Genomic DNA, 224,947 nt, shown 5'->3' on the forward strand with positions numbered 1-224,947 from the left:
CTCGGGCCGTTTCGGCGTGACGACGGAATATCTCGTCAACTCCGACATGATGCAGATCAAGATGGCGCAGGGCGCGAAGCCCGGCGAAGGCGGACAATTGCCCGGCCACAAGGTCGACGCGACCATCGCCCGCGTCCGCCACTCGACGCCGGGCGTCGGCCTGATCTCGCCGCCGCCGCATCACGACATCTATTCCATCGAAGACCTCGCGCAGCTCATCTACGACCTCAAGAACGTCAATCCGGACGGTCAGGTCTCGGTGAAGCTGGTCTCGGAAATCGGCGTCGGCACGGTTGCCGCCGGCGTCGCCAAGGCGCGCGCGGATCACGTGACCATCTCCGGCTTCGAAGGCGGCACCGGCGCTTCGCCGCTGACCTCGATCAAGCATGCGGGTTCGCCGTGGGAGCTCGGCATCGCCGAAACCCACCAGACCCTGGTGCGGGAACGTCTTCGCTCGCGGATCGTCGTTCAGGTCGACGGCGGTTTCCGCACCGGCCGCGACGTCGTGATCGGCGCGCTGCTCGGCGCCGACGAAATGGGCTTTGCCACCGCGCCGCTGATCGCGGCGGGCTGCATCATGATGCGCAAGTGCCATCTCAACACCTGCCCGGTCGGCGTCGCGACGCAGGACCCGGTGCTGCGCAAGCGCTTCACCGGCCAGCCCGAGCACGTCATCAACTACTTCTTCTTCGTCGCCGAGGAAGTGCGCGAGATCATGGCGTCCATGGGCTTCCGCACCTTCCAGGAAATGGTCGGCCAGAGCCAGATGCTCGACCAGTCCAAGCTGGTGGCGCACTGGAAGGCCAAGGGCCTCGACTTCTCCAAGCTGTTCTTCAAGCAGCCTGCTTTGCCCGGCCAGAAGATCTATCACGCCGAAGCGCAGGACCATCATCTTGAGAACGTGCTCGACCGTACCCTGATCAAGGAAGCGCAGGCGGCGATCGACCGCGGCGCGCCGGTGAAGATCGAGGCGGAAATCCACAACACCGACCGCAGCGCCGGCGCGATGCTGTCCGGCGTTGTGGCCAAGACCTACGGCCATACCGGCCTGCCGCTCGACACCATCCATGTCAGCCTCAAGGGCACGGCGGGTCAGGCGTTCGGCGCCTGGCTGGCGCGCGGCGTCACCTTCGATCTCGAAGGCGAAGGCAACGACTATGTCGGCAAGGGCCTGTCCGGCGGACGCATCATCGTCAAGCCGCCGCATAATTCGGGCATCGTGCCGGAAGAATCGATCATCGTCGGCAACACCGTGATGTACGGCGCCATCGAAGGCGAGTGCTACTTCCGCGGCGTCGCGGGCGAGCGATTTGCCGTGCGCAACTCGGGCGCCGTCGCGGTCGTCGAGGGCGCGGGCGATCACTGCTGCGAATACATGACCGGCGGTATCGTCGTTGTGCTCGGCAAGACCGGCCGCAACTTCGCGGCGGGCATGTCCGGCGGGGTCGCCTATGTTCTCGATGAGGACGGCACGTTTGAAAAGCGCTGCAACATGGCGATGGTCGAACTCGAACCGATCCTCTCCGAGGAGATGGTCAATGAGCGCGCCTATCACATGAGCGGCGATCTGGAAGCCCATGGCCGCGTCGACGTGTTTGCCAATCTGCTCGGCGAGGACGTGGAGCGCCTGCATGTGCTGATCACGCGCCACGCCAAGCTCACCGGCTCGGCCCGCGCGCAGCACATCCTTGCGAACTGGAAGGACTATCTGCCGAAGTTCCGCAAGGTGATGCCGGTCGAATACCGCCGCGCGCTGAAAGAAATGAAATCGCGCGAGCCGGAAGAACCGAAAATCGCGATCGGGGCGTAAGAACTAACTTTACGTCATTGCGAGCGCAGCGAAGCAATCCACTCTAAGAGCCAAAAGATGGATTGCTTCGTCGCTACGCTCCTCGCAATGACACCGAAACTTTGAAGGGGCGTCGGGTCTAAAATGGGTAAGCCTACAGGTTTTCTTGAGATCGAGCGGCACGACCGCAAGTATGAGCCGGTCGCCGAGCGGGTGAAGAATTTCAAGGAATTCGTCATTCCGCTGAACGAGAAGGATCTCCGCGACCAGGCCGCGCGCTGCATGAACTGCGGCATTCCTTATTGCCACGGCACCGGCTCGGTTCAGCCCGGCACGCCCGGCTGCCCGGTCAACAACCAGATCCCGGACTGGAACGACCTTGTCTACAAGGGCGACTGGCAGGAAGCCTCGCGCACCCTGCACTCGACCAACAACTTCCCCGAATTCACCGGCCGCATCTGCCCCGCGCCGTGCGAGGCGTCCTGCACCCTGAACATCGACGACAACCCGGTCACCATCAAGACCATCGAATGCGCCATCGTGGATCGCGCTTGGGACAGCGGCTGGCTCAAGCCTGAAATCGCCCCGACCCAGACCGGCAAGAAGGTCGCCGTGGTCGGCTCCGGCCCGGCAGGTCTCGCCTGCGCGCAGCAGCTCGCACGCGCCGGTCACGACGTCCATGTGTTCGAGAAGTTCGCCAAGGCCGGCGGCCTGCTTCGCTACGGCATTCCGGACTTCAAGATGGAGAAGGACATCATCGACCGCCGCGTGGCGCAGATGGAAGCCGAAGGCGTGACCTTCCACTACAACACGCCGGTCGGCGGCGCTTACGCCGGCGCGGTCGATCCGCAGGACCTTCTCAAGGCCTATGACGCCGTGGCGCTGACCGGCGGCGCGGAAGCCTCGCGCGACCTGCCGATTCCGGGCCGCGACCTCGACGGCATCCACTTCGCCATGGAATTCCTGCCGCAGCAGAACCGCCGCGTCGGCAACGAGCCGCTCGGCGATGTCCGCGAGATTCTTGCCGGCGGCAAGGATGTGGTGGTGATCGGCGGCGGCGACACCGGCTCCGACTGCATCGGCACCTCGATCCGTCAGGGCGCGAAGTCGGTCACCCAGCTTGAAATCATGCCCGCCCCGCCGGAGCGCGAGAACAAGGCGCTGACCTGGCCGAACTGGCCGCTGAAGATGCGCACCTCCTCGAGCCAGGCCGAGGGCGCGGACCGCGAATACGCGGTGCTGACCCAGAAATTCTCCGGCCGCGACGGCAAGGTCACCACGCTGCATTGCGTCCGCGTCGACGAGAAGATGCAGCCGATCCCGGGCAGCGAATTCGAGCTGAAGGCCGACCTGGTGCTGCTGGCGATGGGCTTCGTCCATCCGGTGCATGAAGGCATGCTCAAGAAGCTCGGCGTCGAACTCGACCCGCGCGGCAATGTGCGCGCCTCGACCAGCAACTACCAGACCTCGCTGGCCAAGGTGTTCTCCTCTGGCGACATGCGCCGCGGGCAATCCCTGGTCGTGTGGGCGATCCGCGAAGGCCGCCAGTGCGCTGCCGCCATCGACCAGCATCTGATGGGCGCGACCACGCTGCCCCGTTAGTTGCAGATGACCTTTGCCATCTACATCGCAGCAGCCCTCGCCGAAATCGGGGGCTGTTTTGCTTTCTGGGCGTGGCTGCGGCTCGGCAAATCCATCTGGTGGCTTGCCCCGGGCGTCGTGTCGCTGATGCTGTTCGCCTACTTCCTGACGCTGGTGCCGAGCGATGCCGCCGGGCGCGCCTATGCCGCCTATGGCGGCGTTTATATTATCGCGTCGCTGGCATGGCTGTGGCTGATGGAAGGCGTGCGGCCCGACCGATGGGACTTAGCAGGTGCCGCGCTATGTTTGATTGGCGCCGCCGTGATCCTGTTCGGGCCGCGCTCGGTCTGATCACAGAAAAAGCCCCGTCCGTGACGGGGCTTTTCCGTTCGCATCATCCAGTGCTGCTGCTCAGACACTGTTACGCGATGATGCGAGCACTACTCGATCACGCGGACCACGCGGCGGGTCCGCGGCTCCACGATCACGCGGCGATCGTTGACCACCGCATAGCGGTACTCGGTATGGCGCGGCACCGGGCGCAACTCGACATACTCCGGCAGCGGTTCGCCGACCACCACGCGCTCCTTCACCACGACCGACGGTCCGGGAAGGCCGGTGACCGACGAAATCACCGCCGCGGGAATGTCGATGGCAGTGCCGACCGCCGCGCCGACCGTGCCGCCAACCGCGCCTCCGACGGGGCCGCCGATGGCATGACCGGTCGCAGCGCCCTCGCGTGCGCCTTCCACCGTTGCGCTCTGTGCAAAGGCAATGCCCGGCGTCAGTGCAATCACCGCAACGGCCATGGCGTTCCGAATCTTCATGTCATCCTCCATTCAACAAGAGGGTGACCAACTGCAGGAGGCGCGAAGTGTTCCTGAGAATAGTGCTCGGGAACCCGTGAAAATTTATGCGGAACCTGCCACTGCAGGAAATGTCGTGACCGCGCGTCATTACGAGCCAACGGAATGACAGTCAGCCGCGCTGATTAATCCTTCTGAATCCAGAACTGGTACATCGCTGCGAAGGTCGCGGGATTTTCGGCCTCGAAGGTCGCCCAGTTGGCCAGATTGGTCGCCGCGCGATCCTCCGGAAACCGCTGCAGGTAGCTGGTGCGCGTCGGGGTCTCGAAGCCGAGGAAGGTGAATCCGCTCTCGTGCAGAAATTCCGCGATCTGCGGAATCGAGAACTGGTGCTCTTGCACATGAAACAGCAGGTCGCGGCATTCGCTGGTGCTGAAGAAATCGCTGAAGTTCGTAAGATTATGCAGTTCATCGCCGGGCGCGCGGCCTGACGCCTCGGCGCGCAGGCGGCGCACTTCAGCCACCGAATAGTCCCTGCCCTCTCTGCCGAGAAGATCGCGCGCCGCATTGATGTCGCGCCGCGCCGCCGCGCTGTAAAGCCCGATATGCATCAGCCCGCCGGGGCGCAGCAGGCCTGCCAGCCTGCGCCATCCGGTCAGCGGTTCTTTCAGGTGATGCAGCACGCCGCTGGAATCGATGATGTCGAATGTCCTGTCGCTCCCGAGCGCGAGAATGTCGCCCTGGGCGTAGCGCAGGTTGGTCAGCCCAAGCTCGCGGGTCTTGCGGATGGCATAGCCGAGACTTGCAAGACTGAGGTCGATGGCCAGCACATTCGCCGCCTGGAATTGCTGCGCGCGCTGGATCGCATGCTGTCCGGTGCCGCATCCCGCGATCAGCACCTCCATGGTGCGGTTGCCGAGCGGCTTGTATGGCACACCGGGAAACCGCATGGCGATATAGGCATCAATCGGCAGCGCCTGCGTGTCCGCAAACACCCTGCTCCATCGCGGATAGGGATTTTCCTCATACTGCGCGCGGACTTTTTCCGAGACCTCGTCCTCGATCGCGGTCAACTTCTCGATCGTGCGCTGAATGTCCCGCTCGCCCTGCCAGTCGACGATGTGCTGCCGGATCAGCGCCGCCATGGCATCGGGCCAGACCTGTTTGGCGAGTTTCTCCGCGCCGGGAACGGAATGCAGCGGAAGGTAGCTTGCGAGCACCGCGAGGCGGAGAGGCGCAACGGCTGCATTTTGCGCGATGGCGTCCGCGACATCGGCGCGAAGCGTTTCAACCTGCGCGCTTTCGTCGCCGGACAGATCGAAGACATATTCATTGAGGAAACCCTGCTGGCCGAGCGCGCTCACCAGCGCCAGCCACGCAGTGTCATCCTCAAGCGCGCCGGTAGCGATATCGTTCAGTGCGGCGCGGCGGATCGCGGTCAGAACACGTTCGATGGCGAGCGTCGTCACCGGCGCCGAGGTCAGCAGCGCATTCAGCAATCCGTCACGGTCCAGCGCCGTCAGATCGGCCGTGCTGAACATTTCCGTCAGATGCGCCGTTCCATCGCGCGCGGCGTCCACGGCCCGGGCCATCGCCGGCGTGCGCAGCAGGATCGCACCCGCGATGGCCGACAGATCGCGCGGGCGGCACCATGGCTCGCGCAACGCACGCACCAGAAGGGAAACGAGATTCGAATCGGGTTTGACCGACGCCGGATCGAGCTGGCGCAACGCCATCACAAAGGTCGATTTCAGCCCCGGCGCGTCGTCGTTGCCCAATCCCTGCATCGCGGCGGCGAGCGCGTCGGACGCGCGGCCACGCAACAGCAGCAGCGCCGCGAGATTGTTGTGCGCGCCCGGAAACGAAGGATCGATCTCCAGCACCTTCCGGTTATGCACGATGGCCTCATCGTCCCGTCCGACATCCGAGAGAATGCGCGCCAGATTATAATGCGGCTCGGGATTGCGCCGGTCCGATGCGATGGCCTTGCGCAAGAGATCAATCGCGGCCTCGCTGTGACCGGCCTGATGGGCGAGCAAACCGAGATAGCCCAGCGCGCCGGTGTGGCGCGGATTGGCGGCGAGCACCTCGCGGTAATTCGCCTCCGCCTCGCGCATCCGCCCGGCCTGATGATGAGCAATGGCCTGCCGGAACAGTGTTTCTTCGAGAAAGCCGGATGACCGCGCAGCGTCCTTGCCGGATTTTCCTTCAGCCCGGCGTTGTTTTCTGTTCACGATCTCGACCTGATGGATGTTTCAGCGGCGCGGGACACTACGTCATCGGTTTGATGCGATCCAGATGCAGGACGGCGGCGATTACCAGCGTCCGAACCCGAAGAACCCCGAGAAAGGCGACGGGCTGACATTCCCCGATGGCCGCGCGAATCCGTCACGCGGGCCGCCCCGCTGGCGCTGCTGCGGCGGCGCGTTCGGATTGAACAGGCCCTGCACCACGACCTGCTGCTTTTTCGGCTTCGGCTTCGGCGGGGTTGCGCTATCCGCCGGTGCGCTGGCCACCACCGGATCGCTCGGCGGCGCACTGAGCACGCCGACCTCGCGGCGCGGCCAGGCAAAATCATCGGCGCGGCCGGCGGGCGGCGCGAGCGGTTCACCTTTCACCAGCGTGCGCGCGGCCAGCGCATCGACGGATGCCGGGCGCGTGCCGACACCGCCGAGCAGTTCATCGGTGCCGACCTGCGAGGCCACCAGCGGCATCACCGGCCCCATCAGCGGACGCGGCCCGGCTTCACCGGGGCGGATGTTGGCATCCGGTGCAAAGGTTTCGCTCGGCACCGCCAGCGGACCATCGGTATGGGCTGCGAGCACGCGGCGGATTTCCCGCTCGGTATAATGCGCCAGCTTGCGCGCGCCGGCCTTGGTGAAGAACACGCCATCGCCCGAGCGCAGGCGGCGAATCTGGCCCTCGAAGTCCGGGCCTTGTGTGGTGAAACGTCCGGCGTCATCGACGAAACCGTCCCAGACGTCGACATAGGTGATCCCGGCCTTGCCCGCGCCGTCGCGATAGAGCGCGTCGAGGAACAGCATGTCGGATGTCGCCTTCGGCCCGCGCACCGCGGGCAGTCCGACCCAGAGCACCGGCACGCCCTTGGATTTCAGGACGGCGATCATCTCCTCGATTTTCTTGGCGTAGAGTTCGACCCAGCGTTCGTCGCGGAAATCGTGCACGCCGCCGGCAGAGCGGCCTTTCTCCGGCGACATGATTTGCGGCTGATCGTCATCGTCGTCAGCAGCAGCGTCCGCATCGGACGCCTTGCTATCTGCGGTCTTGCTGTCGGCGCCGGTTTCAGCGGGTTTGTCGCCGGGCTTGGCCATTGCATCCTGTTCGTTCGGCTTGCCGCGCGAATCCTTCTTCGCGTTTTTCTTGTCGGCCTTGTCACCCGGTTTGGCATCGGGCTTCTTTTCAACCACCGGCTCGCGGATCGGAATGCGGTCGTGCAGGCCGAGCATCACCACGATCACGTCCGGCTTCTCTGTCGCGAGAATGCCTTTCGCTGCCGCCGCCCAGTCCGCCGGATCGCCCTTGGGCTGATACTTGATCAGGCCCGAGACGGTCTTGTGCTTGCGGATCACGCCGAGGTCCGGCGTTTCCGACAGCGCATCTTCCAGACCATAGGCCAGCCAGTCCGCCATGGCGTCGCCGAGCACCAGCACGTTGCGGTCGGCGGGGGTGTCGCGCTTGGCAGCGGCGGGCGCGCGGGAATAATCGACACGCGGCGCAGGCTGCTGACGGTCGGGGCCGAAGGCATCGCCGAACGGCGAGAAGAAACCGCCGCCACGCTGCGGCGCCGGGCGCTGCGGACGGCCGAAACCGAAATCGAAAAACTGCGCCGAGGCAGGCGCGACGATTCCGAACAGCATGGCGCCCGCGACGGCGAAGACCGCCAGCGGGCCTTTTCCGGTCAGGATGCGAAAAAAGGAGGTCCGTTTCGGCATGCGTCTCACAGCTCGGGCGGAAAAGCGTAGCGTCAAAATAATAGCAGATTCAGGCCCGAACGGGGCGGACCGGCGAGACATAACAGGCCCCGCCGGCCCGGCGTCAAGGGCGCGCGAGCGACGGAATACCGGTGTTTCAGATGTTTCTGCGATGGACACGGTTCGTTATATCCATTAATCTGGATATATGGAATCAGATAGCGCCATCCTCGCCCTCGCGGCCCTCGCCCAGCCGACCCGGCTCGACGTGTTCAAGCTGCTGGTGCGGCACGAACCCGATGGCCTCGCCGCGGGCGACATCGCCCGGACGCTGGCGGTGCCGCAGAACACCATGTCGTCGCATCTGGCGATCCTGACCCGCGCGAACCTTGTCCAAGCCAAACGAACCGGCAGGTCGATCGTCTATCGCGCCAGCCTCGCGCATTTCCAGGACGTCGTGCTGTTCATGCTGACCGATTGCTGCGGCGGCAAGCCGGAAATCTGCGCGCCGCTGATCGAAAGCCTGACGCCCTGCTGCCCGCCGGTGAAAAAGAGGAAGCCTGCAAATGTCTGATCGCATCTACAATGTCCTGTTTCTCTGCACTGGCAACAGTGCGCGCTCCATCCTGGCTGAATCCGTTCTGCACAAGGAAGGGCGCGGACGTTTTCGCGCATTCTCCGCCGGCAGCCAGCCGAAAGGCTCTGTGAACCCCTTCGCAATCAAGGTTCTCAAGGGCGCCGACTTTCCTGTCGATGGCTTGCGATCGAAAAGCTGGGAAGAATTTGCGGCTGCCGATGCGCCGGTGATAGATTTCGTTTTCACTGTTTGTGACAATGCCGCGGGTGAATCCTGTCCGGTTTGGCCGGGACAGCCGATGACGGCGCATTGGGGGATCGAAGATCCCGCGGAGGTTCAGGGCACCGACCTCGAAAAGGAAGCGGCCTTCGTCGCCGCGCTCCGCTACATGAAAAATCGCATCGCGATCTTTACCAGCCTCCCGCTCGGCAGCATCGACAAACTGTCTCTCGGGACGAAGTTGCGCGACATCGGCCGCACCGAGGGATCGACCACTGGCCAGGACAAAGCAAGTTGATGCCCGTTTTCGATTTGCAGCGCCGTCTCGCGGCGGAAGCCATCGGCACAGCCTTTCTGGTCGCCACCGTTGTCGGCTCCGGCATCATGGCCGAACGGCTGACCGGCGACACCGCGCTCGCGCTGCTCGGCAACACCATCCCGACCGGCGCGATGCTGATCGTCCTGATCACGCTGCTTGGGCCGGTGTCGGGCGCGCATTTCAATCCGGCGGTGACGCTGGTATTCGCGCTCAGGCGCGAATTGTCTGGCCGCGAAGCGCTGCTGTATGTGGCGGCGCAGATTATCGGCGGCATCGCCGGCACCATGATCGCGCACACGATGTTCGCACTGCCGGTCGTCGATCTGTCGATGAAGGTGCGAACCGGCGGCGCGCAATGGTTCGCCGAAGCGGTCGCGGCCTTCGGGCTGGTGACGACGATTCTCGCAGGCCTGCGCGTCAGGCCCACGGCCATCCCGGCGCTGGTCGGCCTTTACATCACGGCGGCGTACTGGTTCACCGCGTCGACGTCCTTCGCCAATCCCGCCGTCGCCATCGCGCGCTCCTTCAGCAACACCTTCTCCGGCATCCGGCCGCAGGATCTTCCAGGCTTCATCACCGCGGAACTGCTTGGCGCGGTCGCGGCGCTCATGTTTGCGAACTGGCTGTTCCGCGAAACGACAAGCCAAACCACATCCATCGAGGCCGAAGCATGAGCGTCACGATCTATCACAACCCGGACTGCGGCACCTCGCGCAACACACTGGCGATGATCCGCGCCAGCGGCGAAGAACCGACCGTGATCGAATATCTGAAAACGCCCCCGAGCCGCGCGCGGCTCGTTGAACTGATCGCGGCGATGAACATCACGCCGCGCGACCTGCTGCGCGAAAAGGGCACGCCCTATGCGGAGCTTGGCCTCGGCGATCCGGCATTGACCGGCGAGCAGATTGTCGACGCAATGCTGGCGCACCCGATCCTGATCAACCGGCCGATTGTCGAGACGCCGAAGGGCACGCGCCTGTGCCGCCCGTCCGAAGCCGTGCTCGATCTGCTGGACAATCCCGTCGCGTCCTTCGCCAAGGAAGACGGCGAGATCGTGAGAGTGAAGACCTCGCCAAATGCCGGTTGATCTTCCGAATATCGACAACAACGCATTTGCGCTGCCGGACACGTCCCTGCTGCGCCTTCATGCGTCGTCCCATCGCCCGCGCATTCTTCTGCTGTATGGCTCCCTGCGCGAGCGCTCGTTCAGCCGCTTTCTGACGATGGAGGCCGCGCGCCTTCTGCAGGCGCTGGGCGCGGAAACCCGCATCTTCAATCCGTCCGGCCTGCCGCTGGCTGACGATGCTCCGGCATCGCATCCCAAGGTGCAGGAGCTGCGCGAGCTGTCGGCCTGGTCCGAGGGGCAGGTGTGGTCGAGTCCCGAGCGTCACGGCGCCATGACCGGCATCATGAAAACCCAGATCGACTGGATTCCGCTATCGCTGGGCGCGGTGCGCCCCACGCAGGGCAAGACGCTGGCTGTCATGCAGGTCAGCGGCGGATCTCAGTCCTTCAATGCGATCAACCAGATGCGCGTGCTCGGACGCTGGATGCGCATGATCACGATTCCGAACCAGTCGTCGGTTGCGAAAGCCTATGAACAGTTCGACGACGCCGGGCGGATGAAGCCGTCCGCCTACTACGACCGCGTGGTGGACGTGATGGAAGAACTGGTCAAGTTCACGCTGCTGACCCGCGATACATCGGCCTATCTGACGGATCGTTACAGCGAGCGGAAGGAAAATGCCGCCAGACTTTCCGCGCGCGTCAACCTGCATTCCATCTGAGGCACATCAGCGCCCGCGCAGCCGCGCCAGCACGCCGGATGAGGCGAAGCCGTCGGCGGGCAGACCGGCGGCGGCCTGGAAGCTGCGCAGCGCCTTCTTCGTCTCGCTGCCGAGCGTGCCGTCCGGCTCGCCGCGATAGAAACCGCGCTGCGCCAGCAACTGCTGCAACTCGAACCGCTCGTCGCGCGAGAGCACCCGCTCCTGCCGCGGCCATTGCTGCACGAACGGCGCACCGCCGCGCAGCCGGTCGGCGAAATGGCCAATGGCGAGCGCGTACGCCTCCGACGGATTGTAGCGCATGATCGAGCGGAAATTGCCGAGCATCAGGAAGCCGGGGCCGTCGGCACCTGCGGGCGCAAGCAGGAACGCCTTGTCGCTGGTGCGCGGAAACGGCTTGCCGGCGCGCTTGATGCCGAGATGCTGCCACTGCGCGATGGTGTAGGTCTTGGCGCGGTCGGCATGCAGATAGTTGAAGCCCTGCGGCACCTCGACCTCATAGCCCCAGGTCTGGCCCTGCGACCAGCCGTCCTTTTTGAACTTCGCGGCGGTGGAGGCGATGATGTCCGGCACATCGTCTACGGTGTTGCGCTTGCCGTCGCGGTCGAAATCCACCGCGAAGCGCTTGAACGCAGTCGGCATGAACTGCGTCGCGCCGAACGCGCCGGCCCATGAGCCGCGCATCTGCTGCGGCGTCAGGTCGCCGTGATGCAAAATCTCAAGTGCTGCGAGAAATTCGTCCTTGAAATAGCCCTGACGGCGGCCGACGCAGGCCAGCGTCGCGGTCGAATTCAGCACGCTGCGGTCGCCGCCCTGCGTGCCGTAGTTCGACTCGATGCCCCAGATCGCCGCGATGATATAGCGATCGACGCCATAGGCTTTCTCGACGGCGGCGAAGGTCGCCGCGTTCTTCGCCAGCACTTCGCGCCCGCGTGCGATCCGCGCATCGGTGACCAGGATGTCGAGATAGTCCCACACCGCCTTGGTGAATTCCGGCTGCGAGTCCATCAGGTCCATGATGCGCAGGTCGGGATAAAGATCGGCTGTGAAGCGGCGGAAGCTCGCCTCCGACACGCCGCGCCGATGAGCCTCCGGCCAGAAGCCGGCGATGCAGCGCTCGAAATTCGCCGCCGAATTGCGGATCGCATCCGCGGTCATCAAGGGATGGCCGGATGCGCCGTCCTCGCCGCTCCATTCCTTGGCGGGCGAGGCCTGCGCCATGCGGCGCGAGGGCGCGGCCCGCGGCGCGGGCGCAAGCTGGCGAGAGGCCTGCGGCGGCTGTTGCTGGATCGCGCCGGTGATGTCGCCGAACCACGACAACGGCCCGCGGCCGGACGCGCTCTGGCCATGGGCCGGCGCGGCGGCAAACAGGGACACCACCCCGACCACGGACAGGGTCAGCGCCGCACCCGCGACCATCAGCCACGGGCTTTCTTCACGTTCGATCCGTGCCATCGTACTCCACACCCACTCAAGACCATCCCGCTTACAGGAGGCCCGGACAGGGTTTCCAGCCGATTAACAGAGCCGCATTTTTTGGCGGCGTGATGACGCGGGTTCTGGCTGAAAAGGGAAATTGCCCCTCACCCCAACCCTCTCCCCGCGTGCGGGGAGAGGGAGCTGGTTCGTGCGCCCTTACCTCTCCCCGTTCTGGCGGGGAGAGGTCGCGAGCCTTGGCGAGCGGGTGAGGGGCAATTCCAAAAATCCCCACCCTGCTTCAGGCACCGTTCATCCGTTCCCGGTTAGGGAACTCCTTGGCCATCCGGCCGTTTTTCAAGCCCGCAAAACCTGCTACCACCCATCAAGTCCCTTCCAAGCCCACAAAGAGCCTCATGAAAATCCGCAAAGCTGTGTTTCCCGTCGCCGGTCTCGGCACCCGTTTCCTGCCCGCCACCAAGGCGATGCCCAAGGAAATGCTCACCGTGGTGGACCGCCCGCTGATCCAGCATGTGGTGGACGAGGCGCTGGAAGCGGGCATCGAACACCTCGTGTTCGTCACCGGGCGCAACAAGGGCGTGATCGAGGATCACTTCGACCGGCCCTATGAGCTTGAGGACACGCTGCGCGAGCGCAACAAGCTGAAGGAAATGGACATCCTCGAGCGCGACCAGCCGGAAGCCGGCGCGACCTCGTTCACCCGCCAGCAGGCGCCGCTCGGCCTCGGCCATGCGGTGTGGTGCGCGCGCGACATCATCGGCAACGAGCCGTTCGCCGTGCTGCTGCCGGACGTGCTGGTGAAGAACAAGCCGAGCGGCCTGAAACAGATGATCGACGCGGCGAATGCGGCAGGCGCGGACAAGGCCAACATCGTCGCGGTGGAAGAAGTGCCGATGGATCAGGTCCACATGTATGGCGTGGTCGGCGTCGGCAAGAGCAAAGGCGACCTGTTCGAGCTGAACGGCATGGTCGAGAAGCCGAAAAAGGAAGACGCGCCGTCCAACCTCTCGATCACCGGGCGCTACATCCTGCAGCCGGAAATCTTCAACATCCTGGAGACGCAGCCGAAGGGCGCCGGCGGCGAAATCCAGCTCACCGACGGCATGCTGAACCTTGCCAAGTCACAGCCGTTCTATGGCTTCAAGTTCAAGGGCAAGAGCTACGACTGCGGCTCGAAGTCAGGCTTTCTGGCCGCGAACATCGCCTACGCGATGGACCGCGAGGATTTGCGCAGCGATCTGTTGAGCGAGATGAAGAAGTACGTGTGAGGGCGGCGCAGTCCGCCGCCCCTCACCTGATCGCCCGTCGCCGAAAATATCGCTACATCACCGATACGCCCCCTCGCCCCGCTTGCGGGGAGAGGTGAAAGAGTCCTTCGTCATTGCGAGCGAAGCGAAGCAATCCATTCTTAACAAAAGCTGGATTGCTCCGTCGCTGTGCTCCTCGCAGTAACGACGGCAAGCGTCTGCTTGTCGCGGACGCTCGGTGACTCGCTGATCGCGCCACACTCTCAATCGTCATCACCGGGCTTGCCCCGGTGATCCACGGCTTGCTTCTTTCTCTTAAACAGACGTGGCTGGCCGGGACGGGCCTGACGTGCGCGAACGCTCGGGCCGTTATAGTTAGCTGACAAAGACCTATATTTGAGTGACGCTGAGGGGATTTCTTGCAATCATCCTGCGGAGGCTTTCAGCCCGCGCATTTTTTCTATATTAGCTCCACCGCAAATTGATCGAATTTTCCCTCAAAGAAATTTCCCATGGGTAACATCACATGAGTGGCACGGGGTGCGGCAAAGACATTGAGTCTAAGGCGGAGGATCGAGCTGATCTTGTAAAGCGCTTGTTCGCTGTCGCGATATCGATCGGATTTGGCGCCGCTGTAATATCCGCAGACTGGGTAAAGGAGGGGCGCACCCCCAGTGTCATCGAGGCGAAGCAGATTGCAATCGTAGCTATCGCGATATTCGTAACCGTCTTGAGCTGGGATGGATATCTCGCATCCATACGAACAAAAAAATTGTATGACTGGCCCCGCTTTGCCATCGACGTGATTTTGGTGTTCACTTATTTGTTTCTATTCGCAACTTCAAAACATTCGAATTTTTGGTTGCCTATCTTGTCTTTCATTTTTTTTCTTTACGTTGTTTGGGACATCCTCACAATTCATCAGTTTCCCGACAAATACTTGCCACAGACGAACGGCTCTACACCGGACAAGGCCATCACTTACACATACATATACGGAGCGTGCGACCGCCCCAACGTCGATCGTGGACCTATCTCCACACTTAGTTGGGCTATCTACATCTGGTTTGTAGCGCTCATATTTGGTTTCCCATCTAACGATAACGTTTTCCTTTCGTGTATCTTCGCGTTTGCTGGATTAATCTTCTATCGGTGGGATAAATCGCATAAAGCCGAGACCAACCGCGGGCTACCTTCATTTGTTCGGGTAGGCCTCATAGTTGTCCTGTCGTGTTGTGGCGCGCTTATTCGATTCTGGTCTTCCTCCCTAATCTGACGTCGGAGTCGAGGAGCCAAATAGGTTTGTTCTGCTTGCGAAAATACTCAATTTCGCGAAGCACACCGTTGCTCTCGTTCCAACCATCAATTTGAAGAACGGCAAGCTCATCGCAGCGATCCATAAAAACCTTATCGAAAGCCAGCCAATACTCTGATCCCAACGTCCCCTTACCTTTCGTCAGGACTAAATCGATGGGATGCGTCATAGTGATAGGACTAAACACTATGCGCCCTTGCTTTATGAGTTCCGCAGCCGCTTCCGTCGCTCTATCAAAGCGATAGACGCGCACATCGAGGTCTGCATGCGAATAAGGGCAGGCTAGGTATAGAAGCGAATGATCTTCACTCAGATTCGTAATCCTCACTGTTGTTGCCATCCATATATCACGTTGACAAAGTTCAGTTCTAGGCTTATATTCCCATCACTTCATTCGTGAGGGGCGCTTCTAGAGGCGATCCTGAAGTGGAATGAAGCGCGGCGCCCGCGCGCGTGTCTCGCACACACGCTCCCGGGAGGCGGCGGGTCATCGTCCGGGCTCACTATGAAGCTCTGCCGTTCGCGGCTGGACGATGGACAGGATGAAGGCAGGCGAAAGCCCGCCGGATCAGGATTCGTCCGTCCTGTCCCGGAAGTACGATCCCCTCGCCCAAAATCGCCGCTGCCGGCGCGCCGAGAGGCGACGCGCTTCCTTCTCATTGAAGGAAGCGAAAGCAACCACCCTTTGCGCCTTCCGGCGCGCCGCTTCCCCTCATGGTTCGAGGGGCACCTTGAAGGAAACAACCCGCGCGATGCGCGGGAGCATCGGCGCGTGGCTGTTTGAAAGTGGCTGTTTGAAAATTGAATCGGGAGTTTGAGAGAATGCAGACGCGCACAACACTCACGATGTCGTCCCCGCGCAGGCGGGGACCCATAACCACCGAACATTGCGATAAGAGCGAGACGATTGCTCCGGCATCTCCTTTCAGTCGGGAATTCAGGGAGTATGGGTCCCCGCCTGCGCGGGGACGACCGGATGAGAGATCGCGCACCACACCGGCACACGCGCGGATACCAATAAGCCCCTCACCCGCTCGCGACCTCTCCCCGCAAGAGCGGGGCGAGGTAATAGGCCTCACATTTTTGTGTGGAATTTTGCCGTAACGGCGGGGTCTATTCCGCGTATCTCTGGCACAGGCGAAAACGCCGCAGACCAATGAGGACCATCATGGACCGCACCCAGTTCCGCCGCACCGCTCTCGCCATCTCCGCCGCCGGCCTGCTGGCGCTCGGCTGGTTCACCGTGCCCTCGCGCGCCGCCGAGGAAGCCTTCATCATTCCGCCGCCCGCGGCCGATATCGCGCCCGCAGGTGGCCTGAAGACCTTCGTGCTCGCGGGCGGCTGCTTCTGGGGCGTACAGGGCGTCTATCAGCACACCAAGGGCGTGACCAACGCGGTGTCCGGCTACGCGGGCGGCAAGGCCGAGACCGCGAAATATGAAACCGTCGGGCGCGGCACCACCGGCCATGCCGAAGCGGTGCAGATCACCTACGATCCGAAGCAGGTGTCGCTCGGCAAGCTGCTGCAGATCTATTTCTCGGTGGTGCACGATCCGACCCAGCTCAACCGCCAGGGGCCGGACTCAGGCACGCAATATCGCTCCACCATCTTCACCTCGGACCCGGCGGAGAAGAAGCTGGCGCAGGACTACATCGCCCAGCTCAACGCGGCGAAGGTCTATAAAAAGACCATCGCCACCACCATCGAACCCCTGCAGGGCTTCTATGCGGCTGAAGATTATCATCAGGACTACCTGACGCTGCACCCCAACCAGCCCTATATTGTGTTCAACGATTTGCCGAAGATTGAGAACCTGAAAAAGATCTTCGCCGAGAACTATCGCGACAAGCCGGCGCTGGTGCGCGAGGCGAAAGCGACCAACTGAGACGCGCGGCAGGCGCAGCGTTTCGGTAAGTGATGAAAGCGGCGAGCCGCAAGGTTCGCCGCTTTGATGTGAGACACGCCGCATCAACAACGAATAACGAAAGGAGCTAGCGACATGACCGACACGAAGACGACCACCGGCTCCGGCACCGTGCAGAAGACCGAGAGCGAGTGGCGCAAGGAATTGACGCCGATGCAGTACGCCGTGCTGCGCGAGAAGGCGACCGAGCGCCCGTTCAGCGGTGAATACGATCACGCGTTCGATCCGGGCACCTATGTGTGCGCCGGCTGCGGACAGCCGCTGTTCGAGTCCGGCGACAAGTTCGATTCCGGCTGCGGCTGGCCGGCGTTCTCCGCGCCCGCCACCGAGGGCAGCATCGCCGAGGAGCGCGACATGTCCCATGGCATGATCCGCACCGAGGTGCTGTGCTCGAAATGCGACGGCCATCTCGGCCATGTGTTCCCGGACGGGCCGGGACCGACGGGATTGCGCTACTGCATCAATTCCGCGGCATTGAAACTTATGCCCGAGTAAACTCGTCTCTCTTTGCAGAAAAATTAAATTCCGCGCGGCTTGCAGACAGCCGCGCGGCTCCTATCTCTGCGTACCGTTCGCATACGAACGGTAAAAAACGTCCCGTAAGAAACGCTACCAGACAACTTTCGCAGTCAAGGAATTCAAGATGTCCACCCGATCGCGCCAGACCGTGCTGGCGATTGGCCTTGCCGGCCTTCTCATCGACGCGGTGTCGTCGCACCCCGCCTTCGCGGTCAGCCGCGTCACCCTGTTCAAGGTCGTCTCGCCGCAGAACGAAGTGGTGATCGGCCTCACCAAGGCGGAACTGGCGCAGATGAAGGGCAAGACGCCCGAGGCGGTGGAGAAAGCGCTGCGCGACACCGGCTCGCTGGAGGCCTGGCAGTACGGCGTCCGCCGCGGCATCAGCGGCGAGATGGAGCAGGCGCCGGTGCGCAAGATCGCCATCGCCGACCAGCCCGAGGTCCATGTCGAGCACTACACTACGCCGCTGAAAGTGGTGTCGATCGCCGACGAAATCCTCACCGAGGCGATCCAGTAGCGCCGTCATCTCCGCCATCCCGCCAGGCCATTGAGATTCAAGCACTTTTGCGGCCAGCGCCCGGCGCGGCCATGCCATTCATCATAGCGCTTATGACGGGTCGCAATTGGCAAAAAATGGCCTATATTAGGGGCTCTTCTGGAATGACCGATACAGGCCGCGCGGCTCCCGTCATGGACCCGTCCTCCGGCCGTCGTTTCCATTGAATCCCAATCAAGAAGGCGGAGATCATGGCTGCGTTCAACTACAACACCGAAGCCGAACTGTTTCCTGCGGCGATCCGCAAGAAAAAGCGCGCGGGCTTTGCGTACCGCCGGTTCCCGACCGCAGCCGAGGCCGTGCAGTTCGCGATCGAGCAGCTTCCCGCCGACTCGCTGAACGGCGCCTACCTGCAGGTCGACGAGGCCCGCTTCGACCAGAGCGGAATCCGCACGCTGTATGAAAGCGAAGCATTCCCGCTCGAGCGCAACCGGCCGGAGCCGGAGCCGGCCGTTGAAGACGAGAAGCAGACCGCGACCGGCTGAGGCCGCCGCGCCTCGCACGACTCCTTTGCGCATGATCCGATCCGAAAACCGGTGCCATCCCCGGGTCAGGCCCGAGGACATGCTTTTCGGGATCATGCGCCTCTCGGCTGCTTGTCCATCCAGCGCTTGAGGATTCGCATGTTGCGCACATTGGCGCGGAACATGACGTCGAATGCGTCGCCGGCGAACGGCACCAGACCCACCACGCCATCCAGCGCCACATTGCCGAGCATCCGCGCCACCACATGCTTCGGCGCGCCGAGCGCGCGCGCCTCGCGCACGATCCACAGTGAGATCGCGGTGGTGAGAATATCGCCGACCACAGGCACGAGGCCGATCAGGCCATCGATGCCATAGCGGATGTTGGTGCCCGGCAGCACGAAGGCGACATCGAGCAGCTTCGACAGCGCGTCGATGCGCGCAAAGCGCTGCTCGCGCGTCAGTGGGCCGAAGGAAATGCCGCCGAGTGCGCCGGAGAGATTCTCGAAATCCACGCCCGCGCCGAAGCGGCCCGCGCCACCGAAGCCGCCGGCATGCACCTCGTTGCCGTCCTGGTCGATGATCGGCGGCCGCTTTCCGCTGCTGCGGGGCTTCGCGGTCCGGTCCACAAAGATGTCGTCGGTCATTCTGGCGCTCGTCATGGTGTCTCACACCCTTGTCGGTTTGGGCATGATCTGATCCGAAAACCGGTACCCACTTTTCGGGATCATGCCCATAGGCAGCAGCCTGAGATAGGAACGCCGGATTGCGGCGCAAGTTGCGTGACCGAACCGTAATCCGGCGAAATGTCGCATCCGGGCGCTCACCAGACACCGTTCTGCTCCAGCCGATCAAGCACGATCTTGCGCATCCGCGCATGGATCGCCTCGATATCGGCGCGCGGCGCGGTGCGGCTCGGCGCGCGGAGCTGGCAGATCATGTCCGGCCCCTGGCAACGCCGCGCGCGGCGGCAGCGCTTCACCGGACAGCCGCGCCAGTTGCGGTATTCGTCCGACAGCGCGCGCATCAGCGCCGCGATTCCGTCCTCCGACAGCAGATAGGCGCGCTGCGCGTCGGTGAACGCAGGCCATGCGCCGCTTTCGTCGTCATCCGTCATTCTCCCTCCTTGCTGTTGCGAACACATGCGCGATCGCTTTCCCGCGCGAAAAGCGCGGATGTCCGTCCGGCGATGTCGTCAAACCGTGTGCCTCTCTTGAAAAGAGAGGGAGGAGGAGCGCCGAAAGACGCGCCTTCAATTCAAGTGCGCGGCCGGCATCGTGTCGCCACGAGTGCTTGGGCCGCGAAACGCCTTTCGACGCTCCGCCGCGGCGATTTCTGTCCTCGGGATCGTACTTCCGGGACAGGACGGACGAATCCTGATCCGGCGGGCTTTCGCCTGCCTTCATCCTGTCCATCGTCCAGCCGCGAACGGCAGAGCTCCGTAGTGAGCCCGGACGATGACCCGAGGCCTCCCGGGAGCGGAGAAGGACGTCCCTTCTCGCGCGCGCAGGCGCCGCATCCCGCCCCGCGCTCTCAAGCGTCCCTGGCAACGCCCCTCAAGTGAGGCGGGATAAATAGGAATATATGCCAATATCGAATGCTGTCAATACCCTTCCAACGGTATTGGTCGAGTTGTCCAGTAAATGTAATTATGCCTCGCCCCACCAACTAGGATGCACATATTGACGCGCCCCCCTATTTCGCTTTCCAAGCTCTTGGATTTACGTCCAGCGACAAAAAGGATCGCGCTTGTATCATGTGGAAGCGCCAAAATTTCCTTCAGAACAGAGGCCCGCTATCTATACAAATCACCGCTGTTTCAAAATTCAATTTACGTTGCTAACGCGATTGCAGACGAAGTGTTCGTCCTATCAGCATTATATGGTCTAGTTAGACAAGATGAAGTTTTGGACCCGTATGATCTATCACTAAAATCTTTCGATAGTACCCAAAGCCAACAGTGGGGTGACCGGATCGCCGAGAAGCTCTCGGAGCTTTCATCATTTCCTACAGAGGCAATTCTATTTGCTGGCTCGTCCTATGTTGATCCAATAGCGAGCTCACTCGCTAATTCGCGGATCACCCTGAAGTATCCTTTCAAGGGATTACCTTTAGGATTGCGCGGATCGAAAATAAAAAGAATGAAGAAAATCGTCCGAAGGGGCGAGTTAGCAATTAAACTTTACTCTGTTCTGGCTCGCCAAATCCGGCAAGGAGTTATGGCCCCCCTAACGGAGATATTAAAGGGAAACACTCTTCCTGAAAAAGGAGTTTACATATTTTGCGACCCTTCTGAGGACAGTAACCTGCATGTCACCACCCCTCGAATTGTTAGAATAGGAACACATGCGGTTTCCTCCGGATCAAAGTCCACTTTGAGATCTAGGCTCAGGACTCATGCCGGCTCCGCAGATGGCCGCGGATCACATAGATCTTCCATCTTTCGACTTCACATCGGGCAGAGCTTAATCGCAAAGAACTCATGGGAGCTCAAGTACCCGCACTGGGGGAAGGGCAGCACAGCTTCATCAGAGATCAGAGAATCAGAACGAGATCTCGAGCAAGAGGTCTCATCGTACATGGGGCAACTTCTCGTAACCACTCTTCCTTTAGTAGACGATTCCGGGCCCGGCAGCGCTCGTGCACACGTTGAAAGAGCACTAGTGGCGTTACTGACGGAAGATATGGATTTTCTAGAAGAAAGCTCATCTGCGTGGCTCGGGCGCTTCTCGTCAAGACCTCAACTTCAAAGCTCGGGAATTTGGAATGTGCAACACGTTGGCGCTACTTTGGATACAAAATCGGTAAACCTTGCAATTAACCTACTTGAACGCTCCATCTCATAATTTGCCGGCATTATAATGACTGATCGATTCACGAAGACTGATTCACAGAACGTCCTTGCGGTTGCAAAACGACAGCCGTTACTCGTTCGCCATCTTGGCCATATGCGACAACGACACGATGAACGACACCTCGGATTTGTAGTCGGCGCAGGCGTATCTGAGCAAGCTGGCGTCCCTCTTTGGAAAGAGCTAATACAGCGATTGTCAAAGTTTTATGGCGAACACGGAACACCCGAAAGCTATGCGAGCTCGCAACTCTCAGCAACCCTAATAGCTCAGTTCATTTTCAATCGCTTTAAAGCTAGCCAAACGCGAAAAACTTACCCAATTGAACCGCGTTTGGTGCCAGTCGCCGTTCGCGATGAATGGTACAGACACATATACGACGCCATCTACCGTGACGTTCCGAAAGATTTCAATGCGCTAGCAGAGAAACACCCTTACTTAGCAGAGCTAGCAAGCTTAATCTTCCACTCCCCTTTCTGCCTATCTTTGAATTTCGACGACATTCTCGATGGCGCCGCCCAACGCAGGCACTCCTCCACTTCTCCATTCGACAAACCTAACATCATTTGGCGTCCCCCAACGGTTGACCGCCCGAACGGATGCGTCATCTATCATGTAAACGGCTATCTCCCACAAAGAAAGGGAGCGAGCCGTAGTGACAATATTGTTCTTACGGAAGATTCATTTGCTGCATTGCTGGCCTCACCAAACATCGCAAGCACTGAGTATGTAACGAGTCGTGTCGTCGCCAATACGATGCTTATGATTGGTGCATCTTTCGACGACCCATCACTCCGGCATCTCTTTTATTCAACGGCACGCAGAAATCCTTCGGGATTCCATTATGTATTTCAGCACGACGAACAGGTCCGAACCAAAGAGCCAAACTGCGATGAACAGCGAGACCGATATGAACTCAACAAAGAAATGTACAATATCGTCACTTACTTCGTGAACAGAGAGGAAATATCATCTCTTGTGAGAATGCTGGCTTTGCCAAAGGGAAAATTCAAGCAGACGCTAAATGAGGTATCTTCGGCGATAGGCGTCGAAACGGTATATCGATATTATGTCGTGGGCACTGTTAGTGCAGGGAAATCATCGCTAATTGAGCGGCTAAGAGGTTTCAAAACATATGAAGAGTGGGCGGATCAACCGCTTGAGCTAATGTTTCGTGACCACGAGAAACTAACTCCGGGAGAGAGGGAAGAAGTAGAAGAGTGGGTAATCGGCCAACTAGCTCTTAAAGATAGCGCCCTGAAAGAAGCTGATTACGGAATCCACATTATGGACCGAGCCCCTCTTGATATGTTTGCCTTCTCTAGAACGGTCAAAGAGAATAAAGAAAAGGCAAAAAGCCTGAAGGGAAAAATTGGCTCCAATGGAGTTCAAGAAGGTGAGATAATTTATCTCGAAGCCAACGTTGAATCTCTTATGGAGCGACAATTAAGGCGAGGAAGGGGTGAGGAATGGCTGGAGAACAAGGCCTATAAAGAAAAGTCGTTAAAGCTGCAAAATGAGCAATTGAAAGTCATTTACTCACCGCACGTAAAGCCAACCGATACAACTTTGTTAAACGTGGAAGAAGTCGGGCGTCAAATCGCAGAACGCATGCTCTTCGACGATTACACTCCGGCAAATCTTGAAGAATGCCGGAAGCGCTTCGAAAAGGGGGAAAAATTGCGATGAAGCGACTCTATCTAGCGGCCCCCCTATTCAACGCATCGGAGCAAGCATTCAACGAGCGTGTTGCAGCGATATTAGAGCAACACTTTGAAGTTTTCCTTCCACAACGCGATGGGGGATTAGTTATCGAACTCATTCAGAAAGGCATCCCCGCCTATCAAGCAAAGCGAGAAATATTTGATCGAGACGTTGCCGCAATCATTAACGCTGATGTAATTTTAGCAGTTTTGGACGGCAGAGCTGTAGACGAGGGAGTTGCAGTCGAGCTTGGAATGGCCTTCGCCTTCGGCAAGTTGTGCTGGGGGTTGAAAACCGACACTCGCTCGCTTGCATGGTTCGGAGACAATCCAATGATAGAGGTGCCTTTGACGCGAATTTTTACAACTCCCAAAGAGCTAGCTGATTATCTAACCTCGACTAAGACGTCGCTTGATCTTCATTGATACCACGCTCTTGAGTGTTTGATCCCAACGAACCGGCAGCAGTACCTTACATCGACACCTTGATTTCCATACCCTCGCCCGCGCCGCTCGTTGCGCCTTCGGCGCCGTCGGGTTTCTACCAGTCCCGTCACAGGAATAGATTTTCAGCCGGGCGGGTGCTTTCATCTTGAACACATAAGTCCGCCCCTCGCCGATGCTCGCCACCAGGATGCACATGCCGGTGGCGCGGCATGCTCCCGTGCCGTGGATTATGGTTGCGACCGGCGCGACCGGAGAAGCGTCTCCGAGGGGCGCTCGCCAAAGGCGTTGCCGTAGTCTCGCGCGAAATGACCGAGATTCGCGAAACCGCATTTGAATGCGACAGCCGTCACCGATGTCCGCGCATCGGGACGCGAGAGCTGATCGCGCGCGTGCTTCAGCCGCACCGATTTCGCAAACGCCATCGGCGTGTAGCCGCGGCTCCGGTTGAACGCAGCAAAGATCGCCCGCGCGCCGACACCCGTGATCGCGGACAGATCCTCGATGCGGACAGGCTGATCCCAGTTGGCCTCGATATAGGCTTCAACCTGGCGGACGGTCCACGGCGCGGCATCCTTGCCGCCGCGCTCGAGCAAATGACTGAAGGTGTGGCGGTTCGCACAAAGAAACGCGACCACGACAACCTGCTCAAGCTCATGCTGCACAAGAGGCGACAGCTCCACTGACGCGGAGTCCAGTTGCTGCGCGAGAAAGGACACGGCGCGCAGCAGATTTTGTGTCTCGGGCGAAGCCCGCGCCGACGTCTCCTCGAACCAGAGCGCTCCGGCCGGCTCCGCACCCAGAATGGCCCGCAGCTTCCGGATCATGCCCTGCTTGCTGATGCGCAGGACGAGCTGTTCATAGCCTTCGCCGAACACAAGCGTCGCCGATTGCCCGGGCGATGTGATGCAGGATCTGCCGCCATCCGTCTCGGCAGCCCTGCCGCCGATCCGCGTCAGCGCCGTTCCTTTCAGCGAAATCTGCTGCCTGGCATAATCGGCTTCCGGAAAATCGACCGCGACTTCGGAGCCATAGGCACAGAAGCCCAGCGAGACCGTCGGCAACTGAACGAAGTTGGCGCGCGCCTCGAAATTTTCCTTTGTCAGCAGATCGAAACGCGCGGCGCCATAGACCGTGGTCAGCGTGTGCGCCATCTCCTCGGGGTTACGAGTCGAGACAATCGGAAATTTCTGAAGGGGACTGATCTGTCCAGCGATGGACATCCGGCGGCTCTCGTTCGAGGCAAGACAGGTGGGCAACTACTCAAAAAATGCACTCGCCACTCATAAAACGAACACGACATGAGCAGCACTTTCACTGGCGGGATTAAAGCACCGTTCGCGAATCACGCCTAAAACAAAGGCCAAGCTAGCATTCGCCAATTGCTCAAACAAATTGCACCATTGCTCCGCCAGCACGAAGAAGCCACATCGTGACAACGCATCTCGTCGAGACGCCCTCCCATCGCAGCTTGCTTGACGCCGACGACCCGCTTCACCGTATCGAGGCGCTCGACCGGCGGCTCACGGTCGCCATGATCCGGGCCAGCGACACACTGCGAGAGGCCCTGGACGATATCGAGCCGGCCTACACCCGCATGTCCGCGGACACGCACAATCGTGCGTTAGATGAACATCGCGTCTTCTGGTGCAGGGTCGTGCTTGCGCGATTTATCGCGCTTCATCTGTCATCGCGGCTAACACCCGAACAGATGATGTGGTGGACACGATGAAAAAGGAACAGCGGGCAAAACCGCGGGTGGCGTTTCGCCATGCCTTCACGTCGCGGATTTTTGCAAGCGACGGCACATGCTCCACGGCCTGCCTCGTGCTGGATATCTCGGCCACGGGCGCGAAGGTGTCTGTCTCCGGGGCGCTCGATCCGCGGATCGAGTCAAAAAACTGTTTTCTTGTTCTGACACCGAACGGCACGGTGAGGCGGCGGTCGCGATTGGTCTGGGACAATGGCGGACAGTTGGGCTTCGAGTTTCTGCCCGACATGCCTGCGACCGCCATGTCATCTCCGAAGCGCGCAGGCCGGCCGCTGGCGCGATGAATCGTGCGGCTCCATGAGCCTCACCCCTCACATCGCGACCTTGATCTCGATCCCCTCGCCTGCGCCGCTCGCCGCGCCCTCAATGCCGTCGGGCTTCTGCCAGTCGCCGTCATAGGAATACTTTTTCGGGCGGGCGGGCGCTTTCAGATTGAACAGATAGGTCGGCCCGTCGCCGATGGTCACCGCCAGCGTGCGCTTGTCGGTGGCGCGGTAGACCTCGACGCTGGAATAGGCCTGCATGCGGCCGTCCGTGAGTTTCCAGTCCGGCTCGCTGTAGGGCGACGACTTGCGCGTCTCCTTGTCGCTGCGCAGCTCCATGATGATTTTTTTGTCCTTGCCGGGTGCCGCGACGCCCGGCGGCAGGCGAATCTGTGCGTTCAGCCACATCGCGCTCTGGTTGCTGGTGTCGATGTAGTCGCTGGTGCGGACCATCTCGAACACCACGCCGCCTGCCGCCAGCGCAATGATGACGCCCACGGTGGAGAGCAGAAACCGCTGTCGCCGCGCAGGATGTCCGCCGCCGCGCTTCGCCATCCGGTAGCCGAACCACGCGCCTGCGATCAGCCCGAGCGGCGCGCCGGTGAATACCCCGAAGATCGCGGAGGAGCCTTCCATGTCGCGGACGCCGAACAGCGGGGCGAGTTCGGCGGCGATCACCATGCCGCCGACAAGGCCAATCACGCTCCACACCGCAACGATCAGGAATGTCATTACGCCCGCCCCCGGGTTCAAACCGGAGCAGGTTATCGGAGAGCGGAACGCGCCGCTACGGAGCGAACGCCCTGCATCCAAAGGCAGATGGCCGGCTTCGCCCGGCAATGCCCCGCCGGCGCATCCCGGCGCGCGGCCTGCCTAGCTCATCACCATGCCGAACATCAGCAGGATCGCCATTCCGGCGAACGCATACCGCAGCGGACGGTCTTCGGCGATTTTCTCGATCAGCTTCATGAGACGGCCCTTTGTTGCCCCTGGAGATTTGGACAAAACCGTGGCGGCGATTTCGTTCCACCGCCGTTCATTTTCCTTCGCGCAGATTGCGCGCTGCCGGACCGGCGCGGGAACCTTTGCGGCTCTCGCCGGTTGATGGCGAGGTCAGACAAGGATTGAGGATCATGAAAAAGATTGCAGTTGCCCTTGCGACAGTTGCCACCGTTGCCGTCCTGTCGGCGCCAGCGGCGGAAGCCCGCGGCGGACGCAACGCCGCCGCGATCGGATTTGGCCTTGCCGCCGGTGCCCTGATTGCCGGCGCGGCTGCGTCCAATGCGTATGGTTATGGATACGGCGGCCCGGCCTATTATGCCGGACCCGGCTATGACTCCTACGCCTACTATGGCGGCCCGGTTTACGCCGAGCCGGTTTATGGGCCGGGCTATTACCGCGCCCGCGTTTATCAGCGCAACCACAGCAACGATCCGAACCCGGTGGATATGAACCCCTACAATCCCTGGTAACGGATCGGGCGACGCGACATCCCTGACGACGAAAAGCCCGGAGCCTGCTCCGGGCTTTTTGCATGTTTTCATGCGCGCGTGGCAGAGGGCGGAGATGTCAGGCCTCGCGCGGCAGCACGATCCGGTAGCAATAGCCGGTCTCGGGAAACGAGGGCGTCAGTTCCGCGCCGATCTGTTTCAGCGTGACCAGAATGAGCTTCGAGCCGAAATTGTGCCCGGCGGGAGCCGCCACTTTCGGGCCGCCCAGTTCGCGCCAGTCAATGCTGATGCTGTCGTCACCGGCGCGGCAGTCGATGGCAATATGGCCGCCGGGCTGTGACAGCGCCCCGTATTTCAGCGCATTGGTGCCGAGTTCATGCACCACAAGATGCAGCGCGCGGGCCTGCCGCGCGGTCAGTTGCGCATCATCGCCGGTCAGCACCATACGCTCGGCACCATGGGGTTGCGCCACGCCGGCCTCGAGCAGCGCGCGCAGGCTGACGGTCTCGGTGCTGCTTTCATCCATCAGGCCACGCGTGTCCGCCACGGCGCAGACGCGCCGGATCAGCGTGTCCGCGAGCTGCGGGTCCTTCACCGTCTGGCGGATCAGCGAGGCGGCCACGGCAACGACATTCTTGCTGCGATGTTCGATCTCGCCGACCAGCAATTGCCGCTCGCGCTCCTTCGCCTCGACCGCGAACAGAAGCTGGCGATGCACCAGCGCCAGCGCGATCACCAGCAGGCCGGACAGGCCGAACAGGATGAAATTGGCAAGGTGCACCTGGTCGGGGCGCGCGAATGTAAACGCCGGTTCGGCGAAGGCCCACCACACCGTCACGATTGACAGCGCCACCGCGAGAAGGCCCGACGTCACGCCGCCGAACAGCGCGGAGATCAGCACCGCGGGAAAGAATGTCGCGAACGGCAATGTCGGGCCGAGGACGCCGAGCAGCAGCCGCGCCAGCGCGGCGGCGATCACGCAGATGACGCAGAGCAGGATCGAGGCCGGAAGGCCCAGATCAATCCGCTTCAGAAAAAGCTGCCGCCACCTGGTGTTCACGAGATATCCTGCCCGCGCGAAGTCTTCCATAAAACATCACATGCGCAAAGCGCGGCGCGCTGACGCTGCCTGCCGCGCGTCACGCAATCCTTGTGCAACCGGCACGTCCCGGATCGGGACATGCACGCGGGCGCATGCTCGCATCGCCGTGCGTCGGACGACGGCGCACAAGTGCACACATCTGCATCATGGCCGTGACATGAGTGTCCCGACATCGCGTCATCTCTTTCGCGCGGCGTGCCGCATGCCTGAATTTTCCTCAGCTCGATTTTCCGGCGCACCGCTGTTCGTTGATGCGGCAAACAGCTTGACTCACGAAGAACAAAAAGAGAACATACACCCTCACCCGTCAACACGGAAATTCGGCATGTTGAACACACTCGCCTCCGGCCCGCTGCCGGAATCGGAGCGGCTGGATATGGCTGCGGATCAGGCCATCGCGGCCTGCGGCGGCGACCTGCGCAGCACCATCCGCGCGCTGATCCTTGCGAACGAATTTCTCGAGTACGAGTTGTGCGAGATGTTCAAGGCCGTGACCAACGGCACACGCGGAAAATCGCCGGGCGAACGGGCCGACTGGTTCGACTGATGAATCGTGGGCTGACTTATGCCGACTTGCGCAGTTCGGGTTCGGCCTCGAGCGGCGTCACGTCGAACACCGCATAGCCGTTCTTGCCGTCTTTCTTGGCCGTGTACAGCGCACGGTCCGCGGCGGCGATCAGCCGTTCCGCATGCATGCCGATGTCGGGCCGCCATTGCGCGACGCCGATCGACGCCGACAGAACGAGAGAAACACCGTTGCTCTGCACCGCCTGGCCGTCGCAGGCTTCCAGCACATGGCGGGCGACCATCGCGCCCTCGCGCAGCGTGGTCGAGGGCAGCAGCACGCAGAATTCATCGCCGCCCATGCGCGCCAGAAGATCGCCGGTCCGCAGGCGGCTGGTGGCCGCGCCGGTGAAAAGCCGGAGGCATTCGTCGCCGGCGGCATGGCCGTGGCTGTCGTTGATGTCCTTGAAATCGTCGAGGTCGATCATCAGCAGTGCGAAGGCCTCGCCGCTGCGGCCCGACCGCGCGCATTCCTCGTTCAGCCGCGCCAGGAACTGGCGGCGGTTGGCGGCGCCGGTGAGATCGTCGAACAGCGCAAGATCCGCCACCTCGGCCCGCAGCCGGTCGATGGTCATCAGCAGGAAACCGAAGTTCCACATCATCGAGAGGAACACCAGGCTGAGAATCATCACAGCCTGAAACTGGTTGAATTCGATCAGCGATATCGGCCCGCCGACATGCATGACCGCAGCCACCGACCGCGCGGCGTATGCGGCGATCATCAGAATGGCGATGTAGCCCGAGAGCCGCGCACCGGGATAAGCCTTGCCGTTCTTGCGCGACAGCAGCAAAGGCAGCGTCATCGCAATCGGTATCGCCTGGGCGGCCGAGTAAATGACAATGCGCGCGACCATGTTGTCGTGCCAGACGAAGAACGACAGGCCTGCGAAATTCAGACCAACGATGAGCGCGGTGAAGCCCCACGACACCGGCACGCCGTAGAAGCGCCGGATACCCATCGAGGCAAGGCAAACCGCGAAAACCAGCGTCGACCCGCCGATCAGCAGCGGAATGAGAAGAAGGGTCTTGTTGCCGGGGTCGATCCCGCTCCGCGTCATCGCGATCGCGGCACCCAGTGCCGCCACCAGCGCACCGGCGGTCCAGAACCGCGTGGCGTCAAGGTTCGGATAGCTGCGGACCACAAAGGCCCACACAATTCCGATCGCGACGAAATTGACGACGAAAATGATCCAGAGGGTCGGGACACTCAGCATGGGCGAACCGAGGGTGCACGGTTGTCCGTGTCTTGTGCCCTCTCCCGAAAATCGTTTGCCGCCCGATGCATGAAGCCCACTCCCAGTCCGGAAGATCCGGAATCGGCCTCCCCCGAAGCCGGATGCATCCTTGCAGGCGCGCACTTAACGGAATCTGACCGGCGCCGGATAAACCGCGCCGTGGTTTTGAATTGATGAACAATGCGCAGGCGACGGCCAAACGAAAGCCATTTGCGCACGAACAGCGGCGTACACGAAAGCAAAGCGAAAGGCTTTCGCCGGTTGTTAACCCTGAACGGGCAAGGCGCCATCCACAGAAAAGACAGCGGGGATTGTCGCGAAGCGACCACAATGCTGAAAAACAGGCGACAAATTTCAGCGAATCGGCTCCGATTGGAATCGAGGCTGGACTCTGGCCGTTCGCCGAGCATGCCTCGTGACGTTGACGTCAACCCGAACCCATGAGGATGCCATGGCGAAGAAAGCCAAGAAGGCGAAGAAGGCGGCGAAGAAGACAGTGAAGAAGGCAAAGAAGGCCAAGAAGAAGTAGTTTATTGATTTGAAGTGGCTCGGGCGGAGCTGCTTCGCCCGGGCCTTTTATTTTTTCGGGATCGTCTTCCGGCCATCGTCTCTTTCGGCAGACTGCCGCGCCCTTTCATCTCCGCAAGATGCGCCGCCAACCGGCTCCCCGGCGATCCATCCGCTCCCGCGGCACTTGAACTCCAGGCTCATCCCCGCTAGAACGCCCGCGCGCCATCGCGCCGTAAGCGTCTCACGTCAGGCAACGCATTCAACCGAGGCCACCGCCCCGGGAATGCCATGACGAACCGGACGCAGCACTCACAACCATTGTCTGAAGCTGCCCTGTTGCGGATATCCGCAACCGTCGCGCGTCTCTGCGGGCAGACGGCCTTCGCTTCAAAAGAGTGATCTGATGACAACGCTTCCATCTCAACGCACGCGCCGCAAACTTCCGGCACGTTACGCCGCCATCGTCATGCCGCTGGTGCTGTCGATCCTGATGACCTTCGTGGTCTCGGGGATTTCCACCCTGAAAAGCCTCGGCTTCACACCGGCGTTTCTCGCGACATGGCCGGCCGCCTGGGCAATTTCATGGATCGTCGCTTTTCCGACGCTGCTTGCGGTGCTGCCGCTGGTGCGGCGGATCGTGGCCATGGTGGTCGAACCTCCGCCCTCCGCCTGACGCAGCAAGGGCGGCCCCGCGCCGCCCTTCTTCTTCAACATCCTTCGCGTTCGGACGTGCCCGGCTGCGGCGACGCGCCGCAACAGTTAGGCATTGACCTAACTTTTGTCGCGGATATAGTTAGCCATATGACTAACCAACAAACCCGCCTCAACGACACGTTCCATGCGCTCGCGGACCCGACCCGCCGCGCGGTACTGGCCGCGCTCGGCACCGGACCCGCGACGGTGAGCGATCTGGCGCAGCCTTTCGACATGGCGCTGCCGACTTTCCTTCAGCATCTCAAGGTGCTGGAGGAATGCGGCCTCGTCCGCTCGAAGAAGGTCGGCCGCGTGCGCACATGCCAGATCAAACCCAAAGCGCTCGCGGAGGCCGAAGACTGGCTCGGCGCGCAGCGGAGCCTTTGGACAAAACGACTCGACCAGCTCGACGACTATCTCAGACAGCTTCATGCCATGGAGAAACAGAAGTGACAGCGTATCCCGTCGACCCCAAGCTCGATCTCGTCCTCGAACGCATCATCGACGTGCCGGTCGAACTGGTGTGGAAGGCATGGACCGAGCCACAGCATCTGGTTCACTGGTTCACGCCGGCGCCCTGGAAAACCGTCGAGTGCGAGATCGACCTGCGGCCGGGCGGCATCTTCCGCACCGTGATGCGTTCACCCGAAGGACAGGACATGAACAATGTCGGCTGCTGCCTCGAGGTGGTGCATCACCGCAAACTGGTCTTCACCGATGCGCTGCTGCCCGGCTTCCGCCCGCGCGACGACGGTTTTTTCACCGGCATTGTGATGATGGAGCCGGTGACCGGCGGTACGAAGTACACCGCCTGCGCCATTCACAAGGACGAGGCGGGCAAAAAGACCCATGAGGAGATGGGCTTCCATTCCGGCTGGGGCACCGCGCTGGACCAGCTTGTGGCCTACGCCAAGGCGAAGATGTGAGGGCGCCTACGCCTCCAACCGCCTCGTCATTGCGAGGAGCGCTAGCGACGAAGCAATCCAGCTTCTCTTAAATGGATTGCTTCGCTTCGCTCGCAATGACGGCCGAAACTCTCACCGCCCTGCGAGGCGATCCGCGAAATAGGCGATGGTCTTGCGGTAGATCGTCGCCCGGTTCCACTCGCGCATCGCCTCGAAATTCGCCGAGCCTTCGTGATAGTCGGCGCCGCCCTTGAAGCCTGCGGTTCTCAGCAGGTTCGCGGTGGAGGCCAGCACGTCCGGAATGCTGTGGCGCAGGTCGACATGGCCGTTGCCGTCGAAATCCACCCCATACTTGATATAGGACGACGGCAGGAACTGGGTCTGGCCAAGTTCGCCCGCGTACGCACCGATCAGATCGCGCAGCGGCAGGTCGCCGCGCTGGAGGATCTTCAGCGCCGCGAGCAATTCGCCCTGAAACAGTTCGGTGCGGCGGCAATCATGCGCCATGGTGGTGAGGGTGCGGATCACCGGCATCTTGCCGATGTCGCCCTTGCCGAAATCCGACTCCAGCCCCCAGATCGCCACCACGATTTCCGGGGGCACGCCGAACCGCTGCTGAATGCGCGCCAGCAGCGAGGCATGACGCTGCAGCATCGCCTTGCCGGTGTTGATGCGGCCCGGGCCGACGCGGGTCGAGACATACTGCTCGAAGGTCTTGTTGAAGGTGCCGCGCTGGCGGCGATCGAACGACAGCACGGCCTGGTCCTGCGTCACGCCGGCAAAGGCCTGCGAGATCACGCTTTGCGAAATCCCCGCGGCTGCCGCCTCCTGCGACATCGCCGCGATAAAGCCGTTGAAATCGCCGCCGCAGCGCGCGGCCTGCGCGGGAATAGAGATAGCGAGCGCGGCAAGAATGACCGCGAGGCGGAGAATATGCATCCTGAACTCCGTTGCAATGTGCGGCTGAGTCTACACGCAGGCCGCCGACTTGTCCCGGCCCGCCCTGCCTTACTTTGATTGCTTTTTCACGACAGGCATCCCGCCTTCATCTTGGCATCGCTTTCAGAAACGCCCGTAGCACCGCGACGGAATTTTCCGACGCCAGCTTCTCGAAGGTCTGCATCTCGTTCTCGCCCGCGCCGCCCCCGGCGAGGTCCGACAGCGAGCGGAAGGCGAGAAACGGCACCGCATTGGTCGCCGCCACATGGGCGACGGCGGCACTTTCCATATCCAGCACCTGCGCCTTGAAGGTGTCGAACGCCCAGGCGCGGAACGCGGCATTATCGACAAACGCCGAGCCCGACACGCCGTTGCCGCCGACCACCACCTTGGGCGGATGAACAAGACACGCCGCCTCAATGCAGCGCTTCAGTTCAACACCGGAGGTCGCCGTGCGCGCGATCTCGAACAGTTTTGTGTCCACCGGAATCCAGAATTGCCGCACCGGCTTGTCCACGCCGTCGCGCGGGACTTTAACGCCGCGCGCAAAAATCATCCCGTAGTTCGGAAACTCCTGCTTCGACCAGGACGGCAACTGAAAGCCTTGCGGCGTCTCCCGCGCCAGGATCGTTTCGAGATACTGGCCCCACTGCTGCGACACCACCACGTCGCCGATGTTCAGCGACGGATCGACCCCGCCCGCGATGCCGGAAAACAGGATAGCGCGCAGGTTGAAACGATCGACCGCCATCTGCGTGGTCATCGCCGCGTTCACCATCGACACGCCGGACAGCACCAGCACCACGTCATGTCCCTCGACCCGGCCGGTGACGAAATCGACACCCTTCTCCCTGTGCGAGACCGGCTGCTCGACAATCGCCAGCAGCGCTTTCCATTCCGGCTCGAAAGCGGATAACAGCGCCACGCGCGGCACGGTGTCGATCGGCTGACTGGCGGCGAAGGCGCCGGCCGGCATGAGCGCGAGAAGGAGAAGAAGCAGGCGCGGGAGGAGCATGGGAGGACTCAAAGAGAGGAATGGGACGAGACGAGATGAGATGAGATGTCGGCGCTCACAAGAAAAGCAAATTGGCTGAACGGACAAAGCTTGACACGAATGGTTTATAGGACTATATTCCTTGAATAGGCACGGAGTGTGAACGTGAGAAGTCAAAGAACTTTAGCTGAACTGAACTATCGATTGGCTAGCCTTCGCGCTGACATTAGCTTCGCACGAATGCTGCATGCGCTGCGCGCCAAATTCGATCCTAATCAACCGCGCGATGAGCGTGGACGCTGGACGAACGGAGGCACAAACAGCAGTTTGAACGAAACGCTGACCTCCGCTACGAGCGGTGCAACCGACTTTAGTGCATCCAGTCGAGGATTATCGGAATCCGAATGCTGGCTTCGCTACAACGTCGATATGTTGAGATGCCAAGCTGAAGTCAGAGCACCAGCCCGTGCCATATGCCGATCGCAGGCTATGGAGCGATATGCTGCATGCCGGTCTGGCCGCTCAATCCCCCCTCTCAGCTTTTGAGGCTCTCTATGCTGATAACCCGCCTACTTCAGCTCACAGATACTCCTGCCGTATCCATTGAGGTACGTGTCTTTGCTCCCGTTCAAGAAGACATCGACTGGTCCTGCACCGTGGCCATTGACTGGCCAAACGGAACTTGGGAACGCAAAGTATTCGGGATTGATGCGATCCAATCCATCGAATTGGCGTTGCGCATGATCGGTACAGAGCTTTACGCAAGCGACTACCACAAGACAGGGCGGCTGATGTGGCTCAAACCCGGCGGGGGTTATGGATTTCCTGTACCTAAGACAATCCACAACATGCTGATCGGCGAAGATCGGGATTTTTTCTGAGAAAGCCTCCCCGACGCAAACAATTTGCGACATGTCCAGTCGTGACGTTGATGGCGGGCGGAGTGGTGAGGGCCCAAGACTAATGCACGGCGTGCTCTGAGATGCAGCGTACAAAAACGGCGGACCTTTCGGCCCGCCGTTTTGTATTCTGGGTCCCCGCCTTCGCGGGGACGACATCGTGAGGTACGCTTAGTTGTCGAGGAACGAGCGCAGCTTCCTGCTCCGGCTCGGATGCTTCAGCTTGCGCAGCGCCTTCGCCTCGATCTGGCGGATACGTTCGCGGGTCACCGAGAACTGCTGGCCGACTTCTTCCAGCGTGTGGTCGGTGTTCATGCCGATGCCGAAGCGCATGCGCAGCACGCGCTCCTCGCGCGGGGTGAGCGAGGCGAGCACCCGCGTCGTGGTCTCGCGCAGGTTCGACTGGATCGCAGCATCAATCGGCAGCACCGCGTTCTTGTCCTCGATGAAATCGCCGAGGTGTGAATCCTCTTCGTCACCCACCGGGGTTTCCAGCGAGAGCGGCTCTTTCGCGATCTTGAGAACCTTGCGCACCTTCTCCAGCGGCATGCCGAGCTTTTCGGCGAGTTCTTCCGGGGTCGGCTCGCGGCCGATCTCGTTCAGCATCTGGCGCGAGGTGCGCACGATCTTGTTGATCGTCTCGATCATGTGCACAGGGATACGGATGGTGCGCGCCTGGTCGGCGATCGAGCGCGTGATGGCCTGACGAATCCACCATGTCGCATAGGTCGAGAACTTGTAGCCGCGGCGGTACTCGAACTTGTCGACCGCCTTCATAAGGCCGATGTTGCCTTCCTGAATGAGATCGAGGAACTGCAGGCCGCGGTTGGTGTATTTCTTGGCGATGGAGATGACGAGGCGCAGGTTGGCCTCCACCATTTCCTTCTTCGCCTGCCGGGCCTCGCGCTCGCCCTTCTGCACGCCCATCACGATCTTGCGGAATTCGCCGATCTCGAGGCCGGTCAGCGCCGCCAGTTCCTGAATGTTCTGGCGCAGCTCCTTGATGCGGTCCTTCTCCACCGCGACGAAATTCTTCCAGCCCTTGGCGGCGAGTTTCGAGACGCGGTTGAGCCAGCGCGGATCAAGCTCCGAGCCCTGATAGTTCTTCAGGAAGTCCTCGCGGCCGACGCCATGGCTGTCGCCGAGGCGGAACAGGCGGCCTTCATAGGACACCAGCTTCTTGTTGATGTCGTAAAGCTGCTCGACCAGACTGTCGATGCGCGCCTGGTTCAGGCGCAGCGACTTCACCTCGACGACGATCTCGTCCTTCAGCTTCTTGTACTTGCGCTCCTGAGACGGCGAGAGCGACGGACCCTGCGGCCCGCTCTCGAGCTGGTTCTGGATGTCCTGCTCCTGCAGGCGACGCAGCTTCTTGTATTCGGATGCGATCTTGTCGAAGGTCTCGACCACCTTCGGCTTCAGCTCGGCCTCGATGGCCGCGAGCGACATCTGGTTCTCGAACTCGTCGTCCTCGTCCATGTCGGCTTCGGCGGCGGTTTCGCCCGGGTCCTTGGCTTCGCCGCCCGCTGGCGCTGCGCGGAACGGCGTCGGCGACGGCGGCGCGGCCGGCGGCGCGGGCGCAACAGCGGCGATCACCTGCACGGTGCCGTCGGCATTGATCACGGCATTGGTCGGCTGACCGTCAGGCCCGGTGGGGCCTGCGATCATTGCAGGGTTGATGCCGTTCTTGCCTTCGGGGCCGGCATAGGTCGCTTCAAGGTCGATGATGTCGCGAAGGAAGATCTTTCCTTCGTTGAGTTCGTCGCGCCAGATGATGATGGCCTGGAAGGTCAGCGGGCTTTCGCAAAGCCCTGCGATCATCGCCTCGCGGCCGGCCTCGATGCGCTTGGCGATGGCGATTTCGCCCTCGCGCGACAGAAGCTCGACGGTGCCCATCTCGCGCAGATACATGCGCACGGGATCGTCGGTGCGCTCGCCGGGTTCGGACTTCTTGGTTTCGGTGACGGCCTTGGAGGTGACCTCGACGAGTTCGTTATCGGTCTCGTCGTCGGCGTCTTCCTGCTTTTCGTCGTCGTCGGCGTCGTCGTCGGATTCGGAGACGTTGATGCCCATGTCGGAGAGCATCGCCATGATGTCTTCGATCTGTTCGGGCGAGGTCTGGTCCGACGGGAGCACTTCGTTGAGCTGATCGAAGGTCACGAAGCCGCGCTTCTTGGCCTGCTTGATCATCTTCTTGACGGCGGCGTCGGAGAGATCGAGCAACGGCGACGGCGCGTCAGCGGAATCCTTCTCAGGCGTATCGGCGGCCTTCTGATCCTTGTCTTTGTCCTTGATCGCTGCCGTCTTTGCCTTGGTGGCCATTCACTGCTCCTGAAACGCGCTCACGACACGGGTAACCGCCCGCGTGAATTTTCGATCCGCCCGGATGCGGAAAGGGCGGCGCTTTTGAAGGCACCACCCGGGCCGGATTGACGTGTGTCCCAAACTTCTAATGCAAGGCCGTTAAGCCCTGATTAACCCTGTTTTTGCGGCCAAAAACCCGGTTTGGCGAGTCTTTTTAAGGCCGCCTCTCTTCAAGAAAGACATTGAGGCAGGCTTTAAAGGCCCCCGGCAGCGGTTTCGTCAACTCCTGCTCTGGAACCTGCCCGAGGATTCTCCGAATCCCTCGATCAGGGCGTCAAGGCCATCCATTTCGGCAAGTCGCCTTTTGACGTCGATCAGCCAGGTCTCGCTGGATTTACTGCTGTCCTGCGCTAACGCCTGCTCTGCGTCCTTCAATTCCCTAAGTAAGGAGTGAGATTGGCGATGCAAGGCAACGAGTTGATGCCAGGTGGCCAGAACGTCGTCCTGCGCCGCGCCGGGTTGGGCGCCCCACACATTGCGGGTGGTGATGGAACGCTCAACTCTTTGAATTTGCTCGGAATATCCAGCCCTGTCCAGCGTGGCGCGCAGCCGCGTGCTTTCCGCCGCCGGATCGTCGGTGTGCGAATAATTCGAGAAGGCGCCGATGATCCCGGCTCGCAGCTTGTGGGCGTCGGGATGGGCCAGTTCCAGGGCGGCCACTTCCTCCAGATGGTCGTGCAAAAGCCAGGGGTGGTTGAGCAGCGATAGCAGGATCAGTGCCTCCCGCCGGGACATGGCGCTGCGCTGGCCACGCATCACCGACGAGGCCGCAAGCTGAGGACTGGCGGCCTGATAAGGGCCCCGGGGAACAGTGCGGGGACCTGTGGATAGCGCGCCCGCAGCGCCTCCTCCACGACCCGGAAACGGCGGCCGGGGTGAAAAGCCCGCGCCTGATTCGCCGCGAAAGCCGCCTCCAAACCGTCCTTGCCCTTGTCCGCGAAACCCGCCGCGCGGTCCGTCACGATAGCCCTGATAACCTCCCTGCGGGGCGAAAGCACCACGAAGCCGGTCGGAGAAATCCTGCTTGTAATAGCGCCGCACGACTTCGTCCTGAATGCTTTTGGTGAGGTCGTTGATGCGCGCTTCCAGCGCGGCGCGGCGCTCGGGCGTGCCGAAGCTGCCGCCCTCGATCTCGCGCGACCACAGAACGTCCGCGAGCGGCCTTGCCGCGTTCAGCACGTCATCAATCGCAGCGCGGCCGCCGGAGCGGGCAAGATCGTCGGGGTCCTGTCCCTCGGGCATGATCGCGAAACGAAGACTCTTGCCGGGCTTCAAATGCGGAAGCGCGAGATCCGCTGCGCGCAGCGCCGCGCGCTGGCCCGCGCCGTCGCCGTCGAAACACAGGATCGGCTCGTCGGCCATCTTCCAGAGCAGCGCGAGCTGGTTTTCGGTGAGCGCGGTTCCGAGCGGCGCGACCGCACCGGGAAATCCCGTTGTCACCAGTGCGATCACATCGACATAGCCTTCGGCGACGACGACCTGCGCGCCTTCATGCGCGGCCTGCCGGGCGGTGGCGATGTTGTAGAGATTGTCGCCCTTGTGAAACAGCACGCCGTCGGCGGAGTTCAGATACTTCGCCGGCGCATCCTTCTCCATCGCACGGCCGCCGAAGGCGATCACGCGATTGCGGGCGTCAGTGATGGGAAACATCACGCGGTCGCGGAAGCGATCGTAGGGAACGGGAATATCGTCACCGGCACTGAGGAGCCGCGCCTCGATCATGTCCTCGACCGAGACGCCGAGGCCGCCGAGATGCTCCTTGAGCGCAAACCGCTCGCTCCGGTCGGCGCCCGGCGCATAGCCAAGACGGAACTGCAATTGCGTGGCCGGCGTGATCCCGCGATCGGCGAGATAGCCACGCGCTTTCGCGCCAGCGCGCGAGGCCAGCGTATCGGCATAGAACTTCGCGGCGAGGTCCATCACGTCATAGAGCGTCTTGCGGCGCTGCTCATGACGCGCGGCATCCGGCGTCACCGCGGGCAGCGGCATCCCGGCCTGCGAGGCGGCGACTTCCACGGCCTCGACAAAACCGAGGCCTTCGGTTTCCATGATGAAATCGAAGATGTTGCCGTGCTTGCCCGACGCGAAGCAGTGATAGAAACCCTTCTGGTCGTTCACCGTGAACGAGGGCGTCTTCTCCTGCTTGAACGGGGAAAGACCCTTGAACTCCTTGCCCGCGCGCTTGAGCTTCACGCGCCTGCCCACGACTTCCGAAACCGGAAGCCGGGCGCGCAGCTCTTCGAGAAATTGGGGCGTAAAGCGCAAGGTCTGACGACTCAGTGGTTTGCCAACCGACCATGAATATAGGATGGCCCGCCGCCAGCCCCAACCGGGAGCGGATTGTCGCCGCTATTCACAGGGCCTATGGTCCGGTTCCGCGATGAAATTCCGCAATGAAAGCAAGAACAATGGCCGCTGCCCCGAAATCGCTGCTCCAGATCGCCGGAGCCCCGCTGAATCCGAGCCCGCTGGATAAATCAGCTCTCGTCATCGTCGACGCCCAGCTCGAATACACCAAGGGCGGCCTGCCGCTGGACGGCGTCGATTCCGCCATTGTCGAAGCCTCCAAACTTCTGAAACTGGCGCGCGAGCGCGGCGTGCCGGTGTTTCACATCGTCCAGCATGCCCCCGCAGGACGTCCGCTGTTCGCCGAGGACGGGCCTTATGCGGCCATCGTGCCGCTGCTGGCGCCGGCGGCGGGGGAAGTCGTCGTGCGCAAGGCGCTTCCGAATTCGTTTGCGGGCACCGACCTCGATGCGCTGGTGAAAAGCACGGGCCGCACCGAACTCATCCTGACCGGCTTCATGACCCACATGTGCATCAGCGCGACCGCCCGCGCCGCGCTCGACCTGAAATACCGCACCACCATTGTCGCCAATGCCACCGCAACCCGCGACCTGCCCGATCCGCTGGGCGGCACGATTCCGGCCAGCATCGTCCATCGCGTCGCCTTGAGCGAACTCGCGGACCGTTTTGCAATCGTTGTGAAGGATACGGCGGCGTTGACGGCGGCAACGAAAGCGGTGGCTTAAGCGCAACGGGAATGTTCACGGTTTTCAGCGATACGCCGACGGGTCTTTGGCATGTCATCCGCGCCGCCCCCTACCGGGGCGACGCGCTGCCGCAACCACAGCGCATCGGCGTCTCGCAGGCCGGGCTCATCCCATCCGATCCCACACTCTGGCATCTCACGGGCGTCCCAAGTTATGTCCGCTATGTCGAGCGGACGGAGAAAACCGCGCTTGTCAGCCGGCAGGCCGGACTCGGTCGCCTGGAGGCAACGCGCGCTGCGCTGATTCCGATCAGGAAGTCCGCCGCATGGTGGGATTTGACGCAGGACGAGCGCCGCGAGATTTTCGAGACGAAATCGCATCACATCGCGGACAGCCTGAAGTACCTGCCCGCCATCGCGCGCCAGCTTTATCACTGCCGCGATCTCGGGCAGCCCTTCGATTTCCTGACCTGGTTTGAATATGCGCCGGAACATAGCGACGCATTCGAAGAGCTGGTCGCGCACCTGCGCCAAACGGCTGAATGGGCCTATGTCGAGCGCGAGTTCGACATACGCCTTGCGCGCTGACTAGATTTCAAGCTCGTCGAACCGGCCGGACTTGATCCGCTCACGCCCCTCGATGGGCCGGTTGTAGACATACATCCAAGCTTCGGACGTTGTTCCGTCCGCAAGAACGACGGACTGAAGCAGGCGCAGATACTGCGTCGGCTCCGGATCGTCCGGACCGCATCCCTCATAGCGGTCGAGCGCGGTAAGAAATTCCACATCGCGCAGATCGAACAGATCGCCAAAGACCCAATCATCCGGTGAACTGGAAGCAACGGCACCGGGATAATGCGTGATGCGGTAAAGCCGCCCGTTGTAGCGCGCCTCTCCGACATGCTTGCCCTTGGCCGCCAGTTGACCCGCCAGCGGATGACGGGAGCCACGCCGCAGGGTGCCATAGACAAACAGACGCTTGGTCATTCAGCCCGCCTTTGCTTCGATCACCTCATCGCTGATGACAACGAACTTGTTCAGCACCATCCGCCCGAAGGTGGTGGAGAGCGCAACATCGGCTGCATCGCGGCCGGTGCCCATCAGGATACGTCCGATGCGCGGCTTATCGTGACGGGCATCGAACGTGTACCATTTGCCTGAAAGATAGACCTCGTACCAGCCCGAAAAATCCATCGGCGCCGGATCGGGCGGAATTCCGATGTCGCCCATATAGCCGGTGACGTAACGCGCCGGAATGTTCATGCAGCGGCACAATGTCAGCGCAAGATGCGCAAAATCGCGGCAGACACCCTCGCGCTCCTCAAATACATCGTAGGCCGACTTGGTCGGGCGGGCGCGCTGGTAGTCGAAGCGCACATGGTTATGCACCCAGGTGTTGATCGCCTGCACACGCTCCCACCCCGGCGCCGTATGGCCGAACTGCGACCAGGCGAAATCGACAAGCCGGTCGGTCTCGCAATATCGGCTGGCCATCAGATAGAGCAGCACCTCGTCCGGCAGTTCTTCCACCGGCATCTGCCGCGCTTCCGGCACAATGGCATCCGGCAGGCCGGTGTCGCGCACCAAGGCATCGCCCCGGAAGGTGATGCCACCCGGCGGCGCGGTGAGGCGCCCGCAGACATTGCCGAAACTGTCATGGAAATAGCGGATGCGGACGTTCGGCTCGGTGACGATGACTTCTTCGCCCACGATGTCGCGCGCGCGTGAGGGATGAATCCGCAGCATCACGACCATGGGCGTTTCCGCCACCGCGCCATAGGAAATCTCGAAACCGACCCTGATCAGCATGCCGCAATACCTTTTTGCTCCTCGCTCACAGAGAGCACGTGAATCGTCACATCCATGCCGAGATAGGCGTCGGCAGATCCGAGATATGTGCCGTGCAGCGGCACCGCCTGATGCGGATCGCGCGCCACGGCCACGCGGATGAGATCGCGGCTGCCGACGATGCCGTTGGTCGGATCGAATTCGATCCAGCCTGCGCCGGGCAGATAGGCCCGCACCCAGGCATGGGTGTTGCCGCCGCCGACATAACCATGGGCCTTGTCACCGGGAATGAAGATGTAACCGCTGACAAAACGCGCGGCGATGCCCAGGCGCCGCAGCGCTTCCATCATGAACAGCGCGAAGTCGCGGCAGGTCCCGGAGCCGATGCTCAAGGTGTCGAGCGGATGCTGGGTGCCGTGTTCGTGCCGCTTGCGATAACGGAACGACTGCCGCACGCCATGGGTCATGCCGGTGAGCAGATCAATGGTGCGGGTACGGCTGCCTTCACTCAGAAACTGCCGGGCCCATGCCGCCAGCGCCCCGTCGGGATCGCTGTACTGCGGTGTCATCGACGGCATCAGGTCGGCCAGTTCGTCCGGCGCGTAGGCGAACGGATAGTCGTAAGCCTCGTCGTCTGGCGTCAGTTCGATGTTCTCGAGTGGGTAGTGTTCGACGGTGACGGTGGAGTCGAACACCAACCGGTCCGATTCAGTGTCGAAATCGGCAATCGCCACGCTGTTGCCGAATACATCGTGGATGCGACGCAGCGACGATGGCGTGGGGAATATCTCCAGCCGCTCCGACAGAACACGGATGTCGTGGCCGTCGCGCGGGCGAAACATCAGCCGGTGTTCGCCGAACGCCACCGGGCGGTCATAGCGATACTCGGTCTTGTGATGGATGGTCAGGAGCGGCATCGCCTCGAACACGCCGATTGAATTCGTCCGCGAATCATACATGCTGTTTTTGCTGCATTTCCGGCTAATTGTTGGGCTTGGATGCCGCCAAGACAGGCAACGAGAGCAAGCACCCCACCGACATGGCCCTGCCCGCTTCAGCCGACATCTTACGACACCCGGGACGACTCCTGGACGCCGACGAAGTTCCGCCGGTGGTTGAGGAAAATGCGGGCAGCCAGTCCCCGTTCTTCTTCACCAGCGATCACTACGGCCGGCTGATCCCCCGCGCGCTCGGCGATCTCGGCGTGCCCGCCAGCGAGATGGAGCGCCACATCGCCTGGGACATCGGCATCGCCGGTGTCGCGACAATGCTGGCGAAGGAGATGGACGTCCATCTGATCGCGCAGCGCTATTCGCGCCTCGTGATCGACTGCAACCGGCCGTTCGACAGCCCGGGTTCAATCCCGCTGATCAGCGAGGCGACAGAAATTCCCGGCAATGGCGGCCTCGACCCGGCGCAGGCGGCCGCGCGCCAGCAGGCGATCTTCACGCCCTATCATGCGCGGATCGCGCAGGCGCTGGATGCGCGCAAGGCGCAGGGCCTGCCGAGCATTCTGGTGTCGCTGCATTCCTTCACGCCGGTCTATGCCGGCATCGCCCGGCCCTGGCATATCGGCACGCTCTATCACCGCGACGACCGGCTGCCGCATCTGCTCCGCGACAAGCTGCGCCTCGAAGGCGACCTCGTGGTCGGCGACAACGAACCCTATGCCGTGAGCGACGCGACCGACTACACGATCCCGGTTCATGGCGAGAAGCGCGGGCTGATGCATACCGGAATCGAAATCCGGCAGGATCTGATCGACGATCAATCCGGCCAGCAGCAATGGGCCGAGCGCCTTGCGCGCATCCTGCGCGAAATCGAGGAAGACCTGCACGCGAAGAAGCTGATGCCGGTTTAGTTCTCGTTCGCATGAGCCCGCCATTGCAAGGAGCCGTTAGCGCGTTTACGCGCGTCTTCGACGCGCTATGGCGACGAAGCAATCCATTCTTGAAGAACCGAAGATGGATTGCTTCGCTTCGCTCGCAATGACGTTAGCCCTTCGTCGCGACGAAATAGGCCAGCGCCCACATCACTGCCACCGCGACCCACAGAAACCATGCCGCCGTGGCGCGCGGCTGCAGCACCGACTCGGTCGGGTTCTGCGGATTGACGTAGACATCGACCACCGCACCTTCCGGATATTTCTTCACATAGCGCTGCACGCCCCAGTCGGAGGTGGAGGACACCTGCCCGTTCATGCTGGCGACAAGGCCGGTATACTCCGCGTCCTCATAGCGGTAGGTGTAGGAAATATTCGCCCTGAACATGATCGGGCCGCGCGATCCGCTGTCATCGGAGCGGGCGCGGAAGCGGTCGAGGCCCGAGGTTCTGATCCGGCCCTTCACCACCGGCCATTTGCGCGCCAGCGCCGCATGACGATGCAGTCCGATGGCAAACAGCGCGATCACCGCGCCGAAGGCGCCGAGCGCCACCGTCATGCCGGACATTTTGGGATTTGCGAGTTGGGTCGAGACGAAATCGGTCAGCTTGTGGAAACCGATCGCTCCGCCGAACACGAGCACGACGGCAATCACCACCATCCAGCCGAGGCACCCCCACATGCCCTTCGGCATGTCGCGCTCCAGCACCGCCTCACCGCGCTTGTTCGGATTGTAATAGACGGTCACCGCCGTGCCGACGGGATAACGCGCGAGGGTCTCCGCCACTTCAAAGTTGCCGCGATCCTCGCCGATGGTGACGCGGTTGTTGCGATAGGTCTGTCCCGCGATCACATATTCATAGGTGACGTTGGCGAAGTTGCGCTCTTCGTAATAGTGCCCCTCCTCGCGGTTGCTATCGATTACCCGCACCTCTCGGGTTTCGGGCTTCGAGATCACCACCTTGCCCGGCACGCTCGGCCAGTCGCTGGCGGCGCGCACTTCCAGATATTTGTAGATCGCGGCAACGACGATGAGGCCGACCGGAGCCAGCAGCATCGCGTAAACGAACCACGGAATATCCGGCAGCATCGTTACCTCGCGCGGGTCAGGGCGAGCCAGATGCCGCCGCCGATCATGAAGCCGCCGGAAATGCGCGAGACCAGGCGAACGCGGCGCGCCGACAACAGCTTGCCCGCGCGCCCGGCCAGCAGCGCATAGGCACCATCCGACAATGCTGCGATGACCGTGAAGGTCGCGCCGAGCAGCACGACCTGCGGCAGGTGATCCTGCTGCATGTCCACGAACTGCGGAATGAACGCGCCGAAGAACACCAGCACTTTCGGATTGCTGAGAAGGACCAGAAAACCCTGCAGGAAAAATCCGCCGCGCGGCGGCGGTGGCGCATCAGTCGCCGCCATTACGCCACTGGATCGGACCAGCTTGATGCCGAGCCACACCAGATAGGCCGCGCCGGCGAAGCGCACCCATTCGAACCAGTAGCCCATGGTCGCCATCAGCGATGTCAGGCCCACCGCGATAATGCCGATGATGATCACAAGCCCGAGTTGTGCCCCCGCAATGTTGGTCAGCGCGGCGCGCGTGCCGTAACGCAGGCCGTTGGCGATCACCAGTGTGACAATCGGCCCCGGCAGGATCGCAAGCGCGACACAGGCGGCGACATAGGCGAGATAGACCTGAAGCGACATGAGAATCCCCGATGCGGTGAGGCCGCATCAAAGAATGAGACGCCGCGAGAATGCAAGCGGTTCAAATGCGCGGGGATGATTTTGGGCGCGAGAGCGGGGGCGGCGAAAGACGGTCTAACCCAATCCCCGCAATTCCCGCCGCAGCACCTTGCCGGTGGCCGTCATCGGCAAGCTCTCCGCGAACTGGATATGGCGCGGATATTCATGCGCGGCGAGCTGCACCTTCACGAAGTCCTGAATCTCCTTCGCCAGTTCGTCGCTCGGCACGAACCCCGGACGCAGCACGATCCATGCCTTGATCGCTTCGGTGCGGATCGGATCGGGAATCCCTACCACGGCCGACATCGCCACCGCCGGATGCTTCATCAGCGTGTGCTCGATTTCCGCCGGACCGATGCGATAGCCCGCGCTGGTGATGACATCGTCCTCGCGGCTGACATACCAGAAGTAGCCGTCGTCATCCTGCACGCCGAGATCGCCGGTGAGCAGGAAGCTGTTCGCGTATTTCTTCGCGGTCGCCTCCGGATTCTGCCAGTACTCGATCATGGTCACCGGATTGGGCACACGCACGCCGACAATGCCGCGCGTGTTGCGCGGCTGCTCCTCGCCTTGATCATTGACAATGCGCACATCGAAGCCCGGCGTCGGCTTGCCCATCGAACCGGGCCGGATCGGAAACAGATTCGAATTGTTGGCAAGCACCAGATTGCATTCGGTCTGCCCGTAAATCTCGTGCACGTCGACGCCGAAGGTGCTGCGCACCCATTCGATCAACTCCGCTCCGAGCGACTCGCCGCCGGAGAAAATGCTGCGCAGCCTGACGCCGGGATGTTTCACGTTGGCCTGGCGCATCAGTTTGAGCGCGGTCGGCGGCAGGAACACGTTGCGCACGCCGTGATCGGCCATCAGTTGCATCGCCGCCTGCGGCTCGAATTTTTTCGCCCGATAACCGAGCATCGGCACGCCGTGATACCAGGCCGGAAACAGCGCATCGAACAATCCGCCGATCCATGCCCAGTCCGCCGGCGTCCACATCAGGTCGCCGGGCTTCGGCAGAAAGTCATGCGCCATCTCGACATTGGGCAGATGGCCGAGCAATACACGATGCGCATGCAGCGCGCCCTTCGGATTTCCCGTCGTGCCTGACGTGTAGATGATGATCGCCGGATCGTCCGGGCTGGTATCGACGGTCTGGAAATCTTCCGGCGCATCCTCGATCGACTGCCAGAACGACTTCGCCCCGGCATGAATGGTGCCGCTGGTGATGTAGATGTCCTGCAGGTGCGGAAGCCGGTCGCGGATTTTCGACAGCTTTTCCCAGCCGCCCTCATCGGTGATGACCGCCTTGGCGCCGCTGTTGGACAGCCGGTATTCCAGCGCGTCCTCACCGAACAGCGTGAACAGCGGAACGGAAATCATGCCGGAGCGGAACGCGGCGAGATGCGCGATCGGCAACTCCACCGACTGCGACAGGAACACCGCGACGCGGTCGCCGCGCTTCAGGCCATCGGCCTTCAGCACATTGGCAAAACTTTTCGACAATCCGCTGATCTCGTCGAACGACAGCTTCTGCGTGCTCCCGTCTTCATCGACGTAAATCAGCGCCAGCCGACCGCTGCCGTCGGCATAACGGTCGCAGCAGGCGGTCGCGATGTTGAATCGCGCCGGAATGTCCCAGCGAAAGCTTTTATAGAGATCGTCGTAGGTGTCGGCTTGAGGGAGCATGGCGGACGCTTTCGAGGCTTTACGCTGTCGCTGCAACATTTCCGATGTCGTCCCCGCGCAGGCGGGGACCCATAACCACCAGACTCATTTTGAACTACAGGAGCAAACTCCTGGAAACATCTCAACGACAGGGAGTATGGGTCCCCGCCTGCGCGGGGACGACGAAAGTTTGGGAATCGGACTAACCCGTCAGCGCAGCCTTCACGAGGCCACTGGCCTTGCCGAAATCCATCTGGCCGGCGTATTTCGCCTTCAGCGCGGCGATGACTTTGCCCATGTCCTTCATGCCGGCGGCGCCGGTCTCCGCAACGATGGCCGCAATCGCGGCGTTCACCTCGTCGTCCGACATTTGCTTGGGCAGATAGGCCGAGATCACCGCGATCTCCTCGCGCTCCGCTGCGGCAAGTTCAGGCCGTCCGCCCTTGTCATACAGCGCGACCGATTCCTGACGCTGCTTGATCATCTTCTGCAGCAGGCCGAGAAGGTCCTCGTCACTCAGCGGCGGCTTGCCCTGCCCGCGCGCGTCGATGTCGGCGTTCTTCAGCGCGGAATTGACCATGCGCAGCGTCGACAGCTTGCGCTCGTCCTTCGCCTTCATGGCGTCCTTGACGGCATTGTTGATGGCATCGCGCAGCATCGGGATCTCCTGCTTCAAATCAATTTGCCGCTGATTTAGGGCGTTTCGTGCCCTTGCACAACCGACAGGCTACATCTCCAGCCAGTCGAGCAACGCCTCTGTCATCGCTTCCGGCTTCTCGAGCTGTGGAAGATGGCCGCAATCGGCAATCTTCACGAACTTTGCGCCCGGAATGGCGTCCGCCATCTCAACCGACGCATCCTGAGGAACCATGTTGTCGGTGTCGCAGGTCAGCACGAGCGTCGGGCATTTGATGGTGGCGAGCGTCGGACGGGAATCGATGCGGCCACTGATCGCTTCCAACTGCCACACGAACGCATCGGGGCCGACATCGTCCGCCATGTCGAGCACGATCTGCTTCAGCCGGGCATCGTTGGCGCGCGACGGATGCACGAAGTTCACGAACAGGCGGTCCATCACCGCGCGATAGCCGCCCTGTTTCACCTCGGCGATCATCTCCCGCCGCTTCGCGGTGACCTCCGGCGCTTCGGGCCGCGCCGATGTATTGAGCAGCGCCAGCCGCCCGATCCGCTCGGGCGCCTGCCGAACCATCTCCAATATAATGTAACCGCCCATCGAATGACCGGCGAGCGCGAAGCGCAGCGGCGCTTCGGCGAGAATGCGCCGGGCGATGGTGGCCATGTCGCCGCCGCGTGCATGGTTGGCGATACCGACCGGCCCCTGCCGCCACAGCGCGGGCAACTGCGGATCGTAGATGCGCGGCGAACAGCCAAGGCCGGGAACGAGCACGACGGGAAGCGAATGGGGCATGAGACACTCCGGACGATCCTCATGGTGAGGAGCGCCGCCTTCGGCGCGTCTCGAACCATGAGGTGATGATCCTCATCCTTCGAGACGCGCGCAAGAGCGCGCTCCTCAGGATGAGGGCAACAATGAACTACGCCACTCCGCGCTTGCGGCCTTCCCAATACGGCGCACGCAGCGCCTTGCGGTCGATCTTGCCGAGGCCGGTCACCGGGATCGTTTCGACAAAGTCGATGGTCTTGGGCGACCAAGGCGCACCGCGCTTGTCCTTCACATGGGCCTGCAGTTCGGCGGCGCCGGAATTGGCACCGGCCTTCAGCACCACGAATCCCTTCACCGCCTCGCCCCACTTCTCATCGGGAATGCCGATCACCGCGGCGGAGGCAACGGAGGGATGTGACATCAGCGCATCCTCGACCTCGCGCGGATAGATGTTGAAGCCGCCGGAGATGATCATGTCCTTGGTGCGGTCGACGATATAGAAGTAGCCATCCTCGTCCTTCACAGCGACGTCGCCGGTATGCAGCCAGCCGCCGCGCAGGGTTTCGGCATTTGCTTCGGGGCGTTTCCAGTAACCGTCCATCACCAGCGGCCCGCGCACGCAGATTTCGCCGGGCTCGTTGATGCCGACTTCCTTCATGTCCGCATCGAACAGCTTCACGTCCACACCCGGACTGGCGCGGCCGCAGGAGCCGAGCCGTCCGGGCTTCGTTTCGTCGTGGTCGATCTTGCGCATGGAGGTGATGACCTGCGGCGCTTCGGTCTGGCCGTAAAGCTGCACGAACACCTTGCCGAAAATCTTCATGCCTTCCATCAGCCGGTCCGGCGACATCGGCGCGGCGCCATAGACGATCATCTGCAGCGACGACATGTCGTGACGCTTGCGCAGGTCCTCGTTGTCGATCAGCGCATAGATCAGCGTCGGCACCAGGAAAGTGGAGTTGATCTTTTCGGAGGCAACCACGCCGGCATAGACCTCCGGCTCAAAGCCCTGCACCAGACGCATCAGGCCGCCGCGCATCATCACCGGGAACAGCGTGACGCCGGCGGCGTGGCTGATCGGGGTCGCGGCCAGAAAGCGGATCTCTTCGGGCCAGTCCCAGTCCGAATAAAGCAGCAGCGTCATGGTCACCAGCGCGCGATGCGGCAGCATCACGCCCTTGGAGCGACCGGTGGTGCCACCGGTGTAAGCGAGGAAGGCGATCTCGTGCGACGCGCTTTCATCGACCAGCGGCGACGCCTTCACAGTGGCGAGGTCCGGCATGATGTCGCGCACGCCATCCATCGGACCGATCGAATACAGATTCTTGAGTCCCGGCACCCGGCTCTTGATCGCCATGCCACGCGGACCGAACTTCGCGCCCTCCACGATCAGAAGGTCGATCTCGGCGTCTTCGATAATGAAAGCGTGATCGTCCTCCGCCGCCATCGGATGCAGCGGTGTGTAGCGCACGCCCATCACCAGCGCGGCGCAGATCGCCGCCCAGGCTTCGGCGCGGTTGCTGGCGAGAATCGAGAGCGCGCTGCCCTTCTTGAGGCCGAGCGAACGGAACAGGCTGATGAAGCGGCCCACGGTGTCGCCGAATTCGCGGTAGCTCCAGCGCACCTTCCCATCGGCGATGGCCGGCCGGTCGCCGAACCGCGCAATGGCGTTGACCACCAGATTGCCGATGGTTCCGCCCGCATGAAGATGCCGCAAATCGGGCGTGGTCGTCGCCGTGTTCATCCTTAAGTCTCCTGCCTTGACCGCGGTTCTTTTTATGGCCGCGGGGAGCGCAGATTAGGCAGCCTCTGCCGGGTGTCAAATATGTGCAAATCACATGGTTTTCGGGCCTTTCTGCCTTTGACGCGCCGCGGCACAGGAGTTATGTCATGGGCTTATGACGACATCAGACAATTCCTCAGCCTGGCCGGACCTCAAACCGACCGCGCTCCTCGTGCTTGCCGATGGCACCGTGCTGGAAGGCTTCGGCCTCGGCGCGGAAGGTCAGGCGGTCGGCGAAGTTTGCTTCAACACGGCGATGACCGGCTATGAGGAAATCCTCACCGATCCATCCTACGCCGGGCAGCTCATCACCTTCACATTTCCCCACATCGGAAATGTCGGCACCAACGATGAAGACATCGAAACGGTGAACATGGCGGCGACGCCGGGCGCGCGCGGTGTGATCCTGCGCGCCTCGATCACCGATCCGTCGAACTACCGCGCCACCCGGCATCTCGACGCCTGGCTGAAGGCGCGCGGCATTATCGGCATTTCCGGCATCGACACCCGCGCTCTCACGGCGCTGATCCGCAGCAAGGGAATGCCCAATGCCGTGATCGCGCACGCCAAGGACGGCAAGTTCGATCTTCATGGCCTCAAGGAAGAGGCCCGCGAGTGGCCGGGCCTCGAGGGCATGGACCTCGTGCCGATGGTGACCAGCACCCAGCGTTTCAACTGGGACGAGACGCCATGGGAATGGAACAAGGGCTTCGGCAAACAGGACAAGCCGGAATTCAACGTCGTCGCCATCGACTACGGCATCAAGCGCAACATCCTGCGCCTGCTGGCCGGTGAAGGCTGCAAGGTGACGGTGGTCACCGCGAAGACCCCGGCCGAAGACATTCTCGCCATGAAGCCCGATGGCGTGTTCCTGTCCAACGGTCCCGGCGATCCGGCGGCCACCGGCGAATATGCCGTGCCTGTCATCAAGAAGGTGATCGAGTCCGGGACGCCGACCTTCGGCATCTGTCTGGGCCATCAGATGCTGGGTCTCGCGCTCGGCGGCAAGACCATGAAGATGCATCAGGGGCATCACGGCGCGAACCATCCGGTGAAGGATCTCACCACGGGCAAGGTCGAGATCACCTCGATGAATCACGGCTTCGCGGTGGACAAGACCACGCTGCCGGGCAATGTCGAGCAGACCCACATCTCGCTGTTCGACGACAGCAACTGCGGCATCGCCCTGAAGGACAAGCCGGTGTTCTCGGTGCAGTACCATCCGGAGGCCTCTCCGGGGCCGCGCGACTCGCACTACCTGTTCACGCGCTTTGCGGACCTGATGCGCCAGAAGAAGCGCGCCTGACGCTACGCCGCGCTGAGTTCGGCCCAGTCAAACTCAGCTTCGAGCAGATGAAATGCATCGTCGCCGATCTCGCCCGACTCGCGCATCTCGAACAGCACGCGCCGCGCGGCGGCAATCGCCTGACGGCGCAGCGGATCGGCAGGCAATTCGCTCGAGGTGAGACCGTCCGGATTGTTCTCCGCCCGATCGAGCAACTGGCGGTATTCGAGCCGCAGCAACTCGGCTTCCGGCGTGGTGTTGCCGTCGATGGCGTCCAGCGCGGCATGAAACGCCGCGCGCCGCGCCCGGCCGACCTCATGCCCCACCGGATCGCCATCATCGAGCGCGAACCACGCGATCAGCGGCCGCAGCGTCAGACCCTGGATCACCAGCGTGCCCAGCACCACGCTGAACGCCGTGAGCAGGATCAGGTCGCGATAGGGAAACGCCTCCGGCAGCGCAAACGCCGTCGCCAGCGTGACGATGCCGCGCATGCCGCACCATGAAATCAGGAACGCGCCTCTTACGGAGGGCCGGCCCATCGCGGCGCGGCGCGGACGCCACCCGAGTCGCTCCATGGCCGCGATCAGCAAGGTGGTGTAACTCGTCACCCAGACAATCCGCACAAAGATCACAGTGGCGAGCACGGCGGCGGCGACCAGCACATAGTTCTGGCGATCCGATGCCTCCAGACCGGCCCAGATCGGCCGCAACTGCATGCCGATCAGCACGAAGGCCATCACGTTCAGCAGGAAGACGACGGTTTCCCAGACCGCGAAGGATGGCACCCGCAAACGTGCCGGTGTGCGTGCGGGCGCGCTCCGTGCGATCGTGATCGCATAGACCACAATGGTGAGAATCGCCGAAAGCTGAAGCTGCTCGGCCGCGATCCAGACCAGAAACGTGCCGGCGAACTGCATCACAATGGCGGTCGGCACATCCTCGATCCGCGCGGTGAGCAGCATCGAGAGCTTCGCGAGGACAAACCCCGCGATCAGGCTTCCGGCAATCGCATAGGCAAGGATCGGGGCCAGATGCGTCACACTCAGCGAGGACGCCATCGCCGCCCCCACCGCCACGCGATAGATCAACAGCGCACTTGCATCGTTGAGCAGGCTTTCGCCTTCGAGAATTTTCAGCAGGCGGTAGGGCAGCTTGACGCTGCGCAGGATTGCGGTGGCCGCCGCCGCATCGGGCGGCGCGACGATGGCCCCAAGCGCGATCGCCGCCGGCCACGGCATCGCGGGCACCATCCGGTGCGCGACGACAGCAACGGCCGCGGTGGTGATGCCGACCGCGGCCAGCACCAGCATGGTGACCGGGAGCCAGTTGTCGCGAAGATCGCGCAGCGAGGTGTCGAAGGCCGCATCCAGCAGCACCGGCGCAACGAACAGCGCCAGCGCCAGGCTTGGCTCCAGCGTCCAGTTCGGCGCATCCGGCAGAAACGCGATGCCGATCCCGCCGAGCGCGAGGAAGGTCGGATAGGGCACGCCGAGACGGCGCGCCAGCGCCGATAGCAGCATGGCCCCGAGCAACAGGCCGATCAGCCATTCAAATGCGTGCAAGTGTCATTCCCTGATGATGGATCAGCTTACGCGATCATGATGTCAGGGGCAAAACGCGCGGATTGTGGGCGGCCGCACTTGCTTCAGCGGCGAGAGACTTCTAGTTTTATATGATACACATCATTCCAATTTGAAGGCGAGCAGATGACCTCCCCGCTATCCGGCTTCGACTACTTCAACGGCATCAAGAACGGCACGATCGAGCCGCCGCCGATGCCGAAATTGTTTGGAATCGAAATCGTCGAGGTCGAGCCAGGTCATATCGTTCTGACGGCGACGCCGAGGCCCGAGCACAACAACCCGATGGGCATCACCCATGGCGGCTACGCCGCCGTATTGCTCGACACTTGCATGGGCGGCGCGATTCATTCGGCGCTCAAGCCGGGGCAAGGGGTGGTCACCCTTGAATACAAGATCAACTTCATGCGGCCGATGTCGCCGAAGACCGGACTCGTGCGCGGAGAAGGCCGCGTGCTGCACACCGGCCGCCAAGCCGGCATGTCCGAAGGCCGCCTGTTCGATTCCGCCGGCAAGCTGCTGGCCCACGGCACCACCACCTGCCATATCGTCGAGATGAAGGCGTAACAGAGAACCGAGGCGCGACTACGCCTCGTTGCCGCCTTCCTGCCGCGTGGCCTCGAACAGGAACCAGGTTCGCCGCTCGGTCTCGTCGATGAAATTCTCCAGGACGCTGGCGGAGGCCACATCCTCTGCATCGTCGCAGACCTTGTGCGCCTTGCGCATCGCGGCGGCGACCTTCTTGTTGTCGTTCATGAGTTCGCGCAGCATCTCGCGCGGCGGCACGAACTTCTCGTCGTTGTCCTTGATGGTCTGCAGCTTCGCGATATTGCCAATCGAGCGGATGGTGTTGCCGCCGATTTTGCGGACACGTTCCGCCAGCACATCGGTGGTGGCGAAAATCTGGTCGGACTGTTCATCCAGCAGCAAATGATAGTCGCGGAAGTGACGTCCGCTGATGTGCCAGTGGAAGTTCTTGGTCTTCAAATAAAGGGCGAAAGCGTCTGCCAGCAGCGCGTTGAGCGCGGCGGAGACCTTGGCGACATCCGCCGTATCGAGATCGGTGGGGGTGTCGAGATCGGGGGAAACGCTGGACCTGGTTTTGCTCACGGCGGGGCTTCCTGCTAGGTACGGGAAATTGGCGGCGGTGATGGACATGCGCCGCCAGACCTTCTAACGCATCCCGGCCCCGCAGGTTCCTGCGGAGGGAACCCTCTCTTTTTGGTGTGATGGAGCCGAAAACCCGTGGTTTTCGCCCCTCATGCTCAGTCCGGACCGAGCCGATGGACGACTGGATCGACTATTACGATTCCACCCACACGATTTACGTCAGCAAGCTGCATCGCGACGTCCATTTTCGCGTGATCGCCAATGACATTCTGTCCTATGTCCCCTCGCCCGACGCCGTGGTGCTGGACTATTCCTGCGGCGAGGCGCTGTTCGCCGCGCAGGTTGCCGCCGCCTGCCAGAAGCTGATCCTTGCCGAGCCGGCACCCGGCGTCCGCGGCCGCCTGACCGCCCGGTTCGGTCCCAATCCGAAAATCGCCGTCCACTCACTCGATGACCTCGCGCAATTGCCGGATCGCTCGGTCGATCTTGCGGTCATGATCTCGGTCGCCCAGTACATGACAGCGGCCGAACTCGATGCCGCCTTCTCCCTGATGCGGCGCATCCTCAAGCCCGGCGGCAAACTGGTGCTCGGCGACATCCTGCGCCCGGACGTCGGCGCCGCCACCGACGTGGCGGCATTGCTGAAACTTGCAGTGAAAAACGGCTTTCTCACCGATGCGCTGTGGGGCCTCGCCCGCACCGCCCTGTCGGACTACTGGCAATTGCGCCAGAGCATCGGGCTGCAGCGCTACAGCGAGGCGGAGATGCTCGCAAAGCTGAAAGCGGCGGGGTTCGAGTCGTCCCTCGCCAGGAAGAACGTCGGCTATAACCCGGCACGCATGACATTCATCGCGACGCCCCGTTCCTGATCGCTACAACTGCGCACATTAAGGTTAAGCCCAAGCGTGCATGGACACCGGGTCACAGCGGGGTAGTCTGCCGCCATGGCCCGGTGGCGGAATGTTACGCGGAGGCGCCGCAAACGCTTCATATCCTGGTTCAAGTCCAGGCTGGGCCTCCAATTTCCCCGATCAGCCCCCTGCGGGGCACAAGCCTGAAAAACCGTCCGAAAATGGCGGTTGATGCGGCTTTTAAGGTCTTTCACCGTCCCGGAATCTGGTCTAAAGACACGGCGCGCGCATGGCCCCCCAAGCGCCGGGTTCAAAGGACGCGCGAACGCGCGCCCTTTTTTTATGCCCAAATTCCTGCCGGCTTCCTGCCCGTGAGACTGAATGCCTAAACGTACAGACATCTCGACGATCCTCATCATCGGCGCTGGCCCCATCGTGATCGGCCAGGCCTGCGAATTCGATTATTCCGGCACCCAGGCGGTCAAAACGCTCCGCGAGGAGGGCTACCGGATCGTTCTCGTCAATTCCAATCCGGCCACCATCATGACGGACCCGGAACTGGCGGACGCGACCTATATCGAGCCGATCACCCCGGAGATCGTCGCCAAGATCATCGAGAAGGAACGCTATGTCCTCCCCGGCGGTTTCGCGCTGCTGCCGACCATGGGCGGCCAGACCGCGCTGAACTGCGCGCTGTCGCTACGCCGCCAAGGCACGCTTGAGAAATTCGATGTCGAGATGATCGGCGCCACCGCTGAAGCCATCGACAAGGCGGAAGACCGCCAGCTCTTCCGCGAGGCCATGACCAAGATCGGGCTCGAGACGCCGAAGTCGCGGCTCGCCAATGCGTCCGCCCTGAAGAAGCAGTACCGCGACCAGCACCAGGCCGAGAAAGAAAAGCTCTCCGGCGAGGCGCTCGCAGAGCACGAGCGCCAGTGGGTGCTGCATGAAGGCGACCGCCGCAAGCGCTATCAGGAATATGCGCTCGGACAGGCCATGATGGCGCTGTCCGAGATCGGCCTGCCGGCGATCATCCGCCCGTCCTTCACTATGGGCGGCACCGGCGGCGGCATCGCCTACAACCGCGAGGAATTTCTCGACATCATCGAGCGCGGCCTCGACGCCTCGCCGACCAACGAAGTGCTGATCGAAGAGTCCGTGCTCGGCTGGAAAGAGTACGAGATGGAGGTTGTGCGCGACAAGAAGGACAACTGCATCATCGTCTGCTCGATCGAGAACCTCGATCCGATGGGCGTGCATACCGGCGACTCCATCACGGTCGCCCCTGCCCTGACGCTGACCGATAAAGAATACCAGATCATGCGCGACGCCTCGCTGGCCGTGCTGCGCGAGATCGGCGTGGAGACCGGCGGCTCCAACGTGCAGTTCGGCGTCAATCCCGCGGACGGCCGCATGGTCGTGATCGAAATGAATCCGCGCGTGTCGCGCTCCTCCGCGCTGGCCTCGAAGGCCACCGGCTTCCCGATCGCCAAGGTCGCAGCCAAACTCGCGGTCGGCTACACGCTGGACGAAATCGCCAACGACATTACCGGCGGCGCCACGCCTGCGTCGTTCGAGCCGACCATCGACTACGTGGTCACCAAAATTCCACGCTTTGCGTTCGAGAAATTCCCCGGCGCCTCCACCACGCTGACCACCTCGATGAAGTCGGTCGGCGAAGTCATGGCGATCGGCCGCACCTTCCAGGAATCGCTGCAAAAGGCGCTGCGCGGCCTCGAGACCGGCCTGACCGGCCTCGATGAAATCGAGATCGAGGGCATTGGCCAGGGCGACGACAAGAATGCGGTGCGCGCAGCCCTCGGCACCCCGACGCCGGATCGCCTGCTGCAGGTCGCACAGGCGATGCGGCTCGGCTGGTCCAACGAAGACATCTTCACCTCGTGCAAGATCGATCCGTGGTTCCTCGCCGAGATGCGCGGCATCATCGAGATGGAAGCGAAGGTCAAGGCGAACGGCCTGCCCGGTAATGCCCACAGCATGCGCACCCTGAAGGCCATGGGCTTTTCGGATGCGCGCCTCGCCGTTCTCTCCGGCAAGACCGAGGCCGAGGTGAAGGCCGCGCGCCGCGCGCTCAACGTGCGCCCGGCGTTCAAGCGCATCGACACCTGCGCGGCGGAATTCGCCTCGCCCACGGCCTATATGTACTCGACCTATGAAGCGCCATTCGCTGGCGCCGTGGCCGACGAAAGCGCACCATCGGACAAGAACAAGGTCATCATCCTCGGCGGCGGGCCGAACAGAATCGGCCAGGGCATCGAATTCGACTACTGCTGCTGTCATGCCTGCTTCGCGCTGCATGACGCGGGCTTTGAGACCATCATGGTCAACTGCAATCCGGAAACGGTCTCGACCGACTACGACACCGCGGATCGTCTCTACTTCGAGCCGCTGACCGCCGAAGACGTTCTCGAAATCATCGACACCGAGCGCAGCAACGGCACGCTGCACGGCGTGATCGTGCAGTTCGGCGGCCAGACGCCGCTGAAGCTCGCGCGCGCGCTGGAAGAAGCCGATGTCCCGATCCTCGGCACCTCGCCCGACGCCATCGACCTTGCCGAAGACCGCGACCGCTTCAAGCGCGTGCTCGACAAGCTGCGCCTCAAGCAGCCGAAGAACGGCATCGCCTATTCGGTCGAGCAGGCACGCCTCGTCGCCGCCGATCTCGGCCTTCCGCTTGTCGTGCGCCCGTCCTATGTGCTCGGCGGCCGCGCCATGCAGATCATCCGCGAGGAATCGCAGCTCGGCGACTATCTGCTCGGCACGCTGCCTGAACTCGTGCCCGCCGATATCAAGGCGCGCTATCCAAACGACAAGACCGGCCAGATCAACACGGTGCTCGGCAAGAATCCGCTGCTGTTCGACCGCTATCTGTCCGACGCCACCGAAGTCGACGTCGACTGCCTGTGCGACGGCAAGGACACGTTCGTTGTCGGCATCATGGAGCACATCGAGGAAGCCGGCATCCATTCCGGCGACTCCGCGTGCTCGCTGCCGCCCTACTCGCTCGACGCCGCGACGATTGCCGAGCTTGAGCGCCAGACCCGCGAACTCGCGCTCGGCCTCGACGTGGTCGGCCTGATGAACGTGCAATACGCCATCAAGGATGGCGAGATCTACGTGCTGGAAGTCAATCCGCGCGCCTCGCGCACGGTGCCGTTCGTCGCCAAGGTGGTCGGCATTCCGGTCGCGAAGATCGCCGCGCGCATCATGGCAGGCGAAAAGCTCGCCGACTTCCGCCTGAAGCCGCGCAAGCTCGATCATGTCGGCGTCAAGGAATCGGTCTTCCCGTTCGCCCGCTTCCCCGGCGTCGATACCGTGCTCGGCCCGGAGATGAAATCGACCGGCGAGATCATGGGCATCGACACCTCGTTTGCCGTGGCCTTCGCCAAAAGCCAGCTCGGCGGCGGCACCCGCGTGCCGCGCAAGGGCACGGTGTTCGTGTCTGTTCGCGAAACGGACAAGGCGCGCATTCTCGATGCGGTGAAGCAACTGTCCGAAGCCGGCTTCAAGGTGATCGCGACCTCGGGCACCCAGCGTTTCCTCGCCGAGAACGGTGTCCCGGCGGAAAAGATCAACAAGGTGCTGGAAGGCCGTCCGCACATCGTGGACGCCATCACCAATGGCGAGGTGCAACTCGTTTTCAATACCACCGAAGGGCCGCAGGCGTTGGCCGACAGCCGCTCGCTGCGTCGTGCTGCCCTCTTGCATAAAGTGCCCTATTACACCACTCTTTCGGGTGCGCTGGCAGCAGCACAGGGCATCCGGGCCTATCTGGGCGGGGATCTAGAGGTTCAGACCCTGCAAGGTTACTTTCCCGACCTTTGAAATTGTTCGCAGGTCTTTGGGGCCGGCGGTGTATAAGTGGGGTTTGCGGCGGGAACCGCCTGCCGCACTCGGTTCTTATTCGTTGCCCGGCAGCACTGCCGGCGAGATCACACAAGACGTTTCGTGCTGACGCAAATGTTCGCCGCACGAAATTCAGGAACGACGAAATGGTTGAAAAGATACCGATGACCCAGGGCGGCTACACCGCTCTCGAAGAGGAATTGAAGCAGCGCCAGTCGGTCGAGCGTCCGCGCATCGTGGAGGCCATTGCCGAAGCGCGTTCGCATGGCGACCTGTCGGAAAACGCCGAATACCACGCCGCGAAGGAAGCGCAGTCGCACAATGAAGGCCGCATCGCCGAGCTGGAAGACAAGCTCGCGCGCGCCGATATCATCGATGTCTCCAAGCTCTCCGGCGACACCATCAAGTTCGGCGCGACCGTGACGCTGATCGACGAGGACACCGAGAAGAAGGCGGTCTGGCAGATTGTCGGCGAGTCCGAAGCCGACGCCAAGCAAGGCCGCATCTCGATCACTTCGCCGCTGGCGCGCGCGCTGATCGGCAAGAAGAAAGGCACGTCGGTGGAAGTCGTCGCGCCCGGCGGCGCCAAGGCCTACGAAATCACCAAGGTGGACTGGAAGTAAGCCTCCCGTTCGCACTCGCATTCAAAAATGGCCGGGTCATTGCCCGGCCATTTTTGTTTTTAGACTTCAGTTTGCTGGAATGAGCAGAAGTTTTAAGGGCAGTCTGGGTCCCCGCCTTCGCGGGGACGACACCATTGTGCATCCCACAAACACTAATAATACTATGGTGTGGCATCTCTCAGCGTAGTCCCCGCGAAGGCGGGGACCCAGACTTGACTGAACGAGGAGCATACGTGTTCCACGTCTACATTCTCGCCAGCCAACGGAACGGAACGCTTTACATCGGCGTGACAAACAACGTCGCGGCCCGACTTGAACTTCATCGTCTCGGTCACGGATCGGAATTCGTAAAGCGCTACGGCGTCTATTCCCTCGTGTATGTCGAGAGTTATGCCCGTGCAGAAGAGGCCATCCAGCGCGAAAAGCACATGAAAAAATGGAATCGCGCCTGGAAAATCCGGCTGATTGAACAGGACAATCCGGAGTGGAGAGACCTGTGCAACATGATAGTTTAGAGAAAGATGGGTCCCCGCCTTCGCGGGGACGACGACGGTTTTGAGATATGCGCTTCCGCTCGATCCTGCTGACGTTTGCCGTCGTGCTGGCTGCCACTGGCGCGCGCGCCGCCGAGCTTGAGATTCCGCCGCCCGGCAAGCCGAAGGAATTATCCGTCTACGTCAACCAGCCGCACTGCACACGCTGGACCGACGAGTGCGTGACTTGCACGCGCGGCGCGGACGGCCAGGCGCCGGTCTGCTCCAACATCGGATTTGCCTGTCAGCCCAGGACGATCCGCTGCATCGGCGATCTCCCGCAGAGCGAGCCGCAGAAAAAGTAAGAACCGGTTTCCGAAGAGAAACCAGGGCACATGCGTAACACTCGCGTTCTGGAATTATTCCGGACAGTCTGACGAAATCGTCATCGCCCGGCAGGCGCGGCCCGCTTTCGCTTCGCCCGGCGGCGCGATAACAACGTGCGTGGAATCAAACAGGGGGCTTTCCATGGATTTCAAATTTCTCGAACCGTACCGTCCGCAGCTTCTGAGTCTGTTGCGCATCATGACCGGACTGCTGCTGTTTCAATACGGCGTGGCCAAGATCCTGAAGTTTCCGGTTCTGCCGTACTTCGCCAACATCCCGCCGTTGATCACCGTCGCCGGCACCATTGAGCTGATTCTCGGCGCGCTGCTGGTGATCGGCCTGTTCACGCGCCTGACCGCGTTCATTCTCTCCGGCCAGATGGCGTTCGCCTATTTCCTCGGCCATGTCTTCAAGACCGGCACGCCGGTCTGGCATCCGCTGAACAATGGCGGCACCGGCGCCGCGCTGTTCTGCTTCGTGTGCCTGTATCTGGCGAGCGCGGGTCCCGGCCCGTGGAGCGTGGATGCCTCGCGCGGCAAAGCCTGATCGCCACATGGCGTGACCGCTATTTAACGAAGAACACCACCGTCAAAGCCGCGCCGATGGCCACCACCACGGCGCGGATTATTTTTTCCGGCACGCGGCGCGCAATCGCCACACCATAATATCCGCCGAGCGCAGAAGCAGCGATGGTCACCAGCGCCTGCGGCCAGTGCACCAGTCCTCCGGCGATCAGCAGCGCCGACGAAACGATCTGAATCAGAAACGCCATCAGCAGCTTGATCGCGTTGGCCTTGTGGTAATCGCCGCCCGCGACGATCGCCAGCGCGGCCAGCATCATGATGCCGACGCCGGCGCCGAAAAATCCGCCGTACACCGAGACCACGCTCATCACCACATAGGCGACGAGTTTTGCGACGCCATGCTCGCCCTGCGACCACGGCGCAACGAACGCGCGGATCTGCGCGCTGAACGCGAACATCAGGGTCGCGACCAGCAGCAGCCACGGCACCAGCGGACGAAAGCCGCCGTCGCCCAGCCAGATCAGCAGCAGCGCGCCGAGGCCGCCGCCGATCAGGGCGAAAATCGCGAACGGAATCATCTCGTGGAAATGGGCGCGAATTTCCGCGCGATAGCCGACGGCGCTCGACAGATTGGACGGCGTCAGCGCCACCGCGCTGGTGGCGTTGGCGTCCAGTGTCGGCAGACCGCTGGCGACCAGCGCAGCGAATGTGATGAACGTGCCGCCACCTGCGACGGCATTGACTGTGCCCGCGGCAAATCCCGCCACGGCCAGCACAATCGCCTGAAATAAAGTCACGTCAGCCCCTTCACGCAATTGGGCGCGAGGGAAGCGCCCGGCAGGGGGCTTTTAGAGCAATGATCCGCGCAGGAGAACGCAGCCCGCCGAATGCCATCCATGTCTCTGAGTCGTCCCGGCGATCAACTGAAGGCCGCGACCAGCTTCACCCCTGCGGGACTTTCAATTCCAGCGGCACGTCCGGCGCGTCCTTGGAATTGTGCAGCACCAGCGAGGTCCGCACATTGCGCACATGCGGCGCGGCGGTGAGATGCGAGACGAAGTTCTGGAAGGTGCCCATGTCGGGGGCGACGCATTTGAGGATGAAGTCGATCTCGCCCGACAGCATCCAGCATTCGCGGACCAGCGGCTCCTTGCGCACGAAATCCTCGAACGCGCGCAAATCCGCATCCGCCTGGCTCGACAGGTGGACCGACGCGAACACCGTGACCTCAAACCCGAGGGAGGCCGGATTGAGCAGCCCGCGATAGCCGAGGATGTAGCCCTCCTCTTCCAGCGTCCGGACCCGGCGCAGGCAGGGCGGGGGCGAGATGCCGACCCGTTTGGCCAGTTCCACATTGGTGATCCGGCCATCGGCCTGAATCTCGTTCAGAATTTTCAGATCGATTTCGTCGAGGCTTTTTGACACGCGGGTCTGATCCATGGGCTGGGAGTGTCCGGCCGGTTTCGGGACTGTTCTAGCCATCGGATCGCGGTTGCGCAATTTTATTTCGTGCGCTGCCTATCTTATGGGTAGCTGGGGAAAATTTCGCGACAGGGGTTGCATATCTTGCATAGCTCGCTGGATGGCCTACATTTGGACATGCACTTTTAACGCCCCAGCGATGCCTTTGCGGGCATTTCCCGCCTCTTCGCTGATCACTCCATGCAACAACGTCACCGAAGGTCGCGTCATGGCCGCTCCTGTTCATGCCAAGGTTGTCATCATCGGATCGGGGCCTGCGGGCTATACGGCAGCGATCTATGCCGCGCGCGCCATGCTGGAACCGGTGCTGATCCAGGGCATCCAGCCCGGCGGTCAGCTCACCATCACCACGGATGTCGAGAACTATCCGGGCTTTGCCGATGTCATCCAGGGCCCATGGCTGATGGAGCAGATGGAGAAGCAGGCGGCGCATGTCGGCACCAGGATCGTCACCGATCATGTCAACAAGCTCGAACTTGGCCAGCGCCCGTTCCGCATCTCCACCGACAGCGGCGATGTCTATCTCGCCGACGCCGTGATCCTCGCCACCGGCGCGCAGGCGCGCTGGCTCGGGTTGCCCTCGGAAGAGAAGTTCAAGGGCTTCGGCGTTTCGGCCTGTGCCACCTGCGACGGCTTCTTCTATCGCAACAAGGAAGTCTTCGTGATCGGCGGCGGCAATACCGCGGTCGAGGAAGCGCTGTTCCTCACCAACTTCGCTTCCAAGGTGACGCTGGTGCATCGCCGTGACAGCCTGCGCGCCGAGCGCATCCTGCAGGACCGCCTGTTCAAGCACCCCAAGATCAACGTGATCTGGGACAGCGCGATCGACGAAATCCGCGGCGAGGACAACCCGTCCAAGGTGACGCATATCCGCCTGAAGAACATCAAGACCGGCGCTGTGTCCGAATATCCGACCGACGGCGTATTCATCGCCATCGGCCATGCGCCCGCCACCGAACTGATCGCAGGGCAGTTGAAACTCAAACCGTCCGGCTATGTGGAGATCGCTCCGCATTCCACCGCAACCTCGGTCCCCGGCGTATTCGCCGCGGGCGACGTTGCCGATGAAACCTATCGCCAGGCTGTCACGGCTGCGGGCCTCGGCTGTATGGCTGCGCTGGAGGCGGAACGCTTCCTGGCGCACAGCGCCACCGAACGCGCAGCGGCGGAGTGACCATGCCTCGAACACGCGATGGATTAAGCGATATGGACTGGGACAAGCTGAAGGTGTTTCACGCCGCTGCGGAAGCGGGCAGCTTCACCCATGCGGGTGAGCAGCTCGGGCTGTCGCAGTCGGCGGTGTCCCGTCAGGTCAGCGCGCTGGAACAGGAACTGGCGGTCTCGCTGTTCCACCGCCATGCCCGCGGCCTGATCCTCACCGAACAGGGCGACCTGCTGTTCCGCACCGCCCATGACGTCTTCATGCAGTTGCAGGCGGCCCGCGCCAAGCTCACCGACAGCCGCGAACGGCCGAGCGGCGACCTCAAGGTCACCACCACGCCGGGCGTCGGCATCAACTGGCTGATCCCGCGGCTCGGCGAATTCACCGCGCTTTATCCGGACATCCGCATCTCGCTGATCGTGACCGACGAGGAACTCGACCTGTCGATGCGCGAGGCTGACGTCGCGATCCGCACCCGCAAGCCGACCCAGCCGGATCTCATCCAGCGCAAGCTGTTCTCGATGGGCTTTCACGCCTATTGCTCGCCGGAATACGTCAAGCGCCACGGCACGCCGCGGACGCTGGACGAACTGGATGAGCACCGGATCATCGTGCTCAGTGACCAGAACGTGCCGCAGCACCTGCAGAACCGGAACTGGCTGGTCGAGGCCAACCGCAACGGTTCCGGCCCGCGCGAGGCGGTGTTCAAGGTCAACAACATTCTCGGCCTTGTGCGCGCCTGCCAGCAGGGCCTCGGAATTGCTGCGCTGCCGGACTACCTGGTTGAAGACAACAACCGCCTCGTTCAGCTTTTCAGCGAGGCCGACTCGATTCAATTGGATACGTATTTTGTCTATCCCGAAGAATTGAAGTCCGTGGCGCGCGTGCAGGTTTTCCGTGATTTTATCGTGAGTAAGGCCCAGCGCTGGCCGTCCTGACGGCGACGCCGGCGGGTTCAAACGGCCGTTTGAGCCCGCATCCTGAGCATGACTGACATACCGGGATCGGAGTTGTCCGCATGGGAAATCGCGGCCCATACTCTCACCACACTGATTGAGCGTTTTGCGCATGTCCCCCTCCTCCAGCGAAACGCGCGCTCAGTTATCCCTCTTGGAAGGTGATTGTGTCGGCCTCACGTGGCCAAAAACTAAACAGGCCGGGCTTTTTTAGCCCGGCCTTTTTTCATGCCTTTCACCGATCGGCTGATCGCTTTCAGGAATGCAATTTCGCCCGCGACAGGCGCAGTGCATTGCCGATCACGCTGACCGACGACAGCGCCATGGCGGCCGCGCCCAGCATCGGCGACAGCAGGATGCCGAACACCGGATAGAGCACACCTGCCGCCACCGGGACGCCCGCGGCGTTGTAGAGGAAGGCGAACGCGAGGTTCTGGCGGATATTGCGCATGGTGGCGCGCGACAGGTGCCGCGCCTCCACCAGTCCCATCAGATCGCCGCGCAACAGGGTGATGCCCGCACTCTCGATCGCCACGTCGGTGCCGCTGCCCATGGCGATGCCGACATCCGCCGCCGCCAGCGCCGGCGCATCGTTGATGCCGTCGCCGGCCATCGCCACCACCCGGCCCTCGCCGCGCAACCGCGTCACCACGTCGCCTTTACGTTCGGGCAGAACGTCGGCCTCGACCTCGGTGATGCCGAGCGTTCTGGCAACCGCCTGCGCGGTGGTGACGTTGTCGCCGGTCAGCATGACAATGCGCAGGCCATCGGTGCGCAACTGCCTGAGCGCGTCCGGCGCACTCGGCTTGACCGGGTCCGCAATCGCAATCACGCCGGCGGCGCGGCCATCGAGGGCCACATGGATCGCGGTGGCGCCGCGTTCGCGCTGCGCACGAGCGTCGTTCTCCAGTGCGGCGGTGTCGATGTTCGACTGCTGCATGATCGCGGCATTACCGATCACGATGCGCCGCCCGTCCACGGTCCCGGTCGCGCCCTTGCCCGCCGGCGAGTCGAAGTTCTGCACGTCACTGAGCGCGAGGCCTTCGTCTTTCGCCGCATTGAGGATCGCAAAAGCCAGCGGATGTTCGCTCGCCCGCTCGACGCTGGCGGCGAGCCGCAACAATTCGCTGCGCTCGATTCCATCGGCGGCGACAACCGCCACCACCCTGGGCTTGCCTTCTGTGAGCGTGCCGGTCTTGTCGATCACCAGCGTGTCGACCTGTTCTATCCGCTCCAGCGCTTCGGCATCGCGGATCAGAATGCCGGAACGCGCACCGCGCCCGACGCCAACCATGATCGACATCGGCGTCGCAAGCCCGAGCGCGCACGGACAGGCGATGATCAGCACCGTCACCGCCGCGACCAGCGCGTAAGTGAAGCGCGGTTCGGGACCGAACACGGCCCACGCCGCGAAAGCCGCGAGCGCCGCCGCCATCACCGCAGGCACGAACCAGCCCGCGACCTGATCGGCCAGACGCTGCACCGGCGCGCGGGAACGCTGCGCCCGCGCGACGAGATCGACGATCCGCGCCAGCATGGTGTCGCGGCCGATCTTCTCGGCGCGGATGACAAGGCCGCCGCTCTGGTTGACGGTGCCGCCGATCACCTGCGCGCCGGTGGCCTTCTTCACCGGCATCGACTCGCCGGTGACAAGAGATTCATCGACCAGCGACGAGCCTTCGGTGACCACACCGTCGACCGGCACTTTCTCGCCGGGGCGGACACGCAACAGGTCGCCCACCGAGATGGAGTCTATCTCGATATCTTCATCGCCCTGGGCGCCGATGCGCCGCGCGGTCCTGGGCGCAAGCCCGAGCAGCGCACGGATCGCACCGGACGTTTGCGCCCGCGCACGCAGTTCGAGCACCTGCCCCAGCAACACCAGCACGGTGATAACCGCCGCCGCCTCGAAATACACCGCGACCGCGCCGTGATGATCGCGGAAAGCATCCGGAAACACCTGCGGCACGAAAGTCGCCACCACGCTGTAGATGTAGGCCACGCCGGTCCCCATCGCGATCAGCGTGAACATGTTGAGATTGCGCGTCCTGATTGACTGCCAGCCGCGCACGAAGAACGGCCAGCCGGCCCACAGCACCACCGGCGTCGCCAGCGCAAAGCCCAGCCAGTTCGACGCCTGCGCTTCCATGAGATGAATGCCGCCGAGATGCGCGGTCATCTCCAGCACGAACACCGGCAAGGTCAGCGCCAGTGCGATCCAGAACCGGCGCGTCATGTCGATCAGTTCGGGATCCGGCCCATCGTCGAGCGAAACAGTTTCCGGCTCGAGCGCCATGCCGCAGATCGGACAGCTTCCCGGCCCGGCCTGACGCACTTCGGGATGCATCGGACAGGTGTAGATGGTGCCTTCGGGGAGTTTCTCGTCCGGCTGCGATGATTTCGGCGCGAGATATTTCTCGGGATTGCCTTCAAACTTTGTGCGGCAGCCGGCCGAGCAGAAAAAATGCTCCTGCCCCTTATGGGTGAAGCGGTGCTTGGCGGTTGCGATGGTAACGGTCATGCCGCAGACAGGATCAATCGCCTTGCCTGCTTGATCTGCGTCAGTGGGCCCGTGGCCTTCCCCATGGGAATGATGATGAGCGTGCTTATGGCTGTGGCCTCCGCAGCAACTGCCCGCCTGTTTTTCCCGAGGTTCGGGTGACGCCATCGTCCCAGTCCTTGCTTGCAAATTATACCCCATAGGGGTATATAGTATGACATGCGACAGGAAATCAAGTCATCGTGCCTGAAACGGCTGAAACGGATCGAAGGCCAGATTCGCGGTCTCGCGGGGATGGTCCAGGACGATCGCTATTGCATCGACATCGTGACGCAGATCGCGGCGGCGCGCACGGCGCTGCGGCGGGTCGAGGAGGAAATCCTGCGCGACCACGTCGCCCATTGCGTTGAGCATGCGATTTCGTCGGGTGACAAGGCCGACCAGCGGCGCAAGATCGCCGAACTGATGGACGTGGTCAGCCGCGCGGATCGCTAGAAACGTCAGGCATCGTGACCTGTTGAGATCATGGTTGACGGCGCGTTAGCCAATCCGCGGCAACCATTGACGATCTGTTCATCCTAGCAGCGCCTGTGCCACAGCGATTTTTCGGCCGTTTGCTCGGCGGACGCATTTTCCGTGTCACCCGCTCGCGCGACGCGCGCATCCATGTATCAAACATCAGTTCCGGAATTTACGCCTTCTTACGCAATTCCACTTACCTGCCGAAGTAACCGTTTCGTTCCCGCGTGCAGGCTGTCCGATGTTCAAGGTCTACAATTGTATCGCCACCGCCCATAACCTCTGGCTTGTGGGACTTGCGGCTGTGATCTGCGCGCTGGCCTCGCTCGCCGCGATCAGCCTGCTGCGGCATGCACGGCATGCGACCCGGCAGATGCGTCCGGTCTGGCTTGCGATCTCCGCGATCTCCACCGGCTTCGGCATCTGGTCGACGCATTTCATCGCGATGCTCGCCTACTCGCCTGGCATTCCGAGCGCCTACAATATCGCGCTGACCGGCCTGTCGCTCGCGGCGGCAATCCTGCTCACCGCTGCCGGCCTCGCCCTGGCGATGTTGCCGGGCTGGCGGCTCGGTCCCTGGCTCGGCGGCGCCGTGGTCGGCGGCGGCATCGCCACGATGCATTATCTCGGCATGGCGGCCTTCCAGATCGGCGGCATCATCCTGTGGGACTCGACGCTGGTCGCCGCATCCATCCTGCTCGGCACGCTGATCGGCGCCGCAGCCCTGCCAGCCGGCCTGCATGACAACTCGCAACGCTGGCGGATCACCGGCGCGCTGCTGCTGACGCTCGCCATCTGCAGCCATCACTTCACCGCCATGGGCGCTGTCGCGATCATTCCCGACCCCACGATCGCAATCCCGCAATCCGCGATCCCCACGACCTGGCTTGCCATTGGCGTCGCGGTCTCCAGTTTCACGATCATCCTGCTCGCGATCGGCGCCGCAGCCCTCGACATTCACGACCAGCGCCGCTCCGCGCGGGAAGCGGACCGCATGCGCGGTCTTGCCAACGCCGCAATCGAAGGCCTGCTGGTCTGCGACGGCGAGATTGCCGTCACCGCCAATACCAGTTTCGCCACGCTTGTCGGCTCATCGTCCGACAAGCTGATCGGCGCGAAACTCGAATCGTTCATTCCCAACGCCGACGTCCGCGCAAAACTGCAAGGTTCGCCGAACCAGCCCGTCGAAGCCGAATTGCGCCACGAAGACGGCTCGATGATCCCGGTGGAACTGATCCTGCGCCCGATCGACTTCGCGGGCACCGCGCATCAGGTGATCGCCGTCCGCAATCTGCAGGCGCGCAAGAAGGCCGAGCAGCATATCCGCTATCTCGCGCATCACGACGCACTGACCTCGCTGCCGAACCGCAGCACCTTCCATGCGCGGCTCGATCATGAAATCGCAGCGGCCAAGGACAGCGGCCAGAAATGCGCGGTGCTGTGTTTCGATCTCGACCGCTTCAAGGAAGTTAACGACCTGTTCGGGCATGCCGCTGGCGACAAGGTGCTGCAATCCGTCGCGGCGCGCGTCACGAAGATTCTCGACAAGAACTGCATGGTCGCGCGCCTCGGCGGCGACGAGTTCGCCATTCTGGTTCCGGGGCTGCAAAATCCGGCCGTCGCAGGAAATCTCGCCGACGCATTGATCGAAGCGCTCCGTCCCGACGGCGACAGGTCCGACAGCGACAACATGACGTCGTGCAGCATCGGCATCGCGATCTGCCCGGACGATGCGGACAACCGCGAGACGCTGCTCAACCATGCCGATACCGCGCTCTATCGCGCCAAGATGGAAGGCCGCGCCACCTATCGCTTCTTCGAGGCGCGGATGGCCGCGGAGGTCCATGACCGGCGCGTGCTGGAGCACGATCTGCGCCAGGCCGTGGCCCGCGGCGAATTCACGCTCGTCTATCAGCCGCAGGGCGACATCCAGACCGGCGGTGTTGTCGGGTTCGAGGCGCTGCTGCGCTGGAACCACAAGACCCGCGGCTCGATCTCACCGGCGCTCTTCATTCCGATTGCGGAAGAAACGGGATCCATTCTCGGCATCGGCGAATGGGTGCTGCGGGAGGCGTGCAAGCAGGCCGCAACCTGGCCGAATCCGCTAACCATCGCGGTCAATGTCTCCGCCGTGCAGATCTACAGCGAGAACTTCGTGCAACTGGTGCATGAGGTGCTGCTGGAAACCGGCCTCGCGCCGAGCCGGCTCGAACTCGAAATCACCGAAACCGCGCTGGTGCGCGATCTCAACCGCGCGCTGACCACGCTCCGGCGCATCAAGGCGCTCGGCGTCCACATCGCGATGGACGATTTCGGCACCGGCTATTCGTCGCTGTCGAATCTGCGCGCCTTCCCGTTCGACAAAATCAAGATCGACGGCTCGTTCATCAAGTCGGTCAACACCAACGCGCAGGCGGCGACCATCGTGCGCGCTGTGCTCGGACTTGGCCGCGGCCTTGGCCTGCCGGTGCTGGCGGAGGGCGTCGAGACGCCGGCCGAACTGGCGTTCCTGCAATCCGAATTGTGTAATGAGGTTCAGGGTTATCTGGTCGGACGCCCCGCGCCGATCTCAACCTTCGCAGCCCTGACCCACGACGACAGCCCACCGGCAACCGCGGATGACGTTCAGGTCCAGTTGGCGAAATCCGCCTGACGGATTCGGATCGGGATTGGGGATGATGGTACAGTTGGGTGGGATCGAACCACCGACCTCCGGATCCACAATCCGGCGCTCTAACCAGCTGAGCTACAACTGCATTTTTGATCGAACGGCTGCCTGAAGGCAGCCCCGCACCGGGCGGCGATTTCGCGGGAAACTAGGTGCAACGCCGCGCTTTGGCAAGACGGTTTGACCCTGAATGCGCTCCCGCGAACAATCTTGATATGGGTGATCTCGGAAGGGCAGACGGTTCAACCCGCCGCGCTGTTTTTCGCCGTCAGTTGCCCGGCTTGAACGCCTTGGCCGCACCGGCGGCGATCGGTTCGACCGCCTCCACAGCGACCTTGTGGGTCAGCGTGGCCAGATCCTGCGTCTGGGTGCTGAACACCTCAAACTGCTTGCGGGCATGGGCATTCATCAACTCGAACGCCTCGGGCAGCGATCTCGCGCCCATCAGGCTCTGGGTAAAGGCGAAGGCCGCCTCGGTGTTGGTCTGTGCCATGCCGATCACCGTCGTGGTGAGATCGCTGGCGCCCTTGGTGGCCGAAGCGTAGATGGCCTCCAGCGCATCGTTGTTGGAAACGGCCGCATCCTTGAGCTTCTGATAGCCATCACGAGCCTGGAAAACGCCCATTTCCGCAAATGCCCGGAACTGTTCCGGCAGCTTGAAAGGGACGATGGCAAAGGGATCGTTTGCGCTCATCAGGACAGTCCTTGTGTCTGGAAATGGGAGAGCGGCCGGGACGGCGCCCGCCATGCGCGGCCTCAGGGCAACGCGCGAAATCAGTTTCGGTTTGCACCATAGAGGCAGAATTTGTGCATTGCAACAAAATATAGCCCGGAAGCCTGACCCGGGCACTCCGCCGGATCAGGTCCCTGCCGGAGGACCGGCGGCTTATTTGGGTTTGGTGGCGTCCATGGCGGCGCGGGTCACCGCCTGCCCCATCTCACTTGCCTGCTCGGCGAGGGCGCGCATCTGGCCCTGAACATATTCGGTGTGAAGGCGCATCACCTCGGTCAGGTCCTTGGCGTGGATCAACTGCTGCGCATAGGCCAGCGAGGACTGGACGTTCTTCTCGGCGAAGGCGATCGCCTTGGCGCTGATCTCCTTGGCGGCCTCTCCGGGTGCGCCGAACGACGCGCCGCCGAAGGCAGCCGCGGTCTGCTGCGCGCTGCTGATGAACGATTCGAATGCCTTGCGCGCCTGATCCAGACTCGCTTCCGCCATCGATCGCATTTCCTTGGGAATCTCGAACTGATTGCCTGACATGTCGCACCCTCCTGTGTTCGGACCCTGACGGATCCTTCTCGCAACTCACCGCCGGGCGACACCCCTTATGACGCAGCGCAACGACAGTTCCTGCCGGTCCATCGTGACCGTTTGGATATCTTTTGCAACTCCCAACGCCCGAGCCGCCGCGCGGTTCGATGCACCGCGGAATTAAGGTTATCGCGGGTTAGTCTTGCGCCCCACTGGTGGACCTTGCGGCAGACGCGCCATACTAATCATTTGTTAAGACTGCGAATCCCAACCCGCCGCACAACGGCGTCCTGAAGCGAGTGACAGGCCTTTTGTCGACCATGAGCGAAGCCGATTTCCAGCTCCACGGCATCCGCGATCCGCGCCTTGCGGCTCTTGCGACCAGCGCATTGCCAGCATGGGTCTGGTCGATCAATGGCGCGCATATTCTCTGGGCCAACACCATCGGCGCGCGGCTGTTCGGCGAACGCAGCGCCGCTGCACTCGCGGAACGAACCATCGGCCCGGCCGATCCGCATCGCCGCCAGGCGGCGCAGCTCGCGGCACGGCTGTCGCCGACCGGCGCGCCACGGCTGGAGCGGTTGCGCGGATTCGGCGCGCCGCTCGGACGTCTCCTGACATGCACATGCGCGCGCCTTACCTTCGCCGACGGCAGCGCAGGAATTCTGATCGCAGCCACCGAACCGGTGGGACGCCCGCTGCCGCTCACCGAGCGGCTAGCGCATCTTGTCGACAGCGTGTCGATGCCCGCGATGACCTTCACGCCGGAGGGCGCGCTGGCGGGGGCAAACGACGCGGCGAAAAATATCCCCGGCCTGTTCGGCAATCTCAACGGACCCGGCTTCGACGAAGCGCGCAGCATCGCGCTGCGCGACGGACAGGCCGCGATGAAAGTGGATCTCGGCCGAGTCACACTGCATCGTGTCGGCAGCGGAGACACAACCGCGCTGGTCGCTCTGATCGACACCGTGATCACGCCGCGGCCTGCGCCAAAGCCCGCCTCGGTGATTGTCGAGCCGGCTGAGCCTGTTGCTGAAAAGCAGCCGGTTGAAGAACCTGCCCCTGTTCCGGTTGCGGCGATGATGGACACCGCCCTCGACGTTGCGGCTTTGCCTCATGCGCAGACGACGCCCGAAGCCGTGGATGACGCGCCTGAGCCGCAAGCTTCCGGGATATCTCCCGACGTGCTGCCAAGCGACGTGTTCGGCTCGGCGTTCGATGATGCGCTGGAAACAGAATCGCCCGCGCAATCCAGCGCGCAACCCGTAGCACCAAAGATTGACGCCGCCGAACCTGCATCGCCGCCAGAACCCGCACATCACGACGCACCTGCGGATGCTCCCGTCACGCGAATCTTTTTCGATGACGCGCGTAAAGCGCCTGCGGACGAAAACGCGGCAAGCCCTGCATCAGCGATCGAAGTCCAGGACGAACCGGTGACGGCGCCGCAGCAGCCGCTGCGCTTCACCTGGCACATGGACGAGCACAACCGCTTTTCGCTCGGCCATGACGAGTTCAGCCGCCTGATCGGCACGCGCACCGCCGCAGCGTTTGGCCGGCCCTGGGCGGAGATCGCGCACGAACTCGGCCTCGATCCCGACAATCGGGTGACGAATGCGGCCGCGACACGCGAGAGCTGGAGCAACATCGTCGTGCACTGGCCCGCCGACGGCACCGGTGCGCGGCTGCCGGTCGAACTGTCGGGCCTGCCGATCTACGATCATGCCGGAGAATTTCTCGGCTATCGCGGATTCGGCGTCTGCCGCGACATCGACGGCATGGCGCGGCTCGCCTCGCAGCGCCGCAGCGATGTGACATATGCGTTCAAACCGGACTCCTTGCCCGAGGAAGCCGGCACGCCTGAACCAATTGCTGAGGATATCGTCAGCGAAGAGCAGGTACAGGAAGCCAAGCTTCTGCTTGCGACGGATGAACCTGTTGATACAGAAACAGCGCACGCTGACGCCAGCACGCAGGACAACATGCCTTCCGACATGTCACCGCAAACCGAAACGAGACCGCCCGTGGACATTCCGCAGAACGTTGTCCCGTTTCCCGTGACCGAGCCGAAAGCTCCGACACTCACCGCGGTCGAGAGCAACGCCTTCGACGAACTGGCGCGGCGGCTGTCGGCGCAACTGGACAACGGCGGACATGACACGCTGACCGATGCGTCGGTCGCCGAACTGTTTGCCGCCGATGAGATCGAACCCGCGCATGAAGCGGCGCCGGAGCCGCCTGCGATGGAGCATCCGCCTGCCTTCCTGCAGCCGGAACCTGTTCTGCCGCGCGCCAATGCCGCGCAGGACCTTCAACTGTTCGACCGGCTGCCGGTCGGCGTGCTGGTCTATCGTCTCGACCGCCTGCTCTATGCCAACAGGGCGTTCTTCGCCTCCACCGGCTATGACGATCTTCACGCCCTCACCGAAGCCGGCGGCCTCGACGCGCTCACGATCGAAGCGGGTGCAGGCTCCGCCAGCAGTTCATCGGAAACCGGCACGCCGGTGGTGATCGCAGCCACCAGCGCGAGCGGCCCGAACAGGGGCGAGCCCGCAAAAGCGAATCTGTTCGCGATCACATGGGACGGAGAACCCGCCCATGCGCTGATCTTTTCCGGACCCCGCGCCGAGCCGCGCGTTGAGACCCCGCCGACGCCGGCCGTGATTGCGCCCGTGATCATGCCCCGCGAAGAGGACACACAGGCCGAAGAACTCGCCACCATTCTCGACAACACCGCCGAGAGCGTTGTGGTGTTCGACGGCGAGGGCCATCTGCTGTCGTGCAACCGCAGCGCCGAAGCCTTGTTCGGCCGCGATGACAACGACATGGCCGCGCTCACCGTCGCCGATCTGTTCGCACCTGAAAGCCAGCGGGCCGTGTTGGATTATGTGAACGAGGTGAAAGCCGCACCCGTCGCCGGGCTCGTGCAGCACGACCGCGAATTGCTGGGCCGCGCCCGCGACGGTCATGCCATTCCGCTGTCCATGACCATCGGCCGGACCCAGCCGAACGGCCCGCGCTTCTTCGCGATTTTCCGCGACCTGTCGCAGATGAAGAAAGGCGAAGGCGATCTGGTTCACGCCCGGCGCCAGGCCGACCGCGCCACCAGCGCCAAGGCAGACATTCTGGGCCGGATCAGTCACGAGGTCCGCATGCCGCTCAACGCCATCATCGGCTTCGCGGATGTGATGATCGAGGAGCGCTTCGGCGCGCTCGGCAACGAGCGCTATGTCGAATACATGAAGGACATCCGCGCCTCCGGCCAGCGCGTGATCGCGATCATCGACGACCTGCTCGACCTGTCGCGCATCGAATCCGGCAAGATGGAGCTGTCGTTCGCGAGCCAGGACCTCAACAGCATGGTCGAGCAATGCGTCGCGGTGATGCAGCCGCAGGCCAACCGCGAACGCATCATCATCCGCACCTCGCTGGCCCATGCGCTGCCGACGGTGAAGGCCGATGCCCGCGCGCTGCGCCAGATCGCGATGAACCTGATCGGCAATTCGATCCATCTTGCCAATGCCGGCGGGCAGGTGATCGTCTCCACCGCGACCACGGATTTCGGCGATATCGTGCTGCGCGTGCGCGATACCGGACACGGCCTCAACGACAACGAGATCGCCGCCGCGATGGCGCCGTTCCGCACATCCGACGTGTCGGACCAGACCGCCGATGGATCGGTCGTCAACCTGTCGCTGACCAAGGCGCTGGTCGAAGCCAACCGCGCGCAATTCCACATCAAGACCGCGCCGCATTCCGGCACCCTGATCGAGGTCGTGTTCTCCCACGCCAGCGCGATCGCATAGGCAATCTGGAATCGCTCTAAACAGCAGCTTTCGCGACATCGCGTCGCGCGAGCGAACACGCGCCGCTGCGCTACAGAACCAGCCACGCGCTGCATGCCAGCGCCCATCATCAAGCGCCGGAGCTTCCCATGTCACGCACCCGCATTCTTGCCGCTGCATCCGCCATCGCGTCCGTGATGACGATGAGCAGCACGGCCTTCGCGCAAGGCGACGTCAACGTCTACACCTATCGCGAGACCAAGCTGGTGCAGCCGCTGTTCGACGCCTTCACAAAAGACACCGGCATCAAGGTCAACGTCGTGTCCGCAAGCTCCGGCCTCGAACAGCGCATCAAGGCGGAAGGCGCCAACAGCCCTGCCGACGTGCTGCTGACGGTGGATGTCGGCCGCATTGCCGAAGCCGTGAATGCGGGCGTCACCCAGCCGATCAAGTCCGAGACGCTCGACAAGGTCGTGCCTGCACAGTACCGCGATCCCGACGGTCACTGGGCCGGCATTTCGATGCGCGCGCGGGTGATCTATGCCTCGAAGGATCGCGTCAAGCAGGACGCCATCACCTACGAAGAACTCGCCGACCCGAAGTGGAAGGGCAAGATCTGCATCCGCTCCGGCCAGCACATCTACAACAACGCGCTGTTCGCGGCCTATGTCGCGCATCACGGCGAGGCGAAAGCCGAGGAATGGCTGCGCGGCGTGAAGGCCAATCTGGCGCAGAAGCCATCCGGCGGAGACCGCGAGACCGCGCGCGATGTGGCGGCCGGCAAGTGCGATATCGGCATCGGCAACACCTACTACTGGGCGCTGATGATGAACCACGACGCCGACAAGAAGCCATGGGCCGAAGCCACCAAGGTGATCCTGCCGACCTTCGCCGGCGGCGGCACCCATGTGAATCTGTCCGGCGTGCTGCTGGCGAAGAACGCGCCGAACCGCGCCAACGCGATCAAGCTGATCGAATGGCTGGCGGGCGAGAAGGCGCAGCAAATCTATGCCGATGCGAATTATGAATATCCGGTGCGCGCGGGTGTTGCCGTGAATTCCACCATCGCCGGTTATGGTGCGCTAAAGCCCGACGCGCTCCCGATCGCAAAGATCGCAGCCAGCCGCAAGGCGGCCTCCACACTGGTGGACAAGGTCGGGTTTGATAATTGAGGCCTGAACGCCACCGGTTTTGTCGAACGTGACAAGCGCGCGTCTCGCCGAACCCGTCGTCTCCGCGCTCGCCGTTTTCACGGCGGCGCTTGTGGCGCTGCCGGTGCTGGCGATTGTTGTGATCGCCGCGCAGCCGGTGCCCGATCTGTGGCCGCATCTGATCGACTATGTGCTGCCGCACGCCCTGCGCGACACCGCAGCATTGCTGTTCGGCGTCGGCGCGCTCGCCCTGCTTGCTGGTGCAGGCACCGCGTGGCTGGTGTCGGCGCATGATTTTCCGGGACGCGGCCTTCTGCTCTGGCTGCTGCCGCTGCCGCTCGCGATCCCGACCTACATCGCCGCCTATGTCTATGTCGACCTGTTCGAGCCGCTCGGTCTCGTCCATCGCACGCTCTCGCTGTGGCTTGCGCCGCGCGACGCACTGGCGCTGCTGCCGAACCTGCGGTCGCTGCCCGGCGCGATCCTGATCATCGGCATCGTGCTTTATCCCTATGTCTACCTGTCGGCGCGCGCGACGTTTCAGTTGCAAAGCGCGGAATTCGCGGAAGCCGCGCGCACCCTCGGCGCGAACCGCTGGAGCATCTTCCGCCGCATCTCGCTGCCGATGGCGCGGCCCGCACTCGCGGTGGGCCTCGCGCTGGTGGCTCTGGAAACGCTGAACGACATCGGCGCCAGTGAATATCTCGGCGTGCGCACCCTCACGGTGTCGATCTTCACCACCTGGCTCAATCGCGGCAGCCTCGCAGGCGCCGCGCAACTCTCCTGTCTCGTGCTCGCCATCGTCGGCGGACTGATCGCGCTGGAGCGCTATGGCCGCCGCAATGCCGTCACCGAATTCTCGTCCGAAAGTCCGCGGCTCACGCCACGCACACCCTTCACCGGAATCAGGGGCTGGCTGGCCTTTGCCGGGTGTGCTGTGCCTGTGTTGCTCGGCTTCATCGTGCCGCTGCTGTTCCTGATTCAGCAGAGCGTCCATCGCGCGTCCATCACGATGGATGCGGCGGTCTGGCGCGATGCGTTCAATTCGGTGATGTTCGCCGCGCTGGCCACACTGGCGGCGCTGATTCTCGGGCTCGCGACGATCCTCGCCACGCGCTGGCGTCCCGGTTCATGGCGCGCTGTGGCGTCCAACATCGCGCAGACCGGCTACGCGCTGCCGGGCCTCGTGCTGGCGCTCGGCCTGCTGACGCCGGTGCTTGCCATCGATAACGCGCTGAACACAGTCGCGGCATGGCTCGGCTGGGCGCTGCCCGGCCTTGTGCTGATGGGATCGGGCGCGGCTGTGGTCACCGCCTATGTGATCCGCTTTCTCGCGGTGCCCACCGGATTTTTGCGCGCGGGCTTCGAGCGCATTCCGTTCGACTATGACGACAGCGCACGCAGCGCGGGCGCCGGACAGATCACCGCGATGCGGCGGATTCACCTGCCGCTGCTGCGTCCGGCGCTGCTCGGCGCGGCGATTGTGGTATTCGTCGACTGCCTGAAGGAATTGCCGGCAACGCTGCTGCTTCGCCCGTTGAATGTCGAGACGCTGGCGACCTCGATCTATCAATATGCCAGCCGCGGCAGCTTCGAGGACGGATCGCTCGCCGCGCTCCTGATCGTGGCCGCGAGCATCGGGCCGGTGGCATGGCTGACGCGGTTCTCCGACATGCCGAAGGGGCCGGTCTAGGCGCTCTGCTCCCTGATTTCGGCACGATCCTCTTTTCGGGAGATCGAGAAAATATCCCACACCGCGATGAACATGGCGGCGATCACCGGACCGATGACAAAGCCGTTCAGCCCGAAAGCCTCGATGCCGCCCAGCGTCGAGATCAGCACCACATAATCCGGCAGCTTGGTGTCCTTGCCCACCAGCATCGGGCGCAGCACGTTGTCGACAAGGCCGATCACCAGAAAGCCGTAAGCGATCAGGATCCCGCCATGGATGAACGAGCCCGTGGCCATCAGGTACAGCGCGACCGGCATCCACACCAGCCCGGCGCCGACCGCCGGCAACAGTGACAGGAAGGCCATCAGCACCGCCCACAGCAGGGGCGCGTTGATGCCCAGAATCCAGAAGATCACGCCGCCCAATGCGCCCTGCGCCATCGCAACCAGAATGCTGCCCTTCACAGTGGCGCGGATGACGACGGTGAATTTCTCCAGCAGCGCGTCGCGCAGTTCCGCGCGCAGCGGAATGGCGTTCTTGATCTGCTGCGACAGTGCGCTTCCGTCCCGGAACAGGAAGAACAGCAGATAAAGCATGATGGCGGCGTTGACGATAAATTCGAACGTGCTCTGGCCGATGTTCAGGGCCTGCGTCGCGATCTGCTGGCTGCCCTTGAGCAACGCGGCGGAGAGCTTCGCCTGCATGCCGCCGAGGCTGGCGACGCCGAAGCTGTCGAGCAGGCTGGTCACCCATTGCGGCAGGGCGTTAAGAATCTGCTGGAACAGTTTGACGAAATCGAGTTCGCCGGACTGCACCTTTGCGAACACCGCCGCCGCCTGCTGGGTCAGCGACGCGGCAATCAGCGTCAGCGGCAGGATCACGATCATCACCACGAGCACGACCATCGTCAGCGACGCGAGCGTGGGCCGCTGCGGAATTCGCCGCAGCAGGCGCCGGTACAGCGGTGCGAACATGATGGCGATCACCACACCCCACAGGATCGCACCGTAGAACGAGGTGAGTATCCAGCCGAAGGCCAGCGAGACCACGACGATGAGGATCAGAAAGGCCCTGTCTTCGATGCTACCGCGCATGCGATTGTCCTTTGCAGTTAAGCGCGCCGCCGAAAAAACGCCGTAACGACGTCGCAGCATCGAAAGGGCTTCGGATATACCGTCAGGCCTAGCATATTTTATTCTTAACTTGCTGTGCTTGGACCTGCCGCAACCGTATAATGCGTGAGATGATGGAACTTCTGAGATATCGAATCGCCGTGAAGTGCGCCTTTGCTCTCGCCGTTGTAATGTCTATGGCCGCGTCTGCCGCACAGGCTCAGGTCGCACCCATCCGGTACTGGATCCCGGGCGGGCCTTTCGGGCTCGGCGGCGATACAACGACTTATTGGGACAACGCTCCGGACGAGGACGGTTTCCGCAAGGGCTTCTCGTTCAGCAGCTATAGCATACCGGCGAATTCATTTAACGTCCCGTTCAGCGCCGGCGCATTCACTGTCGGGAGCGGATTGTCGTCCGATGGCGCGCAATACGGCTACAGTTTCAAGGGCATTGGCGACACGCCGGTGACACTCTTCGGAGGCGTCAGTTCGCTGCGAACGACACCGGACGTCTTTACATCGATTGTCACGCCCGGCCTGCAGCCGAGCGGCACGCTTGCCACCAGCGTCAACGCCGGGATCGAATTCAAGCCGACCTCCAACGTTACTCTGTCGCTGTCAGGCAGTTTCGTTCAGTCGAACCCGACCCTCGATACCGACTTGCGCGCGCAATCGCCTTTCGCGCACAATCCCGGCATCTTCGGCCAACGATAACGTCAGCTCGCTCAGGCGTTCTTCAGGGCGACGCGGAAGGTGGCCTCGGTCTTGGCCTTCACCTCGTCGAGGGTGACGCCGTCGGCGAGTTCGATCAGCGCCATTCCGTCATTGCCGTGCTTGTCGATGGTGAACACGGCGAGATCGGTGACGACCATGTCGACCACGCGCTCTCCGGTCAGCGGCAGATTGCAGCGATGCAGCAGCTTCGCGCCGTCCTTGGCAGAGTGTTCCATGACGACGACGACACGCTTGACGCCGGCGACGAGATCCATCGCGCCGCCCATGCCCTTCACCATCTTGCCGGGAATCATCCAGTTGGCGAGATCGCCGTTCTCGGCCACCTGCATGGCGCCAAGGATCGACAGGTCGATATGCCCGCCACGCACCATCGCGAAGGAATCCGCGCTGGAGAAGTAGCTGGTGTCCGGCAGTTCGGTCACGGTCTGCTTGCCCGCGTTGATGAGGTCGGGATCTTCCTCGCCTTCATACGGGAACGGGCCCATGCCAAGCATGCCGTTCTCGCTCTGCAGCGAGACGTCGACGCCGTCGGGAATGTAGTTGGAGACCAGCGTCGGAATGCCGATGCCGAGATTGACGTAATAGCCGTCGCGCAATTCCTTCGCGGCGCGGGCAGCCATCTGTTCACGGGTCCAGGCCATGATGTTCTCCTATGACTGTCGGTTACGCGCGCTTGCGCAAGGTGCGCTGCTCGATCCGCTTCAGCGCCGGATCGACGGCGATGATGCGCTTTACGAAAATGCCCGGCGTGTGGATGTGATCGGGATCGATCTCTCCGGCCGGCACGAGATGTTCGACCTCGGCGATGGTGACCTTCGCCGCCGTCGCCATCATCGGGTTAAAGTTGCGCGCGGTCTTGCGGTACACGAGGTTGCCGGCGGTATCGCCCTTCCAGGCGTGAACGATGGCGAGATCGGCAACAAGCCCCGTCTCCAGGATGTACTTCTCGCCGTTGAATTCCTTCACTTCCTTGCCCTCGGCAATCAGAGTGCCGACGCCGGTCTTGGTGTAGAAGCCGGGAATGCCGGCGCCGCCAGCGCGAATGCGCTCGGCCAGAGTGCCCTGCGGATTGAATTCGAGCTCGAGCTCGCCTGCGAGATACTGCTGCGCGAACAGCTTGTTTTCGCCGACATAGGACGAGATCATCTTCTTGATCTGGCGGGTTTCCAGCAGGCGGCTGAGGCCGATGCCATCCACGCCCGCATTGTTGGACACCACCGTCAGGTTCTTGACGCCGCTGTCGCGCAGCGCATCGGACAGGGTTTCCGCGATACCGCAGAGGCCGAAACCGCCGGACATGACCATCATGCCGTCTTTGACAACACCTTCGAGCGCGGACTTCGCGTCGGGATAAACCTTGTTCATGAGGATGCAACCTGATGGAGGAAAATGGCGGCGGGCCGCGTGGTCGGTGGATTATTAGGCGAAACCTTCAAGGGCCGTCAATCGCGCCGCGGGAACGGCTCGCGAGGGCTCGTCCGCGCTCCTTTTAAGTATCGCGATGTCTGCAAATACCTCTGGTTTTCCGGTGGGTTCACTGGTTTTCGAGGCTCCGGCGGCCTTGAAAGCGTCAAGAAAAGCCATCAAGTTGCAGCATGCGCCGCACCGGGACGTTTGGCCCGTGCTTTCAGACCGCAAACCTGCCGGATGAACTCATTGACGATGGCCCAAGGGATAAAGCGCCTCGGGATGCCGATTGCGGCATGCCTCGCTGCCGCGCTGCTCGGCCTGATCGCCATTTCCTGGATGATCGACCCGAACGCGGTGCGCCTTTCGGTCGAGAAGCAGATTCGCGCCGCCACCGGCCTCGACCTGATGGTCAACGGCGATGTGCGGGTGTCGATCTTTCCCGGCAGCGCCATCACGCTGCATCAGGTCGGGCTGAAGGGCGCGGCCTCGCGCGGCAGCGGCATTGCCGACGAGCCTTTGACCGTCGGGGAGCTGACCGCGAACCTGCGGCTGATCCCGCTGCTGATGCGGCGCTATGAAATCGCCGACGTCAGCCTGCTGAATCCGCGGATCAACGTAAAGCGCGGTGCCGACGGTCGCAGCAACTGGTCGGCGATCATCGAGACGCTGGCGCGCACCATCAAGCCGGGCGTCGACAGTCCGGTGTCGTTCTCCGAAATCCGCATCAAGGACGGCACCCTCACCTATCAGAACAAGGCGCGCGGCATTGCCGAGACCGTGAGCGGCATTGACCTCTCGCTGGCCTGGCCGTCGATCTCGCGCGCGTTCGCCGCCACCGGCCAGTTCAACTGGCGCGGCGAGGCGGTCGACGGCAGCCTCAACATCGCCGACTTCATCGCCGCGCTGTCCGGCGAGCGGTCCGGCATCAAGGTCCGCATCACCAGCACGCCGCTGAAGTTCGCGTTCGACGGCGCCATCGCCAACCGCACCAGCCTCCTGATGGAAGGCACGCTCAGTGCCGACAGCCCGTCGCTGCGCAACGCCGCGCGCTGGGCGGGACAGGCCCCTCCCGGCAACAACGGGCTGGGCCGCTTCGCGCTGAAGGCCCGCACCAATGTAGTCGGCGAATCCATCGCGCTGACCAACGTCAACCTCGAACTCGACGGCAACACCGCCGAAGGCGTCATCACCTACAGCAACAGCGACCGCCAGACGATGCAGGCCACGCTTGCCGCCGATGCGCTCGACTTCACGCCTTATATCGACACGTTGCGACTTGTCGCCGGCAGTTCGCGGGAATGGAACAGACAACTGTTCGACCTGCGCGGGCTTTCCGCCACCGATCTCGACATGCGCCTGTCTGCGGCGAAGGTGACCATCGGCACGTCAAAGCTCGGCCGCACCGCGATCGGCGCGAACCTGCGCAATGGCACGCTGGCCCTGAGCATCGGCGAAGCGCAGATTTATGGCGGCATCCTGAAGGGATCGCTCGGCATCACGCGCGCCGATGCGGATGCAGACGTCAAGGCGCAATTCCAGTTCACCGATGTCGATCTGGCGAGTTGCGCCAGCGATCTGTTCGGGATCAGCCGGTTGAGCGGGCGCGGCAACCTGAACTTCGCGCTGGAAGCGAAAGGCGCAAGCCCCTTTACCCTCGCCCAATCGCTCGACGGCACAGCAACACTGACCGGCCATGACGGCGCGATCGGCGGCCTCAACATCGAACAGCTTCTCAAGCGGCTGGAGCGCCGCCCGTTGTCGGGTGCGGGTAATTTCCGCAGCGGCTCCACGGCATTCGACTCGCTGAATGTGGCGATCCGTTTCAATGACGGCGTCGCGACGGCGGAGGATGCGCGGATCGAAGGCCCGACCACACGCGTGCTGCTCACCGGCACGGCATCGGTGCCGTCGCGTGAATACGACCTGAAGGGCGTCGCCAGCCTGATCGCGGCCACCGATGCGCCGCCGGCATTCCAGTTGCCGTTCGTGGTGCAGGGCCCGTGGGACGATCCGCTGGTGTTTCCGGATTCGGATTCGCTGATCCGCCGCTCGCCGGCTTCCGCGCCGCTGCTGGATGCGATCAAGGACCGCAAGACCCGCGACGCCGTCAAGTCGGTGATCGAACGCTTTACCGGCGGCAAAAAACCGGCGGAACCGCCCGCCGCGCAGCCGCAGGCCGCCGCGCCATCGGCCAATCCTTCGCCTGTCGTTCTGCCGACGCCGGTGCTGCCGGCGCCGATCCCGCCGGCTGAGACACGGCCGTCCCCCTCTCCGTCTGCCGAGGCACCTCAACCTCCGCCCGCTGCGACATCGACAGACGCCGCCACTCCAGCTTCTCCACCTGCCGCGACCGAGAGCCGTCAGGAAAAGGCAGACTAAAGCGGCGCGGCGCTTTCGCCCTGATCGCGCGACAGTTTCGACGCCAGCGAGGCTGCAATAATCACCAGCGCCACCGCAGCCACCACCAGCGTGCAGATCGCGTTGATCTCCGGCTTCACCCCGAGCCGCACCTCCGAATAAATCCGGATCGGCAACGTCGCCGAGCCCGGCCCGGTGGTGAAACTCGCGATCACAAGATCGTCCAGCGACAGCGTAAAGGCGAGCATCCAGCCCGCCGCAATCGACGGCAGCATCAGCGGCAGCGTGACCGCGATGAACGCGCGCACCGGCGCGCATCCGAGATCCATTGCAGCTTCCTCGAGGCTGCGGTCGAGTGCGCCGAGCCGCGACTGCACAACCACCGTCACAAAGCACATGGTCAGCGTCGTGTGCGCGATGGTGACGGTCCAGAAGCCGCGTCCTGCGTCGATGGCGACGAACAGCAGCAGCAGCGACAGGCCGGTAATGACTTCGGGCATCACCAGCGGCGCATAAAGCATGCCGGAAAACAGCGTGCGGCCCCGGAATCGCTCGCCACGCGACAGCGCCAGCGCCGCCAGCGTGCCAAGCAGGGTGGCCGCCGTGGCCGAACAGAACGCCACCCGCAGGCTCATCCACGTCGCCGACAGCATCGCCTCGTCGTTGAAGAACTCGGTGTACCAGCGCAGCGACCAGCCGCCCCACACCGTGACCAGACGTGAGGCGTTGAACGAATAGATCACGAGAATCGCAATCGGCAGATACAGGAACGCCAGTCCCAGCGCGACCGACGCCATGTTGAAGGCCGAAAAACGTGCGACGTTGCGCGCGGCCATCACCGCGCCTCCAGATGACGGCGCTGCAGCTTTTCATAGACCAGCAGCGGGATCAGCAGCACGGCGAGCAGCACGATGGCGATGGCGGACGCCACCGGCCAGTCCTTGTTGGTGAAGAACTCGAGCCACAGCGTCTGGCCGATCATCATGCGGTCCGATCCTGCCAGGAGATCGGGAATGACGAATTCGCCGACGATCGGAATGAAGCACAGCAGCAAACCCGCCCCGACACCCGGCAGCGACAGCGGGAACGTCACCAGCCAGAACGCTTTCAGCCGTGACGCACCAAGATCGGACGCGGCTTCCAGCAAGGCTTCGTCCATCTTCGACAACGTGGCGTAGAGCGGCAGGATCATGAACGGGAAGTACGAATAGACGATGCCGAGATACATCGCAGAATCGGTCGAGAGCCACGCCATCGGCTTGCCGATGATGCCGAGCGCCAGCAGCACCTTGTTGAGCAGGCCGTCGTGCTGCAAAACATTGATCCAGGCATAGATGCGGATCAGGAACGAGGTCCAGAACGGCACGATCACCAGCATCATCGCGACCGGCTGCCAGCGCTGCGGCAGCCGCGCCATGCCATAGGCCACCGGATAGCCGATCACCAGCAGGATCGCGGTGGAGGTCAACGCCACCACAAGGCTGCGGACATAGGACAGAACGTAGAGATCGTCCGACATCAACAGCCTGAAATTGTCCGGCGACAGCGCACTGAGTGCCGCCGTAAATTTGTCCCAGCCTGCGGCGAGATCGAACACCGGCACATAGGGCGGCTGGGCGATGGCGGTCTGCGACAGCGCGATCTTCAACACAAAGCCGAACGGCACGAGGAAGAACAGCACCATCCAGAGGTAAGGCGCGAGCGCGGCCAGCCGCGCCGGACGGGTGAAGATGCGCCGCCCGCTCATCGGTCGAGCACCACGACATCTTCGGGCGCAAACGACACGTTGAGGCGCTGCCCGACGGAAAATTCATCGGCGGCAATGCGCGTGGCATTGGCGAGCGCGATCCTGATGACCGCACCGGCGTCCAGCTTCACACCATAAATTGACGCGCTGCCGAGGAAGCCTAAGGAAATCAATTCACCCGTGAACGTGTTCACTGCATCCGGAGCAACAGGCGCGGCTCGTGACAGGCGAATTTTTTCGGGACGGATCGCAGCGCAGACATTGGCAGTGTCAGACGCAGGCGCGTGCGATGCCACGATTGTTCCGGCGCTAGGCGTTGCGATGGCAAAATGCCCCGCCTGACGCGCGGCCACCTTTCCCTCGATCAGGTTGATGTCACCGACAAAGCCCGCGATCCAGCGCGAATTCGGCGCTTCATAAAGCTGGCGCGGCGGCGCGACCTGCACCAGACGCCCCTTGTCCATCACGCCGATCCGGTCCGCGACCGTCATCGCCTCCTCCTGATCGTGGGTGACGATGATGAAGGTCATCCCAAGGCGGCGCTGCACCTCCAGAAGTTCGGCCTGCGTGCTCTCGCGCAGCTTCTTGTCGAGCGCTGCGAGCGGCTCGTCCAGCAGCAGCATACGCGGACGGCGCGCCAGCGAACGCGCCAGCGCCACGCGCTGACGCTGACCGCCGGAGAGCTGATCCGGGCGGCGCTTTTCCATTCCTTCAAGACGCACCAGCGCCACCATCTCGGCGACGCGCGCGGCAATCTCGTCCTTCGGCATCCCGGCGCGCTTGAGACCGAACGCGATATTGCCTTCCACGGTCAGGTGCGGAAACAGCGCATAGTTCTGGAACATCATGTTGATGGGCCGCTGATGCGGCAACACCTGTGCGATGTCATGACCGTCGAGCGTGATCGCGCCCCGATCCGGCGTCTCGAATCCGGCCAGCATGCGCAGCAGCGTGGTCTTGCCGCAGCCACTCGGCCCCAGCAGCGCGAAAAACTCGCCGGGCGCGATATCGAGCGACAGGTCGTCGACTGCCGTGAAGCCGCCGAAGCGTTTCACCACCGACTCAATCCGCAACAGCGGTTTGTCCGCAGCAAGGCCCATCATGCCGCCGCCATGAAGGCCGCGAGGGCATCGCGATCCTGACCTGACATGGTCAGGCCGAGCTTGGATCGCCGCCACAGGATATCGTCGGCGAAACGGGCAAATTCATCTTTCATCAGATAACGGACCTCTGCGCCGGTGAGGTCATCGCCGAAGCGCGGGCCAAGATCATCCATGCTTTTTGCCGCACCCAGGATTTGGTCGATCCGCGTGCCATAGGCCGCGACCAGCCTGCGCGCATGATGCTCGCCGAGAAACGTCCAGCGCTGGCGCGCGTCATCGACCTGATCGTCGAATGATTCCTGCGCGAAATCGCCGCCGGGCAAGGGCGCCGCCTCCGTCCACGCCGGCAAGGGCGTAAAGAAGCGGGAGAGTTTCGCCAGCGCCTGCACGGCAAGCCGCCGTGCGCCGGCGGTCGCGCCGCCGCCCACCGTGAGCAGCGGAGCTTCGCCGCGCCTGCGGTTCATCTTGACGAAACCCTCGCCGGACTCATTTGCAACGCAGCCCGCTGCCGCATGCACCACGTCCGCCGGGATCACCAGTTCGCGGAAATAGCGGCTGACCGCCGTGCAGAGATAGGCGAGATCGTCCACGCCGGGCGACACCGTTGCCGGGTCACCATCGAACACCCGCTCGGACAGGCCGATCAGCGTGAAATCGCGATGAAAGGGGATGGCGTAGATCATCCGGCGGTCGTCATTCTGGAGCACGTAGACATTGTCGTGATCGAACAGCCGCCTCACGACGATCTGGCTGATTTTGGCGAAGCTCGCTTGAACCGCAGGCAAATGCAAGACGCTTTCCGCGACCCGCCGCGTCCAGGCTCCGCTCGCATCGACCAGCGTCCGCGCCGTCACGTGCTCGCGGCGTCCGCGATTGAGGATGGTCAGTTTCCATGTGTCCGAGCGCTCCGCCCAGACACAGCGTGCGCCTGTATGTATCGCCGCCCCGCGCGCCGCGGCGTCGACCGCGTTGAGCACCACGAGCCGCGTCTCGTCGGCGATGCAATCCGACCAGCCCAGCGCCAGCCCGAGCGAGCGCTTCAGCGGATGCCCGGCCTCATCAATGGTCAGATCGAGAATCTCCGGACGCGGCAATCCGCTTTGCCCGGCGAGCCGGTCATAGAAGAAAAGCCCCGCCCGCAGCACGGCAGGGGGCCGGCCCTCGGCGTGGATTGGCATGACATAGCGGATCGGGCGGACAAGATGCGGCGCGGCGCGCAGCGCAATGTCCCGCTCCCTCAGCGCGGCCCGCACATGCCGCGCCTGCCCGCGCTCCAGCGCGATGAAATCACCATGGATCAGGTGAGACCCCGCCATGGCCGCGCCGCTGCCGAGGTCGTTCTGCTCGAACAGCGCCACCCGCAGACCGCGGCCGGCGGCATCGCGCGCGATGCAAGCGCCGTTGAGACCGCCTCCGATGATCGCGATATCGACATCAGCCATGCGGCTGATGATCTCCGATGGTCACCACCGGGAGTCAAGCCCAACAGATTTTGTCATTTAGGCGGGATGTCAGCCGGCTTTGCGCGACGACGCGAGGAGAGCAGGCTTGGCGCGGCCGACCCATTCCGAATACGCTTCGATCGGCGCGGGCTTGCCGAGGAAGTATCCCTGCACCTGATCGCAGGCCTCGTCGGCAAGGAACGATAACTGCTCCTGCGTTTCCACGCCTTCGGCGACGATGGAAATGTTCAGGCCATGGCCGAGGCCGATCATCGCGCGGATGATGGCGGCCGATTGCGGATTGCGTCCGAGGTTCATCACAAAGGCGCGGTCGATCTTGATCTTGTCGAACGGGAACGCCTGCAGGTAGGTGAGCGAGGAATAGCCGCTGCCGAAGTCGTCCATCGCGATGCGCACGCCCAGCGCCTTCAGCCGCCGCAGCAGTGACAGGCCGCGCTCGAAATCGTCGATCAGCACGCCTTCGGTGATTTCAAGTTCCAGCCGCCCGGGCGCGAGACCGGTCTCAAGCAGGATCGAATGAACCAGCCCGACAAGATCGCCGTGCAGGAACTGGGCTGGAGACAGGTTGACCGCGATCTGCAGATCCTTCGGCCATGAGGCCGCCTCGTGGCAGGCCTTGCGCAGGATCCACTCGCCCATCTCGACAATCAGGCCGCTTTCTTCTGCCAGCGGGATAAAATCTCCCGGCGGCACGAAGCCGCGCACCGGATGGGTCCAGCGCGCCAGCGCCTCGAAACCGAGAACATGATCGGTTTTCATCTTGTGGCGCGCGCGCGCCTGCGGCTGGTAGTGCAGCGAGAGTTCGCCGTTGCGGATCGCGGTCGACAGGTCCTGATGCAGCGCGCGGCGGTCGCGCAACTGCTGGTCCAGTTCCATGTCGAAGAAATTGATCGAGCCGCGCGCCGTCGTCTTGGCGCGGAACAGCGCTGCGTCGGCATTGGTGAGCAAGGTCTCCGCGTCGCGGCCATTGCGGGGATAGACCGAAATACCGATGGTGAGGCCGATACGGACCGAACGTCCGTCGAACACGAACTCGGTGCGCATGACCTGCATCAGCCGCGCCGCCAGCGCCCGCGCCGAATCCGGCTGCATGCCGTCGATGATCAGGCCGAATTCATCGCCCGAGAGCCGCGCGACAACGCCGCCCGCGATCACGGATTCGAGGCGGCGCGAGAATTCGATCAGCAACTGGTCGCCGACCTCATGGCCGAACACGTCGTTGATTTCCTTCAGGCGGTCGAGATCGAGCGACAGCACCGCGAATTCCTCGCCGGTGTCCTCACAGGCGTCGATCATCTGCTCCAGCGCCTGCAGGAACGCGGCGCGGTTGGGCAGTTCGGTCAGCGCATCGTGATAGGCCATATGCGCCATGCGCGATTCCGTCTCGCGCCGGTCCGTGATGTCTTCGTTGGTCTTGATCAGGTATTGCGGCTGGCCCGCATCGTCCAGCACGGTCACGCGCCGGGTCAGGAACAGGCGCAAACCGTTCGCAGTCTGAATCGGATGCTCCTCGGTGACGATGCCCTGCTTGCGGACAGCATCATCGTCGCGCTTGCGGATAAACATCGCATCCGCCGGATTGTAGATGTCCTCGATGGTGCGCCCGATGACATCTTCACGCGGCCGGTTCAGCGTCGCCGCCGCGCCGCGATTGGCAAGAACATACTGCCCGTCGCTCAACCGCTTCACCACCACCGAAACCGGGATGTTATCGACAACGGTTTCAAGGAATTTCTTGGCGCTCTGGATTTCGCGCGACAGCGACCGGCGTTCGGTGACATCCTCGAACAGTGAAACCAGAAACTCCGGCCTGCCCTTTTCGTCGCGGGCGATCATCCGGTTGCACGCCACGAGGCGCTTTTCGCCATGAAGCTCGATCAGCAATTCGGTCCGTGTCTGGCTGGTCGGCGACACGATGGCATCGTGATCGGCCTGCGAGACAGCCTTTGCCACCTCGGGAATGTAGACCTTCTCGGCAGTGTGACCGATGATCTTGTTACGGCTAATTCCGGAGAACTGCTCGAACGCCCGGTTGGCCAGGATGTAACGGCCGTCCTCGATGTTCTTCACGGCGACGCAGACCGGAATGTTGTCGATCACCGATTCGAGGAAATGAGTGGTGGTGGCGAGTTTCTTCTGCATCCTGCGCCGATCGGTGCAGTCCTCATGCGTCGAGATGATGCCGCCATTGGCGAGCTCGCGGTGCTTGATCAGGATGGAGCGCCCGTCCGCCAGTTCGCAGATGTACCCTTCCGCGCTCTTCACGTTCCGGTAGTATTCTTCAATGTCTCCGCACAGCATGCCCCGCGACGCACGCAGTTCGCTCAGTTCGCGGCCCGTGATCCCGTCCGGGATATCGCCACGCTTGAAGCCGTAGAGCTGCAAGTAGTGGTCATTGCAAAAAACCACGCGCTTGCGCGCATCGACCATGACGATGCCGGTCGTCAGACTGTTGAGAGCACTGGAAACAAAGGCGCCGCGGCGGATATTGGCATGGCGAGCGCGGCGCAGTGCCGCCGAAACCCACAGGATAATGGCCGCCAGAAACGCGACAATGACAATTCCGCCGATCACCAGTTGCCAGACGAGCGCCGTGTAGGGCGCATCCATGGCCACCGCCGAGAAGGTGCCGTCGGGATTGGCGACGATCTGCGCAGCCGCAGGATCGGAGACCAAAATCGAGACGCACAGACACGCAGCCAACCATGCCGGGCTCGCTGTGGTAGCTCGTGCTTGCTTCTGCCAGCCGCTCATTACCATTCCACGGAATTCTTCGTCCGCAATCTCTGGCTGTACCTCTTTGGATCGGGTAAACGCTTAGGCCGACGTGCGATCAATGTGGCTTAAATGCGGGCAATTGGCGTTCTATGCTTAATGGCGCCCTAACGCCGATTGCACCGCAGCGCGGCGAACTGGACAGAAAATGAGCAACGAAGAAACGTTTCCAGCCCTTTGGATCGCCGATGGACAAGGTTGAGTGCGTTGTGATCGGCGCCGGTGTGGTCGGCCTTGCCGCCGCACGACGGCTGGCGCAGGCCGGGATCGAAGTGATCGTGGCCGAGGCGGCCGGCGATATCGGGACCGGAACATCCTCGCGCAACAGCGAGGTGATCCATGCCGGCATTTACTATCCGGCCGGAAGCCTGATGGCGCGGTTGTGCGTCGCCGGCAAGCAAGCCCTGTATTCTTACTGCGATGAGCGCGGCATTCCGTATCGTCGCTGCGGCAAGCTGATCGTCGCCACCGCGGACAACGAACGCGACAAGCTCGCGTCGATCAAGGCGCATGCCCAAGCCAACGGCGTCGGCGACATGCAGGTGCTGACCGGCGCGGAAGCCCGTGCGCGCGAACCCGCGCTGAATTGCGTCGGCGCGTTGCTGTCGCCATCCACCGGCATTGTCGACAGCCATGCCTACATGCTGGCGCTGCGCGGCGAGATCGAGGATGCCGGCGGCGCGCTCGCCTTTCACGCGCCGCTTGTGCGCGCGAAAGCGGTGTCCGATGGCTTCGAGGTGGAGATCGGCGGCGAGGCGCCGATGGCGCTGCATTGCCGGATGCTGGTCAACTCAGCCGGATTGAGCGCGCCCGCTGTCGCCCGAGCCATCGGCGGCATGCCGACGGACCGCATTCCGGCGAGCTACTATGCCAAGGGCAATTATTTCAGTTGCAGCACCCGCGCGCCGTTCTCGCACCTGATCTACCCGGTGCCGGAGCCCGGCGGCCTCGGCGTCCATCTGACAATCGACCTCGGCGGTCAGGCGAAATTCGGCCCCGATGTCGAATGGGTGGACAGTCCCGACGTTGCGAGCCTTGATTACGCGGTGGACCCGGCGCGCGCCGAACGGTTTTACCCGGCGATCCGGCGCTACTGGCCCGCCCTGCCGGACGGTGCGCTGACGCCGAGCTATTCCGGGGTTCGGCCCAAGATCGTGCCGCCCGCCATCGCCCGGCAGGATTTCGTGATCCAAGGCCCCCAAGACCATGGCCTCGCAGGATTGATCAACCTGTTCGGAATCGAATCGCCCGGCCTGACGTCATCTCTCGCCATCGCGGATGAAGTGGCGCGGATTGCCGGTGTGGCGGCCTAGTCCGTCCCTGCGAAACCCGACGGAGAATCCAGCGCATCAGCGACCCCGCAACGGCAACTGCTGCCGTTACGAGCCATCGCATTGAACTGCCGGAAGGATTCCGTCGAGGATGGGATCAGTGGACCGTCGTGCTCTTGATGCGCTCGATCTGGTCCTTGAGCACCAGCTTGCGGCGCTTGAGTTCGATAATCTGGAGATCGTCGGTGGAAAGGTGCTGCAGAGCGTCGTGCAATTCGTTTTCCAGAACTTCGTGTTTGCGTTCCAGTTCAACGAGATGCGCTTGAATTGCCATTAGAAGCCTCCTCTACAAGTGGACCTCAGATCGGACAAAGCACGATTTCAAGCGAAGCGGCGTCCGGTTCGCGTGAAGAAAACGCGCTCCTTACTTTCAGCAGGAACGAATTCCGCCGCAAAACCGGGATCCACTTTTGCGCCATTCGTTCCGGACGATGAAGTCTACATGACAGGGGCCGTCTGTCGACAGCAGAGTCAAAACAACCGTTCAAAAATTTTCACGGATAAAGGAAACGAATTGTGAGGGAACCCGCCGCAAGATACCCTTGCCGGTGTTGAAGATTTGATCGTTGCACTGGTGCCTGCGACACAGCGGCGCCGGGGATCGTTCACCCCGGGGCGGCTGGAGTTGGTAACAATTTTCTGCAATGAGGATCATGCAGATGCGCGCGGAAAGACTTAGCTGAAAGATCGGGCGGTTTCAGTCAGCAATGGCTATGATAGACCAGGACAACAACGAATACGCGCTTGAACTGGCGCAATTGCAGCAGGAACATCGCGATCTCGATGCCGCGATCGAGGCGCTGCATGAATCGCCCGCACCGGACCTGCTCCGCCTGCAACGGATGAAGAAGCGCAAGCTGCAATTGCGCGACCGCATTTCGTTTATTGAAGATCAGATCACGCCCGACATCATCGCCTGAGCGCGCGATGTCACGGCAGCGACCACGCACGGCCCCGCCGTGCGTCCTTGCGCGCATACATCGCGCGGTCGGCGGCGTCCATCACTGACGCCGCATCGTCACCGGACCCGATCAGCGCGATGCCCGCGGACGCGCCCGCCACCACCGAATGGCCCTTGAACATGAATGTCAGCCGGTCGATGGCGTCTTCGAGCGCCGCCGCCTTCGCCGATGCGTCAGCCTCGCTCAAATTCCACAGCAGCACGCCGAACTCGTCGCCGCCGAGCCGCCCCACTACGTCCGAGGAGCGAACGTGGCGCATCAGGACGGCGACCACGCCCTTGAGCACGATGTCGCCGGCGGCGTGACCGAAGGTGTCGTTGATCGGCTTGAGGCGATCGACATCCAGCACGATCAGCGCTGCGGTCGCGCCGTAGCGGCGCAGATACGCAATCGCGCGCTCCAGCTCCCGCTCGAAGCCGCGGCGGTTGTAGATATTGAGCAGGAAGTCGGTATCGGCCCACGCCTGCAACTCGTCGATCCGGGCCTGCGCCGCCGCAAGCTCGGCCTTGAGCGCCACGACCTGCCGCTTCGCCCTCGCCAGCGGCGCGGCCACCGGCTTGCGGCCGGCTTTGGGCGGATGCGTTTTGGCCGGCTTCTTGGCGGTGGTTTTTTTGGCGGCAGGCTTGGCCGCAGCTTTCCGGCCTTGCTTGCCGCCCCGGGCGGAACGGGACGGCTTCATCGCTGTTGAGCCCCGGCGAGCCACTTTGCCGCGCGCTTTCTTCACTTTTCTGCCCTTAATCCGCTTGACCGGCATGGCCATTGACCATGAAAGGATAACGGATTCGCGCCAGTGTCCTAAATCCGAAGTTCGCTCCTGCATCAGCTTGCCACGCGGGGGCGCAACCCTATAATCCGGCCTCTTTTTCCGTCCTTTTTGAAGATTCCGAATGACCGCCCCTGTTGCCATTATCATGGGAAGCCAGTCCGACTGGGAGACCATGCGCCATGCCGCCGAGACCCTGACCGCGCTCGGCATCCCGCACGAGGCCCGGATCGTGTCCGCCCACCGCACACCCGAACGGCTCTATGCCTTCGCCAAGGGCGCCAAGGCGGCCGGCTTCAAGGTGGTGATCGCGGGTGCTGGCGGCGCGGCCCATCTGCCCGGCATGGCGGCCTCGCTCACGGAACTTCCGGTGTTCGGAGTTCCGGTGGAATCCAAGGCGCTGTCGGGCGTCGATTCCCTTTATTCCATTGTGCAAATGCCCGCCGGGATTCCGGTCGGCACCTTGGCGATCGGAAAGGCCGGCGCTATCAATGCCGCGCTGCTCGCGGCCAGCGTGCTGGCGCTGAACGATGCCGGTCTTGCGACCCGGCTTGCGGCATGGCGCAAGCAACAGACCGACGCCGTGCGCGAGCGCCCAGAGGAAGAGAATAAGTGACATCTGCAAATCGTGTGACGCTGAAACCCGGCGACACCATCGGCATCCTTGGCGGCGGACAGTTGGGCAGGATGCTCGCGCTTGCGGCTGCGCGCCTCGGCCTGAAGACCCAGGTGTTTTCGCCGGATCCGGATTCGCCCGCCTTCGACGTGGTGCAGAACGCGACATGCGCGGAATATGCCGATGTCGAGGCGCTGGAGCTGTTTGCGTCGGACGTGTCGGTCATCAGCTACGAATTCGAGAACATTCCCTCATCCACGGCAATGATCCTCTCGGCACGTCGTCCGGTACTGCCCGACCCGAAGGTGCTGGAGACGACGCAGGACCGGCTCGCGGAGAAGGACTTCGTGACCAAACTCGGCATCGCCACCGCGCGCTATGCCGACGTGTCGTCCGCACAGGGCCTGAAGGTTGCGATTGAAAAGATCGGCCTGCCCGCCGTGCTCAAGACCCGGCGCTTCGGCTACGACGGCAAGGGACAGGCCGTGGTGCGCGAAGGCGACGATCCGGACAAAGTCTGGGCCGACCTCGAAACCCGCTCCGCAATCCTCGAGGCTTTCGTGCCGTTCGAGCGCGAAGTCTCCGTGGTCGCAGCGCGCAGCGCCAGCGGCGAAGTGGTGTGCTACGACGTCACCGAGAACGAGCACCGCGACCACATCCTGAAGTTTTCCCATGCGCCCGCGCGCATTTCCGATGAGCTTGCGGCACAGGCCCGCACCATTGCAGAGAAGATCGCCGCCGCGCTCGACTATGTCGGCGTGTTCGCCGTGGAAATGTTCGTGGTTCCGGGTAAGGATGGCCCGAGCCTGATGGTGAACGAGATCGCGCCGCGCGTGCACAACTCCGGCCACTGGACGCTCGATGGTGCTTCGGTCTCGCAGTTCGAGCAGCACATCCGCGCCATTGCCGGATGGCCGCTGGCGCATCCGGTGCGCCATGGCGACGTTACCATGACCAACCTGATCGGCGACGACATTCTCGATTACGGCAAATGGCTCGGCGTGCCCGGCGCGACGGTGCACATCTATGGCAAGGGCGCGCCGCGCCCGGGCCGCAAGATGGGTCATGTGACCGAAGTGAAGAGGCGCTAGTCACCTCCGTCATTGCGAGGAGCGAAAGCGACGAAGCAATCCAACTTGCTTGAAGGGTGGATTGCTTCGCTTCGCTCGCAATGACGATGGGCGGGTCTATCCGTTACTTTCCGGCGACGATGCCTTCCGGCTCATCACTCAACCAGCGATAGACCACGCCGCCGATGACGCCGCCGATCAGCGGCGCAACCCAGAACAGCCACAGTTGCTGAATGGCCCAGCCGCCGACGAACAGCGCGGGACCGGTGCTGCGCGCCGGATTCACCGAGGTGTTGGTGACGGGAATGCTGACCAGATGGATCAGCACCAGCGCGAGGCCGATGGCGAGCGGCGCGAACCCGGCAGGCGCCTTGCCGTGGGTCGCGCCCATGATGATGAACAGGAATACCGCCGTCATGGTCACTTCCACGACGAACCCGGACATCAGGCTGTACTTGCCGGGCGAGTGATCGCCATAGCCGTTGGACGCGAAGCCGCCCGCGAGATCGAAACCGGCCTTGCCGCTGGCGATGACATAAAGCAGTGCCGCCGCGGCCACCGCGCCGACCACCTGGGCGATGATGTAAGGAACGATCTGGCTCGCCGGGAATCGCCCGCCTGCGGCCAGGCCCACGGTCACCGCCGGATTGAGATGGCAACCGGAGATGTGCCCGATGGCATAGGCCATGGTGACGACGCTCAGGCCGAAGGCGAAGGAGACCCCGAGCAGCCCGATTCCGACCTGCGGAAACGCGGCGGCGATGACCGCGCTGCCGCAGCCGGCGAATGTCAGCCAGAACGTGCCGATGGCCTCGGCGGCATATTTCTTCGCGCTCATGTTGATTCTCCCCTGATCGTGCCGCAGGACTATCCGGCGGCGGGGACCGCAGGAACCCGGTATCCCGGGGCACTTCAGCCCCGCCGAATCGCGGCCCGGCGCCCCGATTCTGCCCGAAAATCGATCCTTTCGGCCGCTGAAAAAGCCGGGTCCACAGGTGGACATTCCCGGTTTGATCTGGTACATCCGCGCCTTCGATGGGAAGGACGTGGCCTTTGCCGGTCCTTCGTCGTCTCCAGAATTTCCTGATTGAAACCAAAGAGGATGCCGCGTGCAGGTTCTCGTCCGCGATAACAATGTCGACCAGGCTCTCAAGGCGCTGAAGAAGAAGATGCAGCGCGAGGGCATTTTCCGCGAGATGAAGCTCCGCGGTCATTACGAAAAGCCGTCCGAGAAGAAGGCCCGCGAAAAGGCGGAAGCCGTTCGCCGCGCCCGCAAGCTCGCGCGCAAGAAGCTGCAGCGCGAAGGCCTGCTGCCGATGAAGCCGAAGCCGGTGTTTGGCGCAGGTCCCGGTGCGGATCGTGGTGCTGGCGGCCGTGGCGGCGCAGGCGCACCGCGTGGACCGCGCTAACCGCTTCTGACGATTTTGAATATGAAAACGCGGGCCTTTCGGTCCGCGTTTTTGTTTGAGTCTGCTCAGGATGAGACGAGGCTCAAACGAACTTGGCTCAGACGTTCAGATTCACCCACACCGCCTTCGGCTCGGTGAAATTCGCCAGCGCCTCGGTGCCATGCTCGCGGCCGAAACCGGAATCACCAGCACCTCCCCATGGCAAGCGCACGTCGGTGTAGCCATAGGTGTTGATCCAGACCGTGCCCGCCCTCGCCTTCTTGGCGAAACGCTGCGTCCGCCCGATATCGCGGCTCCATACGCCCGCCGCCAGGCTGAACGCCGTGCCGTTGGCGATGCGGATCGCGTCGGCCTCATCCTTGAACCTGATGACGCTGACCACCGGGCCAAAGATTTCTTCCTGCGAAATCCGCATCTCGTGCTTCACATTCGCGAACACCGCCGGGCTGATGTAATAGCCGCGGTCGCCGACATGCCGGCCGCCGGTGACGAGGGTCGCACCTTCCTTCTGACCGATGTCGACATAATCAAGGATCGAGTTCATCTGCTTTTCGGAGATCACGGGCCCCAGCGCTGTGGTCTTGTCGGCGGTGTCACCGATGCGCAGCGCCTCGGCACGCGCCGTCAGCCGCGCCACCACTTCGTCATAGACGCTTTCCTGCGCCAGCACGCGCGAGCCCGCCGAACAGACCTGCCCGGCATTGAAGAAGATGCCTGCGGCAGCAGCTTTCGTGGCCGCATCGAGATCGGCGTCGTCGTAGATCACATTGGCCGACTTGCCGCCGAGCTCGAGCGAGACGCGCTTGAAGTTGCCCGCAGCGCCTTTGAGAATTCCACGGCCGACACCGGGTGAACCGGTAAAGGTCACCTTGTCGACGCCCGGATGATTGACCAGCGCGTCACCGACCACACGGCCGGGACCGGGCACAATGTTGAGCACGCCCGGTGGCAAGCCTGCTTCCAGCGCGAGTTCGCCGAGGCGCAGCGCCGAGAGTGACGTGAGTTCGGCGGGTTTCATCACAATGGTGCAGCCGCAGGCCAGCGCAGGCGCCAGCTTCCACATGCCGATCATCAGCGGGAAATTCCACGGCACGATCACCGCGACCACGCCCACCGGCTCACGCACGGTGTAGGTGAGTGCATCGCTGCGTGTCGGTACGGTGTCGCCGTGAATCTTGTCGGCCCATCCGGCGTAATAGGTCAGCGTGTCGATAGCGGCGGGAAGATCCTGCCGCAGCACAGCGGCGATCGGCTTGCCGGCATCGCGGCTTTCCAGTTCGGCGATTTCGGCACCGTGCTTTTTCAGAAGCTCTGCGAAGCGAAACAGGATCTGGCCGCGTTCGGCCGGACGCATGGTGCTCCACACGCCTTCAAAGGCGCGGCGGGCCGCGGCCACCGCACGCTCGACATCGGCCTCGCCGCCCTCGGAGATGGTGGCGATGACCTCGCCGGTCGCTGGATTGAGGGTGTTGAAGGTCTTGCCCGAAACCGACTCGACATGCTGGCCGTCGATCAGGAGTTGCCTGCGCAGAACAACCGGATGGGGGGCATCGAGGGCATTGTCATATGCAATAGACATCATATTCCTCCTGTTGTTTCCGCCAGTTTGTGTATTAGAAATGCCAGAGTAAATATGATATGATGTGCCAATGCTTCACGATGATATGAAATTAATTTCATAAGGTCGTCACCATGCTGCAGATCGAGATCGAACCTGTCTGGCGCTTCCACAAGGAGGGCAGCACCCAAACCGTGGCGGTGATGCTCGGCGTGCTCAACGACATCCGCACATCAGGCAAACTCACCAGCGCCGCCGACCACGCCGGCCTGTCCTATCGCCATGTCTGGAATCTGGTCGAACAGTGGTCAGATTTCTTCGGCGTGCCGCTGGTGGAAACCCATCGCGGCAAGGGCACCACGCTGACGGCATTCGGCGAGAAACTGGTCTGGGCCGGACAGCGCATGCAGGCGCGCCTCGGACCGCAACTCGAAAATCTTGCGCAGGAACTGGCGACCGAGATCAAGCCGTTCCTGCATCAACGCCCGAGTGTCATTCGGGTTCATGCCAGTCATGGTTTCGCAGTCTCGAAACTGCGCGAACTGCTCGACAAGGAACCCGGCATCGGCGTCGACCTGCGCTATGTCAGCAACCAGAATTCACTGGTGTCGCTGGCGCAGGGCGCCTGCGACCTGTCCGGCGTCCACATCCCGCGCGGCGAATTGCGCGCCCAGAGCGTCAAGGCCTGCCGGGACTGGCTCGATCCGCGCGAGGATCGCGTGATCAGCTTCGTGACCCGCGAGATGGGCCTGATGGTGAAGAAGGGCAATCCGCTGAAGATCGGATCGCTGAAAGACCTCGTCACCACCAGGGCACGCTTCGTCAACCGCGACCACGATTCCGGAACGCGGATGCTGTTCGATCAGTTGCTGGCGCAGCACAAGATCGGCGAGGCGAAGATCAACGGCGCGCAGCAGATGGAATTTACCCATGCTGCCGTCGCCGCCTATGTCGCCAGCGGCATGGCGGACGCGGCGTTCGGCGTCGAGGCCGCCGCGCGGCAATTCGGGCTGGATTTCGTGCGCCTGCTGACGGAGGACTATTTCTTCGTCTGCCGCAGGGCGTTTCTGGACACGGAGCCGATGCAGCGCGTGCTCGATGTGATGAAAGGCGATGCCTTTCACGACGCCGTCGCACAATTGCCCGGCTACATCGCCCAGCAGCCCGGCACGGTCAGCACCGTGAAGGAGTTTCTGGATATTGTGGAAGGCGCGGCGCAGAGCGATGGCGCGGCAGCAAAGGTCCGCGCTCGCAAGACATAGCCGGTCCGGCGGCTAGTTGGACGACTCGGGCACCACCGCGTGAAACACCGACCGGGCGGCCGAAACCACGTCCTCGGTGACGGACCTGCGCTGCTTCGCACTCAGATCGACGGGCCGCGTGGGAATGTCTGCCGGCGGCGTCAGCCGCAACGAGTCATCACGAGAATCCGCTGAATCGATCGGACGGGGAAACGGCGCGGGCGACGCGGCAACAGATTCGCTCGGCGGCGGCGCGACATTGACCGCAGGCGGCAACGGCTGGACCGCAGGCTGCTGCGCTGCAGGTGCGTAAACCACAGCGTTGACCCTCGCCCGCTCCTGACCCTGCGCAACGTCCGCTGCGCGCGGCTGCTCGGCGGGCTGCGGACTGGCCTTGCGCAAGCGCTCGATGGCAGCGCGGGCCAGATCGCTGGCGTCGCGCTTTTCGGCAGCCGGTTTCTCGGCGGCCGCCTTCTCGCTGGCAGCCTTCTCGGCGGCGAGCTTTTCAGCGGCCTTCTCCGCAGCTCTCTTCGCATTCTCGGCCCGGTCTGCAGCAGCACGTTCCGCTGCGGCCTTTTCAGCCGCGAGCTTTTCCGCCTTCAGCCGCGCGGCTTCGGCTTTCGCCGCGGCGGCGGGCCGGTCGCCGGCCTCGTCGGCTTTCAGGGTCTGGGGAGCATCCTTCGCGGTGACGGCCGGCGCTGCGACAGCCGCCTTCGGCTTGTCGGCTTCCGACTTGGCGTTGATGTAGTGGGTGACGATATAGGCCCCGACCACCGTCGCCACGATCGACGGAATGACTTCCAGAAAGTACTTCGTGAACAGCTTCTTGATCATCTGAATTCCCCGCGCCCCGTTGGATGCGGGAACTTTTGGGCCGATTGAGGGATCAACTGCGACGGATCGGTGGCAAATAGGTAGAATCCGCCGGGTCACGGCTTTGTCAGCCGCATTAACCTCTCGGCCGGGCGTCTGCCAGCAATCGCTCCGACGCTAGAACGGCCGCGGAAGGCCCGCGTTTCGCACAGCGGTTCGGGTCCTGCGCCAGTGCATGGCCGGGCTGATATGGACGAACGCGCCGCCGCAGCGTAGCAAATATCGGGGCTCCGGCGGACAAGGCGCGGGGTCCTTCTCCATGACAGCAAAGCCTTTTCGGAGTTCACGACCTTGACCGAATATCAGCCCGCAGCCTCCATCGACGCCGTCGAACAGGGACTGGCCTCGGCGGGCTACATTTCCAACCGGCAGATTTCGACCGCGGTCTATCTGTCGGAGAAGATCGAAAAGCCGATCCTGGTCGAAGGGCCTGCCGGCGTCGGCAAGACCGAACTTGCCAAGGCGATCGCCGCCTGGCGCGGCCTCAAGCTGATCCGCCTGCAGTGCTATGAGGGCCTCGATGAGGCCAAGGCACTGTATGAGTGGAAATACGCCAAGCAATTGCTCTACACGCAGATCCTGAAGGATAAGCTCGGCGAAGTGCTGGGCGAGGCGGAAACGCTCCCGGCCGCGCTGAAAAAGCTGCACGATTTCGGCGACGTGTTCTTTTCCAAGGAGTTCGTCGAGCCGCGCCCGCTGCTGCAGGCGCTCGAACAGCCGAAAGGCTGCGTGCTGCTGGTGGACGAAATCGACAAGTCGGACGCCGAATTCGAATCACTGCTGCTGGAAATCCTCTCCGACTTCCAGGTCACGATCCCTGAACTCGGCACCATCTCGGCGATTGCGCCGCCGACGGTGATCCTGACCTCCAACAGCGAACGCGACCTCGGCGACGCGCTCAAGCGCCGCTGCCTGCATCTGCATATCGGCTTCCCCGAACAGCGGCTGGAAGAGCGCATTGTCGAAAGCCGCGTACCCGGCATTTCGCAGACGCTGCGGCGGCAGATCGTCAGCTTCATCAACGATGTCCGCACGCTGGACCTGAAGAAGCTGCCGTCGGTGTCGGAAGCGATCGACTGGGCGCGCGTGCTGGTGCTGTTGCAAGCGAGCGAACTCGATCACGAGATGGTCAAGGACACGCTCAACGTGCTGCTGAAGTACGAAGCCGATATCGAAACCACCCTGCCGCAGGTCTCCGCCTTCATCGGCAAGAGCCGGCGCGAGAATGTTTTCGGTTAGGCGATGAGAGAAAACCTGCATCGTTTCTTTCGGGCGGCCCGCGGGGCCGGGGTGCGGATTTCACCCTCCGAAAGCATTGATGCGATGCGCGCCGTGTCCGAGATCGGCTTTGCCGACCGCGAGATATTGCGCGACACCTTTCTGCTGACGCTGGCCAAGAATTCCGATGACAAGCGGGCGCTCGGCGAATGCTTCGACCTGTTCTTCAAGCCGCCGGAAATTTCGGCGCCTCCGGCACAGGACAACGACAACGAAGCCGGCGAATCCGGCGAGACGCAGGACGGGCAGGCTCCCGCCGGCGGTGCCGCGTCCGCACCCTCCTCCGGCCTCAGCCCGATGAGCCAGATGCTGCTGTCGCAGGATCAGAACGGCATCGCGGCGGCCATCGCCAATGCGGCGAGCGCCGCCGAACTGACCGAGATCCGCTACTTCACCCAGCGCGGCATTTTTTCCAGCCGCATTCTTAACGAACTCGGCATCGCGCAATTGCGCGACGATCTCGATGCGCTGAACGCAGCCAATCCGGCGGAGGCAGACCGGCTTGCCGCGGGAATCGAAGCGCTGCGCGAGAATGTGCGCGAGACGGTTTCGCAGGCCTTGCTGCTTTACGGCCGCGAGGAAAGCGAGAACCTGCGCAACGACATCCTGCGCAACGCGCCGATGTCGCAGCTCGACCAGAGGCAGGTTCAGCAGATGCGCGTGCTGATCCGCCAGATCGCGCGCCGCCTGCGCGAGCGCTACAGCAAGCCGCGCAAGCGCCAGCGCCGCGGGCATCTCGACGTGCGCCGCACGATCCGGCGCAATGCCGCATGGGGCGGCGTTCCGTTCCTCACCACCTGGAAGCGCCGCCACCGCGACAAGCCGAAGATCATCGCCATCTGCGACGTCTCGGGATCGGTGGCGCGGGTCTCGGACTTTTTCCTGCTGCTGATCTACAGCCTGCACGAGGTCGTGTCCGACGTGCGCTCCTTCGCGTTCTCCAGTCACCTGATCGAGGTCAGCGACATTCTCGAAAACGAGGACGCTGACAAGGCGATGAAGGAGATCATGACGCAGGTCGGCTTCGGCTCGTCGGATTACGGCAAGTCGTTTGAGGATTTCGAGAAGCTCGCGCTCCGCGCGGTGACGCCGCAGACCACGGTGATCGTGCTTGGCGACGCGCGAACCAACAATCTCGATCCCCGCGCCGACATTCTCAAGCGCGTCTCCGAGCGCTGCAAGCGGCTGGTCTGGCTCAATCCGGAAGGCCGCATGGTGTGGGGCTGGGGCGACTCGCAGATGCCACGCTATGCGACCTTCTGCAGCGTGGTGCGCCAGTGCGCCACCGCGAAGCAACTGGAGCGCGCGATCACCGATATCGTCGCGTCATACCAATAATTTTTTACGGCACCAGTACGAAGAACAGATACACCGCGAAAATCAGCATGTGCACAAAGCCGAACAAAACGTTCGTGCGTCCCGTGCCGAAGGTCATCATGCTGACCAGCAGCGTCATCGCAAGCAGCACCATGTCGCGAGGATCAAGCCCCAGGACAAGGGTTTCCTTGAGCGCATAGGCGGCAACGGCGACCACAGGCACCGTCAGGCCGATGGTTGCGAGCGAGGAGCCAAGCGCGAGGTTGATGCTCTTCTGAAGGTCGTTGTTACGCGCCGCGGCCAGCGCGGCAACGCTTTCCGGCATCAGTATCAGGAGCGCGACCACTACGCCGGCAAAGGCGGGAGGGGCACCGATAGCGGCAGCGCCTGCGTCCACGACCAGCGAGAATTTCTTCGCCAGCAGCACCACGGCAACCAGCGAGACCAGCAGCAGCATCGTGCTCATGACCATCATGCGATTGGACGCGACGGCGTGATCGCCGCTGGCCGTGTCGTTGTCCACGATGAAATAGTCCCGATGCAGAACGGTCTGCGTGTAAACGAAGACGCCGTAGAGCAGCAGCGTCGCGACCCCGATGAAAATGAGCTGACTGGCGGCGAACACCGGGCCGGGCACGGTCGATGTGTAGTTCGGCAAGACCAGCGTAATGGTCGAGATCACGATCAGGACACAGAGATAGACCTTGACGCCGGTAACCTGGAATTCCTGCTCCCGGAAGCGCACGCCGCCGGCCAGAATAGCCCAGCCGATCAGGCCGTTGCAGACGATCATGACGACCGCGAAGACGGTGTCGCGGGCCAGAGTCGGCGCAGCCTTGTCGCCGAACATGATGCTTGCGATCATCGCGACCTCGATGATCGTCACCGAAAGGGTCAGAACCAGCGTTCCATAGGGCTCGCCCACCCTGTGAGCGATCACCTCGGCATGATGGACCGCCGCAAACACCGTTCCGAACAGAATGACGAGCAGCACGGCCGCGAAGGCATAGCCGCCTGCGGAATGGGTAAACCCGATGCCGGGGAGCAATGTGGACGCAAAAAGCAGAACGGCCAGCAAGGGGAAAACCCAGGCTGATCGCGGCATCTGTGTGTGTGCATTCATGGAGCCGATATTACCGGCCCAATGAAAAAAGCCTAGTCAGGCTCCAGAAGATTTGCGCCGTCAGGCGAGATACCGTAACCAAAAAGAACTGTTTTGAGGAAGGAAACAAAAAAATGTTCTCTCACGTCATGATCGGGACCAACGATCTCGACAAAGCGAAGGTCTTTTATGACACGCTTCTGGGCACGCTCGGAGTCCCGCCCGGGATGGTCGACCGGCACAGGGTTTTCTACCGCACCAAGACCGGGACCTTTGCAGTCTCGAAGCCGATCGACGGCAAGGTGGCCACACATGCCAACGGAGGCACCATCGGATTTGTTGCAACCTCGCCGGAGGCGGCGGACGCCTGGCATGCCGCCGGCATCGCCGGCGGCGGCACGACATGCGAGGACCCGCCCGGTATCCGGGGAATGGGGGACCTGAGAATGTACATCGCGTATCTGCGCGATCCGGACGGAAACAAGCTCTGCGCCATCTACCGGTTGCCGAAAGAAGCGTAAAAAAAAAGAGGCCGTGCTGGGCACGGCCTCTTTGCTTTTCTGACGATGTCGAAAATGTCCTACATCGCCTTGACGATGTTTTCGGTAACCTTCTTGGCGTCGCCGAGCAGCATCATGGTGTTGTCGCGATAGAACAGCGGGTTGTCGACGCCGGCATAGCCGGAGGCGAGCGACCGCTTCACGAACATCACGGTGCCGGCTTTCCAGACCTGCAGCACGGGCATGCCATAGATCGGCGACTTGGGATCTTCTTCCGCCGCCGGGTTGGTCACGTCGTTGGCGCCGATCACGAAGGCCACGTCTGCCTGCGCGAATTCCGAGTTGATGTCCTCCAGTTCGAACACCTCATCGTAAGGCACGTTGGCTTCGGCGAGCAGCACGTTCATGTGGCCGGGCATGCGGCCCGCCACCGGATGAATCGCGTACTTCACCTCGACGCCTTCCTTCTTCAGCGTGTCGGCCATTTCGCGAAGGGCATGCTGCGCCTGCGCCACCGCCATGCCGTAGCCCGGCACGATGATGACCTTCTGCGCGTTCTTCATGATGAAGGCCGCATCGTCCGCAGAGCCGAGTTTCACCGGTTTCACTTCGCCGGTGCCGGCCGCGGCAGGGCCGCCGCTGTCGCCGCCAAAGCCGCCGAGGATGACCGAGATGAAGGAGCGGTTCATCGCATGGCACATGATGTAGGACAGGATCGCGCCCGACGAGCCCACCAGCGCGCCGGTGATGATCAGCGCCGAGTTGCCGAGCGTGAAACCGATGCCCGCCGCCGCCCAGCCCGAGTAGGAGTTCAGCATCGAAATCACGACCGGCATGTCCGCGCCGCCGATCGGAATGATCAGCAACGCGCCGAGCACCAGCGCAATAATCGTGATCATCCAGAAGTCGAACGAACTCTGCGAGACCACGAGGCCGTAGATGAAGAACACCAGCGCGAGGCCGAGCACGATGTTGATGATGTGACGCGCCGGCAGGATGATCGGCGCACCGCTCATGCGGCCCGACAGCTTGAGGAACGCAATCACCGAGCCGGTGAAGGTCAGCGCGCCGATGGCGACGCCGAGCGACATTTCGACAAGGCTGGAGGCGTGGATGCTGCCGCGGGTGCCGATGTCGAACGCGGCGGGCGCATAGAAGGCGCCGGCCGCGACCAGCACCGCCGCCATGCCGACCAGCGAGTGGAAGGCTGCGACCAGTTCCGGCATCGAGGTCATCGGCACCTTGCGGGCGATGACGGCGCCGATGCCGCCGCCGATGGCAATGCCGCCGATCACGAGAATCCAGCCGAGCGTGTCGGCTGGCGGATGCGCCGCCAGCGTAGTGGCGATGGCGATGGTCATGCCGATCATGCCGAAGAAGTTGCCCTGGCGGGAAGACGCCGGGCTCGACAGGCCGCGCAGCGAGAGGATGAAGAGGACGCCTGCGACCAGATAGAGCAGCGCCGAAAGGTTCGCGTTCATGTGCCCCGCCCCGTCACTTCTGCTTCTTCTTGTACATCGCCAGCATCCGCTGGGTGACAAGGAAGCCGCCAAAGATGTTGATGCACGCAAAGATCAGCGCGACGAAGCCGAACGCCCGAGCCCAGAGCGGCCCCTGATCGTTGCCCACCAGCGCGACGCCGGTGGCCAGCAGCGCGCCGACCACGATCACCGACGAGATCGCGTTGGTGACCGACATCAGCGGCGTATGCAGCGCGGGCGTGACCGACCACACCACGAAATAGCCCACGAACACCGCGAGCACGAAAATCGACAACCGGAAGACAAACGGGTCGACAGCCTCAATCCCATGCATGTCGGCTCTCCTTATGCTTTCGGCTGGAAGTTCGGATGGATGACAGCGCCGTCTTTGGTCAGCGCGGTGGCCTTCACCAGTTCGTCGTCCCACTTCACCGCGAGCGACTTGGCGGCCTTGTCGTACAGCGTCTCGATGAACGAGAGCAGGTTGCGGGCATAAAGGCTCGAGGCCGAGGCCGCGACCTTGCCGGCAAGATTCGGAAAGCCGACGATTTTGACGCCGTTGACCTCGACGAGCTCGCCGCTCTTGACGCCCTCGACGTTGCCGCCGCGCTCGACCGCGAGATCGACCAGCACGGAGCCGGGCTTCATCGAGGCGACCATGTCGGCCGAGACCAGCTTCGGCGCGGGGCGGCCCGGGATCAGCGCCGTGGTGATGACGATGTCCTGCTTCTTGATGTGTTCCGCCGTGAGCGCGGCCTGCTTGGCCTGATACTCTTTCGACATTTCCTTGGCATAACCACCGGCGGTCTGCGCGTTCTTGAACTCCTCGTCCTCAACTGCGAGGAATTTGGCGCCGAGCGATTCCACCTGCTCCTTGGTGGCCGGACGCACGTCGGTGGCGGTCACCACGGCGCCGAGACGGCGCGCGGTTGCAATGGCCTGAAGGCCGGCAACGCCGACGCCCATCACGAAGACCTTGGCCGCGGGCACGGTGCCTGCCGCGGTCATCATCATCGGGAAAGCGCGGCCGAAGGCTTCCGCGGATTCGATCACGGCGCGGTAACCTGCGAGGTTGGCCTGAGAGGACAGCACGTCCATCACCTGCGCGCGGGTGATGCGCGGCATCAGTTCCATGGCGAAGGCAGAAACGCCGGCATCGGCCAGCGCCTTGAGAGCGGCTTCATTGCCGTAAGGGTCCATGATCGCGATGACCAGCGCACCCTTCTTGTACTTCGCGGCTTCCGAAACCTCGGGGCGCTTCACCTTGATGACAATGTCGGCATCCTTCACCGCGTCGGCGCTGACCACAGCGCCTGCAGCTTCATAGTCCGCATCGAGCATGCCGGACTTGAGGCCCGCGCCCGGCTCGATCGCAATGTCGATCCCGAGTGCCTTGAACTTCTTCACCGTGTCTGGCGTCGCCGCAACACGCGGCTCCGATCCGTCCACTTCCTTCGCTATCGCAATCTTCATGACGCCTCCCGCAGCCGTACGGCCACGCATGACTTAATCACCGGTCACGTTGCCGGTCCAACCGGATTTTCGATTAGGTGAGAAAGATCGCCATCAGGGCGACGATGGCGATGACGGCGAGCGTGCCGTACTTCGTCAGCGCGAGGAAACCCTCGTAGGTCTGCTCGTGGGCCGGATAGTCCATTCCGTCCGCCTGCGTGTAGGCAACTTCGCTATGGTTCGCCATTGATCCCCTCCAGCACCATATAAAAAGGTAGCGCGAGTTAGCCCAATTGCGGCCCAAGGGCAACGTCACGGCTCCCCGATACCGCCGATTAAAACCACCGGCATGGAAGTCATGCAATGGTTTCGCGTGCGTTTTCCGCAATGCGGAATTAGGCAACCGTTTAAAACTGCCCCTATCCCATCGCCTCCAGTTCGGCGATCAGGCTCTCGATCACCGACAGGCCGCCGTCCCAGAACGCAGGGTCCTTCGCATCCAGTCCGAAGGGTTTGAGCAGTTCGGAATAATGTTTGGTGCCGCCAGCGGAGAGCATGTCGAGATAGCGGTCGGCAAATCCCTCCGATGCGTTCTCGTAGACCGCATACAGCGAATTCACCAGGCAGTCGCCGAAGGCATAGGCATAAACGTAGAACGGCGAATGGATGAAGTGCGGGATGTACATCCAGTAGGTTTCATAGCCCGGCTTGATCTCGATCGCGGGCCCGAGGCTTTCACGCTGCACACTGAGCCAGATTTCGCCGATCCGCTGCGCGGTCAGTTCGCCGTTGCGCCGCTCGGTATGGACCGCGCGCTCGAACGAGTAGAACGCGATCTGGCGCACCACCGTATTGATCATGTCCTCGACCTTGCCCGCGAGCAGCGCCTGACGCTCCTTGGCGTTTTTGGTTTGCGCCAGAAGCCGTTTGAAGGTCAGCATCTCGCCGAACACGCTGGCGGTTTCCGCCAGCGTCAGCGGCGTCGGCGCCATCAGCGCGCCCTGCTTTGCCGCGAGCACCTGATGCACGCCATGACCAAGTTCGTGCGCGAGCGTCATGACATCACGCGGCTTGCCCTGATAATTCATCAGCACATAGGGATGGGCCGACGGCGTGGTCGGATGGGAGAACGCGCCCGGCGCCTTGCCGGGACGTACCGGCGCGTCGATCCAGCGATCCGTAAAGAACCGCTCGGCAATGCTCGCCATCTGCGGCGAGAAATCGCCATAGGCTTTCAGGATCGTGCTCCTGGCGTCGCCCCATTCGATCTGGCTCTTGGCCGCGAACGGCAGCGGCGCGTTACGGTCCCAGAACGGCAGCGACTTCTTTTTGAACCAGCGCGCCTTCATTTTGTAATAGCGATGGGACAGACGCGGGTAAGCCGCACGCACCGACGCCACCAGCGCATCGACAACTTCGCGCTCGACACGGTTGTTGAGATGGCGCGAGTCGGCGATGTCCTGGAAACCGCGCCAGCGGTCGGAAATTTCCTTGTCCTTGGCCAGTGTGTTGGTGATCAGCGCGAAGGTGCGCTCATTGGCCTTGAAGGTTTTCGCCAGCGCCTGCGCCGCGGCCTTGCGCTTCGAAGGCGTGCGGTCCTGCAGCAGCGTCAGGGTCGGCTCGATGGCGAGTTCCTTGCCCCCGACCTTGAAGCGCAGCGCTGAAATGGTCTGATCGAACTGCCTGTTCCACGCGCCGTAGGCCGTTTGCGACTTTTCATGGAACAATTGCTCGACGCGATCCTCGAGCTGGTAGGGCTTATCCTTGCGCAGGTCCTCGATCCACGGCCGGTAATGACCGAGCGATGGCACGGCCATGGCGCGCTCGATCACGGCATCGTCGACTCGGTTGAGTTCGAGCGCAAAGAACAGCAGATGCGTCGAGGCAGCGGTGATCCGCTCGGACACGTCGCCATAGAATTTCGAGATTGCCGGATCGACGGTGTTGCCTGCATGGGCGAGCCCGGCAAAGGATGCGAGCCGCCCGGCGAGATCGTCAATCGCTTCATAACTTCTGATAGCTTCCGCCAGCCATTCGCCGCCATCGGATTGCACAACCCGTTCGGCAATCTTGCCCTTGTAGGCATTCTCGAAGGCGATGCAGTCGGCGTCGAGCTTGTCGAGATCGCGCGCCACCTCCGGGGCATCGATCGCCGGATAGAGATCGGCGAGATTCCACTCGGGCAGCTTGCCGGCCTTCGGCGCAGCCTTTTTGGCGGAGGCCTTCGCCTTGGCCGCAGATGTGGGTTTTGCCGGAGATTTGCGGAGAGCCGAGGTGCGCGAAGCCATATTTCAATCCGTGATGTTCAAGATCGTACAGGACGCGTGACGATTACAGTGGGTGTGGACAAAGCCAAATCTTAAGAGGTCGTTAATCTGCGTCGGCCAGAGTGCCCCGATTCGAGACATGTTGTTGAGATAGTCCAGAGTTGCGGGGAATGCCATGGTTGCGACCATTCTGATTGCCGATGACGACGCCGTTCAGCGCCGCCTCGTCGAGAACATGGTGCAACGCTGCGGTTACGCCGCCGTGACGGTCGACAGCGGCGATGCCGCCCTTGCCCATCTGATTGATCCCGATACCGCCCCCGTCGATGCCCTGGTGCTGGATCTCGTGATGCCGGGCCTCGACGGTATGGGCGTGCTGGCCAAGATCCGCGATCTCGGCCTCGATCTTCCGGTGATCGTGCAGACCGCCCATGGCGGAATCGACAATGTGGTGTCCGCGATGCGGGCCGGCGCGCATGATTTCGTGGTCAAGCCGGTCGGCATCGAACGGCTTCAGGTCTCATTGCGTAACGCGCTCAACGCCAGCGCGCTGAAGGGCGAGTTGCAGCGCATCCGCCATCGCCGGGAAGGCAAGCTGACCTTCGCCGACATCGTCACCCGCTCGGAGACGATGAACCACGTTATCGCGATGGGCAGGAAAGCCAGCGGGTCCACGATTCCGGTGCTGATCGAAGGCGAATCCGGCGTCGGCAAAGAACTGATCGCCCGCGCCATCCATGGCTCCAGCGAGCGCAGCGCAAAGCCGTTTGTCACGGTCAATTGCGGCGCGATTCCCGACAATCTGGTGGAGTCCATCCTGTTCGGCCATGAGAAGGGCGCGTTCACCGGCGCGACCGAACGCCACGCCGGCAAATTCGTTGAGGCCAATGGCGGCACGCTGTTTCTCGACGAGATCAGCGAATTGCCGCTCGCAGCCCAGGTGAAGCTGCTGCGCGCCCTGCAGCAGGGCGAGGTCGAAGCCGTCGGCGGCCGCAAGCCGGTCAAGGTCGATGTCCGCATTGTATCCGCGACCAACCGCAACCTGCTCAATCAGGTGAAAGCCGGCGCCTTCCGCGAGGATTTGTTCTACCGGCTCCATGTGCTGCCGCTGACGATTCCGCCCCTGCGCACAAGGCGCGAGGACATCCCGCATCTGGTCCGGCATTTCATGGCGCGCATCGCCGCCGAGGAAAATCGGCCCGTTACCAGTGTCAGCGGCGATGCCATGGCGCTGCTGGGACAACTGCCCTGGCCGGGCAATGTCCGCCAGCTTGAGAATGCGGTGTATCGCGCCGTGGTCATGAGCGACGGCGGCCAGCTCGGGCCGAATGATTTTCCGCAAGCCGGTCTTGGGGCGTCTGTCCCTGATACCGGCGCGGAGCCGATCATCCTCGACAGCCCGCCCTCATCCCCGGCAGACACGGTTTCAGGTATTGAAATACCGATTGCGCCGGCAGCGCCGCAGACGCTCCCGGTCTCGTCCTACGGCACCCTGATCATGGTTGGCGACACAGGCGATATGCGCACGCTCGAGGAGATGGAAGCGGAAATCATCCGCTTCGCCATCACCCACTACCGCGGCCAGATGTCCGAAGTCGCACGCCGGCTCAAGATCGGCCGCTCAACGCTCTACCGGAAACTGGACGAGGCGGCGGCCTCCGAACCGGAACCCAACGATCCCGCACGCTGACGACGCGAATCAAAGTCCAGCATGGAACGAATGCACGGCTTTTTCGCTTCTGTTCTTGAACCGTTGCGGTCCGGTGACAGACAGAGGAAAAGAACGCGGCAATGCGCGCAAGCCGTTGCAAGGCATGCCGAATTGAAGTCACTTCGGTGCGATGACTTCGAGTTGATCCGGCGCTGTCTGGCCGCATCAAGCTCGTGCGTGTAGCGTCTCGCCGCGTTTTGAATGCGAGATTGCGTAAGCAACATCCGATCAAGCCGACGCTTTTTGTCGGGCGGTGACGGAAACCATCATGAACTGTTCCATGCCGGGGCAGGACCACCCGATGCGGGTGTGAAATTGGGGTGCGAGAATGCGTGACTATTCGACCGGCCACCGCAAGAGCCCGATTGGCATCAACCCAATTGGCTTCGACCGGATTTTGATGGCCGTTGCCGCGACGTTCCTCTCCGTTGCAGCGACCAATGCCAACGCGCAATCCCCCGCGAAGAGCCCGGCTGATCTCGCGATTGACGCCGCCATCCCGCTCCCTGAACCGGCCAACGTCCCGCCGCCGACAGTCAAAGACTTCAAACCCGATCCGGTAAAGCCGGAGACCGCCGCGGCAGCGCCTGCGAAGAAGGACGATGCTGCATCTCCCGTGACCACCGCGACCGTGCCTCCGGCAGCGACCGCGCCGACTGCCGCACCCGCCGCTGCGGCGGCCGAGCCGGCCAAGACCGATCCCAACAAGACCGACCCTGCGAACGCCGCTCCGGCCGTGGCCGCGGCCGACCAGCCGGTTGCCGACAAGCTGCGCGACCTGATCGCGAGCAAGGCGTCACGCTATTTCGACCGCAAGAACGAACGCACCGCCGTCGAGAATTTCTACAAGGATCGCAACTACGCGCCGCTCTGGAGTACCAATGGCGCCGCGACCGAGCGCGCCAAAAGCGTGATCGCGCGCCTCAAGGATGCGGGCAGCGAAGGCCTGAACCCTGCCGACTATCCGGCGCCGGATTTCGCCGCAGCGACGACGCCGGATGCGCAGGCGGAAGCCGAACTGCGTCTCACCGAAAGCATGATGGACTACGCCCGCCATGCACAGAGCGGCCGCATGCACTGGTCGCGTGTGAGCGCGGACATTTCCTATCCCGAGCATCCGGTCGATCCGGTCGAAGTGCTGATCAACGTCTCGACCGCGCGCGATGCGTCCGCGGCACTTGAGGGCTACAACCCGTCCCACAAGGGCTACAAGGGTTTGAAGGCCAAGCTCGCCGAACTGCGCGGCGTGACCGAGGACACTTCCAAGCATATCGCCGAAGGCGAGACGCTGAAGTTCGTGAAGCCCACCAAAAAGAACCCGCACCCGGTCGCGATGGAAGACGAGCGCGTCCCGGCACTGCGCGCCAAGCTCCAACTCGCGGACAATGCCGACGACAAGCACTACGATGCGAATGTCGCGAACGCGGTCCGCAAATTCCAGGCCAGCAACGATCTGAAGGCGACCGGCGTGCTGGACAACGCCACGGTGCGCGCGATCAACGGCCCGAAGAACGATCGCAAGATCGACATCGTGCGCGCCAACATGGAGCGCTGGCGCTGGCTGCCGCGCGAGCTCGGCGCCAAGTCACTCGGCGACGCCTATGTGATCCTCAACATTCCGGACTACACGCTCAAGCTGATGCAGGGCGACAAGCAGGTCTGGACCACGCGCGTCGTGGTCGGCAAGCCCGGCAAACACGCGACGCCGGAACTGACCGAGACGATGAAGTTCATCACCGTCAACCCGACCTGGAACGTGCCGCCGTCGATCATCTACAACGAATATCTGCCGGCGCTGGCGCAGGATCCGACCGTGCTCGACCGTATGGGCCTGAAGCTCGCACGCGCGCCGGACGGCAGCGTGCGCATCTCGCAGCCGCCGGGCGAGGCCAATGCGCTCGGCCGCATCCGCTTCAACTTCCCGAACAAGTTCCTGGTCTATCAGCACGACACGCCGGACAAGCACCTGTTCGCCAAGGAAGAGCGCGCCTTCAGCCATGGCTGCATGCGCGTGCAGTATCCGGATCAATATGCGGCGAACCTTCTCAGCATCGCACTGCCGAAGGAGGGCTACACGCCAGAGAAGATCAAGGCGATGTACGGCCGCAACGAAATCAACATCAATTTCCCGACCCCGATCCCGGTCAACATCACCTATCAGACCGCGTTCGTGGACAGCGCCGGCAAGCTGGAATTCCGCAAGGACATTTACGGCCGCGATGCCAAGGTGATCTCGATGCTCAAGGGCGGCGAAGGCCGCGACATCGAAATGGCCGTGTCGCACGCCCAGCCGAACTACGTCCGTCCGACCAATGTGCGGGTTCCCGGCGACAGCTTCGCCAGCAACTCCGGCCCGAGCTTCTTCGAGCGGCTGTTCGGACCGCCGACCCCGCCGCCGGCCCCGGTCCGTCAGCGCCGGGTGGTTCGCTAAGGACAGCGTAACCCGCTTGAGTAGTTGGGTTTTTTAGAATCAGAGGGCTCCGCCGGCGGCGGGACCCTTTTCGTTAACCATTCTCCCCAAAGCATTGTCGCCCGGGGCTGCCCACCGGCCCTTTTTTGCCATACTCCGGGCGGCATACTTCACCCTTCACGAGCCTGTGACAGACTTTGCGATAGACTCGGGCCGGGCTCGGACTGCTAGACTTCAAGCTGGTAAAGACTTGGGAACACTTACAAACACGGCGCGGGGATTGGTAAATATCGCTTAACCCCCGTGCTTTAAGACTACGTTCATTCTCTCCCGTTGCGTGGGGTAGCGGGGGATCATCCAAGAGACAAACGGCTGACGGGATTCTGAGTGGCGGGCGGTTTTCCACGCAGCATTGGCTTTGATTGGCTCTCGCGCACCTCCGTGCGCGTCAGCCTCGCCTCGCTGCTGCTGATCGCGACCAACGCCCGCTCGGTCCACAACGCCACCGCCGACGGCGACACCCGCTCCCTCTCCTTCCATCACACCCATTCCGGCGAAGACCTCACCGTCACCTTCAAGCGCAATGGTCGTTACGACGAAGCCGCGCTGAAGAAACTGAACTACTTCCTCCGCGACTGGCGCAGCCAGGATCAGACCACGATGGACCGCCGTCTGTTCGACATCATCTGGGAAGTCTATCGCGACGTCGACGGCAAGCAGCCCATCCAGATCATCTCCGCCTATCGCTCGCCCGCCACCAACGCCATGCTCCGCCGCCGCTCTTCGGGAGTGGCGCGGCACAGCCAGCACATGCAGGGCCATGCGATGGATTTCTTCATCCCCGGCGTGCCGCTTGAGCAGATCCGTTTCGCAGGCCTGCGTCTGCAGCGCGGCGGCGTCGGTTTCTACCCCACCTCCGGCTCGCCGTTCGTGCATCTCGATGTCGGCAGCATCCGTCACTGGCCGCGCATGACCCACGACCAGCTCGCGCGCGTTTTCCCCGACGGCCGCACCGTGCATGTGCCGTCCGACGGCAAGCCGCTGAAGAACTACGAACTCGCCCTCGCGGACATCCAGCGCCGCGGCAACGGCGAGGACGTCGCCGCGCCGTCGAAGTCGAAGAGCTTCCTGGCCTCGCTGTTCGGCCGCAAGAGCGCGGATGACGAGGAAGAAGTCGGCAACGACGATGTTCGTGGCGGCAAGGTCACGCAGGTGGCGATGGCCGTCGCGGACAAGACCAAGACGGCCGCGCAAGCCACCGTCAATGCCGCCGAAAAGGTGCTCGAGCGCGTGCCGCTGCCGCGCGCCAAGCCGGCAGGCGCGACAACGTATCAGGTCGCGTCGGCCGAACCCCGGTCCATCCCTGCCCCGAAGCCGCAGCAGGCCGCGCTCAGGCCGATGCCAGCCGACGAATATGCCCCGCAGTCGCCGATCGACGTCATCAACGCGCGCGGCTTCTGGGATAACGAGCCGGCGACAAAACCTGCCGCGCAGGCCCAGATCGCGGCGCTCAAGGCGCGCGGCGCCATCGTCGCAGCCGATCCGCAGGCCACCGCGAGCCTGCCGCCGAATGTCTCGCAAGCCCTGGCCTACGCCCCTGCGGAAACGCCGCTCGACCAGGCCAAGGTCGTCGCCGCCAGCGCGCCGCTTCCGCGCAGCCCGCGCGTGGCGGCGCTCGCAAGCAATCCGATGTCTGGCTCCGATGCATCCGGCGGCAGCAAGACCGGCGCGGTGACGACGGCACGCCGAATCAAGCAAGCATTCATGAACGACCTCTGGCTGCGCGCCATGGTCCTCGCGCCGAGCGTGTCCTACTCGCTGTCGGCCTCGATCCTCGGCGATCAGGACATGACGGTGCTGCGCACGCATTTCGTCAAGCCGAACACGGCGGTGGCGATGACCTTCTCGAACGATCCGCAGATGGGCATCGTCTGCGAGAAGTTCACGGGACCTGCGACCGCAACGCTGTCGACCACCGCGTTCGCGATGCGCACCGCTTCGCTGCGCTGATACGTCAGCCGCGCGATCTTTCCTTCCTTTCGGACAATTCAACCTGATTGCGCACCGCGCCCGGACGGCGCAATGTGCCTTGCTCCATCAACAACAAGACAGAGGAAACAACTGTGTCCTTCGCCGAGATCGAATATCGCGTCACCGATCGCGTTGCCGTCGTCACGCTCAATCGCCCGGACCAGCTCAATGCCTGGACAGCGGTGATGGGACAGGAAGTCCGCAAGGCGATGGAGCAGGCAAAGGACGACGACAATGTCCGCGTCATCGTGCTGACCGGCGCTGGACGGGGCTTCTGCGCAGGCGCGGACATGAAGCTGTTGTCCAGCATCAGCACCACAGGCCGCCTCGCGGAAACAGCGGATGCGCCGATGGACGCGAATTCCCGCCCCGATTTCCAGCGCAAGAACACCTATTTTCCCGCCGTGCCGAAGCCGATCATCGCCGCGATCAACGGCCCGTGCGCCGGACTGGGAATGTGCTTCGCGCTGTTCTGCGACATGCGGTTTGCCGGACAGGACGCCGTGTTCACCACGGCCTTCGCGCGGCGCGGCCTGATCGCCGAGCATGGCATGAGCTGGACCCTCCCGCGGCTGATCGGACTGTCGGCGGCCACCGACCTTCTGATGTCCGCCCGCAAGGTGAAAGCCGATGAGGCCTTAGCGCTCGGGCTGGTCGATCGCGTCTATCCAACGGACGAATTGATGCCCGCGGTCATGGCCTATGCGAAAGAGCTGGCCGAATTCTCGTCGCCGCGCTCATTGCGCGTCATCAAGAAACAGCTTTGGGAAACGCCCATGCAGACGCTGAACGAAGCGGTCGAGGTGGCCGATCACGAAATGGCGCTGAGTCTGAAGAGCGACGACTTCAAGGAAGGCGTAAAGCACTTTCTGGAGAAGCGCGCGCCGGCCTTCACGGGACAATAACCGGTCCACTGACGACAAAACTCCCGGATAGATATCCGGGAGTTTTTCAGTCGCCTGTCTGGCGGCGAAGCGGCGGGCCGCCTCACAGCATTCCGAGCGCCTGCATGTAGGTTTCCAGAATGGTTTCCTGCTCCTGCCGCTCATCGGCATCCTGCTTGCGCATGCGGATGATGGTGCGCAGCGCCTTCACGTCGAACCCGTTGCCCTTGGCCTCGCCGTAGACATCCTTGATGTCGTCGCTGATGGCCTTCTTTTCTTCCTCGAGCTTCTCGATCCGCTCGATGATGGCCTTGAGCTGCCCCTTGGCGAAGCTGTGTGCGGTATCGTCGTGATCTTTCTCGGCAGGCATCGCCATCGGAGATACTCCTGAACTCTGTATGAGGCTGGAAGGGAGCGTGCGCGGCACGTTGTTGGCGGCACACTCAAGAGTGCGGCGTGCCGCGTCAAGGCGAGGCTGCGGTCATCCACAGCGACCCACAGGCGAAAGAAAAGCCTGAGGCGATCCGGCTGTTTTTGCTTGCGTGTTTCAGTGCCCGGGATGGCTCTTTTTCATCGCGGCGACCTGATCGGGCGTGGCCTCGCTCTGATGGGTCGCCTTCCAGGTCTCGTACGGCATGCCATAGACCGCCTCGCGGCTCTCGTCCTTGGTGAGCGGCACGCCCTTTTCGTCGGCGGCGTCCTTCAGCCAGTTTGACAGGCAGTTGCGGCAAAAGCCCGCGAGATTCATCAACTCGATATTCTGCACATCGGTCCGCCCGCGCAGATGCGTCACCAGCCGGCGGAACGCCGCCGCTTCGAGTTCTGTCCGGGTCTTGTCGTCGATGGCCATCGTCATATTCCGTTGTTTCGAGGTCCGCAGGATGTCACAGCCTTCACATAGGCCCCGATCCCGCGATTTTAACCCTGTCATGCCCCGCGCTTTCCACAGGGCGAGAAAAACCAACCCGGCCCGCGCCATGGTGCGCCAACTGGCCTATCAAGTCGGGGGGCCGGTTTGGCGAAACCGCCAAGCCGCTCTATAGTGATCAGGCCTGACCGGACACGGGAACTCCGCTTTTGCCGATCATGCTCAATGTGTTACGCGAAATCAACGAACGGTTGATAATCCCTGCCTCCATGACAGCCAAGATTTCCCGCCGCATGACCTTGCACCGCACCCTGATCGCCGCGCTCACCGGATTTATCGCGCTCACAGCCTTGTGTGCGTGGAGCAATCCGGCGGCAGCCGATTTCCGGCTCTGCAACAACACGTCAAGCCGGGTCGGCATCGCGCTCGGCTACAAGGACAATGAAGGCTGGGTGACGGAGGGCTGGTGGAATGTGTCTTCCCGCGCCTGCGAAACCCTGCTGCGTGGAACGCTTGTCGCACGATACTATTATATCTACGCCATCGACTATGACCGCGGCGGTGAATGGTCGGGGCAGGCTTTCATGTGTTCGCGCGACAAGGAATTCACCATCAAGGGAACCGAGGACTGTCTGGCGCGCGGTTTCGACCGGACCGGATATTTCGAGGTGGACACCGGCGAACAACGCGCCTGGACCGTCCAGCTAACTGAATCCAACGAACAGAACCCGCGTACTCCAGGCCTTCCCGGCATGCCGAATGCGCCGGGTGCTGCACAACCCGGCGCACTTCCCGGTGCAGCTCCTGGAAATCCGAAATGAGACGCCTGCGACGTATCAAGATTCTCGCCACCCTCGGACCGGCTTCATCTGACAGCGCATCCATCCGCAAGCTGTTCGAAGCAGGCGCCGACGTGTTCCGCATCAACATGAGCCACACGCCGCATGACAAGATGCGCGAGCTTGTGGCGACGATCCGCAATGTGGAAAGCAGTTACGGCCGGCCGATCGGCATTCTGGTCGACCTGCAGGGACCGAAGCTGCGCCTCGGTAATTTCGAGAACGGCTTTGTCGAACTCAACAACGGCGCAATGTTCACGCTCGATTCCGATCCGGCGCCGGGCAACAAGACCCGCGTGCATCTCCCCCATCCGGAAATCCTGAAAGCGCTGCGGCCCGGCCACGCGCTTCTGATCGACGACGGCAAGCTGCGTCTGATTGCCGAGGAAACCTCGCCCGATCATGCGCTGGTGCGCGTGGTCACCGGCGGCAAGATGTCCGACCGCAAGGGCGTCAGCCTGCCCGACACCGATCTTCCGGTCTCCGCGATGACAGCAAAGGACCGTGCCGACCTTGAAGCCGCGCTTGAGACCGGCATCGACTGGATCGCACTGTCGTTCGTGCAACGCGCCGACGACGTGATCGAAGCCAAGAAACTGGTGCGCGGCCGCGCCGCGATCATGTCGAAAATCGAGAAGCCGCAGGCCATTGAGCGTCTCGCCGACATCATGGAAGCGTCCGACGCCCTGATGGTCGCGCGCGGCGACCTCGGCGTCGAACTGCCGGCCGAGCGCGTGCCCGGCCTGCAGAAGCAGATGACACGTATGGCGCGGCGCGCGGGAAAGCCGGTCGTGATCGCGACGCAGATGCTGGAGTCGATGATTACGTCGCCGGTGCCGACCCGCGCGGAAGTCTCCGACGTCGCAACCGCGGTGTTCGAGGGCGCCGACGCCATCATGCTGTCCGCGGAATCCGCCGCCGGCAAGTTCCCGGTCGAAGCGGTGATGACCATGAACCGCATCGGCGAGGAATGTGAGCGCGACCCGACCTATCGCGGCGTCATCGCCGCGCAGCGTCCCGAACCGGAAGCGACCGCAGGCGACGCCATCGCCGACGCGGCCCGGCAGATCGCTGAAACGCTCGATCTTTCCGCCATCATCTGCTGGACCAGCTCCGGTTCGACCGCACTGCGCGTGGCGCGCGAACGGCCGAAGCCGCCGGTGGTTGCGATTACGCCGAACGTCAACACCGGCCGCAAGCTCGCGCTGGTGTGGGGCGTCCATTGCGTGATCGCCGAGGATGCGCACGATCAGGACGACATGATCGACCGCGCGGCCCGCATCTCGTTCCGCGACGGATTTGCGAAAACCGGTCAGCGCGTGATCATCGTCGCGGGCGTGCCGCTCGGCACACCCGGCACGACCAACATGGTCCGCATCGCCTCTGTCGGCCCATCAGGCGACGCCGACATGTAGATTCGGGAAGACCGGATTCCGTCACGCCGCCTTGTCGGTGTGAGGATGGACAAGCACATCGCTCGTGGCCTGCGCCGTGCGTGCGGCATCCTCGACGGTTCCCTGAGTCATCCGCATCAGGCGCTGGGCTTCCTCGCCATACTGCGTGAAAGCCGTCTGCCAGAACTGCATATAGACCTGCTGCAGATCCTGCAGCGAGCGGCAATCATGGATGGTGCGGAACAACTGCACATCCTCGCGCAGTCTCATCCCGATAAATTCCGACCACTCCCTGCCGATATTCTGCATGGCGGTGCCGATCTGAGCATTGAACTTTGCGGTTTCACTCAGCATGGTTCCATTCATCTCGCCCACGCGCGCGAGATCTGGAAATGGAATCGTCCTGGAAGACTTGTTGAAGACGTTGTCGCTGGTTGATGGGTTTGTCATGGCCGGACCTTCATGTTGCTGGAGCAAGAAAGGGCGCGTCGAACCGCGTCACCTCATCATCTGTCGATGGCAGCAGTATGATGATCATTGCATCGTGACTGAAAATGAATCGCCTTGATGTGCATCAAGCGCGCAAAGGTCAGCGATGGTGACTGATCATCGGAATGTCTTCAGCGGGACACAGCGAAAGCAGATGAATCCTCTACTTTCGCTTCGATCGCCCCGATTTCGGAAATGATCGTATCCGTCGCATAGACCTGCGGCATGTGGCCGCCGTTCGGCAGCACGACCAGCCGGGTTTGCGGCACGGCGGCCGCGAACGGCCGCGAGTGAATATCCGTCGAAACCGTCTTGTCGGCATCGCCCGTCACAATGGTCACGGGAATCCTGATCGCGGGATAGCGCGGCGACTGTTTCGCCATTTCCGCCTTCAGCGTGGTGAGGTCGCGGGCATTATTGAGAAAAACGCCCGGCCGCAGCACCATGCGCACCGCTGTTGCATCAATGTAGCCATCGGGCATCGTCTGCGGCGCAAAGACATAGCGTGTGCCGCTGTCCACCAGCAACAGGCCGAGCGGAACGGTGATCGTGTGCGCGAGCAACGGGCCGATCACCGGGATCGACGCAATCTTGTTGAATTCTCCGACGCCGCCGGTCCACGGATAGGCCACCGGCGACAGCATCACGATCGCCGCGACGCGCTTCGGATAATCAAGCGCCATGGCCGGCATCAGCGCGCCCGCCCAGGAATGGCCGACAAAAATCGCGCGTTCGATGCCGAGCTTGCCCAGCGCCTCGTCGATCATGCGGGCCTGGATGGCCGGCGTTGAATCCGCGACATTGTCGCGCGTGCTCCAGCCATGGCCGGGGCGGTCGATCAGGATCACGCGATGATCTTTCGCAAGCCTGTCGCCCAATGGCTTGCGCATGGTCTGCAGGCTCGAACTCGCGCCATGCACCAGCACAATGGGCAAGCCGGGCGCATTCGCCGGGCCAAGCTCCACCACATGAAGCCGCGCGCCTTTGACATCGACGAACCGGCCCTCCGGCGGATATTTCCGCTCAAGGATACCGACACTTATCTGTGTCATCGCGGCCAGCACCGCCAGCGCGACCACGACAGCCAATACAGACATAAAGGAAATCCGGAGAACTGTTCGCACGGGGAAGATACGGCGGCTTGATGAAGAGGTTTCGCGTCAAAAGCAATCCAGCCCGGCCTCGTGGTCTGGAGATGCGGACTAGATATCCCGGCCCTCGACCTTCTCGGTCAGCGACTTCACCAGGTCGGGGACGCGCTCGAGATAAGGGTTGATGGCGAGCGCCTTGCGGAAGGCGTCCAGCGCATGCTTGTCGTCGCCGGTCTCCTGCATGATCATTCCGAGACCCGCCAGTGCACCGAAGTGACGCGGCTCGCGAATGAGGACCTGACGGATGTCCTCCATCGAGCGGCTGTAGTCGTTCTGCAGATAGTAGATCGTGGCGCGCCGGTTCCAGGCTTCGATATAATCGGGGCGCAGTTTGATCACGGCATCGAGCAATTTCAGCGCGACGTCGGTCTCCTTGCCGTCCATCGCCAGTTTCGCCCGCGCCATCAGCAACGCAGCCGTGTCGCTCGGCGTCGCGGTCCAGACCGCCCAGATCCGGGCCTCGACCGCCTTGGCGCTTTCCTGATCGGGCGCGGCCTTCAATGCGCCGAACAGGAAGTCGAGATTCTTTGCCTTGTCGCCAATCACGCGGGGCAGCTTGGCCGGCGGCTGCGGCAGCTTCTTCTGCTGTTTAGACGGCGGCTGTCGGGGGTCCTGCGCGGCCGCGGGCGCGGCAGCGATGGCCGCCAGCACCGCAACACCGATCGCGAGCTTCAACAGCCGCGTTCCCTTCGTCCCGATTGCCGGTCGCAATGCCATGACGGAAAGTCTAAACGCGGAAAACGCCGCATGCAAAGTGCAAGCGGCGTCAAACAGTGGTGATATGCCGAAAACCTGTCAGGGAGCGGACACCGCTCCCTCGATCAGCGTCAATCAGCCTTCAATCAACCCTGGCGTGCCTTGAAGCGGCGCTGGACCTTGTTGATGACGTAAACCCGGCCCTTGCGGCGGACCAGACGGTTGTTGCGGTTACGGCCGCGGAGGGACTTCAGCGAATTACGGACCTTCATGGGACAATGCTCTCTGGAAGGCCGCGTGCAGGCCGAGTTCTGAAAACCATTGGTTGATGGGCATATCCCGCAGGCCGGGCCGCGCGGGACAGGGCGGTTTCTATGCCATCGGGGCCCCAAATGTCAATCCAAACAGGCCAATTCAACAGCCCGAACCGGGTCAAAATGACCCCACTGGAACCCGTTTTCCGGCTTTCCGCCGCCCGAATCAGCCTCTAAGCAGACGTTACAGCCTGTTCACACCGATCCCCCGCGATTTGGTGTAAGGCAGGCCAAACGTACGGCTTTGCGCCCCGGAAGGAAGATCTGGACCATTGACCGCTGAAATGACCAATCGCCCGGCCACAGCGAAGGCCATCCCGCTGACGGCCGCCGCGCCGGAATCAACCGGCCGCCTGCCGCTGCCCGCCGGTGTCACCTTGAATCGCATCGAGTGGGGACAGGCGGCGCCTATCCTGTTTTACCATCTGGTGGCGTTGCTCGCCTTTGTCCCTTGGTATTTTAGCTGGACCGGCGTGATCGTCGCCATCATCACGGCCCGTCTGAGCGGACTGCTCGGCATCAATATCGGCTATCATCGCCTGCTCACCCATCGCGGCTTTCGCTGTCCGAAATGGCTGGAGCATGCGCTCGTGGTCGTCGCCATTTGCTGCGTGGAAGATACGCCCGCCCGCTGGGTCGCGGTGCATCGCCGCCATCATCAGCACGCGGACGAACAACCCGATCCGCACAGCCCGCTGGTAAATTTCCTCTGGGGCCATATCGGCTGGCTGATCATCAGGAATCCGGAGTTGAACCGCCTCGGCATCTATGACCGCTATGCCAAGGACATCCTGCGCGATCCGTTTTATGTCGCGCTGGAGCGCAACTGGCTCCAGCTCAAGATTATTGTCATTCAGTGGCTGGTGTTTTTCGGCCTCGGTTTTCTCGCCGAACTGGCGATGGGCGGCAACGCGATGCAGGCCCTGCAGTTCGGACTCAGCATCCTGATCTGGGGCGTGTTCGTGCGCACGGTGTTCGTCTGGCATCAGACCTGGGCGGTGAACTCGATCACCCACCTGTGGGGCTACCGGAACTACCAGACCGACGAGGACAGCCGGAACAACGTCTTCATCGGGCTGCTCGCCCATGGCGAGGGCTGGCACAACAACCATCACGCCGATCCGCGCTCGGCGAAGCACGGTCACAAGTGGTGGGAATTCGACACCACCTGGCTGACCATCCGGCTGTTCGAGAAACTCGGTCTTGCCACCGATGTCGTCGGGCCGAGCCCTTATGTGATGGCGAAGGCTGGAGCCGCGGCGCAGACTATCACGACCCACGGACCCGACGGCACACCGGTCTGCTAAACCTGCTTCCATTCAATTTCAGTCAGCGAAAAGCCCGCCTCGGCGATCCCGAAGCGGGCCTTCTGCGATCTTGAAGCCAGCGATTATTGCTGCGGGACTTTCGCGGTCTTCACCACGTCCGACCACTTGCTGATTTCAGCGTCCACGAATTTCGTGAACTCTGCGCCCGTGAGCTTGCCGGGCTCGACGCCCTGCGTGGCGAACTTCTGCCGGGTTTCAGGCGCGGCGAGAATCTCCTTCATCGCGGCGACCAGCCTGGTGTAGGCGGCATTGTTGTTGGCGGCCGGCATGTAAAGACCGAACCATGCGGAGGCCTCAAAACCCTTCACGCCCGATTCATCGAGTGTCGGCGCATCGGGCAGCGTCGCAGCGCGCTCCTTGCTGGTGACCGCCAGCACGCGGATATTGCCGGCCGCCGCCGCAGGCAGCACGGTCGGCAGGGTGTCGAACATGATCGGAATGTGTCCGCCGATCAGATCGTTCATCGCAGGCGCCGCGCCCTTGTAGGGAACGTGCACGATGTCGACACCCGCCATCTGCTTGAACAGTTCGCCGGAGAGATGATTGGCGCCGCCGATGCCGGCCGAGCCGAACGAATACTTGCCCGGCTCCTTTTTGGCCATCGCGATCAGGTCGGCAACCGTCTTCGCCGGAAAGTCCTTGTTGACGACCAGCGCGTTCGGCGCGCTCGCCACCACCGCGATCGGCGAGAAATCCTTCTGCGTGTCGTAGGGCAGCTTCGTATAGAGACTCGGATTGATGACATGGTGGGTCGCGGTGAGCAGCAGCACGCTGCCGTCATTCGGCGACTTCGCCACCATTTCGGAGCCGATGGTGCCTGACGCACCGGCACGATTCTCGACGATGGTGGTGACGCCGAGCTTGTCGCCGAGATACTGCGCGACGAAGCGCGCCAGGATGTCCGTGGTGCCGCCCGCCGGGAACGGCACGATGATCTTGATATTGGCGGGCGGGAACTGGTCGTTGGCGCGGGCGTCGCCGGCGGCGAACACAAACACGCACAGGATTGCGGCAAGAACTGACTTCATGATTTCCAACTCTCGTTGACACGACATTATTGTTTGAACCGGCGGCAGCCGGCCTTACGGCTGACGCAGCAGCCTGGCGCGCTCTACCAGCGAACGTTCGGAAACATAGAATTCGCCGGCCCATTTCTGATATTCGCCCGGCGGCTTCTGCCATTCGGTCTGCCCGAGCGTGACCAGCAGCTTCTTGTATTCGTCGCTGTCGGCGGCGCCCTTGAACGCCTTGTAGAGCCGGTCAACGACCGCGGGCGGCATGCCCTTCGGGCCGACCAGACCGTAGGGCGCGGGATAGACCAGATCGTAACCGAGGCTTTTCGTCGTCGGCACACCCGGAAGTGATGCCACCGGCTGCGGATCGAACGACAGCAGCACACGCATCTTGCCGGACTGGACGTAAGGCAGAATGGTGCCGATGGCATCGACCGTCGCCATGGTGTGACCGCCGAGAATCGCGGTCACTGCTTCGCTGCTGCCCTTGTATCCGACATGGGTGATCTTTACGCCTGCCATTCCGGCGAGCGCCTCGGCAAGCAGATGCATGGTGGTGCCGGCGCCCGCGGTCGCAACCGTCAGGGCATCGGGATTCTTCTTCGCGTAATCCACGAAATCGGCGGGCGTCTTCAGCGGGGAGTCCGCGTTCACTGCCAGCACGAAGGTGTAACCGCCAAGCCCCGTGATCCAGGTGAAGTCCTTGATCGGATCCCAGTCGACCTTTTGCATGTAGGGATAGCGGAGCAGTCCCGCTGTCGCCGCCGCGATGGTGTAGCCGTCGGGCGCATCCGTTTTCGCCATGGTCGATGGCGCCAGTGTCGCGCCGGCGCCGGGCCGGTTTTCGACAACGATTGGCTGTCCGAGATCCTTGGAAGCCAGTTCGGCGAGCTTGCGGAATGTCGTATCGGTCGCCCCGCCTGCGGCGAAGCCGACCAGCAATTTGATCGGCCGGCTCGGATAGCTATCCTCAGCAAGCGTGACTTGCGAGGTTGTAGCGATTAACCCTGCCGCCAGCAGTGCTGACCGCATCACGTCCAAATATCTGCGCATGTATTTCTCCCTCTTGTTTCCGGATTGCTTCCGGTTTTGATCGTCCGGTTATCGTCGCTCGCTGGATACGCTCCATGAATTGCGGGTGTTCAGGGCATCGACATCGAAGCCCGCGAGTTGCTTGTAGCGGCGCTCGACATCCTGAAGCGCGGCTTTCGCATCGCCATGCGCGCCGCTGCGCGCCAGCGCGCTGACCCGCGCCATGACATCGCCGGCCTGACGGCGGTTGGCGAGCTGGACGCCGCTCGCGGTTTCACGGCGCTGCGTCTCATAGCCGCGCAACGCATCGTCGATGGTGGCGGCGGTGGCGAGTTCATAGGCCAGCACCCGCGCATCGAGAATTGCCTGCGACGCGCCGTTGGAGCCAAACGGATACATGGCATGGGCGGCGTCCCCGAGCAGCGCGCAGCGCCCGAACACCCAGCGCGGCAGCGGATCGATGTCCGCCATCGGATATTCGTAAGACTCCGACGACGAGGAGACGAGACGGTGCACGTCGAGCCAGTCGAAGCGGTAGTCCTTGACGAACTCCGCGATCACGTTCGTCGAAACCGGCAGATTCCAGTTGCCGAGTTCGGTTTCGCCGCTTGCCGCGTCTTTGGGGCGAACCAGCAGCCAGTTGATGACGCCCTCCGCGATCGGATAGACCACCACGCGCTGGGTCTCATCACCGATGATCACCATCGAGCGTCCGGTGAGAAAGGGTCCGGACTTCGCGACGCCGCGATACATCACCCAGCCGTTCGAGGCGAGCGGCGTTGCCGCGCCATAAAGGCTGTCGCGGGAGGGCGAGCGGATGCCGTCGGCGCAGATCGCGACATCGGCCGAGAAGGTCACGGGACGATTATCGGTCAGATCCGTGGCTGTAATGACAGCCTTGTTGTCTGCATTCCTGACGCCGGTCACGCGCTGCGCAATGCGAATGGCGGACGATCCGAGACGTTCGCGCACCGCATCGACAAGAATTCGTTGCAGGGTGCCGCGATGAATCGAGTATTGCGGCCACTTGTAGCCGGCGTCCAGGCCGCGCGGCTCGGCCCAGATCAATTGACCCTTTGGATCGTAGTAGGACAGTTCCTTGGTCGGCACGCCGACCTTGTCGAGCGCATCACCAAGGCCGAGTTCGGTCAGTTCGCGCACGGCATGCGGCGGCAGGTTGATGCCGACGCCGACGTCACGAATGTCCCGGGCCGCTTCAAGCAGGACAATGTCGCGCTGGCCGGCGGCATGCAAGGACAACGCCGCCGTCAGTCCGCCAACTCCTGCGCCTATGATCGCGACCGACATGTCGCCGTCAGGCTGCCGAGGCGGCGCGCGGGAATTCCACCATCGCTTCGCCGACCGCGACCTTCTCGCCGGCCTGGTTCTTCACCAGCACGTCGATCAGCACCCAGCGCGAATTCTGCGTCACCTGCTTCGCCTTGATGATGCCTTCCGGCTGGATGGTGTCGCCCGGCTTCACCGGCTTGACCCAGCGCGTTTCGAGACGGCGATGAATGGCACCGGCGGGATAGGCCCAGTCGGTCAGCATCCGGGTGATCAGCCCGAAGTTATTCATGCCGTGCATGATGATGCCGCCGAAGTTGGTCTTGCCGAAGTTGCCCTTCATATAGTTGTCGTCGAGATGCAGCGGGTTGTAGTCGAGCGAGCCGTCGCAAAAGAGGCGGATGGATTCGCGCGATACCGCGAACTTCGGGCCGTCAATGGTGTCGCCGACGGAGAGGCTGTCGAAAGTCGTTGTCATTGTTCTGATCTCCTCGTCTGCATTACGCCGGGCGAATGGTCTGGCCGCGCCCGGAACAGATCACCTGACCGTGCTGGTTGAAGAAGACGTTGTCGTGAACCACGAACAGCCGCTCGCGCTTGATGAACTTGTCGAGCGCGCGGGCCTGCAGCGTGATGGTGTCGCCGGGGCGCGCGGGAATGTTGTAGCTCCATGACTGGCCGGCATTCACCGTGCCCGGCGAGCGCATCCAGTCGTCGGTCGGTGTGCAGGCGAACATCAGCAGGATGTGGATCGACGGCGGCGCGATCAGGCCCTTGAAAGGCGTGGTCTTCGCATAGGCTTCATCGAAGTAGAGCGGATTGTCCTCACCGACCGAGCGGCAATAAAGCTGGATCGCTTCCTTGGTCAGGAGATAGGGCATCGTCTTGCGCGGCTCGCCGGGAACGATGTCGTCCCACACCTTCCGCAGATTGGCGTCTTTCCAGAAATCGGTTTCAAAGGCTTGCGCTTGCGCCATGGTGTTCTCTCGTCTATGTTCATCAGGCGAACTTTATAATCGCTATACGAACACTATGATCCGGCTTGCCGGAGCTGACAAGCGAAAATCGAGAGGAACTTTGATGTCCAAGGAAAGCGACAGTTTCGTCCGTGCCATTGCTCGCGGATTTTCCGTGGTGGAAGCGCTGGGGCGCCCGCCCGGACGGCACACACTGTCGGAAGCTGCCGTCGCGGCAGGACTGACGCGCGCCACCGCACGGCGCATGCTGGCGACACTGGTGGCGCTGAAATACTGCGAGGCCGATGGGCGCTATTTCAGTTTGCGTCCCCGCGCGCTCGGCCTTGGCCTGTCCTATCTCAACGCCCTGCCTTACTGGGGCTATGCGCAGCGCGCGCTGGAAGATCTGCGCAACGACATCGGCGAATCCTGCGCGCTCGCCGTGCTCGATGAAACCGAGATCGTCTACGCGCTGCGCCTGCCAGCGCGCCGCATTCTCTCCGCCAATCTCGGCATCGGCAGCCGCCTGCCCGCGCATCTGATTTCATTGGGCCGCGTGCTGCTCGCCGCGCTGCCGCCGGACCGGCGCGCGGACATCATCTCGCAAATTGACTTCAAGCAGATCACGCCGCGCACGGTGACCAGCGCGGCCAAACTCACCGAAGAACTCGCGCGCGTCGAGCAGCAGGGCTATGCCTGGATCGACGGCGAGCTCGATCCCGCAATCTGCGGCATCGCGGTTCCGGTGCGCGACCAGGCTGGCCATGTTGTCGCGGCTGTCAGCATCAACACCATTTCGGGCACCATCAGCGAAGAGGAAGCGAAGACGAAATTCCTCGTCACGCTGAAGCGGACCGCGCAGGACATCCGCACCCAGACCGCCGCCACCGGCTAGACCGCATACCCATCTGAAATAGGAATTCGGCTGCCTCATCGGGCAGCCGAATTGTTTTCGGACTTCCCACAAGTCCGGTTGCAAACACGCTCCCCCCCTGCATGAATGCATCAAGCGAGAAGGGGATTTTCCGATGACCGCCATTCAGGGGAACGAAACGTCCGACGGCGCAAATCCGCTGCCGACCGCATTCGTGCTGTTACCCCACGCCGAGCGCGACGCCGTACTTGGCGAACTGCACGCACGCCCTTTTGAAGCGGTCACCTCGCCATGCCGCGCCATCCGCTTCGCGTTTCTCACCGACACCGCCCAGATGAACGCCAATGCGGAGGCGCTTGCACGCTACTGCGCCGCGCATCACCTCACCGATCTGTCCACGGCCGCAAAGCACCGGCGCATCGCACTGCCCGACGCAATCCTGCGCTGGGAGCAGCACAGCGAGTTCACCACCTACACATGGCTGCTGGAAGATGCGAATGCCACCAACGGCGACGCCCTGCCGGCTTTCATTGCTGCGGCAATGACCGAGATCGGGCAGCCCGGTCCGCATCTGGTGTCGATCGACCTGCGTGTGGACAGCGGCGATGCACCCGACCTTGCAAGGCTGTTCGACCCCGCATCGCTGGCGGCCTCGCGGGTGCTCGACGGTCACGCCACCATCGCCACCGATTTTCAGGTCGATACCGAAGGCTTTGTCCGCTTCCTCGTGCACAATCACGGACTGACGCCGGTCGAGACCGGCGGCCTCGTGCTGCGGATTCTCGAAATCGAAACCTATCGCTGCTTCGCCTTGCTCGGCCTGCCGCTGGCGCATCGCACCACGCCGGTGATCCGCAACGCCGAGGACCGGCTAACCCACATCATGACCGCGATGACGAAGGACGGCGGCGGCCTTGAAATCAACCGCCAGCTTCTGGACGAGATCACCTCGCTGGCTGCGCGTGTCGAGGCGGAAGCCGCGATTGCCGGCTATCGCTTCGCCGCCAGCGCCGCCTATGACGACATCGTGCGCCAGCGCCTCGACGTGATCGGCGAGCAATCCTTCGGTGGTTGGCCGACGCTGGCAGATTTCCTCGGACGGCGGCTGAACCCTGCGATGCGCACATGCCAGACACTCAACACACGCATGCAGGACCTGAACAAGAAACTCACCCGCGCGGCGAACCTGCTGCGCACCCGCATCGACGTCGAGATCGAGCAGCAGAACCGCGACCTGCTCGCAGCCATGAGCGAGCGCGCGCGGATGCAGCTTCGTTTGCAGCAGACCGTCGAAGGCCTGTCGGTCGCGGCGATCAGCTACTATGTCGCGAGCCTGCTGCACTACGTGTTCGAGTCGGCTGAACACTATATGCCGGTCAGTCCGATGGTGGCGACCGGTATCTCCATCCCGTTCGTGGTGATCGTGCTGACGATCATGCTCTGGCGGGTCAAGCGCAGCCACCACGCCTGAACGGGTGCAGACGATTTGCACGCGGCCTTGGCCGTGATAGGTCCTGTCCCGCAGATCAGTTCCGGACAGGACAAAGCATGAGCGTCGAAACGGTTCGCGCGTTTTTCGCAGCGAATGCCCCCGATATTGCCGTCCTTGAATCGGACAAGAGTTCCGCCACCGTGACGCTGGCCGCCGAGGCCTTCGGCGTGACGCCCGCCGAAATCGCCAAGACACTGTCCCTGCGCATTGGCGACAAGGTGTTGCTGGTGGTGACCTGCGGCACTGCGCGGCTCGACAACAAGAAGGCGCGCGCCGTGTTCGGCGGCAAGCCGCGCATGTTGAGCGCCGAGGAGGCGCTCGAGGCCACAGGCCATCCTGTCGGCGGCATCTGCCCATTCGGCTTGAAGACGCCGCTGCCGGTCTATTGCGATGTGTCGCTGAAAGCATTCACCGAGGTCGTGCCTGCCGCAGGCTCCATCAACAGCGCGGTGCGGATTTCCCCCGCACGCATGGCCGAACTGACCCATGCCGAATGGGTCGACGTGAGCGAGACCGCGATGGCTTCAACCTGACAGGGACTGCTCGCGCAACATCACCGCATTCGAGGGAGAACAGGGATGACCATCAAGGCCGTTGTATTCGACGCCTACGGCACGCTGTACGACGTGCAGTCGGTGGCCGCCGTGACAGACGAGGCATTTCCCGGCTATGGCGAGTTGATCAGCCAGATCTGGCGCATGAAGCAGCTCGAATACACCTGGCTGCGCTCGTTGATGGGGCGGTACGAGGATTTCTCCGTCGTCACGCGCGACTCGCTCAACTTCACCTTGAAGACGCTGGGCCTGACGTTCGATGCCGCGGTCTTCGAGCGCATCATGGACAAATACGTCCACCTCGATCCTTATCCGGATGCAAAGCAGGCGCTGACCGGCTTGAAGGGCCGCAAGCTGGCGATCCTGTCGAACGGCAGCACGGACATGCTCAACGCGCTGGTTCGCAACACCGGTCTGCACGCCATCCTCGACGCCACGATCAGCATCGACTCCACCCGTATCTTCAAACCGTCGCCACGCACCTATGAACTCATCGAGACTCATCTGGGCGTGGCGCCGCAGGAGGTGCTGTTCGTCTCATCCAATCCATTCGATGCCTGTGGTGCCAAATCCTTCGGCCTGAATGTCGCTTGGATCGAGCGCGTCACGCCGCAGGCGATGGCAGCGGAACTGGCCGGAGCAAGTCTCGTCCGTCCGCTCGCGATGTTCAAGGCCATGCGAATGCAGATGGACGAATACGGCCTGGAGCCGGATTATCGCATTGGCGCTCTGGCGGATTTGCCGGGACTTGTCACCGCACACCCGTAAAGACAAGGACCGGCGGCTGTTGCAAAATTGACTCGGCCGCGCCCGGCCTGCACCGGCCATGCTGCGCCGGAGGACGGATTCCGCGATCTGGCACGATTGATGCTTCGCATTTCACCAAGGAGGTGATGTGATGCGATCAGTCATTTTCTTGTTTCTGACAACGGCCGTGCTGGCGAGCCGCGTGTGTTTTGCACACGACGCGGACGGACGCCCTAACTGGATTGCCGAAGGCTCCTATAAAGGTGCCGATGGTGTTCATTGTTGCGGGCCAAGCGACTGCGAACAGCTTGGCTCCGACGAGGTGCAGGTCCGGCCCGATGGAATCTGGCTCACACGGTTCAAGGAACTGGTTCCGTTCGAGCAGGCGACGCCGAGTGAAGACGGCAAGACATGGAGATGCCACAACCTCTCGGGCGAGCGGCGGTGCTTCTTCATGAAGTATGGAGATACGTAGCGGATAGCGCTGCGTATGAGCGACGTGCGTCCGGAACGAGTGCTCAAATGCCGAGCGCGACGCCATCCTTGCGGTGGTCGGTGGCGCCGAGCAGGACACCGCGTTCGTGGTCGATCCAGATCGCCTGGCAGCCGCCGATGGCAACGTCCGCCCATTTCACATCGTGCCCGCGCGCAGCGAGTTCAGCACCGATCTCTTTGCCAAAGGTCGGCTCCAGCGACAGCACGCCCTCGAATGCGAACGAGCGAGGCGCTTCCGATGCGGCCTGAATGTCCATGCCGAGGTCGAACACATTGGAGAGGAAGTTGCCGTGACCGGTGGCCTGATAGTGACCACCCATGACGCCGAACGGCATCATGCAGCTGCCGTTCTTCATCACCATGCCGGGAATGATGGTGTGCATCGGCCGCTTGTTCGGCCCGAGCGCGTTGGGATGTCCCGATTGAAGCCGGAAACCCCAGCCGCGATTGTGCAGCAACACGCCTGACTTCGGCGCGTAAACGCCGCTGCCGAACGGCTGGAACAGGGAATTGATGAACGACACCGCGTTGAGGTCGCGGTCCACCACGGTGACATAGACCGTGTCCTTGTGTTCGATATCGTCCCAATCGACCGGCGCGCTCGCGCGTGTCATGGAAATCTTGCTGCGGATTGCACCGATATAGGCATCCGACAGGAAATGCGCCGCATCGACGTTGCCATGCGCGGGATCGCAGAAGAACGCATCGCGTGCGCGATAGGCCGCCTTGGTCGCTTCCGCCAGGAGATGCACGCGGTCGACTTCGGACAGCGCCTTGATGTCATACCCCGCCAGCGTGCGCAGGATCATCAGCGCGGCCAGCCCCTGCCCGTTCGGCGGACATTCGAGCACGTCATGTCCGCCATAGCTTGCGGAAATCGGCGTCACGTCTTCCGGCGCATTCGCCGCGAAGTCCGCGACCGTGTGTGTGCCGCCGAGGGCCTGCAGAATGCCCACAAGCTCCTCGGCCACCTCGCCTTCATAGAAGGCGGCGCGGCCTTTGCGCGCAATTTGCCGCAGCGTTTTGCCGAGCGCCGGCTGGCTGCGCCGATCGCCGATGGAGGGCGCGATGCTGCCGGGCAGATATTGCTCCATGGCAGCCGGATTGCTTTCGAGCCGCGCGCGGTTGCGCGTCCAGTCCGAAGCCACGCGCGGCGTGATACGGAAGCCGTTTTCCGCGGCGTCGATAGCAGGCTTGAAGATTTCCTCCAGCGATTTGCTGCCATGCTTCGCCGCGAGGGTGCACCAGGCGTCGATGGCGCCGGGAACCGTGATGCCTTCGATCGAGGTTGGCGTCAGCGCTTTCGCGCCCTTGGCCATCGTGGCGGCGAGATCGGTCTTCGCCGGCGTCCGGCCCGAGCCGTTGAGCGCCACCGGCGTGCCGGCCTTCGGCGAATAGATCACAAAGCAGTCGCCGCCAACGCCGGTCATCTGCGGTTCGACCACGCCCTGCAACGCCACCGCTGCGATGGCGGCATCCATCGCGTTGCCGCCGGCCTTGAGAATGTCGAGCGCCGCGAGTGTCGCCTGTGGATGGGAGGTTGCGGCCATGCCGCGTTCCCCCACTGCGATGGAGCGGGACGGCGAGATGAAATTGCGCATTCAGGAAAACCTTCGAGGATGGGCTTTCATGATACGCAGACTCCGGCTGCCGATCCAGTCTGGAACCGCGGATGAGCGCTAGCGCGCCGACCGCTTGCTGCGCCCGAGTTTCTCCGCAAGAAAGTCCGCAAGCACTTCGACACGCGCAGGGCGCGGCCCGCCGGGCGGCATCACCAGATGCACCGCGCCTTCCGGCTGTTTCCAGTCCTTCAGAATGACCTCAAGCTGTCCCGTAGCAATCGCCTCTCCGACGATGAAATCCGGCAGATCGGCGATGCCCAGTCCAGCCAACAGCGCCGGCATAATCGCTTCACCGTTGTTGACGCGCAGTTGTCCCGACGGCCGCACCGTCGCCTGCTCGCCGGCCGTATTGACGTAGTGCCAGATACCCGGCGTCGACAGGTAAGCGTAACCGAAGCACTTGTGCTCGGCGAGATGCATGGGGTGGGTCGGGCGTCCATGCTTTTTGAGATAGGACGGCGCCGCCACCGTGTAGCGCCGCATGCCGCACAACCGCCTCGCAACCAACGACGAATCCGGCAGGCGCGCGATGCGAATACCGGCGTCGAAACCGTCGCCGATCAGATCGACCATGGCATCGCTCAAGTGCAGGTCGATGGACACTTCGGGATAGGCACGAAGAAAATCCGGCAACAGAGGCGCGATGACCCGCACGCCGTAGGTCATGGGCACAGCGAATCGCACCAGCCCGCGCGGCGCGGACGACTGCGCCAGCGCTTCGTTCTCCGCAGCCTCTCCGTCCATCAGGAGTTGCGCGGCGCGCTCGGACAGGCGCTGGCCCGCATCGGTCAGTGCCAGTTGCCGCGAGGTGCGGTTGAACAGCCGGGCCCCGAGCCGCCCTTCCAGCCGGCTGACGGCCTTGGAAACGGTCGCCTTTGACAGGGCGAGTTCTGCTGCGGCCCCCGCAAACGACCGCATTTCCACGACTTTCGCGAAAATCGCGAGCGCCTCGAAGTCCGGAAGCCGCGACATAGGTCCTTCTCTCTTAGATCATTTTTGGAAACAATGAATTTCCATAGTTTCTATTTATGCACCATCCGTCAGCGCTTATCCATAGCCCATCGGAATTCAACGCAGGCACTCACGGAGGCCTCCCATGACCAAGTCACTCACAGGCAAAGTCGCCCTCGTCACCGGCGGATCACGCGGCATCGGCGCAGCCAGCGCCAAGGCGCTCGCGGACGAAGGCGCAAATGTTGCGATCAGCTACAGCGCATCGCCCGACAAGGCCGAAGCAGTCGTTCGCGACCTGAAGGCCAAGGGCGTCGAAGCCAAGGCATACCGGGCCGATCAGGCCAATACCGCCGAGGTCGAACAACTGGTCCGTGATGTCGCAAAGGATTTTGGCCGCCTCGACATCCTGGTGAACAACGCCGCCGTCGCGGTGATGGGGCCGCTCGATGACGCGAACAATGCCGCGGCTTTCGACCGCCAGTATGCGATCAATCTCGATGGTGTCGTCACCGCGATCCGGACCGCATCAAAGTTGATCAGCGATGGTGGCCGCATCGTCACCATCGGGTCAGGCATCGCCACCCGTGCGACTTTCCCCGGCATGGCCGACTACGCCGCCACCAAGGCAGCCATCGTCGGCTATGCGAAAGGCGCGGCACGCGACCTCGGCCCGCGCGGCATCACCGTCAACGTGCTGCAGCCCGGCTCGATCAACACCGACATGAACCCCGAGAATGGCGAGTTCGCGGAAGCCCAGCGCGTTCAGCACGCCTTGCAGCGTTACGGCACGCCGGAAGAAATCGCCGCCGGCGTGGTGTTCCTCGCCAGCCCCGGCGCCTCGTTCGTGACCGGCACCGTGCTGAATGTCGATGGCGGCTTCGGCGCCTGAATCTCTCAAGCAAATTTCAATCAAGGAACATCCCATGATCGAACTTCGCCCATTCAACACGCTCGGCAGCGCCGATCACGGCTGGCTCAAGGCAAAGCACCACTTCTCCTTCGGCAGTCACTACGACCCGAACAATATGAATCACGGCAGCCTGCGCGTCTGGAACGATGACGAGATCGCGCCGAACACCGGTTTCCCCGCGCATCCCCATGCCAACATGGAAATCATCACTTTCGTTCGCGAAGGCGCGATCACCCATCAGGATTCGCTCGGCAACAAGGGCCGCACCGAAGCCGGCGATGTGCAGGTGATGAGCGCGGGCTCCGGCATCCGTCACTCCGAGTACAATCTTGAACCGGTGACCACCAAGATCTTCCAGATCTGGATCGAGCCGACGCAGGAAGGCGGACAGCCGTGCTGGGGTGCGAAGCCTTTTCCGAAAGCTGACCGCTCCGGAAAGTTCGTCACCATCGCAAGCGGCCACAAGGCCGACAACGATGCGCTGCCGATCCGCGCCGATGCGCGCGTGCTCGCCACCACACTGAAGGCCGGCGAGACCGCCGAATATGCGCTCGGCGAAGACCGCTACGGCTATCTGGTGCCCGCCAGCGGCAGCATCGAGGTCAATGGCGTGCGCGCAAACACCCGCGACGGCATTGCCGTCCAGGATGAAGCCTCGGTGACGATCACCGCGCTGGAAGACACAGAACTCATTCTCGTGGATGCGGCTTGAGCCGCATCCACTCCCGTCCACCCGACCACTCACCCTGCAAATTCAAAGGAGGCCATCATGGCCAAGGTTCTCGTTCTCTACTATTCCGCCTACGGACACATTGAAGCGATGGCCAACGCTGTCGCGGAAGGCGCCCGCGAAGCCGGCGCGACCGTCGACGTGAAGCGCGTGCCTGAACTGGTGCCGCCCGACGTCGCCAAGGCGTCCTACTACAAGGTCGATCAGGCCGCTCCGGTCGCCAAGATCGAGGATCTGGCGAACTACGACGCGATCATCGTCGGCACCGGGACCCGCTTCGGCCGCATCTCGTCGCAGATGGCGAACTTCCTCGATCAGGCCGGCGGCCTGTGGGCGAAGGGCGCGCTGCACGGCAAGGTCGGCGGCGCGTTCACCTCGAGCGCCACACAGCACGGCGGCCAGGAGACCACGCTGTTCTCGATCATCACCAACCTCTTGCATTTCGGCATGGTGATTGTCGGCCTCAACTACGGCTTCGCCGGACAGATGGGCGTCAAGGACGTCACCGGCGGCGCGCCGTATGGCGCGACCACCATCACCGACGGTGACGGCAGCCGCCAGCCGAGCGCGAATGAACTCGCCGGCGCGCGCTATCAGGGCAAGACCATCGCCGAAACAGCGAAGAAGCTGCACGGCTAGAACAAATGGCGGCGCCGGCGACGGTGCCGCCATTTCCTTTCAGGGATTTCCGGTCATGCAGGATGCTCTGTATCTGTTTCATATCGTTCGCGGCCCGCTGCGGAGTCTCGCGCAGGACTGGATGTGCCGCAGCCTCCGCCGCTCGGCCTTCGGCGAGAGCGCCGGTCTCTATCGCTACTGCCCGCCGTGCGATGCATCTACTACCAATGACGGTCGCGCAATTGCCATGGGAACCGGTTAGGTTCCCCTCGCCGGGTTTCATTCAGTCTGTTCACGTTACAGGAGCTACAGGTCATGCCGACTATCACAACCAAGGACGGCGTCGAGATTTTCTACAAGGACTGGGGCTCCGGTCAGCCGATCGTTTTCAGCCACGGCTGGCCGCTCTCGGCCGACGACTGGGACGCGCAAATGCTTTTCTTTCTGGCGAAGGGCTTTCGGGTCATCGCCCATGACCGGCGCGGTCACGGTCGCTCCACCCAGACCGGCGACGGTCACGACATGGATCACTACGCTGATGATCTCGCAGCAGTGGTCACGCATCTCGATCTGAAAAATGCGATCCACGTCGGTCACTCGACCGGCGGCGGCGAGGTCACGCATTATCTCGCACGTCACGGCACAAACCGGGCTTCCAAGGCCGCTCTCATCAGCGCCGTCCCTCCGCTCATGGTGAAGACAGAAGCGAACCCGCTAGGGTTGCCGAAGGCAGTGTTCGACGACTTGCAGGCGCAACTGGCGGCGAACCGATCGAAGTTCTATCGCGATCTGCCGGAGGGGCCGTTCTACGGCTTCAACCGTCCAGGCGTAAAACCAATTGAAGCGGCGATCGCCAACTGGTGGCGTCAGGGCATGATGGGTGGCGCCAAGGCGCACTACGACGGCATCGTCGCTTTCTCGCAGACCGATTTCACCGAAGACCTGAAGAAGATCACAATCCCGGTCCTTGTGATGCACAGCGAGGACGACCAGATCGTGCCTTATGTCGCCGCGGGCCCCTTGAGCGCAAAGCTGCTGCCGAACGGCACGCTGAAAACCTACAAGGATTTCCCGCACGGCATGATCACGACCCAAGCCGAGACGATCAACGCCGACCTGCTCGCCTTCATCAAGGGCTGAGGCTTGAACGAGCCGCAACAAGGAAAGGCCCGCTCATGGAGCGGGCCTTTTTACGTCTGCTGACCGGACCTATGATGCCTTCTGCAACGCGCCCACGTCATTGACCGCCTTGTTCAGATGGACATGGGTGTCCACATGGTCGATCCATGCGACCGGCACGAAGTGATGCTGCCCGTCGGGCGAACTAGCCTTCGTCAGCTTGATCTTGTCGTTACCTTCAAGGTGATCGACCTTGCCGATGTTCTTGCCGGCGGAATCGATCACGTCCATGTGTTCCTTGATCTTCGATACATCTGCCATTTGCGTCTCCTTACTGTCTGGCTATCAACAACGCAGCGCCCGGATGGTTCGGCAATGCCTGCATTTTCGCCGCGCGACGGAACCTGTTTCCCGTCCGGCAGTTGTCGGTCCATCACTCCTGGAGAACATGACGATGGACAAGGACCGGATCACGGGTGCCGCAAAGGACGCTGCGGGCAAGGTCGAGGGCGCATTCGGACGTGCCACCGGCGATGCGTCCACAGAAGCCTCGGGCCGCGCACGCGAAGCCGCGGGAACCGTGCAGAATCTGTACGGGCAAGCAAAGGACGCCGCGCGCGATATCGGGGATGCCGCGACCGAGTATGCGAAGGACGCGATGGACGCAGGCAGCGACATGTATCGCGGCGGCACCAAGGCCGTGGCGTCGACCGTGCGCGAACAGCCACTTGGCTCGCTTCTTATTGCAGGTGCAGTCGGCTTCGCGCTCGCACTGATGCTGAACCGGCAGCCGCGCCGGCGTCGGCTTCGCGACTACTACTGACAGCAATCATCGAGCCGGCAGCCGGTTATCCACATGCGTGCGCGGAATGAGAATCGTTCCGCGCACAAGTGTGCGTTGTTTCCGTCGCCGAGCGGCATGCGTATTGTTTCCCCCAAGACATTCTGGATAGTCTCGCCGCATCGTTTCTGAATTGCATCGTGGGCGGGAGTTTGCAGATGTTCAGGTGGATTGGATCGGCAGCGGTGGCCGTTGCCGGATTGATGATGGCTGTATCGAGCGCCAGCGCGGGCTCCTGGGAAGATGGCATGAAGGCGTTCGCGCGAAAGGAATATGCCGCCGCGGCGAAACTGTTTCGTCCTCTTGCGGAGAAGGGCAATGCCGTCGCGCAATACCGGATCGCGATGATGCACAAGATGGGCCTTGGCGTTTCAAAGGACCGCAAACAGGCCGAGAAATGGAGCCGGCTCGCCGCCAAACAGGGCAATGCCGATGCGCAGGTGTTACTGGGCAGCCTGTACTACAAGGGCGACGGCAAAGAATCCGACGCCATCGCGAAAGCGTACATGTGGTACGACATCGCCGCGGCGCAGGGGAATGACGAGGCCAAGAAGGAACTCGTCACCGTTTCAAGCGGACTCACGCCGCAGCAGGTTGCCGCCGCGCAAGCCAAAGCACAGGCTTGCAAATCTTCCGGCTATCAGCAGTGTGATTGATCTATTTTCCGAGATGACGGCGGATCGCGGCGACCGATGGGCCAACCTCGTCGATCGCTGCGGCAAGATCATCCGGCGACACGTTGAGGCGATAGGCCCAGTATCCGGTGGAGGCATGATCCGTCGTGTCGATCGCCGGTGCGGGACGCGCACCGAGATTCGACGACAGCACGGACGCGACTGTCACAAGACGGAGCATGGCCCATCTTACCATGAGCGGGCCGCTCCGACACGCCACGGGACCTCTCAGCGTTAACAAATCCGAAATGTCGCCGCGGCGACCGGCAGCGCTGTATTTTGCAACTGATAGCAGCCGGAATTGTTGTAATCTCCAGGGGACTTCTGTTTGGAGACACACATTGGCGCAGCCGTTCATCGTTTCCATTCCGCACAAACTCGGCAAGGACGAAGCGACGCGCCGCCTGAAAGCCGGACTCGGTAACGTTCGTTCGGACTACGGAAAAATTTTCCAGATCGATGAAGAAATCTGGAGCGGCGACCGCCTCGCCTTCCGCCTCACCGCGCTCAGGCAGCAGGTCGGCGGAACTGTCGATGTCGCGGATGATCACGTCAGACTGGAAGTGATGCTGCCCTGGCTGCTTGCCGGCCTTGCGCACGGAATTCAGGCCGCGATCCGTGCGCGCGCAACACGGATGCTCGAGAAGAAAACGACGGACGTGTGAGGCGCGCAAATAATCCCGGCATCGCAGCCGGGATTATGACGCATCAGATCGCGAAAGCTGAATGAGAAAGCCTGTCAGCCGTTGTTCGCTGTCAGCTTCAGCCATGTGGTGTGGACATCCTGTTTCATCTGCCCCCACTCACTGGCCGCAACATCCCAGTTCACGATCTGCCGCGAAGAACCAGCCGACGCGCCACTCGCCACCGTCGACGTTGCCATCGAATCATGAATGTAGACAAAGCCGATGGTCAGCAGGCAGCCGAGCACCATTCCAAGAAAGGTTCGCATGTGATCGTCCTCCGGCATAGGCAACGCCGCAAGGCAATCTGGGTTCCGTGTCAGGGACAGACCCAAAAAGGATTGGTCAGGAATGGTGGGCGCGACAGGGATCGAACCTGTGACCCCCTCGATGTCAACGAGGTGCTCTCCCGCTGAGCTACGCGCCCTTAAAGACCATTGGTGCCGGGATGCGTCCCTATATCGGCTTGAGCAGCCGCAGGCAAGGACGGGAAACCATGATTTGGGGGCAAATTTGCCCCGAATCGGCGGCCCTCAGGCCGCCAGCATCTTGTTCACTTCGCTGACCAATTCGCGCAGGTGGACAGGCTTGGACAGCACCTTGGCGTTTTTCGGGGCTTCCGAGTCTGAATTCAGCGCCACGGCGGCAAATCCGGTGATGAACATGATCTTGATGTCCGGATCGAGTTCGGAGGCCCGGCGGGCCAGTTCGATCCCGTCCATCTCCGGCATCACGATGTCGGTTAGAAGCATTTCAAAAGGCTCTTCCCGCAGCCTCTGATAGGCTGACAGGCCGTTGTCGTAGGACGAGACCTGAAACCCGGCATTCTCCAGCGCTTTCACCAGAAAGCGGCGCATGTCGTTGTCGTCTTCGGCGAGGAGAATTTTGTGCTGCATGGTCCTGGTGTCCCGTATCCGGCGCGCTTCGCTCACAGTGTCTTTCCGAGCGAATGCCGGTCGTCTGAGCGCGTGAATGGAGAAGTCCCCTGCCCTCTATTTGCCCGCAGGAGAGTAAATTTCGGGTGAAGGGGAAGTTCCTATTGGCAGGCAGGATAGGTTTGCAGACAATGACGATCAACAAAGCACCCGCTTTTCCGGCGAAAATATCCTGGCCGGACGGGCATTTCAGTGGCGGAGAGACTCACGCCGCGGGTGAGAAGGGCGAGGAGACGAGGTGGCAATGACCCAGTTTGAGGACGCCCTGTCGCCGCCTTTCGAAATCATCGAACCGGCGATCTGGCGCGCGCCGATCATTTTCAATTCCCCGCATTCGGGATCGGTCTATCCGCGCGAGTTTCTCGCAGCCTCGCGCATTGACGAGACCGCGCTGCGGCGTTCGGAAGACTCGTTCATGGACGAGATCATCGCGGATCTCACAGGCCGTGGATTTCCCGTGGTCCGGGTGAATTTTCCGCGCTCCTATGTGGACGTCAATCGCGAGCCCTACGAACTCGATCCGCGCATGTTCGCAGGCCGCCTGCCGAGCTTCGCCAATACCCGCTCCATGCGCGTGGCCGGGGGTCTCGGCACGATTCCCCGCGTGGTCGGTGATGGCCAAGAAATCTACGCCGAACGCCTCGATGTCGAAGAGGCGCTGAACCGCATTGAATCGCTCTACAAGCCTTACCACCGCGCGCTGCGCCGCCTTCTCAACAAGGCGCATCAGGCCTTCGGCACCGTGATCCTGGTCGATTGCCATTCCATGCCGTCAGTCGGCGTCACGCGCGACGAGCCCAGGCGTCCCGATGTCGTGATCGGCGACCGCTACGGCACAAGCTGCGCGAACCTGCTGTCCGATGCGGTCGAGCAAACGCTGACTGCGCAGGGCTATTCGGTCGGCCGCAACAAGCCTTATGCCGGCGGCTTCATCACCGAGCACTACGGCAACCCGGCGAGTGGCCTGCATACGGTTCAGCTCGAACTCAACCGTGCGATCTATATGGACGAGCGGCGGCGTGAGCGTGGGCCGGATTTCCGCAAGGTTGCCGACGACTTCATTGTGCTGGCCGACGCGCTCGCCGCGATCCCGCTGGACAGCCTCGGCCCGTTTCAGGCAGCCGCGGAATAGAATTTTCTTGCCGCGCGGCGCGCGGCAACATCCTCCCGGATTGCGACAAGAAAAAAGGGCCACTCGCAAATGATGCAAGTGGCCCAAGTCTAGGGAGGAAACGCCCAAGGAGGGCAGCGATAACGCGAGGCGCTATCGCACCGCAACAATATGCAACTGCAGCGCACTAAGCGCAAGTATTTTTAAAGAAATAGCCATGATCTGCATGCATAACAGACTTGCGATCGAAAAGTCCGCAGAAGATGAAATAGCTAAATAATATCATAGCGTTATTCAAAATGTCGGCCTGTCATAATTGCCGGAAAAGCCCGGATTTGCCCTCATGAAGTGAATTGAAAATTCCATTCTTGGGCTGAACGGCTTTCGTTTTGATCTTCGCTTTGAAATCGTGAAGTAAGGAATGAACAATCGAATTAGTGCCCTCGTGCAAAATTTCTGGTGATCGCGCCAACCTCGTTAGGGCTGTCTCCGGTTCGCATTTACACTCCACACCGGCACAGCCGCACCAAAGGACTTCCCGTGACGGTTATCGACTTCACCGCGTTTATCGGACGGCTGGCAACAGCCTCCGGCGACACCATCCTTCCCTTTTTCCGGACCTCGCTGAGTGTGGATAACAAGAACACCGGGCGCGATCTCGATCCGGTAACCGAGGCCGACCGCGCGGCGGAAGCGGTGATGCGGCGGATGATCAAGGACAGCTTTCCGCTGCACGGCATCGTTGGTGAGGAGTTCGGCTCCGAACGCGCCGACGCGGAATATGTCTGGGTGCTCGATCCGATCGACGGCACAAAGTCGTTTATCGCAGGACTGCCGATCTGGGGCACGCTGATTGCGCTGATGCATCGCGGCACGCCGGTGTTCGGCATGATGCACCAGCCCTATATCGGCGAACGCTTCAGCGGCGACGGCGGCTCCGCGCGTTATGAGGGGCCGTCCGGCAAGCGCAAATTGTCCGTGCGCCGCTGCGCATCGCTCAACGAGGCGACGCTGTTCACCACCAGCCCGCGCCTGATGCAGGCTCCGGACCGCGCGCTGTTCGAGCGCGTCGAAGCCGATGTCCGGCTGTCCCGCTACGGCGGCGATTGCTACGCCTATTGCATGCTCGCCTCCGGACATCTGGATCTCATCATCGAGACCGAGCTGAAACCCTATGACGTCGCGGCGCTGATCCCGATCGTGACCGGCGCTGGCGGCATCATCACCACCTGGGAAGGCGAGCCCGCGCAATCCGGAGGCCGCATCATCGCCGCCGGCGACAAGCGCGTGCACGACGCCGCGCTGAAACTGCTTCAGGCGACATAGCGCGGTTTGTCGCGCCTTCAGATTTGCGCGAATGACCTGAGGTGATCGCAAAACTGCCGCACCGGCCGCGGCAATGACGGGCGGCTGCGCATGCAGACCACGAGCCTGCGGCTCGCCCACGGATCGCTGATCCGGATGATCTTGATGCGGGCCGCGCGGCCGACGCGGCGCGCGGCGGCTTCCGGAATGATCGCAAGGCCGACGCAGGCTTCCACCATCTGGCAAATCGCATCGAAGCCGCGCAGCCGCGCGCGAATCCGCAGCCGCACGCCCAGCTTGGCGGCCTGCATCGCGATATGAGTCTGCAGCGCGCTGGCCTCGGTCAGCCCGATGAAATCTCGCCCGACAACATCGCGGAAGCTGGCTTGGCGGCGGGACGCGATCTCGTCGTTCGCCGGTACGACAAGAACCAGCCGATCGTCGCAGAACGGAAACCGCTCGAGCCCTTCCGGCAGCATCGCTTCCACTGCAAGGCCGATATCCGCAGCTCCGGAGGCCAGCGCGGTCGCGATCTCGGTGCTCTCGCGCTCCTCGATATCGACGCTGATGGCCGGATGGTCCGCCAGAAACGACGCCAACGCCTTCGGCAGATGTTCGCTCGCGCCGGATGTGTTGGCGAGCATATGAATGCGGGCTTTCATGCCCCGCGCGTAAGCCGTGAGTTCACCCTGCATCGCCGCGACCTGATGCAGCACGATGCGGGCATGATCGAGCAGGCTCTCACCTGCCGCCGTGAGCCGGACGCCTCGCCGTTGCCGCTCCAGCAGCGGCACACCCAACGCTGCTTCCATACCCTTGATCCGCGCGCTGGCCGATGCCAGCGCCAGCGCCGAACGCTCCGCGCCATCAGTGATGCTGCGGGCCTCGGCCACCGCCACGAACAGACGCATATCCACCAGATCGAAATGCATGGCGACCGCCCTTTACACCGGCTTCGTCAGACCCGAAGGCTAACTCGGTATTCTCCAGATCGTGCGGCCCGCCGCTTCCGGTCAATGTGAGGCCATGTCCAGTTCTCTGTCAGATCCGCTTCTCCTCATCATCGCAGCGGTTTTCCTGCTCGCCGGTTTCGTCAAGGGCACCATCGGCATGGGCCTGCCGACCGTCGCCATGGGCCTGCTGGCGACGCGGATGCCACCCGCGCATGCGCTGGCCATCGTGATCGTGCCGGCGATCGTCACCAACATCTGGCAGACCTTTGTCGGCCCGTATCTGCGCGACATTGTCAGGCGGCTGTGGCCGCTGATGATCGCGACCATGATCGGCATCTGGTCCGGCGCCGGCCTGATGACCGGCCCCTATGCGCGCTACGGCACCGTGGTGCTCGGCATCCTGCTGGTGATCTACGCGATCATCGGCCTTTCCAGGGTGCGTTTCAGCGTTGCGCGCAAGAACGAGAAATGGATCGGCGGCATCGTCGGGCTGATCACCGGCGTCATCTCCGCCGCGACCGGCGTTCAGGTCATCCCGTCCATGCCCTTCATGCAGGCGATCGGCATGGAGAAGGACGAACTGGTTCAGGCTCTCGGCGTATTCTTCACCACGGCAACGATCGCGCTGGCGTTCAACCTGACCGGCGCGGGCCTCTTGAATGCGACAGTTGCCATTCCCGGGCTGATCGCGATGGTCACGGCCTTCGCCGGGATGTATCTCGGCCAGTTGCTCCGTTCCCGCATGGATGCGGAAACGTTTCGCCGCTGGTTTCTGATCGCCCTGCTGCTGCTGGGCATCTATCTCGCCGGCGAGATGCTCGCGAAGATCCACGGCTAGGCTGCTCTGAAAGACGGTGCCCGCGTCACGGGACCGTGCTAGGGATGGGCATGCTCCGAGTCACCCGCGACATCACGATCGACGAGAAGGATCTCGACATCGCCTTCGTCCGCGCCTCGGGACCGGGCGGGCAGAATGTCAACAAGCTCTCGACCGCCGCGCAATTGCGTTTCGACGTGAACCGGATTTCGCTCGCGCCCGATGTCATGACTCGGCTGACGGCGCTCGCAGGCCAGCGCATGACCCGGGATGGCGTCATCGTCATTCACGCCCAGCGTTTCCGGACCCAGGAGCGCAACCGCGCCGACGCCATCGACCGGCTGCTCGACCTCCTGCGCGAAGCCAGCATCCGCCCCAAACCGCGCCGCGCCACCAAGCCCACCCTCGGCTCCAAAATGCGCCGCCTCGACGGCAAGAAACGCCGCGGCGACATCAAGGCCAGACGCACGTCGCGCAGCTTCGACGATTGAGAATTAGCGGGTAAAACATATCTGTTCGCGGGTACAATCGGTGCCATCACCGGATAAACTGCGCCGAACCCGCGAATCGTCCCGGAACTCCATGCCTGTCCGCCAGCTTCCCATTCAGGTCGTCAACCGCATCGCCGCCGGCGAAGTGGTGGAGCGGCCAGCAAGCGCGGTGAAGGAGCTGGTGGAAAACGCCATCGACGCAGGCGCGTCCCGTGTCGATATTTTCACCGAGGGCGGCGGACGGCGGCGCATTGCCATTACCGACAACGGTGCGGGCATGACACGCGACGATCTTGCCCTCTCCGTCGACCGCCATGCGACCTCCAAGCTCGACGACGAAGACCTGCTGCGCATCCGCACGCTGGGTTTTCGCGGCGAGGCCTTGCCGTCCATCGGCGCAGTGTCGAAGCTCGCCATCACCACGCGGCACGCCAGCGAACCGCATGCCTGGGCGCTCAATGTCGATGCGGGTGCGAAGTCGGACATCGTGCCGGCGGCACTCACGTCCGGTACGCGCGTCGAGGTCAGCGATCTGTTCTACGCGACACCGGCGCGGCTTAAATTTCTCAAAACCGACCGCACCGAGGCCGAGGCCGTCCGCGACGTGGTGCGCCGTCTCGCCATGGCGCGGCCCGATATCGCATTCTCCCTCTCCGGTGAAGAACGCGCGCCGGTGACATGGGCGGCGGCTCTGCCCGGCGCGCCGGGACAACTCACGCGTCTCGGCGACATTCTGGGCGCGGATTTCCGCGCCAGCGCCATCGAAGTGCGCGCAGAGCGGGACGGCGTGATTGTCGAAGGCTTCGCGGCGGCGCCATCTCTCACTCGCGCCAATGCACTCGGACAATATCTGTTCGTCAACGGCCGCCCGGTGCGCGACAAGCTCATTCTCGGCGCGGTGCGCGCCGCCTATGCAGACTATCTGCCGCGCGACCGGCATCCCGTGATCGCGCTGTTCGTCACGCTGGATACGCAGGAGGTCGATGCCAATGTGCATCCGGCCAAGACCGAAGTGCGTTTCCGCAACGCCGGGCTGGTTCGCGCGCTGATCGTGCATGCGCTGAAAGATGGCCTTGCGCGCGAAGGCAAGCGCACCGCAGCGAACTCCGATGGCGCGGCGATCATGGCCTTTCGGCCCGGCAGCATCCCACGCAGCAGCGGCTGGGACTGGCGGCAATCACCAAACTTTCCGGCGGCGCCCGCCGCTCCCGCCTATGCCAATGCGGTTGCGTCGAACGCTTTCGCCGAGGCCGCGCAGGCTGCCTTCGACACCGGCGCACCGACAGCAGACGTGCGCTATGAGCAGACACCTGCGACAAACCTGATCGACAGCCCTCTCGGCGCGGCGCGCACGCAGATTCACGAAAACTACATCGTTGCCCAGACCCGTGATGGGCTGGTCATCGTGGACCAGCATGCCGCGCATGAGCGCATCGTCTACGAGCGGCTGAAGGCCTCGCTTGAACAGAATGGTGTGCAGCGGCAGATTCTGCTGATCCCCGAAATCGTCGAGATGGATGAACCCACCGTGGAAAAACTGGTGGCGCGCGCGGACGAACTGGAAAAGTTCGGTCTCGGCATCGAATCCTTCGGCCCCGGGGCGGTGGCTGTGCGCGAGACGCCGTCCCTCCTCGGCAAGATCGACGCGGCTTCGCTGCTGCGCGACCTCGCCGAACACATGGCCGAATGGGACGAGGCGCTTCCGCTTGAACGGCGGCTGATGCATGTCGCCGCGACCATGGCATGCCACGGCTCGGTGCGTTCCGGACGGATTCTCAAGCCGGAGGAAATGAACGCGCTGCTGCGCGAGATGGAAGTGACGCCGAATTCCGGCCAGTGCAATCACGGCCGCCCGACCTATGTCGAACTCAAGCTCGCGGACATCGAGAAATTATTCGGAAGGCGATAAAGCCCGTTTTAACGATCGCCGGACGCGCCCTCCCAACCAGCCAAGCAAGGTTCGGCGTTCTTCGCGATTGCCCAGTGGCGCGTGAGCTTCGGGTTCGAGCGAGAATCGCCGGATCGCGATGCCAAGACTCCGCGAATCCGCCGACAACCCCAGCGACATTGGCGAGGCTGGCGAGCGGATGCTCATCACGATCGTGATGTCTCCGCTTGCCGACGCCGCTGCGGGAAGTTGCACATGACGCCACGACCAGTTGCGGTCGGCGGCCCGGCTTGCATCGAACGACCACTCGGCCACCGGGACATCATTCGCGGTCAAGGAGACGTCGAGCCGTGAATGGCCTTTCGCCAAAAAAGGCCGGACCAGCGCGTTGAAAAACAGCGGCGGCCGGCCGGGCGCAAGCGAAACATTGATTTCGGCACGCTCGCCATCCGACCATGTGCCGAAACCCTCGTCGGCAAGACTCCAGCCGTCACCGAAATAATGCTGCGAGCCGAGAGCGTCGGCCGCATCGGTTGAGAAAACCTGCGACAGGCGCATATCGGGGGCCTTTGCAGCCAGTGCAATCATCCCGTCGAGATTGCTGGCGCAACTGTTTTCCTCGCGAAAAGAGCGCGCGCAGCTATAGGCCAGCGCCTGCAGCCTGTCGCGCTCGTGAGCCACCTTCTCAACCGCAGCGACCATGCCGGAAACGCTGTTGATGGCGAATAAGACACCCGACGCCCGGCCCTCTTCAACGTGATCGGCCATCCATGTTCCGGCGGGGATGATTGCGATCTTTCCCATCGCGACCGTTTCACAGAACACGCCGGACACGATTCCCCGGTATTCAACGGGCCCGTAAGGCAGCAGAAGCGCATCGGATCGCGCGATGGTCGCGAGATAATCGGCATGATCCTGTTCCGAAGGAACGATCTCCAGCCTGCCATTGGCCAAAGCCTCCGCCGCGCGTCTGCGGACGTTGCCTTCACCGGGCGCATCCTTGCTGAACCGCACAAGAAACCGCACATCATGATGGCGTGACAGGATACTGCCGATCAGATCGACGATCCGGTCCGATATCTCTCCCGATCTGACGTTGACATAAATGTAGATCGCAAGCGGGCCTGCTGGCCGGACTTCTGCGGAGCTGACCGCGCCATAGTATTTCGGAACAGGCAGATAGAATGCCTTTCGCAGACTCAACGCTTCGAGATGAGCAAGTGCTCTGGCGTTGTTCAGCGTAAAGAAAATGCGTTCGGCGCCGGGCGACTTATGAAGCACGCGCGACACAAAACGGTAGATCCACGCCGCCTTGCCGAATGTCTTTGCCCCGAAGTCATAGAAATCAGGACCCAGAAACCGGAAAAAGACGGCAGGCCTTCCAGCACCCGGGCGTGTGCGGAGCCATTGAGCGATTCCGTAAATCGCCTGCGGCCGCGATGACGTGATGACCAGAATATCCCGCTCCGAAATTCTTTCCGCGTCGAGATCGTTCCAGAGGGGTGTGAGCGCATGATGAGCGTCCGCAAGGCTTGCAAGCCCGCTACCGACGCTGCCGTTCAGCCACGGGACAACCGGAAGAATCGCCTGCGCATCGAGTTCGCGGGCAATCGCGGGGTCGGCTTTCTCGGAAATATAGATCCTTGTTGCGATCCCGCGGTCCCGGGCGGCCTCGCGAAAACCGAACACCTGATTGAAGAAATGGCCGGGATATCCGACCAGATCAAAATCGACGATGAAAACACGCGGGCCCGCAGTCATGGCTGATCGCACCGAGCCATGGAAGGTTGTTCGCCGCTCTGGTTTCTGACCCGGATCATGAAACGTCCCGCTGTCCAGTCAAGTCGATGACAACGCGCGAGGAGTCGAGTTTCGACAACGCTGACGCATACTGACCCGCGCGCGATGTGACGACCACCATTTCCGCCCATGCTATCAGTTCATCGACGTCATCGGCGAGCAAGCCTTCGAGACCGTCCAGCGCATCGTCTGTGTAGTCATGCCGGGTCGCCAGCCTCCGCCCGCGCGACACATCTGGATCGAACGCGCGGACAGCGCATCCTGCCTTGAAAAGCCGCTGCGCCAGCGTCGCGATCGGGCTGCCGCGAAGATCGCCGACCCCCGCCTTGTAGGCCAATCCCAGAAAAGCAATGCGGGACGCCCCCGTGCCAAGGATCCGGGAACAAACGCGGGCAATGACGTGTTCGTTGCTCTCGGCAATATGAGCCAGGACCGGAACGTCCAGACCGTTCGACCGGCACCATTGCGTCAGAACATCGACATCCTTGGGCAGGCATGGCCCGCCGAAAGCAAAGCCGGGCTTGAGATAAGCCGGTGAGATATTGAGCACGGTGTCGGCGCAAAAGATCGTCATCACCTCGCGGCTATCCACATTCGCAACCCGGGAGAGCGCATCCATTTCGTTCGCGAACACCACCTTCAGGGCATGCCAGGAATTGTCGGCGTATTTGACGGTTTCGGCAACTTCGGCGCTGGTGCGGAATATCCGGGATTGAATCCCGCCATAGATCGACGCCAGCCTGTCGCCCGTCCGAGTGTCGATTTCGCCGATGACAATGCGCGACGGGTTGCGGAAATCGGCAACCGCCGAGCCTTCGCGGGTAAATTCCGGATTGTTCGCCAATCCAAAGGCCTCGCCGGCCAACCCTCCGGTTGCATGTTCCAGCAAGGCGAGAAAACGGCCGCGTGTCGTGCCAGGAAGCACGGTCGAGCGGATAACGACCGAATGAAATGCCGTCTTTGCCGCAATCGCCTCGCCGATTTTCGCCACAACGGTTTCGACCGCGGAAATATCCTGTGTGCCATCCGGATTGCGCAAGGTGCCGACGCACACGAACGTCAGATCCGTTTCCGCCACGGCGCGCGCGATGTCGGATGTCCCGCGCAATCGGCCGGTGCGCCAGACTTCGGCGAGCAGGTCATCAATCAGCGGCTCGAGAACGGGCGCGCGCCCCTGCGCGAAAAGATTCACCTTTCCGGGATCAAGATCGACGCCAACCACCTCATGGCCCAGTTCGCAAAGGCAGGCGCCGGTCACCGTGCCGACAAATCCCAAACCAACAACGCTGATCTTCAAGACAATCTCTCTTGATAATGAAAGCGCCCATTGGACCTGAGACGCCGAGATTATTCCAAATTTTTTTCTTATCGGCTCGCCAAATACGGCGCGCAGAAATTATCTCAATTCGCCCGCAGAAACACAAACTCGGTCTCATCATAAACGCGACGTTCCCGTTCCTCAAAGCCCTCAGGTGCGGCAAAGCCGGCCGCCTTCGATTCCTCGACCACAACAAGCGCGCCCGGCGTCAGCCAGCGGCCGTCCCGCAGCGATATGACTGCTTTTTCGGCAAGCCCACGGCCATAGGGCGGATCGAGAAACACCAGGGAGAACGGCTCGACCGGATAGGCCGGCCCAAGATTGGTCGCATCGCGGCGATAGACCTTGGTCACGCCGCCCAGCCCCAGCGCCTCGACATTGTTGCGCAGCAGCGCCCGCGCTTCCGCGCCGTTGTCGACGAACAGCGTGAAGGCTGCGCCGCGCGACACCGCTTCAATGCCAAGCGCGCCGGTGCCCGCAAACAGATCGAGCACCCGCGCGCCGTCGATGGGGTTGTCATAGGCGTGCATCAGGATGTTGAACAGCGACTCGCGCAGACGATCCTGTGTCGGACGAATCTCGTTCGACGACGGCGAGGCAATGTTGCGGCCCCTGAGGCGACCACCGACAACACGCATGACTAACCACCGTGATGCCCGGCCTTGTGCCGGGCATCCACGTCTTTTTCACCGGGTTTCGCAGAAGACGTGGATGGCCGGGACAGGCCCGGCCATGACGCCTTGAGAATTGAGGATTGCGCGCGAACGATCACGCTCAGTCTTCCGTGGTGTCTCTGGGCTTCAGGTCGCGCTTTCCTTTATAGCCGCGCGTCGGGCGGCGCGGCACGCCATAGCCGCCGGCTTCCTCCTCGTTGCGGGCACGCGCTCCTTCGCTGCCCGCGCGCGTCACCAGGATCTTCCGGCCCTTGCGATCCGCAATCAGCGCATTCTTCGTGCCAGCAGGTTTGACCCTGCCCTTTCCGCGCGGCGCATCGTCGTCTTCAGCAGCATGCTTGACGGGCTTGTCGAATTGCGCGCCCGACATCGCGACGATCTTTTCGCCGAGTTGCTCGCGCAGCACCCGCGACTTGATCTCCTCGACCTGCCCTTCCTCGATTTCGCCGAGCTGGAACGGACCATAGGAGACGCGGATCAGGCGATTCACCTCGAGGCCGAGATGCGCCATGACGTTGCGCACTTCGCGATTCTTGCCTTCGCGGATCGCGAACACGATCCAGACGTTGGAGCCCTTGTCGCGCTCCAGCGTCGCTTCGATCGAACCGTATTTGACACCGTCGACTTCGACGCCGTTCTTGAGCTGATCAAGCTGCGCCTGCGTGACATCGCCATGGGCGCGCACGCGATAGCGACGCAGCCAGCCGGTGTCGGGATGTTCGAGCGCCCGCGACAGCCCGCCGTCGTTGGTCAGCAGCAGCAGGCCCTCGGTGTTGAAATCGAGGCGGCCGATGCTGATGAGGCGCGGCAAGCCCTCGGGGAGATTGTCGAACACCGTGGGACGTCCTTCCGGATCGTCATGGGTCGTCATCAGGCCGCGCGGCTTGTGATAAAGAAACAGCCGGGTGCGCTCGCGCTCTGGCAGTGGCTTGCCGTCGATGGTGACGACGTCATTGGCCGTGACGTCGAGCGCGGGCGAGTTGATCACGCGGCCATTAACCGCGACACGGCCCTGCGTGATCCATTCCTCGGCATCGCGGCGCGAGCAAAGGCCCGCACGGGCGACGATCTTGGCGATACGCTCGCCGGATTTTTTCTTTTCCGGCGCGGCGCGCAGCGCGCGCTTGTCGGTGTCGGGTTTGCGCTCACGGTACTCGCCACGCCCGCCGAAAGCGGGCCGCTTGACGAAAACCCTGGAGTCGTCCTCGTTGTCGCGGCGCGGACGATCATCCCGGCGTGTCTCGCTGCGCGGATGTTCATGCCAGTCAGACCGTTCTGCGCTGCGCCCGCGCGGGGCGCGGTCCTCACGCGGGCTGTCGGAACGCGGACGGGAGAAACGCGGACGTTCGCTTGAGTCGCGTTCTCCACGGTTGCCGAAACGCGGCTTGTCGAACCCGCCTTCGCGGCGTGGCGGACGGCTGTCGCGACGATCATCACCACGCTTCTGCCACGGCTTGTCATTGCCGCGATCTTCGCCGCGGCTGAACTCCCGGCGCGGTCCACGATCCGGCGCACCACGCCGATCATCGCGGCCGGAACGTGGCCGATCATCGCGGTTGAAACGCGGGCGTTCGTCGCGTTGCGGACGATCATCACGATTGAAACGTGCCGGGCGTGAATCGCCGCCCTCACCGCGCGGCGTATAAGCCCGCTTCTCACCGAACGTCCTGTCCCCGAACTTCTTGTCCTGAAATCGTCCAGCGCCTGCGCTGCGCGGCGCGCGGTCATCACGGTCTCGCGGCTTGAAGGAGCGGCCTTCACCACGATCCTCGCGTGGTTTGAACGCGCGTCCCTCGCTGCGGTCGCCGCGCGGTTTGAACGAGCGCCCTTCGGCCCGATCCTCACGCGGCCGGAACGGACGCCCCTCACCGCGATCACGCGAACCGAAATCCTTGCGCGGCCCGCGCTCGGCGCCCTCCTTGCGGAAATCATCACGCTTGCCGGCGTAAGCGCGCTTCTCGCCATAGGGACGCTTGTCGCCCGACGGACGCTTGTCCCCAAATTTCCGGTCACCGAATTTTTTATCGCCACGCGGACCGGACGATCGCGCCGGACGATCGTCGCGCGAGCGGCCTTCACCACCGCGCGAGCCTGCGCCGCCTACGCGTCCCCCGCCACCGGCCTTGAAGCCCCGCCCCGCTCCGCCATCACGGCGCGGCGGACGGCCGTTGTTTTTGTCGTTGTCGCGAGGCATGAATGTTCTCTCAGAGCGTTGGCGGAATAGGACTGTCGCGCAACGCGAGAATGGCTGGCGGCACGCGCCCCTTGTAAATCAGGGCGCATTTTCGCGCAAAACCGGTCTCGCGTTTGCTGAAGGCGCTCTCCTAACAGAGTTTATCGCCGGAAACGAGGCATGACGGCACAATCTTTCATGGATTTGGCCCTGAAACAGGCCGAAATCGCCGAATCCGCCGGGGAAGTGCCCATCGGCTGCGTCATCGTGCGGGACGGCGTGGTGATCGCACAGGCGGGCAACCGCACCCTCGCCGACCGAGACCCGACCGCCCATGCCGAAATCCTGGCGATCCGCGAGGCGGCCCGTATCACCGGCAGCGAACGGCTGACCGGCTGCGATCTCTATGTCACGCTGGAACCCTGCACCATGTGTGCCGGGGCCATCTCCTTCGCCCGCATCCGGCGGCTTTACTACGGCGCAAGCGATCCCAAGGGCGGCGCAGTGGATTCGGGCGTGCGCTTCTTCGCTTCGCCCACCTGCCATCATGTGCCGGAAGTCTATCCCTCGGTCGGGGAAACGGAATCTGCCGCGCTGCTGACGAATTTTTTCAAGGCTCGGCGCTAAAACAGATTGATCTTCATGCCCTCATGCGAGGCGTCGAGGCCGAGCCGGACATAGAAGCGCTGCGCATCGGCCCGCCGCTTGTCGGTCGTGAGCTGCAACTGCTTGCAGCCCCGTGCACGCGCCTTCGCGATCACAGTATCCATCATCTGCTCGCCGATCCCTAGGCCGCGCAACGAGCGGTCGACGCGCACCCCTTCCACCTTCGCGATCCAGCTTCCGTGATAGGACATGCCGGGAATGAAGGTAAGTTGCAGGCAGCCCATCACCTCGCCCTGATGGTCCCAGACGTAAAGCGTGTTGTTGGGGTCGGCGGCGATGGCGTCGAATGCGGCTTCATAGGCCGCCATGTCGCCGGAGAAATCCTCCCGCCCGCGCGCGACTTCATCGTCCGCCAGCATCTCGACGATCCGGCGGATATCCTCGCGGCGCGCTTCACGTAACGGCATTCAGTTTTTCTCCGAAAAGAACTTTAACAATGCGTCGGCGGTTGCTTGCGGGTTTTCTTCCGCAAGAAAATGACCTGAATCGATCGGCTGGCCGCTGACATTCGCCGCCCATTTGCGCCAGGTGTCGAGCGGACTGGAGGCCGACGCGGCAATGCCCGCGCCGCCCCACAGCGCCAGCAGCGGCACGGTGATCTTGTTGCCAGCCTCGGCGTCCGTCTTGTCCTGCTCGAAATCGGTGTAAGCGCCGGCGCGATAATCCTCACATGCGGCATGAATGCGCAGCGGATCGCGAAACGCTGTCAGATAATGCTCGACCGCGCGCGGATCGAACGGATTGGGCGCATCCTGCTTCGCCCAGCTTCTAAAGGTGCGGCCGAAATAGTCATCCGGATTCGATGCGATCAGGTTTTCAGGCAGCGGATGAGGCTGCGCCAGAAAAGCCCAGTGATAAATGCGCAGCGCAAAGCCGCGGTCCATTTTCAGCCAGTAGTCGTAGGTCGGCAGGATATCCAGCGTCGCCAGCCGCGACAGCCGTCCCGGATGATCCAGCGCCAGCCGATAGGCCACACGCCCGCCGCGGTCATGACCCGCAAGGCCGAAATGCACATGGCCGAGTTGTTCCATCGCCTCGACCATGACCTGCGCCATGGCGCGCTTGGAGAACGGCGTGTGGTTCTCGTCGGTCTTCGGCACATCGGACCACCCGTAGCCGGGCAGGTCCGGAATCACGAGGGTGAATTTGTCCGCCAGCATCGGCGCGACCCGGTGCCACATCACATGGGTTTGCGGATAGCCGTGAAGCAGCAGCAGCGGCGGCCCCTTGCCGCCGACCCGCGCGAAAATGCGGCCGCCGCGCGTGCTGATCCATTCAGACGCGAAACCGGGAAACAGGTCTGCAAGGTCGGGCATGGATCAGTTCTCCGTCTTCACGACGCCTTCACTCGCGCAATGGTCGACATCGCGGTTTGAACACCGTCCGGGGCTTTCTATTCCCTCTCCCGCTTCACCGCCTGCCAGCCGATATCGCGGCGGCAGAAGCCTTCCGGCCACCGAATGCGATCAATGGCTGCATAGGCGCGGCGCTGGGCGTCGCTCACGGTCTTCGCGGTCGCCGTGACATTCAGCACGCGGCCGCCATTGGCGAGAATCTTGTCGCCGTCCGCCTTGGTGCCGGCATGGAATATCTCCACGCCTTCGACCTTCGCGGCCTCGCCGAGACCTTCGATGACCGTGCCCCTGGAATAATCGCCCGGATAGCCCTTCGCGGCCATCACGACGGTGAGCGCCGGTTCCGGATGCCAGCGCAGATCGAAATGCTTCAACTCGCCATCGACGGAGGCCAGCAGCGCGGGCACGAGATCCGACATCAGACGGATCATCAGCACCTGCGTTTCCGGATCGCCGAAACGCGCATTGTATTCGATCAGCTTCGGACCATCCTTCGTAATCATCAGCCCTGCGAACAGCACGCCCTTGTAGGGCATGCCCATGGCTTTCATCGCACGCAGCGTCGGCAGGATGATCTCGGTCATCGTACGCTCGCGGATCGCATCGGTGAAAACCGGTGCGGGCGAATAAGCGCCCATGCCGCCGGTGTTCGGTCCCTTCTCGCCGTCGAAGGCGCGCTTGTGGTCCTGCGCGGCCACCAGCGGCAGTGCATTCTCGCCGTCGCAGAGCACGAAGAACGAAGCCTCCTCGCCTTCCATGAATTCCTCGACGACAGCCTCCGCGCCCGGTGTCGCAAACAACGCTTCGACGGCAGCTTCAGCCTCCGCCAACGTCATCGCCACCACAACGCCCTTGCCAGCCGCAAGGCCGTCGGCCTTCACGACAATCGGCGCACCCTGCCTGCGGATATAGGCCTTCGCGGCCTCGCCATCGCGAAACCGCTCATAGGCGGCGGTCGGAATGTTGTTTGCCTTGCAGATATCCTTGGTGAAGCCCTTGGAGCTTTCCAGTTGCGAGGCCGCCTTGCTCGGCCCGAAGGCCTTGATGCCCACCTTCGCGAGATCATCGACAATGCCCGCCGCCAGCGGCGCTTCAGGTCCGACCACCACGAGATCGACCTTGTTGGCCTTGCAGAAGTCAACTACCGCGGCATGGTCCACCACATCGAGCGCGACACATTCGGCGTCCTGCGCGATGCCGGCATTGCCGGGCGCGCACCACAATTTGGAGAGCAGCGGCGAGGCCGCCATTTTCCACGCCAGCGCGTGCTCACGCCCGCCGGAACCGATCAGAAGGATATTCATGGATAAGGGTCGAACCGCAGTTTCTGGAATGGTACAAGGGTTTATCATGACACTTCCCAGCCGCAACCGATTCGACTGACCATGCCTGCCGCGCCCGCTGAAATTCTGTCCAATTCACCGGAATTCACCGTTTCCGAGCTGTCCTCGGCGCTGAAGCGTACGGTGGAGGACACCTATGGCCATGTGCGGGTGCGCGGCGAAATCTCGGGCTTTCGCGGGCCGCATTCCTCCGGCCACTGTTACTTCGCGCTGAAGGACGACAGCGCCAAGATCGAGGCCGTGATCTGGAAGGGCGTTCATGGCCGGATGCGGTTCAAGCCGCAGGAAGGCCTGGAGGTCATCGCCACCGGCAAGCTGACCACTTATCCCGGCTCGTCGAAATACCAGATCGTGATCGAGGCCATCGAGCCTGCCGGCGTCGGCGCGCTGATGGCGCTGATGGAGGAGCGCAAGAAGAAGCTCGCCGCCGAAGGCCTGTTCGACGAAGCGCGCAAACAGCTTCTGCCATGGCTGCCCGAGGTCATCGGGGTGGTGACGTCGCCGACCGGCGCGGTGATCCGCGACATCCTGCATCGCCTCGAGGACCGTTTCCCGCGCCGCGTGCTGGTCTGGCCGGTGCGGGTGCAGGGTGAGGGTTCCGCCGAGCAGATCGCGGCCGCGATCCACGGTTTCAACGCACTGGAGGACGGCGGCAAAATTCCGCGTCCCGACTTGCTGATTGTCGCGCGCGGCGGCGGCTCGCTGGAAGACCTGTGGTCGTTCAATGAAGAGATCGTGGTGCGGGCGGCTGCCGAGAGCATGATCCCGCTGATCTCGGCCGTTGGCCACGAAACCGACGTAACACTGATCGACTTCGCCGCCGACAAGCGCGCGCCGACGCCGACCGCGGCAGCGGAAATGGCCGTGCCGGTGCGGGCTGAACTGTTTGTCGAAGTCACATCGCTCGCGCGGCGCAGCCTCGCCTCATGGCAACGCATCCAGGAGCATCGCCGCAGCGAGTTGCGCAGCGCCTCGCGCGCGCTGCCAAAACTGCACGACCTGCTGGCCATCCCGCGTCAGCGCCTCGACCGCGCCAGCGCGCAATTGCCGCGCGCGTTGCGCGCCAATGCGCATGTCTATGAGCGGCGACTCTCCGCCATTGGCGGACGCCTGACCGTGACCACGCTGCGCTCGCAGATCGACCGTGGCAAGGAGCGTGTGGAGCGGCTGGCCGCAAGCGCGCGTCGCTGCGCCGATCTGCACATCCGGCAGCGCGAGACACGGCTGAAATATGTCGCGCAGCTTCTCAATGCACTGTCCTACAAGGGCGTGCTGGATCGCGGCTTCGCGCTGGTGCGCGACGAACATGGCCAGCCGCTCCACGCCGCTGCGAGCGTCGATAACGGGCAGCGCCTGACCATCGAGTTCGCGGACGGCCGCGTCAGCGCGACAGCGGATGGCGATGGAACGCCTGCCGCGAAGCCGAAAGCAGTGCCGGCAAAGCCCGCGTCAAAGCGCACCACCGATTTCGGCGTGAAAAAGGTTCAGGGCGATCTTTTTTGAGGTTCGGCGGCGGCGCGGCGCAGCACCAGACGCCTCAATCAGGGGTTTCCCGCACCGCCCGGCCAACCTATATTTGACCCAACTCTCCGGACCACATCTGCCGGACCCCGACAAGGACCATCATCGTGCTCAATAAATTCGGGCCTTCCGGCCAGGGCGAAGCGCAGGTCGAATATCTCGACGGCGATTTTCGCGTGACCTCCCCCGGCTCCTATGTGCGCTGCGCCATCACCGGCGAACACATTCCGCTGGATGAGCTGAAATACTGGAGCGTCGACCGGCAGGAAGCCTATGCGACCCCGGAAGCCGTGCTGCAGCGGCACTATCCGGCGCAGCTCAAGAAGGCTTGAGGCCTATTTTTGCGCGCGCCTTGGTCAACCGCGCGATTACGAAATTCTTCAGCATTGTATCGTCGTCGAACGCCAGCGTGACAGCGAAGACCGCGATCCTGTCGGCGTATTGGCGCAAACGAACATCGCTACGGATGCGCGCCATGTCCTTTTCGGTCGTGATCAGCACCAGCGACTTTGCCGCCGCAGTTAATGCCAATCGCGCGACTTCGTCCGGCGTGAACGGATGATGATCGGGAAAGGCCTTTTCCTCGATCACATCCACGCCATTCGCACGCAGCGTCGCGAAGAACCGCGCCGGATCGCCGATCCCGGCGAAAGCCAGCACGCGCTGTCCCCGCAGTTTCTCTATGGACGTCTGATCGGGCACAACCCGCGCGCGCAGCACGGACGCGCCCTGCCTCGCAACATCGGTGGCGATGCCATCGGCTGCATCGCCCGCCCCGATCACAATCAACGCATCTGTGCGCGCGATCTGCGGAGGCAAAGGCGCGCGTAACGGGCCCGCAGGAAACACACAGCCGTTACCGATACCGCGCGACGCATCGATGACAATCAGCGAGGCATCCTTGACCAGTGCCGGATTCTGGAAGCCGTCATCCAACAGAACCACGGTTGCGCCCTGCGCGCGCGCCAGCGCCGCGCCTGCGGCGCGATCACGAGACACAATGACTGGCACCTGCGCCGCCATCATCAACGGCTCATCGCCGACATCGGCAGCCGTATGCCCAGCACCATCGACACGAACAGGTCCTGACAGCGCCCCGCCATAGCCTCGGCTGACCACAGACGGCTGTTCGCCGAGGTCGCGCAGCAGCTTCGCAAGCGCGAGCGTTGTCGGCGTCTTGCCCGCGCCGCCGACGTGATAATTGCCGATGCAGAAAACAGGGAGTTCGGCGTGTGCGCCGGTGCGCGCCATGCGCTGCGCCGTGATCGCGCCATAGATCGCGCCGAAAGGCGTCAATAGTCGCGACATCCACGATGGCGGCCGATACCAGAAGGCCGGCTCACGCATCGGCGCTGCCTCCCTCGAGCCGCAACTGCAGCAGATAAGGCTCCAGCGCGTTCAGCGTCTTGTCCAGCGCGCCGCCGAGCCGGTTCACAACGCCTTCGGCGGCATCGACCGAGCGCTGCCGGGCAACCGGATTGACCAGCAACTGGCCGAGTAGTTTGACGAAATCCTCATCGGTCTCGGCACGCACCGCACCGCCGGACTGATCCAGCGCCTCGTAGATATCGCTGAAGTTGAACACATGCGGCCCGTGCAGAATGGCCGCACCGAGCTTGATGCCTTCAATCGGATTCTGTCCGCCATGCGGCACCAGCGAGCCGCCCATGAACACCACCGGCGCGATCCGGTAAAACAGGCCCAGTTCGCCCATCGTATCGGCGACATAGATGTCCGTCGCGCCGCCCGGCAATTCGTCCCGCGAGCGCAGGGCGACCTGCAGTCCAGCGTCCGCCACCATCTGCGCAATGGCCGGGCCGCGCTCGGGGTGGCGCGGCACGATGATGCTAAGGAGTTGCGGCAGCCGCTGCGCCAGCCGGCGATGCGCATCGAGCACGATTTCATCCTCGCCAGGATGCGTGGACGCCGCGACGAAAATCTGGCGGCGCTGCGCCGCTTCCTTCAGGCGCTCCAGCTTGCGGACATCCGCAGGCAGCGCCTCGACATCGAGTTTCAGATTGCCGGAGGTGACAACGTTGGGACAGCCGAGCGCCGCGAAGCGTTCCGCGTCCCTGTCCGATTGCGCAAGGCAGAGATCGAAACATTCCAGCAGCGCGGAAATCGTGCCGCGCAGTTTCTGCCAGCGCGGAAACGAGCGCGGCGACATCCGGCCATTGATGATGACCATGGGAATGCGGCGCTCGGCGCTGGACAGGATCAGGTTGGGCCAGATATCGGATTCGATGAACAGCGCGAGACCGGGCTTCCAGTGATCGAGAAAGGCCGAGACGAAACGCGGCGAATCGAACGGCACATATTGATGGATCACGTCCGGCGGAAAGCGCCGGGCCACGATCGCGGCCGATGTGACCGTTCCCGACGTCAGCAGGATGCGGATGTTGAGCGCACGCAGCCGCTCGATCAATCCGGCGGCGGCCAGCACCTCGCCGACGCTTGCGCCATGAATCCAGATCAGCGGTCCCGCCGGGCGCTCGATGCTCGCAACACCGCGCCGCTCGCCAAGACGTTCGGGATCTTCCTTGCCGCGCTTCAGCCGGCGCGCGATCAGCGGCGCCGCAAACGGCGCGGCAAGCGCCGACAGCCGCCGGTAGGTCGCAAGCGTCGCTGGCAGCGCGCTAGGCATGAAGACCCTCGTCCGGACGGCCGACCAGCGTGTAGGCCCGTCGCGTCACATCGTTCAACCGTTCTTCGAGCTGCAGCCGCAACGCCTGCATGGTTTCGTTGTCCGCATCGCGCGGCACCCAGATCAGGTCCGAGCCTGCGATAACGCCGCGCCCGAATGGCAAATGAATGACCGAGCGGTCCCAGTTATTCAACCGCTTGAACCGGCTGGTGGCAATCGCCACCGGCAGGATCGGGCGGCCGGATTCCCGCGCCAGCATGATGATGCCGAGGCCCGCCTTGCGTGACACCTTCGGCACGTCCGCCGTCAGCGCCATGTTGACCTTTTCTTCTTCCAGGACCCTTAGCATCGCCTTGAACGCGGTCACGCCACCCTTGCGATGAAATTCGGTGCCGTGATCGCCGGAGCCACGCACCGTTCCGACATTGAGGCGCTCGGCGGCGATGGCATTGATCTCGCCGTCGCGGTGGCGCGAGATCAAGACCTTGGCCTTGTATTCCTTGCGCTTGAGGAACGGCATCATGAAATGCTGACCATGCCAGAAGCCGATGATCAGCGGCATCTCGGGTTCCATGCGCTTGTAGACCTCGGGCGGGTCCAGCGTGAAGCGATTGGTCAGCCACACAAAGCGCAGAAACTCAGCCGCGATGAAACCCGCGACATGCTGCAGCCAGCTTGCGCGGCCCAATTTTCGGAGTGCAGTTTTCAAGTGGAGGATTTCGCGTCTTGGCCCGGATCGAGCAGCCGGTGGAGATGGACGATGAAGTAACGCATGTGGGCGTTATCGACCGTCTGCTGGGCCTTGCTCTTCCACGCGGCATAAGCGGTGGCATAGTTCGGGAACAGGCCCACGACATCGACCTTGTCGAGATCCTTGAAGGTCACATGATCGAGGTCGAGAAGTTCGCCGCCAATAACGAGGTGAAGCAACTGCGGTTGCACAGCTTCGGACATGAGATGCTTTCCTAAAACCAAGGACCGGCTGATGGATTGAAGCAAAAAGCGTGCTCGCAATCACCACGGAATCGGGTTTTCCCGAAAATGTTTCACGATATGCGCGTGCCGCGCATGCCCCGCCGCCACCAGCAACCCATGGCGGACATCGGTTTGATTATAAACCAGGCGCTCGCCGGCCAGTGAGGTCATTTCCCCGCCCGCTTCGTGCACGATTAAGTCGGCGGCTGCAAGGTCCCAGTCGCGGCTGCTCCCGGCCGCAAATGCGGCATCGAGCCGCCCTTCCGCCACCCGGACCAGACGCAAGGCCAATGAACCGATCCGCGGATAGAGGCTTTCGCCCTCCTTCATGCCGCCCAACCGCTCGACCAGCGGCTTCGGCCCGGCAATTTTCGGATAGTTGATCGCCGCGCCCGATGCGGCGGCCACCGGCGCGCCATTGAGATGCGCGCCGCGCCCGCGCGTTGCGAAAAAGAACTCGTCGCTGGCCGGCGCGAACACCGCGCCCAGAACCGGCAAGCCGTCGGCGACCAGCGCGATCGAGACCGACCAGTCCTCCCGGCGCTCCAGATAGGCGCGGGTGCCGTCGATCGGATCGACGATCCATGTCAGTTGCTTGCCGAGCCGCGAGGTATCGTCGGCGCTTTCTTCCGACAGCCATCCGTAATCGGGGGTCGCCGCGCGCAGGCGTGTTTCGATCAGGTCGTTCACCGCGATGTCGGCTTCCGACACCGGCGATGATTTGCCCTTGATCCAGGATTTCAGATCGGTACGAAACAGGCCGAGCGCCAGCGCGCCGGCCTCCCTCACCACATCGTCGAGCAAGGCTGCGTCGCGCGTCAGGTTCGCATCGCGGATTTCGGAATCAGCGTCCGGCAATCGTCAGGTCCCCGATGCGGACGGTCGGCGCGTTGACACCGTACTTGAATGTCAGATCATTGGCCGGAACCATCGACTTGAAAATCTCGAGCAGATGGCCCGCGATGGTCACTTCACTGACCGCATAGGTCAGCTTGCCGTTCTCGATCCAGAAACCGGCGGCGCCGCGGCTGTAATCGCCGGTCACGCCATTGACGCCGGAGCCGATCAGGTCGGTGACATAGAAACCTTGCTTGATGTCGGAGATCAGGTCGTCCGGCGATACCTGACCGGCTTCCAGATGAAGATTGTACGGTCCCGGCGAGGGCGATGACGACACGCCACGGTGGGCGTGGCCCGTCGTGGCCATGCCAAGTTCGCGCGCGGTCGCGGAATCCAGCAGCCATGTGGTCAGCACGCCATCATCAATGATCGCACGTTTCATTGTCGCAACGCCGTCCGAGTCGAAGGCCTGCGAGCGCATCCCGCGCACCCGCAGCGGATCGTCGATGATGCGGATGCCTTTGTCGAACAGTTGCTGGCCCAGACGATCTTTCAGAAAGCTGGTCTTGCGCGCGATCGACGCGCCGTTGACCGCGCCGACCAGATGACCGACCAGCGAGTTGGAAACACGCGGATCGAACACCACCGGCGCCTTGCAGGTCGCAACCTTGCGCGGATTGAGCCGCGCCACGGTGCGCTCGCCCGCACGTTTGCCGACGCTCTCCGGGGACTCCAGATCGGAGCCGTGGATCGCGGAGGTGAAATCGTAATCGCGCTCCATGCCGGTGCCTTCACCGGCAATCGCCACCGCCGATACGCTCTGGCTCGAACGCAGATACGATCCGTGAAATCCGGTCGAGGTGACAAGCACCATGCCGCCAATGCCGGACGACGCGGACGCACCACCTGACTTCGACACGCCCTTGACCGCAAGCGCGGCGGCTTCCGCGGCCAGCGCGCGGCGTTCGAGCTCGGCAACGGACGGCACCTGCGGATCGAGCAGATCGAGATCGGGAAACTGTTTGGCCAGCAGCGCCGGATCGGCGAGGCCGACATATTCATCGTCGGGCGACACCTTCGCCATCGCCACCGCGCGCTCGGCGAGTTTTGAAACGTCGCCGCCGATATCGCTGCTCGACACCACCGCCTGACGTTTTCCGACAAACACACGCAGGCCGATATCGTCGCCTTCTGAGCGCTCGGATTCCTCGACCTTGCCTTCGCGGATTTCAACGCCCTGCGAAACACCGCGCACCGCGATGGCGTCCGCTGCGTCCGCGCCCGCGCGCTTTGCTGCTTCAACGAGGCGCTGCGCCAGATCGCTCAGTGCGCTCTGGTCGAGCAATCCGGATGCGGCTGATTTGTGCGAGGGCGACAATGATGCGTTTGGTGAAGAGTTCACAAACAAATTCCCGAGGCTTGAAGGCGAATGCTACGTATCATGAGATGTGCCTGTTTTACGCGGACTTCAAGCGTTTTCGCGGCTTGCAGGGCAGATATTTGCCACCCATTGGAAACATCTCGTCAAGCATCCGCGCCAACCTCCCGTCAATCATGAGAACTGAAGCAATCGCAGTGAGAGAGGATTAACCAGCCTTCTTAAGCGGATTCGGACGTCGCTCTGGCATGCTCCTCCCATCGACCGGGAACATAATTCCGGCGTGGGAGATAAGACCGTGAGGCGTCAATTCGGAGTCGGTGGGGTGCAACCCGCCGGGTCGAGCTGCATGTTGCAGCTCGACCCCCATTCCCTGCCCGTCAGCTTCCAAGCGCGCGATGGCCGCGCCGATGGCGGTGTCAGGCACATCGAAATTCATCGTGAGCGCGTCACCGTGCGCCGTGCCGTCGGCGGCATCCGCATGGCGATCAATGTTCGCGTCCGCGACTTTCTCGGCATCGCCTGCCGCGAAACCAATGACGGGCGTGCGCTCGTTCTGGTCCACAGCGATCCGTCGCTCTCGGTGCCGCTGCTTGTCACCGCAGACGAGCTTCAGATCGACCTCGCCTGGCAGATGTGGGGCGACCTGTTCGCCCTGCCGCAGATCGAGGACGAGACCGATGCGGCGCGCGAACCGGCGCCGCGCCGCCGCCGCCGCAACATCATCAAGGATCGCCGCCCGAAGTTTCTCGTCCGCCGCAAGGCCGGAGGCGCCATGACGGAACGGCCGGTTTATCGCGGCGAACGCGAGATCATCGCGCGAAACTAAAATCAGGCGCTGCGCAACACCGCATCGCCAAGCAGGCCGGCGAACAGCAACAGGCCGGCATTGCGGTTCGATTTGAACAGCCGCAGACACAATGCGGAATCATCGATCCGGATCGTCCGCACCTGCCAGACCAGATGCGCGGCAAAGGCTGCAAGCCCGATCCACGCCAGCCACCCCGATCCGCCGAGCCGCAGCGCGACGCCGATCAGCACCACCGCCAGACTGTAGAAAATCGTCAGCGCCAGTTGCGTGCGTTCGCCGAACAGCAGCGCTGTCGATTTGATACCGACCATAATGTCGTCTTCGGTGTCCTGATGGGCGTAGATCGTGTCGTAGGCGATCACCCATGCGATCGACCCGGCATAAAGCACCAATGCTGTCGCATTGATTTGGCCGAGGATCACCGCGAACCCCATCAGTGCACCCCATGAGAACGCGAGGCCAAGGGTGACCTGCGGCCAATAGGTGATGCGCTTCATGAAAGGATAGACTGCGACGATCACAAGCGATGCTATGCCGGTGAGAACCGCGAAGCGGTTGAACTGCAGCAGCACCGCGAGCCCGACCAGCGCCTGCAGCACAAGAAACGCGCCGGCCTGCGCCACGCTCACCTGTCCTGCCGGGATCGGCCGCGAGCGCGTGCGCTCAACTTTTGCATCGAGCTTGCGGTCGGTGATGTCGTTCCAGGTGCAGCCCGCGCCGCGCATCACCATGGCGCCGATCAGGAACAGCACGATGACCTTGGGCAAGCTGTGCAGGTCGCGGGCGATGCCTGCCGCGAGTGCGGCGGACCACCAGCATGGCATCAACAGCAGCCACCAGCCGATCGGCCGGTCGAAGCGCGACAATCGCAGATAGGGCCGCATCCAGACCGGCGCATGGGTATCGACCCAGTTGGCGGTGGAGTCGGCGACGGGGGCTGCGGCGTTGCTCATCGCAACCCTTTTTGGTCAGAGCAAGTTAGCGTGTCAGCACATTGCCGTTCAGCGTATCGAAGGTGCTGCCACCACGCTTGAGCGGCTTGGCTTCGGGCAGCGTCGCCGAGCCAAGCGCTTCGCTCAGGCTCGGACCCGCAGGCCCCGCCTGCTGCTGCTGCGCCGCTGCGCAGACGCGCTGCTGCAATTGGGTGGTATTGGCGTGACCCTTTTTCATCTGATCCGCGACCTGGGCCGGAATGCCGCACTTCTGCATATGGCTTTCGACGAACTTGATCATCTTGGTTTCAGCCTGCGCGAAATTTGCGATCAGCTTGCAGGCTTCCTGCGGCGGCGCCTTGCGCTTGCCGGCGGCCTGGATCAGCTTGGCCTTGGCCTCGGCGTCCGCGCGCAGCGGCAGGAAACCCTTCTGACATTCCTCAGCGCCGGGCGGCGGGCCGCCCTGCGGCGCACCGAAACCGGAGGCACCCACCGGAGGCGCACCGGAGGTGAAGGCGCTGGGCGACGGGGCGGGACGCGCGGGCGCGGCCGTCGCGCCATTAACCGGAGGAAACGGCGATGCGGCCGGCGCACCGTTAACCGGAGGAAACGGAGATGCGTTGCTCGCGGGAGCCGGGGCGGATTGCCCGGGCAGCGGAGCCGGGAACGCGCCCTGGGCGCGGACATCCGCAGCCTGCATGACGAACGCGGCGGCAGCCAGCAATGCGATGGAACGGATAGCGGTCACGGATTCTCCTCCGGCGGGTTCCGGTGTCCTCAAGTAAGGGCTTTTACGATTCTCGCTCCCGCTTAACAACCCGATGAATCCGGCAGCAGCGCGGCAGTTGCCACCCGATTGGCTGCCAAGTTGCAATCATTCGGCTAGAAAGTCAGGAAATTAACGGATTGTCCCGATGCCCAAACTCGATTTTCGCAGCCCCCGGCTTTTCGTCGACGCCCCGCTCACTGGCGGAACGGGCATCGCGCTGAATCGCGATCAGTCCAACTATCTCGGCAATGTGCTGCGGTTGAACGCCGGCGATACCGTGCTGGTGTTCAATGGCCGCGACGGCGAATGGCAGGCCACGCTCGCCGGCCGCAAGCGGCCCGACCGCGCTGAGATCGTCAGCCAGACCCGCCCGCAGGATTCCCTGCCCGACCTGCACTACGTGTTCGCACCGCTCAAGCATGCGCGGCTCGATTACATGACGCAAAAGGCTATTGAAATGGGGGCTGCGGCGCTGCGCCCGGTGACCACGCGCCATACCCAGGCGAGCCGTATCAATGTCGAGCGCATGCGCGCCAATGTCATCGAAGCCGCGGAGCAATGCGGCATTCTCAGCCTCGCGGAAGTCCACGAGCCAGAACCGCTCGAGCGCTGGCTCGGATCGCGCAATGGCCAGCGGCTTCTGGTGTTCTGCGACGAAGACGCCCCGATCTCCGATCCCATGGCGGCCTTTGCCGGCGCCGATTCGACCCATGGCACGGATGTGTTGATCGGACCTGAGGGCGGATTTGCCGAGGAGGAACGTGCCCTGCTGCTGAAGCAGCCCCATGTGGTGCGCCTGGCGCTCGGTCCGCGAATCCTGCGCGCCGATACGGCTGCAGTTGCCGCCCTGGCTGTGGTACAGACCGCACTTGGCGATTGGGGAAGCCCGAATACACGCTAGAGTTGCAATTCGGGATTGCTCTCATTAAGCCCTTTGCCGGATCGTCGTCGAAACCTCGGGCATCCCGTGTTAAGGGACTGCCGATTCTAGCCTTTCTTTCTGTTGGAACACCGAAAATGAGCCAGACCAGTGCCGCATCCGCGACCGGGTCCGCCGCACAGGCGGAGGTCCTGCTGCAGACATTTGCGCGGGCTGGCTACACCCATGCGCGACCGCCGATCCTGCAGCCGGCGGAGCCGTTTCTCGACCTGTCCGGCGAAGACATCCGCAAAAGCCTGTATCTGACCACCGACGTCACCGGCGAAGAACTGTGCCTGCGGCCTGATCTCACCATTCCCGTAGCGCGGGACTACCTCGCGTCATCGCGCGCGGGCGCGCCTGCGGGCTTCTATTATCTCGGTCCGGTGTTCCGTTATCGCGGCGGCGCAGCCAGCGAGTTCAATCAGGCGGGCGTGGAATCGTTCGGACGGCAGGATCGCGCCGCAGCCGATGCCGAGATGCTGGCGCTCGGCGTCGAGGCCGCGAACGCTTTCGGAGTCACAAGCCTCGATATCCGCACCGGGGACGTTGCGCTGTTTGCCGCACTGATCGACGCGCTCGATCTTTACCCGGTCTGGAAGCGGCGGCTGATCAAGGATTTCAACCGCAAGATTTCGCTGGCGCAGGACCTGCAACGCCTGACGCTGGAAACCGGCAAGACCCGCAATGAATATGAAGGCGTGCTCGCCGCCCTCGCCGGCTCAGACCGCAAGGCGGCACTGGCCCTCGTCACCGACCTGATGTCGATCGCCGGCACCAGCAATGTCGGCGGACGCACGGTGTCGGAAATCGCGGATCGTTTTCTGGAACAGTCGACCTTGAAAGGCGGCGCATTGCCGCGCGACGCGCTGCAATTGATCGAGCGCTTCCTCGGCATCGCGGGCGAACCGGATGACGCGGCGAAGCAACTGCGCAAGCTGGCGTCGGACGCGAAGCTCGACCTGAACGCCGCCATCGACCAGTTTGAAAGCCGCACACAATTCATGGCCGCGCGCGGCATCGACATCAAAGCGATCCGTTTCTCCACCGCGTTCGGACGTGGCCTCGACTATTACACCGGCTTTGAATTTGAATTGCACGCGAGGGGCAACGGCGCGGAGCCGCTGGTCGGCGGCGGCCGTTATGACGGGCTGCTGACACGGCTTGGCGCGCGCGAACCGATCCCCGCCGTGGGCTTCTCGATCTGGATCGAAGCGCTTTCGCAAGGGAGCGCCGCATGAGCACGCCGTTCGTCGTCGCCGTTCCCTCCAAGGGACGCCTGCAGGAAAACGCCGAGGCCTTCTTCGCGCAGGCCAATCTCACGCTCGCAAAGCCACGCGGCGCCCGCGAGTATCGCGGCACCATGCCCGCCATCGACAATGTCGAGATCGCCTATCTCTCCGCGAGCGAGATCGCGGCGCAACTGGCGCGCGGCACCGTGCATCTCGGCATCACCGGCGAAGACCTGATCCGCGAGAACATTCACGACGCCGACAGGCGGGTCATGCTGATCGAAAGCCTCGGCTTCGGCAGCGCCAATGTTGTGGTCGCGGTGCCGCAGGCCTGGATCGACGTGCGCACCATGGCCGATCTCGACGATGTCGCGACCTCGTTCCGGGCGCGGCACAATCACCGCATGCGGGTGGCGACCAAGTACATCAACCTGACGCGCAATTTCTTCGCGGCGCAGGGCGTCGTCGATTACCGCATCGTGGAAAGCGCCGGCGCCACCGAAGGTGCTCCGGCGGCGGGAACGGCTGAACTGATCGTCGATATCACCACCACCGGCGCGACACTCGCCGCCAACGGGCTGAAGGTGCTGGACGACGGCGTGATGCTGCGCAGCCACGCCAACCTCGTGGCCTCGCGCGATGCCGACTGGTCGGGCAACGCTCGCGAGACCGCGCGGATCATCCTCGACCACATCGCCGCCAGCGCACGCGCCCGCAAATACAAGGAAGTGCGCACGCGCTTCGCAGCTTGTAATGCCGACCTGCTGTCAGAAGCGCACAGGAAATTCGGCGTCGTCTCACCGTTCGGCGGGCCGACCTCGTCGGGCATGGTGACGCTGCACTGTCCGCCCAACCAGCTCTATGCCCTGAGCAGCTTCCTGCGCGACAACGGCGCGGACACTGTGTCGATCGCATCGCTGGATTATGTGTTCGACCGCGAGAATCCGCTGTTCGCCAAACTGCAGGCGTTCCTTGGGCCATAATGCAGCAGGTGCGCGGCACGGCGACGCCTTGGCGGCGGCTCGGCGATGGCCATATGATGATCAGACGTAACGCGCTGGAAACCGACCGATGACGCCGAGTGCGGACATTTCCAATCTGTCAGGCAACCGCGTGCCGGCGGCGCAGGAGGCTGCGCGCGCCGGCCTGTCCATTGTGGTGCCCGCCTATAACGAGGCGGCCGGTCTTGCGCTGCTGCATGAGCGGCTTGGCACCCTCGCGGGCAAGCTGAAGCAGGACTACGGCCTCGCCTGCGAAGTGGTCTATGTCGATGACGGCTCGGCCGACAATACACTCTCCATTGCACGAAGCCTGCCCGCGACCGCGCTCGACGTGCAGGTGGTGTCGCTGTCGCGCAACTTCGGCAAGGAAGCCGCCCTGATGGCCGGGCTCGATCACGCCCGCCGCGGCGCGGTGCTGTTCATGGACGGTGACGGCCAGCATGCGCCCGAACTTGTCGAGCAATTGGTGCGGCACTGGATCGTTGACGGCTTCGACGTGGTCTATACGGCCAAGGCCCATCGCGACAACGAATCCGCGCTGCGCCGCCTCGCGGTGCGCACGTTCTACATGCTCATCAACTGGGGCGCGCGGCAGAAGATTCCCGAGGACGCTGGCGATTTCCGCCTGCTGTCGCCGCGTGCGGCGGACGCGCTGCGCCAACTGCCGGAACGCAACCGCTTCTTCAAGGGCCTCGCGACCTGGATCGGCTTCAAGCAAATCCGCGTCGATTATGAGCCCGAAGCCCGCGCCCATGGCGTGACCTCGTTCAGCCCGGGACGGCTGCTGGGCCTCTCCATCGAGGGTCTGACATCGTTCTCGGTCGCACCGCTGCGCGCCGCCAGCCTGCTCGGCCTCTTGCTCGCGTTCGTCGCCTTCCTGTTCGGTCTCTCGATCCTGTGGGAGACCGTCGTCAGCGGCAAATCCGTTCCGGGTTATCCCTCGCTCGTGGTCGGCCTGATGACCATCGGCGGCGTGCAGCTCATCATGATCGGTGTAGTCGGCGAATACATCGGCAAGATCCTGTCCGAGATCAAGGCGCGGCCGATCTACTTTGTCGCGGAGCATAGCGTGAAGGACGCTGGCGCATCGGCAACCGCCGACAAGCCGCAGTCTGCCGCTGAATGAGCGCGACCACGCCGCGCCGCATCTGGCTCTGCGCCGACGATTACGGCATGAGCCCCGGCGTCAATCGCGCGATCCGCGAACTGATCGAGCAGAAGAGACTCAACGCGACATCGGTGATGGTGGTGGGCGCCGCCATCGACCGTGCCGAGATCGACGGTCTGTTGCAGGCTGTTGCCGGCAATCCGAATTGCGCCATCGGACTGCATGCGACGCTGACCGCGCCATTCGCACCGCTCACCCTGCATTTCAGGCCGCTGGATGGCGGCCAGTTCCTGCCGCTGGGCAGATTGCTGCGCGCAAGCCTGTTGCGGCGGCTCGATCCGGAAATCGTGCACGCGGAATTACTGGCGCAGATCGCCGCCTTTCGGCAGATGTTTGGACGCGCGCCGGACTACATCGACGGCCATCAGCATGTGCAACTGTTTCCGCAAATCCGCGATGCGTTTCTCGCTGCCGTGAAGGAAGCCGCGCCGAACGCCTGGGTGCGCCAGTGCGGACGCTCCCTGCCTCTTTCGGAGCGGCTCGGAAATCCGAAAGCACTGCTGCTCGACACCTTGAGCGACACGTTCCGCAAAAGGGCTGTCCACGAAGGCATCGCGTTCAACACGGGCTTCGCCGGCGCCTATGACATGGTGCGCGGACGCGACTTCGCCGATGCAATGACGGAATTCCTCTCCGGGCTGCCGGACGGCGGCCTTGTGATGTGCCATCCCGGATATGTCGATGAAATTCTGATCGGCCTCGATAACGTGACCCATCAGCGCGAGCGGGAGTTTGCATACCTAAGCAGCGACGGCTTCCCGCGCCTGCTGGCGGACAGCAATGTCACGCTGGACCGCCCCTGATGCGCTCCCTCTCCCCGCACGCGGGGAGAGGTGAGAAGAGTACTTTTTGTCGCACCGCAAGCGCCGACTTTCCTAAATTTAATTCATGCCGGGACTTACCCCGACACAATGCAGCGTTACATCTTTTCGCGCATTCGCATGCCGGATGCTTTAGGAGGACGTCATGACGCCACAGGAACGCCAACTCGTTGACGATCTGTTCGACCGCTTGTCGCGGGTCGAGAATGCGCCGCGTGAACCCGACGCGGAGGCGGCGATCATGCAGGGCCTGCGCCGCGCGCCGAACGCGGTGTACGCACTTGTGCAAACCGTGCTGGTGCAGGACGAAGCGCTGAAGCATGCCGAGGCCCGCATCCAGGAACTTGAAGGCAGCGCCCAGCCGCAGCAACAGTCCGGCGGTTTCCTCGATTCGATGCGCGATGCGATTCTCGGCCCCGGCCAGAACCAGAATCGAGGTCAGGGCTCGGTGCCAAGCATCCGTCCGGGCGAGCAGCGCGGCGGCCCGGTGTGGAACAGCGGTCAGGCGCTGGAACAGGCCGATCGCTACAGTGGTGACCCGCGCTTGGGCGATCCGCGCATGAACGATCCAAGAAATGATCCAAGGGCGGGCAATCCCGGCGGCGGCATGTTCGGCGGTGGCGGCGGCTCGTTCCTCGGAACGGCGGCGGCGACCGCAGCCGGCGTGATCGGCGGCTCGATGCTGATGAACAGCATACGCGGCATGATGGGTGGCGGCAGCCAGCAGAGCTTCGGCAACACCGGAGAGTCCGGCGGCAGCAAGATGCCGTGGGGCAACGATCAATCGTCAGGCAGCCTCGCCCGCGATGCCGGTCTCAACGATGTCGGCAAGAGCGGCAGCGGCGACAGCCAGCGCCAGAGTGCCTACGATCAGGCGCAGGCCGATGCCGATCAAGACCAGGACCAAGATCAGGACGACGACGAGGATTATAACGACTTCGATGACGGCGGTGACAGCGATTACGCCTGATTGATGTCATCGTTCCAAAACGGAAACGGCCGCTCGATTGAGCGGCCGTTTTTATTCGTGAATTCGGGTGAATCAGATCACGACAACCTTGGTGCCCACCGGCACGCGGCCATAGAGATCAATCACGTCTTCATTGCGCATCCGGATGCAGCCGGACGACACATTGGTGCCGATGGTCCATGGCTCGTTGGAGCCGTGAATGCGGTAGAGCGAAGTGCCGAGATACATCGCGCGCGCGCCGAGCGGATTTTCCGGACCGCCTTCCATATGACGCGGCAGGTCAGGACGGCGCTTGAGCATTTCCGGCGGCGGGGTCCAGGCTGGCCATTCCTTCTTTGCGGAGATCGTCTTCACGCCCGACCAGGTAAAGCCCGGCTTGCCGACGCCGATGCCGTAACGCATCGCCTTGCCCCCGCCCTGCACGAGGTAGAGAAACTTGTTCGGCGTATCGATCACGATGGTGCCCGGCGCATGATTGCCGCCATATTCGACGACCTGCTTTTCGTATTTCGGGTCCATTCCGGGGCGGCCCGGCTCGATGCCAATCTCGCCCTGCCGCATCTCATAACGATATTGCGGGTCCATCGGCGGCAGGCCTCCGCGCGAGGGCATCTGCTGATACTGCTGCTCGTAGCGCGGTGCCGGATAGCTCGCATCGCCGGACTGCCCGCCGCCGAACAGGGCTTCGATCAGCCCGCCACCCATATTGGAGCGCTCATTATAAGCGACGCGGATCGGCATCGGCGGCGTTGAGGTCTGCTGCGCATAGATGACGCGCGGCTCGGCGGGAACATCCTCGTCGAATGCGAAGGCAGGACTTGAACTGGCACTGAACGATACGGCGCCGGCCAGCAGCGCGAAGGACAGGTTTCTGATCATCGACGTACTCTGCACTGTTTCGTCGCTGACGCGCGGACTGCGCGCCTTGAATACGAACACTTAAGGTTAAAAGCGCGTCGGTTTGGTAAACAAAACAGCGTTCGCGATTCACCACGTCCACGCGCGGCGCCTGTTCTTCGCGGTAGCGTTTATTTTCGATGAAGACGGCGCAGGCATGGTTAATCGTTGGTTTGCGGCGCGGTTTGTATCTGCCGGGCGGCGTTCCCGTTTGAAACTTCGCGTTAAATGACGGCGGGTTACAAAGACCTTCTCAAGAATGGGGAGACCGATGGCCGTCCAGCGCAAGCAATTCCGTATTGAAAGAATTCAGTCCGGCGACATGCCGAAACTCGATCACGCAGAGGGCGACGCCGCTCCGCATCACAATCAGATCATGAGCGAGTTGCGCGCCATTCGCGTGCAGATGGCCTCCCATCATCACAGCCCCGTTTCGGAAGGCGGCGAAATTCCCTCGGCTCAGGAACTGACCGACGCGCAGCAACTGCTCGGCAGCTATCGCGCGCAGATCGAGCAGTGCGAGAAGCTGAAGGTCGAACTGGACCTCATTCACGACGCCATCAACCGCACCAAGCAGGAAATCGCCGTGCTTCACGGCAAGAGCTTCAGCGGCGACGAGATGGCCAAGGTCACCGGCGAACTCGGCGCGGTGGTCGGCGGCACCGAAGAAGCCACCCAGCAGATTCTCGAAGCCGCGGAATCGATCGACCAGGCGGCGAGCGCGCTCGGCAAGGCCATGCCGCTCGATCAGCAGGCGCAGCTCAGTGAGGACATTCAGGAACGCGTGGTCAGCATTTTCGAGGCGTGCAACTTCCAGGACCTCACCGGCCAGCGCATCAGCAAGGTGATGAGCACGATGAAGTTCATCGAGCATCACATCAACGTCATGATGGAAATCTGGGGCGGCGTCGACGCGATCAAGCAGCATGCGCCTGCGATCGTGGACAACCGTGTCGGCGACGCCCGGCTTCTGAACGGGCCGAAGGGCATGGACGAAGAGGGCCATGTCTCGCAGGACGACATCGACGCGCTGTTCAACTAAACAACGCGCATCAATTCATGAATACAAACCCGGAGCATTCGCTCCGGGTTTTGTTTTTCTAGCCGGGCTTCCGAAGCGCCGAGAAACAGGCCAGCGCCAGCAGCGCCACGGCGATCAGCATGTCGAGCGCGACAACGCCCGACCAGCGGTCGATCACATAGGCCAGCGCGAAAGGCGACAGCGCCTGGCAGATTTGCGCCGGACGCGCGATGCGCCCTACCACCCGCCCGTAGCCGACAGGCCCGAACATCGCCAGCGGCAGCGCGCCGCGCGCAATCGTCACCACGCCGTTCGCCGCGCCGAGCATCACCGCGAAGGTCATCGCAATGCCGGGTGAAAATCCCGCAACCACGAGCAACGTGAACGCGCAGACCATCGTCGCCATCGCAATCCGCACCAGCCAGAGCGGATGGAGCCGTCCCCCGGTGACGAAATCCGCGATCCGTGTCAGCACCTGCGCCGGACCGAACAGCGCGCCGATCAGGACGGCGGTGCTGGCGTCGATGCCTCCGCGCTGCAGGATGGTGAGCAGATGCGACAGGGTTCCTGACTGCAGGATCGCATGGCACGCGAAACCGGCCGCCATCAGCAGGAAGGGCGCGCCGACCGGCGAGATGGTTTTTGCCGGCACCACAGCCGGCGCACCCTCCGCCGCAGGCGGCGGCACATGGACGGCGTTGCGCGGCAGGGCAAAGGCGTACAGCGGCGCGATGATGAACGCCATCACGCCCGCGAACACAAAATAGACCGTGCGCCATCCGCCATTGGCGATGAGCATCTGGGTCGTCGGCCATGACACGGTCGATGCCAGCCCGCCGACAAAAGTGACCAGCGTGATCGGCCGCCGCGACGCGGCGCCGAAAATCCGCGCCAGTGCGGTAAAGGCGGGATCGTAGAGATTGCAGGCCATCGCCACGCCGAGCAGCACCCAGCTTGCGAGATAGAGCCCGTAGTGGCTGGCGAACGGCAGGATCAGCAGGCCGAGCGATCCGACCAGCGCGCCGCCGGCCATGATGTAATGTCCGCCATGCCGCTCGATCAGACCGCAGGCATAGGGCGCGGTGAGGCCGGAGACGCCGAGTGCGATGGAAAATCCGAGCAGCGTCTGCGCCAGCGACCAGCCATGGGCCGCCGCGATATGCGGCATGGTCAGGCCGGGCGGATAAAACAGCGCGCCCCAGCCCAGGATTTGCGTGATGCAAAGAACGATGACGGCACGGCTGGGGCCGGAGCGTAGGACTTGCAGCCCGGCCATCGCGCGTTCACGTCCCCGGTGTGGAGAATCAATTGTTCCGGAAACTATAAACTAGCCCGTCATGCGCGCGGCGCGCAGCGGACATACACCATCGTGCCGTAGCGGCTGGCGGCATCCTTGTCGATGAACCGGGTCATCAGCACGCGCCCGTCGAAGGACACGATCTCGCGGTCCTTCTCGCCGCCGACGGGACCAGCCGGGCCGATATAGTTCTTGCCGCTCTGGCTGCCCTTCAGGCGCAGTTCCTGCGGCGTCGCTTCGTCCGGCAGATGCATGATGACGCCGCCGGTGGCGCCCTGACCGATCACGTAGGGATTCTTGCACTGGCCCCGCGCCGCAGCTTCGGTGCGGGCGCGGTCTTCCGGCTTGTGGAACGACGCCAGACCCCAGCGGCCGACGATTTCATCGGCCCGGATGGTCGCCGGAATCTCGGGCGCAACCGCCGGTTCCTGCACGGCGGGCTGACCGCCGCCAAACCCGCTGAACCCGCCAAAACCGCCGCCGCCGCAGGCGCCGAGGAAACCCGAGAGCACCGACACCGCCACGAGCGTGACGATCCTGGATGCGCTGGTGGATTCGTTCATCTTGGTCATGCTGTCTCCCGGCAAGAATACGTGGCTGCCTGCCAGACCGGCTGGCCGCCGTCACATCGCGCGGGCTGACCCCCGTCACCGCGCAATGTCTCTGTTATGGTTTCCAGATCATCCCATATTGGCCTCACCAAGGCCTTAAGAGCCTTGCTTGACAGGATCGGCGGCAACCCATATTCCGGCCCCGTCATTAGCACTCTAGGAGCGCGATTGCCAAAGGCAAGGTACCGCCCGTTGAGGGGAAACCCTGCCCATTATTCACGGTCCGCGCTCCGCTGCACGTCAAATCTGACCTCACCAACGCCCAAAGGACATCCCGATGGCCAAGACAACTTTCCGCCCGCTGCATGATCGCGTCGTCGTCAAGCGCATCGACGCCGATGAAAAGACCAAAGGCGGCATCATCATCCCCGATACCGCCAAGGAAAAGCCCTCACAGGGCAAGGTCGTCGCCGTCGGTCCGGGCGGCCGCGACGAAGCCGGCAAGCTGATCCCGATCGACCTCAAGGTCGGCGACACCGTACTGTTCGGCAAGTGGTCCGGCACCGAGGTGAAACTCGACGGTGAAGACCTGCTCATCATGAAAGAGTCCGACATCATGGGCGTGCTGAACTAAGCACGCCTTTTCCGTCTTCGTAATTATCGGCCTCATCCTTCGAGACGCGGCAGAGCCGCTCCTCAGGATGAGGATCACCCCAAGGAGCAAACCTCATGGCTGCCAAAGACGTAAAATTCTCCGGAGACGCGCGCGACCGCATGCTGCGCGGCGTCGACACCCTCGCCAACGCCGTCAAGGTGACGCTCGGTCCGAAGGGCCGCAACGTCGTCATCGACAAGAGCTTCGGCGCACCCCGCATCACCAAGGACGGCGTCACTGTCGCCAAGGAAATCGAACTGGAAGACAAGTTCGAGAACATGGGCGCGCAGATGCTGCGCGAAGTCGCCTCCAAGACCAACGACACCGCAGGCGACGGCACCACCACCGCGACCGTGCTGGCGCAGGCGATCGTGCGCGAAGGCGCCAAGTCGGTGGCCGCCGGCATGAACCCGATGGATCTCAAGCGCGGCATCGACATCGCCGTGACCGCAGTGGTCAAGGACATCGAGAAGCGCGCCAAGCCGGTCGCCTCCTCGGCCGAAGTCGCCCAGGTCGGCACCATCTCGGCCAACGGCGATTCCACCATCGGCTCGATGATCGCCAAGGCGATGCAGAAGGTCGGCAACGAAGGCGTTATCACGGTTGAAGAAGCCAAGTCGCTCGATACCGAAGTCGATATCGTCGAGGGCATGAAGTTCGACCGCGGCTATCTCTCGCCGTACTTCGTGACCAATCCCGAGAAGATGACGGCGGAGCTCGAAGACGCCTACATCCTGCTGCACGAGAAGAAGCTGTCCGGCCTGCAGGCCATGCTGCCCGTGCTCGAAGCCGTGGTGCAGACCGGCAAGCCGCTGCTGATCATCGCGGAAGACATCGAAGGCGAAGCGCTCGCGACCCTCGTGGTCAACCGGCTTCGTGGCGGCCTGAAAGTGGCCGCAGTGAAGGCACCGGGCTTCGGCGACCGCCGCAAGGCCATGCTGGAAGACATCGCAATCCTGACCGGCGGTCAGTTGATCTCCGATGACCTCGGCATGAAGCTGGAAAGCGTCACCCTGAAGATGCTCGGCCGCGCCAAGAAGGTGGTGATCGACAAGGAAAACACCACCATCGTCAACGGCGCCGGCAAGAAGCCCGACATCGAGGCGCGCGTGAACCAGATCAAGGCGCAGATCGAGGAAACCACCTCGGACTACGACCGCGAGAAGCTGCAGGAGCGTCTGGCCAAGCTCGCAGGCGGCGTCGCGGTGATCCGCGTCGGCGGTGCAACCGAAATCGAAGTGAAGGAGAAGAAGGACCGTGTCGAGGACGCGCTCAACGCGACCCGCGCCGCGGTTCAGGAAGGCATCGTTCCCGGCGGCGGCACCGCTCTGCTGCGCGCCAAGAAGGCTGTCGGCCGCATCCAGAACGATAACGCCGACGTTCAAGCCGGCATCAACATCGTGCTGAAGGCGCTGGAAGCCCCGATCCGCCAGATCGCCGAGAACGCCGGTGTCGAAGGCTCCATCGTTGTCGGCAAGATTCTCGACAACAAGACCGAGACCTTCGGCTTCGACGCGCAGAACGAGGAATATGTCGACCTCGTCGCCAAGGGCATCATCGATCCCGCCAAGGTGGTTCGCACCGCCCTGCAGGACGCGGCCTCTGTCGCCGGTCTTCTGGTCACCACTGAGGCAATGGTCGCCGACGTGCCGAAGGACGCAGCCCCCGCGATGCCGGGCGGCGGCGGAATGGGTGGCATGGGCGGTATGGGTGGCATGGGCTTCTAACCGACCCTCGTGACAAAAGACAAAAAGGCCGCCTGCGGGCGGCCTTTTTTATTTGCATGGTCTTTGTTTGACGGCCTACCAGCCGATCGCCTTCGGAAGCCAGGTCGCCAGCGGAGGAAAGAAGAATACCAGCACCAGCGCCAACAACTGCATCAACACGAACGGAACGATGCCGCGATAGATATCTCCGGTGCTGATTTCCGGCGGCGCGACGCCGCGAAGGAAAAATAATGACCAGCCGAACGGAGGCGTGAGAAACGAGGTCTGCAGGTTGATGCAGATCAGGGTCGAGAGCCACACCAGATCGACATTGGCATTGATGAAAAGCGGCAGAAACAGCGGAACCGCAATGTAGGAAATCTCGATCCATTCGATGAAGAAACCGAGCACGAAAATCAGCGCCATCAGGAACCAGATGCTGGCGTTGATGCCGCCGGGCAGCAGCGTAAAGGCATCCTGAACCAGCTTCTCGCCATGCAGGCCGCGGAATGCCAGCGAGAACACCTGAGCGCAGACGAGGATGAACATCACCATCGCGCTGATCCGCGTGGTCGCCTGACAGGTTTCACGCAGCACCTGGATGCTGAGACGCCTGCCAAGCGCGGCGACGAGAATCGACCCGAGCGCGCCCATCGCCGCCGCTTCCGACGGTGCGGCAATGCCCGCCACGATTGAACCGAGAACCGCAATGACGAGCCCGATCGGCGGCGCGACCACGCGCACGATCTTCCCGGTCAGTTGCAATCCGGAAATTTGGGCGCGCTCTTCAGGCGGTACGGCCGGAACCATGTCCGGCCGGACCATGCCGAGGACAAGAATGTAGATCACGTAAATCCCCGACAGCATCAGGCCGGGGATCATCGCGGCCGCGAAAATCGTGCCGACCGACTGGTTGGTGATGTCGGCCAACAAGATAAGGATCAAGCTCGGCGGGATGATCTGGCCCAGCGTTCCCGAGGCGCAGATCACGCCGCAGGCGAGACCCTTGTCGTAACCTCGCCGAAGCAGGCCGGGGAGCGTCAATAATCCGAGTGTCACCACGGTCGCACCGACGATGCCGGTGGTCGCGCCCATCAGCACGCCGACCAGCACGATACCGATGCCGAGCCCGCCCTTGAGCGAGCCCGCCGCAAGCCCGATGACATCCATCAACTCTTCGGCGAGCTTGGATTTCTCCAGCATCACGCCCATGAACACGAACAGGGGAATCGCCAGCAGCGTGCCGTTGGTCACGACGCCGAAGATGCGGTGCGGCAACAGGTTGAACAGCGAGGCACCGAAGCCGAGGTAACCGAACACGAAGCCGGTCGCCGCCAGCGTCAGGCCGACCGGAATGCCGATCAGCAACAGAACAAAGAATGCGACCAGCATCAGGGTCGCGAGCACTTCGAGCGTCATCGGGAAACCTTGCCGGCGTCGGCCCAGGCGAGGCCGTTTTGAATGGCTTGCGCCAACGATTGCAGGAACAGGAGAGCAAAGCCGAGCGGCACCATCGCCTTCATCACGTAAAGCGCGCCGATGCCGCCGGGATTGGGCGAACCTTCGCCCATCGCCCAGGACTGTTTGACGAAGGCGATCGACAGATAGACCACCAGCGCCGAAAAAATCATGCAGATCACGGCCGATGCGACGTCGACCGCGAGTTTGTTGCGCGCGCTGAAGTTCGCAAACAGCACGTCGACGCGCACATGTTCACCGTGCCGCAACGCATAGGACATGCCCACCAGAGTGAGTGGCACCAGAATGTGCCACTCGAGCTCCTGGGCCCAGATTTCACCGATGGAAAACCCGTAGCGCAGGAACACGTTTGCGCCCATGACGACGGCAACCACCAGCGCCAGCCACGATATTGCGCGGCCGACAAGATCGATGAAGCCGTCGATCCGGTCGGCCAGTTGTCTCGCAGCACTCACGTCAGATGCCCAGGATCTTGTCGTAGTAGGGCTTTTCCGAATACTTCGCCCACTGCTTGTAAGTCGCCATGTAGCCCATGTAGGACTCATGGACCTTCCTGGTCATGGCATCCTTGGCCACGGCGTCGGCGAGAATCTTGTCATTAGCGGCGCGGAGAGCATCGACCACCGCGTCGGGCAACGGCTGCGCCGTAACTCCCTGATTTTTGATCAGGTCGTCCATCGCCTCGGCGTTCACCTTTTGCAGCCAGGCTTCGCCGCGGGTGTTGCAGGCCATGCAGGCATTCTCGACCACAGCTTGCAGGTCCGGCGGCAACGACGCCCAGGCCGCCTTGTTGACGATCAGTTCGCTGGTCGTCGCCATCTCGTGCCAGCCGGTGGTGTAATAATACTTTGCGACCTTATGCAGGCCGAGTTGCCGATCAAGATAAGGGCCGACGAATTCGGCGGCATCGATCACGCCGCGCTCCAGCGATGGAAAGATGTCGCCGGGCGCCAGCAGCACCGACTCCACGCCCAGTTCCTTGTAGACGCGCCCGGCGAGGCCGGGGATGCGCATTTTCAAACCTTTGAGGTCTTCGACCTTCTCGATCGGCTTGCGAAACCAGCCGGTCATCTGCACGCCGGTGTTGCCGCAGGCGAACGGCACGAGATTGAATTTGTCGTAGGTCTCGCGCCACAGTTCGAGGCCGCCGCCGTCATAAAGCCAGCCGTTGAAGCCGACGAAGTTCATTCCGAACGGAACGGCTGTAAAATACTGCGCGGCAAAGCTCTTGCCGGTCCAGAAATAGGAGTTGGCGTAGTTCATTTCGACGGTGCCAGACGACACCGCGTCGAATCCCGCATTCGCCGGGATCAATTCGCCCGCGCCGTAAAACTGAATCTTGATGCGGCCGCCGGACATGTCCTCGATGCGCTTGCAGAGATCCTTCGCGCTGCCCGGCCCCGTCGAATAGAAATAGGCATTGGGTCCGTAGAAACTCGTCATCTTCCAGTTGAAGGTCGTCTGTGCCCTGGCAATCGCAGGCATGGCCACCGCGCCAAGCGCTCCTCCGGCTGCCAGTTTGGTAAAATCACGACGTCGCATCACGCACCCCTCGTTACGATTGAGCCCACGATCTATTTGCAATTCACGGGCCAGCTTGTATGCCAGCGCTTTGTCTCCAATCGCGCGATGAGCGGGTTGCAATGCTTGGTATTTGGGCAAGTGAAAGTGCAACCCGCAGCGAAGTTCGGCAGCCGGTCATGTGGGGAACAGGGACTCGCATGGCGGGCGCGGCGCCGATTTTCGGCCCCGACCTCCCATCTCACCGCCGAAAGGCCCGTTACACTCGCCGTTTTGTGGTCCGGATGGCGCGAATTCCCGCGACAACCCGGCCCAGTTTTGAGATTGTCCGCCGGCTGCAAAACCGATTCAGGACCAGAACCCATGCGCGCATTGTTGATTGGCTGCACTCTCGCACTGGCAGGAGCGATGCCCGTTCAGGCCCAGACCGCCAAGGATGCGAAGGTTGCGCCCGGTATCAACGACGTCCGCTACTTCAATTCGCTGGGCGACATTCTGGGTGAATTGCCGGTGGACGCCTTCATCAAGGAAACCCGTCAGGGCGGCAAGGTGACCTCGGCGCTGCTCGATGTCTGCTATTCGGTCTCGGCCCATTCCGACCGCAAGGATCGTTTCATCCTCGACCTGAAAGTCGAGGGCGAGAGATTGTCCGGCAGCGGACAGAGCATCGAGAACAAGACTCCCGTCACGGTCAATCTGACCCGCAAGGGCAACAAGTCGGTGTCGTTCGACGGCAAGATCACGCTCGGCGGCAACCTCACCTCGGTCTCGTCCCCGGACAATTCCGACGTCGATGAGAAGGAATTCCAGCAGTCGCAGGTGGTCGATGACGATCTTGCCGAGGCACCGAAGGATTTCACGCAGGTCTCGCCGCAATCGCTGGCGATCCGGGTCAAGCGCGAGAATTTCGCCGGGCTCGTCAAAAGCCTGAAAGGCCAGAACGTGCAGATCGCCCTCGACAGCATCGCGACCGACTGTAACGCGCTGCGCTCGGGTTATCAGGTGCTGCGCATTTTCGTCGATCCGGCGCGCGCACCCGCGCTGATCGCAACCCTCAAGGCCGCGCCGGGCGTCACCGCCGCGGGCTGGACCTCCGGCACCTACGACATGGAGCGCGCGATCCGCTTTGCCGCAGGTGACTGGGCGCCGGACGGCAAACTGAACCGTGACAAGTTCGCCGCGACACTGGCCGGCATTGCATCGAAAGTGATGGGCGCGAAGCCATCGACCATGACCTGGAACGACACCACCGGCGAACTCACCTTCACCATCAAGCGCCTGAGCCAGCTCGCGGAGGGCCTGGACCTCACCGAAACGCTGGAAGTCACCGCCCTGGTCAGCCCCGACAAGCCCGGCGGATCGGATCGCCTCGTGGTCTGGCTCGGCATTCCCACCAGCAAGACCACGGACGAGACCGCAGCGCCCCAACTGCAGTTCTCTGACAGCGCCGGCGGCGAGGAAGAGAGCACCTTCAATGACGACGACGGGATGATCAAGGCGATTGCGGCGAACCTGAAAGGCCAGCGTTGGGACACCGACAAGGCGGCCTGGAAATAGTGCGCCGCCTGCCCACCGGCCACGACGGGTTCGACGGCGCATGACACGCACCGACGCTGTGATTATTGGCGCCGGTCTCGGCGGCCTCACCGCCGGCGCAATCCTCGCGCGCGAGGGGCGCAACGTCCTCGTGATCGAGCGCAGCAATTCCGTCGGCGGCGCGGCCTCCAGCTACAAGGCCGGCGATCTTTTTGTCGAAGGCTCGCTGCATGAAACCAGCAACCCGCACGATCCGCGCGACCCCAAGCACGATCCGCTAACCCGCGCCGGTGTACTCGATGCGGTGAAGTGGATTCCCTCAGGCACCCTCTATGAAGCGCGCGGCGGCCCGATCGGCGCGCCGCTCACCCTGCCCGACAAGTTCGTTGCGGCCCGACAAGCACTGATCGAACGGTTTCCGGATGCGCGCGACGGCATCGAGCATCTGCTCGGCGAAATGGAGCAGATCGCCTCGGCCGTCGGCGTGCTGTCGCGCGGCCCGGGCATGTTCAGATCGCCGGCGCAGGCGTTCGGCGCATTGCGCAACATGCTGCCCGCGATCCGTGACTGGAGCCTGTCGCTGGCGCAGAAGCTGGACCGTGTCTTTGGAAACAACGAGGCGGTAAAGGCCGCGCTGGCCGCGAACCTGTCCTACTACCATGACGATCCGGCGACGACCTGGTGGGTGTTCTTCGCCGCGGCGCAGGGGAGCTACCTTCTGAGCGGCGGACGCTATGTGCAGGGCGGCTCGCAACGCCTCTCCAGTGCGCTGGCCCGCGCGATCAAGGCCGCAGGCAGCGACGTCATCCTCCGGCGCACCGTGAGCGCCATTGCCATTGACGCGCAGGGCCGCGTCGCGAGCCTGACCCACACCGCCAGGGATGGCAGCAATCCGCAGACGGTGGAGACGGCGCGGATCGTCGGCAACGCCGCACCGGAGACACTGGCGTCGCTACTGCCTGCTAAGAGCGGCGCGAAACTGCTCGCAGCTTACGCGGACCGGACACCGTCGATCTCGCTCTTTGCGCTGACGCTTGGCCTGTCGAAGCCGCCGCGCGAATTCGGCATCACCGGATATTCGACCCAGTTGCTGCCCGACTGGATGACCCGTCTCGGCGATTACGCGCAAGCAACGGCGCTGATGGCGGATGAGCCCGGCTGTCGCATGCCGCCGTTGGCCATCGTCGATTACGCCGCCATCGAGTCCGGCATTCCGGTGCCGCCCTATGTGCTGTCGGTTGTCGGTCCGGATCGGTTGTCGAACTGGAGCGGATACGATCAGGATGACTATCGCGCCAAACGCGCCCGCTGGCAGGACGCCATCGTGGCCTATCTCGATGAGCATTATCCCGGACTGGCGCAATCCGTCACCGCCTCGACCTTCAACACCGCATTTTCCGTGAAGCAGTATCTCGGCGCGCCGCAAGGCTCAGTCTATGGCTTCGCGCCGACCCCGCCGCGCTCCTTGTTCAGCACGGTGAAGCGGACACCGGCGACGGTCATTCCGGGGCTTTATCTGGCGTCTGCCTATGCGGCCTTCGGCGGCTATACCGGTGCGATCCAGTCCGGTGCCGCCTGCGCGGACATGATCCTGCGTGAGCGTTAAACTCAGTTGGTGCTGAGACGAAAGCGCAGCGTCGTCGCGCCGATGAACGACACGAAATCGCCCTGACGTTTCCATGTCGCGGCAGCACCAAGTGCAGCAATCAGACCGTCATCGAGTTGCGCACGCTCCGGCGTGCAGCCGCTGTCGCTGATCGCGCCGGGCACAAAAATGACAGTGTCGTTGGCGACCGAGAACTGACCCTTGCCGGACTTGCACCACAAATCGAGCTGCGCCTCGCCATTATCGCCGATCTCCAGCGTCGGAATCCGCTTCGATCCTGGCTGCGGCCGCGCCTCGAGAGTCATTTCCGCGCCGAACGGAAACTCGCTCGCCGCATACACCGGACCGGCAATGCCGATTGCCAGGACAAGACCGGCGAGAGAGTATCGCAGAACCGTCATGAAGACCTCACGCATTTCAACGCGCGAGGTTCTAGACGTTTACGCCGTGATTTTCCAGTGCAGGCGCGGCGTAAAAAATTGCCGCATCATGCGGCTTACCCCCGCAGTTGCTGATCGAGCAGCACAAGCGTGTGATCGGCATTCCATGCGCGGGTTCAGGCCCTAAAACGCACACATTGCCTGCCAATGAAACCGGCTCCTGTTTCCAGACGGCGGTATGCTAGGATGCCCGCGGCCATGGTTGCGACAAGTTAATCTTCGGCGATTTTCAAAATCCTTCGATTCCCTCAAGGAGAATTTTCTGTGAACGGCATTGGTTCGACGCTCAAGGCGGTTTGGCGGATTGCAGCACCCTATTTCCGCTCCGAAGACAAGTGGGCCGGCCTGGCCCTCTTGACCGCAGTGGTCGTGATCGAACTCGCCACCGTCGGCATCAACGTGCTGCTCAACTCCTGGAATAACCGTTTCTACAACGCGCTTCAGGAGCACAATTGGGACAGTTTCGTCTCCGAGATCATCTATTTCACGGTGATCGTCACCATCTTCATCATCATTGCGGTTTATCAACTCTACCTGAATCAGTGGCTGCAGATCCGCTGGCGCAAGTGGATGACCGAACGCTATCTCGGCGAATGGCTCAGTCGCGCCAATCATTACCGGATGCAGCTTCAGGGCGACGCCGCCGACAACCCGGACCAGCGCATGACCGATGACGTCAAGCTGTTCGTCGACCGGACCCTGAACATCGGCATCGGCCTTTTGAATTCGGTGGTGACGCTGGCGTCGTTCGTCGTCATCCTGTGGACACTCTCAAGCGCTGCGCCGCTGCATCTGTTCGGCAAGGATATCGACATTCCCGGCTACATGGTCTGGGGCGCGCTGATCTATGCGGCGATCGGCACCTGGCTGACTCACTTGATCGGCCGTCCGCTCGTGGGACTGGATTTCCGGCAACAGAAATTTGAGGCGGATTTCCGCTTCAATCTGGTCCGCGTTCGCGAGAACTCCGAGCAGATCGCGTTGCTCGAAGGCGATGCCGCCGAACGCCAGCGCCTGCTGACGCGGTTCGGGCACGTGGTCGACAACTGGCTCGGCATCATGAGCCGTACCAAGAAGATCACAGCCTTCACGGCGAGTTACTCGCAGGCCTCGGTAATCTTTCCATATCTCATGGTTGCCCCGGCTTACTTCGCCAACAAGATGCAGCTCGGCGGCATGATGCAGACCGCCTCCGCCTTTGGCAGCGTGCAGGGCGCATTGTCGTTCTTCGTGTCGACCTACCGAACGCTGGCGGAGTGGCAGGCCGTGGTTGCCCGTCTCGACGGCTTCGAGCACGGCATCGCAGCGGCAAAAGCACTTGCTAGCGATAGCGGTTCGATCAAACCGGCGACGGCAGCAAACGCAGGCGCCATCGCGCTTGACGATCTGCTGTTGACGCTGCCGAACGGCAAGCCGCTGGTGCAGACCTCCGCGTTCGAGTTGCGCAGCGGCGAGCGGACGCTGGTCACCGGTCCCTCGGGTTCGGGAAAATCCACGTTGTTCCGGGCCATCGCCGGAATCTGGCCGTTCGGCAACGGCACCATCGCAATTCCGAAAGGCGCGTCGCTGATGATGCTGCCGCAGCGGCCTTACTTTCCGGTCGGCTCGCTGGCATCGGCGATTACCTATCCCTCGAAAGACGACACGTACAGCGAGGCCCAAGTCGGCGAGGTGCTGAAGCTGATCGGCCTGCCTGCGCTGGCGGAGCGGCTGAATGAGGAAGGGCACTGGAACAGGACGCTCTCGCTCGGCGAACAGCAGCGGCTCGGCATCGCGCGCGCGCTTCTTCACATGCCGCAATACCTGTTCCTCGATGAAGCCACCGCCTCTCTGGATGAACCATCGGAAGCCCTGCTCTATCGGCTGATCGTGGAAAAGATGCCGCAGACCACCATTGTCTCCATCGGGCACCGGACGACGCTGGAAGCCTTCCACCAGCGCGAGGTGGCGCTGGTGCGGTCCGGCGACCGGTTCACGCTTGGCGACAAGCAGGGCGCGGCGGAACCGGCTTAAGCGAGCGGCTGAACACAGCCATCACGGGATATGCGCGGGACGGTCCTTCGCGGCGGTGGCTTCAGTCCGCGTCCTGAAGATGGATTTTGCCAATGCGTGATACAGCCCTTCGCTGACCACCGCCTTGGACGCCGCGTTGGCGATCAGCGCCGACGCCATCAGCGGAATCACCATGGCATGGTCGTTGGTCATCTCCGAGGTAATGACGAAGGCAGTTATCGGCGCCTGAACCACGCCGGTCAGGTAGGACACCATGCCGATCAGGACCAGTGCGCCGATCGGCGTGTGGGGAAAGAACAGGCTGAGATCCGAGGCCAGCCCTGCGCCGATGGCCAGCGACGGCGCAAAAATGCCGCCGGGAATTCCGCTGATTGCAGACAGCAGGGTCGCCAGATATTTCCAGGGGCCGTAGCTGTAATCGATGGTGTCGGTGGAATGGATGATGGCGCGGGCCTGCTCATAGCCGGTGCCGTAGACATGCTCGCTGCTGAAAATCCCGCACAGTGCCACGCCAAGGCCGCAAGCCACCGCAAAGGCAACCGGATGACGCCTGATCGTGGTGCCGACCGGCCCTGAAAAGCCGTTGGCGAACATGATCAGGATGCGGCTGAATACGCCGCCGGCCACACCGCAGATGACAGCGCAGACCGGGACCACGATCCATGCGCGGCCCAGCGGCAGCACCGCGCCGGTCGAGCCGAAATAATTGTAATCGCCGACAATGGCCAGCGACGTCAGACCCGCCGCGATAACCGCGCCGATAATCAGGCCGCTGGTACGCATCTCGAACGAACGGCTCATCTCCTCGATGCCGAAGACGATGCCCGCCAGCGGCGTATTGAACGCCGCCGCGACGCCGGCGGCGGATCCCGCCAGCAGGAACCCGGGCTGCCGGAACGGCGCCCACTGCCCGATCGCAAACATGATCGACCCGCCGACCTGAACGGTGGGCCCTTCGCGGCCGGTCGAAGCTCCGCACAGCAGGCCCAGCGTCATCACCACGATCTTGCCGAACGCCACCCGCAGGGACACCAGCGGCGCGCGCGCCTCCTGATCGGGGAGCTTGAGGGCGGCGATGACCTGCGGAATGCCGCTGCCCTGCGAGTTCGGGAACACCCTGATCGCCAGGATGGTGGCGAGGCCGAAGCCAACAGGCGTGACCAGCAGCGCCATGTAGGGCGAATAGCTCAACACCTTGCCGAACAGGGCCTGAGCGTGATCGGCGAGATACGCCATGGCGATGGCGGCAAGGCCGACAAGAACACCGCCGACTAGGAATAGCAGGCGCCGCGACCAGCGCTTGAATGCGATTCTCGAGCGGACGCCCAGATGGGCCGCATAGCGATTGATCTTCATGACAAAGGTCTTGCAAGCCACGAGCCGGAGAGTGGCGGCAGCAGCTTCTTTCGGGGAATGGAACCTCGGAAACTGTTTATCCGGAAAAGGCCCGTCTTGAAACAGGCGGCCCCGGATATGGCCTTTTGATCACCAGATACCGCGCTACAAACAAAAAGGGCGGCAGATTTCTCTGCCGCCCTTCAATGTCTCAGATCGAGACGCTTACTTCAGAGAACCGAGGGTCACGTCGGCCGAGAGCTTGGCAATGAACTGATCGCCGCACCACTTGGAGCCGAAGCCACCGGGGTTCGCCAGCGTTACGCTGCCGTTCTGAACCGCGCCGAAGTCGGAGGTGATGGCGTTACAGTTGCCCTGACCCAGGTCGGTGCCCGAGTAGCGCAGATCAAGTGTGAAGACCTTGTAGGTGAAGCCGACACCGACGTTCCAGGTGTTGTAATCCGGGAGCGGGGTAAAGGCATAAAACGCATCGGTGGTGCCCAGCCACTGATGGCCGTACTCACCCGAGATGTATGCGCCGATGCCGGAGTTGCCGAACAAGCTGCTCGGAGCGGTGAATTTGGCGTTGACCGACGCATATGTCGAGTCGAAGCCGAAGTTCAGGAAGTTCGGCGAGTACCAGACGCTGCCGCCGAGAGCGAACATGTCGTTGAAGGTGTAGGTCGCCTTGCCGTACGCTTCGTAGTAGCTGACGTCGCCCTTCATCACGTTGCCGTTGACCAGCGCGCTTGATCCGAGCGGGCAGAGGTTGCCGCCGCCCTGAATCGTGTCAATGCACTGCCCGCTTGGATAGATGTAGCCCCAGACACCGAAGTCGAGGGCGAGAGGCCCGAAGGTCGGGCGGATACCGCCGTACACGTCGATTTCAGCCGCAGCGCGGTTGGCGAAGGAAATGCTGTTACCGGCGACACCGGCGTAGAGCTGCAGGTCTGGCGTGATGTTGTAGCGCGGCTCGAAATAGGCCGAAACCGAAGCGCCCCGGTTGGACTGCGAAATACCGCGGAACACGTAGTTGTTGGTGATCGCCGCGCCGAAGGCCACATCCCATGGCGAAACCACGACCGGCGGCGGAGCCTTGGTGTACATCTTGGCCGGGAGGTCGGCAGCGGAGGCCGAACCAATCCCCATCGCAGCAACTGCAACCGCTGCGATCGACAAACTTACTTTCTTCATGACGATCCCCATCATCGCTAAAAATCCAGTCCGATTGCCGAAAGTCCGAATGACAAGCGTAAATCGACTGCGTGGAATTCATTTCGTGGGCCCACAGTGCTGGTCAAATTCCCGTGCGTGAAGCAAAAAACCCAAGCAATTGCCGCCTTTTTAGGCGTTTAGAGCGTTGCAAATGCGGTTGTGCCGCAGTGTTGCATTCGGACAACAAATTTCGGCCCTAATTCACACATTGGCCCTTGCCGGACGGGTTCACGGGAGCGGGAAAAGGCCCGGAAGTGCAGGTTCCACGGCCTGATTCGCAGCCGCCCGCCAGCCCTGAAAACGGGCGTCACCAAATGCAAAAGCCGCAGCGATTGCTGCGGCTCTGCAGGAGGAGCGGACCGGTCAGCCAAAACTGGCTTTCCGGATCAGGTGTTGTTTTCGTCGCCGGAGGACCAGCTTGCGGGCGAAGCCGGAGCCGGGCTGGACCAGCTCGATTCCACAGCCGGGGCAGGCTCGGGGGCCGGCGCAGGCGCGGGCTTGGGCGCACGCTTCTTGGCGGCCTTCTTGGGAGCGGCGGCTTTCTTCGGTGCAGCCTTCTTGGCGGATTTCTTCGCGGCTTTTTTGGAAGCCTTCTTTGCAGCCTTCTTGGCCGACTTCTTGGCCGACTTCTTCACGGCCTTCTTCGCTGACTTCTTGGCAGACTTCTTCGCGGCTTTCTTGGACGTTTTCTTCGACGCCTTCTTGGCAGCTTTCTTCGCTACAAGCTTCTTCGCCTTCTTGGCCTTCGATTTCTTTTTCTTCGCCTTAGCCATTGTGGTCCTCCTGTTACCGCCAGTCCCAGGAGAACCGGCGCTCAAGCACTCCCAATGCGGGGGCCCTTCATTGATCCCGTCAACACATCCGGCCGAGGTCCACCTGTCGCCCAGTCGAGCAGTTCAATCGTATGCACCACAGGGACTGACGTTCCATCGGCACCTTCCACCGAGCCTATCTGCACCATGCAACCGATGTTGCCGGCGGAGATAAGGTCCGGCTTCGTCGATGCGATGTTGGCGATCTTCCGTTCGCGCAGCCGCCTCGCGATGTCGGGCTGGAGGATGTTGTACGTTCCCGCCGAACCGCAACACAGATGACTCTCAGGCACATCTTTCACCACGAATCCGCACTTGGAAAGCAATTCTTTCGGAAGCTGCGTGATTTTCTGTCCGTGCTGCAACGAACATGCGGAATGATAAGCAACGACGAGATCGCTTCTTTCCTTCGGCCATGCGACGTCGATGCCGGCGACGTACTCGGTCACATCCTTCGCAAGGGCTGAAATACGCGCGGCTTTTGCTGCAAAGGCTTTGTCCTCGCGCAGCATGTAACCATAGTCCTTGATGGTCGTTCCGCATCCGGACGTGGTCACGATGATGGCGTCGAGGCCGCCCCGCTCGACCTCCCTTGTCCACACCTCGATGTTGGCCTTCGCCCGCGCCAAGGCGTCGCTATCGCGGCCCATGTGATGGGTCAACGAGCCGCAGCACTGTTCATCAGCCACCAGCACCACCTCGATGCCGTTGCGGGTCAAGAACCGGACAGCGGCCTGATTGATGCCGGGAGACAGGACCTGCTGGGCGCAGCCCTGCAGCAAAGCGACGCGGCCACGCTTCTGCCCCTCGGCCGGGAAGATCGTTCCACCGACAGGCCCCGGCGCAGGCAACTTGCCAGGGGCGAGCGCCAGCATGGCGCGGAGCCGGTCCAGGAATGTCGGCGTGACCCCGTGCTTGGCTGAGGACGGAATCAAGGCTGCGAACGGCCGGGCGAGACGCGCCCCCATCATGCTGAGACGAAACAGTCCCGGACGCGGCAGCACCCACGCCAGCACACCGCGCAGAAACCGCTCGGACAGCGGCCTTGCATACTCCTCCTCGACCTTCACCCGCGCCTGATCGACGAGGTGCATGTAGTTCACCCCGGACGGACAGGTGGTCATGCAGGCGAGGCACGACAGGCAGCGGTCGATATGCTTGACCACCTCCTGGGTCGGGGCGCGATCGTTCTCCAGCATGTCCTTGATGAGGTAGATGCGGCCGCGGGGGCTATCGAGTTCGTCGCCGAGCAGGACATAGGTCGGACAGGTCGCGGTGCAGAACCCGCAATGAACGCAGGCGCGCAGGATCTTGTCGGCTTCGCGGATATCCGGATCGGCAAGCTGGGCGAGGGAAAATTCGGTCTTCATGGGATCACCGGTTCTGGATCAAGAGCGCACCATCCGGCCGCGATTGAGAATCTGTTTGGGGTCGAAACTCGACTTCACGCGCCGGCCGAGCGCCGCGACGCCGGCCTCCTGCGGGTGGAAGACGTCAATGGCCGCACGGACCTGATCGCTGCCGCGCAGCAGCGTGGCGTGGCCGCCGATGGATGTCAGCCGCTGCCGCAGCACTGCCGCATGGGCGTCAGCCGCCGGCGGCAGCGCCGCCCAGATCAGGCCGCCGCTCCAGTCGTAGATCACGTCGCCGCCGGTCTCGCGCGCCAGCGCCTGGCCGAACGCGCCACCCGAGGCCGGCGGACAGACAATGCGCCAGACCGGCCATGCGCCGAGCGCGCCGGACGCCGCGAACGGCGTAACGTCGCGGATCGACGCCCAGAGCGCGGCGGACGCCTCATCGGCGATCATTTCAGCGGTTCCGAACGAGGCAAGCGCCTTGCTCACCGAGCCTGCCCGATGCGGCACCGACGCCCCGATGCCCTCGAGCCGGATCAGCGTCACCGCCTGCTGCGAACCTCCAAGGCCCGACAGCCCGTCGCCGGTATCGCGGAAAATCGACGACGGAATATGCGCCACGCCCGACACATCGTATGGCGACCCGATCGCCATGGTCATCGCCCGGTTCGCGGTGATGTCGTCGAGGCCGCGCAGCACCAGCGTCCGCTCGGTTTCCGCCTTGGGCAAAACCTTGAGGGTCACCTCGGTCATTACCGAGAGCGTGCCCCATGAGCCAGCCAGCAGCTTGCAAAGGTCGTAGCCGGTGACGTTCTTCACCACCTTGCCGCCGGTCTTGAACGAATCCCCGAAGCCCGACACCGCATTCGCACCGAGCAGATGATCGCGCGCGCCGCCGGCCTTGATCCGGCGCGGCCCGGCGAGACCTGCGGCGATCATGCCGCCGACCGTGCCCGCTCCGCGCGGCTTGCCGAGCAGCACCGAGGTGTCCATCGGATCGAAAGCGAATTGCTGGTTCTTGGAATCCATCAGAGACAGCAGGTCGGCCATCGGAGCGCCGGCCTGCACGGTGACGATCAGTTCGTGCGGCTCGTAGGACGTGATGGCATTGAGCGCCGACAGGTCGAGCACCGCATTGGTCGCCATCGGCAGGCCGATGGCGCGCTTGCTGCCATGGCCGATGATTTCCAGCGGCTGTTCCGCCGCGACCGCACCACGCACCGCGTCTTCAACATCCTTCGCGTCGCGTACTTTCAACGTATCCACGAAAACTCCTTTTCACCTCTCCCCGCTTGCGGGGAGAGGTCGGAGCCTGAGCGCAGCGAAGGCTCCGGGTGAGGGGCAAGATTTCGGGATCGGAACAATAGCCCCTCACCCGCTCGTTCACGGTCGGCGACGTGCCGACCGGCACGAGCGACCTCTCCCCGAGAAAAACGGGGAGAGGTGAAGAGCACCGCTATTGCCGTCATGCTCACGCTCAAAACCGCGGAATATCGGGAAATGCCAGCTTGCCGTGATGGACGTGAACACGCCCGAGTTCGGCGCAGCGATGCAGGGTCGGAAACACCTTGCCGGGATTGAGCAGGCCCTGCGTGTCGAACGCGCATTTCAGCCGCTGCTGTTGCGCAAGGTCGATGTCGCTGAACATTTCCGGCATCAGGTCGCGTTTCTCGACGCCGACGCCGTGTTCGCCGGTCAGGACACCGCCGAGCTTCACGCACAGCCGCAGGATGTCTGCTCCGAAGGCTTCCGCCTTGTCCATCTCATCGGGGATGTTGGCATCGTACAGGATGAGAGGATGAAGATTGCCGTCACCGGCATGGAACACGTTGGCGCAGCGCAGGCCATACTTCTTCGACAGGTCTCGGATGCCCGCCAGCGCGTCGGGCAGCTTGCCGCGCGGAATGGTGCCGTCCATGCACAGATAATCCGGCGAGATGCGGCCGACCGCCGGGAACGCGGCCTTCCGACCGGCCCAGAACAGCAGCCGCTCCTGCTCCGAATTGGAAATCTGGCACGAGGTCGAGCCGCAGCCGAGCGCGATCTTCTCCACCCGGTCGATCAGTTCATCCACCTCTGCCTTGGGACCATCGAGTTCGATGATCAGCAGCGCCTCGACGTCGAGCGGATACCCGGCGTGGACGAAGGCTTCCGCAGCATGAATCGCGTCGCGGTCCATCATTTCCATGCCGCCGGGAATGATGCCGGCGCCGATGATGTCGGCGACACAACGCCCGGCGGCTTCAACTTCAGAAAAGCCGACCATCAGCGCCCGCGCCGTTTCCGGCTTCTTCAGGATGCGCACGGTGACTTCGGTGACGACACCAAGCAGGCCCTCGGAGCCGGTGATGACACCCATGATGTCGTAGCCGTCGGTCTCGGGCGCCTTGCCGCCGATGCGCAGGATCTCGCCGGTGATCAGCACGATCTCGCAGCCGAGCACGTTGTTGGTGGTCATGCCGTATTTCAGGCTGTGCACGCCGCCGGAGTTCTCACCGATATTGCCGCCGATCGAGCACGCGATCTGCGATGACGGATCGGGCGCATAATAGAAATCTTCATGCGCAACCGCCTGGCTGATGGCGAGGTTGGTCACGCCGGGCTCGACCACGGCGACGCGGTTGTCGAAATCAATCTCGCGAATCCGCTTGAACTTGCCGAGGCCGAGCAGCACGCCGTCAGCGAGCGGCAGCGAGCCGCCCGACAGCGACGTGCCCGATCCGCGCGGCACCACCTTGATGCCGTTGTCGTGGCAGTATTTCAGGACCTGCGACACCTGTTCGGTGGTGTCGGGCAGAACCACGACCATCGGCGGCTGGCGATAGGCGGTCAGCGCATCGGATTCGTAAGGCTGCATTTCCCGCGTGGTGGAAATCACGCCCTCGCCGGGAACGATCTTGCGCAAGGCGGCGACGATCTCGTCGCGGCGGGCAAGCACGGCCTGATCGGCTTCAGGCATCATGATGGACATGAAGTGTCTCCAGAACCTGGCGCGTGCAACCGCGCCTTATTGTTCCGACGTATCAAGCACACCGGGCAGGTTTTGAATAGTTCCAAAGACGGAGGGGCGGATGAAGCTATCCGGCCAGCGCGCCCAGTTCCCGCCGCGCAGGCATCACCGGCATCACGGCCTGAACCACAAGGCCGCGCGCGCGGGCATCGAGCACGCCGACGGCGCGCAGGGCGAACAGCGTGATCGCCTGCACCGCATCGCGCAGTTTCACCGGATCGTCGATATTGGCAGACGCCAGCGGGCCGACCAGGGACTCATGCAGCGCGCCGATCAGCGCCGTCGCGGCCAGTGAAATATCCTGCGCCGGCAGATGCCCTGCCCGCACCGCTGCTTCAATCCGCGCTTCGAGTTCGGCGGCGATCTCGCGGCGGCTGGCGACCCGGGATTCGGTGACATCGACATCGACCGGCTCGGCAAGAATGCCCCAGGCGAGCTTGCGGTTCGACACCACATGAACCGCGATGGTGGTCACGGCTGCGGCCAGCGCCGAAGACGGACCCGGCGCCGCATCGGCAGCCCGGCGGATCGCGGTCAGTTCGGCCCGCGACACATCGGCGATCAGTTCGGAAATCAGCTCGGCTTTCGAGGGGAAATAACGATAGACCGTGCCCGCCGCGACATTGGCGCGGGTGGCCACCGGCGCGATCTGAACCGCCGCCATTCCGCCTTCCGCAGCCGCATCGCGGGCTGCCGCAAGGATCGCATTGCGGCGAGCCGCAAGGCGTTTCACGACCTGATGAGTTCGCCTGTAAACCATTGACGGCGTTTATCTCCCTAAAAGAAGTGAACACCAGTTCAAAAGCGCTGACAAGCGATTCGATGAGCCCGGATTCAAATTCGCAGTGCAGCAAAAATATTCTTACCTGGGCGCAGCGGGTGGCCCACTCAGCCGCTAAATCCGAGGGCGCGGGCGAGGGCCGCCACCGCCATGCCGGTGATGACCGCGACGAACTCGTTGCGCCGGATAATGGTGATCGCAACCGCCGCTCCGATGGCGAACAGAACCACCGCCCCGCCGTTCACTGCCACCGGCAGCGAGGCGGCGACAATGATCGAGCCCGGCAGTGCGTCGAGCATCCGCCGCACGCGCGGCGTGATGGTCACGTAGCCCATCAGCCAGTAGCCGCCGAGGCGCGCGGCCACCGTCACCGCGGTCATCACCGCAAACGCGATCATCACATCGGAGCGCATGAACTCGCTCATGCCGCGCCTCCGGACTTCACGTTGTCAGGTGGCGGATCGTCATCCATCAGCCCGGCGCTGATCGCACCCGACACCGCGCCGGCGATGATGAACCACCAGCCCGGCACCAGCCAGTGAACGGCGAGCGCAACGATCCCTGACACCGCCCATGGTATAGCGCGGCGCGGCCCCTTCCATGCCGGAACCAGCATCGCTGCGTAAAACGCCGGCACCACGAGATCGACGCCGTATTTCTTGGGATCGCTCAATTGGCCTGCGAGCAGATATCCCGGCACGGACGAGAGAAACCAGAGCACGTAAAGCACGATGCCTCCGCCAACGAAGAACCATGCGTCCGCGCCGCCATGATTGCGGTAGCGGGTGGCGGCGAGCCAGCCGCCGTCGGTGACCAGAAGCATCGACGGATAGGACTGCCACCATGGCAGCGTGCCGAACCATGGACGCAGGCTGGCGCTCATCAGCGAGAAGCGGATGTTCACCGTCGCGGTCAGCAGCGCCAGCGTTGCGATCGACGAGAGGGTCAGCGTGCTCGGCCAAGAGGACACCGCGACAAACTGCGAAAGGCCGCCGTACACGAAGGCCATCATTACCTGCACTTCGGTCAGCGTGAAGTTCTTCTGCGCGCAGAGCGCACCGAAGGCCATGCCGAATGCAAGCGTGCCCGGCAGCATCGGCGTAATGGCGTAGATCCCCGGCATGACGGCGTTGCGCGACCAGTAGGCCGGCGCGTGGAAATGGTCTGGGTGTGTCGGAGTGGTCATCGGTTCATCCGCAAGAGCACCCATGCGTGCTGCGAATGCGGTGGAGGGTCAAGCCGCGCGGCTGCGGGGCTGACCGGCATTCCGGGCAGAGCCTAAAGCAAGCTCGATGTCGTCCCCGCGAAGGCGGGGATCCATAACCACCGCACATCGAAACGAGAGCAAGGTGATTGCTCTGGCATCTCACTGGAATCTGGAATCCGGGGAGTATGGGTCCCCGCCTTCGCAGGGACGACACCAAGAGAGACATGCGCGATAACCAACGTTCTCGATCGTCATCACCGGGCTTGATCCGGTGATCCACGTTTTTCTTTCATGGAAGCAAGACGTGGATGGCCGGGTCAAGCCCGGCCATGCCGATTGAGAGATCATACGTGCTGCAGCAACTGCTGCTCGCCAAACAAAAAGGCCGGTCCGAAGACCGGCCTTTTCAATTCGGTATGGACCGAGCTTACGCCTGCGGCTGCGGCTCCAGCCCGGTGTCCGGACGCGGGCGCGGCTTGCCGGCGGGTGGAACTGCCGAGGTGCGCGGACCGGTCGGCTCCAGCACCGATTCACGATTCGGCTTCTTGCCGTTCAGCAGATCGGTGATCTCGTCGCCCGACAGCGTTTCAAACTCGAGCAGGCCCTTGGCCAGGGTTTCGAGATCCTCGCGCTTCTCGGTCAGAATGCGAGTGGCCTCGTTGTAGCCCTCCTCGACCAAGCGCTTCACTTCCGAGTCAATCTTCTGCGCGGTGGCTTCCGACACGTTCTGCTGGCGGTTGACCTGCATGCCGAGGAACACTTCATCGTTGTTCTCGCCATAGGCCACGGTGCCGAGTTCGTTCGACAGGCCCCAGCGGGTCACCATCATGCGAGCCAGACGCGTGGCCTGCTCGATGTCGGACGACGCACCGGAGGTGACCTTGTTGCGGCCGAAGATCAGTTCTTCCGCGACCCGGCCACCCATCATGATAGCGAGGCGCGATGTCATCTGCTCCAGCGACATCGACATCTTGTCGCGCTCCGGCAACTGCATGACCATGCCGAGCGCACGGCCGCGCGGAATGATCGTCGCCTTGTGGATCGGATCGGTCGCAGGCACGTTGAGGCCGACGATGGCGTGGCCGCCCTCGTGATAGGCCGTCAGCATCTTCTCTTCCTCGGACATCACCAGCGACTTGCGCTCGGCGCCCATCATCACCTTGTCCTTGGCCTCCTCAAACTCGGCCTGGGTCACCATCCGCTTGTTGCGGCGGGCCGCGGTCAGCGCAGCCTCGTTGACAAGGTTCATCAGGTCCGCGCCGGAGAAACCGGGCGTGCCGCGGGCGATGGTCTTGAGGTTGATATCCGGCGCCAGCGGCACCTTGCGGACATGGACCTTGAGGATCTGCTCGCGGCCGACAACGTCGGGATTCGGCACCACGACCTGACGGTCGAAACGGCCTGGACGCAGCAACGCGGGATCGAGAACGTCGGGACGGTTGGTCGCCGCGATCAGGATCACGCCTTCATTGGCTTCGAAGCCGTCCATCTCGACCAGCAACTGGTTGAGGGTCTGCTCGCGTTCGTCATTGCCGCCGCCGAGACCGGCGCCGCGATGACGGCCGACCGCGTCGATTTCGTCGATGAAGATGATGCACGGCGCGTTCTTCTTGGCCTGCTCGAACATGTCGCGCACGCGGCTTGCGCCGACGCCGACAAACATTTCGACGAAGTCAGAACCCGAAATGGTGAAGAACGGCACATTGGCTTCGCCGGCGACCGCACGCGCGATCAGGGTTTTACCGGTGCCCGGAGGTCCGACCAGCAGCACGCCGCGCGGAATGCGTCCGCCGAGCCGCTGGAACTTGCCCGGGTCGCGCAAAAACTCCACGATCTCCTGCAAATCCTGCTTGGCTTCATCGACGCCTGCAACGTCCTCAAACGTCACGCGGCCATGGGCCTCCGTGAGCATCTTGGCGCGCGACTTGCCGAAACCCATCGCCTTGCCGGCGCCGCCCTGCATCTGGCGCGACAGGAACACCCACACGCCGATCAGCGCGATAAAGGGCAGCCACGAGACGAGCAGCGACACGAACCATGGCACGTTGTCGCCCGGCGGCTTGGCGGTGATCGACACCTTGCCGTCATACAGGCGCTTGATCAGCGTCGGATCGTTCGGCGCATAGGTGTGGAAGGTCGAACCGTTGGTGAAGGTGCCGTTGATGTCCGGCCCCTGGATGACCACGTCGCGGACGCGGCTCTGGTCGACCTCGGTCAGAAGCTGCGAGAATGAGATGTCCTGGGAGGCGGCGCGCTGTCCGGGATTCTGGAACAGCGTGAACAATGCCAACAGCAGCAAGACGATAATGACCCACAGGGCGAAATTGCGCAGGTTGGCGTTCATAGGGCTTCCTTCGTGGCCGCACCGATCGCGGCCTGATGTTCTCTAAGCAGGTCTTTGGGTCTGCAACACTTTATCGGGTGCCGGTTGCACACCAATCTAGGTGCGGGTCCCCCCGATGCCAAGGGAACCTCACGGGACTATTTAACGCATCTTAATGTCATTCCGGGTGAAATAAGGGCGGTTTGGCAGGGCTATTTCAATAACGGTTAAGGCAACCCAGCTACCCGGCCTCTCCGTGGGGGAGCCGGAATGATGTGAATCCGGCCTTTGGCGATGCTGATGACCGCCCCGGCCAGCGTCTGCTTCAGGCGGTGGCTCCCGCTCCCCGATTTTTGGGCCGGACCAATGCGATTGATCGCCTCTGACAGCGCCTCGACCTTGCCGAGTTCCGCCGGGCCTTCGTGCCCGACGCGATTGATCGCGCGCATCAGCAGCCGCACTCGGATTTCGACGGGCAGAGCCGCGAAAGCCACAAGCTCGAACCCGGCATTCGGGCCATCGCCGTCGCGGCTCGCCAGATAGCGTTCCGCGCCGTCCGTCATGACATCGAGGGCTTCATTGGCGCGGGCGAGACGCGCCGCAAGGCGGGCCAGACCGCGCGCATCCGCGCCCTCCGCCGCCAGCGCGGGCATCAACGCGCGAAGCCGGGGCCGCGTGAAGCGCGGATCGTGATTGGTCGGATCGTCGGCGAAGGCGATGCCCGCCTTTTCGAGCGTCGCCACCAGACGCGCCTTCGGCACATCCAGAAATGGCCGGGCCAGCACCACGTCGCCGCGGTCCGTTTGCCGCGCCATTGCGGCGAGGCCCGCAATGCCGCTGCCGCGTGACAGCCGCATGATGACGGTCTCCGCCTGATCGTCCTGCGTGTGGGCGGTGAGAATGTGCGACGCGCCGCAGCTTTTCGCAGCGCGTACGAGCAAACGATAGCGGGCGTCACGCGCCGCCGACGGCAAGCCGGTTTTCGGTTTGTCGCCGCGCCACTTCATGGTGCGGTGTTCGATATCCAGTGCGGCGGCGAGGTGTTTGACATCGCGCGCCTCGCGCGCTGCCTCCTTGCGCAGGCCATGATCGACCGTCACCGCCACCAGACGCGGGCCTTGTTTCAACGTCTTCCGCCAGCGGGCGGCAAGCCACATCAGGGCAACGGAATCCGGCCCGCCGGAGACAGCAAGCACGATTGCAGGCGAGGCCTTCCAGCCGGAAAACAGGCGTTTCGCGTCCTGAACTGAAACAGGCGACGTCTCGACGGAGGGCATGGTGTTCAGAAGCCTGGTTTTCATCCCGACGGGAAAAGAACTGCAGGTATCAGGATAGACGTTCTACGCCGTCATTGCGAGGAGCGCTGCGACGAAACAATCCAGCTTTATCCAAGAATGGATTGCTTCGCTTCGCTCGCAATGACGGATTGATACTAGCAGCCGGCGCGCTTCTGTTCGCGCGCCACGCCCTGCTTCACGCCGTTCGATGCACGCGGATATTTCCGAGTGACTTCGCCGAAGGCCGCACAGGCGGCTTCCTTCTCCTTGAGCGCCGCCAGCGATTGTCCGAGACGCAGCAGCGAGTCCGGGGCCTTCCCCGCGGTCTCGTATTTCGTCGTCACGCCGAGAAAGACTTCGGCGGCGTCGCGGTACTTCTGCCGCTGATACAGGCTCTCGCCAAGCCAGTACTGCGAATCCGGCAGCAGCGCATCGGTCGGATATTTCTGCGCGAAGTTGCGCATGGTTTCTTCAGCCAGCGCGTAATCCTTGCGCTGGATATAGCCGATGCCGAGATCGAACTCGTCGCGCGGCGAGGCCGACGGCGGCAAGGTGGTGAGCGAGGCCGTGGTGTTCGGCGCCTGCTGAACCGGACGCTGCGCCGGCGCATTGGTGCCATACGGATCGCGCGCGCCGCCGACATTCGACAGGTTGAGCGGCTCGCCGGCATCGCGCCCGCCCGGTGCGCCGACCGGTCCTTCCGTTACCGGCATCTGCCCGCCGCCAAGCGCACGCGGCACGCCCGGCGCATTCGGATTGCGGCTCGGATCGAAGGCATCGCCACGGCGGCCGCTGCTGGCGACAGGCGCCGTAATCACGGGCGGCGCTTCGCCAACGGCCGGAGGCTGCTGATAGCCGGGATTTTGCTGGTAGCCGGAGTTTTGCTGATAACCCGCATTCGGGTTTGGCTGAACCTGCGGCGCGGCCACATTCGGATTGGCGGGACGCGGCGCTGCGGCCTGACCAGCCTGGGGCTGGCCGGCTTGGGGCTGGCCGCCCTGAAGCGCCCGCAACTGCTCTTCAAGCTGGCGGTTGCGATACTGCAATTCCTCGTTCTGGCCGGTCAGAGTGCGGAGCTGGTTTTCCAGCCGCTCGATGCGCAGTTCAGGATCCATGTCCTGCTGCGCAGATGCGCCCGTGGGCAGCCAAAGGGGCGCGGACACGAGGACCGCACAGGCGAACATTTGAAATCTGGATGACATTTTGACCCGGCGAATAAAGCGGTTTCGCGAATGACATTGTCGGTTTCAGTACGCCGAAAATGTGGCTGGTTCCCACTTTCCGGCGTTCGCGTTCCGTCTCGGCGGCATCCTACACGAACTCCGAAGGCACTGGCGACAGGCCCGGCAAAAACAAAACGGCGCCCGTAGGCGCCGCTTTTAAAAGGTCTCGCGGATCCGTTACGAACTGGCGTTCAGCACGGTGACCGCACGGCGGTTCTGCGACCAGCACGAGATGTCGTTACACACCGCGACAGGGCGCTCCTTGCCGTAGGAGATGGTGCGCATGCGGCTCGGGTCGATGCCGCGCGAGGCGAGGAAGCTGCGGACCGACTGGGCGCGCTTGGCGCCGAGCGCGATGTTGTATTCGCGGGTGCCGCGCTCGTCGGCGTGACCTTCGATGGTGAAGCTGTAGCGGTTGTACTGCTGCAGCCACTGCGCCTGCTTGTCGAGGGTCGCGATCGCCTGCGGCGACAGTTCGGTCTGATCGCTCTCGAAGAACACGCGATCGCCGACATTCACGACGAAATCCTGCTGGCTGCCGGGCACCGCCGCGCTCGCCATGGCATCGCCGCCGACCCCGTTCTTGTTGGCGCAGGCGCCCATAGACAGCGCTACGGCCAAGACCGCGGCCAGCTTCAATCCCTGGAGGATACGCATCTGATGTTTCATTCCGGAGCCTCCACGCTCTGGTTACTATTGGACTGATCCGGTCTACAGCGGGTTGGTTAAGCGAACATTTCGTCAACCTTGACGAGGCGTTGCCGGACACACTCAAATGCCACACATCCGGCAAAACCGTTGCCGATGGTTAATGCGATATGAATATGGCGCGATGGTGAATGCGCCAAGCAAAAAGGGCCCCTGCTTGCGGCAGGAGCCCTTTATTCTTGCGGAAATTCGCAATTTTGCGATGAAACCGGCTCAGGACCGGGGTGCAATGGTCGCCTGCGCGAACGGAAACTGCGGCAGGGTCAGAACAGGGCCCGCCTCCTCCACCGGCCGCTGGCCGCGCTCGAACAGCTTGCGCCGCTCGAAGAAGCTCGAGCGGAAGTAAGGATAGCGCTCATAGATACGCTCCCTCACCGACAGATAATCGGCGGCCATCAGGCCCACGGGCTTCACCAGCCCCGGAAACAGGCGCGGCTCGCACAGCGGCTTCTGCAGGAAGACCCGGCGGTAAAACGCCTGATGCTCGGCGCGCACCGTGGCGAGGCCGATATCGGCATTGAAGAAAGCGCAGGCGACATAACCGAGCCGCACAGTCAGATAGGGCAGTTCCGGATAACGCTGATCGCGGGACGGATCGGCCACGAAGCGCGTCGGATCGACAATGGTTTTTCCGGCCGCCAGCTCCGGCTTGAGAATATCCGGGAACACATTCACCGATGGTGAGGCCTGATGTTCCGGCGTTGCGACACTGATGCGGATCGAACTGGCGAGTTCGCCGTCGAGATAAACACCGAAAATCCAGGAATACGGCGACTCATCGAATTCGTCGGTCACCCGGCCTTCGCTGTTGGGCTTGATCGCGCCTTCGCGAAGGTAGGCGTCATAGCGCAGCCGGTTGATGCGGTCCCTGTCAGCTTCGGATTCCACCAGCCTGTAGTCGACGGCATCAAGAGGGTAGCTGCTGCGTTCCGTCGCCTGGCTCGCCGTCTGCACTGCAGGGATCATGTTCTTGCCTCGCGCGCCCGCGAAATCGCTTTGCGCCATTGGTAAGAGGTTAATGCTTTCTTAATGGGATGGCAAAGCGTTGTCCGGGTTAACCTTAACCCGCGTCAATCATGAAAGTGTTGACGTGCTGCGGTTCTGTAAAACGATTGGGATGCGCGGATTGAGAGGTGCTGAAGGCTTCAGCGCAGGGTCTGCCGGATCGGAATGACGTCCTTGGACGACGAGCCGTGCGATGCCTTGAGCAACTCGCGCACGCGCGCGGCGGGCACCGGACGGCTGAACAGGAAGCCCTGCGCCTCGGTAACGGTGCCTTCTGAGCTGATCAGTTCGAGTTGCTCATTGGTCTCAATGCCCTCGACCACGACGGACATGCCAAGATCGGCGCTGAGGCGCGCGACGCCGCGCAGCAGCGTGAGCGGCCGATGGCTGCCGATATCCTCAAGGAACGAACGGTCGATCTTCACCTTCTGCAGCGGGAAATTATGCAGATAGCTGAGGCTCGAATAGCCGGTGCCGAAATCGTCGAGCGAGATACGCACGCCAAGTTCGCGGAGTTGCGACAGCACATCGAGGGTCCACTGCGTGTTGCGCAGCAGTGACGACTCGGTGATTTCGATTTCCAGGCGATGCGGCGGCAGGCCCGAGACCTCGAGCGCATAGCGCACTTCAGTCATCACATCGCGCTGATGGAATTGCTGCGAGGAGAAATTGACCGCGACGCTGACCGGGTCCGGCCACTTCATGCACTCCATGCAGGCCTTGCGCAGAATCCAGCGGCCGAGATCGACCACAAGGCCCATATCTTCCACGACCGGAATGATGTCGGCGGGCGACACCGAACCGCGCGTCGGATGATTCCAGCGCAGCAGCGCTTCACAGGTCGAGATGCGGCCCGATTTCAGGTTGACCAGCGGCTGATAATACAGCTCGAATTCTTCGTGCGCGAGCGCGTGGCGCAGATCGAGTTCGAGCACGCGGCGCGCCTCGACGGTGTGCGCCATTTCATCCCGGAAGAAGCAGAAGGTGCCGCGGCCGTCGGCCTTGGCGCGGTAGAGCGCCATGTCGGCATTTTTCAGCAGCACGTCGACGCTGGCATCCGGCGATGTCAGCGCAATGCCGATGCTGGCGCCGATCTCGACCAGATGATGATCAATCTCGTAACGCTCGCTGAGACGGTCGACGATCCGCCGCGCCAGCGAGGCGGCGTCGTCCGCCGAATGAATCCCGCGCTGGAACACCACGAACTCGTCGCCGCCGAAACGGGCGACGAAATCCTCGGGCCGCAGCAGCCGGCGCAGGCGCGCCGTCACCGCGCACAGCAGCTTGTCGCCGCTTGGATGACCGAGCGTGTCGTTGACCTGCTTGAACTGGTCGAGATCGACGAACAACAGTGCGGACAGGCCCTTGCCCGAAGCCAGCATTCCCTCGATCTCGTCGCGGAAATGCACGCGGTTGGGAAGTCCCGTGAGTTCATCGAACCGCGCCATGTGGCCGATCCGGGCCTCGGCGTTGCGGCGCGCGGTAATGTCTTCCACCAGCACGACGGTGCCGCCGTCAGCCATCGGCTGGAATGTCCAGGACAGCGCGCGCTCGGCGCCGCCGCTGGTGTCGGTGGTGACGATTTCGCCCACGCGCGAGGCCTGAACTTCGGCAACGATGGCATCGGCGCTGGCTTGCGACAGGGTTTTTGCTGCAACCGCATCCCCGACCACCGTTCCAACGGCCGCGGCGCGATGCACCAGATCGCGCGGCAAATGGAGCATTTCGGTGAAGCGATAATTGATCACGGCCAGCCGGCCCGTCGCCGTGAACATGCACAGCCCGTGCGGCATGTTGTTGAGCGCGGTATCGAACTGTGCCGCGATGGCCGCCTCGCGTTCGCTGGCTCCCAGCGCTTCGACATAGATCTGCTTCAGGCTCTGCGTGATATGCTTCAGGCCGATGAAGAACAGGCCGTTGAGCAGCGCGAGGCCGATGTAATAGGGATCACCGCGCAGGACTTCCGCGATCGTCATCGGACCGCAGGCGAGCAGTATCTGGAGATTGAAAATCCACGGGCGTCCGTAGGTGCGGCCCGACCCGGCGGCGATATAGCCGGTGGTGACCACGATGCAGATCATGTGCGCGACAGGATCGTCGGTGCCGAGAAGAACGACCGTGCACCAGACACCCAGGACGGCTGCGTAAAGCAGCGCGCCGATCCGGTAGCGCCCTTCCCAGCGGATCGCCGCTTCCTGGGACAGGTGCGCGCCACGGCGCTTGTACTGATGCATGTTGTAGGTGCGATAGGAGCCGACCAGAACGATCAGCGCCATGCAGGGCCAAAGATAGACGTTGCCGGTCTTCAGCGCCGTCAGGATCGCGGCGACCGCCATGCAGATCGCGCCGGCAAGCATCGGCGCAGGATTCTGGAACAGCGAATCCACCAGCGCCGCATACACTGTCGGCGACAGAGACTGTTCTTCCGGCCGGTTTTTCCTGTGAACAAGTTGCATCGGGGCGCGCGCACGTCCTTTGGATCGGCACACCTTTACCCACCGCAGATGAAGTCTTTCTGAGCGAACATCGTTAGCGATGTATTGATGCGATCAGAGAAGGATGAAATCCGCCTGCAATGTCATCAAATTAGGAAAGGATTGCCGCAAGGAGCGGCAATCGGGATCGCGGGTTAACGCTTCATTTACGATAGCAGCGGCGACCAGGCCGGATCGGACGCATAACCCGGCGTCGGCACCTTCTGCTCGTTACGTCCGGAAATATCCACCGTGTAGAGCGACGGCCCGCCGCCCGACTCGCGGAAGAACATCACGACACGACCGTTCGGCGCGAAGGTCGGTCCCTCGTTGTGGAAGCCGGACGTGAGGATGCGCTCACCCGACCCGTCCGGTTTCATGATGCCGATCGAGAACTGACCACCGCCCTGCTTCGTAAAGGCGATGTAGTCGCCGCGCGGCGACCAGACCGGCGTCGAGTAGCTCCCTTCGCCGAACGAGATGCGCTGCGCTGCGCCGCCGTTCGCGCCCATCACGTAAATCTGCGGCTTGCCGCCACGATCGGACTCGAAAGAAATTCGCGAGCCGTCCGGCGCATAGGACGGCGAGGTATCGATGGCCGGCGTATCGGTCAGGCGCGTCATCGACTTGGAGCGCAGATCCATGACGAACAGGTTCGAGTTGCCGCCCTGCTGCATGCTCATGACAATGCGCTGGCCATCGGGGGAGAAGCGCGGCGAGAACGACATGCCGGGGAAATTGCCGACGATTTCGCGCTGGCCGGTCTCCACATTGAAGAGATAGACGCGCGGATCGCCCTTGCCGAACTCCATATAGGTGATTTCCTGCGTCGACGGCGAAAACCGCGGCGTCAGCACGAGGTCGGTGCCGCGGGTCAGGTAGCGCACATTGGCGCCGTCCTGATCCATCATCGCAAGACGCTTGACGCGGCGGTCCTTCGGCCCGGTCTCGTCGACGAACACCACGCGGCTGTCGAAGTAACCCTTCTCGCCGGTGAGACGCTCGTAAATCTGGTCCGAGATGATGTGCGCGATGCGGCGCCAGGATTCCGGCGAGGTGAAATACTGCTGGCCGGTGAGCTGCTGCGCCTGCGGCACGTCCCACAAGCGAAACTCGGCCTTGAGGCGGCCGTCGCCCTGCCGCGTGGCACGGCCCGTCACCAGCGCCTGCGCGTTGATCTGCCGCCAGCTCGCGAACTGTGGCGGCACATCGATGTTGGTGATGCGCTCGATATAGGCGGCCTGATCGATCGGCGCGAACAAGCCGCTGCGCTTGAGGTTGTTGGTAATGACCTGTGCGATGCCGGCGGCAACTTCACCATCGCCCTGCCCGCCCGGCACGAAATTCGGAATCGCGATCGGGATCGGCTGGAAATTGCCTTCGGTGACAGTGACTCGGGCCTGCGCCAGCGCGCGGCGCATGGGCGATGCCAGCAACAGCCCGGCCGATGCGGCGCCGGTCATCAGGTGACGTCGGGTGAGGATCATGTCGGGTGCGGCGATCTTCGTCTGCAGCTTGTCCGGATTGTCGTTGTTCAAATCTTGCATCCTGTCCAAATTCATTCCGGCAGCGCCGTTCATGCCATCAGATTTTCGTGTCAAGAAAATTTCTCGGTAAATGCCGGCTCGAAGAATTTCCACTCGTCGAAATAGGCCGCAGGCAGATTATAGGGCTGGCACTCGATGATCGCGCGCTGCGCGCTCTCCTGATAGACGCGGAAATACGGGCTCGATCCGCCCGGCAGCGGCACCGGCATCGCTTCCAGCGTGCCGTCGCGCTTCAGCTTGATCGTAAAGACAGCTTCCACCTTCTGCGCCTCGACGCCGCCATAGGGTTTCTTCCAGCACCGCTCCACCTGCTGGCGGAACATCGCGCCCCAGGTCGCGGAGTTGTCGGCGGCCCGGCCGCGCGCCGTGCCCAGCGCCGCCTGTGAATTCAGCGCCGCGCCGGTAATGGATTCGCGCGAGGGATCGCGCTTGTCGAGCAGCGCCGCGATCTTCGACTGATCAAACACGCGCTCGGCCTTGTGCTTGTCGGGCGGAGGCGGCGTCGCCTTGACCTGATGCGGCTTCGGCGGCTTCTTCGCCTCTTCCTTCTTCAGCGCCTCGGCGATCGGATCGACCTTGGCGTTGTCCGGCTTCTTCTCGGCCTGCTTCTGCTCTTCCTTCGGCTTGTTCTCGACCACCGGCTTCGGCGGATCGGGCTTCTTCTCCACCGGCTTCGGTTCGGGCTTCGGCACCGGCGGCGGCGCGGCTTCGGTCACGACGGGAGGTTTCTTGTCGTCGATCTTGCCGACGGCTTCGTCCACCGGCGGCTTCGGCTCGGCGACCTTCTCCACCATCGGCTTCGGGTTTTCCTTCTTGCCGGTCTTCATGCCCTGCATCGCCTTGGCGAACTGCTCGGCGGAAACGATATCGACGGGAACGGAATCCTCCGGCACGGATTCAAAGGCCTTGGTCGAGAACGACACAAGACCCCAGCCGATCACCAGGGCATGCAATGCGACAGACGCTGCGAGGGTCTTGTCGATCTTCACGTCAGTTTCCCTGCTCGACCTCGGTCACCAGAGCCACGCGCTTGAAGCCTGCGGCGGACAGGCGGCCCATCACGCGCATCACCGTACCGTAATCCACCTTTGTGTCGCCGCGAACAAAGATACGCTCGTCCATGCCGCCGCGCGCACTCGTAATGGCCTGCAATTTCGGCACCAGTTCGTCCATCGGGATTTCGGTGTTGTTGAGAAACACCTTGCCTGTGAGCTGGACGGAGACCGTCAGCGGCTCCTTGTCCTGGTCCAGGCTCTTGGCCGCGGTCTGCGGCAGATCCAGCGGGACACCAACTGTCAAAAGCGGCGCCGACACCATGAAGATGATGAGCAGCACCAGCATCACGTCCACCATGGGCGTGACGTTGATTTCGGCCATGACGTTGGCGCGGCGATAGCCGCGGCGTCCACCGCCGCCCGAACCGCCTCCGAAGCTCATGCCCATGACGAATGTCCCAAGCCGTTCACCTTACGCACGCTCGTCGATCTGGCGTGACAGGATCGCCGAGAACTCGTCGGCGAACCCTTCAAGCCGCTGGGCCTGCCGGTTCACCTCCGAGGTGAACTTATTGTAGAAAATTGTCGCCGGAATTGCGGCGATCAGGCCGATGGCGGTGGCAAATAGCGCCTCCGCGATGCCCGGGGCGACCACCGCCAGCGAGGTATTTTTCGAGGCCGCAATCGACTGGAAGCTCGACATGATGCCCCAGACCGTGCCGAACAGGCCGACGAAGGGGCTGGCCGAGCCGACGGTGGCCAGCACCAGGAGCCGCCGGTCCAGCCGCTCGACCTCGCGGGCGATCGACACGCTCATCACCTTGTCGATGCGCATCTGCAGGCCGGCGAAGGAACGGGAATGGCTCTCGAACGAGCGCTTCCACTCCCGCATCGCCGCCACGAACAGCGCGGCCATGGATTGCGTGGGCTTGGCCGCCAGCGCGCGATAGAGTTCGTCAATGGACTGACCCGACCAGAACGCCTGCTCGAAGCGGTCCATCGCCTTTTTCGTGCGGGAATACAGCAGCATCTTGTCGATCGCGATGGCCCAGACCCACACCGAACAGGCGAGCAGGCCGAGCATGATCGTCTTCACGACAAAATGCGCATGCCAGAACAGCGAGATCAGCGACACGTCAGCGGATGCCACCGGCAAGGCTGACTGCGCGACGTCTGCTGGATTCATGATCGGTATCCTCTCACGGCGATAATCCTGTTTCACGCGGCCTGCGCGGCTGGCCCGGTGGCCGCCAAACAGCAACCGTCGCAGCGAAACGCCAACGCTGCCGATCGCCCCGTTCCGGTCTCGTGTCGCGTGGGATGGCCTGTCCCTGAGGCCGGGCTCTGCATCCCCTGCTAACGTGTCAAAACGAGGGCTGTCCGCACCGCTTTGGCCCTTCTAACCAATCGCTAATCAGGGTTAAGGCGGGGTTACCACACAAGGGTCGGGGCCGGAAAATGGCCGTGATGCCAGATGGTCGGCGGCCCTGGAACCAGCCGCCGGGCGGACTCTATGGCTGGGTGGCGGAGGTGCCCTGAAACCGCCGGACCAACGGCTTGAGCAGTTGCGGAGAGACATAGATCGGGAACTGGGCCAGCGCGAAATACAGCCAGGTCAGCCCCGGGAGAACGCCGTCGGTTGCGGCCAGCATCAGGCCCATGTTGCGCTGGGACACCATCAGCCCGAGCGCCAGCGCGCGCTCCTGCCCGGCCCTGCGGAACACCAGCACGGTGGCGCCAAGTAGGACACCGAACACGACAAAGGCGAATGCTGTGAGCAGAAGTACCCGCACGGGGGCGGCCCAAAAGCTCTCTGCCACCGAGCCCATCACCGCACTGACGAACACCAGAAGCACGAGAATGTTGATGCCGTCGATCGGTTGCCGGTGGCGGACAATGGCCGCCGCGCCGGCCCAGCGGCGGATCACGGCGGCGACAAGCATCGCGCCCGCCAGCATCGCCAGCAGTTTCAGCCCGAGTGCGAGGGGCGACAGCGTCAGTGCTGTTCCGAAGAACAGCCAGGCGAAAAGCGGCGCCGTGAGCGGCACCAGCGCGGTGTTCGTCACCAGCGTGATGAGGACGAGCGTTGAGTCCAGCCCCATCAGCGCCACCAGCGCCGGCGACGCCATCATCGGCGAAGCGACCGCCTGCAGCATCAGGCCGAGAAACAGGTCAGGCGAAACCTTATCGAAGCCGCTCACAATGCCGCCAAGGCCGAACAGCAACGGCAACACGAGCGCGCTCCAGAGCGTCGCCACGATCACCAGCACGGGCCGCGAAAGATAGCCGCGCATGGCAGCGACATCGACGCGCATGAAGGAAATACAGAGCAGGACGAAAACCGCCTCGCCGACATAAGGCTTGAGCACGGCGCCGAGCGGCGGAAGTGCGATGCCGATGAACACCAGGGCGGCGATGGTGCGTGTGCCCTGACGGCCGAGCCACGCCAATGCGGCGACAGGCAAGGCCCGCACCGGCTGCATTTTTGCAGACATGATCTCTCCGAAACAGTCCGGACCCGAAGGCCTGATGTGCAGATTTGATGGCGAGGCAGCGCAGACCGCCCTGCATTTCAGCAGGCGGCGCCAGTGCGCCAGATGCCGCTGCAGGACACCGAGCGCCACCAGCGGCGGCGCGATGAGATCACGTTCCTGATCATGCTTTATTCAAGCCGATCCGAACCTCGATGGCAATTGGGATAACCGCGCGCGGCTGCTTTGTTTGTCGCGCAGGATTGGATTTAATTGCCGCATGACATCGGCCGTTCCCTCCGCTGCAGAATCGTCCCTATCAAGACGGGGAGCACTCGCCGCGTGGATCCTGATCCTCTCCAATCTGGCGCCGCTCGCCGGCATCGTGTTTTGGGGTTGGGATGTCTTTGTGCTGCTGTGTCTCTACTGGCTGGAAACCGCGGTCATCGGATTCTGGACCATCGCGCGGGCGGCCACGATGTCGCGTGATCCCGGGTCGGCGACAGGGCGCAGCGTCGCCGGATCGCTGGCGCTGGCCGGATTCTTCACCGTGCATTCCGGGCTGTTCATGTCCGTGCACATGCTGTTCATCTTCTCGCTGTTCGCCGGCCCCTGGGCCAGCCGCATTCACGACGCGCGGGATTTCATCCGCCTGATCGTGATCGACAAGGACCTGTGGATTCCGCTGCTGGCGCTGTTCGTCGGCCAGGGCGCGATGTTTATCAACGATGCCGTGAACCGCTTTGTGTTCGCGAAAACGACGGCGAGCACCGACACCGGCGAGATCATGGGCGGCTTCTACAAGCGGATCGTGATCATGCATCTGGCGATCATGGGCGGTGCGTTTGTTGCGCAGGCGATCGGGACCGCCGCCCCGCTGATTGTTCTCGTGCTGCTCAAGGTGGCGATTGAAATCAGATTTCAGATGAAGGCAAGATCCCTCTCCTCGCCGCGACGCGCAGGCCCATGATGCGATTGCGCAAAGCAAAGCCGCCCACCTCGCGAGAGATGGACGGCTTGCGAGCCGATCAGGGAGACGGGGCTTGTCTTATCCCTGAGAAGGCTGATCGTTCGGCGGTGTCGGGCGCTGCTTGTGCTGCGCCATGAAGGCGTCGAACTCTTCCTTGTCCTTGGCGTGACGCAGGCGGTCGAGGAAATCCTTGAACTCGGTCTGCTCTTCCTCAAGACGGCGCAGCGTCTCCATGCGGTATTCGTCGAAGGCGCGGTTGCCGCTCGACGGCGCATAGAATCCGCGGCCGTCCATGCGGCTGCGCATCCGCTCCATCTTCCACTGCATGCGTTCCATCTTGTCGGCCCAGCGGCCATGACGATCGTGAGACCAGCAACCCATGTTTCTGCTCCAGAGTGAGTAAGCGAGAGCGGCCAGACCCAGCGGCCACCAGATGATGAAACCGGCAACGATCAGGATGATGCGCCCCGGATGAAACCGCGGCTGCCAGTCATGCCGCGAGTCGTAACTGTTGTGTGGCTCCGCCCAGTCCGGGCGGCCCCAGCGGTCGAGGCGTGCAGTGTTGGCGGTTGTGTTCGCCATGGCGTCCTCCAGTTTTCACGCTTCCGTGAATGTAAATAACATTTACATAGATAAACCAAGCCGGATTTTTGTCAAGCGGAGCGGTTGTCGCAGCCCTGAAATTATTTTCGCGGCGGTTCCGGCGGCTGATGGTGCTGATGCTGATCGGTCGGGAAACCGAGACCTTTCAGATAGATCAGCACACCGGCTTCCAGCAGGTCTTCTGCCGACATCGGCAGCTTGCGTCGTGCCGCGTCGCCGCGCCCGAACAGCGAGGCGATACCGTGCGACATCGACCAGATATGCAGCGCCATCATCATCGCGGGCGGACGCGGCACATTCGGCGGCGCCATCGCCACCAGCCGCTCCGATGCGGCCCGAATGATCGCGAAAGCGCGCTCACCTGCGAGCAACAATGCCGGATTGGTTTCCACCGGAACGCCGGATTCAAACATCGCCGAGTAATAAGCCGGATTCTCGCGGGCGAAAGCGAGATAGGCCTTGCCGATGCGCTGGAAGGCGGTCGGCGTATCGGGACGGCCATCGTCCCACGCCGCCGCAAGCTGCGCCTCGAATAGCTCGAAGCCCTGCTGCGCGACGCTCGCCAGCAACTCGTCACGATCACGGAAATGACGATACGGCGCCGCCGGGCTGACACCGGCGGAGCGCGCGGCTTCGGCAAAGGTGAAGCCCGCCGGTCCCTTGTTGGCGATCAGATCCAGCGCGGCCTGCACCAGCGCTTCCTTCAGATTGCCGTGATGGTAACCGCCTTCGCGGCGGCCGCGGTTCTTGTGCCAACTCATGTCGGGTTCTTACTCATGTAAAACCATTTTACATGAGTTGCCGTCCGCCGTCACCACGCCATTAGGGCTTCGGGCCGCAGATCAGGTCCACGGTCCCCCGCGCCAGGGCCTCCAGTTCGGGACGCGGCAGACGGGCGCGCGAGCGGATCGCCAGCGCCTCAACGGTGGAAGCCGCGATCTGCGACAGCACCTGCACATTGGCCCCCGGCGGCAGTTCGCCGGACTCCACCGCCGCCTGAAAACGCTTCGCCAGCGTGCGCTGGGTCGAGCCGAGCGCCTTCTGCACCAGCGGGCGGATTTCCGGATCGGCCATCGCTTCCGAGGTCGCCGTCATCACCGTAAAGCAGCCGCGCGGGCCTTTGTCGCCCGCCAGATAAACATCGAGCGCGGTCGCGTAGATCGCTTCCAGCATCTGCCGCAGCGTCAGTTTCGGATCGAAGGCATGGGCGAACTTCGCCGCCATCTCGGCGCGATAGCGCTCATAGGCTTTCAGAAACAGCTCCCGCTTGTCACCGAAGGTGCCGTAAAGGCTTGGCCGGTTGATGCCCATCGCCTCGCTGAGATCGTCCAGCGACGTCGCGGCAAACCCGCCATCGCGGAAGGTGTCCATGGCCCTGGCCAGCGCCACATCCGGCTCGAAGGCGCGCGGACGCCCGCGCTTTTTCGGCACGGCGGCCTCGGATGTCGGCGTCTTTTTCTTTTTTTGTACCATATCGCAAATAATTCTCTTGACCGCATTTAATTTATGCGGAACGGTATAAAAATCAAGGCCACCCCCGGTTTCACCCAAGGAGACGCATCATGGACCTCTATTTCTCTCCCCTCGCCTGTTCGATGGCAACCCGCATCGCGCTCTATGAAGCCGGCGCCGACGCGCGCTATCTCGAGGTCGATCCGAAATCGAAAAAGGTGCTGCAGGACAATTCGGATTTCCGCAGCGTGAATCCGCTTGGCCTGGTGCCGACGGTCAGCACGGAGGACGGCCTCGTGCTCACCGAGAACGCCGCGATTCTTCAGTATGTCGCGGAGCGCTTCCCGGACGCGGGACTTGGCGCGGCATCAGGCATCGAACGCAGCCGCCTGCATCAGTGGCTCTGCTTCATCGGCACCGAACTGCACAAGGGCCTGTTCGTCACCCTGCTGGACCGCAAGGCGCCCGCCGACGTGCATGCCTATACGCTCGCCAAGGGGCTTTCGCGGCTCGACTATCTCAACAACTATCTCGAAGGCCGCGAATTCCTGCTGGATCATTTCAGCGTAGCCGACGCCTATCTCGGCACCGTGCTGAACTGGAGCATGGGAACGCCTCAGCTTGATCTCAAGACATGGCCTGCGATCAGCGATTATCTCGCGCGCTTCAAGACGCGGCCGAGCGTGATGAAAGCGCTGGCCGAGGAATTCGAGCTCTACAAGGCCGAACTCGCGCGTCACAAGGCGGCGGCGTAACGAAGGACTTTTTTGTCATTGCGAGCGAAGCGAAGCAATCCACTCTTCAAAAGCGAAGCATGGATTACTTCGTCGCCATAGCGCGTCGAAGACGCGCGTAACCGCGCTGATGGCTCCTCGCAATGACGACGTGTCAGTCAAACAGCCGCCGCTCGGACTCCTTCAGCGCCCGCGAAAACACCTTCGGATCGTCGAACGCACGCGCCAGCACCAGCGCACCCTGGATTTCCAGCACCGCCTGTTCTGACTTGCGGCGGGCCTCCGCCTTGCCGCCGCCAAGACGGCGCAGCGCGGCTGCGAGCGCATCGACCCAACCCGCGAAATAGACCTTCACCTTTTCGGCGAACAGATCGCGCGAGGCACCGAGCGCCACCACGCCGACAAGACAAACCCGCTGTCCCGAACCGAAATAGTCATTCGTCGCCGCATACATCTCCGCGATGCCCTTCGCCGGATCGGACGCGTTGCGGAGCGGCGTGTAGATCCTGTCGTTGAACCAGCGGTCGATGGAGCCGAGCACTTCGTTCGCCATCTGCTCTTTGCCGCCGGGAAAGAAATTGTAGAGGCTGCCCTTGCCGAGGCCCGTGGCCTCGGTGATCAGCGCAAGCGTCGCGCCCTCATAACCGTGCGCGCGAAACACTTCGGCCAGAGCAGCCAGAACGTCCTCGCGCGCAGCCTCAGGTTTCGCCATCTCAGTCCTTTCGAAGCAAGCTCACTTCGGAACCGGCGCCAGCCCAGGCACATCCGCCGGACGTGGCCCCGGCGCGCGCCAGTGAAAGCGGCGTTCGCTCTCCTGTATCGCCACATCGTTGATGCTGGCTTCGCGGCGCTTCATCAAGCCGTGTTCGTCGAATTCCCAGTTTTCGTTGCCATAGGAGCGGAACCATTGCCCGGCATCGTCGTGCCACTCGTACTGAAAGCGCACCGAGATGAAATTGCGGTCGAACGCCCACAAGTCCTTGATCAGCCGGTACTCGTGCTCCTTAGCCCATTTGCGGGTGAGAAACTCGACAATGGCGTCGCGGCCCTGAAAGAACTCCGAGCGATTGCGCCAGATGCTGTCCTCGGTATAGGCGAGCGACACCTTGACCGGATCGCGAGAATTCCAGGCATCTTCCGCCATGCGCGCCTTCTGCGCGGCGGTTTCTCTGGTAAACGGCGGCACGGGCGGGCGAGACATGACGCAGCTCCTGTTTGTACTGATAGGTACAAACTTGTACCAATTGGTACAGAGCGTCAAGTGCCTATTTGACGATGATCCGTCACGCTAGGTCGCGTCCTGATCCGCCTTCATGGCGATGCGCAGCGCCTTCGGGATCGGCCGCGCGCGGCCGCCGGACACGAACGCGACCTTGACCTTCGCCTCGATCAACGCGTCGCCGCCGCGGCGCACTTCCTGCCCCAGCGTGATCGACGCGCCTCTCACTTCCACCGGCATGGTAACGATCTCCAGAACGTCGTCCATCCGCGCGGGTTTGAGATAGTCGATCTGCATCGCGCGGACGACGAACGCGAAGCCCGGCGCTTCATTCTCGGCTTCCGCGAACAGCGCGCGCTGATCCGCGCCGAGCAGCCGCAGATAGTTGGTCCGGCCGCGCTCCATGAAGCGCAGGTAGTTGGCGTGATAGACAATGCCGGTGAAGTCGGTGTCTTCGTAATAGACACGCACCTGCATGACGTGTTTGCCGTCGCGGATCGCACCATCGAGCATCTTGAAATCCCGTTCAGTCTTCGTCGCGATCGAACATACCGAACTGCGCCGGGTCGCGCGACGGCTCGGCCAGACCAAGATGCCTGAAAGCATGCGAGGTGAGCAGCCGCCCGCGCGGTGTGCGCTGCAGGTAGCCACACTGGATCAGGTATGGCTCGATGATATCCTCGATGGCATCGCGCGGCTCGGACAGCGCCGCCGCCATGGTCTCGACGCCGACGGGACCGCCGCCGTAGTTCAGCGCAATCGTTGTAAGATAACGGCGGTCCATCGCATCGAGGCCGGCCTTGTCCACTTCCAGCGCGCCGAGCGCATTGTCGGCGATCTTGCGGTCGATGGCGCTGGCGTCGGCCGCTTCGGCGAAGTCGCGCACCCGGCGCAGCAGACGGCCCGCAATGCGCGGCGTGCCGCGCGCACGGCGCGCGATCTCGTTGGCGCCATCGCCCGTCATGCCGATGCCGAGCACACGCGCGCCGCGGGTGACGATCTTTTCCAGTTCGTCCTCGGTATAGAAATTCAGCCGCACCGGAATGCCGAAGCGGTCGCGCAGCGGATTGGTCAAAAGGCCGGCGCGCGTGGTCGCGCCCACCAGCGTGAATTTGGCGAGATCAATTTTCACCGAGCGCGCCGCCGGTCCCTCGCCGATGATGAGATCGAGCTGGAAATCCTCCATTGCGGGATAGAGCACTTCCTCCACCTGCGGACTGAGCCGGTGGATTTCGTCGATGAACAGCACATCGCGCTCCTCGAGATTGGTCAGCAGCGCGGCGAGATCGCCCGCCTTCGCAATCACAGGACCCGATGTGGCGCGGAAGCCGACGCCGAGCTCGCGCGCGACGATCTGCGCCAGCGTGGTCTTGCCGAGACCGGGCGGGCCGACAAACAGCACATGGTCCAGTGCTTCGCCACGCTTGCGCGCAGCGTCGATAAACACCTGAAGATTGGCGCGCGCCTGCGCCTGCCCCACGAACTCGGACAGGTTCTGCGGACGCAGCGAGGTGTCGCCGATGTCATCGGCGCGGCGCTCGGGGGTGACGATGCGGGTAGGATTGCTCACTTCGACAGTTCCTTCAGACCCAGCCGAATGAGCTGTGCGGTCTCCGCTTTATCGCCTGCGCTGCGCGTTGCGGCGGCAATGGCGGCGGCCGCCTGCGGCTGACCATAGCCGAGGTTGACCAGCGCGGAAATCGCGTCGGCCACGGGGCGCGGCGCAAGATTGTCATCCAGCGCGCCAGACAGATGCACCACCGCCGGATCGACGCTTCCGAAAGCAGGTGTCTTGTCCTTCAGTTCAGTGACGATGCGCTCGGCCACCTTCGGGCCGACGCCCGGCGTGCGCGCCACCGCCGCCTTGTCGCGCAACGCGATGGCATTGGCGAGATCGGACGGCGGCAAGGTGGAGAGCACCGCGAGCGCGACCTTGGCGCCGACGCCCTGCACCGTCTGCAGCAGACGAAACCATTCGCGCTCCATGTCGGTGCGGAAGCCGAACAGCTTGATCTGGTCCTCGCGCACATACGTCTCGATCGACAGCATGGCGGCTTCGCCGGGCTGCGGCAGCGCCTGCAGCGTGCGCGCGGAGCAATGCACCTGATAGCCGACGCCCTGCACGTCGAGGATCACATAATCTTCGCCGTAGGAGTCGATCAGCCCTTTGAGTTTTCCGATCATGCGCCCGCGATCCTGAGCTTCAGCATGGCGCTTTGCCGGTGATGGGCGTGAGTAATGGCAATCGCCAGCGCGTCGGCGGCATCCGGCGTTTTCGGCGCGGCCTTCGGCAGCAGCACGCCTAGCATGACGCGGATCTGGTTCTTGTCGGCATGGCCTGCGCCGACCACGGTCTTCTTGACCTGGTTGGGCGCGTATTCCGCGACTGCGATGCCGAACATCGCAGGCGCCAGCATGGCGACGCCGCGCGCCTGCCCGAGCTTGAGGGTCGATGCGCCGTCCTTGTTGACGAAGGTCTGCTCGACCGCGGCTTCCACCGGATTGAACTCGCCGAGCACCCGCGCCAGCCCTTCGTGGATCGCCAGCAACCGCTCGGCCAGCGGCGCGGCTTCGCGGGATTCGACCGAGCCGCAGCCGACATAAATCAGCCGGTTGCCGTCGATGTCGATCACGCCCCAGCCGGTGCGGCGGAGGCCGGGATCAATCCCCAGAATGCGAATCGCGCGTGACGTCATATGGGCAGTCTACCCGAATCGGGCGTCCGGCGTCACAGCAGCGTGCCGCGCAGGATCAGCACCGCAGCGCTGAAATAGATCATCAACCCGGTGACATCGACCAGGGTGGCGACGAAAGGGGCCGATGCGCTGGCTGGATCGAATCCCACCCGCTGCAAGGCGAAGGGCAGCATCGAACCCGCGACCGACCCGAAGGTGACCACACCGACCAGCGCCGCCGCCACCGTGAACCCCACCAGCACCCAGTGCTCGCCATAATCGTAGATGCCGAGCTTCTGCCACACCACCACGCGCGCAAAGCCGATGAGGCCGAGCAGTCCGCCGAGGATCAGGCCGGTCGGCAGTTCCCGCATCATCACTCGCCACCAGTCTGCGAGTTTCACGTCATGCAGGGCGAGCGAGCGGATCAGCAGCGAGGTCGCCTGCGATCCCGAATTGCCGCCCGAACTCATGATCAGTGGAATGAACAGGGTCAGCACCAGCGCCTTCTCGAGCTGGCCCTCGAAATGCTGCATGACGCTCGCGGTCAGCATCTCGCTGACGAACAGCACCGACAGCCAGCCGCCGCGCTTGCGGATCATGTCCAGCAGACCGATCTGCATGTAGGGCTCTTCGGTCGCCGACATGCCGCCGAACTTCTGCACGTCCTCGGTGCTTTCCTCGATGATGGCGTCGATGATGTCGTCCACGGTGACAATGCCGAGAACGTGTCCCGCCTTGTCGAGCACCGGCACCGCGAGCAGATCGTGGCGGGTGATCAGGCGCGCGACATCTTCGCGATCGACCAGCGGGAGGGTCGTGATCGTCTCATGCTCCGGAATCAGGGTCATGATGTTGGCCGATGGTTCGCCCGCGATCAGCCGCCGCAGCGTCACCGCGCCGACAAGACGCCGCGTCACGGGGTCCAGCACATAGATCGCATAGACCGTCTCGCGGGAACGTTCGACACGGCGGATGTGCTGCATCGTCTGGTCCACGGTCCAGTTGCCCGGCACGCTGACGAACTCGGTGGTCATCATCGCGCCGGCGGTGTTTTCCGGATAGGCCAGAAGGCCGACAATCGCGGCGCGCGACACCTCATCAAGCGCGCCGAGAAGCTCGGTCTTCGCGGGCTCCTCAAGCAGTTGCACGATATCCGCCGCCATGTCGGCGGACATGCCCGCCAGCAGCGGGGCGGCGACATAGCGCGGCAGCGCTTCGATGATCTCGGCGCCGAAATCCAGTTCCGGCTTGTCGAGGATTTCGATCGCGACATCGCGCGGCAGCAGCCGCACCACATCCGCGGCCTGCGCCGGTTCGAGCTTGTTGAGGATTTCGACGGTGTCGGCGACATGCTCGCCGATCAGGCTCGCAGCCAGCACAGCCGCGTTGAACTCGCCCTCTGGCGCGTGGATTTCCGTCATAGCTCACCTTCGGGTTCTGCCGGCAACAGCAGGGGCGGTGAGCTGGAAGCGCTCTAGACCACCGGGACCGTTGTCGGCGAAATACGTGGACTGTCGCTTGGCATGGTTGATTGGTTTCCGGTGACGGGCGGCATGCGAACACCACCGCCCTGCGGCTGACATGATCCTTCAGCGGCGCGGCGTCAAGACAAAAACGAACGACGGGATACAGGCCGGACTTAGGCGCTCATCTTGGCGGCGAGCGCATCCGAGACTTCAAAGTTGGCATAGACGTTCTGGACGTCGTCATGCTCGTTCAGCAGGTCGAGCAGCTTGAACAGCTTCTCGCCGGTCTCGTCATCGACCGTGATGGTGTTCTGCGGCTTCCAGATCAGCGCGGCCTTGCGCGCCTCGCCGAACTTGCCTTCCAGCGCCTTGGCCACCTCGCGATAGGTTTCCGGCGAGGCCAGAACCTCGTGGCCGTCCTCGCTGGAGGCCACGTCATCGGCGCCGGCGTCGATGGCGGCTTCCAGCATCGCATCGTCGGACGCCACCTTGGCGTCGTATTCGATCACCCCGACACGGTCGAACATGAAGGACACCGATCCGGTTTCGCCGAGATTGCCGCCGGACTTGGTGAAGTAGGAGCGGATGTCGGAGGCGGCGCGGTTGCGGTTGTCGGTCAGCGCCTCGACGATCACCGCGACGCCGCCGGGGCCGTAGCCCTCGTAGCGCATTTCATCGTAGTTCTCGCCGTCGCTGCCGATCGCCTTCTTGATGGCGCGCTCGATATTGTCCTTGGGCATGTTTTCCGCGCGGGCCGCGGTGATGGCCAGCCGCAGGCGGGGATTCATCGCCGGGTCCGGGGTTCCCAGTTTCGCCGCCACCGTGATTTCACGGGCAAGCTTGCCGAACATCTTGGACCGCATGGCATCCTGTTTGCCCTTGCGGTGCATGATGTTCTTGAATTGGGAATGTCCGGCCATCGGAAGCCTCTCAAGGTGTCGGCAATGCGCTGTGTGGGTCCGGGCCATTGTTAACGCAAAGACCCCGGCGGGGCGGCGTTATAGTCCGGGAACAGTCAAAATTAAAGGCGGAATGCCCGATTTTCGGTATGGCGATACGTTCGGCCGCCTCGAGAACAGGCACAAGTTAACCATGAGTTCACGCCGGAGTGCGATAATGCCTCCTATTACTCATATTTCAGAGCTCCCTCATGGCGTTCGGTCTTTTTCGGAAGCGGCTGCCAGAACAGGTCACGCCGGATATTTCCCCTGATGCGCCGGTTGCGGCGCCGGAGCCGGTTGCAGCTCCCCATCACGACTCGGCCCGCGAGATTCTCGAACTTCTGGAACTCGAACTGGCCGCCATGATCCGCCAGCTCGAACGGGCGGCGAACTCCGTGGCCAGCGGCGCCCAGTCCACTGCCTCGACACTGTCCGCCATCCGCCATCGCGCCGACACGCTCGCCGGCCGGACCAGCGAAGCGCAGGCCACGGCTGAAACCTTCTCGCAGTCAGCGGACAAGTTCACCCAGTCCGCCCACGGCATCGGCGCGCAGGTGCGCGACGCCAGCAAGCTGGCGGATGAGGCGAGCGAGGCCGCGCGCGAAGCCGGCCTCAATGTCGAACGTTTGCGCGAATCCTCTGCCGCCATCGGCAATGTGGTCAACCTGATTGCGATGATCGCCAAGCAGACCACGCTGCTGGCGCTGAACTCCACCATCGAAGCGGCCCGCGCCGGCTCTGCCGGCAAGGGATTCGCGGTGGTCGCCTCCGAAGTGAAGGCGCTTGCCGTCCAGACCCAGAACGCCACCGAAGAGATCAAGCGCAAGATCGACGCCCTGCAGCAGGACGCTGCGACCTCGTTCGATGCGGTTCACCGGATCACGGCTGCGATCGACGCCATCAAGCCGGTGTTCGCTCATGTCAACGGCGCGGTGGCCGAGCAGAACGAAACCACCGGCGAGATCACGCAGAACGCTGCCTCCGCCTCGCAATTCATCGTGTCGGTCGGCACCAGCAGCGCCGAGATCGACAACGCGGCGCGCGAAGCCGAAAGCCACGGCGAGAGCGTCGCGCAGGCCGGCAAGGCCGTGACGATGTTCGCCGAGAAGCTGAAAACGCGCTGCGCCGTCCTGCTGCGCCAGAATGAGAACGAGGAGCGCAAGGCCGAGCGGATGCCCTGCCGTCTTCAGATCGAGATCGAGACCGGACGGTCGCCGGTCAAGGCGGAGGTGTTCGAGATTTCCGTCGACGGCCTTCTGATCGGCGGCGCGGGCGCGGCCTCTTTGCCGCTGCAGCAGATCATGCAGGCCAAGCTGCAGGACATCGGCTCATGCAGCATCCGCGTCACCGGCCAGACATCGGGCGGAGCGCAGGCGGAATTCGTCTCGCCTGACGCCGCGCTCAAGGACCGGATCGAGGACAAGGTCTGGACCATCCACGACGAAAACACCGAATTCGTCACCCGCGCGATGGAAGCCGGCGACGCGATCACCAAAATTTTCGAGACCGCGGTCGCGCGCGGCGATATCAGCATCGACGATCTGTTTGACGAAAATTATGTGAAGATCGAAGGCTCCGATCCGGTGCAGTACCGCACGCGATTTCTCGACTGGGCCGACCGCGCGCTTCCCGACATTCAGGAGACCATGCTGGCGCGCGATTCACGCGCGGCGTTCTGCGCCACCATCGACCGCAACGGCTACCTGCCGGTTCACAATAAGGTCTACTCGCAGCCGCAGCGCCCCGGCGACACCGCATGGAACACAGCGAACTGCCGCAATCGACGCATCTTCAACGATCCGGCGGGCCTTGCCGCCGGGCGCAATATCCGCTCGTATCTGATCCAGAGCTACGCCCGCGACATGGGCAACGGCCAGACGATCATGATGCGCGAGATCGATGTGCCTATCCGCGTCAACGGCCGCCACTGGGGCGGGTTCCGGACGGCTTACAAGATTTAAGCAAATCAGGCGCGCAGTCTCACAACGTCATTGCGAGGAGCGAAGCGACGAAGCAATCCATACTTGCTTTTGAAGAATGGATTGCTTCGCTTCGCTCGCAATGACAGCTACCAGAATCCCGGCAGCGCGCGGTCGAGCAATGGCCCGATCCGCACCGGCGCGACGCGCGTGGCAAGACCTGTCGCGTCGTCGGTTTCCACCGCCACACCGCTCAGGGTCGCGGTGCCGTCCGCAGCCTCGAACCGTCCCGCAGGATAACCGCGCAGGAAACGTCCGAGCGGTTCGTCCTTCTGCATGCCGATGACGGAGTCATAATCGCCCGTCATGCCGGCATCAGTCATGTAGGCCGTGCCCGCGGGCAGAATCCGATGATCGGAGGTCGGCACATGGGTGTGGGTGCCGACCACAAGACTGGCCCGGCCATCGCAGAAATAGCCGATCGCCTGCTTCTCGCTCGACGCTTCGCCATGAAAATCGACCAGCACGGCATCCGCGGCCTCGCGCAGCGGACAAGCATTCAGTTCGCGATCCAGAATCGTGAACGGATCGTCGAACGGCTGCATGAAGACGCGGCCGATGGCATTGATCACCAGCGCGCGCTTGCCGCTTTTCGTGTCGACCAGCGCGGCCCCGCGTCCCGGCGTGCCCGGCGGAAAATTCGCCGGGCGGATCAGGCGCGGCGCGCGCTCGATGAACACCAGCGCCTCGCGCTGATCCCATGAATGATTGCCGAGCGTAAT

220 protein-coding genes and 3 tRNA genes (2 of these 223 only partly in view) are annotated in these 224,947 nt (G+C 62.8%); 99 read left to right on the forward strand and 124 right to left on the reverse strand.

Features of this window, described 5'->3' with window-relative positions; translation table 11 throughout:
* The 3 genes from gltB to HMPREF9696_RS11885 form a co-directional block, all read left to right on the forward strand.
* Nucleotides 1–1,810: the 3' end of a glutamate synthase large subunit gene (gene gltB / locus HMPREF9696_RS11875; protein WP_002713257.1), read on the forward strand. The gene continues 2,909 nt to the left of window position 1, outside the view; only the last 1,810 of its 4,719 coding nucleotides appear in the window; its start codon lies off the left edge, out of view; it ends in the stop codon at nt 1,808–1,810.
* A 123-nt stretch (nt 1,811–1,933) separates the two neighbouring features.
* Entirely contained in the window at nt 1,934–3,391 is a 1,458-nt protein-coding gene (locus HMPREF9696_RS11880; RefSeq protein ID WP_002713258.1) for a glutamate synthase subunit beta, read from the forward strand.
* A gap of 6 nt (nt 3,392–3,397) precedes the next feature.
* A complete protein-coding gene (locus HMPREF9696_RS11885; protein ID WP_002713259.1) occupies nt 3,398–3,721 on the forward strand; it encodes a YnfA family protein in 324 nt (107 codons plus the stop codon).
* A gap of 89 nt (nt 3,722–3,810) precedes the next feature.
* Here the strand turns inward: HMPREF9696_RS11885 and HMPREF9696_RS11890 are convergent, their stop codons facing one another.
* The 3 genes from HMPREF9696_RS11890 to HMPREF9696_RS11900 form a co-directional block, all read right to left on the reverse strand.
* Complete coding sequence (locus HMPREF9696_RS11890) at nt 3,811–4,197, reverse strand: DUF1236 domain-containing protein (protein ID WP_002713260.1); 387 nt, start codon at nt 4,195–4,197, stop codon at nt 3,811–3,813.
* Between the two features lie 164 nt (nt 4,198–4,361).
* Nucleotides 4,362–6,410, reverse strand: coding sequence for a class I SAM-dependent methyltransferase (locus tag HMPREF9696_RS11895; RefSeq protein ID WP_040301397.1), 2,049 nt, complete (start codon nt 6,408–6,410; stop codon nt 4,362–4,364).
* An 81-nt stretch (nt 6,411–6,491) separates the two neighbouring features.
* Nucleotides 6,492–8,129, reverse strand: a complete 1,638-nt coding sequence (locus tag HMPREF9696_RS11900; RefSeq protein ID WP_002713262.1) for an SGNH/GDSL hydrolase family protein — start codon at nt 8,127–8,129, stop codon at nt 6,492–6,494.
* A 187-nt stretch (nt 8,130–8,316) separates the two neighbouring features.
* On the opposite strand from HMPREF9696_RS11900, the gene HMPREF9696_RS11905 reads away from it, so the two are divergent.
* From HMPREF9696_RS11905 to arsH, 5 genes are read left to right on the forward strand one after another with little or no spacing between them, the layout of a single operon-like run.
* Complete coding sequence (locus HMPREF9696_RS11905) at nt 8,317–8,682, forward strand: ArsR/SmtB family transcription factor (RefSeq protein ID WP_002713263.1); 366 nt, start codon at nt 8,317–8,319, stop codon at nt 8,680–8,682.
* Nucleotides 8,675–9,202: an arsenate reductase ArsC gene (locus tag HMPREF9696_RS11910; RefSeq protein ID WP_002713264.1), complete on the forward strand. Its 528-nt coding sequence runs from the start codon at nt 8,675–8,677 to the stop codon at nt 9,200–9,202. The genes HMPREF9696_RS11905 and HMPREF9696_RS11910 overlap by 8 nt, the downstream gene beginning before the upstream one ends.
* On the forward strand, nt 9,202–9,897 hold the full coding sequence (locus tag HMPREF9696_RS11915; protein ID WP_002713265.1) for an aquaporin: 696 nt from the start codon (nt 9,202–9,204) through the stop codon (nt 9,895–9,897). Before HMPREF9696_RS11910 ends, HMPREF9696_RS11915 begins: the two co-directional genes overlap by 1 nt.
* Complete coding sequence (gene arsC / locus HMPREF9696_RS11920; RefSeq protein WP_002713266.1) at nt 9,894–10,313, forward strand: arsenate reductase (glutaredoxin); 420 nt, start codon at nt 9,894–9,896, stop codon at nt 10,311–10,313. The genes HMPREF9696_RS11915 and arsC overlap by 4 nt, the downstream gene beginning before the upstream one ends.
* Nucleotides 10,303–11,013, forward strand: coding sequence for an arsenical resistance protein ArsH (gene arsH, locus HMPREF9696_RS11925; RefSeq protein WP_002713267.1), 711 nt, complete (start codon nt 10,303–10,305; stop codon nt 11,011–11,013). The genes arsC and arsH overlap by 11 nt, the downstream gene beginning before the upstream one ends.
* 6 nt (nt 11,014–11,019) lie before the next feature.
* Here the strand turns inward: arsH and HMPREF9696_RS11930 are convergent, their stop codons facing one another.
* Nucleotides 11,020–12,465: a lytic murein transglycosylase gene (locus HMPREF9696_RS11930; RefSeq protein WP_002713268.1), complete on the reverse strand. Its 1,446-nt coding sequence runs from the start codon at nt 12,463–12,465 to the stop codon at nt 11,020–11,022.
* A 377-nt stretch (nt 12,466–12,842) separates the two neighbouring features.
* Here HMPREF9696_RS11930 and galU point away from each other — a divergent pair, with 377 nt between their 5' ends.
* On the forward strand, nt 12,843–13,715 hold the full coding sequence (gene galU, locus HMPREF9696_RS11935; protein ID WP_002713269.1) for a UTP--glucose-1-phosphate uridylyltransferase GalU: 873 nt from the start codon (nt 12,843–12,845) through the stop codon (nt 13,713–13,715).
* Between the two features lie 1,223 nt (nt 13,716–14,938).
* Here the strand turns inward: galU and HMPREF9696_RS11945 are convergent.
* A complete protein-coding gene (locus HMPREF9696_RS11945) occupies nt 14,939–15,349 on the reverse strand; it encodes a DUF1937 family protein (RefSeq protein WP_051053241.1) in 411 nt (136 codons plus the stop codon).
* An 828-nt stretch (nt 15,350–16,177) separates the two neighbouring features.
* Between HMPREF9696_RS11945 and msrA the strand changes: the two genes are divergently transcribed.
* The 4 genes from msrA to HMPREF9696_RS11965 all read left to right on the forward strand — a co-directional run bounded on the left by msrA (nt 16,178) and on the right by HMPREF9696_RS11965 (nt 18,493).
* Entirely contained in the window at nt 16,178–16,894 is a 717-nt protein-coding gene (gene msrA, locus HMPREF9696_RS11950) for a peptide-methionine (S)-S-oxide reductase MsrA (protein WP_002713272.1), read from the forward strand.
* A 114-nt stretch (nt 16,895–17,008) separates the two neighbouring features.
* Nucleotides 17,009–17,428, forward strand: a complete 420-nt coding sequence (msrB, locus tag HMPREF9696_RS11955; protein ID WP_002713273.1) for a peptide-methionine (R)-S-oxide reductase MsrB — start codon at nt 17,009–17,011, stop codon at nt 17,426–17,428.
* 148 nt (nt 17,429–17,576) lie between these two features.
* Entirely contained in the window at nt 17,577–17,969 is a 393-nt protein-coding gene (locus tag HMPREF9696_RS11960) for a hypothetical protein (RefSeq protein ID WP_002713274.1), read from the forward strand.
* A 230-nt stretch (nt 17,970–18,199) separates the two neighbouring features.
* Nucleotides 18,200–18,493, forward strand: a complete 294-nt coding sequence (locus HMPREF9696_RS11965) for a hypothetical protein (protein ID WP_002713275.1) — start codon at nt 18,200–18,202, stop codon at nt 18,491–18,493.
* 92 nt (nt 18,494–18,585) lie between these two features.
* Here HMPREF9696_RS11965 and HMPREF9696_RS11970 read toward each other — a convergent pair whose 3' ends face one another.
* Complete coding sequence (locus HMPREF9696_RS11970) at nt 18,586–19,119, reverse strand: DUF4112 domain-containing protein (RefSeq protein WP_081602404.1); 534 nt, start codon at nt 19,117–19,119, stop codon at nt 18,586–18,588.
* Between the two features lie 176 nt (nt 19,120–19,295).
* Nucleotides 19,296–19,589 carry a hypothetical protein gene (locus HMPREF9696_RS11975; protein WP_002713277.1) on the reverse strand — a complete coding sequence of 98 codons (294 nt, stop codon included), beginning with the start codon at nt 19,587–19,589 and terminating at the stop codon, nt 19,296–19,298.
* Between the two features lie 556 nt (nt 19,590–20,145).
* Between HMPREF9696_RS11975 and HMPREF9696_RS22230 the strand changes: the two genes are divergently transcribed.
* Genes HMPREF9696_RS22230 through HMPREF9696_RS11985 form a run of 3 tightly spaced genes read left to right on the forward strand, consistent with a single transcriptional unit; the run spans nt 20,146 to nt 23,453 of the window.
* Entirely contained in the window at nt 20,146–21,318 is a 1,173-nt protein-coding gene (locus tag HMPREF9696_RS22230; protein ID WP_430642298.1) for a GIY-YIG domain-containing protein, read from the forward strand.
* A gap of 15 nt (nt 21,319–21,333) precedes the next feature.
* On the forward strand, nt 21,334–23,013 hold the full coding sequence (locus HMPREF9696_RS21300) for an SIR2 family protein (RefSeq protein WP_002713279.1): 1,680 nt from the start codon (nt 21,334–21,336) through the stop codon (nt 23,011–23,013).
* Nucleotides 23,010–23,453 (forward strand): nucleoside 2-deoxyribosyltransferase, encoded by a 444-nt coding sequence (locus HMPREF9696_RS11985; RefSeq protein WP_040301403.1) that lies wholly within the window; start codon nt 23,010–23,012, stop codon nt 23,451–23,453. The genes HMPREF9696_RS21300 and HMPREF9696_RS11985 overlap by 4 nt, the downstream gene beginning before the upstream one ends.
* Nucleotides 23,454–23,701: 248 nt before the next feature.
* Here HMPREF9696_RS11985 and HMPREF9696_RS11990 read toward each other — a convergent pair whose 3' ends face one another.
* Nucleotides 23,702–24,694, reverse strand: a complete 993-nt coding sequence (locus HMPREF9696_RS11990; protein ID WP_002713280.1) for an AraC family transcriptional regulator — start codon at nt 24,692–24,694, stop codon at nt 23,702–23,704.
* A gap of 209 nt (nt 24,695–24,903) precedes the next feature.
* Between HMPREF9696_RS11990 and HMPREF9696_RS11995 the strand changes: the two genes are divergently transcribed.
* Together HMPREF9696_RS11995 and HMPREF9696_RS12000 are read left to right on the forward strand one after the other, a co-directional pair.
* The gene (locus HMPREF9696_RS11995; RefSeq protein ID WP_002713281.1) at nt 24,904–25,203 is read left to right on the forward strand and encodes a hypothetical protein; all 300 of its coding nucleotides are present in this window, start codon (nt 24,904–24,906) and stop codon (nt 25,201–25,203) included.
* Complete coding sequence (locus tag HMPREF9696_RS12000) at nt 25,200–25,526, forward strand: PilZ domain-containing protein (RefSeq protein ID WP_051053242.1); 327 nt, start codon at nt 25,200–25,202, stop codon at nt 25,524–25,526. The genes HMPREF9696_RS11995 and HMPREF9696_RS12000 overlap by 4 nt, the downstream gene beginning before the upstream one ends.
* Nucleotides 25,527–25,553: 27 nt before the next feature.
* Here HMPREF9696_RS12000 and HMPREF9696_RS12005 read toward each other — a convergent pair whose 3' ends face one another.
* The gene (locus tag HMPREF9696_RS12005; RefSeq protein WP_002713283.1) at nt 25,554–26,237 is read right to left on the reverse strand and encodes a hypothetical protein; all 684 of its coding nucleotides are present in this window, start codon (nt 26,235–26,237) and stop codon (nt 25,554–25,556) included.
* Nucleotides 26,238–26,638: 401 nt separating this feature from the next.
* Here HMPREF9696_RS12005 and HMPREF9696_RS12010 point away from each other — a divergent pair, with 401 nt between their 5' ends.
* Nucleotides 26,639–26,977 (forward strand): hypothetical protein, encoded by a 339-nt coding sequence (locus tag HMPREF9696_RS12010; protein ID WP_002713285.1) that lies wholly within the window; start codon nt 26,639–26,641, stop codon nt 26,975–26,977.
* Nucleotides 26,978–27,074: 97 nt separating this feature from the next.
* On the opposite strand, the gene HMPREF9696_RS12015 is transcribed toward HMPREF9696_RS12010, so the two are convergent.
* Complete coding sequence (locus HMPREF9696_RS12015; RefSeq protein WP_002713286.1) at nt 27,075–28,016, reverse strand: sensor histidine kinase; 942 nt, start codon at nt 28,014–28,016, stop codon at nt 27,075–27,077.
* A gap of 367 nt (nt 28,017–28,383) precedes the next feature.
* Here HMPREF9696_RS12015 and HMPREF9696_RS12020 point away from each other — a divergent pair, with 367 nt between their 5' ends.
* Nucleotides 28,384–28,605 (forward strand): hypothetical protein, encoded by a 222-nt coding sequence (locus tag HMPREF9696_RS12020; RefSeq protein WP_002713287.1) that lies wholly within the window; start codon nt 28,384–28,386, stop codon nt 28,603–28,605.
* A 16-nt stretch (nt 28,606–28,621) separates the two neighbouring features.
* Here the strand turns inward: HMPREF9696_RS12020 and HMPREF9696_RS12025 are convergent, their stop codons facing one another.
* Nucleotides 28,622–29,836 carry a GGDEF domain-containing protein gene (locus tag HMPREF9696_RS12025; protein WP_002713288.1) on the reverse strand — a complete coding sequence of 405 codons (1,215 nt, stop codon included), beginning with the start codon at nt 29,834–29,836 and terminating at the stop codon, nt 28,622–28,624.
* Between the two features lie 194 nt (nt 29,837–30,030).
* Here HMPREF9696_RS12025 and HMPREF9696_RS21945 point away from each other — a divergent pair, with 194 nt between their 5' ends.
* From HMPREF9696_RS21945 to HMPREF9696_RS12040, 4 genes are all read left to right on the forward strand, one after another.
* Nucleotides 30,031–30,276, forward strand: coding sequence for a hypothetical protein (locus HMPREF9696_RS21945; RefSeq protein ID WP_210161304.1), 246 nt, complete (start codon nt 30,031–30,033; stop codon nt 30,274–30,276).
* A 494-nt stretch (nt 30,277–30,770) separates the two neighbouring features.
* Nucleotides 30,771–31,040: a DUF2798 domain-containing protein gene (locus tag HMPREF9696_RS12030; protein ID WP_002713289.1), complete on the forward strand. Its 270-nt coding sequence runs from the start codon at nt 30,771–30,773 to the stop codon at nt 31,038–31,040.
* Nucleotides 31,041–31,168: 128 nt separating this feature from the next.
* Complete coding sequence (locus HMPREF9696_RS12035) at nt 31,169–31,513, forward strand: ArsR/SmtB family transcription factor (protein ID WP_002713290.1); 345 nt, start codon at nt 31,169–31,171, stop codon at nt 31,511–31,513.
* Nucleotides 31,510–31,986 carry an SRPBCC family protein gene (locus HMPREF9696_RS12040; RefSeq protein ID WP_002713291.1) on the forward strand — a complete coding sequence of 159 codons (477 nt, stop codon included), beginning with the start codon at nt 31,510–31,512 and terminating at the stop codon, nt 31,984–31,986. The genes HMPREF9696_RS12035 and HMPREF9696_RS12040 overlap by 4 nt, the downstream gene beginning before the upstream one ends.
* Nucleotides 31,987–32,097: 111 nt before the next feature.
* Here the strand turns inward: HMPREF9696_RS12040 and HMPREF9696_RS12045 are convergent, their stop codons facing one another.
* Entirely contained in the window at nt 32,098–32,904 is an 807-nt protein-coding gene (locus HMPREF9696_RS12045; protein WP_002713292.1) for a lytic murein transglycosylase, read from the reverse strand.
* A gap of 106 nt (nt 32,905–33,010) precedes the next feature.
* Nucleotides 33,011–33,919, reverse strand: coding sequence for a 5'-methylthioadenosine/S-adenosylhomocysteine nucleosidase (locus tag HMPREF9696_RS12050; protein WP_002713293.1), 909 nt, complete (start codon nt 33,917–33,919; stop codon nt 33,011–33,013).
* A 485-nt stretch (nt 33,920–34,404) separates the two neighbouring features.
* On the opposite strand from HMPREF9696_RS12050, the gene HMPREF9696_RS12055 reads away from it, so the two are divergent.
* On the forward strand, nt 34,405–34,779 hold the full coding sequence (locus HMPREF9696_RS12055) for a DUF6968 family protein (RefSeq protein ID WP_245259225.1): 375 nt from the start codon (nt 34,405–34,407) through the stop codon (nt 34,777–34,779).
* Between the two features lie 189 nt (nt 34,780–34,968).
* On the opposite strand, the gene rpoD is transcribed toward HMPREF9696_RS12055, so the two are convergent.
* Nucleotides 34,969–37,119 (reverse strand): RNA polymerase sigma factor RpoD, encoded by a 2,151-nt coding sequence (gene rpoD, locus HMPREF9696_RS12060; protein WP_002713295.1) that lies wholly within the window; start codon nt 37,117–37,119, stop codon nt 34,969–34,971.
* Between the two features lie 261 nt (nt 37,120–37,380).
* On the reverse strand, nt 37,381–39,426 hold the full coding sequence (gene dnaG, locus HMPREF9696_RS12065) for a DNA primase (protein WP_002713296.1): 2,046 nt from the start codon (nt 39,424–39,426) through the stop codon (nt 37,381–37,383).
* Nucleotides 39,427–39,569: 143 nt separating this feature from the next.
* Here dnaG and HMPREF9696_RS12070 point away from each other — a divergent pair, with 143 nt between their 5' ends.
* Both HMPREF9696_RS12070 and HMPREF9696_RS12075 read left to right on the forward strand, forming a co-directional pair.
* Nucleotides 39,570–40,193 carry a cysteine hydrolase family protein gene (locus HMPREF9696_RS12070; RefSeq protein ID WP_002713297.1) on the forward strand — a complete coding sequence of 208 codons (624 nt, stop codon included), beginning with the start codon at nt 39,570–39,572 and terminating at the stop codon, nt 40,191–40,193.
* A gap of 11 nt (nt 40,194–40,204) precedes the next feature.
* Complete coding sequence (locus HMPREF9696_RS12075; RefSeq protein ID WP_002713298.1) at nt 40,205–40,741, forward strand: chlorite dismutase family protein; 537 nt, start codon at nt 40,205–40,207, stop codon at nt 40,739–40,741.
* Here the strand turns inward: HMPREF9696_RS12075 and HMPREF9696_RS12080 are convergent, their stop codons facing one another.
* The 3 genes from HMPREF9696_RS12080 to HMPREF9696_RS12090 are packed head-to-tail and all read right to left on the reverse strand — an operon-like array spanning nt 40,742 to nt 42,900.
* On the reverse strand, nt 40,742–41,140 hold the full coding sequence (locus tag HMPREF9696_RS12080; RefSeq protein ID WP_002713299.1) for a gamma-glutamylcyclotransferase family protein: 399 nt from the start codon (nt 41,138–41,140) through the stop codon (nt 40,742–40,744).
* A complete protein-coding gene (locus HMPREF9696_RS12085; protein ID WP_002713300.1) occupies nt 41,141–41,962 on the reverse strand; it encodes a transglutaminase-like domain-containing protein in 822 nt (273 codons plus the stop codon). It abuts the gene before it with no gap.
* Nucleotides 41,956–42,900 carry a transglutaminase family protein gene (locus HMPREF9696_RS12090; protein ID WP_002713301.1) on the reverse strand — a complete coding sequence of 315 codons (945 nt, stop codon included), beginning with the start codon at nt 42,898–42,900 and terminating at the stop codon, nt 41,956–41,958. The genes HMPREF9696_RS12085 and HMPREF9696_RS12090 overlap by 7 nt, the downstream gene beginning before the upstream one ends.
* Nucleotides 42,901–42,980: 80 nt before the next feature.
* Here HMPREF9696_RS12090 and HMPREF9696_RS12095 point away from each other — a divergent pair, with 80 nt between their 5' ends.
* Nucleotides 42,981–43,802 (forward strand): N-formylglutamate amidohydrolase, encoded by an 822-nt coding sequence (locus tag HMPREF9696_RS12095; protein ID WP_051053315.1) that lies wholly within the window; start codon nt 42,981–42,983, stop codon nt 43,800–43,802.
* A 133-nt stretch (nt 43,803–43,935) separates the two neighbouring features.
* Here the strand turns inward: HMPREF9696_RS12095 and HMPREF9696_RS12100 are convergent, their stop codons facing one another.
* From HMPREF9696_RS12100 to HMPREF9696_RS12125, 6 genes are all read right to left on the reverse strand, one after another.
* Complete coding sequence (locus HMPREF9696_RS12100) at nt 43,936–44,913, reverse strand: DUF3592 domain-containing protein (RefSeq protein ID WP_002713303.1); 978 nt, start codon at nt 44,911–44,913, stop codon at nt 43,936–43,938.
* Nucleotides 44,914–44,915: 2 nt separating this feature from the next.
* Nucleotides 44,916–45,530: a LysE family translocator gene (locus HMPREF9696_RS12105; RefSeq protein WP_002713304.1), complete on the reverse strand. Its 615-nt coding sequence runs from the start codon at nt 45,528–45,530 to the stop codon at nt 44,916–44,918.
* Between the two features lie 114 nt (nt 45,531–45,644).
* Nucleotides 45,645–47,255: an acyl-CoA synthetase gene (locus tag HMPREF9696_RS12110; protein WP_040302012.1), complete on the reverse strand. Its 1,611-nt coding sequence runs from the start codon at nt 47,253–47,255 to the stop codon at nt 45,645–45,647.
* 181 nt (nt 47,256–47,436) lie between these two features.
* Entirely contained in the window at nt 47,437–47,892 is a 456-nt protein-coding gene (locus tag HMPREF9696_RS12115; RefSeq protein WP_002713306.1) for a GatB/YqeY domain-containing protein, read from the reverse strand.
* A gap of 69 nt (nt 47,893–47,961) precedes the next feature.
* On the reverse strand, nt 47,962–48,663 hold the full coding sequence (locus HMPREF9696_RS12120) for an alpha/beta fold hydrolase (RefSeq protein ID WP_002713307.1): 702 nt from the start codon (nt 48,661–48,663) through the stop codon (nt 47,962–47,964).
* A gap of 127 nt (nt 48,664–48,790) precedes the next feature.
* Nucleotides 48,791–50,383 (reverse strand): AMP-binding protein, encoded by a 1,593-nt coding sequence (locus HMPREF9696_RS12125; protein ID WP_002713308.1) that lies wholly within the window; start codon nt 50,381–50,383, stop codon nt 48,791–48,793.
* Between the two features lie 154 nt (nt 50,384–50,537).
* On the opposite strand from HMPREF9696_RS12125, the gene carA reads away from it, so the two are divergent.
* Complete coding sequence (carA, locus tag HMPREF9696_RS12130) at nt 50,538–51,728, forward strand: glutamine-hydrolyzing carbamoyl-phosphate synthase small subunit (RefSeq protein ID WP_002713309.1); 1,191 nt, start codon at nt 50,538–50,540, stop codon at nt 51,726–51,728.
* Between the two features lie 2 nt (nt 51,729–51,730).
* Here the strand turns inward: carA and HMPREF9696_RS12135 are convergent, their stop codons facing one another.
* A complete protein-coding gene (locus HMPREF9696_RS12135) occupies nt 51,731–53,272 on the reverse strand; it encodes a cation:proton antiporter (RefSeq protein ID WP_002713310.1) in 1,542 nt (513 codons plus the stop codon).
* Nucleotides 53,273–53,416: 144 nt separating this feature from the next.
* On the opposite strand from HMPREF9696_RS12135, the gene HMPREF9696_RS12140 reads away from it, so the two are divergent.
* Complete coding sequence (locus HMPREF9696_RS12140) at nt 53,417–53,857, forward strand: PaaI family thioesterase (RefSeq protein ID WP_002713311.1); 441 nt, start codon at nt 53,417–53,419, stop codon at nt 53,855–53,857.
* A gap of 18 nt (nt 53,858–53,875) precedes the next feature.
* On the opposite strand, the gene HMPREF9696_RS12145 is transcribed toward HMPREF9696_RS12140, so the two are convergent.
* Nucleotides 53,876–54,400, reverse strand: a complete 525-nt coding sequence (locus HMPREF9696_RS12145; RefSeq protein ID WP_040301406.1) for a Dps family protein — start codon at nt 54,398–54,400, stop codon at nt 53,876–53,878.
* A gap of 173 nt (nt 54,401–54,573) precedes the next feature.
* Here HMPREF9696_RS12145 and HMPREF9696_RS12150 point away from each other — a divergent pair, with 173 nt between their 5' ends.
* From HMPREF9696_RS12150 to HMPREF9696_RS12180, 7 genes are all read left to right on the forward strand, one after another.
* A complete protein-coding gene (locus HMPREF9696_RS12150; protein WP_002713313.1) occupies nt 54,574–55,269 on the forward strand; it encodes a class I SAM-dependent methyltransferase in 696 nt (231 codons plus the stop codon).
* Between the two features lie 77 nt (nt 55,270–55,346).
* A tRNA-Cys gene (locus HMPREF9696_RS12155) sits at nt 55,347–55,421 on the forward strand.
* A 211-nt stretch (nt 55,422–55,632) separates the two neighbouring features.
* Nucleotides 55,633–59,097 (forward strand): carbamoyl-phosphate synthase large subunit, encoded by a 3,465-nt coding sequence (carB, locus tag HMPREF9696_RS12160; RefSeq protein WP_002713314.1) that lies wholly within the window; start codon nt 55,633–55,635, stop codon nt 59,095–59,097.
* A 167-nt stretch (nt 59,098–59,264) separates the two neighbouring features.
* Nucleotides 59,265–59,741: a transcription elongation factor GreA gene (greA, locus tag HMPREF9696_RS12165; RefSeq protein WP_002713315.1), complete on the forward strand. Its 477-nt coding sequence runs from the start codon at nt 59,265–59,267 to the stop codon at nt 59,739–59,741.
* A 233-nt stretch (nt 59,742–59,974) separates the two neighbouring features.
* On the forward strand, nt 59,975–60,256 hold the full coding sequence (locus HMPREF9696_RS12170) for a GIY-YIG nuclease family protein (protein ID WP_002713316.1): 282 nt from the start codon (nt 59,975–59,977) through the stop codon (nt 60,254–60,256).
* Between the two features lie 47 nt (nt 60,257–60,303).
* Nucleotides 60,304–60,579 (forward strand): hypothetical protein, encoded by a 276-nt coding sequence (locus tag HMPREF9696_RS12175; protein ID WP_002713317.1) that lies wholly within the window; start codon nt 60,304–60,306, stop codon nt 60,577–60,579.
* Between the two features lie 163 nt (nt 60,580–60,742).
* Nucleotides 60,743–61,147, forward strand: coding sequence for a DoxX family protein (locus HMPREF9696_RS12180; protein WP_002713318.1), 405 nt, complete (start codon nt 60,743–60,745; stop codon nt 61,145–61,147).
* A gap of 19 nt (nt 61,148–61,166) precedes the next feature.
* Here HMPREF9696_RS12180 and HMPREF9696_RS12185 read toward each other — a convergent pair whose 3' ends face one another.
* Together HMPREF9696_RS12185 and HMPREF9696_RS12190 are read right to left on the reverse strand one after the other, a co-directional pair.
* Entirely contained in the window at nt 61,167–61,922 is a 756-nt protein-coding gene (locus HMPREF9696_RS12185; protein ID WP_002713319.1) for a sulfite exporter TauE/SafE family protein, read from the reverse strand.
* A gap of 145 nt (nt 61,923–62,067) precedes the next feature.
* Nucleotides 62,068–62,565 (reverse strand): Lrp/AsnC family transcriptional regulator, encoded by a 498-nt coding sequence (locus tag HMPREF9696_RS12190; protein ID WP_002713320.1) that lies wholly within the window; start codon nt 62,563–62,565, stop codon nt 62,068–62,070.
* Nucleotides 62,566–62,815: 250 nt separating this feature from the next.
* On the opposite strand from HMPREF9696_RS12190, the gene trxB reads away from it, so the two are divergent.
* Entirely contained in the window at nt 62,816–63,781 is a 966-nt protein-coding gene (gene trxB, locus HMPREF9696_RS12195; RefSeq protein ID WP_002713321.1) for a thioredoxin-disulfide reductase, read from the forward strand.
* A gap of 2 nt (nt 63,782–63,783) precedes the next feature.
* Nucleotides 63,784–64,707 carry a LysR family transcriptional regulator gene (locus HMPREF9696_RS12200; RefSeq protein WP_002713322.1) on the forward strand — a complete coding sequence of 308 codons (924 nt, stop codon included), beginning with the start codon at nt 63,784–63,786 and terminating at the stop codon, nt 64,705–64,707.
* A gap of 274 nt (nt 64,708–64,981) precedes the next feature.
* Here HMPREF9696_RS12200 and HMPREF9696_RS12205 read toward each other — a convergent pair whose 3' ends face one another.
* On the reverse strand, nt 64,982–67,393 hold the full coding sequence (locus HMPREF9696_RS12205) for a heavy metal translocating P-type ATPase (protein ID WP_002713323.1): 2,412 nt from the start codon (nt 67,391–67,393) through the stop codon (nt 64,982–64,984).
* Nucleotides 67,394–67,444: 51 nt separating this feature from the next.
* Here HMPREF9696_RS12205 and HMPREF9696_RS12210 point away from each other — a divergent pair, with 51 nt between their 5' ends.
* Nucleotides 67,445–67,720: a metal-sensitive transcriptional regulator gene (locus tag HMPREF9696_RS12210; protein WP_002713324.1), complete on the forward strand. Its 276-nt coding sequence runs from the start codon at nt 67,445–67,447 to the stop codon at nt 67,718–67,720.
* A 265-nt stretch (nt 67,721–67,985) separates the two neighbouring features.
* Nucleotides 67,986–70,397, forward strand: coding sequence for a sensor domain-containing diguanylate cyclase (locus tag HMPREF9696_RS12215; protein ID WP_002713325.1), 2,412 nt, complete (start codon nt 67,986–67,988; stop codon nt 70,395–70,397).
* Nucleotides 70,398–70,423: 26 nt separating this feature from the next.
* Here HMPREF9696_RS12215 and HMPREF9696_RS12220 read toward each other — a convergent pair.
* From HMPREF9696_RS12220 to HMPREF9696_RS12230, 3 genes are all read right to left on the reverse strand, one after another.
* Nucleotides 70,424–70,500, reverse strand: a tRNA-His gene (locus HMPREF9696_RS12220).
* 180 nt (nt 70,501–70,680) lie between these two features.
* The gene (locus tag HMPREF9696_RS12225; protein ID WP_002713326.1) at nt 70,681–71,106 is read right to left on the reverse strand and encodes a phasin family protein; all 426 of its coding nucleotides are present in this window, start codon (nt 71,104–71,106) and stop codon (nt 70,681–70,683) included.
* A gap of 192 nt (nt 71,107–71,298) precedes the next feature.
* Entirely contained in the window at nt 71,299–71,673 is a 375-nt protein-coding gene (locus HMPREF9696_RS12230; RefSeq protein ID WP_002713327.1) for a phasin family protein, read from the reverse strand.
* Between the two features lie 311 nt (nt 71,674–71,984).
* On the opposite strand from HMPREF9696_RS12230, the gene HMPREF9696_RS12235 reads away from it, so the two are divergent.
* From HMPREF9696_RS12235 to HMPREF9696_RS12245, 3 genes are all read left to right on the forward strand, one after another.
* Nucleotides 71,985–75,470 (forward strand): PAS domain S-box protein, encoded by a 3,486-nt coding sequence (locus HMPREF9696_RS12235; protein ID WP_002713328.1) that lies wholly within the window; start codon nt 71,985–71,987, stop codon nt 75,468–75,470.
* A gap of 128 nt (nt 75,471–75,598) precedes the next feature.
* Nucleotides 75,599–76,621 carry a Fe(3+) ABC transporter substrate-binding protein gene (locus HMPREF9696_RS12240; protein ID WP_002713329.1) on the forward strand — a complete coding sequence of 341 codons (1,023 nt, stop codon included), beginning with the start codon at nt 75,599–75,601 and terminating at the stop codon, nt 76,619–76,621.
* A gap of 28 nt (nt 76,622–76,649) precedes the next feature.
* The gene (locus HMPREF9696_RS12245) at nt 76,650–78,293 is read left to right on the forward strand and encodes an ABC transporter permease (protein WP_002713330.1); all 1,644 of its coding nucleotides are present in this window, start codon (nt 76,650–76,652) and stop codon (nt 78,291–78,293) included.
* Here the strand turns inward: HMPREF9696_RS12245 and HMPREF9696_RS12250 are convergent.
* Nucleotides 78,290–79,366 carry an AI-2E family transporter gene (locus HMPREF9696_RS12250; protein ID WP_002713331.1) on the reverse strand — a complete coding sequence of 359 codons (1,077 nt, stop codon included), beginning with the start codon at nt 79,364–79,366 and terminating at the stop codon, nt 78,290–78,292. The genes HMPREF9696_RS12245 and HMPREF9696_RS12250 overlap by 4 nt on opposite strands.
* A gap of 215 nt (nt 79,367–79,581) precedes the next feature.
* Here HMPREF9696_RS12250 and HMPREF9696_RS12255 point away from each other — a divergent pair, with 215 nt between their 5' ends.
* The gene (locus HMPREF9696_RS12255; RefSeq protein ID WP_347335773.1) at nt 79,582–80,100 is read left to right on the forward strand and encodes a hypothetical protein; all 519 of its coding nucleotides are present in this window, start codon (nt 79,582–79,584) and stop codon (nt 80,098–80,100) included.
* Nucleotides 80,101–80,111: 11 nt separating this feature from the next.
* Here the strand turns inward: HMPREF9696_RS12255 and HMPREF9696_RS12260 are convergent, their stop codons facing one another.
* Together HMPREF9696_RS12260 and HMPREF9696_RS12265 are read right to left on the reverse strand one after the other, a co-directional pair.
* Nucleotides 80,112–80,762 carry a 3-oxoacid CoA-transferase subunit B gene (locus HMPREF9696_RS12260; RefSeq protein WP_002713333.1) on the reverse strand — a complete coding sequence of 217 codons (651 nt, stop codon included), beginning with the start codon at nt 80,760–80,762 and terminating at the stop codon, nt 80,112–80,114.
* Nucleotides 80,763–80,784: 22 nt separating this feature from the next.
* A complete protein-coding gene (locus HMPREF9696_RS12265) occupies nt 80,785–81,486 on the reverse strand; it encodes a CoA transferase subunit A (protein ID WP_002713334.1) in 702 nt (233 codons plus the stop codon).
* A gap of 297 nt (nt 81,487–81,783) precedes the next feature.
* On the opposite strand from HMPREF9696_RS12265, the gene HMPREF9696_RS12270 reads away from it, so the two are divergent.
* Nucleotides 81,784–83,910 carry an AsmA family protein gene (locus tag HMPREF9696_RS12270; protein WP_040302016.1) on the forward strand — a complete coding sequence of 709 codons (2,127 nt, stop codon included), beginning with the start codon at nt 81,784–81,786 and terminating at the stop codon, nt 83,908–83,910.
* Here the strand turns inward: HMPREF9696_RS12270 and HMPREF9696_RS12275 are convergent.
* The 5 genes from HMPREF9696_RS12275 to HMPREF9696_RS12295 form a co-directional block, all read right to left on the reverse strand.
* A complete protein-coding gene (locus HMPREF9696_RS12275) occupies nt 83,907–84,725 on the reverse strand; it encodes an ABC transporter permease (protein ID WP_002713336.1) in 819 nt (272 codons plus the stop codon). The genes HMPREF9696_RS12270 and HMPREF9696_RS12275 overlap by 4 nt on opposite strands.
* Complete coding sequence (locus HMPREF9696_RS12280) at nt 84,725–85,636, reverse strand: ABC transporter permease (RefSeq protein WP_002713337.1); 912 nt, start codon at nt 85,634–85,636, stop codon at nt 84,725–84,727. The genes HMPREF9696_RS12275 and HMPREF9696_RS12280 overlap by 1 nt, the downstream gene beginning before the upstream one ends.
* A complete protein-coding gene (locus HMPREF9696_RS12285) occupies nt 85,633–86,739 on the reverse strand; it encodes an ABC transporter ATP-binding protein (protein WP_002713338.1) in 1,107 nt (368 codons plus the stop codon). The genes HMPREF9696_RS12280 and HMPREF9696_RS12285 overlap by 4 nt, the downstream gene beginning before the upstream one ends.
* Nucleotides 86,736–88,181, reverse strand: a complete 1,446-nt coding sequence (locus HMPREF9696_RS12290; RefSeq protein ID WP_002713339.1) for a glycerol-3-phosphate dehydrogenase — start codon at nt 88,179–88,181, stop codon at nt 86,736–86,738. Before HMPREF9696_RS12290 ends, HMPREF9696_RS12285 begins: the two co-directional genes overlap by 4 nt.
* A 69-nt stretch (nt 88,182–88,250) precedes the next feature.
* Nucleotides 88,251–90,956: an EAL domain-containing protein gene (locus HMPREF9696_RS12295; RefSeq protein WP_002713340.1), complete on the reverse strand. Its 2,706-nt coding sequence runs from the start codon at nt 90,954–90,956 to the stop codon at nt 88,251–88,253.
* A 209-nt stretch (nt 90,957–91,165) separates the two neighbouring features.
* Here HMPREF9696_RS12295 and HMPREF9696_RS12300 point away from each other — a divergent pair, with 209 nt between their 5' ends.
* Nucleotides 91,166–92,290, forward strand: a complete 1,125-nt coding sequence (locus tag HMPREF9696_RS12300) for an NAD(P)/FAD-dependent oxidoreductase (RefSeq protein WP_002713341.1) — start codon at nt 91,166–91,168, stop codon at nt 92,288–92,290.
* A gap of 115 nt (nt 92,291–92,405) precedes the next feature.
* On the opposite strand, the gene HMPREF9696_RS21305 is transcribed toward HMPREF9696_RS12300, so the two are convergent.
* A complete protein-coding gene (locus HMPREF9696_RS21305; protein WP_002713342.1) occupies nt 92,406–92,582 on the reverse strand; it encodes a YdcH family protein in 177 nt (58 codons plus the stop codon).
* A gap of 439 nt (nt 92,583–93,021) precedes the next feature.
* Here HMPREF9696_RS21305 and HMPREF9696_RS12305 point away from each other — a divergent pair, with 439 nt between their 5' ends.
* The gene (locus tag HMPREF9696_RS12305; RefSeq protein WP_040301409.1) at nt 93,022–93,228 is read left to right on the forward strand and encodes a YdcH family protein; all 207 of its coding nucleotides are present in this window, start codon (nt 93,022–93,024) and stop codon (nt 93,226–93,228) included.
* Nucleotides 93,229–93,238: 10 nt separating this feature from the next.
* Here HMPREF9696_RS12305 and HMPREF9696_RS12310 read toward each other — a convergent pair whose 3' ends face one another.
* Nucleotides 93,239–93,949 (reverse strand): GGDEF domain-containing protein, encoded by a 711-nt coding sequence (locus tag HMPREF9696_RS12310; protein WP_040302018.1) that lies wholly within the window; start codon nt 93,947–93,949, stop codon nt 93,239–93,241.
* A 208-nt stretch (nt 93,950–94,157) separates the two neighbouring features.
* Between HMPREF9696_RS12310 and purE the strand changes: the two genes are divergently transcribed.
* Nucleotides 94,158–94,649, forward strand: coding sequence for a 5-(carboxyamino)imidazole ribonucleotide mutase (gene purE / locus HMPREF9696_RS12315; protein ID WP_002713345.1), 492 nt, complete (start codon nt 94,158–94,160; stop codon nt 94,647–94,649).
* Nucleotides 94,646–95,740, forward strand: a complete 1,095-nt coding sequence (locus HMPREF9696_RS12320; RefSeq protein WP_002713346.1) for a 5-(carboxyamino)imidazole ribonucleotide synthase — start codon at nt 94,646–94,648, stop codon at nt 95,738–95,740. Before purE ends, HMPREF9696_RS12320 begins: the two co-directional genes overlap by 4 nt.
* A 103-nt stretch (nt 95,741–95,843) precedes the next feature.
* On the opposite strand, the gene aqpZ is transcribed toward HMPREF9696_RS12320, so the two are convergent.
* Nucleotides 95,844–96,557, reverse strand: a complete 714-nt coding sequence (aqpZ, locus tag HMPREF9696_RS12325; RefSeq protein ID WP_002713347.1) for an aquaporin Z — start codon at nt 96,555–96,557, stop codon at nt 95,844–95,846.
* A gap of 271 nt (nt 96,558–96,828) precedes the next feature.
* Between aqpZ and rpsU the strand changes: the two genes are divergently transcribed.
* A complete protein-coding gene (rpsU, locus tag HMPREF9696_RS12330; RefSeq protein WP_002713348.1) occupies nt 96,829–97,128 on the forward strand; it encodes a 30S ribosomal protein S21 in 300 nt (99 codons plus the stop codon).
* A gap of 97 nt (nt 97,129–97,225) precedes the next feature.
* Here rpsU and HMPREF9696_RS12335 read toward each other — a convergent pair whose 3' ends face one another.
* Nucleotides 97,226–98,707 (reverse strand): aldehyde dehydrogenase family protein, encoded by a 1,482-nt coding sequence (locus HMPREF9696_RS12335; RefSeq protein WP_002713349.1) that lies wholly within the window; start codon nt 98,705–98,707, stop codon nt 97,226–97,228.
* 113 nt (nt 98,708–98,820) lie between these two features.
* Between HMPREF9696_RS12335 and HMPREF9696_RS12340 the strand changes: the two genes are divergently transcribed.
* Nucleotides 98,821–99,948, forward strand: coding sequence for a substrate-binding domain-containing protein (locus HMPREF9696_RS12340; protein ID WP_002713350.1), 1,128 nt, complete (start codon nt 98,821–98,823; stop codon nt 99,946–99,948).
* A 12-nt stretch (nt 99,949–99,960) separates the two neighbouring features.
* Here the strand turns inward: HMPREF9696_RS12340 and HMPREF9696_RS12345 are convergent, their stop codons facing one another.
* A complete protein-coding gene (locus HMPREF9696_RS12345) occupies nt 99,961–100,761 on the reverse strand; it encodes a hypothetical protein (RefSeq protein ID WP_002713351.1) in 801 nt (266 codons plus the stop codon).
* A 330-nt stretch (nt 100,762–101,091) separates the two neighbouring features.
* Between HMPREF9696_RS12345 and HMPREF9696_RS12350 the strand changes: the two genes are divergently transcribed.
* Entirely contained in the window at nt 101,092–102,039 is a 948-nt protein-coding gene (locus HMPREF9696_RS12350; RefSeq protein ID WP_002713352.1) for an AAA family ATPase, read from the forward strand.
* 3 nt (nt 102,040–102,042) lie between these two features.
* Entirely contained in the window at nt 102,043–103,416 is a 1,374-nt protein-coding gene (locus HMPREF9696_RS12355; RefSeq protein WP_002713353.1) for a vWA domain-containing protein, read from the forward strand.
* Between the two features lie 4 nt (nt 103,417–103,420).
* Here HMPREF9696_RS12355 and HMPREF9696_RS12360 read toward each other — a convergent pair whose 3' ends face one another.
* Nucleotides 103,421–104,518 (reverse strand): calcium:cation antiporter, encoded by a 1,098-nt coding sequence (locus tag HMPREF9696_RS12360; RefSeq protein WP_002713354.1) that lies wholly within the window; start codon nt 104,516–104,518, stop codon nt 103,421–103,423.
* Between the two features lie 113 nt (nt 104,519–104,631).
* Here HMPREF9696_RS12360 and HMPREF9696_RS12365 point away from each other — a divergent pair, with 113 nt between their 5' ends.
* Nucleotides 104,632–105,018 carry a VOC family protein gene (locus HMPREF9696_RS12365; protein ID WP_002713355.1) on the forward strand — a complete coding sequence of 129 codons (387 nt, stop codon included), beginning with the start codon at nt 104,632–104,634 and terminating at the stop codon, nt 105,016–105,018.
* 59 nt (nt 105,019–105,077) lie between these two features.
* Here HMPREF9696_RS12365 and HMPREF9696_RS12370 read toward each other — a convergent pair whose 3' ends face one another.
* From HMPREF9696_RS12370 to HMPREF9696_RS12390, 5 genes are all read right to left on the reverse strand, one after another.
* The gene (locus tag HMPREF9696_RS12370; protein ID WP_002713356.1) at nt 105,078–106,478 is read right to left on the reverse strand and encodes an NAD(P)(+) transhydrogenase (Re/Si-specific) subunit beta; all 1,401 of its coding nucleotides are present in this window, start codon (nt 106,476–106,478) and stop codon (nt 105,078–105,080) included.
* 13 nt (nt 106,479–106,491) lie between these two features.
* Nucleotides 106,492–106,812, reverse strand: a complete 321-nt coding sequence (locus HMPREF9696_RS12375; RefSeq protein WP_002713357.1) for a proton-translocating transhydrogenase family protein — start codon at nt 106,810–106,812, stop codon at nt 106,492–106,494.
* 11 nt (nt 106,813–106,823) lie between these two features.
* Nucleotides 106,824–107,951, reverse strand: coding sequence for a Re/Si-specific NAD(P)(+) transhydrogenase subunit alpha (locus HMPREF9696_RS12380; RefSeq protein WP_002713358.1), 1,128 nt, complete (start codon nt 107,949–107,951; stop codon nt 106,824–106,826).
* 73 nt (nt 107,952–108,024) lie between these two features.
* Nucleotides 108,025–108,177: an aa3-type cytochrome c oxidase subunit IV gene (locus tag HMPREF9696_RS12385; protein ID WP_002713359.1), complete on the reverse strand. Its 153-nt coding sequence runs from the start codon at nt 108,175–108,177 to the stop codon at nt 108,025–108,027.
* A gap of 172 nt (nt 108,178–108,349) precedes the next feature.
* The gene (locus HMPREF9696_RS12390; protein ID WP_002713360.1) at nt 108,350–110,218 is read right to left on the reverse strand and encodes a M3 family oligoendopeptidase; all 1,869 of its coding nucleotides are present in this window, start codon (nt 110,216–110,218) and stop codon (nt 108,350–108,352) included.
* A gap of 154 nt (nt 110,219–110,372) precedes the next feature.
* Here HMPREF9696_RS12390 and HMPREF9696_RS12395 point away from each other — a divergent pair, with 154 nt between their 5' ends.
* The 4 genes from HMPREF9696_RS12395 to HMPREF9696_RS12410 all read left to right on the forward strand — a co-directional run bounded on the left by HMPREF9696_RS12395 (nt 110,373) and on the right by HMPREF9696_RS12410 (nt 117,254).
* Nucleotides 110,373–111,887 carry a sigma-54-dependent transcriptional regulator gene (locus tag HMPREF9696_RS12395; RefSeq protein ID WP_002713361.1) on the forward strand — a complete coding sequence of 505 codons (1,515 nt, stop codon included), beginning with the start codon at nt 110,373–110,375 and terminating at the stop codon, nt 111,885–111,887.
* A gap of 349 nt (nt 111,888–112,236) precedes the next feature.
* Nucleotides 112,237–114,339 (forward strand): L,D-transpeptidase family protein, encoded by a 2,103-nt coding sequence (locus HMPREF9696_RS12400; RefSeq protein ID WP_002713362.1) that lies wholly within the window; start codon nt 112,237–112,239, stop codon nt 114,337–114,339.
* Nucleotides 114,340–114,705: 366 nt separating this feature from the next.
* The gene (gene mepK, locus HMPREF9696_RS12405) at nt 114,706–116,328 is read left to right on the forward strand and encodes a peptidoglycan L,D-endopeptidase MepK (RefSeq protein ID WP_002713363.1); all 1,623 of its coding nucleotides are present in this window, start codon (nt 114,706–114,708) and stop codon (nt 116,326–116,328) included.
* A 113-nt stretch (nt 116,329–116,441) separates the two neighbouring features.
* Nucleotides 116,442–117,254: an enoyl-CoA hydratase gene (locus tag HMPREF9696_RS12410; protein ID WP_002713364.1), complete on the forward strand. Its 813-nt coding sequence runs from the start codon at nt 116,442–116,444 to the stop codon at nt 117,252–117,254.
* 82 nt (nt 117,255–117,336) lie between these two features.
* Here HMPREF9696_RS12410 and HMPREF9696_RS12415 read toward each other — a convergent pair whose 3' ends face one another.
* Together HMPREF9696_RS12415 and HMPREF9696_RS12420 are read right to left on the reverse strand one after the other, a co-directional pair.
* On the reverse strand, nt 117,337–117,609 hold the full coding sequence (locus HMPREF9696_RS12415) for a DUF2312 domain-containing protein (protein ID WP_002713365.1): 273 nt from the start codon (nt 117,607–117,609) through the stop codon (nt 117,337–117,339).
* 171 nt (nt 117,610–117,780) lie between these two features.
* Nucleotides 117,781–118,083: a DUF1244 domain-containing protein gene (locus tag HMPREF9696_RS12420; protein WP_002713366.1), complete on the reverse strand. Its 303-nt coding sequence runs from the start codon at nt 118,081–118,083 to the stop codon at nt 117,781–117,783.
* Nucleotides 118,084–118,370: 287 nt separating this feature from the next.
* Here HMPREF9696_RS12420 and HMPREF9696_RS12425 point away from each other — a divergent pair, with 287 nt between their 5' ends.
* Both HMPREF9696_RS12425 and pyk read left to right on the forward strand, forming a co-directional pair.
* On the forward strand, nt 118,371–118,922 hold the full coding sequence (locus HMPREF9696_RS12425) for a DUF1036 domain-containing protein (RefSeq protein WP_040301413.1): 552 nt from the start codon (nt 118,371–118,373) through the stop codon (nt 118,920–118,922).
* On the forward strand, nt 118,919–120,355 hold the full coding sequence (gene pyk / locus HMPREF9696_RS12430) for a pyruvate kinase (RefSeq protein WP_002713368.1): 1,437 nt from the start codon (nt 118,919–118,921) through the stop codon (nt 120,353–120,355). Before HMPREF9696_RS12425 ends, pyk begins: the two co-directional genes overlap by 4 nt.
* A gap of 21 nt (nt 120,356–120,376) precedes the next feature.
* Here pyk and HMPREF9696_RS12435 read toward each other — a convergent pair whose 3' ends face one another.
* The 4 genes from HMPREF9696_RS12435 to ykgO form a co-directional block, all read right to left on the reverse strand.
* Nucleotides 120,377–120,784, reverse strand: a complete 408-nt coding sequence (locus tag HMPREF9696_RS12435) for a phasin family protein (RefSeq protein WP_002713369.1) — start codon at nt 120,782–120,784, stop codon at nt 120,377–120,379.
* 170 nt (nt 120,785–120,954) lie between these two features.
* Nucleotides 120,955–121,920: an alpha/beta fold hydrolase gene (locus HMPREF9696_RS12440; RefSeq protein WP_002713370.1), complete on the reverse strand. Its 966-nt coding sequence runs from the start codon at nt 121,918–121,920 to the stop codon at nt 120,955–120,957.
* A gap of 105 nt (nt 121,921–122,025) precedes the next feature.
* Nucleotides 122,026–122,691, reverse strand: a complete 666-nt coding sequence (locus HMPREF9696_RS12445; protein ID WP_002713371.1) for a tetratricopeptide repeat protein — start codon at nt 122,689–122,691, stop codon at nt 122,026–122,028.
* Nucleotides 122,692–122,816: 125 nt separating this feature from the next.
* Nucleotides 122,817–122,942 (reverse strand): type B 50S ribosomal protein L36, encoded by a 126-nt coding sequence (ykgO, locus tag HMPREF9696_RS12450; RefSeq protein WP_002713372.1) that lies wholly within the window; start codon nt 122,940–122,942, stop codon nt 122,817–122,819.
* A 326-nt stretch (nt 122,943–123,268) separates the two neighbouring features.
* On the opposite strand from ykgO, the gene HMPREF9696_RS12455 reads away from it, so the two are divergent.
* Nucleotides 123,269–124,291: an acyl-CoA desaturase gene (locus tag HMPREF9696_RS12455; protein WP_002713373.1), complete on the forward strand. Its 1,023-nt coding sequence runs from the start codon at nt 123,269–123,271 to the stop codon at nt 124,289–124,291.
* Nucleotides 124,292–124,374: 83 nt separating this feature from the next.
* On the opposite strand, the gene HMPREF9696_RS12460 is transcribed toward HMPREF9696_RS12455, so the two are convergent.
* Genes HMPREF9696_RS12460 through HMPREF9696_RS12480 form a run of 5 tightly spaced genes read right to left on the reverse strand, consistent with a single transcriptional unit; the run spans nt 124,375 to nt 128,621 of the window.
* Nucleotides 124,375–125,340 (reverse strand): tripartite tricarboxylate transporter substrate binding protein, encoded by a 966-nt coding sequence (locus tag HMPREF9696_RS12460; protein ID WP_002713374.1) that lies wholly within the window; start codon nt 125,338–125,340, stop codon nt 124,375–124,377.
* A gap of 54 nt (nt 125,341–125,394) precedes the next feature.
* Nucleotides 125,395–126,378: a tripartite tricarboxylate transporter substrate binding protein gene (locus HMPREF9696_RS12465; protein ID WP_002713375.1), complete on the reverse strand. Its 984-nt coding sequence runs from the start codon at nt 126,376–126,378 to the stop codon at nt 125,395–125,397.
* Between the two features lie 48 nt (nt 126,379–126,426).
* The gene (locus tag HMPREF9696_RS12470) at nt 126,427–127,665 is read right to left on the reverse strand and encodes an FAD-dependent monooxygenase (RefSeq protein WP_002713376.1); all 1,239 of its coding nucleotides are present in this window, start codon (nt 127,663–127,665) and stop codon (nt 126,427–126,429) included.
* Between the two features lie 7 nt (nt 127,666–127,672).
* On the reverse strand, nt 127,673–128,122 hold the full coding sequence (locus HMPREF9696_RS12475) for a MaoC family dehydratase (RefSeq protein WP_002713377.1): 450 nt from the start codon (nt 128,120–128,122) through the stop codon (nt 127,673–127,675).
* Between the two features lie 22 nt (nt 128,123–128,144).
* Nucleotides 128,145–128,621: a MaoC family dehydratase gene (locus tag HMPREF9696_RS12480; protein WP_002713378.1), complete on the reverse strand. Its 477-nt coding sequence runs from the start codon at nt 128,619–128,621 to the stop codon at nt 128,145–128,147.
* 103 nt (nt 128,622–128,724) lie between these two features.
* Between HMPREF9696_RS12480 and HMPREF9696_RS12485 the strand changes: the two genes are divergently transcribed.
* From HMPREF9696_RS12485 to HMPREF9696_RS12505, 5 genes are all read left to right on the forward strand, one after another.
* Nucleotides 128,725–129,495: an IclR family transcriptional regulator domain-containing protein gene (locus HMPREF9696_RS12485; RefSeq protein ID WP_002713379.1), complete on the forward strand. Its 771-nt coding sequence runs from the start codon at nt 128,725–128,727 to the stop codon at nt 129,493–129,495.
* Between the two features lie 133 nt (nt 129,496–129,628).
* Nucleotides 129,629–130,945 carry a DUF3422 domain-containing protein gene (locus tag HMPREF9696_RS12490; protein ID WP_002713380.1) on the forward strand — a complete coding sequence of 439 codons (1,317 nt, stop codon included), beginning with the start codon at nt 129,629–129,631 and terminating at the stop codon, nt 130,943–130,945.
* Nucleotides 130,946–131,022: 77 nt separating this feature from the next.
* Nucleotides 131,023–131,499, forward strand: a complete 477-nt coding sequence (locus HMPREF9696_RS12495; protein WP_002713381.1) for a YbaK/EbsC family protein — start codon at nt 131,023–131,025, stop codon at nt 131,497–131,499.
* Between the two features lie 45 nt (nt 131,500–131,544).
* On the forward strand, nt 131,545–132,288 hold the full coding sequence (locus HMPREF9696_RS12500) for a haloacid dehalogenase type II (RefSeq protein WP_002713382.1): 744 nt from the start codon (nt 131,545–131,547) through the stop codon (nt 132,286–132,288).
* A 130-nt stretch (nt 132,289–132,418) separates the two neighbouring features.
* The gene (locus HMPREF9696_RS12505; protein ID WP_002713383.1) at nt 132,419–132,742 is read left to right on the forward strand and encodes a hypothetical protein; all 324 of its coding nucleotides are present in this window, start codon (nt 132,419–132,421) and stop codon (nt 132,740–132,742) included.
* Nucleotides 132,743–132,785: 43 nt separating this feature from the next.
* Here the strand turns inward: HMPREF9696_RS12505 and HMPREF9696_RS12510 are convergent, their stop codons facing one another.
* Nucleotides 132,786–134,363 (reverse strand): gamma-glutamyltransferase family protein, encoded by a 1,578-nt coding sequence (locus tag HMPREF9696_RS12510; RefSeq protein ID WP_002713384.1) that lies wholly within the window; start codon nt 134,361–134,363, stop codon nt 132,786–132,788.
* Nucleotides 134,364–134,441: 78 nt separating this feature from the next.
* Nucleotides 134,442–135,356: a LysR family transcriptional regulator gene (locus HMPREF9696_RS12515; RefSeq protein WP_002713385.1), complete on the reverse strand. Its 915-nt coding sequence runs from the start codon at nt 135,354–135,356 to the stop codon at nt 134,442–134,444.
* Nucleotides 135,357–135,480: 124 nt separating this feature from the next.
* Between HMPREF9696_RS12515 and HMPREF9696_RS12520 the strand changes: the two genes are divergently transcribed.
* The 5 genes from HMPREF9696_RS12520 to HMPREF9696_RS12540 are packed head-to-tail and all read left to right on the forward strand — an operon-like array spanning nt 135,481 to nt 138,736.
* A complete protein-coding gene (locus HMPREF9696_RS12520; protein ID WP_002713386.1) occupies nt 135,481–136,227 on the forward strand; it encodes an SDR family NAD(P)-dependent oxidoreductase in 747 nt (248 codons plus the stop codon).
* Between the two features lie 34 nt (nt 136,228–136,261).
* Entirely contained in the window at nt 136,262–136,960 is a 699-nt protein-coding gene (locus tag HMPREF9696_RS12525; protein WP_002713387.1) for a pirin family protein, read from the forward strand.
* 57 nt (nt 136,961–137,017) lie between these two features.
* Nucleotides 137,018–137,617, forward strand: coding sequence for an NAD(P)H:quinone oxidoreductase (gene wrbA, locus HMPREF9696_RS12530; protein WP_002713388.1), 600 nt, complete (start codon nt 137,018–137,020; stop codon nt 137,615–137,617).
* 55 nt (nt 137,618–137,672) lie between these two features.
* The gene (locus HMPREF9696_RS12535) at nt 137,673–137,858 is read left to right on the forward strand and encodes a hypothetical protein (protein ID WP_002713389.1); all 186 of its coding nucleotides are present in this window, start codon (nt 137,673–137,675) and stop codon (nt 137,856–137,858) included.
* A 53-nt stretch (nt 137,859–137,911) separates the two neighbouring features.
* Nucleotides 137,912–138,736, forward strand: coding sequence for an alpha/beta fold hydrolase (locus HMPREF9696_RS12540; RefSeq protein ID WP_002713390.1), 825 nt, complete (start codon nt 137,912–137,914; stop codon nt 138,734–138,736).
* A gap of 69 nt (nt 138,737–138,805) precedes the next feature.
* Here the strand turns inward: HMPREF9696_RS12540 and HMPREF9696_RS12545 are convergent, their stop codons facing one another.
* Entirely contained in the window at nt 138,806–139,036 is a 231-nt protein-coding gene (locus HMPREF9696_RS12545) for a DUF2171 domain-containing protein (protein WP_002713391.1), read from the reverse strand.
* A gap of 133 nt (nt 139,037–139,169) precedes the next feature.
* On the opposite strand from HMPREF9696_RS12545, the gene HMPREF9696_RS12550 reads away from it, so the two are divergent.
* Both HMPREF9696_RS12550 and HMPREF9696_RS12555 read left to right on the forward strand, forming a co-directional pair.
* Nucleotides 139,170–139,538 carry a CsbD family protein gene (locus tag HMPREF9696_RS12550; RefSeq protein ID WP_002713392.1) on the forward strand — a complete coding sequence of 123 codons (369 nt, stop codon included), beginning with the start codon at nt 139,170–139,172 and terminating at the stop codon, nt 139,536–139,538.
* Between the two features lie 176 nt (nt 139,539–139,714).
* A complete protein-coding gene (locus HMPREF9696_RS12555; protein WP_002713393.1) occupies nt 139,715–140,212 on the forward strand; it encodes a tetratricopeptide repeat protein in 498 nt (165 codons plus the stop codon).
* A 1-nt stretch (nt 140,213) separates the two neighbouring features.
* On the opposite strand, the gene HMPREF9696_RS12560 is transcribed toward HMPREF9696_RS12555, so the two are convergent.
* On the reverse strand, nt 140,214–140,411 hold the full coding sequence (locus tag HMPREF9696_RS12560) for a DUF3606 domain-containing protein (RefSeq protein ID WP_040301418.1): 198 nt from the start codon (nt 140,409–140,411) through the stop codon (nt 140,214–140,216).
* Between the two features lie 160 nt (nt 140,412–140,571).
* Between HMPREF9696_RS12560 and HMPREF9696_RS12565 the strand changes: the two genes are divergently transcribed.
* A complete protein-coding gene (locus HMPREF9696_RS12565) occupies nt 140,572–140,895 on the forward strand; it encodes a polyhydroxyalkanoic acid system family protein (protein WP_002713395.1) in 324 nt (107 codons plus the stop codon).
* 74 nt (nt 140,896–140,969) lie between these two features.
* Here HMPREF9696_RS12565 and HMPREF9696_RS12570 read toward each other — a convergent pair whose 3' ends face one another.
* From HMPREF9696_RS12570 to cpdR, 3 genes are all read right to left on the reverse strand, one after another.
* Nucleotides 140,970–141,182, reverse strand: a complete 213-nt coding sequence (locus tag HMPREF9696_RS12570) for a hypothetical protein (protein WP_002713396.1) — start codon at nt 141,180–141,182, stop codon at nt 140,970–140,972.
* Between the two features lie 83 nt (nt 141,183–141,265).
* Nucleotides 141,266–141,340 (reverse strand) — tRNA-Val (locus HMPREF9696_RS12575).
* Between the two features lie 106 nt (nt 141,341–141,446).
* Nucleotides 141,447–141,809, reverse strand: coding sequence for a cell cycle two-component system response regulator CpdR (cpdR, locus tag HMPREF9696_RS12580; RefSeq protein ID WP_002713397.1), 363 nt, complete (start codon nt 141,807–141,809; stop codon nt 141,447–141,449).
* Nucleotides 141,810–142,092: 283 nt separating this feature from the next.
* On the opposite strand from cpdR, the gene HMPREF9696_RS12585 reads away from it, so the two are divergent.
* Together HMPREF9696_RS12585 and hisN are read left to right on the forward strand one after the other, a co-directional pair.
* Nucleotides 142,093–142,980, forward strand: a complete 888-nt coding sequence (locus tag HMPREF9696_RS12585; RefSeq protein ID WP_002713398.1) for an N-formylglutamate amidohydrolase — start codon at nt 142,093–142,095, stop codon at nt 142,978–142,980.
* Nucleotides 142,981–143,499: 519 nt separating this feature from the next.
* On the forward strand, nt 143,500–144,285 hold the full coding sequence (hisN, locus tag HMPREF9696_RS12590; protein WP_002713399.1) for a histidinol-phosphatase: 786 nt from the start codon (nt 143,500–143,502) through the stop codon (nt 144,283–144,285).
* Nucleotides 144,286–144,302: 17 nt separating this feature from the next.
* Here hisN and HMPREF9696_RS12595 read toward each other — a convergent pair whose 3' ends face one another.
* Nucleotides 144,303–145,196, reverse strand: coding sequence for a LysR family transcriptional regulator (locus HMPREF9696_RS12595; RefSeq protein WP_002713400.1), 894 nt, complete (start codon nt 145,194–145,196; stop codon nt 144,303–144,305).
* 94 nt (nt 145,197–145,290) lie between these two features.
* On the opposite strand from HMPREF9696_RS12595, the gene HMPREF9696_RS12600 reads away from it, so the two are divergent.
* The 3 genes from HMPREF9696_RS12600 to mutL all read left to right on the forward strand — a co-directional run bounded on the left by HMPREF9696_RS12600 (nt 145,291) and on the right by mutL (nt 148,434).
* Nucleotides 145,291–146,055, forward strand: a complete 765-nt coding sequence (locus tag HMPREF9696_RS12600) for a sulfite exporter TauE/SafE family protein (RefSeq protein ID WP_002713401.1) — start codon at nt 145,291–145,293, stop codon at nt 146,053–146,055.
* 50 nt (nt 146,056–146,105) lie between these two features.
* Entirely contained in the window at nt 146,106–146,525 is a 420-nt protein-coding gene (gene arfB, locus HMPREF9696_RS12605) for an alternative ribosome rescue aminoacyl-tRNA hydrolase ArfB (RefSeq protein WP_002713402.1), read from the forward strand.
* 91 nt (nt 146,526–146,616) lie between these two features.
* Entirely contained in the window at nt 146,617–148,434 is a 1,818-nt protein-coding gene (mutL, locus tag HMPREF9696_RS12610; RefSeq protein ID WP_002713403.1) for a DNA mismatch repair endonuclease MutL, read from the forward strand.
* Here mutL and HMPREF9696_RS12615 read toward each other — a convergent pair.
* The 4 genes from HMPREF9696_RS12615 to HMPREF9696_RS12630 all read right to left on the reverse strand — a co-directional run bounded on the left by HMPREF9696_RS12615 (nt 148,417) and on the right by HMPREF9696_RS12630 (nt 154,399).
* Nucleotides 148,417–150,174 (reverse strand): glycosyltransferase family protein, encoded by a 1,758-nt coding sequence (locus HMPREF9696_RS12615; protein WP_002713404.1) that lies wholly within the window; start codon nt 150,172–150,174, stop codon nt 148,417–148,419. The genes mutL and HMPREF9696_RS12615 overlap by 18 nt on opposite strands.
* Nucleotides 150,175–150,229: 55 nt before the next feature.
* Nucleotides 150,230–151,510, reverse strand: coding sequence for a nucleotide sugar dehydrogenase (locus HMPREF9696_RS12620; protein WP_002713405.1), 1,281 nt, complete (start codon nt 151,508–151,510; stop codon nt 150,230–150,232).
* A gap of 104 nt (nt 151,511–151,614) precedes the next feature.
* Nucleotides 151,615–152,169, reverse strand: a complete 555-nt coding sequence (gene rsmD, locus HMPREF9696_RS12625) for a 16S rRNA (guanine(966)-N(2))-methyltransferase RsmD (protein WP_002713406.1) — start codon at nt 152,167–152,169, stop codon at nt 151,615–151,617.
* 136 nt (nt 152,170–152,305) lie between these two features.
* On the reverse strand, nt 152,306–154,399 hold the full coding sequence (locus HMPREF9696_RS12630; protein ID WP_002713407.1) for a pseudouridine synthase: 2,094 nt from the start codon (nt 154,397–154,399) through the stop codon (nt 152,306–152,308).
* 159 nt (nt 154,400–154,558) lie between these two features.
* Here HMPREF9696_RS12630 and HMPREF9696_RS12635 point away from each other — a divergent pair, with 159 nt between their 5' ends.
* Nucleotides 154,559–155,005 carry a nucleoside deaminase gene (locus tag HMPREF9696_RS12635; RefSeq protein ID WP_002713408.1) on the forward strand — a complete coding sequence of 149 codons (447 nt, stop codon included), beginning with the start codon at nt 154,559–154,561 and terminating at the stop codon, nt 155,003–155,005.
* Here HMPREF9696_RS12635 and HMPREF9696_RS12640 read toward each other — a convergent pair.
* The 3 genes from HMPREF9696_RS12640 to purD all read right to left on the reverse strand — a co-directional run bounded on the left by HMPREF9696_RS12640 (nt 155,002) and on the right by purD (nt 157,703).
* A complete protein-coding gene (locus tag HMPREF9696_RS12640) occupies nt 155,002–155,451 on the reverse strand; it encodes a GNAT family N-acetyltransferase (RefSeq protein WP_002713409.1) in 450 nt (149 codons plus the stop codon). The genes HMPREF9696_RS12635 and HMPREF9696_RS12640 overlap by 4 nt on opposite strands.
* A complete protein-coding gene (locus HMPREF9696_RS12645; RefSeq protein WP_002713410.1) occupies nt 155,452–156,360 on the reverse strand; it encodes an alpha/beta fold hydrolase in 909 nt (302 codons plus the stop codon).
* Nucleotides 156,361–156,437: 77 nt separating this feature from the next.
* A complete protein-coding gene (gene purD / locus HMPREF9696_RS12650) occupies nt 156,438–157,703 on the reverse strand; it encodes a phosphoribosylamine--glycine ligase (protein WP_002713411.1) in 1,266 nt (421 codons plus the stop codon).
* A gap of 81 nt (nt 157,704–157,784) precedes the next feature.
* Here purD and xseA point away from each other — a divergent pair, with 81 nt between their 5' ends.
* Both xseA and HMPREF9696_RS12660 read left to right on the forward strand, forming a co-directional pair.
* The gene (gene xseA / locus HMPREF9696_RS12655) at nt 157,785–159,245 is read left to right on the forward strand and encodes an exodeoxyribonuclease VII large subunit (RefSeq protein ID WP_002713412.1); all 1,461 of its coding nucleotides are present in this window, start codon (nt 157,785–157,787) and stop codon (nt 159,243–159,245) included.
* A gap of 125 nt (nt 159,246–159,370) precedes the next feature.
* Nucleotides 159,371–159,595 (forward strand): DUF2093 domain-containing protein, encoded by a 225-nt coding sequence (locus tag HMPREF9696_RS12660; RefSeq protein WP_002713413.1) that lies wholly within the window; start codon nt 159,371–159,373, stop codon nt 159,593–159,595.
* Here HMPREF9696_RS12660 and lpxK read toward each other — a convergent pair.
* From lpxK to HMPREF9696_RS12690, 6 genes are read right to left on the reverse strand one after another with little or no spacing between them, the layout of a single operon-like run.
* Nucleotides 159,582–160,610 (reverse strand): tetraacyldisaccharide 4'-kinase, encoded by a 1,029-nt coding sequence (lpxK, locus tag HMPREF9696_RS12665; protein WP_002713414.1) that lies wholly within the window; start codon nt 160,608–160,610, stop codon nt 159,582–159,584. The genes HMPREF9696_RS12660 and lpxK overlap by 14 nt on opposite strands.
* Entirely contained in the window at nt 160,603–161,907 is a 1,305-nt protein-coding gene (locus HMPREF9696_RS12670; RefSeq protein WP_002713415.1) for a 3-deoxy-D-manno-octulosonic acid transferase, read from the reverse strand. Before HMPREF9696_RS12670 ends, lpxK begins: the two co-directional genes overlap by 8 nt.
* Nucleotides 161,900–162,616: a lysophospholipid acyltransferase family protein gene (locus HMPREF9696_RS12675; RefSeq protein WP_002713416.1), complete on the reverse strand. Its 717-nt coding sequence runs from the start codon at nt 162,614–162,616 to the stop codon at nt 161,900–161,902. The genes HMPREF9696_RS12670 and HMPREF9696_RS12675 overlap by 8 nt, the downstream gene beginning before the upstream one ends.
* Nucleotides 162,613–162,861 carry a DUF4170 domain-containing protein gene (locus HMPREF9696_RS12680; RefSeq protein WP_002713417.1) on the reverse strand — a complete coding sequence of 83 codons (249 nt, stop codon included), beginning with the start codon at nt 162,859–162,861 and terminating at the stop codon, nt 162,613–162,615. Before HMPREF9696_RS12680 ends, HMPREF9696_RS12675 begins: the two co-directional genes overlap by 4 nt.
* Before the next feature lie 60 nt (nt 162,862–162,921).
* Nucleotides 162,922–163,740 carry a 3'(2'),5'-bisphosphate nucleotidase CysQ gene (locus HMPREF9696_RS12685; RefSeq protein WP_002713418.1) on the reverse strand — a complete coding sequence of 273 codons (819 nt, stop codon included), beginning with the start codon at nt 163,738–163,740 and terminating at the stop codon, nt 162,922–162,924.
* Nucleotides 163,727–165,124 (reverse strand): TldD/PmbA family protein, encoded by a 1,398-nt coding sequence (locus HMPREF9696_RS12690; protein WP_040302020.1) that lies wholly within the window; start codon nt 165,122–165,124, stop codon nt 163,727–163,729. Before HMPREF9696_RS12690 ends, HMPREF9696_RS12685 begins: the two co-directional genes overlap by 14 nt.
* A gap of 274 nt (nt 165,125–165,398) precedes the next feature.
* Here HMPREF9696_RS12690 and HMPREF9696_RS12695 point away from each other — a divergent pair, with 274 nt between their 5' ends.
* Nucleotides 165,399–165,929, forward strand: a complete 531-nt coding sequence (locus HMPREF9696_RS12695) for a DUF6101 family protein (RefSeq protein WP_040302022.1) — start codon at nt 165,399–165,401, stop codon at nt 165,927–165,929.
* A 2-nt stretch (nt 165,930–165,931) separates the two neighbouring features.
* Here HMPREF9696_RS12695 and ubiA read toward each other — a convergent pair whose 3' ends face one another.
* Both ubiA and HMPREF9696_RS12705 read right to left on the reverse strand, forming a co-directional pair.
* Complete coding sequence (gene ubiA, locus HMPREF9696_RS12700; protein WP_002713422.1) at nt 165,932–166,864, reverse strand: 4-hydroxybenzoate octaprenyltransferase; 933 nt, start codon at nt 166,862–166,864, stop codon at nt 165,932–165,934.
* A 25-nt stretch (nt 166,865–166,889) separates the two neighbouring features.
* On the reverse strand, nt 166,890–167,591 hold the full coding sequence (locus HMPREF9696_RS12705; protein ID WP_002713423.1) for a hypothetical protein: 702 nt from the start codon (nt 167,589–167,591) through the stop codon (nt 166,890–166,892).
* 166 nt (nt 167,592–167,757) lie between these two features.
* Between HMPREF9696_RS12705 and HMPREF9696_RS12710 the strand changes: the two genes are divergently transcribed.
* The 6 genes from HMPREF9696_RS12710 (at nt 167,758) to HMPREF9696_RS12735 (ending at nt 173,723) form a co-directional block, all read left to right on the forward strand.
* Nucleotides 167,758–168,513, forward strand: a complete 756-nt coding sequence (locus HMPREF9696_RS12710; RefSeq protein ID WP_002713424.1) for a 16S rRNA (uracil(1498)-N(3))-methyltransferase — start codon at nt 167,758–167,760, stop codon at nt 168,511–168,513.
* A 116-nt stretch (nt 168,514–168,629) separates the two neighbouring features.
* Nucleotides 168,630–169,772, forward strand: coding sequence for an ATP phosphoribosyltransferase regulatory subunit (locus HMPREF9696_RS12715; protein WP_002713425.1), 1,143 nt, complete (start codon nt 168,630–168,632; stop codon nt 169,770–169,772).
* On the forward strand, nt 169,769–170,746 hold the full coding sequence (hisG, locus tag HMPREF9696_RS12720) for an ATP phosphoribosyltransferase (protein WP_002713426.1): 978 nt from the start codon (nt 169,769–169,771) through the stop codon (nt 170,744–170,746). Before HMPREF9696_RS12715 ends, hisG begins: the two co-directional genes overlap by 4 nt.
* 88 nt (nt 170,747–170,834) lie before the next feature.
* Nucleotides 170,835–171,890, forward strand: coding sequence for a glycosyltransferase family 2 protein (locus tag HMPREF9696_RS12725; protein ID WP_002713427.1), 1,056 nt, complete (start codon nt 170,835–170,837; stop codon nt 171,888–171,890).
* Entirely contained in the window at nt 171,887–172,735 is an 849-nt protein-coding gene (locus HMPREF9696_RS12730; RefSeq protein ID WP_002713428.1) for a ChbG/HpnK family deacetylase, read from the forward strand. The genes HMPREF9696_RS12725 and HMPREF9696_RS12730 overlap by 4 nt, the downstream gene beginning before the upstream one ends.
* A gap of 163 nt (nt 172,736–172,898) precedes the next feature.
* Nucleotides 172,899–173,723, forward strand: coding sequence for a DUF2076 domain-containing protein (locus HMPREF9696_RS12735; protein ID WP_002713429.1), 825 nt, complete (start codon nt 172,899–172,901; stop codon nt 173,721–173,723).
* Between the two features lie 72 nt (nt 173,724–173,795).
* Here HMPREF9696_RS12735 and HMPREF9696_RS12740 read toward each other — a convergent pair whose 3' ends face one another.
* Nucleotides 173,796–174,602 (reverse strand): L,D-transpeptidase, encoded by an 807-nt coding sequence (locus HMPREF9696_RS12740; RefSeq protein WP_002713430.1) that lies wholly within the window; start codon nt 174,600–174,602, stop codon nt 173,796–173,798.
* A gap of 289 nt (nt 174,603–174,891) precedes the next feature.
* Between HMPREF9696_RS12740 and HMPREF9696_RS12745 the strand changes: the two genes are divergently transcribed.
* Nucleotides 174,892–175,662 carry a protein phosphatase CheZ gene (locus HMPREF9696_RS12745; RefSeq protein ID WP_002713431.1) on the forward strand — a complete coding sequence of 257 codons (771 nt, stop codon included), beginning with the start codon at nt 174,892–174,894 and terminating at the stop codon, nt 175,660–175,662.
* Nucleotides 175,663–175,720: 58 nt separating this feature from the next.
* On the opposite strand, the gene HMPREF9696_RS12750 is transcribed toward HMPREF9696_RS12745, so the two are convergent.
* A complete protein-coding gene (locus HMPREF9696_RS12750; protein ID WP_002713432.1) occupies nt 175,721–176,917 on the reverse strand; it encodes an MFS transporter in 1,197 nt (398 codons plus the stop codon).
* A 59-nt stretch (nt 176,918–176,976) separates the two neighbouring features.
* Nucleotides 176,977–177,510 carry a hypothetical protein gene (locus tag HMPREF9696_RS12755; RefSeq protein WP_002713433.1) on the reverse strand — a complete coding sequence of 178 codons (534 nt, stop codon included), beginning with the start codon at nt 177,508–177,510 and terminating at the stop codon, nt 176,977–176,979.
* Nucleotides 177,511–177,826: 316 nt separating this feature from the next.
* On the opposite strand from HMPREF9696_RS12755, the gene groES reads away from it, so the two are divergent.
* Both groES and groL read left to right on the forward strand, forming a co-directional pair.
* The gene (groES, locus tag HMPREF9696_RS12760; RefSeq protein WP_002713434.1) at nt 177,827–178,123 is read left to right on the forward strand and encodes a co-chaperone GroES; all 297 of its coding nucleotides are present in this window, start codon (nt 177,827–177,829) and stop codon (nt 178,121–178,123) included.
* A 95-nt stretch (nt 178,124–178,218) separates the two neighbouring features.
* Nucleotides 178,219–179,871, forward strand: a complete 1,653-nt coding sequence (gene groL / locus HMPREF9696_RS12765; protein ID WP_002713435.1) for a chaperonin GroEL — start codon at nt 178,219–178,221, stop codon at nt 179,869–179,871.
* 75 nt (nt 179,872–179,946) lie between these two features.
* Here the strand turns inward: groL and HMPREF9696_RS12770 are convergent, their stop codons facing one another.
* Genes HMPREF9696_RS12770 through HMPREF9696_RS12780 form a run of 3 tightly spaced genes read right to left on the reverse strand, consistent with a single transcriptional unit; the run spans nt 179,947 to nt 182,871 of the window.
* Nucleotides 179,947–181,269 carry a TRAP transporter large permease gene (locus HMPREF9696_RS12770; RefSeq protein ID WP_002713436.1) on the reverse strand — a complete coding sequence of 441 codons (1,323 nt, stop codon included), beginning with the start codon at nt 181,267–181,269 and terminating at the stop codon, nt 179,947–179,949.
* Nucleotides 181,266–181,784 carry a TRAP transporter small permease subunit gene (locus HMPREF9696_RS12775; RefSeq protein ID WP_002713437.1) on the reverse strand — a complete coding sequence of 173 codons (519 nt, stop codon included), beginning with the start codon at nt 181,782–181,784 and terminating at the stop codon, nt 181,266–181,268. The genes HMPREF9696_RS12770 and HMPREF9696_RS12775 overlap by 4 nt, the downstream gene beginning before the upstream one ends.
* 1 nt (nt 181,785) lies before the next feature.
* Nucleotides 181,786–182,871 carry a TRAP transporter substrate-binding protein gene (locus HMPREF9696_RS12780; protein ID WP_002713438.1) on the reverse strand — a complete coding sequence of 362 codons (1,086 nt, stop codon included), beginning with the start codon at nt 182,869–182,871 and terminating at the stop codon, nt 181,786–181,788.
* Between the two features lie 342 nt (nt 182,872–183,213).
* Here HMPREF9696_RS12780 and HMPREF9696_RS12785 point away from each other — a divergent pair, with 342 nt between their 5' ends.
* Both HMPREF9696_RS12785 and HMPREF9696_RS12790 read left to right on the forward strand, forming a co-directional pair.
* Nucleotides 183,214–184,407: a hypothetical protein gene (locus HMPREF9696_RS12785; RefSeq protein WP_002713439.1), complete on the forward strand. Its 1,194-nt coding sequence runs from the start codon at nt 183,214–183,216 to the stop codon at nt 184,405–184,407.
* Between the two features lie 40 nt (nt 184,408–184,447).
* Nucleotides 184,448–185,992: a phytoene desaturase family protein gene (locus HMPREF9696_RS12790; RefSeq protein ID WP_002713440.1), complete on the forward strand. Its 1,545-nt coding sequence runs from the start codon at nt 184,448–184,450 to the stop codon at nt 185,990–185,992.
* A 2-nt stretch (nt 185,993–185,994) separates the two neighbouring features.
* Here the strand turns inward: HMPREF9696_RS12790 and HMPREF9696_RS12795 are convergent, their stop codons facing one another.
* Nucleotides 185,995–186,393, reverse strand: a complete 399-nt coding sequence (locus HMPREF9696_RS12795) for an META domain-containing protein (RefSeq protein ID WP_002713441.1) — start codon at nt 186,391–186,393, stop codon at nt 185,995–185,997.
* A 303-nt stretch (nt 186,394–186,696) separates the two neighbouring features.
* On the opposite strand from HMPREF9696_RS12795, the gene HMPREF9696_RS12800 reads away from it, so the two are divergent.
* Nucleotides 186,697–188,445, forward strand: coding sequence for an ABC transporter ATP-binding protein/permease (locus HMPREF9696_RS12800; protein WP_002713442.1), 1,749 nt, complete (start codon nt 186,697–186,699; stop codon nt 188,443–188,445).
* Between the two features lie 21 nt (nt 188,446–188,466).
* Here HMPREF9696_RS12800 and HMPREF9696_RS12805 read toward each other — a convergent pair whose 3' ends face one another.
* From HMPREF9696_RS12805 to HMPREF9696_RS12900, 20 genes are all read right to left on the reverse strand, one after another.
* Complete coding sequence (locus HMPREF9696_RS12805) at nt 188,467–189,801, reverse strand: chloride channel protein (RefSeq protein WP_002713443.1); 1,335 nt, start codon at nt 189,799–189,801, stop codon at nt 188,467–188,469.
* Nucleotides 189,802–190,005: 204 nt separating this feature from the next.
* Complete coding sequence (locus HMPREF9696_RS12810; RefSeq protein WP_040302024.1) at nt 190,006–190,974, reverse strand: TorF family putative porin; 969 nt, start codon at nt 190,972–190,974, stop codon at nt 190,006–190,008.
* Nucleotides 190,975–191,381: 407 nt separating this feature from the next.
* Nucleotides 191,382–191,768 (reverse strand): hypothetical protein, encoded by a 387-nt coding sequence (locus HMPREF9696_RS12815; protein WP_002713445.1) that lies wholly within the window; start codon nt 191,766–191,768, stop codon nt 191,382–191,384.
* A gap of 41 nt (nt 191,769–191,809) precedes the next feature.
* On the reverse strand, nt 191,810–193,177 hold the full coding sequence (glcF, locus tag HMPREF9696_RS12820; RefSeq protein WP_002713446.1) for a glycolate oxidase subunit GlcF: 1,368 nt from the start codon (nt 193,175–193,177) through the stop codon (nt 191,810–191,812).
* Nucleotides 193,178–193,195: 18 nt separating this feature from the next.
* Nucleotides 193,196–194,428, reverse strand: coding sequence for an FAD-binding protein (locus HMPREF9696_RS12825; RefSeq protein WP_002713447.1), 1,233 nt, complete (start codon nt 194,426–194,428; stop codon nt 193,196–193,198).
* Between the two features lie 211 nt (nt 194,429–194,639).
* Nucleotides 194,640–196,133, reverse strand: coding sequence for an FAD-linked oxidase C-terminal domain-containing protein (locus tag HMPREF9696_RS12830; RefSeq protein ID WP_002713448.1), 1,494 nt, complete (start codon nt 196,131–196,133; stop codon nt 194,640–194,642).
* Between the two features lie 106 nt (nt 196,134–196,239).
* Nucleotides 196,240–196,932 (reverse strand): TetR/AcrR family transcriptional regulator, encoded by a 693-nt coding sequence (locus tag HMPREF9696_RS12835; RefSeq protein WP_009734346.1) that lies wholly within the window; start codon nt 196,930–196,932, stop codon nt 196,240–196,242.
* A gap of 128 nt (nt 196,933–197,060) precedes the next feature.
* On the reverse strand, nt 197,061–197,378 hold the full coding sequence (locus HMPREF9696_RS12840) for an AzlD family protein (RefSeq protein ID WP_002713450.1): 318 nt from the start codon (nt 197,376–197,378) through the stop codon (nt 197,061–197,063).
* Nucleotides 197,375–198,139: an AzlC family ABC transporter permease gene (locus tag HMPREF9696_RS12845; protein WP_002713451.1), complete on the reverse strand. Its 765-nt coding sequence runs from the start codon at nt 198,137–198,139 to the stop codon at nt 197,375–197,377. The genes HMPREF9696_RS12840 and HMPREF9696_RS12845 overlap by 4 nt, the downstream gene beginning before the upstream one ends.
* Before the next feature lie 448 nt (nt 198,140–198,587).
* Nucleotides 198,588–200,504: an ATP-dependent zinc metalloprotease FtsH gene (gene ftsH / locus HMPREF9696_RS12850; RefSeq protein ID WP_002713452.1), complete on the reverse strand. Its 1,917-nt coding sequence runs from the start codon at nt 200,502–200,504 to the stop codon at nt 198,588–198,590.
* A 206-nt stretch (nt 200,505–200,710) separates the two neighbouring features.
* Nucleotides 200,711–201,760 carry a tRNA lysidine(34) synthetase TilS gene (gene tilS, locus HMPREF9696_RS12855; protein ID WP_002713453.1) on the reverse strand — a complete coding sequence of 350 codons (1,050 nt, stop codon included), beginning with the start codon at nt 201,758–201,760 and terminating at the stop codon, nt 200,711–200,713.
* Between the two features lie 155 nt (nt 201,761–201,915).
* Complete coding sequence (gene ybgF, locus HMPREF9696_RS12860) at nt 201,916–202,962, reverse strand: tol-pal system protein YbgF (protein WP_040301427.1); 1,047 nt, start codon at nt 202,960–202,962, stop codon at nt 201,916–201,918.
* A gap of 198 nt (nt 202,963–203,160) precedes the next feature.
* Nucleotides 203,161–203,652: a peptidoglycan-associated lipoprotein Pal gene (pal, locus tag HMPREF9696_RS12865; RefSeq protein WP_002713455.1), complete on the reverse strand. Its 492-nt coding sequence runs from the start codon at nt 203,650–203,652 to the stop codon at nt 203,161–203,163.
* A 252-nt stretch (nt 203,653–203,904) separates the two neighbouring features.
* A complete protein-coding gene (locus HMPREF9696_RS12870) occupies nt 203,905–204,657 on the reverse strand; it encodes an N-acyl amino acid synthase FeeM domain-containing protein (RefSeq protein WP_002713456.1) in 753 nt (250 codons plus the stop codon).
* A gap of 179 nt (nt 204,658–204,836) precedes the next feature.
* Nucleotides 204,837–207,152, reverse strand: coding sequence for a putative bifunctional diguanylate cyclase/phosphodiesterase (locus tag HMPREF9696_RS12875; RefSeq protein WP_002713457.1), 2,316 nt, complete (start codon nt 207,150–207,152; stop codon nt 204,837–204,839).
* 185 nt (nt 207,153–207,337) lie between these two features.
* Nucleotides 207,338–208,657, reverse strand: coding sequence for a Tol-Pal system beta propeller repeat protein TolB (gene tolB / locus HMPREF9696_RS12880; protein WP_040302026.1), 1,320 nt, complete (start codon nt 208,655–208,657; stop codon nt 207,338–207,340).
* 110 nt (nt 208,658–208,767) lie between these two features.
* Nucleotides 208,768–209,706, reverse strand: a complete 939-nt coding sequence (locus HMPREF9696_RS12885) for a cell envelope integrity TolA family protein (protein ID WP_002713459.1) — start codon at nt 209,704–209,706, stop codon at nt 208,768–208,770.
* 1 nt (nt 209,707) lies between these two features.
* Nucleotides 209,708–210,160: a protein TolR gene (tolR, locus tag HMPREF9696_RS12890; RefSeq protein ID WP_002713460.1), complete on the reverse strand. Its 453-nt coding sequence runs from the start codon at nt 210,158–210,160 to the stop codon at nt 209,708–209,710.
* Nucleotides 210,161–210,184: 24 nt separating this feature from the next.
* The gene (gene tolQ, locus HMPREF9696_RS12895) at nt 210,185–210,898 is read right to left on the reverse strand and encodes a protein TolQ (RefSeq protein ID WP_002713461.1); all 714 of its coding nucleotides are present in this window, start codon (nt 210,896–210,898) and stop codon (nt 210,185–210,187) included.
* A gap of 325 nt (nt 210,899–211,223) precedes the next feature.
* Entirely contained in the window at nt 211,224–212,207 is a 984-nt protein-coding gene (locus tag HMPREF9696_RS12900; protein WP_002713462.1) for a hypothetical protein, read from the reverse strand.
* 256 nt (nt 212,208–212,463) lie between these two features.
* On the opposite strand from HMPREF9696_RS12900, the gene HMPREF9696_RS12905 reads away from it, so the two are divergent.
* A complete protein-coding gene (locus HMPREF9696_RS12905) occupies nt 212,464–213,153 on the forward strand; it encodes a DUF6498-containing protein (RefSeq protein WP_002713463.1) in 690 nt (229 codons plus the stop codon).
* Nucleotides 213,154–213,231: 78 nt separating this feature from the next.
* On the opposite strand, the gene HMPREF9696_RS12910 is transcribed toward HMPREF9696_RS12905, so the two are convergent.
* From HMPREF9696_RS12910 to HMPREF9696_RS12920, 3 genes are all read right to left on the reverse strand, one after another.
* Nucleotides 213,232–213,735, reverse strand: coding sequence for a DUF2852 domain-containing protein (locus HMPREF9696_RS12910; RefSeq protein WP_002713464.1), 504 nt, complete (start codon nt 213,733–213,735; stop codon nt 213,232–213,234).
* Between the two features lie 101 nt (nt 213,736–213,836).
* Nucleotides 213,837–214,517 (reverse strand): TetR/AcrR family transcriptional regulator, encoded by a 681-nt coding sequence (locus tag HMPREF9696_RS12915; RefSeq protein WP_002713465.1) that lies wholly within the window; start codon nt 214,515–214,517, stop codon nt 213,837–213,839.
* A gap of 61 nt (nt 214,518–214,578) precedes the next feature.
* Complete coding sequence (locus HMPREF9696_RS12920) at nt 214,579–215,229, reverse strand: TetR/AcrR family transcriptional regulator (protein ID WP_002713466.1); 651 nt, start codon at nt 215,227–215,229, stop codon at nt 214,579–214,581.
* 89 nt (nt 215,230–215,318) lie between these two features.
* Here HMPREF9696_RS12920 and HMPREF9696_RS12925 point away from each other — a divergent pair, with 89 nt between their 5' ends.
* Entirely contained in the window at nt 215,319–215,963 is a 645-nt protein-coding gene (locus HMPREF9696_RS12925) for a glutathione S-transferase N-terminal domain-containing protein (RefSeq protein WP_002713467.1), read from the forward strand.
* 133 nt (nt 215,964–216,096) lie between these two features.
* Here the strand turns inward: HMPREF9696_RS12925 and HMPREF9696_RS12930 are convergent, their stop codons facing one another.
* From HMPREF9696_RS12930 to HMPREF9696_RS12965, 8 genes are all read right to left on the reverse strand, one after another.
* Nucleotides 216,097–216,654, reverse strand: a complete 558-nt coding sequence (locus HMPREF9696_RS12930; protein WP_002713468.1) for a TetR/AcrR family transcriptional regulator — start codon at nt 216,652–216,654, stop codon at nt 216,097–216,099.
* 21 nt (nt 216,655–216,675) lie between these two features.
* A complete protein-coding gene (locus HMPREF9696_RS12935; RefSeq protein ID WP_002713469.1) occupies nt 216,676–217,143 on the reverse strand; it encodes a nuclear transport factor 2 family protein in 468 nt (155 codons plus the stop codon).
* A gap of 87 nt (nt 217,144–217,230) precedes the next feature.
* Complete coding sequence (gene ybgC, locus HMPREF9696_RS12940; protein WP_002713470.1) at nt 217,231–217,674, reverse strand: tol-pal system-associated acyl-CoA thioesterase; 444 nt, start codon at nt 217,672–217,674, stop codon at nt 217,231–217,233.
* A gap of 13 nt (nt 217,675–217,687) precedes the next feature.
* On the reverse strand, nt 217,688–218,731 hold the full coding sequence (gene ruvB, locus HMPREF9696_RS12945; RefSeq protein ID WP_002713471.1) for a Holliday junction branch migration DNA helicase RuvB: 1,044 nt from the start codon (nt 218,729–218,731) through the stop codon (nt 217,688–217,690).
* Complete coding sequence (gene ruvA / locus HMPREF9696_RS12950; protein ID WP_002713472.1) at nt 218,728–219,345, reverse strand: Holliday junction branch migration protein RuvA; 618 nt, start codon at nt 219,343–219,345, stop codon at nt 218,728–218,730. The genes ruvB and ruvA overlap by 4 nt, the downstream gene beginning before the upstream one ends.
* Nucleotides 219,342–219,857 (reverse strand): crossover junction endodeoxyribonuclease RuvC, encoded by a 516-nt coding sequence (gene ruvC, locus HMPREF9696_RS12955; RefSeq protein WP_002713473.1) that lies wholly within the window; start codon nt 219,855–219,857, stop codon nt 219,342–219,344. The genes ruvA and ruvC overlap by 4 nt, the downstream gene beginning before the upstream one ends.
* 32 nt (nt 219,858–219,889) lie before the next feature.
* Nucleotides 219,890–221,260 carry a magnesium transporter gene (mgtE, locus tag HMPREF9696_RS12960; RefSeq protein ID WP_002713474.1) on the reverse strand — a complete coding sequence of 457 codons (1,371 nt, stop codon included), beginning with the start codon at nt 221,258–221,260 and terminating at the stop codon, nt 219,890–219,892.
* A 218-nt stretch (nt 221,261–221,478) separates the two neighbouring features.
* Complete coding sequence (locus tag HMPREF9696_RS12965; protein ID WP_002713475.1) at nt 221,479–222,225, reverse strand: YebC/PmpR family DNA-binding transcriptional regulator; 747 nt, start codon at nt 222,223–222,225, stop codon at nt 221,479–221,481.
* A 230-nt stretch (nt 222,226–222,455) separates the two neighbouring features.
* Between HMPREF9696_RS12965 and HMPREF9696_RS12970 the strand changes: the two genes are divergently transcribed.
* A complete protein-coding gene (locus HMPREF9696_RS12970; RefSeq protein ID WP_002713476.1) occupies nt 222,456–224,207 on the forward strand; it encodes a methyl-accepting chemotaxis protein in 1,752 nt (583 codons plus the stop codon).
* 107 nt (nt 224,208–224,314) lie between these two features.
* Here HMPREF9696_RS12970 and HMPREF9696_RS12975 read toward each other — a convergent pair whose 3' ends face one another.
* Nucleotides 224,315–224,947: the 3' portion of a TIGR00282 family metallophosphoesterase gene (locus HMPREF9696_RS12975; protein ID WP_002713477.1), read on the reverse strand. 186 nt of this gene lie beyond the right edge of the window; 633 of the gene's 819 nt are visible here — the last part of the coding sequence; its start codon lies off the right edge, out of view — the gene reads right to left on this strand; its stop codon occupies nt 224,315–224,317.

Source organism: Afipia clevelandensis ATCC 49720, from assembly GCF_000336555.1.
Classification (GTDB): domain Bacteria; phylum Pseudomonadota; class Alphaproteobacteria; order Rhizobiales; family Xanthobacteraceae; genus Afipia; species Afipia clevelandensis.

Coding starts and splice junctions, on each gene's coding strand:
- HMPREF9696_RS11880 (WP_002713258.1), top strand. CDS start 1,934: ATGGGTAAGCCTACAGGTTTTCTTGAGATCGAGCGGCACGACCGCAAG.
- HMPREF9696_RS11885 (WP_002713259.1), top strand. CDS start 3,398: ATGACCTTTGCCATCTACATCGCAGCAGCCCTCGCCGAAATCGGGGGC.
- HMPREF9696_RS11890 (WP_002713260.1), bottom strand. CDS start 4,197: ATGAAGATTCGGAACGCCATGGCCGTTGCGGTGATTGCACTGACGCCG.
- HMPREF9696_RS11900 (WP_002713262.1), bottom strand. CDS start 8,129: ATGCCGAAACGGACCTCCTTTTTTCGCATCCTGACCGGAAAAGGCCCG.
- HMPREF9696_RS11905 (WP_002713263.1), top strand. CDS start 8,317: ATGGAATCAGATAGCGCCATCCTCGCCCTCGCGGCCCTCGCCCAGCCG.
- HMPREF9696_RS11910 (WP_002713264.1), top strand. CDS start 8,675: ATGTCTGATCGCATCTACAATGTCCTGTTTCTCTGCACTGGCAACAGT.
- HMPREF9696_RS11915 (WP_002713265.1), top strand. CDS start 9,202: ATGCCCGTTTTCGATTTGCAGCGCCGTCTCGCGGCGGAAGCCATCGGC.
- arsC (WP_002713266.1), top strand. CDS start 9,894: ATGAGCGTCACGATCTATCACAACCCGGACTGCGGCACCTCGCGCAAC.
- arsH (WP_002713267.1), top strand. CDS start 10,303: ATGCCGGTTGATCTTCCGAATATCGACAACAACGCATTTGCGCTGCCG.
- HMPREF9696_RS11930 (WP_002713268.1), bottom strand. CDS start 12,465: ATGGCACGGATCGAACGTGAAGAAAGCCCGTGGCTGATGGTCGCGGGT.
- galU (WP_002713269.1), top strand. CDS start 12,843: ATGAAAATCCGCAAAGCTGTGTTTCCCGTCGCCGGTCTCGGCACCCGT.
- HMPREF9696_RS11945 (WP_051053241.1), bottom strand. CDS start 15,349: ATGGCAACAACAGTGAGGATTACGAATCTGAGTGAAGATCATTCGCTT.
- msrA (WP_002713272.1), top strand. CDS start 16,178: ATGGACCGCACCCAGTTCCGCCGCACCGCTCTCGCCATCTCCGCCGCC.
- msrB (WP_002713273.1), top strand. CDS start 17,009: ATGACCGACACGAAGACGACCACCGGCTCCGGCACCGTGCAGAAGACC.
- HMPREF9696_RS11960 (WP_002713274.1), top strand. CDS start 17,577: ATGTCCACCCGATCGCGCCAGACCGTGCTGGCGATTGGCCTTGCCGGC.
- HMPREF9696_RS11965 (WP_002713275.1), top strand. CDS start 18,200: ATGGCTGCGTTCAACTACAACACCGAAGCCGAACTGTTTCCTGCGGCG.
- HMPREF9696_RS11970 (WP_081602404.1), bottom strand. CDS start 19,119: ATGACCGACGACATCTTTGTGGACCGGACCGCGAAGCCCCGCAGCAGC.
- HMPREF9696_RS11975 (WP_002713277.1), bottom strand. CDS start 19,589: ATGACGGATGACGACGAAAGCGGCGCATGGCCTGCGTTCACCGACGCG.
- HMPREF9696_RS22230 (WP_430642298.1), top strand. CDS start 20,146: ATGCACATATTGACGCGCCCCCCTATTTCGCTTTCCAAGCTCTTGGAT.
- HMPREF9696_RS21300 (WP_002713279.1), top strand. CDS start 21,334: ATGACTGATCGATTCACGAAGACTGATTCACAGAACGTCCTTGCGGTT.
- HMPREF9696_RS11985 (WP_040301403.1), top strand. CDS start 23,010: ATGAAGCGACTCTATCTAGCGGCCCCCCTATTCAACGCATCGGAGCAA.
- HMPREF9696_RS11990 (WP_002713280.1), bottom strand. CDS start 24,694: ATGTCCATCGCTGGACAGATCAGTCCCCTTCAGAAATTTCCGATTGTC.
- HMPREF9696_RS12000 (WP_051053242.1), top strand. CDS start 25,200: ATGAAAAAGGAACAGCGGGCAAAACCGCGGGTGGCGTTTCGCCATGCC.
- HMPREF9696_RS12005 (WP_002713283.1), bottom strand. CDS start 26,237: ATGACATTCCTGATCGTTGCGGTGTGGAGCGTGATTGGCCTTGTCGGC.
- HMPREF9696_RS12010 (WP_002713285.1), top strand. CDS start 26,639: ATGAAAAAGATTGCAGTTGCCCTTGCGACAGTTGCCACCGTTGCCGTC.
- HMPREF9696_RS12020 (WP_002713287.1), top strand. CDS start 28,384: ATGTTGAACACACTCGCCTCCGGCCCGCTGCCGGAATCGGAGCGGCTG.
- HMPREF9696_RS12025 (WP_002713288.1), bottom strand. CDS start 29,836: ATGCTGAGTGTCCCGACCCTCTGGATCATTTTCGTCGTCAATTTCGTC.
- HMPREF9696_RS21945 (WP_210161304.1), top strand. CDS start 30,031: ATGAACAATGCGCAGGCGACGGCCAAACGAAAGCCATTTGCGCACGAA.
- HMPREF9696_RS12030 (WP_002713289.1), top strand. CDS start 30,771: ATGACAACGCTTCCATCTCAACGCACGCGCCGCAAACTTCCGGCACGT.
- HMPREF9696_RS12035 (WP_002713290.1), top strand. CDS start 31,169: ATGACTAACCAACAAACCCGCCTCAACGACACGTTCCATGCGCTCGCG.
- HMPREF9696_RS12045 (WP_002713292.1), bottom strand. CDS start 32,904: ATGCATATTCTCCGCCTCGCGGTCATTCTTGCCGCGCTCGCTATCTCT.
- HMPREF9696_RS12050 (WP_002713293.1), bottom strand. CDS start 33,919: ATGCTCCTCCCGCGCCTGCTTCTTCTCCTTCTCGCGCTCATGCCGGCC.
- HMPREF9696_RS12055 (WP_245259225.1), top strand. CDS start 34,405: ATGCCGGTCTGGCCGCTCAATCCCCCCTCTCAGCTTTTGAGGCTCTCT.
- rpoD (WP_002713295.1), bottom strand. CDS start 37,119: ATGGCCACCAAGGCAAAGACGGCAGCGATCAAGGACAAAGACAAGGAT.
- HMPREF9696_RS12070 (WP_002713297.1), top strand. CDS start 39,570: ATGGCCGCTGCCCCGAAATCGCTGCTCCAGATCGCCGGAGCCCCGCTG.
- HMPREF9696_RS12075 (WP_002713298.1), top strand. CDS start 40,205: ATGTTCACGGTTTTCAGCGATACGCCGACGGGTCTTTGGCATGTCATC.
- HMPREF9696_RS12080 (WP_002713299.1), bottom strand. CDS start 41,140: ATGACCAAGCGTCTGTTTGTCTATGGCACCCTGCGGCGTGGCTCCCGT.
- HMPREF9696_RS12085 (WP_002713300.1), bottom strand. CDS start 41,962: ATGCTGATCAGGGTCGGTTTCGAGATTTCCTATGGCGCGGTGGCGGAA.
- HMPREF9696_RS12090 (WP_002713301.1), bottom strand. CDS start 42,900: ATGTATGATTCGCGGACGAATTCAATCGGCGTGTTCGAGGCGATGCCG.
- HMPREF9696_RS12095 (WP_051053315.1), top strand. CDS start 42,981: ATGGCCCTGCCCGCTTCAGCCGACATCTTACGACACCCGGGACGACTC.
- HMPREF9696_RS12100 (WP_002713303.1), bottom strand. CDS start 44,913: ATGCTGCCGGATATTCCGTGGTTCGTTTACGCGATGCTGCTGGCTCCG.
- HMPREF9696_RS12105 (WP_002713304.1), bottom strand. CDS start 45,530: ATGTCGCTTCAGGTCTATCTCGCCTATGTCGCCGCCTGTGTCGCGCTT.
- HMPREF9696_RS12110 (WP_040302012.1), bottom strand. CDS start 47,255: ATGCTCCCTCAAGCCGACACCTACGACGATCTCTATAAAAGCTTTCGC.
- HMPREF9696_RS12115 (WP_002713306.1), bottom strand. CDS start 47,892: ATGCTGCGCGATGCCATCAACAATGCCGTCAAGGACGCCATGAAGGCG.
- HMPREF9696_RS12120 (WP_002713307.1), bottom strand. CDS start 48,663: ATGCCCCATTCGCTTCCCGTCGTGCTCGTTCCCGGCCTTGGCTGTTCG.
- HMPREF9696_RS12125 (WP_002713308.1), bottom strand. CDS start 50,383: ATGAACACGGCGACGACCACGCCCGATTTGCGGCATCTTCATGCGGGC.
- carA (WP_002713309.1), top strand. CDS start 50,538: ATGACGACATCAGACAATTCCTCAGCCTGGCCGGACCTCAAACCGACC.
- HMPREF9696_RS12140 (WP_002713311.1), top strand. CDS start 53,417: ATGACCTCCCCGCTATCCGGCTTCGACTACTTCAACGGCATCAAGAAC.
- HMPREF9696_RS12150 (WP_002713313.1), top strand. CDS start 54,574: ATGGACGACTGGATCGACTATTACGATTCCACCCACACGATTTACGTC.
- carB (WP_002713314.1), top strand. CDS start 55,633: ATGCCTAAACGTACAGACATCTCGACGATCCTCATCATCGGCGCTGGC.
- greA (WP_002713315.1), top strand. CDS start 59,265: ATGGTTGAAAAGATACCGATGACCCAGGGCGGCTACACCGCTCTCGAA.
- HMPREF9696_RS12175 (WP_002713317.1), top strand. CDS start 60,304: ATGCGCTTCCGCTCGATCCTGCTGACGTTTGCCGTCGTGCTGGCTGCC.
- HMPREF9696_RS12180 (WP_002713318.1), top strand. CDS start 60,743: ATGGATTTCAAATTTCTCGAACCGTACCGTCCGCAGCTTCTGAGTCTG.
- HMPREF9696_RS12190 (WP_002713320.1), bottom strand. CDS start 62,565: ATGGATCAGACCCGCGTGTCAAAAAGCCTCGACGAAATCGATCTGAAA.
- trxB (WP_002713321.1), top strand. CDS start 62,816: ATGGCCGCTCCTGTTCATGCCAAGGTTGTCATCATCGGATCGGGGCCT.
- HMPREF9696_RS12200 (WP_002713322.1), top strand. CDS start 63,784: ATGCCTCGAACACGCGATGGATTAAGCGATATGGACTGGGACAAGCTG.
- HMPREF9696_RS12205 (WP_002713323.1), bottom strand. CDS start 67,393: ATGGCGTCACCCGAACCTCGGGAAAAACAGGCGGGCAGTTGCTGCGGA.
- HMPREF9696_RS12210 (WP_002713324.1), top strand. CDS start 67,445: ATGCGACAGGAAATCAAGTCATCGTGCCTGAAACGGCTGAAACGGATC.
- HMPREF9696_RS12215 (WP_002713325.1), top strand. CDS start 67,986: ATGTTCAAGGTCTACAATTGTATCGCCACCGCCCATAACCTCTGGCTT.
- HMPREF9696_RS12225 (WP_002713326.1), bottom strand. CDS start 71,106: ATGAGCGCAAACGATCCCTTTGCCATCGTCCCTTTCAAGCTGCCGGAA.
- HMPREF9696_RS12230 (WP_002713327.1), bottom strand. CDS start 71,673: ATGTCAGGCAATCAGTTCGAGATTCCCAAGGAAATGCGATCGATGGCG.
- HMPREF9696_RS12235 (WP_002713328.1), top strand. CDS start 71,985: ATGAGCGAAGCCGATTTCCAGCTCCACGGCATCCGCGATCCGCGCCTT.
- HMPREF9696_RS12240 (WP_002713329.1), top strand. CDS start 75,599: ATGTCACGCACCCGCATTCTTGCCGCTGCATCCGCCATCGCGTCCGTG.
- HMPREF9696_RS12250 (WP_002713331.1), bottom strand. CDS start 79,366: ATGCGCGGTAGCATCGAAGACAGGGCCTTTCTGATCCTCATCGTCGTG.
- HMPREF9696_RS12255 (WP_347335773.1), top strand. CDS start 79,582: ATGGCCGCGTCTGCCGCACAGGCTCAGGTCGCACCCATCCGGTACTGG.
- HMPREF9696_RS12260 (WP_002713333.1), bottom strand. CDS start 80,762: ATGGCCTGGACCCGTGAACAGATGGCTGCCCGCGCCGCGAAGGAATTG.
- HMPREF9696_RS12265 (WP_002713334.1), bottom strand. CDS start 81,486: ATGAACAAGGTTTATCCCGACGCGAAGTCCGCGCTCGAAGGTGTTGTC.
- HMPREF9696_RS12270 (WP_040302016.1), top strand. CDS start 81,784: ATGGCCCAAGGGATAAAGCGCCTCGGGATGCCGATTGCGGCATGCCTC.
- HMPREF9696_RS12275 (WP_002713336.1), bottom strand. CDS start 84,725: ATGGCCGCGCGCAACGTCGCACGTTTTTCGGCCTTCAACATGGCGTCG.
- HMPREF9696_RS12280 (WP_002713337.1), bottom strand. CDS start 85,636: ATGAGCGGGCGGCGCATCTTCACCCGTCCGGCGCGGCTGGCCGCGCTC.
- HMPREF9696_RS12285 (WP_002713338.1), bottom strand. CDS start 86,739: ATGATGGGCCTTGCTGCGGACAAACCGCTGTTGCGGATTGAGTCGGTG.
- HMPREF9696_RS12290 (WP_002713339.1), bottom strand. CDS start 88,181: ATGGCTGATGTCGATATCGCGATCATCGGAGGCGGTCTCAACGGCGCT.
- HMPREF9696_RS12295 (WP_002713340.1), bottom strand. CDS start 90,956: ATGAGCGGCTGGCAGAAGCAAGCACGAGCTACCACAGCGAGCCCGGCA.
- HMPREF9696_RS12300 (WP_002713341.1), top strand. CDS start 91,166: ATGGACAAGGTTGAGTGCGTTGTGATCGGCGCCGGTGTGGTCGGCCTT.
- HMPREF9696_RS21305 (WP_002713342.1), bottom strand. CDS start 92,582: ATGGCAATTCAAGCGCATCTCGTTGAACTGGAACGCAAACACGAAGTT.
- HMPREF9696_RS12305 (WP_040301409.1), top strand. CDS start 93,022: ATGATAGACCAGGACAACAACGAATACGCGCTTGAACTGGCGCAATTG.
- HMPREF9696_RS12310 (WP_040302018.1), bottom strand. CDS start 93,949: ATGAAGCCGTCCCGTTCCGCCCGGGGCGGCAAGCAAGGCCGGAAAGCT.
- purE (WP_002713345.1), top strand. CDS start 94,158: ATGACCGCCCCTGTTGCCATTATCATGGGAAGCCAGTCCGACTGGGAG.
- aqpZ (WP_002713347.1), bottom strand. CDS start 96,557: ATGAGCGCGAAGAAATATGCCGCCGAGGCCATCGGCACGTTCTGGCTG.
- HMPREF9696_RS12335 (WP_002713349.1), bottom strand. CDS start 98,707: ATGTCTATTGCATATGACAATGCCCTCGATGCCCCCCATCCGGTTGTT.
- HMPREF9696_RS12340 (WP_002713350.1), top strand. CDS start 98,821: ATGCTGCAGATCGAGATCGAACCTGTCTGGCGCTTCCACAAGGAGGGC.
- HMPREF9696_RS12345 (WP_002713351.1), bottom strand. CDS start 100,761: ATGATCAAGAAGCTGTTCACGAAGTACTTTCTGGAAGTCATTCCGTCG.
- HMPREF9696_RS12355 (WP_002713353.1), top strand. CDS start 102,043: ATGAGAGAAAACCTGCATCGTTTCTTTCGGGCGGCCCGCGGGGCCGGG.
- HMPREF9696_RS12360 (WP_002713354.1), bottom strand. CDS start 104,518: ATGAATGCACACACACAGATGCCGCGATCAGCCTGGGTTTTCCCCTTG.
- HMPREF9696_RS12365 (WP_002713355.1), top strand. CDS start 104,632: ATGTTCTCTCACGTCATGATCGGGACCAACGATCTCGACAAAGCGAAG.
- HMPREF9696_RS12370 (WP_002713356.1), bottom strand. CDS start 106,478: ATGAACGCGAACCTTTCGGCGCTGCTCTATCTGGTCGCAGGCGTCCTC.
- HMPREF9696_RS12375 (WP_002713357.1), bottom strand. CDS start 106,812: ATGCATGGGATTGAGGCTGTCGACCCGTTTGTCTTCCGGTTGTCGATT.
- HMPREF9696_RS12380 (WP_002713358.1), bottom strand. CDS start 107,951: ATGAAGATTGCGATAGCGAAGGAAGTGGACGGATCGGAGCCGCGTGTT.
- HMPREF9696_RS12385 (WP_002713359.1), bottom strand. CDS start 108,177: ATGGCGAACCATAGCGAAGTTGCCTACACGCAGGCGGACGGAATGGAC.
- HMPREF9696_RS12390 (WP_002713360.1), bottom strand. CDS start 110,218: ATGGCTTCGCGCACCTCGGCTCTCCGCAAATCTCCGGCAAAACCCACA.
- HMPREF9696_RS12395 (WP_002713361.1), top strand. CDS start 110,373: ATGGTTGCGACCATTCTGATTGCCGATGACGACGCCGTTCAGCGCCGC.
- HMPREF9696_RS12400 (WP_002713362.1), top strand. CDS start 112,237: ATGCGTGACTATTCGACCGGCCACCGCAAGAGCCCGATTGGCATCAAC.
- HMPREF9696_RS12415 (WP_002713365.1), bottom strand. CDS start 117,609: ATGGCGATGCCTGCCGAGAAAGATCACGACGATACCGCACACAGCTTC.
- HMPREF9696_RS12420 (WP_002713366.1), bottom strand. CDS start 118,083: ATGGCCATCGACGACAAGACCCGGACAGAACTCGAAGCGGCGGCGTTC.
- HMPREF9696_RS12425 (WP_040301413.1), top strand. CDS start 118,371: ATGACAGCCAAGATTTCCCGCCGCATGACCTTGCACCGCACCCTGATC.
- pyk (WP_002713368.1), top strand. CDS start 118,919: ATGAGACGCCTGCGACGTATCAAGATTCTCGCCACCCTCGGACCGGCT.
- HMPREF9696_RS12435 (WP_002713369.1), bottom strand. CDS start 120,784: ATGACAAACCCATCAACCAGCGACAACGTCTTCAACAAGTCTTCCAGG.
- HMPREF9696_RS12440 (WP_002713370.1), bottom strand. CDS start 121,920: ATGTCTGTATTGGCTGTCGTGGTCGCGCTGGCGGTGCTGGCCGCGATG.
- HMPREF9696_RS12445 (WP_002713371.1), bottom strand. CDS start 122,691: ATGGCATTGCGACCGGCAATCGGGACGAAGGGAACGCGGCTGTTGAAG.
- ykgO (WP_002713372.1), bottom strand. CDS start 122,942: ATGAAGGTCCGTAATTCGCTGAAGTCCCTCCGCGGCCGTAACCGCAAC.
- HMPREF9696_RS12455 (WP_002713373.1), top strand. CDS start 123,269: ATGACCAATCGCCCGGCCACAGCGAAGGCCATCCCGCTGACGGCCGCC.
- HMPREF9696_RS12460 (WP_002713374.1), bottom strand. CDS start 125,340: ATGAAGTCAGTTCTTGCCGCAATCCTGTGCGTGTTTGTGTTCGCCGCC.
- HMPREF9696_RS12465 (WP_002713375.1), bottom strand. CDS start 126,378: ATGCGCAGATATTTGGACGTGATGCGGTCAGCACTGCTGGCGGCAGGG.
- HMPREF9696_RS12470 (WP_002713376.1), bottom strand. CDS start 127,665: ATGTCGGTCGCGATCATAGGCGCAGGAGTTGGCGGACTGACGGCGGCG.
- HMPREF9696_RS12475 (WP_002713377.1), bottom strand. CDS start 128,122: ATGACAACGACTTTCGACAGCCTCTCCGTCGGCGACACCATTGACGGC.
- HMPREF9696_RS12480 (WP_002713378.1), bottom strand. CDS start 128,621: ATGGCGCAAGCGCAAGCCTTTGAAACCGATTTCTGGAAAGACGCCAAT.
- HMPREF9696_RS12485 (WP_002713379.1), top strand. CDS start 128,725: ATGTCCAAGGAAAGCGACAGTTTCGTCCGTGCCATTGCTCGCGGATTT.
- HMPREF9696_RS12490 (WP_002713380.1), top strand. CDS start 129,629: ATGACCGCCATTCAGGGGAACGAAACGTCCGACGGCGCAAATCCGCTG.
- HMPREF9696_RS12495 (WP_002713381.1), top strand. CDS start 131,023: ATGAGCGTCGAAACGGTTCGCGCGTTTTTCGCAGCGAATGCCCCCGAT.
- HMPREF9696_RS12500 (WP_002713382.1), top strand. CDS start 131,545: ATGACCATCAAGGCCGTTGTATTCGACGCCTACGGCACGCTGTACGAC.
- HMPREF9696_RS12505 (WP_002713383.1), top strand. CDS start 132,419: ATGCGATCAGTCATTTTCTTGTTTCTGACAACGGCCGTGCTGGCGAGC.
- HMPREF9696_RS12510 (WP_002713384.1), bottom strand. CDS start 134,363: ATGCGCAATTTCATCTCGCCGTCCCGCTCCATCGCAGTGGGGGAACGC.
- HMPREF9696_RS12515 (WP_002713385.1), bottom strand. CDS start 135,356: ATGTCGCGGCTTCCGGACTTCGAGGCGCTCGCGATTTTCGCGAAAGTC.
- HMPREF9696_RS12520 (WP_002713386.1), top strand. CDS start 135,481: ATGACCAAGTCACTCACAGGCAAAGTCGCCCTCGTCACCGGCGGATCA.
- HMPREF9696_RS12525 (WP_002713387.1), top strand. CDS start 136,262: ATGATCGAACTTCGCCCATTCAACACGCTCGGCAGCGCCGATCACGGC.
- wrbA (WP_002713388.1), top strand. CDS start 137,018: ATGGCCAAGGTTCTCGTTCTCTACTATTCCGCCTACGGACACATTGAA.
- HMPREF9696_RS12535 (WP_002713389.1), top strand. CDS start 137,673: ATGCAGGATGCTCTGTATCTGTTTCATATCGTTCGCGGCCCGCTGCGG.
- HMPREF9696_RS12540 (WP_002713390.1), top strand. CDS start 137,912: ATGCCGACTATCACAACCAAGGACGGCGTCGAGATTTTCTACAAGGAC.
- HMPREF9696_RS12545 (WP_002713391.1), bottom strand. CDS start 139,036: ATGGCAGATGTATCGAAGATCAAGGAACACATGGACGTGATCGATTCC.
- HMPREF9696_RS12550 (WP_002713392.1), top strand. CDS start 139,170: ATGGACAAGGACCGGATCACGGGTGCCGCAAAGGACGCTGCGGGCAAG.
- HMPREF9696_RS12555 (WP_002713393.1), top strand. CDS start 139,715: ATGTTCAGGTGGATTGGATCGGCAGCGGTGGCCGTTGCCGGATTGATG.
- HMPREF9696_RS12560 (WP_040301418.1), bottom strand. CDS start 140,411: ATGCTCCGTCTTGTGACAGTCGCGTCCGTGCTGTCGTCGAATCTCGGT.
- HMPREF9696_RS12570 (WP_002713396.1), bottom strand. CDS start 141,182: ATGCGAACCTTTCTTGGAATGGTGCTCGGCTGCCTGCTGACCATCGGC.
- cpdR (WP_002713397.1), bottom strand. CDS start 141,809: ATGCAGCACAAAATTCTCCTCGCCGAAGACGACAACGACATGCGCCGC.
- HMPREF9696_RS12585 (WP_002713398.1), top strand. CDS start 142,093: ATGACCCAGTTTGAGGACGCCCTGTCGCCGCCTTTCGAAATCATCGAA.
- HMPREF9696_RS12595 (WP_002713400.1), bottom strand. CDS start 145,196: ATGCATTTCGATCTGGTGGATATGCGTCTGTTCGTGGCGGTGGCCGAG.
- HMPREF9696_RS12600 (WP_002713401.1), top strand. CDS start 145,291: ATGTCCAGTTCTCTGTCAGATCCGCTTCTCCTCATCATCGCAGCGGTT.
- arfB (WP_002713402.1), top strand. CDS start 146,106: ATGCTCCGAGTCACCCGCGACATCACGATCGACGAGAAGGATCTCGAC.
- mutL (WP_002713403.1), top strand. CDS start 146,617: ATGCCTGTCCGCCAGCTTCCCATTCAGGTCGTCAACCGCATCGCCGCC.
- HMPREF9696_RS12615 (WP_002713404.1), bottom strand. CDS start 150,174: ATGACTGCGGGCCCGCGTGTTTTCATCGTCGATTTTGATCTGGTCGGA.
- rsmD (WP_002713406.1), bottom strand. CDS start 152,169: ATGCGTGTTGTCGGTGGTCGCCTCAGGGGCCGCAACATTGCCTCGCCG.
- HMPREF9696_RS12630 (WP_002713407.1), bottom strand. CDS start 154,399: ATGCCTCGCGACAACGACAAAAACAACGGCCGTCCGCCGCGCCGTGAT.
- HMPREF9696_RS12635 (WP_002713408.1), top strand. CDS start 154,559: ATGACGGCACAATCTTTCATGGATTTGGCCCTGAAACAGGCCGAAATC.
- HMPREF9696_RS12640 (WP_002713409.1), bottom strand. CDS start 155,451: ATGCCGTTACGTGAAGCGCGCCGCGAGGATATCCGCCGGATCGTCGAG.
- HMPREF9696_RS12645 (WP_002713410.1), bottom strand. CDS start 156,360: ATGCCCGACCTTGCAGACCTGTTTCCCGGTTTCGCGTCTGAATGGATC.
- purD (WP_002713411.1), bottom strand. CDS start 157,703: ATGAATATCCTTCTGATCGGTTCCGGCGGGCGTGAGCACGCGCTGGCG.
- xseA (WP_002713412.1), top strand. CDS start 157,785: ATGCCTGCCGCGCCCGCTGAAATTCTGTCCAATTCACCGGAATTCACC.
- lpxK (WP_002713414.1), bottom strand. CDS start 160,610: ATGCGTGAGCCGGCCTTCTGGTATCGGCCGCCATCGTGGATGTCGCGA.
- HMPREF9696_RS12670 (WP_002713415.1), bottom strand. CDS start 161,907: ATGCCTAGCGCGCTGCCAGCGACGCTTGCGACCTACCGGCGGCTGTCG.
- HMPREF9696_RS12680 (WP_002713417.1), bottom strand. CDS start 162,861: ATGTCCGAAGCTGTGCAACCGCAGTTGCTTCACCTCGTTATTGGCGGC.
- ubiA (WP_002713422.1), bottom strand. CDS start 166,864: ATGAGCAACGCCGCAGCCCCCGTCGCCGACTCCACCGCCAACTGGGTC.
- HMPREF9696_RS12710 (WP_002713424.1), top strand. CDS start 167,758: ATGCCCAAACTCGATTTTCGCAGCCCCCGGCTTTTCGTCGACGCCCCG.
- HMPREF9696_RS12715 (WP_002713425.1), top strand. CDS start 168,630: ATGAGCCAGACCAGTGCCGCATCCGCGACCGGGTCCGCCGCACAGGCG.
- hisG (WP_002713426.1), top strand. CDS start 169,769: ATGAGCACGCCGTTCGTCGTCGCCGTTCCCTCCAAGGGACGCCTGCAG.
- HMPREF9696_RS12725 (WP_002713427.1), top strand. CDS start 170,835: ATGACGCCGAGTGCGGACATTTCCAATCTGTCAGGCAACCGCGTGCCG.
- HMPREF9696_RS12730 (WP_002713428.1), top strand. CDS start 171,887: ATGAGCGCGACCACGCCGCGCCGCATCTGGCTCTGCGCCGACGATTAC.
- HMPREF9696_RS12735 (WP_002713429.1), top strand. CDS start 172,899: ATGACGCCACAGGAACGCCAACTCGTTGACGATCTGTTCGACCGCTTG.
- HMPREF9696_RS12740 (WP_002713430.1), bottom strand. CDS start 174,602: ATGATCAGAAACCTGTCCTTCGCGCTGCTGGCCGGCGCCGTATCGTTC.
- HMPREF9696_RS12745 (WP_002713431.1), top strand. CDS start 174,892: ATGGCCGTCCAGCGCAAGCAATTCCGTATTGAAAGAATTCAGTCCGGC.
- HMPREF9696_RS12750 (WP_002713432.1), bottom strand. CDS start 176,917: ATGGCCGGGCTGCAAGTCCTACGCTCCGGCCCCAGCCGTGCCGTCATC.
- HMPREF9696_RS12755 (WP_002713433.1), bottom strand. CDS start 177,510: ATGACCAAGATGAACGAATCCACCAGCGCATCCAGGATCGTCACGCTC.
- groES (WP_002713434.1), top strand. CDS start 177,827: ATGGCCAAGACAACTTTCCGCCCGCTGCATGATCGCGTCGTCGTCAAG.
- groL (WP_002713435.1), top strand. CDS start 178,219: ATGGCTGCCAAAGACGTAAAATTCTCCGGAGACGCGCGCGACCGCATG.
- HMPREF9696_RS12770 (WP_002713436.1), bottom strand. CDS start 181,269: ATGACGCTCGAAGTGCTCGCGACCCTGATGCTGGTCGCATTCTTTGTT.
- HMPREF9696_RS12780 (WP_002713438.1), bottom strand. CDS start 182,871: ATGCGACGTCGTGATTTTACCAAACTGGCAGCCGGAGGAGCGCTTGGC.
- HMPREF9696_RS12785 (WP_002713439.1), top strand. CDS start 183,214: ATGCGCGCATTGTTGATTGGCTGCACTCTCGCACTGGCAGGAGCGATG.
- HMPREF9696_RS12790 (WP_002713440.1), top strand. CDS start 184,448: ATGACACGCACCGACGCTGTGATTATTGGCGCCGGTCTCGGCGGCCTC.
- HMPREF9696_RS12795 (WP_002713441.1), bottom strand. CDS start 186,393: ATGACGGTTCTGCGATACTCTCTCGCCGGTCTTGTCCTGGCAATCGGC.
- HMPREF9696_RS12805 (WP_002713443.1), bottom strand. CDS start 189,801: ATGAAGATCAATCGCTATGCGGCCCATCTGGGCGTCCGCTCGAGAATC.
- HMPREF9696_RS12810 (WP_040302024.1), bottom strand. CDS start 190,974: ATGAAGAAAGTAAGTTTGTCGATCGCAGCGGTTGCAGTTGCTGCGATG.
- HMPREF9696_RS12815 (WP_002713445.1), bottom strand. CDS start 191,768: ATGGCTAAGGCGAAGAAAAAGAAATCGAAGGCCAAGAAGGCGAAGAAG.
- glcF (WP_002713446.1), bottom strand. CDS start 193,177: ATGAAGACCGAATTTTCCCTCGCCCAGCTTGCCGATCCGGATATCCGC.
- HMPREF9696_RS12830 (WP_002713448.1), bottom strand. CDS start 196,133: ATGTCCATCATGATGCCTGAAGCCGATCAGGCCGTGCTTGCCCGCCGC.
- HMPREF9696_RS12835 (WP_009734346.1), bottom strand. CDS start 196,932: ATGGTTTACAGGCGAACTCATCAGGTCGTGAAACGCCTTGCGGCTCGC.
- HMPREF9696_RS12840 (WP_002713450.1), bottom strand. CDS start 197,378: ATGAGCGAGTTCATGCGCTCCGATGTGATGATCGCGTTTGCGGTGATG.
- HMPREF9696_RS12845 (WP_002713451.1), bottom strand. CDS start 198,139: ATGACCACTCCGACACACCCAGACCATTTCCACGCGCCGGCCTACTGG.
- ftsH (WP_002713452.1), bottom strand. CDS start 200,504: ATGAACGCCAACCTGCGCAATTTCGCCCTGTGGGTCATTATCGTCTTG.
- tilS (WP_002713453.1), bottom strand. CDS start 201,760: ATGCCCTCCGTCGAGACGTCGCCTGTTTCAGTTCAGGACGCGAAACGC.
- ybgF (WP_040301427.1), bottom strand. CDS start 202,962: ATGTCATCCAGATTTCAAATGTTCGCCTGTGCGGTCCTCGTGTCCGCG.
- pal (WP_002713455.1), bottom strand. CDS start 203,652: ATGAAACATCAGATGCGTATCCTCCAGGGATTGAAGCTGGCCGCGGTC.
- HMPREF9696_RS12870 (WP_002713456.1), bottom strand. CDS start 204,657: ATGATCCCTGCAGTGCAGACGGCGAGCCAGGCGACGGAACGCAGCAGC.
- HMPREF9696_RS12875 (WP_002713457.1), bottom strand. CDS start 207,152: ATGCAACTTGTTCACAGGAAAAACCGGCCGGAAGAACAGTCTCTGTCG.
- tolB (WP_040302026.1), bottom strand. CDS start 208,657: ATGATCCTCACCCGACGTCACCTGATGACCGGCGCCGCATCGGCCGGG.
- tolR (WP_002713460.1), bottom strand. CDS start 210,160: ATGGGCATGAGCTTCGGAGGCGGTTCGGGCGGCGGTGGACGCCGCGGC.
- tolQ (WP_002713461.1), bottom strand. CDS start 210,898: ATGAATCCAGCAGACGTCGCGCAGTCAGCCTTGCCGGTGGCATCCGCT.
- HMPREF9696_RS12900 (WP_002713462.1), bottom strand. CDS start 212,207: ATGTCTGCAAAAATGCAGCCGGTGCGGGCCTTGCCTGTCGCCGCATTG.
- HMPREF9696_RS12905 (WP_002713463.1), top strand. CDS start 212,464: ATGACATCGGCCGTTCCCTCCGCTGCAGAATCGTCCCTATCAAGACGG.
- HMPREF9696_RS12910 (WP_002713464.1), bottom strand. CDS start 213,735: ATGGCGAACACAACCGCCAACACTGCACGCCTCGACCGCTGGGGCCGC.
- HMPREF9696_RS12915 (WP_002713465.1), bottom strand. CDS start 214,517: ATGAGTTGGCACAAGAACCGCGGCCGCCGCGAAGGCGGTTACCATCAC.
- HMPREF9696_RS12920 (WP_002713466.1), bottom strand. CDS start 215,229: ATGGTACAAAAAAAGAAAAAGACGCCGACATCCGAGGCCGCCGTGCCG.
- HMPREF9696_RS12925 (WP_002713467.1), top strand. CDS start 215,319: ATGGACCTCTATTTCTCTCCCCTCGCCTGTTCGATGGCAACCCGCATC.
- HMPREF9696_RS12930 (WP_002713468.1), bottom strand. CDS start 216,654: ATGGCGAAACCTGAGGCTGCGCGCGAGGACGTTCTGGCTGCTCTGGCC.
- HMPREF9696_RS12935 (WP_002713469.1), bottom strand. CDS start 217,143: ATGTCTCGCCCGCCCGTGCCGCCGTTTACCAGAGAAACCGCCGCGCAG.
- ybgC (WP_002713470.1), bottom strand. CDS start 217,674: ATGCTCGATGGTGCGATCCGCGACGGCAAACACGTCATGCAGGTGCGT.
- ruvA (WP_002713472.1), bottom strand. CDS start 219,345: ATGATCGGAAAACTCAAAGGGCTGATCGACTCCTACGGCGAAGATTAT.
- ruvC (WP_002713473.1), bottom strand. CDS start 219,857: ATGACGTCACGCGCGATTCGCATTCTGGGGATTGATCCCGGCCTCCGC.
- mgtE (WP_002713474.1), bottom strand. CDS start 221,260: ATGACGGAAATCCACGCGCCAGAGGGCGAGTTCAACGCGGCTGTGCTG.
- HMPREF9696_RS12965 (WP_002713475.1), bottom strand. CDS start 222,225: ATGGCCGGACATTCCCAATTCAAGAACATCATGCACCGCAAGGGCAAA.
- HMPREF9696_RS12970 (WP_002713476.1), top strand. CDS start 222,456: ATGGCGTTCGGTCTTTTTCGGAAGCGGCTGCCAGAACAGGTCACGCCG.